The sequence below is a fragment of the Actinomadura sp. NTSP31 genome, from assembly GCF_041951385.1.
GTDB classification, from domain to species: domain Bacteria; phylum Actinomycetota; class Actinomycetes; order Streptosporangiales; family Streptosporangiaceae; genus Spirillospora; species Spirillospora napierensis.
The window spans coordinates 55,994-277,855 of the sequence record NZ_JBGNUT010000011.1 but is presented as its reverse complement, the minus strand read 5'-3'; the positions used below and the strand labels follow the sequence as shown (position 1 = coordinate 277,855).

Here is a 221,862-nt window from a genome sequence, read left to right as displayed (position 1 = left end):
CCGCCGCGGGGGGGGGGCGCGGCCCCCCCCCGCCGCGGCGAACGCGACGAGAGAGGGAGACGGGTGTCCGACACGCCGGTGCAGACGTCGGCGACGGTCCTCACGGTCCGCCAGGTGCAGGACTACCACGCGATGACGCTGGTGGCGCCCGCGATCGCCGAGCGGTTCCGGCCCGGCCAGTTCGTGGCCGTCGCCGTCGGCGGCGAGCACACCGCCCGGCTGGTGCGCCGCTGCTTCGGCGTCCACCAGGTGCAGTCCGACTACGGCGGCACGGTCGAGGTCGTGTTCGCCGACACCGAGCCCGGCACCGGCTGGCTCGCCGGCCGCCGCTCCCGCGACCAGCTCGACCTGCTCGGCCCGCTCGGCCGCCCGTTCCGGCTGCCCCGCGACCCCGTCAGCTGCCTGCTGGCCGCCGGCGGCCCCGGCGGCGCCGCGGTGTTCGCGCTCGCCGACACGCTGCTGCGGCGCGGCTGCCAGGTGCACTTCGTGCTCGCCGGGCCGACCGCCCGGCAGGTGTTCGGGTCCCGGATGGCGCAGCGCATCGGCGACTCCGCCACCGTCGTCACCGAGGACGGCTCGCTCGGCGAGAAGGGCGCCATGCGGGACGTGCTGCCCCGCGTCGTCCAGGAGACCGGCGCCGACGTCGTCTACGCCTGCGGGCCGACCGGGCTGCTGCGCTCGGTCACCCAGATCGCCGGCGAGTTCGGCCTGCCGTCCCAGGTGTCGGTGGAGGAGTTCCTCCAGCGGACCGGCGCCTGCGGCATCGGCGCCTGCATGACCTGCGTGCTGCCGATCCACGGCGAGGACGGCGTCACCCGCATGGTCCGCGCCTGCGCCGACGGGCCCGTCCTGCGCGGCGACCGCGTCCGCTGGGGCGACCTCGGCACCATCCCGTTCGACGCGCTGGGCGCCCCGCGCGTCCTGAGCGTCACGGAAGGGGGCTCGAAGTGAGCGACCGGGTCACCACCACCCTCGGCGCCCTGGAGCTCCCCAATCCGGTCCTGACGGCCTCCGGGTGCGGCGGGACTGGACGCGAGCTGGCCCAGTTCTTCGAACTGTCCCGTCTCGGCGCGTTCGTCACCACCTCGGTGATGTCCCAAGCGCGCGCGGGACGCCCCACGCCGCGCGTCACCGAGACGCCGAGCGGCCTGCTCACCGCCATGGGCCTGCCCGGCCCCGGCGTCGAGGCGTTCCTGGAACGCGACCTCCCCTGGCTCATCGAGCAGGACGTCCGCACCATCGTGTCCATCGCCGGCAACAGCGTCGAGGAGTTCGGCGACCTCGCCCGCCGGCTCCGCAACGTCCCCGGCGTCGCCGCCATCGAGGTCAACGTCGCCTGCCCCAACGTCGAGGACCGCGGCCGGATGTTCGGCTGGCACCCGTCGGCCGCCGCGTCCGTGCTGCGCGCCGTCCGCGCCGGCGCCCGGCCCGGCACCCCGGTGTTCGCCAAGCTCGGCCCCGACGTCACCGACATCGTCGGGATCGCGCTGGCCTGCGTCGACGCCGGCGCCGACGGCCTCACCCTGATCAACACCATGGACGGCATGGCGATCGACCCGCACACCCTGCGGCCCGCCCTCACCGGCGTGTCGGGCGGGCTGTCGGGGCCCGCGATCCGGCCCGTCGCCGTCCGCTGCGTCTACCAGGTGCACGCCGCGCTGCCGGCGACCCCGATCATCGGCGTCGGGGGCGTCTCGACCGGCCTGGACGCGCTGGAGTTCATCCTGGCCGGCGCGTCCGCCGTCGCCGTCGGCACCGCCCTGTTCCACGACCCCGCGGCCGGGCCCCGCGTCCTGCGCGAGCTGGAGGAGGCCCTCGCGGCCCGCCGCATCGGGCGCGTGGCCGACGCCGTCGGGCTCGCCCACAAGCCCGCCGGTTACGTGCCGCCCCAGGTGCGGCCGACCGAGCCCGAGAAGGAGATGCCGTGACCGCAGCCCCCATCGCCGTCGCGCTGGACGCCCCCGACCTGGAGACCGCCGCGCGCTGGGCCACCCTGGTCACGCCGCACGTCTCCACCATCAAGGTGGGCCTGGAGCTGTACCTGCGCTACGGGCCCGACGTCGTCGCCAGCGTCCGCGGCGCGAGCCGCGTCCAGGTGTTCCTGGACCTGAAGCTGCACGACATCCCCGCGACCGTGCGCGGCGCCGCCCGCGCCGTCGCCCGGCTCAAGCCGTCGTACCTGACCGTGCACGCCGCCGGCGGCCCCGCCATGATCCGCGAGGCGGTCGAGGCGGCCCCCGCCACCAAGATCGCCGCGGTGACGGTGCTGACCTCACTGGACGAGGCCGACCTGCGCGCCGTCGGGCTCGACGGCCCCGCGCCCGACGCGGTCCGGCGGCTCGCCGCCCTCGCCGTCGGCGCGGGCGCCCAGGCGCTCGTCTGCTCCCCGCAGGAGGCCGCCGCCGTCCGCGCGGAGGTCGGTCCCGACATCACCCTCATCACCCCCGGCGTGCGGCCCGCCGGCGCCGACACCCAGGACCAGGCCCGCGTCGCCACCCCGGAGGCCGCCCTCGCCGCCGGCGCGGACCTGCTGGTCATCGGCCGCCCCATCACCGGCGCCCCCGACCCCGGCGCCGCCGCCGCCGCGATGGCCGCCGCCCTCCGCAAGTTCCCGGGGGAGCGACCCCCCGGAGCCCCCCGTCACGGCCGGTAGGCCGCCGGGCATGCCCGCTGCGCTCGCTGGCGCTCGCTCCGCGTGCCTGCCCGTGGCGGTGGCCGGGCTGCGGGCTTCTGCGGCGGTGCTCAGCTGGGTTCCCGCGCGGATGCGTGTGCCGAGTGGGCTCCGCGGATTGGGATGCGGGGGATGGATTTGGTTTTGGGGGTCGATTTAGCGCGGTGTTGTTGGGCGTGCGGGAGCGCGCATTGTCGTTTTACTTCGCTTGCGAATGCCGGGCCGGGGGTCCGCAAAGCGATACGGGGCGGACGGCGAAGTCGGTTCAGCCCGATTCGCGGTCCGGACGCCCGCGGGGCCGGACGGGGGCGTCCGGGCACGGGGAGGCGGGGCGTGCGTGGGGGAGCGGGGGGATGCGGGCGGCGGGCGGCTCCGGGTCCGGCTGAATGATCTTGGCGGGTGTGCTGTCGAGGATGGCAGTTGCGGTGCGCCCGCGACGTGCGGAACGGCCCGGCGTGACGAGCGTCACTCGGTCGGGACCGGCTGTGGGGGACGTCACACCGGGCCCGCGCGGTGGGCCGGATCCGGCCCGGCGGGGGGTGACGGGATCATGGCGGGGAGCCCCCCGGCGGGCGCGGACCGCCGCGCCGGGGCGGTGCCGGGTGCCGTAAATCGGGACAGAATGGGCGGATTTTCACGATCATGCGAAAGTCCCAGCAAGGCAAGGGGATGGGCCGTCGGAGGCCCCGAGTCGAGTACACTCTGTATTCAGGACACTCCGGGGAGTGATTTTCGTGATTTTGTGGCGGGCTAAACGGCACTTCACGTTGCCTTATGGGGCGTGAACTCGCTAGTTTCCCAACCCGTCCGACTCCGTCGAGTGGAAACCTGAGGTGACCCGGCGTGGCTCTTCCGCCCCTAACCCCCGAACAGCGCGCCGCAGCCCTGGAGAAGGCTGCCAAGGCTCGCAAGGAGCGGGCCGAGGTTAAGAACAAGCTCAAGCACGGGGGAACCTCGCTCGCCGAGGTTCTCAAGGAGGGTCAGTCCGACGACGTCATCGGGAAGATGAAGGTGTCGGCCCTCCTGGAGTCCCTGCCCGGTGTGGGCAAGGTCCGTGCGAAGCAGATCATGGAGCGTCTGGGCATCGCCGAATCCCGCCGCGTGCGGGGCCTCGGCGCCAACCAGCGCGCCTCCCTGGAGCGTGAGTTCGGCGGAAGTGCGAACCGCTGACGCGCGACTCACGGGCGGGCGCGGCGGCCCCTCAGAGGGGGAGACCGCCGCGGCCGGGTCCGGGCTCCCCGGATCCGGCACCATCTCGTCCGGCTCCGGCGCACCCATCGCTGCGCCGGAGGGCTCCGAACAACCGCATGGCCCGCTCGTGTCCCGCCTGACGGTCCTGTCCGGGCCGTCGGGCGTCGGCAAGAGCACGGTCGTCGCCGAGATCCGGCGCTCACACCCCCGGGTGTGGCTGTCGGTCTCGGTGACCACCCGGTCCCCCCGACCGGGTGAGACCCACGGTGTGCAGTACTTCTTCGTCGACGACGCCGGTTTCGACCGGCTCGTCGCCGAAGGGGAGCTGCTCGAGTGGGCCGAGTTCGCGGGCAACCGCTACGGCACCCCGCGCCGGCCCGTGCAGGAGCGCCTCGCCCGCGGCGAGCCGGTCCTGCTGGAGATCGACCTGCAGGGCGCCCGGCAGGTCCGCGAGACGATGCCCGGCGCGCGGCTGGTCTTCCTCGCGCCGCCCAGCTGGGAGGAGCTGGTCCGCCGCCTCACCGGCCGCGGCACCGAGCCCCCCGAGGTGATCGAACGCCGGCTGGACGCGGCCCGGGTCGAGCTGGCCGCCGAGAAGGAGTTCGACGTCACACTGGTGAACACGTCCGTCCAGGACGTGTGCCGTGAGCTGCTAGCCTTGATGGCTGTACGTTAGTGTCGGCGACCGCCGTGTCCGGCGGCCGGCATCGCAGTGGATCACTAGTGGAAGGCCACGGAGTGGCAGCCAGCAGCGAAGGCATCACCAACCCGTCGATCGACGAGCTCCTCGAGGTCGTCGAGACCAAGTACGGCCTCGTGAGCATCGCGGCCAAGCGCGCCCGGCAGATCAACGCCTACTACGCCCAGCTCGGCGAGGGCCTGCTGGAGTACGTCGGCCCGCTCGTCGAGACGCAGGTGCAGGAGAAGCCCCTGTCGATCGCGCTGCGCGAGACGCGCGAGGGCCTGCTCAACGCCGAGCCGATCGAGGGCTGACCGCCCCGGTCCCGTCCGGGGGGCGACCCCCCGGACCCCCGGTGCGAAGCGGCACCGGGGCCTGATGGAACAGTGTCCGCATGACCTCCCGAAAGCCGCGCGTCGTCCTCGGTGTCAGCGCCGGGATCGCCGCGTACAAGGTGTGCGAGCTGCTGCGGCGGCTCACCGAGTCCGGCCACGACGTCACCGTCGTGCCGACGCGGGACGCGCTCCGCTTCGTCGGCGAGCCGACCTGGGCGGCGCTGTCGGGCAACCCGGTCTCCACCGCCGTGTGGGACGGGGTGGCGCAGGTCCCGCACGTCCGGCTCGGGCAGGGCGCCGACCTGGTGCTCGTCGCCCCCGCCACCGCCGACCTGCTCGCCCGCGCCGCGCACGGCCTGGCCGACGACCTGCTCACCAACACCCTGCTCACGGCCCGCTGCCCGGTGGTGTTCGCGCCCGCGATGCACACCGAGATGTGGGAGCACCCGGCCACCCGGGCCAACGTCGCGACGCTGCGCGAGCGCGGCGCGGTCGTGGTGGAGCCCGCGTCCGGGCGGCTCACCGGCAAGGACACCGGCCCCGGCCGGCTGCCCGACCCCGCCGAGCTGTTCGAGGTGGCCCGGCACGTGCTCGCCCGCGGCACGGCCGGACGCGACCTCGCCGGACGGCACGTGGTGGTGTCCGCCGGCGGGACCCGCGAACCCCTCGACCCCGTCCGGTTCATCGGCAACCGCTCGTCCGGGCTGCAGGGGTACGCGCTGGCCCGGACGGCGGCGGCGCGCGGCGCGCGGGTGACGCTCGTCGCGGCCAACGTGGCGCTGCCCGACCCGGCCGGCGCGCAGGTCGTGCCCGTCGGTTCGGCGGAGGAGATGCGCAAGGCCGTCCTCGAGGCCGCCGGCGCCGCCGACACGGTGGTGATGGCCGCGGCCGTCGCCGACTTCCGCCCCGTCGACTACCGCGGCTCGAAGATCAAGAAGACCGAGGGGGGCGAGCCGGAGCCGATCCGGCTCGCCAAGAACCCCGACATCCTGGCCGAGCTCGGCGAGCGCCGGCGGGCCGGGCAGGTGATCGTCGGTTTCGCGGCCGAGACCGACGACGTCCTCGCCAACGGCCGCGCCAAGCTCGCCCGCAAGCGCAGCGACCTGCTCGTGGTCAACCAGGTGGGGGAGGACCTCACCTTCGGCCGCCCCGACAACGCCGCGGTGATCCTCGCCGCGGACGGGTCGAGCACCGAGGTGCCGCGCGGCGCCAAGGAGGCGCTCGCCGAGGTCGTCTGGGACCTGGTCGCCGCGCGCCTGGACCCGCCGCCCGCCGATTGACCCGCGGAACGGCCGGAGGCCGCCCGGCCGCGGCCGAGCCCATTCCGGCGCCCGGTGACGATCGGGCTAGACTGCGGGCTTGCACCTTGGATACCCGCGCGGGGGACGTCCCCGCCGAACTCGATGACATATCCGTCCTGCGACGTCAGTCAGCAGCCGCTGCAAGGAGTTCACGTACGTGTCTCGCCGCCTGTTCACCTCGGAGTCCGTCACCGAAGGACACCCGGACAAGATCGCGGACCAGATCAGCGACGCGATCCTCGACTCGATGCTCAAGGACGATCCGAAGAGCCGGGTCGCCGTCGAGACGATGATCACGACCGGTCAGGTGCATGTGGCCGGTGAGGTCACCACCGAGACCTATGTGGACATCCCCGGCGTCATCCGGGAGAAGATCCTCGAGATCGGCTACGACTCGTCCAAGAAGGGCTTCGACGGCCACTCCTGCGGCGTGTCGGTGTCGATCGGCGCGCAGTCGCCCGACATCGCGCAGGGCGTCGACGACGCCTACGAGACCCGCGAGGGCGAGGACCGCGACAAGCGCGGGGACGACCTGGACCGGCAGGGCGCCGGCGACCAGGGCCTGATGTTCGGCTACGCCACCAACGAGACCCCCGAGCTGATGCCGCTGCCGATCACGCTGGCGCACCGGCTCGCGCAGCGGCTGTCCGCGGTCCGCAAGGAGGGCACCGTCCCCTACCTGCGCCCCGACGGCAAGACCCAGGTCACCATCGAGTACGACGGTGACCGCGGCGTCCGCCTCGACACCGTCGTGGTGTCCAGCCAGCACGCTCCCGACATCGACCTGAAGGAGCTGCTCGCCCCGGACGTCAAGGAGCACGTCGTCGACCCCGTGCTCGCCCAGTTCGACCTGGACACGAGCGGGTACCGGCTGCTGGTGAACCCCACCGGCCGCTTCGAGATCGGCGGCCCGATGGGCGACGCCGGCCTCACCGGCCGCAAGATCATCGTGGACACCTACGGCGGCATGGCCCGGCACGGCGGCGGCGCGTTCTCCGGCAAGGACCCGTCCAAGGTCGACCGGTCCGCCGCGTACGCGATGCGCTGGGTCGCCAAGAACATCGTCGCGGCGCAGCTCGCCGACCGCGCCGAGGTCCAGGTCGCCTACGCGATCGGCAAGGCGCACCCGGTCGGCGTGTTCGTGGAGACGTTCGGCACCGAGAAGGTCGACCCGGACAGGATCGAGAAGGCCGTCGCGGACGTCTTCGACCTGCGTCCCGCCGCGATCGTGCGCGACCTCGACCTGCTGCGGCCGATCTACTCGCAGACCGCCGCCTACGGCCACTTCGGCCGCGAGGTGCCGGACTTCTCCTGGGAGTCCACCGACCGCGCCAAGGACCTGGCCTCCGCCGCCGGCCTGTGAGCCGCCGGCACCACTGATCGCCGCTGAGAGGGCCCTGGAGACGTTCCGGGGCCCTCTTCGCATATCCGGCACCCTCAGCCCGTCAGAGGCCGCCACGCACCGCCTGACGGCCCGCAGGCGCCGACGGATGATCCAGAGGGCCGCCGACCTCGTTCCAAGGAACCTCAGCCGTCACGCGAGTGCGCTATCTGACCGGTGGGCGAAGCCGAAGGCGAGTCCCACCGGGAAGCTCGCGGAGCGAGGTCGCGCTCGCCCGAGCACGGTCAAGGCGCGAGCCGCCAGGCGAGCGTCTTGGGCCGGGCTTGTCAGGAAGCAGGGCAGTGGTTGCCGCGGTGGAGGCCGTAGTGGGCGGCGATGGTGTAGCGGCCGGCCTTCTGCGCCTTCATCCGGACGAACTCGCCCGCGCGGGCGAGGCAGGCGTCGCCGCCGGTGACGCCCAGCCACGGCGACCAGGAGGCCCGGACGAGCACCGAGCCCGCCGCCGGCATGTCCACGACCAGCTCACCGGAGTTGACCTCGTGGACGGTGGCGGGCGGGTCGACCAGCTGGGTGGGGTAGGCGACGCGGAACAGCCGCCAGTGCTCGTCGTGCCACACCTCCGCCAGGTACGGCTGGCCGGCCGTCACGAGCGCGGCCTCGTCCTTGCCGGACCAGTCGGTCTCCTGCTGGGGCAGCACGACGTACTGGACCGCCCACTTGTGGAGCCAGTCGCGGTAGGAGACGGGGGTGAGCGCGTCCTTCTCGTAGAACAGCTCGTGGCGTTCGGCGTCGACCTGCCGGTTCCAGCCGCGCGCCAGGATGAAGTGCCGGCTCATCCCGGCCGCCTCCCAGTGCGAGCGCAGCGGGACGACCTCGATGCGGGTGCGCTGCGCGCCGAGCGCGTGCAGCTCGTCGACGAGGCCCTGGGCGTTCGCGGCGGCCGAGGCGGCGGGGACGGTGTGGACGAGGTCCTCCATCGGCTTCACCACCTGCCACGAGGCCGTGAAGATGAACGCCACGGACAGCACGGCGATGCGCACCCGCCCGTGTGCGCGCGCGACGGCCGACAGGCAGAACATCCCCCCGAACACCAGCGAGAGGCGCTCGACGTTGCTGCCGACGGGCGAGGGGATCAGCCAGGTGAGGGCGATGCCGAGCAGGTAGACGCCGGCGCCGATCCGGACGAACCGCCAGTTCGGCGGCGCGAAGACCAGGATCGCGATCACGCTGACGATGCACCACACCACGATCGCGGTGAACGAGATCGGCTGGACGCCGCTGAACGGGAACAGCAGGCTCGTCGTCCCGACGACGATGGGCATGCCGATCGCGAGGGCGATGCCGGCGCGGCGCCGTCCGGTCAGGAAGAGGGTGGCGGCCAGGACCAGCAGGAACAGCCCCGCGACGGGACTGGACGCCGTCGCCAGCAGGCCGAGCCCGACCATCCCGGCGCAGCGCAGCGCGGGGGTGCCGCGCGGGGTGAACGCGACGATCACCGCCATCAGCGCGAACATCAGGCCGAGCCCGAACGTTACGCGGCCGGAGGCGGTGTTGCACGACAGCGCGAACGCGGCCCACAGCGCGGCGGGCAGCGCCATGGGCGCCTTGAACCGGACCAGGAGCTGCGCGGTGAGCGCCGCGGAGATGGTGCCCGCCACGACGGCGACCGTGCGGATCCCGAACAGCGCCATCAGGTACGGCGACAGGACGCTGTAGGAGGCGGGGTGCATGCCGCCGTACCAGGCGAAGCTGTAGGCGGCGGTGGGGTGCTTCCAGGCGAAGTCGGTCCAGGCGGCCTGGGCGGCGAGGTCGCCGCCCTCGGCCGCCAGGTACAGGGCCCAGACCAGGTGCATGACGGCCGCGGCCACGGTGGCGGCCACGATGGGGTTGCGGGGGTTGGTCCACCGCTTCCACCAGGGCGCGCGGGGACGGACCGGGCGCGCGGAGGGCGCGGCCCCGGCCGGGGCGTCGGTCAGCTCTGGACTATGCGCTGTGGTCACATCGCCTGCACGTGATCGTCGGACGGCGAGGGCGCGAAGGGCATCGGGCGATCCCACGTGTCCGCGGATCCACCGAATGCGCGCCCCATTCAAACGGACCACACCTTAGCGTGCGCCGATGACTGTCGGGCTGATCTGGTAGGACGGGGGACGTGACGGAGGACGGAGGGGGAGCGGACCTGATCCCGGGCCTGGACGACGTGCCCAGGGTGCCGGTGGAGAAGGCCCCGCAGGGCAAGGGGGCCGCGGGCAAGGCCGGGCGGAAGACCCCGAAGAAGGGGGCCCGCCGTCCCGCGGAGGAACGGCCCGTGGCGCGCGTCGCCGTCGACATGTCCCTGCCTCACCTCGATCGTCCCTTCGACTATCTGGTCCCGGCCGAGCTCGACGCGGCGGCCGTGCCGGGTTGCCGGGTCAGGGTCCGCTTCGCCGGGCAGCTCGTCGACGGCTTCCTGCTGGAGCGCGCCGAGGAGAGCGGCCACGACGGAAAGCTTCTTTACCTGGAACGCGTGACGTCTCCGGAACGCGTCCTCACCCCCGAGATCGCCTCCCTGGCGCGGGAGATCGCCGACCGTTACGCCGGGACGTTCGCGGACGTCCTGCGGCTCGCCGTCCCGCCGCGCCACGCCCGTGTGGAGGCCGAGCGAGCCGAACCCGCCGAATCCGCCGAGCCCGCCGGCGACGAGCCGTCGGGCGAAGGCACCGAGCCGGCGGACGGCGAGAACCCTTGGCTGGAGTATCCCGCCGGTGCATCGTTCTTGAAAGCGCTGGCCGACGGGCGGGCGCCTCGGGCGGTGTGGACGGCGCTGCCGGGGCCGCAGTGGGCGGAGGCCATCGCGCGGGCCGTGGCGGTGACGCTGCGAGGCGGCCGCGGGGCGCTGGTGGTGGTGGCCGACGGCCGCGACGTGGCCCGGGTGGACGCGGCGCTGGAGGCGGAGCTGGGGGACGGGCGGCACGTCGCGCTGACGGCGGAGCTGGGCCCGGCCGAGCGCTACCGGCGGTGGCTGGCCGTCCTGCGGGGCCGGGCGCGGGCCGTGGTCGGGACGCGGGCCGCGATGTTCGCGCCGGTCGCCGACCTGGGGCTCGCCGTGCTGTGGGACGACGGGGACGACGTCCACGCCGAGCCGCACGCGCCCTACCCGCATCCGCGCGAGGTGCTGGCGCTGCGCGCGCACCGGGCGGGCGCCGGGGCCCTGATCGGCGGCTTCACCCGGACCACGGACGCGACCGTGCTGGTCGAGACGGGCTGGGCGCACGCCGTGGCCGCCGACCGGGCGCGGGTGCGGCGCGCGATGCCGCGCGTCCGGTACGTGGGGGACGACGCGCAGCTCGCCCGGGACGCGGCCGCCCGCACGGCACGCCTGCCGAACGTGGCGTTCGAGGCCGCGCGGGGTGCGCTGGAGCACGGGCCGGTGCTCGTGCAGGTGCCGAGGCGCGGCTACGTCCCGGGCATCGCGTGCGCGCGGTGCCGGACTCCCGCGCACTGCGCGGCGTGCCAGGGGCCGTTGGCGCTGCCGTCGTCGCATGCGGCTCCCTACTGCCGGTGGTGCGGCCGCATAGCGGGCGACTGGCACTGTCCCGAATGCGGGTTCTTCCAGATGCGCGCGATGGTCGTGGGCGCGAAACGGACGGCGGAGGAACTGGGGCGGGCCTTTCCCGGCGTACCCATCCGCACGTCCGGGCGGGAGGCGATCCTCGAACGGGTCGGCACCGAACGGGCGCTCGTGGTGGCGACGCCGGGCGCGGAGCCGCCCGCCGACGACGGCTACACCGCCGCGCTGCTGCTGGACGGCTGGGTGCTGCTGGGCCGGCCCGACCTGCGGGCGGGGGAGGAGACGCTGCGGCGCTGGATGAACGCGGCGTCGCTGGTCCGTGCGGAGGGGCCGGTAGTCGTGGCGGCGGAGGGGACGCTGCCGGCGGTGCAGGCGCTCGTCCGCTGGGACCCGGTCACCTATGCCGAGCGGGAGCTGGCCGAGCGCCGGGAGGCGGGGTTCCCGCCGGCGGCCCGGATGGCGTCGCTGACGGCGACGCCCGCGGCGATCCGGGAGCTGCTGGAGGACGCGCGGCTGCCGGACGGCGCGGAGGTGCTCGGCCCGGTGCCCGTCCCGCGGCAGCCGGGGGCGGAAGGGCCGGAGAAGGAGCGCGCCCTCGTCCGCGTCCCCCGCGCGGCGGGCCAGGCGCTCGCGCGCGCGCTCAAGGAGGCGCAGGGCGTCCGCAGTGCCCGCAAGGCCGCCGAGACCGTCCGCGTCCAGATCGACCCCCTGGAGCTCATCTGACGGGCCGGCCCGGTGAAGCCGTGCCGTCGTGTTCGGGTTCGGCCCCCGGGGAGGGCACCGACCAATAGGGTTCTCGGGTGGCCGACAACTGGGTTGAGACGACCGCGGGCGACCTGCGGAACTGGGCGGACGAACGCGGCGAGAAGCTCGACGAGCAGGGCGCGCACCTGCTGCTCGACCTCGCCGGGCGGGAGATGGGGCTGGCCGGGCCGGGCGAGCTCACCCCGGAGGCGCTGCGCGAGCTGCTGCTGGAGGTGTTCCCGGAGACGGTGGTCGCGGGCGCCGACGAGGTGCCGTCCGTGCTGGACGCGATGCGGGCCGTCGCGGCGTTCCTGGGCGAGTCCGGCGCCGTGCCCGCCGGCCGCGCCGCGGAGCTGGCCGCGGAGATCGACCGGCTCGCCCCCGAATTCGCCGAGGTGGTCGCCGAGACCGACGGCGCCGAGCGGCAGGTGGCCGCGGAGGTCGTCGCGGGGCTGATGGAGGGCGACGGCGTCGCGCTGGACGACCAGGACGCCGTCGAGGAGTGGATGCGGCGGTTCGAGGCGCTGCCCGACGAGGAGCGCTACACCCGCGCCGAGGAGTACCTGCGGCGGACCGAGGAGCTGGTCGTCCCGCCGGTGCGGCTGGCGCCGGCGGCGGAGCTGGCGGACGCGGCGCGCCGCTCCGGGCTGACCGCGGAGGTCCGGGCGCTGGCCGAGTGGACGGGCGAGCGGCCGCTGACCGAGATCGACGAGCTGACCGCGGCGGACGCCGAGGCCGCGGTGGCCGCGCTGGGCCTGGCCACGCCGCGCCGCCTGCCGGACGCCGAGGTCGCCGACCAGACCGATCTGCCGGAGCTCGACCGGCTCTGGTGGGCCGCGACGGAGGCGGAGGTGATCCTCGCCAAGGGCGGCAAGGCCGAGCCCGGGCCGGCGTTGCACGACCTCGACTCCGACGACGGCGAGCGCGTGCTCGGCGTGTGGGTGCGGCTGCTCGACTCCGTCGCCGTCCCGGAGCACGACCCGTCCGACGGGCTCGACGCGATCGAGCTCGTCCAGAACGAGCTGACCGGCGTGCTGATCCACCTGTACGAGCAGGAGGAGCCCGCCACCCTCGACGAGCTGGCCGACGCGCTGCTCGGGCACGTCGCCGAGGCCTACGAGATCTCCGACCGGGGGGCGCTGGCCGAGGCGGTGCTCGACGCGCTCGCGCTGGAGCTGGACGACCTGGCCCGCTGGGGCGTCGTCGAGGAGGCCGGCGAGAGCGGCCGCGTGCTCACGCCGCTGGGCGTGTGGGGCGTCCGGGAGCTGCTGCTGGCCGACGGGTTCGCCGCGCCGGTCGTGGGCGAGCTGGCCGGCGGGTCCGCCGCCGAGCTCGTCGCCGGGCTGGCCTGGCACCGGCCCGAGACCGCCGACGAGGAGATCGACGGGTGGCTGGCGGCCCACGACGTCAAGGACGCCGCCGCCGACCTGCTGGACGTGATGCGCGGCGGCGGGCCGGGCGCCCGCAACCTCGCCGCCGCCGTCCTGCACCGCGTCGGCCCGGAGGCCGCGCCGGTCGTTCGGGCGGCACAGGAGCATCCGCTGGTGTCGCCGTACGCGGCGCTGTGGCTGAACGCGGCGGGCGACCCGGCCGGGCGGGAGCTGTCCCGCGCCGAGTACCTGTGGGTGTTCGTCGACACCGTCGCCGGGATGCTGGAGACCGCCGAGCCGGACGAGGCGGTCGCCGCGGCGCTGGTCGACGCGCCGCCCGGGACGGAGATGCGGGAGATGGTGGACGAGCTGTGGCGCACCGACCACCCGGGCGTCGCGGACGTCCTGGAGGCGCTCGGCGACCACCATCCCGACAAGGCGACCGCCAAGGCGGCCCGCACCGCCGCCTACAAGGCGCGGTCCGGCGGAGGCGCGTGACCCGAGACGCGTGACCAGAGACGCATGACCGGAGGCGCACGACCGCCGGCGCGTGGCCGGCGGCGTGCGAGATCCGCGTGATCCCTCCGTAGACTGGGGACGCGACATCCACGGTCCCGCCCGGCGCGCGCCCGGGACGGGCGGCGCGCGGCGCCCCACCCGCAGGAACGGAGTCCTCGTTGGCCGTCAAGCCCATCCGCCTCTTCGGCGACCCAGTGCTGCGCACCCCGGCGGAGCCGGTGAAGGACTTCGACAAGGAGCTGCGCCAGCTCGTCAAGGACCTCACCGACACGATGATCGACGCTCCCGGGGCGGGCCTGGCGGCGCCGCAGCTCGGCGTGGGCCTGCGGGTGTTCACCTACTACGTCGACGACCGGCTCGGGCACGTGGTGAACCCGACGCTGGACCTGTCGGACGAGCAGGAGACCGACGACGAGGGGTGCCTGTCGCTGCCCGGCCTGGCGTTCCCGACGCCGCGCTCGGTCGGGGTCGTGGCGAAGGGCTTCAACATGCACGGGGAGCCGATCACGCTGGAGGGCACGCACCTGCTGGCCCGCTGCGTCCAGCACGAGACCGACCACCTGGACGGCATCATCTTCATCGACCGGATGGACGCCGAGCAGCGCAAGGCCGCGATGAAGGCGATCCGCGAGGCCGAGTGGTTCGGCGACCCGGCGCCCGTGGTGAAGGCGTCGCCGCACCGCACCTTCGGGAAGGCGATCTAGATGCGGCTCGTCTTCGCCGGGACCCCCGAGACCGCGCTTCCCGCGCTCGACGCGCTGCTCGCGTCCGGCCACGAGGTGGCCGCGGTGGTGACCCGCCCGGACGCCCCGTCCGGCCGCGGGCGCCGGCTGGAGGCCGGCCCGGTGGCGCGGCGGGCCGCCGAGGCGGGCGTCGAGGTGCTCAAGCCCGCCAAGGCGCGCGACCCGGAGTTCCTCGACCGGCTGCGCGAGATCGCGCCGGACTGCTGCCCGGTCGTCGCCTACGGCGCGCTGCTGCCGCGCGAGGCGCTGGACATCCCCCGGCACGGCTGGGTGAACCTGCACTTCTCGCTGCTGCCGGCCTGGCGCGGCGCGGCGCCCGTCCAGCGCGCGATCCTGCACGGCGACGACGTGACCGGCGCGGCGACGTTCCAGATCGAGGAGGGCCTCGACACCGGGCCGGTCTACGGGGTGCTGACCGAGCCGATCCGCCCCACCGACACCACGGGCGACCTGCTGGGACGGCTGGCGACCGCGGGCGCGGGCCTCCTGCTCGACACGATGAACGGGATCGAGGCCGGCGTCCTGGAGGCGCGGCCTCAGCCCACCGAGGGCGTGTCGCACGCGGCGAAGCTGACCCCCGAGGACGCCCGCGTCGACTGGACCGCCCCGGCGCGGCACATCGACCGGCTGATCCGGGCCTGCACGCCCGCGCCGGGCGCCTGGACGATGTTCCGCGACGCCCGCGTCAAGCTCGGCCCGGTCCGCCCGGCCGAGCCGGACGGGGGCGACGGCGGGAAGCTGTCGCCCGGGGAGCTGCGCGCCGGCAAGGCGGAGGTGCTGGTCGGCACGGCCACGCACCCGGTCGTGCTCGGGGACGTCCAGCCGCAGGGCAAGCGCCGCATGGCCGCCGCCGACTGGGTGCGCGGCGTCAACCTCATCGGTAAGGACGCGCTGCACTGATGCCGCCGACCCGAAGCGGCCGGGGCCGCCCCGACCGCAACCGCAGGCCCGGCGGCCCCCGCCAGACGGGCCGCCCGCAGGACCTGGTCCGCCGCACCGCGTTCGACGTGATCCGCGCGGTCGAGACCCGCGACGCGTACGCGAACCTGCTGCTGCCCACCCGCCTGCGCGACCGCGGCATCACCGGCCGCGACGCCGCCCTCGCCACCGAGCTGACCTACGGCACGCTGCGCGGCCGCGGCACCTACGACGCGGTCCTCGCGCTGTGCAGCGACCGCGAGCTGCGCCGCATCGACGCGCCGCTGCTGGACGTCCTGCGCCTCGGCGCGCACCAGATCCTCGCCACCCGCATCCCGCCGCACGCCGCGGTCGGCACGGCGGTGGAGCTGGCGCGGTCGGTGTCGGGCCCCGGCCAGGCCAAGTTCGCCAACGCGGTGCTCCGCAAGGTCGCCACCCGCGACCTGGACGCGTGGCTGGCGATCGTCGCACCCGCCGACGCCGACACCACCACCCGGCTGTCGATCGCGCACAGCCACCCCAAGTGGATCGTGTCCGCGCTGCGCGACGCGCTCGGCCCCGACCGCGACGAGATCGGCGACCTGCTGGCGGCCGACAACGCGCGCCCGCGCGTGACGCTGGTCGCCCGGCCCGGGCGCGCGACCGCGCAGGAGCTGTACGACGCGGGCGCCGAGCCGTCCCGCTACTCGCCGTACGCGGCCGTGCTGGGCGAGGGCGACCCGGCGGCCATCGACGCCGTCCGCGACGGCCGCGCCGCCGTCCAGGACGAGGCGAGCCAGCTGGTCGCCCTGGCGTTGGCGGCGGCCCCGCTGGACGGCCGCGACGCCCGCTGGGCCGACGTCTGCGCGGGCCCCGGCGGCAAGGCCGGCCTGCTGTCGGCCGTCGCGGCCGGGCGCGGCGCGCGCCTGCTGGCCGCCGACGTCCAGCCGCACCGCGCCGGGCTCGTCGGCCGCGCGGTGGACGACCGCACCGGTGTCATCGCGGCGGACGGGACCGTCCCGGCGTGGCGGCCCGGCGCGTTCGACCGCGTCATGGTCGACGCGCCCTGTACCGGCCTCGGCGCGCTGCGGCGCCGTCCCGAGGCCCGCTGGCGCCGCGGCCCCGAGGCGGTCGCCGAACTGGGCCCGCTCCAGCGCCGGCTGCTGGCGTCCGCGCTGGAGTCGGTGCGCCCCGGCGGCGTCGTCGCCTACGTCACCTGCTCACCGCACCTGGCGGAGACGCGGGTGGTGGTGGACGACGTGCTGCGCCGCCGTGACGACGTCGAACGGCTCGACGCCCCCGCCGCCCTCGCCTCGGTGGCGCCGGACCTCACCGGCCTGGGAGACGGCCCCTACGCGCAGTTCTGGCCGCACCGGCACGGTACCGACGCCATGTTCCTCGCCCTCCTCCGCCGCGGGGAGTGATACGCCGGTGCTCACCGGCTTCATGCTCGCCATGACGTACCTCGGCAGCGCCGGGTTCTACATCCCGGCTCTGGCGGTCCTCTACTGGTGCGTGAGCCCGCGGTTCATGGCGCGCGCGACGGTGCTGCTGGCGTTCGGGTCGACGCTCAACACCGTGTTGAAGCTGGTGTGGCACGAGCCCCGCCCGTTCTGGACGGACCCCACGATCAAGGAGCGGCAGCCGCTCGCCTCGTTCGGGATGCCGTCCGGTCACGCGCAGAACGCCGTCGTCACCTGGGGCTTCTTCGCGTCCCGCACGAGACGCGTTGCCGTGTGGGTGGCCGCGGCCGCCGTCATCGCCCTGATCGGCGCGTCGCGCGTGTACCTGGGCGTGCACTCGCTGAACCAGGTGCTGGTCGGCTGGGCCATCGGCGTCGGCGTGCTGGTGCTGGGGCTGTGGCTCGAACCGCGGGTCGTGCCGTGGTGGAGCGCCCGCCCGCTGCTGTTGCAGCTGGCCATGGCTCTGGCGATCTCCCTGGCCTTCCTGGCGGGGGCGTGGCTCGCCGTCCGCTCGCTGCACGGATGGCAGTGGCCGGACGCCTGGGCGAAGGCCATCACCACCGCCGGCGGGCACACCCGGCCCGTCACCGTCAACGAGGCGGCCGCCGCCACCGGCGGCCTGTTCGGGATCCTGGCGGGAGTGTCGGTCTGCGCCGCCCGCGGCTGGTTCGACCCGGGGGGCTCCGCCGGGCACCGCCTCGCCCGCGTCTTCGTCGGCGCCGCCGGCGCGGCGGTCCTGGCCGCGCTGGAGCTGCTGCCGGGCCCGCGCCCGCCGGAGGCGTTCGCCGTCCAGGCGCTGCTCGGCCTGTGGGCGACCGCCGGGGCGCCGGAGGCCTTCGTCCGGCTCCGCCTGGCGCGCCGCACCACACCCCCGCTCACCCGCCCGGGTGATGAACCGGCCGAAGTGCGGCAATAGACTCGGGGAATCATGGCTCCACAGATCGCACCCAGCATCCTGTCCGCGGACTTCGCCCGTCTCGCCGAGGACGTCGCGCTCATCTCCGGCACCGCCGACTGGGTGCACGTCGACGTCATGGACAACCACTTCGTGCCCAACCTGACCCTGGGCCTGCCGGTCGTCGAGGCGCTGCTCAAGCACAGCGCGCTGCCCCTCGACTGCCACCTCATGATCGAGGACCCGGACCGCTGGGCGCCCCAGTACGCCGAGGCCGGCGCGGGCAGCGTCACCATCCACGCCGAGGCGGCCAGGGCGCCGATCCGGACGCTGCGCGCCATCCGCGCCGCCGGCGCCCGCGCCGGGCTCGGCGTGAACCCCGCCACCCCGGTCGAGGGCTTCGAGGACCTGCTCGGCGAGATCGACATGCTGCTGCTGATGACCGTGGAGCCCGGCTTCGGCGGCCAGAGGTTCCTGGACGTGGTGCTGCCCAAGGTCCGCCGCGCCCGCGAGATGATCAAGGGCCGGGACCTGCCCGTCTGGGTCCAGGTCGACGGCGGCGTCAGCGCCGAGACGATCGAGCGCTGCGCGGACGCCGGCGCGGACGTCTTCGTCGCCGGCAGCGCCGTGTACGGCGCCGACGACCCGTCCGAGGCCGTCCGGAGGCTGAAGGCCCAGGCGGAGAAGGCGACCGCCGCCGCGGCGTGGTGACCGGTGACCGCATGGTGACGCTGCCCTGCGCGGCGGTCCTGTTCGATGTCGACGGCACCCTCGTCGACTCGACGCCGCTGGTCGAGCGCGCCGCCCGCGTGTGGGCCGCCGAGTACGGCATCGACGCCGACGAGTTCCTGTCCGACGCCCACGGCCGCCGCACGAGCGACCGCGTCGCCGACTTCCTGCCCGCCGGCCGGGTGCGCGAGGCGACCGCGCGCCTGGACGCGCTGGAAGCGTCCCGCACCGACGGGATCACCGCGCTCCCCGGCGTGCCGGACCTGCTGGCCGCGCTGGACGACCTGCCGTGGGCGCTGGTCACGTCCATGGACAAGGAGCAGCTCCGCGTCCGTACCGGAGTCGCCGGCGTGCCGCTGCCGCCCGTCGTCATCACCGCCGAGGACGTCCCGCGCGGCAAGCCCGACCCGTCCGGCTACCTGCTGGCGGCCGGCCGCCTCGGCGCCGACCCGTCCGCCTGCCTGGTCGTCGAGGACGCCCCGGCCGGCGTCGCCGCGGGCCGCGCGGCCGGCGCCACCGTCGTCGCCGTCACCACCAGCCATCCCGCCGGGTCCCTGACGGCCGCCCACCACATCGTCCCCGACCTGACCCATGTGCTGCCGGCCCCCGGCGGCCTGCGCCTTACCCGCACGCTGTGACCACGCCGCCCGGCTGAGCGCTGTCGGCGCGTGCCGTAGGTTTGGGGCGTGCCGAAGCTGTGGGACGAGACGATCGAGGCGCATCGGAACGCGGTGCGCGAGGCGACGCTGAAGACCACCGCGGCACTGGTGGCCGAGCACGGCCTGGCGGCGGTGACGATGTCGCGGATCGCCAAGGAGACCGGCATCGGCCGCGCGACGCTCTACAAGTACTTCCCGGACGTCGAGTCGATCCTGGTCGCCTGGCACGACCAGCAGGTCGGCGGGCATCTCGAGCGGCTCGCCGCCGCGCGCGACCGGGCCGGGACGCCCGCCGGGCGGCTCGCCGAGGTGCTGCGGACGTACGCGGTGACGACGCACGAGCGGCCGCACGGCACCGAGCTCGCGGCGCTCGTCCACCGTGGCGGCCGCATGGCCGGCGCGGAACAGCGGCTGCGCGAGCTCGTCGGGGGCCTGCTGGCGGACGCGGCCCGCGACGGCGCCGTCCGCGGTGACGTCCCGCCGGAGGAGCTGGCGGCCTTCTGCCTGCACGCGCTCGGCGCGGCGGGCGGCCTGCCGTCGCGGGACGCGGTCGAGCGCCTCGTCACCGTGACCCTGGACGCGGTGCGCGCTTCGGAGTGAGCCGGCCCGCCGGGCCGCGCCTTCCGGCAGGCCGCGCCGCCGGGCCCAGGTCGGGAATGGCGGTCACCACGGGCCGCGGCGGCACGGAGTCGGGGGAGCGGGCCCTGCCGCGGGGCCTACCCGGTGCCGGAGATCGTTGAACGTTGAACCGGGTAAGAATAACCCTAACGAGCGCTTGGTAGGTCGCGCGGATCCCGTGGCGATCCTCACATGGGCGGGGGAATGGTTCGCGTGGCACACTGGTTGGCAAGCATGAACGCGTGCTCCGGGGTCGGTGAAATTCCGAACCGGCGGTGACAGTCCGCGACCCGGCCGAAGCCATCGGCCGGTTGACCTGGTGGAACTCCAGGACCGACGGTGAAAGTCCGGATGGGAGGCAGCGCGCAGCACACCCCTGTGACAGCAGGGGTGCCCGCGACGTCGACGCACGTACACCCCGGAGCCGGGTTCCGTAGCAAACGGAACTAGGAGGCCCGGGAGATGTTCACCGGCATCGTCGAGGAGCTCGGCGAGATCGTTGCGGTCGAGGCCGAGGGCGACTCGGCCGTCCTCACGATCCGCGGCCCGCTCGTCACCGAGGACGCCGTCCACGGCGCGTCCATCGCGGTCAACGGCGTCTGCCTCACCGTGGTCGACGTCAAGGACGGCGCCTTCACCGCCGACGCGATGAAGGAGACCCTCGACAGGTCCAGCCTCGGCTCCCTGGAACCCGGCGCCAAGGTCAACCTGGAGCGGCCCGTCCGGCTCTCGGACCGGCTCGGCGGCCACCTCGTCCAGGGCCACGTCGACGGCGTGGGAACGATCCTCTCCCGCGAGCCGGGCGAGCGCTGGGAGGTCGTCACGATCTCGCTGCCCGCGCACCTGGGCCGCTACCTGGTCGACAAGGGCTCGATCACGGTCGACGGGATCAGCCTCACGGTGGTCGAGGCCGGCGCCGACCGGTTCAGCGTCGCGCTCATCCCGACCACGCTGTCCCTCACCACGCTCGGCCACAAGAAGCCCGGCGACCCCGTCAACCTCGAGGTCGACGTCGTCGCCAAGTACGTCGAGCGGATGCTCGGCGACCGCGTCCCGGCGGGCGGCGCGGCATGAACTGGCTCGGTGCGGGCTTCGACCTCTCCGGCGAGCACATCCTGTGGACCGACCTCGCCGGCAACATCCTGTCGCTCGCCGTGGTGTGGCTCGCCATGCGCAAGACCCTGTGGACGTGGCCGGTGCAGATGGCCGGCGCGCTGCTGCTGCTCGCCGCGTCCGTGCACGCCGACGTCCCCGGCAACGCGCTCAAGCAGGTGCTGTTCGGCTTCCTCGCCGTCTACGGCTGGGCGATGTGGGCGCGCGGACGGCGCGGCGGCGACCCCCTGGTCGTGCGGAGCGCGACCGCCAAGGAGCGCGCCGTGCTGATCGCCGCGCTGATCGTCGGCACCGCGGCGGTCGCCGAGCTGTTCCTCCACGTCGACTGGCTGAAGGCCGCCTGGTCGCCGTGGGCGAACGCCTACATCTTCGTCGGCAGCGCCGTCGCGACGTTCGCGCAGAGCCGCGCGCTCGTCGACTTCTGGATCGTGTGGGTGCTGGTCGACCTGGTGGGCGTGCCGGTGGCCCTGCACTCCGGGCTGTACGTCTCCGGCGCGGTCTACGTGATCTTCTTCGTGATGGTGATGGTCGGGTTCAGGAACTGGCTGCGGGAAGCGAAGGCAGTGCCGGCCCCCGGGAACAAGGCGGTGACCGCATGAGCGGCGACGACGGACTGAGCGGCAGTGACGGACCGAGCGGCGGCGGGATCTTCGACTCGATCGAGGAGGCGGTCGCCGACATCGCGGCGGGACGCCCCGTCGTGGTCGTCGACGACGAGGACCGCGAGAACGAGGGCGACATCATCTTCGCCGCGTCGAAGGCGACGCCGGAGCTGCTCACCTTCACGATCCGCTACACCAGCGGCGTGATCTGCGTCCCGATGGAGGGCGCCGACCTCGACCGGCTGCAGATCCCGCTGATGACCGCGCAGAACAGCGAGCGGATGCGCACCGCCTACACCGTGAGCGTCGACGCCCGGCTCGGCGTCACGACCGGCATCTCCGCCGCCGACCGGGCCCGCACGATCCGGACGCTGGCCGACTCGGCGTCCGAGCCGCGCGACCTCGTCCGCCCCGGCCACATCTTCCCGCTGCGCTACCACGAGGGCGGCGTGCTGCGCCGCCGCGGCCACACCGAGGCCGCCGTCGACCTCGCCCGGATGGCCGGGCTCACCCCGGCGGGCGTCCTCGCCGAGGTCGTCAACGAGGACGGCACCATGGCGCGCCTGCCCGAGCTGCAGGTGTTCGCCAAGGAGCACGGCCTCAAGCTGATCTCCATCGAGCAGCTCGCCGAGCACCGCCGCCGCACCGAGCCGATGGTCACCCGCGTCGTGGAGACCCGGCTGCCGAACCGGTACGGGATGTGGCGCGCCGTCGGGTTCTCCAGCGAGATCGACGGCGGCGAGCACCTCGCGCTCGTCCTCGGCGACATCGGCGACGGCGAGGACGTCCTCGTCCGCGCGCACTCCGAATGCCTCACCGGCGACGTCCTGCACTCCGAGCGCTGCGACTGCGGCACCCAGCTCGACGCCGCCATGGAGCGCATCGCCGAGGAGGGCCGCGGCGTCGTGGTGTACCTGCGCGGCCACGAGGGCCGCGGCATCGGCCTGCTGGCCAAGCTGCGCGCCTACGCCCTCCAGGACAACGGCTCCGACACCGTCGACGCCAACCTGGAGCTCGGCCTGCCGGCCGACGCCCGCGAGTACTCCAACGCCGCGCACATGCTGCGCGACCTGGGCGTCCGCTCGATCCGGGTGCTCACCAACAACCCGGACAAGCTCAAGGGCCTGGACGGGTTCGGGCTCGGCGTGCGGGGACGCGAGACGATGCCCGTCGTCGTCACCGAGCACAACCGGCGCTACCTGACGGTCAAGCGGGACCGTCTCGGGCACCGGATCGAAGGACTCTCATGAGCGGCGCGGGACGGCCCGAGGACACCGCCGTCGACGCGGCCGGGCTGACGCTCGGCATCGTCTGCACCCGCTGGCACGGGCAGATCACCGACCAGCTGCTGGAACGCGCCGTCGCCGCCGCCAAGGCCTGCGGGATCGACGCCCCCGTCGTCGTGCGGGTCGCCGGCGCGCTGGAGCTGCCCGTCATCGCCCAGCAGATGGCCCGCGACCTCGACGCCGTCGTCTGCCTCGGCGCGGTCATCCGGGGCGCGACCGCGCATTTCGACTATGTCTGCGACTCCGTGACGACCGGTGTGACACGCGTTGCACTGGACGAGTCGACTCCGGTGGGCAACGGGGTCCTCACATGTGACACCATTGAGCAGGCACTGGAACGCAGCGGGCTGCCGGGCAGCTCCGAGGACAAGGGATGGGAGGCGACTGTGGCCGCACTCGACACGGCACTGACCCTGCGAGGTCTGCGGCATCACGGTCACGCCGGGCACGGCCTGGAGCATTCGGGCTCCTGAAGGTCACCCGGTCACCCGTTCGCAACCCATCCGAAAGGCAAATCCGTGCTGTCACTCGTCCTGCCCAAGGGGTCGCTGGAGAAGGCGACCATGCAGCTGTTCGACGCCGCCGACCTCACCGTCCGGCGCGCCTCGGACCGCGACTACCGCGCGTCCATCGACGACCCGCGCATCGACCGCGTCCGGGTGCTGCGCCCGCAGGAGATCCCGACCTACCTCGAACAGGGCCTGTTCGACCTCGGCATCACCGGCCGCGACTGGATCACCGAGACCGACTCCGACGTGGTCAGCCTCGGCGAGCTCCAGTACTCCAAGGCGACCTCCAACCCGGTCCGCGTGATCATGGCGGTGCCGGAGGACGCGCCCTGGCAGAGCGTGTCCGAGCTGCCGGAGGGCGTCCGGATCTCCACCGAGTTCCCGGCGATGACCAAGCGGTTCCTCGACAAGCACGGCGTCAAGGCGAAGGTCGTCCCGTCCTACGGGGCCACCGAGGCGAAGGTCCCCGACATCGTGGACGTGATCGTCGACCTCACCGAGACCGGCTCGTCGCTCCGCAAGAACGGCCTGCGCATCCTCGACACCCTCCTGACCAGCTACACCGAGCTGGTCGCCAACCGCGAGGCCTACGAGGACGCCGAGAAGCGCGCCGCGATGGAGGACGTCTCCCTGCTGCTGCAGGGCGCCATCCGCGCGCGCGGCAACGTGCTGCTGAAGCTGAACGTCGCCCAGGCCGACCTGCGGAACGTCCTGGACATCATGCCGTCGATGTCGTCGCCCACGGTCACCTCGCTGGCCGGCGGCGACTCCAGCGCGGTCGAGTCCGTCGTCGCCAAGCGCGGCGTGAACACGCTCATCCCGGCCCTCAAGGCGGCCGGCGCCCACGACATCCTCGAAATCCCGATCTCGAAGATCGTTGACTGAGGAACGGGCCCTTCCGGCCGTGTGGCGCCCCCGCACCACACGCGCCGTCGCCTACACCACGGCGGGCGTGGTCGTCGCCGGCCTGATCGCGCTCGCCGTGGTGGTGGCACCGCAGTTCAAGATGTTCGACCGGGTGCTGATCGTCGTGTTCGGCCTGGTCGTCGCGTGGGTGCTGCACATGCTCGCCCGCTGCCGCGTCGCCGCCGACGAGGCGGGCCTCACGGTCGTCAACGCCTTCCGCACCCGCCGCCTCGCCTGGCCGGAGGTCCTCGGCGTCTCGATGACCGAGGGCGACCCGTGGCCCACCCTCGACCTCGCCGACGGCACGTCCATCGGCGCCATGGGCATCAACGGCGCCGAGAAGGCCCTCGCCGCCCGCCAGCTCACAGAGCTGAAGGCCCTCCTGCGCGCCCGCAGCGAAACCCCCGACCCCACCTGACACCCCCTGTTCTAGGCTGTTGGCAGGACCAGGCGCGCGGCCGTGTGCCAGAGTAGGGGCATGAGCGCGCAGAGTATCGAGTCATGTGCGGAAAGTGGCCACATGGATCCTGAGGCGCTGCCAGACTGGGTGATCCCCCCGCCGGACGGCTTCACCGCCGACGACTTCCTGCGCATGCGCGGTCTGCCCCGGCACACGGAGCTGATCGACGGGAGCCTGGTCTTCGTGAGCCCGCAGTCGCTGTGGCACTTCTTGGTCATCGAACTGCTGGTCGATGGATTGAGGCGGTCGGCACCCGAGTATCTGCGCGTCATTCGCGAGATGACGGTCAAGCTGGGAGAGCGGCAGGTGCCGGAGCCGGACGTCACGGTGCTGACGGACGACGCGTTCCAACGCGATCTCCTTCGGTCCACCTTTGGCGCCGAGGACGTTCTCCTTGCGGTCGAGGTGGTCTCGCCGGGTTCCGTCGAGCATGACCGTGACGTCAAGCCGCGACGGTACGCCGCCGCCGGGATCAAGCACTTCTGGAGGGTGGAGAGGGAGGGGGAGCGGGCCGTTGTGTACGTCTACGAACTCGACCCCGCCAGCGCCACCTACGCGCTGACCGGCATCCATCACGACCAGCTCAAGCTGACAGTGCCGTTCGACATCGACATCGAGATGGATCTCGCACGGGTCGGCTGGCGCCACCAGTAGCCGTTCCACCGACATCCACGGCACGGATTTCGCGATTGGCCGGGTCGGTGAGTGGCCTGTTTCAAACTGCGGCTGCCAGCAGGAGTTGTCCTATGGCGTGTGAAAAGTGGCCACATGGAGCCTGAGGCGCTGCCGGACTGGGTGATCCCCCCGCCGGACGGCTTTACCGCCGACGACTTCCTGCGCATGCGCGGTCTGCCCCGGCACACGGAGCTGATCGACGGGGCTCTGGTCTTCGCGAGGCCCCAGCGCAAATGGCATTCCAGGATCGTCAACCTGATTCGAGGCGAAATCGACCGGCAGGCGGCGCACGGGTGGCGAGCTGAGCGCGGTATGGCTGTGCGACTGGCCGATCGGCAGGTGCCCGTCCCTGACGTCGCGGTGGTGACGGCCGAGGCGTACGAGCGAGAACAACCGGACGACCACTACTTCGGTGAAGATCTCTTGCTGGCCGTCGAGGCCGTGGATCCCGGCTCAGAGGATCGGGACAGGCATACGAAGCCGGTCAAGTACGCGGCTGCGGGGATCGAGCACTTCTGGCGGGTTGAGGACGTCGATGGCCGGACGGTCGTCTTTGTCCACGAGCTCGATCACGCCGCCCGTTCTTACCGCCCGCCCAGCGTGCATTGTGGGCGGCTCGAAGTGAGCGTGCCGTTCGACATCGAGGTCGATCTGGGAGCCGTCGGCGCGCGGTGGTAGGCGGGGTCAGTCGGTAGGGGTGTTGGTGGGGGCGGGTGGGACCCGGTAGGTGTCGGTGGTGCCGAAGGCCCAGTCGAGCATGCGGGCGGCGTCGGTGAAGCGGGCGCTCTCGTTGGTGGTGGAGCTGTTGAGGACGATGCCGGTGAAGGCGTGGCCGCCGCGGCGGGCGGCGAACAGCAGCGAGTAGCCGGCGGCGTCGGTGGTGCCGGTCTTGATGCCGGCCGCGCCCTTGTAGGAGCCGAGGAGCCGGTTGGTGTTGGTCCAGGTGTAGGCGTGGTGGGCCTTGGTCCTGGCGAGCTTGTAGGTCCTGCGGCCGACGGTGCCGCGGAAGACCGCGTCGTCCATCGCGTAGTCGGCGAGGCGGACCTGGTCGCGGGCGGTGGAGCGGGTGGACGTGGCGGTCGGCCAGGGCAGGCCGTCGAAGTTGGCGTAGGTGGTGCGGGTGAGGCCGAGTTCGCGGGCGGCGTCGTTCATCTTGGCGATGAACCTCTTCTTGCCCGGGCCGTAGGTGTCGGCGAGGGCGTAGGCGGCGTCGCAGCCGGACGGCAGCAAGAGTGCGTAGAGGAGCTGCCGCGCGGTGAGCCTGTCGCCCGCGTGCAGGGCGGCGGTGCTGCCGTCGTGCTTCCTGGCGTACGTCAGGTATTTGCGCTTGATGGTGACCTTGCGGCCGAGCCCGCCCTCGTGCAGGACGACGAGCGCCGTCATGACCTTGGTGATGCTGGCGATGGGGCGTTCGGTGTCGGCGGCGCGTGACCACGCGGTGGTGCCGGCCGTCACGTCGTACAGGAGCGCCGACCTGGCGCCGACACCGGCCGGTCCGGCGGCGGGACGCGCCGCCGCGCGGGCCGGGGCCGGGGCCGCCATGAGGGACGGGACGGCGGCGAGCGGCAGGAAGGCGGCGATCGCGTGGTGGCGGGCGGCGAGTCTCATGATCACATTCGGACACTGCCACCCGGACGATCCGTGTTCAAGCACCCCGCGGGCCCGTCACCAGGAACGACGTCCTGTACGGCACCTCCGATGGGAGCGCCTAGAGGGCGGTCGCGAGGGTGACGGCGCCGGCGGTGATGAGGGCGGCGGCCCAGACGCGGTCCAGGTTGAACCAGGCGCGGCGCAGGACCGCCAGGCCCACGACCTCGTAGACGGCGACGGCGATGATCCCGGCGACGGCGAGCATCGCCAGGGTGTGCACGCCGGTCACGAAGATCGCGGCGGAGACGGCGTTCCCGGACGCCGACGCCAGGCCGTGGTGGTGGCCGGCGGGGACGGTCCCGGACGAGGTGAGCACCGGCAGCAGCATCAGCCCCGCGCCGTGCGCCGACGACATCAGGAACGACCAGGCGGCGAGCTGCCACAGCGAGATCCGCATGCCGACCCACCGGAAGTGGCGTTGCGACAGCAGCCGCCACAGCCCGAACCCGACCAGCAGGATCCCGCCGCCGATCGCGACGGCCTGCGTCGCCACGACCGACCGGGTCAGCGCGACGAGGAGCGCGACGGCCCCGACGGAGGCGGCGTGGCCCGCGGCGATCGCCGGGAGCGACTGCAGGACCAGCGCCCTGCTGCGCTCCTGGAGGCCGCGGGCCACGGCGAACAGCCAGCCCATCGCCGGGTTGAGGCCGTGGAACGCGCCCATCGCGACGAGCGCGGCGAGCGAACCGTCCTTCACCGCTACGGGTAGCAGTAGGAGTCGGACGACGCGTCCCCGCCCTGCAGCCGCGTCTGGTGCGGGCGCCGGCCGCGGAACGCGTCGCCGTGCGGGAAGAACCGCTCGTCGAGGGCGAAGCCGTCCGCGGTGGAGTCGAGCTTGGCCATCCAGGCGCCGACGCCGTCGGGGTAGAACTGGTCGTCCCAGGAGCCGTAGAGGGAGTTGGTGACGTAGACGCGCTTCCCGTCGCGGCTGACCTCGACCATCTGCGGCCCGCCGGCGAGGGGCAGGTCCGGGGCGGCCGGGTGCGGGGCGCGGCCGACGATGCCGCCGATGCGCACCGAGCCCGCCTCCACGGGGTGGAACGGGTCGCCGACGTCGTAGCGCTTCAGCTCGCCGGTGCCCCAGCACGACACGTAGAGCCACTGGTCGTCCACCGACAGGTCGATGTCGGTGACCAGCGGCGGGACGGCCCCGAACGGCGCGATGACGTCCGGCAGGGCCGAGGCGTCGGCCGGTTCGGCGGGGATGGTGATGACCTTCGTCGCGGCCCACCGGTCGCCGTCGCGATGCCACAGCCACACCGACGCCGACAGGTCCTCGACGCTGACGACGACGCCGGCGAAGCCGTACTGCTTGGTCGGGTCGTGGGCGGGCCGCAGCTCCAGCACCATCTGGTGCTCGTCGCCGAGGTCCACCTCCTGGACGTGGCGGCGTTTGCGCAGGTCCCAGAAGTGCAGCGAGTGCCCGTACTTGCGGCCGAGCAGTAGTTCGCCGACCACACCGTCCTCGATCATGGACGGCGTGCCCCACTCGGAGGTGATGAGCACGTCGTGGGCGATGTGCCACCAGGCGTCGTAGGCGAAGTACTGGGGGCCGCGGTCGACCTCCCAGCGGCCGAGGATGTCGAACGACGTGTGGTCGAGCAGCGCGATCCCGCCGGGGCCGTCCTCGCCGTTCACGCCCCCGAGCGCGGTCAGGTAGAGGCCCTCGGGGCCGCAGTGGACCGTGTGCGGGCGCGAGTACCCGGCGCGTTTGGCCAGCTCGTCGGGTTCCAGCACCTTGACGATCTCGGGCGCGGTCGGCTTGTCCTTGGTGTCGATGACGTAGACGCGCGAGGACCGCAGGCCCGGCACGATCAGGTAGCGGCGCTCCACGTGCGGGTGCGGCGCGTACGGGCACAGGGCGCTGCTGCACGCGTTCCATCCGAAATGGTGCAGCTCGTCACCGAGGTAGGGCAGCTCCGTCCAGCCGACGACGTCGCCGTAGGACGCCGAGTCCGGGTCCACGTCGAGGACGGCGATCGCGTCCGGCTTCTCGGCGGCGCGGTCGAACGCGGCGACGTAGGCGAGCTTCTCCGGCGGCGCGGACACCGCGTCCCGCGGCGAGGCGTAGAAGGTCGGGTCTGGCTTCCACAGTGCCATGGCGGGTCCCTTCAGGAGACGGTGACCGGGTGGCGGACGACGGCGCCGAACAGATAGCCGAGGGTGTTGTAGGGGGCGGTGGACGGCTGGGACGCGCCGGTCTCGTCGGTGGCGCGGGCGAGCAGCTCGTGGGGGCCGGGGGCGTCGGGCCGCCACGGGAACTCCCACCGGACCCAGCCGCGCGGATTGGCGTGGTGGTCCCGCACGCGGGCGGGGCGCCAGGTGGCCCCGCCGTCCACGCTGACCTCGACCCTCCGCACCCGCCCGTTGCCGGACCAGGACCGTCCGTGCAGGATCTGGTGGCCGGCCGGCAGCGCCGCCTCCCACGGCAGCTCGAAGGCCGACTTGACGTTCATGCGGGTGAGCGGGGCGGTGCCCTCCGGCGGGTAGCCGGGGCCGAAGAGCCGGTAGTAGCGGGTGTTCCAGGGGGAGAAGAGCGGCTCGTCCGCCACCTGGATGTCGCCGAGCCACTTGATGTTGGCGATGCCCACCCAGGACGGGACGACGAGCCGGACGGGGAAGCCGTGGTCGGGCGGCAGCGGCGCGCCGTTCATCTCGTAGGCGAGCAGGACGTCCTTGAGCGCCTTCGCGACCGGCAGGGGGCGCCTGACGCGGCCGAGGTCCTCGCCCTTGTCCACGAAGTCAGCGTCCAACCCGCGCGGGAGAATGTCCACAGCCCGGGGGGTGAGACCCGCGCGTTCGAGGACCGCCGACAGCCGGACGCCCCGCCAGCGCGCGACGCCCACGCCGCCGAGCCGCCACGGGGTGCCCGACACCTCCTGGCCCTGCTGGGTGGCGTAGAAGTTTCGCCCGTTGCCGGTGCACTCGATGAACGAGGTGATGGTCTCGGCGCGCATGCCGAGGAGGTCCTCGTAGGAGAACTCGACCGGGCGTGACTCCGGCGGGGAGCCGTGCAGGCCCGTCCCCCAGAGCTTGAGGCGCCAGGTGCGGGCGTCGATGCGCGGGGTGGCGACGTGGTTGCGGACGAAGAACCGGTCGACGGGCGTGAGGTCGCCCTGCCCGCGCATGGCCTCCCAGCGCATCTCCGCGTTCGTCCCCTGCGGGATGAACAGCTCGGGCGGCAGCGGTTTGACGATCCCGGTGGCGGGTGCGGCGAGCCCCTGCGGGGCGGCGGGGGCGGCGAGCGCCTGCGGGGCGGCGGCGGTGCCGAGGGCGGCGCCGAGTCCCGCGCCCGCGGACAGGCGCAGCATGCCGCGCCGCGACAGCGGCGGGACGGACGGCGCCTGGGCGGAGCGCACGCGTTCGTAGGTCGTCTCGTCGGTCAGGTCGTCACAGGGATCGGGCGGGCAGCCGTGGGCGGTGTCACCGGGTCGCATGGGATCGATGCTGCTGACCGGCCTCCTGAAAGTCAACTTTCCCTACTGAATTACCATGGAAGGATCGCGGAAAACCCGGGATGCGGACGTCTGGGCGCCGGGTGCCCGGCTGGGTAGCCTGGCAGGCATGGCGGAGACGGCAGCCGGCGAGGTCGCCTCGCCCGCGGATCTTGCGGGCCTGCTGGAGCGGCACGCCTACCTCTGCGACGAGGGGCTGGCGACCGCGTGCTTCCTCGCGCTGCGGATGGGCCGCCCGCTGTTCCTGGAGGGCGAGGCCGGGGTCGGCAAGACCGAACTGGCCAAGACCCTCGCGCGCGCTCTCGGCGCGCCGCTGATCCGGTTGCAGTGCTACGAGGGGCTGGACGCCTCCCAGGCGCTCTACGACTGGGACTTCCCGCGCCAGCTCCTGCACCTGCGCGCCGCCGAGGCCGCGGGCGTGCAGGACGTGTCCCGGCTGGAGGGCGAGCTGTACGACCGGCGGTTCCTGCTGGCCAGGCCGCTGCTGCGGGCGCTGGAGACCACGCCGAGCGTGCTGCTGGTCGACGAGCTGGACCGCGCGGACGACGAGTTCGAGGCGTTCCTGCTGGAGGTGCTCAGCGACTTCACCATCACCGTCCCCGAACTCGGCACGATCCGGGCCGAGCGCCCGCCGGTCGTCGTCGTCACGTCCAACCGGACCCGCGAGGTGCACGACGCGCTGAAGCGGCGCTGCCTGTACCACTGGCTGGAGCACCCGTCGTTCGACCGGGAGGTCGCGATCATCCGGCGGCGGCTGCCCGGCGCGGCCGCGCGGCTGGCCGGCCAGGTCGCCGGCGCCGCGCAGCGGCTGCGCGACCGGGACCTGCTCAAGCCGCCGGGCGTCGCCGAGACCCTGGACTGGACCGAGGCGCTGGTCGCGCTCGGCGTCCGCGAGCTGGACCCCGGCGCCGCCGCCGTGACGCTCGGCGCCGTGCTGAAGTACCGCGAGGACCAGCAGCGCGTGCTCGCCGGCGGTCTCGACGCCCTGCTCGACGGGGGCTGAGCGGGTGGTGCGGGACGTCACCGAGACGATGGTCGGGTTCGCCAGGACGCTGCGCGCCGCCGGCGGCGCCGCCGACCCCGAGCGGGTCCAGGCGATGCTCGCCGCGCTCGACCACCTCGGCGTCCTCGACCCGTCCGGCGTGTACTGGGCGGGACGGCTGACGCTGTGCGCCGACCCCGACGACCTCGCCCGCTACGACCGCTGCTTCGCCGCGTACTTCTCCGGCGCGACGGCGGGCCCGTCCCGCCGCCCGCCGCCCGTGGTGGTGCGCCGCGTGACGGTCGCGGAGCCGGACGGCGGCGCGGCCGGCGAGGAGGAGGAAGACGGCGACCTGAAGGCGGCGACCGCCAGCGCCGTGGAGGTGCTGCGCGACCGGGACGTCGCGCGGCTCAGCGCCGCCGAGCGCGCCGAGGTCGCCCGGCTGATCGCGCTGCTGGACGCGGGCGCCGAACGCCGCCGGTCGCGCCGGTTCGCGCCCGCGCCGTCGGGCCGCCTCGACCCGGCCCGGACCGTCCGGGAGACGCTGCGCCGCGGCGGCGAGACGTCCCTGCTGCGGCACCGGGCGCACCGCACCCGGCCGCGCCGCGTCGTGCTGATCGTGGACGTCAGCGGGTCGATGAGCCCGTACGCGGACGCGCTGCTGCGGTTCGCGCACGCCGCCGCCCGCTCCGGCGGCCGCGACGTCGAGGTGTTCAGCGCCGGGACGCGGCTGACCCGGCTCACCCGCGAGCTGCGGCACCGGGACGCGGACGCGGCGATGGCGGCGGCGTCCGCGGCGATCCCGGACTGGAGCGGCGGCACCCGGCTCGGTGAGGAGCTGAAGGAGTTCCTCGACCGGTTCGGGCAGCGCGGCCTGGCGCGCGGCGCCGTCGTGGTGATCGCCTCGGACGGCTGGGAGCGCGGCGACGCGGCGCTGCTCGGCGAGCAGACCGCCCGGCTGCGCCGGCTCGCGCACCGGGTGATCTGGGCGAACCCGCACAAGGCGCGTCCCGGCTACGAGCCGCTGACCGCCGGGATGGCCGCCGCGCTCCCGCACATCGACGACTTCACCTCCGGCCACAGCCTCGCGGCCCTGGAGGAGCTGGCGCGGCTGATCGCCGACGGCGGAAAGGGACGGGCGCATGCGCGACGTGCTGGATGACATCGCCGGCTGGTACGCGGCGGGGGAGACGTTCGGGCTGGCGACGGTGGTGAACACCTTCCGCAGTGCGCCGCGCCCGGCGGGCGCGGCGATGGCGGTGTCGGCGGACGGCGAGGTCGCGGGCAGCGTGTCCGGCGGCTGCGTCGAGGGCGCGGTCTACGAGCTGGCGCAGTCGGTGATGGAGAGCGGGGAGCCGGTCGTCCAGCGGTACGGGGTCAGCGACGACGACGCGTTCGCGGTCGGGCTGACCTGCGGCGGGATCCTGGACGTGCTGGTCGAGCCGGTGGGCCCCGCGACGTTCCCGCAGTTCCCGGCGGTGGCGGCGGCGATCGGGGCGCGCGAGCCGGTGGCCGTCGCGACGGTCGTCGCGGGCCCGGGCCGGATCGGCGCGCGCCGCGTCGTGTGGCGGGACCGGGCGGCGGGCTCCCTGGCGCCCGGCGAGCCGCACGAGGCGCGGCTGAACGCGGCGGTCGACGACGACGCGCGCGGCATGCTCGCGCAGGGCCTCACCGGCCAGCGCCACTACGGCCGCGAGGGCGAGCGGCGGCTGGACGACCTGGCGGTGTTCGTGCACTCGTTCGCGCCGCCGCCGCGCCTTCTGGTGTTCGGCGCGATCGACTTCGCGGCGGCGGTGGCGCGGATCGGCAAGTTCCTCGGCTACCAGGTGACGGTGTGCGACGCGCGCCCGGTGTTCGCGACGCCGAAGCGGTTCCCCGACGCCGACGAGGTCGTGGTGAAGTGGCCGCACAAGTACCTGGAGGAGGCCGGCGGCGCCATCGACGAGCGCACCGCGATCGCCGTCCTCACCCACGACCCGAAGTTCGACGTGCCGCTGCTGGAGGTGGCGCTGCGGACGCGCGCCGGATACGTCGGCGCGATGGGGTCGCGCCGCACCCACGACGACCGGCTCGCGCGGCTGCGCGAGGCGGGCCTCACCGAGGCGGAGCTGTCCCGGCTGCGCTCGCCGATCGGCCTGGACCTCGGCGCGCGGACGCCGGAGGAGACCGCGGTGTCGATCGCGGCGGAGCTGGTGCAGCTGCGCTGGGGCGGTTCGGGACGGCCGCTCACCGACACCGGCGGCAGGATCCACGCCGGCCCGTGACCGGCGGGCTACCCTCACGGGATGACGGCGTATGAGTTGAGCCGGCACGGCGCCCGGTCTCCGGCCGGCCTGCTGCTCGCGGCGGGGGAGGGCAGCCGGCTCGGCCGCCCGAAGGCGCTGGTGGAGCTGGACGGCGAGCGGCTCGTCGACCGGGGCGTGCGGACGCTGCGCGACGGCGGCTGCGCCCCGGTGCTCGTGGTGGCGGGCGCCGCGCAGGTCGAGGTGATCGGCGCGGTGGTGGTGCCGAACCCGGACTGGCGCGACGGGATGGGCTCGTCGCTGCGCGCCGGGCTCGCCGCGCTCCCGCCCCGCTGCCCCGCCGTGGTCGTCGCGCTCGTCGACCAGCCGAAGGTCACCGCCGCCGCGGTCGCGCGGCTGGTCGCCGCGCACGACGCGGGCGCCGAGGTCGCGGTCGCCACCTACGGCGGCGCGCCGCGCAACCCCGTGCTGCTGCGGGCCGCGCACTTCGCCGCGGTCGCCGAGGCCGCGGTCGGGGACACGGGCGCGCGCGGCTTCCTGCGCGCCCACCCGGAACTGGTGACGCGCGTCCCGTGCGACGACGTGGCCTCCCCGGCCGACATCGACACCCCGGACGACCTCGCCGCCTTCACCGACCGGGGCTAGCTAGGACGCGGGCAGGACGCTCTCGTCGAGGGCGCCGCAGTCGACGGCGCGGCGGAGGCGGTCGGTGAGGGCGCGGATCGTGGCGGGCTCGTCCAGGACGCCGCCCGTCGCGGCCTGCTCCTGCCACGCGCGGACGCGGCCGATCAGCTCGTCGGCGCCGGTCAGGTGGAAGGCGTACACGGCGGCGTAGCGGCTCGGCAGGTGCGCGGGGTGCAGGTCCCAGCCCTGGTAGAAGCCGTGCCGCAGCGAGTGGGTGACCTGCGCGGCGTGCGCCTGCCAGGTCGCGTTGACCTCATCGGGGCCGTCGTTGCGGGGGACCACGTTGGACGAGCCGTCCGACAGCCGCACGCCGGTGCCGGCGAACGCGACCTGCATGACGTGCCGGGCGAAGTCGCAGGCGGGGTGGTCGAGGCGCTGCTCCTCCGGCGGCAGGCCGAGCGCGGCGGTGTAGTCGAACACGCCGAAGTGCGCGGCGGTGAGCCGGCCGCCGGCGGCGGCCGCGATGGCGGGCAGCGCGATCCGGCCGTCCGGGTCGAAGATCGCCTCGGTGGTCTCCACCTGGAGTTCGAACCGCAGGATGCCGGACGGCAGGCCGAGCGCGGTCTCCAGCCGGTCCAGGTACTCGGCGAACAGCGCGACGTGGTCGGCCGCGACGACCTTGGGGAAGGTGATGGTGAACCCGCCGGGCAGCCGGCCGAGCCGGTCGCGCAGCGAGGTGAGGAACCCGTCGAGGGTGCGCATCGCCCGGTCCTGGCCGCCGTCGGCGAACGACTTGATCCGCACGCCCCAGTAGTGCGGCAGCCCCTTGACCTGGTAGGCGGCGGCGACGGCCTCGACGACCTGGGCGATGTGCGCGTCCTCCTCGTCGTCGGAGCGCACCCCGTAGCCGTCCTCGAAGTCGATCCGCACGTCCTCGATCGGCTCGCGGGCGAGCTTGGCGGCGACCCGCTCGCGCACCGTGCCGGCCAGTTCGGGGTCGAGGCCGAACGCGGCGCCGAACGACCCGGCGCCGGGGGTGTGGGTGTTCAGCAGGCGCAGCGCCTCCGCGCCGAAGTCGGCGGGCGTCGAGCGGGAGAACCGGTCGGCCGGCACGTAGACGGTGTGCACCGGCTGGCGGCCGTCGGCGCCGCCGGGGAAGCGCTCGCGGTGCTCGTCGCGGACGGCGGCGATGCGCGCGGACAGGTCGTCGAACGAGGAGACGCTGAGGTTCACCCCGCCATGATCCCCCAAGATCCGGGCGATTGTCAGGAGACGTCCCTCCCGGGTCCGGAGACCGGGTCCGGTTCCTCCGGATTGGGGCTACTATAACTAGCCGGGCGGCAAGTAAGTGGTTCCGTGTCGCGGGACCTCAGGGGAAGGTGACCATGACCGAACACGGGACGGCCGAGCGCCCGGCGCTCAGCACCCGGCAGATCTACATCGCCATCTTCGGGCTGATGCTCGGGATGTTCCTGGCGATGCTCGACAACCTGATCGTCGGCACCGCGCTGCCCACGATCGTCGGCGACCTCGGCGGGCTGGAGCACCTGTCGTGGGTGGTGACCGCGTACACGCTGGCCACCGCCGCCGCCACCCCCATCTGGGGCAAGCTCGGCGACCTGTTCGGCCGCAAGGGCATGTTCATGACCTCGATCGTGGTGTTCCTGGTCGGGTCCATGCTGTCCGGGCTGTCGCAGAACATGGGCGAGCTGATCGGGTTCCGCGCGCTGCAGGGCCTCGGCGCCGGCGGCCTGATGGTCGGCGCGATGTCCATCATCGGCGACCTCGTCCCGCCCCGCGAGCGGGGCAGGTTCCAGGGCCTGATCGGCGCGATGATGCCGGTCGCGTTCGTCGGCGGGCCGCTGCTCGGCGGCTTCCTCACCGACCACCTCAGCTGGCGCTGGGCGTTCTACGTCAACGTGCCGATCGGCGCGGTCGCGCTGCTCGTCGTCGCGTTCGGGATGCGGCTGCACACCGTCCGCATCAAGGCCCGCATCGACTACCTCGGCGCGGTGCTGCTCACCGTCGGGATCGTCTGCGTCACGCTGGTGGCCAGCTGGGGTGGCTCGCAGTACCCGTGGGGGTCCGCCCGGATCATCGGGCTGGGCGTCGTCGGCGTCGTCGCGCTCGTGGTCTTCGTGTTCGCCGAGACCCGGTCGCCCGAGCCGATCCTGCCGCCGCGGCTGTTCCGCAGCCGCAACTTCACCGCCGCGCAGATCCTCAGCTTCATGGTCGGCGCCGCGATGTTCGGCGCGGTGAACTACCTGCCGCTCTACATGCAGACGGTCCAGGGCGCCAGCCCGACCAGCAGCGGGCTGCTGCTGCTCCCGCTGATGTTCGGGATGCTCGCCATGATGCTCCTCAGCGGCCAGCTCATCACCCGCACCGGCCGCTACCGGCACTACCCGATCATCGGCGGCGCGGTGCTGACCGGCGGGATGCTGCTCCTGCTGATGCTGAAGGTGGACACCGGCACGGCCACCAGCTCGCTGCTGACCCTCGGCGTCGGCCTCGGCATGGGCCTGATCATGCAGAACACGATGCTGGTCACGCAGAACAGCGTCGAGCTGCGCGACATGGGCTCGGCCAGCGGGTCGGTCACGCTGTTCCGCACCATCGGCGGCTCGCTCGGCGTGGCGCTGCTCGGCTCCGTCTACAACACCCGGTTCGAGGACGAGCTGGTGCGCAGGCTCGACCCGTCCACCGCGCACAAGCTCGCCTCCGGCGGCCAGCACGTGACCCCGGAGATGCTGAAGACGCTCCCCGCCAACGTCCGCAACGCGTTCGAGGCCGGCGTCACCAGCGGCGTGCACGGCATCGCCATCGGCGGGACGGTGCTCGCGGCGATCGCGTTCGCCGTCGCGTGGTTCATCAAGGAGGTCCCGCTGCGGGGCAGCGCCCCGGCCGCCAAGCCCCCCGCCGACACCGTCCCCGCCGCGGACCGGGTGACCACCGCCCCGCCCGCGTCGTGACCACGCCTCCGCCCGCGGCGGGCCGTCGTCATGGCGCGGCCCATGACGACGGCCCGCCGCTCACCCGAGTTCCTGGATGCCCCAGGAGCCGGTGAAGCGCTCGCCCGGCTTGAGGTCGACGAGGCCCTCGCCCGACGCGAACGCGTTGGGCGGGCAGGTCATCGGCTCGACGCCGAGGCCCGCGCGCGGCTCCGGGGCGTTGTCGGCGGTGTAGATCTCCATCCAGGGGTGCGCGTCGTCGGCCCACAGCCGGACGGTGCGGCCGTTGCCGCCGAGCGTCACCCAGGCCCGCCCGTCCTCGTCGCGGTGCACCCCGGCGAACGCGTTGTCGATCCGCCGGGCGCCGAGCACCCGCCCGTCCCGCAGGTCGTGGTCGGTGCCGGCGACGTCGGCGTCCCCGCCGACCGGGATCATCCGGTCGTTCACCGGGATGTAGCGGTCGGCGCGCAGCGTCACGGTGCACGCGTCGATCGGCACCCCGACCGTGAGGTAGGGGTGCGCGCCGTGCCCGTACGGCGCCGTCCGGCTGCCGGCGTTCACGGCCGTCATCCGGACGCGCAGGCCGTCCGCCGCGTCCAGGGTGTACTCGGCCTCCAGGTCCAGCCGGAACGGGTAGCCGGGGGTGCCGAGCAGCCGGTGCGTCAGCCGGACCCGGTCCGCGGTGTGCTCGGCGGCCCGCCACGCCGCCCACCGGACGAGCCCGTGGATCGCGCAGTCCAGGTCCGGCTCGGACACGTCCAGCTGGTAGGAGGTGCCGCCGTAGGTGTAGCGGCCGCGGTCGACGCGGTTCGGCCACGGGATCAGCAGGTGCCCGAACGCGGCGGGGGCGGGCTCGTCGGCGCCGTGCGACAGCACCAGCGGCCGCCCCTCGTGCGTCAGCTCGCGCAGGCTCGCGCCCGACTCGGTGATGACGGCCCGGTAGGGCCCGGCGGCGAGGGCGTACTGCGCTCCGGTGATCGACTCGGTCATGACCCGGACGGTACCCCGGCCCGGGCCCGCTACGCGATCTCCGCCAGGGCCTGCAGGGCGGCACCGAACGCGTTCGACGGCGGTTCGACGATCCCGGCGCCGACCTGGCCGGTCCCCGCCTCCCGGCCGGCGATCCCGGTGTCGATGACGGGCAGGATCCCGGTCCGCACGACCCGCGTCACGTCGATCCCGGCCGGGGTGCCGCGGAACGACAGCAGCGGGATCTGCAGCACCGGGTGCTCGGCGAGCGTGATCTCGTACATCCGCTGCGTGGCGGCGACCGCGTCCGGCACCTCGCCGCCGACGAACCGGACGATCGCCGGCGCGGCGGCCAGCGCGAACCCGCCGAGCCCGGCCGTCTCGGTGATCGCCGAGTCGCCGATGTCGGGGTTGGCGTCGGCCGGGCCGTACCCGCCGAGGTACAGGCCGTCGGGCACCCCGGCCGGGCCGGTGAACCAGCGGTCGCCCGTCCCCGCCACCTGGATGCCGAAGTCGGTGCCGTTGCGGGCCATCGCCACGACCATGCTGGACCCCGGGACGTTCCGCGCGGCGTCCGCGCACGCCTTCGCCGCCGCCATCCCGGCGTTCAGGAAGAAGTGGTCGTTGCCGGCGGCGAACCGCAGCGCCGCGGCGGCCCGGTCGCGCGGCACCTCCTCGGCGTCGGCCAGGTCCGGGGCCAGCTCGCGCAGCAGCAGCGACGTCGCCGCCCGGTTCCGGTTGTGCAGCTCGTCGCCCATCTGCAGCGCCTGCGCGATGATGGCCATCAGGTCGAGCGGGCCGTGCCGCCGCACCGCCGCCCGCAGCGCCGGGCCGAGCACCTCGCCCATCCAGGCCAGCCGCTCGATCACCTCCGGCCCGTACGCCCCGTACCGCAGCACCTTGCCGAGCCCCTCGTTCAGCGAGCAGCACGCGGTGCCGCCGTGCTCGGCGTCCTCCACGACCAGCATCCACATCGACGGGGAGACCACGCCCGCCATCGGGCCGACCGCGCCGTGGTGGTGGCACGGCTCCAGGACGGCCGCGCCGCGCTCCAGCTCCCGCTCGGCGCCGCGCGGCGTCTCCGCGAGGCCCTCCAGCAGCATCGCGCCGATCAGCGCGCCGCGCATCGGCCCGGACGCCCGGTCCCACTCCAGCGGCGGACCCGCGTGCAGGAACGTTCCCTTCTCCAGCCCGAGGACCTCGCGGGCCGGGCGGACGTCCACCAGGTGCGGCCGCGCGGTCGTCATCCGGCGCACCGCCTCGGCGTTCGCCTCCGCGTGCCGGGGGTCGCCGAGCACCGCCGCCAGCGCCGCCTCGGTACCGGCCGGCGGGGGCCGCCAGTCGACCCTCGCGACCGGCACGGCCTGGTCCGCCAGCGCGTCCGCGAGCACCTGCGCGCCCGCCGCGACGACCCGCGGCTCCCGCGTGAGCATCCCGCCGAGCGGTGACCGCACGTCCGTCATCGAGTGCTTCCTCCCGTGCCGCCGCCCTGCGGGCGCGGTCCCTGCACCAGCGCGACCGCGTGCCTCGCGGCCTGCGCGTTCGAGGCGAACACCGCGGCGCCCGCGGCGCGCAGCGTCTCCGCCTGCCGGTCGCGGTCCTGCGGATCGGCGCGCGTCCCGCACAGCGACACCACCGCCGCCAGGTCGGAGCGGTCCGCCAGGGCGGCGGCGACGGCCGGCGCCAGCGCCGCGGCCGGGTCCGGCTCGGCGCCGTGGCCGAGCACCACGTCCAGCAGCAGCACGCCGCACGCCGCGTCGCCCGCCGCGCCGGCGAGGGCCTCCAGCCGCAGCGTCGGATCGATCATCGGATGGGCGCGGCCCCGGGTGTAGGCGTCGTCGCCGAAGTCGGTGAACCGGTGCCCGCGCGCCTCCAGGTCCCAGCCCAGCGCCTCCCGCGCGATCACCTCGGCCTCGTCGCGCAGCGTCCCGCCCGCGAACAGCCCGCGCAGCGAACGCCCCGCCGGCACCCGCGCCGGCCGGGGCGCGGGCCAGCGCGGCCACTGCGGGACGGGCAGCCCGAGCGCCTCCAGCGCCTTCTCCACCGCCCGCGTCAGGTCGTCCTCGCCGGGCGTCGGCAGCGCGAACACCACCGGGGTGTCCAGCCGCCGCGCCGCCTCCCGGATCAGGTCCGCGACCTGCGGCGCCGGCGGCTTGGACACCAGCACGATCAGCTCCGTGCCCGGGTCGGCGTCCAGCGCGGCCAGCGCCGACAGCGCCGACCGGCCGCTGACCTCCGGCGACAGGTCCCGCCCGCCGACCCCGAGGACGTGGCCGACCCCGGCGCCCGCCGCGTCCAGCAGGCACATGACCTGCTGCGCGCCCGTGCCGGACGCCGCGACCACGCCGACCGGCCCCGGCCGCACCGCGTTGGCGAACCCGAGCCCGGCGCCGCAGACCACCGCCGTCCCGCAGTCCGGGCCCATCACGATCAGCCCGCGCCGCGCCGCCGCCTCCTTCAGCGCGATCTCCTGCGCCACCGGGACGTTGTCGCTGAAGATCATCACGTTGAGGCCGGCGTCCAGCGCGTCCATGGCCTCGGGGAACACGTGCGGCCCCGGCACCGACACCAGCGCGACCGACGCCTCGCCGCGCGCCGCGGCGGACGCCGTCGTCCGCGGCGCCGGTGGGGCGCCGAGGAGTCCGTCGGGGCCGCCGTCCGGGGCGTGCGCGGCCTCCCGCAGCAGCCCCTCCAGCGCCTCCCGCGCCCCGTCGAGCCCGCCGTCCTCCGCCCGGATCGCGACGACCAGGTCCGCCGGGCCCGCGTCCGCCGGCACCGCGAACCCCATCCGGCCGAGCATCTCCAGGTTGAGCCCGGTGCCCATCGCCGTCATCGCCGCCGCCACGTCCGCCCGCTCCGACAGCAGCCGGCTCACCCGCATCAGGGTGACCGAATCGCGGTAACCCCCCCGCCGCACCTCGACCCAGTCGGCGCTCATGCCGGCCCGCTCACGCCCTGTTTTCCCGCCGGTCTGCGCACCGGTCCCCCCTCCGCCCTCCGGGGCGCGGCCCCGCTCACGCCGTGTTCTCCGCGGGACGGCGGCGGGCGGGCGAGGTGAGGGCGAGCGCGGCGCGGCAGCCGGCGAGGACGCCCCACGCAAGGTCGGTGCCGGAGGTGTGGCCGATCGCCAGCAGCCGGCGGACGGCCGCGGACGGCGGCTCGTGGCCGGCGACGCAGCGCAGCACCGCGGCGATCTCCCCGCCCGCGCCGCCCGCCGCCGCGCAGTGCAGCAGCGTCGCGGCCAGCGCGGTCGTGCGGGTGCCCGCGTCCGCGGTGACGGCGGCGCCGAGCCAGTCGGCCAGCCACACCGCGGCGTCGCCGCCCCCCACGGCGCCGCCGATCAGCCGCAGCGACACCAGCAGCCCGCACAGGATGTCGTCGCCGCTCGGCGTCAGGCCGGGGCCGAGGCCGACGATCCGCTCGGCCGCCTCGACGGCGCCCGCGAGGTCGCCCTCCGCGCAGCAGTCGGCGAGGCGCAGCGGGTCGGGATGCCCGGCCAGCCCGCCGCCCGCCATCCCGGCGGCGGCGAACGCGTCCTCCAGCACGCCCACGCCGCGGGCCAGCGCGGCGGGGTGCAGCCGGCCGAGCGCGGGCGCCGGGTCCCACCAGCGGCGCACCCGGACGCACAGCGCCCCGGCCTCCACCCGGCCGTCGCCGACCAGCGCCTCGTCGCCCTCGCGGACGGACCGGAACGGCTGCTCGCGGCGTTCGGCGGCGACCACCACGGCGTTCGGCAGCCGGACGGCGTCGCAGCTCACGACGGCGAGCACCCGCGGCTCGGGCCCGCCGCGGGTCTCCAGGTACAGCGCGGACGGGAACACCGCGATGACGCGGGCGGGGCGGCGCGGCGGGTCCAGCAGCGGGCGCAGCGCGGTGCTCGCGGCGCCGGTCGCGGGCGGCCGCCGTCCGGGCCGGGCCGGGAGCCGGATCGGGTCGCGGACGAGTGCGGTCACGGATCCTCCCGGGGCCGGTGTCGGCTGCCGCCCGGATCGCGGGCGGCCCGGCCTCCGGTGAGACGGTAGAACGGCCCTCGCGGCGGACGTATGGGGAAAGCTGCCAAGGATGGTTGTCATCGTTCGTCTTTGTTGTCACTGTTGATCAGGTAGCGGTAGCGAAATCGCCACACGCGGCGATGTACGCACCAAAAGGCGAGGTGACCCCTGGCATGAGTTACACCAGCGCGGACCCGGGCCCACCGGCCCTGCGGCTCGCGAGCACCGGAACACTGACCTACGGCCTGTCCGTCGGCGAGGTCCTCGGCGCCAGCACCCTGAACGGCGCCCGCCTCATCGCCGGGAGGTCCGGCATCGAGCGCGTCGTGCAGCGGCTCAACGTGATGGAGGTCCCCGACATCCTGTCGTGGGTCAAACCCAACGAGCTGCTGCTGACCACCGGCTACCCCCTGCGCAACACCCCCCAGTCGCTGGACAACCTGGTCGCCGACCTGGACGAGCGCGGCCTCGCGGCCCTGGCCATCAAGCTCGGCCGCTACCTGGACTCGCTGCCCGCCGAGATGATCGCGCAGGCGGACCGGCGCGGCTTCCCGCTCATCCTGCTCCCCAACGACGTCGGCTTCGACGACATCCTCAACCAGGTCCTCACCGACATCCTGAACCGGCAGGCGGCCGTCCTCGCCCGCACCGAGGAGGTGCACCGGGCGCTCGTGCAGATCGTGCTGTGCGGCGGCGGCCTCCAGGAGGTCGTGGACGAGGTGGCGACGCTGCTGGACGTGGCGGTCGTGGTGCTGGACGGCGAGCAGCGGGTGCTCGCCGGCGCCGGCCCGGACGAGCACGTCCAGGCGATGCGGGCGTTCGACGCCGGCCGGCACGCGGCGTGCGGGCGCGGCGGCTGCGGCGTCGTCGGCGCGCACGGCGCCGGCGACCACCTGGTGGTGCCGGTCGTCGCGGGCGGCTTCGACCACGGCCGGATCATCGCGTTCAGCCCGTCCGGCGCGCTGCGCGGCTCCGACCTCGGGATCGTGGAGCGGGCCGCGACCGTCGCGGCGCTGGTGGTGACCAAGCAACAGGCCGTCGCGGCGGTCGAGAGCAAGTACCGCGCCGACTTCCTGCGCGACATCCTCGCGGGCCGCGCCGGCGACGACGACCGGGTCGTCGCGCACTGCGGCGGCTTCGGCTGGGACCTGGACCGCCCGGTAATGGTGGTCGTCGCCGAGCTGGACGGGCGGCCGCGCGGCGCGCCCGGCTCGGCGGGCGCGACCGTCCCGGCGCCCGCGGCGAGCCCGGAGAACGACGCGAGGCCCCGCAAGCACGGCGCCGACCCGGCGCGCGGACGCCCCGCCGACCAGCGCGGTGCCGACCACCGCGGTGCCGACCATCGCGCGCCCGAGCAGCGCGGCGCCGACCAGCGCAGGGGCGAGCAGCGCGGCGCGGAGCCCGACGCGGCGATGCGCGGCGTCCGGGGTGCGGAGGAGCGGACGGCGCAGGACCGGCTCGCCGCCGCCTGGAGCACCGCCGTGCGGCGCCACGACCGGGGTGCCGCGGTCGCCAGCTTCGCGCACGAGATCGTCGCGGTCGTCGGCGCGGAACCCGGCGCCGAACCCGGTGCCGACACCGGCGACCTGCCGGCGGGCCCGGTGCAGGCGATGGTGAAGGAGGCGGCGGCGCTGTTCGCCGAGCACCTGCCGGTGCGCCGGACGTTCTCCACCGGCATCAGCCGGACGGTGACGTGCCCGGCGGAGCTGCCGGAGGCCTACGAGCAGGCGGTGAAGGCCGTCCGGGTCGGGCGCCAGCTGCACGGCGCGGGCGCGCGGGCGCACTTCGACCAGCTCGGCGTGTACCGGCTGCTGAGCCTGGTGTCGGACCCGGCGGAGCTGCACGCGTTCGTCAAGGAGACCCTCGGCGACCTCGCGGGCGACGACGAGCCGGAGCTGGTGGACCTGCGCCGCACCCTGCAGGTGCTGCTGGAGACCAACCTCAACGTCGCCGAGACGGCCCGCCGGCTGCACTTCCACTACAACACGCTGCGGTACCGGATCGGCAAGCTGGAACGGATGCTCGGGGCGTTCACCGAGGACGCGCATCTGCGGCTCAACCTCACCCTCGCCCTGCACGTGCTGCGCATGCGCGGTATCTGAGCGTAGCGGCGCCGTCCGGGTCCGCCCGGACGGCGCGCCGAACTTCGGCAGATGTCGCCGATGCCCGCCCACCGGGGTAGATCTACGTTGCGCGCAAGCGCGTGCCCGGCCGGTGGCGGGGTGTGCCCGCGGGCGGACACGACGAGCAGGAGGGGCCCCGATGGTGATCGGCTGGAAGCTGCACGGGGACGGGCGCACGCCGCCGCCCGGCGAGGTGGTCGGGCCCGGCGAGCGGCTGTCGTGGCCGCGCACCGCGGGCATCGGCGCCCAGCACGTCGTGGCGATGTTCGGCGCGACGTTCGTGTTCCCGGTGGTGATGGGCCTCGACCCGAACCTGTCGATCATGATGTCCGGGGTCGCGACGGTCCTGTTCCTGCTGATCGTCGGCGGCCGGGTGCCGAGCTACCTCGGCACGAGCGCCTCGTTCGTCGGGGCGGTCGCGGCGATCCGCGCGGCGGGCGGCGACAGCGCGCGGGTGACCGGCGCGATCCTGGTCGCGGGCGCCCTGCTGCTGGTGATCGGCGTCGTCGTGCACTTCCTCGGCGGCGAGGTCGTCCAGCGGGTGTTCCCGCCGGTGGTGACCGGCGCGGTCGTCATGCTGATCGGGTTCAACCTGGCGCCGGTGGTGGCGAACACGTACTGGCCGCAGGACCAGTGGGTGGCGCTGGCGACGCTGTGCTTCGCGGTGTTCTGCACGGTGATCCTGCGCGGGTTCTGGTCGCGGATCGCGATCCTGCTGGCGCTGGTGTTCGGGTTCGTCCTGTCGTGGGTCCTCGACAAGACGGCGGGGCAGATCACCTCGGTGCTGCCGGGGCAGAACCTGCTGGACGGGTCGGGCAAGGCGTGCACGGCGGAGGGCCCGTACTGCGTCGCGACGGCGTTCGGGCACGACCGGCTGAACTTCTCGGCGGTGAAGGCGGCGGACTGGTTCGGGTTCCCGCACACGCACGCGCCCGACTTCAAGACCTCGGCGATCCTGCTGGCGCTGCCGCCGGTCATCGCGCTGATCGCGGAGAACACCGGGCACGTCAAGGCCGTGTCGGCGATGACCGGCGAGAACCTGGACCCGGTGCTCGGGCGCGCGATCGGCGCGGACGGCGTCGGCACCGTCCTGGCCACCGCCGTCGGCGGCTCGCCGACCACGACCTACGCCGAGAACATCGGCGTGATGGCGGCGACCCGCATCTACTCGACGGCCGCGTACTACGTCGCGGCGGTCGTGGCGGTGCTGTTCGGGCTGTGCCCGAAGTTCGGCGCGCTGGTCGCGGCGACGCCCGGCGGCGTCCTCGGCGGCATCACGGTCGTGCTGTACGGGATGATCGGCCTGCTCGGCGCGAAGATCTGGATCGAGAACCGGGTCGACTTCGGCGACCCGGTCAACCTCGTCCCGGTGGCGGCGGCGATCATCCTGGCGATCGGGAACGTCACCCTGAAGATCACCGACGACTTCCCGCTGCAGGGCATCGCGCTCGGCACCATCGCGGTGCTGGTCGGCTACCACGTGCTGAACGCGGTGCGCCGGCCGGACGGCGCGGGCGGCGGCGTCATCGCGCCGGCGGAGCAGGAGATCGGCGGCCCGGTCCGCCCCGGCCGGCCCGGCGGCGACCCCGGCGAGTCCCCGGGACGCGAGAACGATGCGGGCTGAGGGGGCGGCGCCGTGAAACCGCCGCCGTTCCGCCACCACGCGCCCCGCACCGTCGACGAGGCGCTCGGCATGCTCGCCGACGCGCCGGGCGGCAAGGTGCTCGCGGGCGGGCAGAGCCTCATCCCGCTGCTGAACATGCGGCTCGCCGCGCCGTCCGACCTCGTCGACATCAACGGCGTCGCCGAACTCGACACCGTCCACGTCGGCGACGAGGGCGTGCGGATCGGCGCGCTGGCGCGGCACGCGCGGGTGGAGCGGTCGGTGGAGGCGGCGGCCGTGCAGCCGCTGCTCGGCCGGGCGCTGCGGCACGTCGCGCACCCCGTCATCCGCAACCGGGGCACGGTCGTCGGGAGCCTCGCGCACGCTGATCCGGCCGCCGAGATGCCCGCCGTGCTCGCCGTCCTCGGCGGGACGGTCGAGGTCGCGTCGGTGCGCGGCCGCCGGACGGTCCCGGCCGCGGAGTTCTTCGTCGGCCCCCTGGAGTCGGCGCTCCAGCCGGGGGAGCTGGCCGTCGCCGCGTCCTTCCCGGCCGCGCCGCCGCGCACCGGCGCGGCGTTCGCGGAGACGGCCCGGCGGCACGGCGACTACGCGCTGTCCGGCGTCGCCGCCGTCGTCACGCTGGACGAGGACCTGCGGGTCGGCGGCGTCCGCGCCGGATACCTCGGCATCGCGCCGGTGCCGCTCGTCCTCGACCTCACCGGGGCGGCCGGACCGCACGGCGACTGGCCGGCCGCCGCCGCGTACGTCCGGGACCGGATCGACCCGGACGCCGACATCCACGCGAGCGCCCGCTACCGCCGCCACCTGACCGGGGTACTGACCGAGCGGGCGCTGGCGACCGCCGCGGCCCGTTCGCTGGACAGGGCCTTGAGGAGGGCGCGGGACTGATGGAGGAACTCCACGACATCGCGCTGACCGTCAACGGCGTGCACCGCACGGCCCGTGCCCCGGCCCGGCGGCTGCTGTCGGACCTGCTGCGCCACGACCTCGGCCTGACCGGGACGCACGTCGGCTGCGAGCACGGCGTCTGCGGCTGCTGCACGGTGCTGATGGACGGGGAGCCGGTGCGGTCCTGCCTGATGTTCGCGGTGACCGCCGCCGGGCACGACGTCACGACGGTCGAGGGCCTCGCCGCACCGGACGGCACGCCGTCACCGGTGCAGCGGGCGTTCCGCGAATGCCACGGCCTGCAATGCGGCTTCTGCACGCCCGGCTTCCTGTGCACGGTGACCGCGCTGCTGCGGGAGACGCCGCAGCCGACCGAGGACGAGGTGCTCGAAGGCATCTCGGGCAACCTGTGCCGCTGCACCGGCTACCAGAACATCGTGAAGTCGGTGCACCGCGCCGCCGAACTGCTCGCCGCGCCGGGCACGCCGGACGCCTCGGGCACGCCGGACGCGTCGGCCGCGGAAGGTGAGGCGTGATGGGGACCCGCGTGTTCGGCGAACCAGTCAAGCGCCGCGAGGACGCCCGCCTCCTCACCGGCCGCGGACGCTACCTGGACGACCTCGGGCGCGACGCGCTCGCCGCGGCGTTCGTCCGGTCGCCGCACGCGCACGCGCGCATCGTGGACATCGACGTGTCCGGCGCGCTCGACGTGGACGGCCTCGTCGCCATCTACACCTGGGAGGACCTGCCCGGACGCGTCGGCGAGCCGCTGCCGCTGCTCATCCCGCACCCGGCGCTCACGCACGGCCGGACCGGGTACCCGCTGGCCCGCGACGTCGTCCGGCACGTCGGGGAGCCCGTCGCGATGGTCGTCGCCCGCGACCGCTACCTCGCCGAGGACGCCGCCGAACGCATCCGCGTCGAGTACGAGCCGCTGCCCGCCGTCGTCGGCATCGAGAACGCCGAACGCGCCGAGAACCTCGTGCACGACGACGTCCCCGGCAACGTCGGCGCCGTCCTCGTCCAGGAGACCGGCGACGCGCGCGCGGCCATCGACGCGGCGCCGCACAGGCTGGAGTTCCGGCTCGCGATCGAGCGGTCCGCGTCCATGCCGCTGGAAGGGCGCGGCGTGTACGCGCGGTGGGACGCCGACGACGGGTCGCTGCGCGTGTACTCCTCCACGCAGGCGTCCACCAGCGTGCGCGCCGCGATCGCCGCGCGGCTAGGCCTGCCGAACGGCAAGGTCGAGGTCGTCGCGCCGGACGTCGGCGGCGGGTTCGGCGTCAAGATCGTGCATCCGTGGCCGGAGGAGGTGCTCGTCCCGTGGGCGGCGCGGCTCCTCGACCGCGAGATCAAGTGGACCGAGGACCGCCGCGAGCACTTCGTCTCCTCCGCCCACGAGCGCGGCCAGCTCCAGCACGTGCGGGTCGGGTTCGACGGCGCGGGCCGCGTCCTCGGCCTCGACGTGCGGATCCTGCACGACCACGGCGCCTACACCCCGTACGGGATCATCATCCCGATCGTCACGTCCACGCAGCTGCTCGGCCCGTACAAGATCGGCGTGTACCGGGCGGAGGTCGTCAGCCTCTACACCAACACCCTCATCGTCACCCCGTACCGGGGCGCGGGCCGCCCGCAGGGCGTGTTCTGCATGGAGCGGACGATGGACCGCATCGCCCGCCACCTCGGCCTCGACCGCGCCGGCGTCCGCGCCGCCAACTTCATCCAGCCCGACGAGTTCCCCTACGACCAGGGCCTGACGTTCCAGGACGGCCGTCCGCTCATCTACGACTCCGGCGACTACCCCGAGCTGCTGCGCAAGGCCCGCGAGCTGATCGGCTGGGACGGGTTCGAGGCGGAGCGGGAGGCCGCCGCGCGCCGGGGCCGCCGCATCGGCATCGGCCTCGGCGTGTACGTCGAGGGGACGGGCGTCGGCCCGTACGAGGGCGGGCACGTCGAGATCGACACGGCCGGGCGGGTGCACGTGTCGACCGGGCTGACCTCGCAGGGGCAGGGCCACGAGACCGTGTTCGCGCAGATCGCCGCCGCCGAGCTGGGCGTCCCCATCCGGGACGTGCAGGTCACGACCGGCGACACGCGGCGCTTCGGGTACGCGGTCGGCACGTTCGCGTCCCGCGCGGCGGTGATGAGCGGCAACGCGATCGCGCTGGCCTGCCGCAAGGTCCGCGAGAAGGCGCTGCGGCTCGCGGGGGAGGCGCTGGAGGCCGACCCCCGCGACCTGGAGATCACCGACGGGGTCGTGCACGTGCGCGGCGACCTGTCGGCGTCGGTGCCGCTGCGGACGGTCGCGGTGCTGTCGAACCCGCTGCGGTACGCCTTCGACGCGGAGACGGCCGCCGCGACGCAGTTCGCGGTGGGACGGCCGCCCACCGAGCCGCCCGTCGCGGCGGGGGAGGAGCCCGGCCTGGAGGGGCGCGACTACTACTCGCCCGTCCGCTCGACGTTCGCCGCCGGCGCGCACGCCGCCATCGTGGAGACCGACCCGGACACCGCGGAGATCGCGATCCTGCGGTACGCGGTCGTCCACGACTGCGGAAGGCTCATCAACCCGATGGTCGTCGAGGGGCAGATCCACGGCGGCGTCGCGCAGGGCGTGGGCGGCGCCCTCTACGAGCGGATGGTCTACGACGAGTCGGGCCAGCTCCTGAACGCCTCGTTCATGGACTTCCTCATGCCGTACGCGACGGAGGTGCCGCGCATCGAGACCGACCACCTGGAGACGCCGTCCCCGCTGAACCCGCTCGGCGTCAAGGGGGCGGGCGAGGCCGGCGTCATCCCGGTGTCCGCCGTCATCGCCTCCGCCGTCGAGGACGCCGAGGGACTGCGCGTCGACACGATGCCGCTGTCCCCGGACGCCCTGTACGACCTGCGCGAACGGGCGTCCGGCGACCCGGGCCTGCGCGTTCGCGAGGCCCCGCGCGCCGGCGGCGCGCAGACCGGCGGTCAGTTCGCGGCGGGCGTGTCGGGCGCGTTGCCGCCGAGCGAGCGCGGCAGGTAGTTCTGCACGGCGGCGGGCCGGAGCCCGGCCTGCCTGATCCAGCCGAGGATCATCCGGAACTCCCCGGCCAGGCCCTTGCGGTAGTGCATCAGGATGATGTCGCCCGGCTTGAAGCCCTTGCCGCCGTCGGCGCGCGCGAAGCCGTTGAACCCGACGCCCGGGCCGGTGGTGCCGTTGTAGAACTCCGCCGTCCAGGTGAGGATCGACTTCATCCCGCAGTCCTTGGACGCCTGCCGCGTCGCCTGGTTGTAGGCGCCGAACGGCGGCCGGAAGATCTGCGGGCGGCGGCCGTACTCGCGCTGGATCGCGTCCGCCGAGTCGCAGATCTGCCGCTTCTGCGCCTCCGGCGACAGCGTCGGCATGTTCGGGTGCGTGACGGTGTGGTCCTCGATCTGCGAGCCCGCGTTGCGCATCGCCAGGAAGTACTGGCCCTGGCCCCTCAGATACGTCGTCGTCAGGAACGTCAGGATCGGCACCCGCTCCTTGCGGACCAGGTCCACGAACTCCGAGTCGTAGGTGTAGCCGTCGTCGATGGTGAGGAAGACGACGCGGTCCTGGGTGTCGATGTGGTCGACGACCGGGGGCAGCCCGTCGGCGGACGGCTTCGGCGGCGTCCACGAGCCGGGCCCCGGCGCGGCCCACCTCTGGTCGGCGAGCACCGAGGACAGCTGCGTCCGCATGGACGGGCCGGAATCGGCGCCGGCCTCGGCCCGCACGACGGGCCAGCCGCCCGCGGCCGCGCCGACGACTCCGGCGGCCACCATGGCGATCACGGGCGTCTTCCCTCGCATCGGCCGCGTACTCCGTTCAGGTGGGGGGAGGTGCTTTCTCGATCTTTCGCTTCGGTTGACGCGCCCGCGCGCCCGGGAGTTCGCGCGCGGTGGGATCAGCCGGACATATCTGATCATCTTCCAGGGGCGTTGCCGGGGATCTGCCCAATCCTCGGCGTGTACTCGGCACATGTTGCCGTTCGGTGCCGCGCCCGCGTTCCCTAAGGTCGGTACATGCAGGTCAACGGCAGTGCCAGCGTCGCCGCGCCGCTCGCCCGCGTCTGGGACGCGCTCCAGGACCCGGCCGTGCTCGCCCGGACGATCCCCGGGTGCCGCTCCCTGGAGGAGACCGGCCCCGACACCTACCGCATGACGGTCACGGCCGGCGTCGCCTCCATCCAGGGCACCTACGTCGGGCGCGTCGAACTCGCCGACCCCGATCCGCCGCGCTCGTTCACGCTGCGCGCGCAGGGGCAGGGCGCGCCCGGCACGGTCGACGCGACGGTCCGCGTCCGGCTGTCGGACGGCGGCGACTCGACCCGCGTCGACTACGCCGCCGACGCGGTGGTCGGCGGGATGATCGGCGGCGTCGGCCAGCGGATGCTCGGCGGCGTCGCCAAGCGGACGGCGGGCGAGTTCTTCGCCGCCGTCGAACGCGACCTCATCACCCCGGCCCCGGCCTCAGAACCGGAACCCGCACCCGCTTCCGCTTCGTCGGCACCGGCCCCGCCGACGCCCGCTTCGTCCGTGCCCGCCTCGCCCGCACCCGGCCGGGTGTATCCGGGGCGCGCCGCCGAGCCCGCCGGGGCGGGCGGGTCGCTCGCATGGCCGATGACCGCCGCGTTCGTGTCCGGCGGCGTCATCGCCCTCGCCGGCGTCGCCGTCGGCCACCTGCTGGGCCGCCGCCGCCGTTGAGCCGCGAACGCTTGTTCACGACGATGGTGCGGCGGTGCAGGGCGGGCCAGGCGGCGAGCAGGCCCGCGAGGACGACGAACAGCACCGCGATGGCCGAGGTGTAGGAGGTGAACGGGCCGAAGCCGTACTCCGCCGTGTTCAGGTACGGGTACGGGTACCAGGACGTCGCCACGCCGTGCGCCAGGGTGTAGCCGAGGTAGGCCAGCGGGAACGCCAGCCAGCCGAGCACCGTGCGGCGCGCCGGAAAGTCGTGCGCGGTCGCGAACAGCAGCCAGTCCAGCGGCACCGCGACCGGCATGACGCGGTGCTGCGCCCACCCCGTCCAGGTGCCCGCGTCCCCGCCCATCAGCAGCGCGTACACCAGCCCCGTGATCGCCAGGTAGAGCGCCGCGGCGCCGCGCAGCCAGTCCACCCGGGGGCGCCCGTGCAGGCCGGGCAGCGCGCCGGCGAGCAGCGCCGCCGCGCCGATCAGGTTGCTCAGCGTGGTGAAGTAGCTGAGGAAGTCGACGGTGTCCAGGGAGGGCCGGCGCTCCTCGAACCCGGCGACCACCCCGGCCAGCGCGAACACCCCGAGCCCCGCCCGCCAGACGACCTTCGCGGTCCCCGGGCGCGCCGTGCCCGCCGGCCGTCCCGGCCGCCCTGGACGCTGCGCGGCCCGCGGCCGCTCCGGACACAGCACGGCTCAGGCGTCGCGGCGCTCGAACAGGACGAGCGCGGCGGCCAGCACGGCGACCGTGTAGATCGCGAACACGCCGAGGCCCGTCCACGGGGCGAGGGACCCGGACTTGTGCACCGGGTCGAGGATCGCGCCGCCGGCGTTGGACGGCAGGAACCGGTTGACCGTGTCGCCCCACGAACTCGGCAGGAACCCGCCCGCGATGCCGAGGACGAACAGCACCACGAACAGCACCACGATGGAGCCCGCGGTGTGCCGCAGCAGCGTCCCGACGGCGAGCGCCAGCACCGCGACCAGCGCGAGGTAGAGGCCGCCGCCGACGACGGCGCGCAGCATCCCCGGGTCGCCGATCGAGCCGTCCAGGTGCTTGGACGCCAGGATGCCCTGCGCCGCGTAGAACGACGCGAACGTCACGACGATCCCGACCGCCAGCACGACGAGGCCGAGCACCGCCGTCTTCGCCGCCAGGTAGTGGGCGCGGCGCGGCACCGCCGTCAGCGCCGTCTTGATCATCCCGGTGCCGTGCTCGGCGGTGATGACCAGCACGCCCAGCGCCCCGAAGACCACCATGCCGAAGTAGTACGCCACCTGCGTCGGGAGCATCGGGGTGAACGTCGCCCTGTCCCGGGCGCTCATCTGGTCGTAGGACGCGGTGAACGCCAGCGCCCACAGCGCGGAGAACCCGATCAGCACGACCGCGCCCGCCAGCAGCGTCCAGAACGTCGACCGGACCGTGGCGATCTTCGTCCACTCCGAGGACAGCACGTGCCCGAACCGCACCCGCCCGGCGTCGCCGCGCGGCCCGGCCTGCGCCGCCGTCGCGGGGGCGTTCACGCGCCCGCCCCGGGAGCCGGTGCCCCGGGCCCGCCCGTCCCCGGCGCGGGCGCGCCCGGGACGCCGGCGTGGTACTCGACCGTCTCGCCGGTCAGCCGCATGAACGCCTCCTCCAGGGACGGCTGGACGGTCGCCAGCTCGTGCAGCCGCAGGCCGTGGTCGGCGGCGACGTCCCCGATCTCGGCGGCCCGCGCCCCGTACACGCGCAGCGCGCCGTCCGGCTCCGGCTCCAGGCGCCGCCCGGGCCCGGCCAGCAGCCGCGCCAGCTCCCCGGCCTGCGGGGAGCGCACCAGCACGTGGCTGGTCGCGTTGGCGCCGATGAACTCGGCCATGCCGGTGTCGGCGATGATGCGGCCCCGCCCGATGACCACGAGGTGCTCGGCGGTCAGCGCCATCTCCGACATCAGATGGCTGGAGACGAACACGGTGCGGCCCTCCCGCGCGAGCCGCCGCATCAGCGTGCGGATCCACAGGATGCCCTCCGGGTCCAGCCCGTTCACCGGTTCGTCGAACATCAGCACGCCGGGGTCGCCGAGCAGCGCCGCCGCGATGCCGAGCCGCTGCCCCATGCCGAGCGAGAAGCCCTTGGACCGCTTCCGCGCGACGCTGTGCAGGCCGACGACGTCCAGCACCTCGTCCACCCGCCGGCGCGGGATCGCGTTGCTCTTGGCCAGGCACAGCAGGTGGTTGTAGGCGGTGCGGCCGCCGTGCGCGTTGCGGGCGTCCAGCAGCGCGCCGACCTCGCGCAGCGGCGCGCCGAGCGTCCGGTAGCGGCGGCCGTTGACGGTCACCTCGCCGGCGGTCGGGCGGTCCAGGCCGAGGATCATCCGCATCGTGGTCGTCTTCCCGGCCCCGTTCGGGCCGAGGAACCCGGTCACCCGGCCCGGCGGCACGCGGAACGTCGCGCGGTCGACGGCGGTGGTGCCGCCGTACCGCTTCGTCAGCCCCCGCGCCTCGATCATGAACCTCTGATACCGGACGGCCCGCGCGCGGAAACGGCGGCGGCGGGCAACCGGCCGGATTTTCACCGCCCGATTGCCCGCCGTTGGGCCGTGCCCGCGGCCGTCCACCGCGGCGGGGCCGCCGCCTCAGCGCACGGCGGTCAGCTCACCGCGACCAGGTCGACGACGAAGATCAGCGTCTCGCCGGGCTTGATGGCCGGGCTCGGGCTGCGGTCGCCGTAGGCCAGGTGCGGCGGGATGACCAGCTTGCGCCGGCCGCCGACCTTCATTCCGGCGATGCCCATGTCCCAGCCCTTGATGACGCGGCCGGAGCCGAGCTGGAAGTCCAGCGTCGAACCGCGGTTCCAGGAGGCGTCGAACTCCTCGCCGGTGGACCAGGAGACGCCGACGTAGTGCATCGACACGGTCGAGCCCTTGACGGCCTCGGGGCCGTCGCCCTTGGTGATGTCGGTGATGTCGAGGTTGGCGGGCGGCTGTCCCTCGGGGAAGTCGATCTCGGGGCGTTCAAGCGCCATGAACGGGCTCCAGCGATGTCGTCGTTGTCGTACCTCGGATGAGCTGTTCAGCCTAGCGCCGCGCCCCTGACCAAAGAACGGCCGCTCCGTTGGCACATTGCGACGGTTCCGCAGGTGCGGGCCGTCCGGTAGACCCTTGGGCATGGCACGGCGGCTGCGGATCGGGATCGACACGGGCGGGACGTTCACCGACGTCGTCGCGCTGGACATCGACGGTGACGGCCCGTCCGGCACCGCGGAGCCCGTCACCACCAAGACGCCCTCGACGCCCGCCGACCCGGCCGAGGGCTTCGCGGCCGGCCTCGCCAAGGTGCTCGGCCTGCTCGGCGCGTCGCCCGGGGACGTGGCGGCGCTGGCGCACGGCACCACGGTCGCGACGAACCGGCTCCTCGAGGACCGGATCGACGACCTCGGGTTCGTCACCACCGAGGGCTTCGAGGCGATGCTGGAGATCGCCCGGCAGAGCGTCCCCGACGGCTACGGCAACAGCTACTTCTGGGTGAAGCCGCCCCGGATCGTCCCGGCGCACCGGGTGCGGACGGTCGGCGGCCGGCTCGACCACACCGGCGCCGAGCTGCGACCGTTCGACGAGGAGTCCGCGGTCGCGGCGGCGCGCGCGCTCCGCGACGCCGGCGTCCGCGCGGTCGGCGTGTGCCTCCTGCACTCGTACGCGAACCCGGCGCACGAGCTCGCGATGCGGGAGGTGCTGCGCCGCGAGCACCCGGACGCGGCCGTCTCCCTGTCGTGCGAGGTGCTGCGCGAGTACCGCGAGTACGAGCGGTCGGTGACGACGCTGGTCGACGCCGCCGTCAAGCCGGCGATGAACGGCTACCTCGAACGGATCGCCGGGCGTGTCGCCGCGCCGCTGCTGGTGATGAAGAGCAACGGCGGCGTGCTGTCGGCCGAGGAGGTCGCCCGGCAGCCGATCACGACGGTGCTGTCCGGCCCCGCCGCGGGCGCGCTCGGCGCCGCGTTCGTCGCCGCGCGCCTCGCCGGCGGGCCGGGCGGCCGCGGGTCGGTCGTGACGCTGGACGGCGGCGGCACGTCCACCGACGTCGCCGTCGTGCTGGACGGCGAGCCGACCCTCACCACCGAGGGCGAGATCGGCCGCCACCCCGTCAAGATCCCGATGATCGACATCGTCACGGTAGGCGCGGGCGGCGGGTCGGTCGCCCGGCGGTCGCCGGACGGCGCGCTCAAGGTCGGGCCGCGCAGCGCCGGCGCCGACCCCGGCCCGCTCTGCTACGGCCGCGGCGGCACCGAGGTCACGGTGACCGACGCGCACGCCGTCCTCGGCCGCATCCCGCCGCACCTGCTCGGCGGCGAGGTGCCGCTGGACGTGCCCGCCGCGCGCGCCGGCCTGTCCGCGCTCGCCGCGGGCCTCGGGCTGACGGTCGAGCGGGCCGCCGCCGGGATCCTGGAGATCTCCGCGTGGAACCAGGCCAACGCGATCCGGCGGATCACCGTGAAGCGGGGACTGGACGTCCGCGACTACCCGCTCGTCGCGTTCGGCGGATCCGGCCCGCTGCTGGCGTGCCGGCTGCTGGACGTCCTCGGCCTGCCCGCCGCCGTCGTCCCGGAGAACCCCGGCAACCTGTCGGCCTTCGGGCTGCTCACGGTCGACGTCAAGAACGAGCACGTGCGGACGCGGGTCGTCCGCGACACCGAACTGGACGTCCCCGCCCTCGCCGAGGTGTTCGCCGACCTGGAGGACGAGGCCGGGGCGGCGCTCGCCCGCGAGGGCTTCCCGCAGGAGCGGCGCCGCCTGGTCCGCTCCGCCGACCTGCGGTACTACGGGCAGGCGTTCGAGGTCCGCGTCGCCGCGCCGGCCGGGACGCCGGACGAGGCGTTCCGCGCGGAGGTCGTCCGCCGGTTCCACGACGCGCACGACGCCCGCTACGGCTACTGCCACCGCGACGACCCGCGCCATCCCGTCGAGTGGGTCAACCTCCGCGTGTCCGGCATCGGGCCGATCCCGCGCCCGCGCCCGCCGGAACGACCGCCGGGCGACGGCGACCCGTCGCGCGCCCGCACCGGCACGCGCCCGGTCCGCTTCGACGACTGGGTGGAGACGGCGGTGTACCGGCGCGAGAAGCTGGCCCCGGGCGACGTCGTCGCGGGACCCGCGGTGATCGAGGAGTTCGGCTCCACCCTCCCGCTGCACCCCGGCTTCACCGCCCGCCTCGACGGCCACGGCAACCTGGTGGTGACCCGGTGACCGACCCGATCCTGCTGGAGATCGTCGAAGGCACGCTCGCGTCCGTCGAGCGCGAGGTGGAGACGGCCATCGCGCGGACGGCCCGCTCCCCGATGATCCGCGACGCGCACGACTTCCGCGCGGGCATCCACGACCGGCGGCTCCGCAAGCTCACCGGCCGCTCGTACTCGGCGCTCGTCCAGCCGATCGCCCGCGACTTCCCGCTGGAAGGCATGCGCCCCGGCGACGTGTTCTTCCACAACGACGTGTACCTGTCCGAAGGCGGCATCGGCCACCTCCCGGACCTGTGCGTCACCGTCCCGGTGTTCCACGACGGCGAGGTGGTCGCGTTCGTCCAGGCGTTCGGGCACCACGACGACATCGGCGGCGCCGTCCCCGGCTCGATGCCGAGCCACGCCCGCAGCGCCTACGAAGAGGGCCTGATGGTGCCGCCCATCAAACTGTGGGACCAGGGCGTCCCCAACGAGGCGGCGCTCGCCATCATGACCCGCAACTCGCGGATGCCCGACTCCCTCGCCGGCGACCTCGACGCCGAATGCTCCGCCTGCCTCATGGGCGCCCGCCGCCTCGGCGACCTGTTCGCCCGCTACGGCCGCGCCGACGTCGAGGCGTGCTTCGACGCGATCATCACCCGCACCACCGGGACGTTCCGCCGCGAACTGCTCGCCAAGATCCCCGACGGCACGTTCGTCTGGGAGGACTACGCCGAGCACGACGGCGTCGACCCGCCCCGCCTGCACGCGCAGCGCATCACCCTCACCGTCGACAAGTCCGCGGACGCGCCCCTCGTCATCGACTTCACCGGCACGTCCCCGCAGGCCAAGGGGCCCATCAACCACGCGGGCGACTACGCGGACGGCGTGTTCCTCAAAAAGTGGCTGGCGCCCGTGCTGCGCAACCTCGCCGACACCCCCGAGCGGGCCGCCGAACTCGACGTCAACGAGGGCGTCGTGCCCCTGATCGAGATGCGGTTCCCGGCGAAGGGGACCCTGCTCACGCCGGTCTTCCCCGCCCCGACCAACGCCCGCACGTTCGTCATCCTCCGCCTCCTCGGCGTCCTCGCGGGCGTCCTCGCCAAGGCCACGGGCGGGCGCATGCCCGCCGACCAGGAGACGATCCGCTACACCGGCGTGTACGGCGAGGACGACCGCGGCCCCTACCTGATGCGCGAGGTCCTCGGCGGCGGATCGGGCGGCCGGTACTACGCCGACGGGGAGGACACCATCCACGTCGTCCCCGACTCCCGCAACATCCCCGCCGAGTTCGCCGAGGCGCGCTGGCCGTTCGTCGTCGAACGCCTCGGCCTCGCCGTCGACTCCGGCGGCCCCGGCGAGTTCCGCGGCGGCCTCGGCTACGACAAGCACATCCGGATGCTCCGCGACGCCCACTACATGTCGATCGCCGACCGCTCCATCCTGTCCTGCTGGGGCGTCAACGGAGGCCGCGCCGGACGCCCGTTCCGCGTCGACATCGACGGCGTGGAGATGGACGGCCTCGTCGACGACCATCCCGTCCGCGCCGGCCAGGTCATCCGCATCCGCACCACCGGAGGCGGCGGCTGGGGCGACCCCCTGGACCGCGACCCGTCCCGCGTCGCCGCCGACGTCCGCGACGGCAAGGTCTCTCCCGGCGGCGCCCGCGCCGACTATGGCGTCGTCCTCCACGACGGCACCGTCGACGCCCGCGCCACCGGGGACCTCCGCGCCCGCCTGTGCGCCGAACGCGGCCCGGCCCCCTTCTTCGACCGCGGCCCCGGCTACCCGACCCTGTCCGGAGGCGCGACGTCCGCCGACGTGGACACGCCCTGACCGGCACCGCATCGCCTGCCGCTTGACCTTCGGATAAGCCGTGCGGTGGCGATGACCAGGCGACCGCCCGGACCGAGGGAGCGGTCCACGGGTCTGGCCGCCATCGGCGAGTTCGCGCGCCCGTCGCGGCTGTCGCCCAAGGCGCTGCGCCCGTACGACGAACTCGGGCTGCTCGTGCCCGCCCACGTCGACCCGGACACCGACTACCGCAAGTACGCCGCCGCGCTGTACGGAAGCGCCCGCATGGCGGCCGCCGCCGACTCGGCGTGCCGCTGGCCTGGATCAAGGACGCCCTCGCCAAGAACGCCGGTCCGGCCGCCGACGAGATCCGCGCCCGCTGGACCGAAACCGAGGCCGAACACGCCGCCCGCCGGTAGGAATCGCCGGAGCACCGTTCATGATCTACCACGGCGAGGCGAGCGGCGACAGCAACGGCCCGTCGAGTGGTGCCGGCCCGTCCTCGACGGCCAGGCGGAGGCCAGAACTCGCCATCGAAGCGCCGTCCGGCTCCTCCTCGTCTCCCGACCCCGCGGGCCGGGGCACCGGCCCGGTCGGGGAGTTCGCCGTGCCGCTGAAGTGAGCCCAGGGGCAGCGGGGACGCGACGGTTCGCGTGGCCGCTTACGGCTAGGAGGCCCCCTCGGCACGCGGGGGCTGCGAACTCTTCCCCGCGTCCGGATACGGTCAGTGGCCGCACCGTCACACAAGCAGAATGGTCCTTAACCTGCGGGCAATCCAGCACGGGGAAGGTGTCCGATGGTGTGGACGACGCAGGACCGGTTGGCGGAAGCCCGCAAAAGGCCGATGAAAGCGGAGGGGACCCTGTACGGGGCCATCAAGTCGATCGCGGACGTGGCCCGCGGTGCCGACCTCGACAACGAGACCCTTCTCGACCGCCTCGTCAAGAACGAATCGCTCAAGCCCGAGACGGCGAAGCGGCATCTCGCCCTGATCAGCGGATTCGGAGCGGTCAACGCCGGGATCGACCAGACGTACGAGATACTCCTGCTGGTCCGGTCCCTCCCGCAGACCTACGCCTACATCGACGGCGCGAAACTGCTGGTCGAAACACGGCGGCTCGCCGAGGTCGCATTCGTCACGGAACGTCTCGCGAAGACGGACCACATCATGGACAGCGTGCGGCAGGGACTCGCCGACGGAGCCGGCGGCCTCGGGCTGTGGACCGCCTACGAAGCCCTCGGCGAGCGCCACGCCACGATCGCGGAGACGAACCCGGCGCCGCCCGACCACCCCTACGTCAACCAGGTCAGCCTCGCCTACACGCTGCTCACCTTCTCCTACTCGCCTCTGATCGGGCTGGAGCAGGTCGGGGAGGACGTCCCGAAGGGCGACGCCCTCCTCACCTGGATGGGCGTGTGGAAGATCATCGGCTCTGTCATGGGCATCGAGGAGGACGGCCTCCCCGACACCTTCGACGAGGCACGGCAACTATGGGACCTCATCATCGCCAGCCCCGGGTACGGCTACAGCGACGAAGGCGCCACACTCCTGCAGGCGCTCAAGGACCACGTCGCCGCCGGTCAGAAGGCGGAGACGCCGATCGATCTCATCGGCGAGCACGGGGACAAGGCCGTACTGGAACTCCTCAAGCCCAGGAAGGCGGGTTCCTGAGCGGCGCTCAGGAGACGGGCTGCCGCTCGTCCGCCCGAACCCGGTGAACACCGGACACGGGAGCCGTCGAACTCGCCCGGCCGTCGCGAGCCCGCGCCGCCATTCCCAGGAAACCGCTGATCAGGACGGTGAGCAGCGCACCCGCCCCGAGGACGAGGAAGACCATGGCGAGGTCGATGTCGATCATGTGATGCACCTTCCCGAAGGGCTCCGAATTCCCTTCACGAATCGCCCGCCGTGACCGAGGTCACTAGGCGCTTCGAATGGCATCGGAAAAGATCTACGACCCAGTCTAGGTTTACTCGCCATCATTCTGGAGTTGCCGGACATGCGACGTGCACCACAAAACGAGTGTGACGTGGACAACAAAAAGGTCATCCCGAGAGAATGAGATGCGGCCGCCTGCAGAAAGCGGCCGACCTCCACGTGCTGAGTAAGGGCTGGGAGGGCGGAGGGGTGTTCGGGACGGGGCGGTAAGGGTGTTCGGGCGGTGGGGTGGCGCTGCGTACGGGGCCGCCCCTCCAAAGTCAAGGGCGCCTTCGGCGTCGCTTCGCGATGGACTTCGTCCACCCTTGACTTTGGAGCCTCTGCGGCCCCTGAGGCAGCGCTAAGGGGCAGGCTCCGCCTGCCCCGCCTGGTCGCGCCACCCCACCGCCCCCGAACCAGCGGACGAAGAGACGGCCGGGGCGGAACGCCGAGCGGCTGACGAGGCACCGGTGGGGCTGCGGCTGCGGGCGTGTCGACCTCGCTGAGGGGGTGCCCAGCGCTAGGTCCGGTAGGGCAGTGGGGTGCCGGGGTGATGTGGGCATGCCGGTTCGCCCGAGATCCGGGGCGGGATTCGGGCGAACTGGTGACGTGGAGGTGCGGCGGTTTACGCGGCCCAGTTGGACATGGGGTTCGGTGGCCCGATCGCCCCCGGTGGCCCGCTACCTGTCCGGGATCTTGATCGGGCGCTCGGCGGTGGGAGCAGCCGGTAGATGTATCGCCCGTCGGGATCTTTGCTGATCCCGATCTGATCTGGGCTGGTGTGTTTGAAGCGGTTGTGCCACCCGCAGGTGAGGGCGAGCTGGTCGATGTCGGTGGGGCTGTTTCCCAGGGCCCAGCCGTTGACGTGGTCGACTTCGCACAACGTCCCGGGGATCTCGCACTCCCGGACCGCGCAGCTCGGATACAGCGTCTCCAGCACCTGCCGTTGGGCCGCGCTGGCGAACCGCTCCCGATACCCCAGGTACAGCGGCGTGTGCCCCCGTCCAAGCAGGAGGGGTGACACTCCGGCCGATAGGGCGATGCGGCGGGCTTGGGCGGCGGGGATCGGTGTCCCGTCGGTGAGACGAGCCGGAGCATTGCCGCCGGTCAGGGTGTCCAGGTCGCAGATGACGGTGACCTTGGTGGCCTTGTGCCCGCCGGACAGGACGCTGGACAGGGCGGCGGCGGTGCGTTCGCCGACGTCGCGGGTGTCATCAGGCCCGGCCGGCTTGACCAGCGGGGCAAGCGTGCCGTCCCAGATGGCGGCGTCTTCGGCGTTCAGCCAGCCCTTGATGTAGCGGCCGCCGTCCAGGGAACCGGTGCTGGTGATCCACGACTTGGCGTAGCCGCGCTTGGCGTCTTCGCCGGGTGCGGTGTCGGTGCCGTCGCGTTCGGCGATGACGTCGCAGATGCGGCGGCCGAACACTCCCACTTTCGCGGCCGAGAAGCCTTGGTCGACGAAGTTCAGCAGGGTCGTTTCGGCTTCGGCGCAGTCGGTGTCTTCCAGCCTGGCCGCGCTCTGCGCGACCGTGACCGCGTAGCCGTAGGACAGGTCCCCGGTGGCGAGGCGTTCGGCGACTTTCGGGAGGCGGTGGCGTTGCCGGGCGAGGAGGAGGCGTTCGGTGGTGCGGTTTTCCCGCATCCCCAGCCGGGACCGCAGCCATGCCCGCGTGGAGGGATATCCCCAGCGCTTCTGCTCCCCGGTGGCATCGACTCGGCGGATGAAACCGGCGAGTGCGCTTTCCTGGATATCGCAGGCCGCGGCAAGGCTTTCGGTGAGTTCAAGGCACGCCGCCGCCGACTCCGGGGCTTCGCGCTGGGCGAGTTCAGCAGCGATCGCCGAAACCGCGTCCACCAATTGCATGGTGGACGCACCCTCCAGGTCGACCGTCACTGATTGCATAGGTAAAGCATACTCTACGTGGCCGACGAATGTCGGCTCAATTTGACGTTCCAGAGAATCCGAACACCCTTTCCGTCATCGCCTCCTGCTTGCGTCAAGTCCCTTGAATTTCGCGCACGGAAGAAACCCGAAAGAGGGGGCCGACTGGATGCGGTCAGCGGAGACGGTGGGGGGTGAAGGACGCGCCGTCCACCAGTAGGTCGGCGCGGTGTTTTGTCCCGTCGGCGGCGAACAGGGCGGATTCGCGGGCGGACCAGCGGTCCCAGGCGTCGGCGTATTCGGGGCCGTCGCGGTCGAGGGCGCGGGCGCGGCGCAGTTCGCGCGGGGCGTCGATCCAGATGCGGTAGGCGGCGGGCGACTTCGCCCAGGAGGAGCCGACGCCCTCGATGATGAGCACCGGCGGGGGCGGGATCTCCTCCGGCGGGCCGTACCGGTTGCGGTGCCAGTCGTAGCGGCGCAGCCGTGCGGGGCGTCCGGCGCAGAGCGGGTCGAGGACGGTGCGGCGGAGCGGTTCCCACCAGGTGAGCGGGTCGGCGTCCCAGGGGACGCGGAAGTCGTCGGAGCGGATCACCGGCGCGGCGACCAGGACGGCCGCGAGGTGGTCGGCGAAGGTCGACTTGCCGGCGCCGCTCGGGCCGTCGATCGCGACGAGGCGCGCGGGGCCGCACGACGGGGGCAGTGCGAGCAGCCGCGCGGCGAGCGCGGGGTAGGTCCGGGGCGGCGACGGCACGGACGGCATACTTCCAGGTGCCCGCCCCCCGAAGGAGGACGTCCTTGCCCGGACCTCTCGACGGCGTCGTGATCGTCGACCTCAGCCGCGTGGTCGCCGGACCGCAGGCCACGATGGCGCTCGCCGACCTCGGCGCGCGGGTGATCAAGGTGGAGCAGCCCGGGACGGGGGACGAGACGCGCGGGTGGGGGCCGCCGTTCGCGGGGGCGGACCAGGTCAGCACGTACTACCTGTCGATCAACCGGAACAAGGAGTCGATCACCCTCGATCTGAAGTCGGACGAGGGGAAGGGCACCCTGGAGCGGCTGGTGCGGCATGCCGACGTGCTGGTCGAGAACTTCCGGACCGGGGTGCTCGACCGGCTCGGCTTCCCGGTGGCGCGGCTGCAGGAGCTGAACCCGCGGCTGATCGTGCTGTCGATCACCGGGTTCGGGCACGACGGGCCGGAGGGCGGCCGTCCCGGGTACGACGCGATCATGCAGGGCGAGGCCGGGATCATGAGCGTCACCGGGCCGCCGGGGACGCCGAGCAAGGTGGGGTTGTCGATCGCCGACATCCTCGCGGCGGGCAATGCGGCGTCCGGGGTGCTGGCCGCGCTGTACGAGCGGACGCGGACGGGCCGCGGCGCGGTCGTCCGGACGTCGCTGCTGGCGTCGGTGGTCGGCGCGCACATGTACCAGGGGACGCGCTGGACCGTCGCCGGGGAGGTGCCCGAGTCGGTCGGCAACGACCATCCGACGATCGCGCCGTACGGGACGTTCCGCTGCAAGGACGGGCAGATCCAGATCGGTGTCGCGAACCAGAACCTGTGGCGCCGGTTCGCGCCGCTGGTCGGGCTCGACGCGGACGACCCGCGGTACGCCACGATCCCGGACCGTTCCGCCAACCGCGCGGAGCTGACGGCCGACATCGAGCGCGTCCTCGCCGGGGGCACCCGGGAGGCGTGGCTGGAGCGGCTGGGCGGCGCGGGGGTGCCGGCGGGGTCGATCCGGTCGATCGACGAGGTGTACACCTGGGAGCAGACCCGCTCGCAGGGCCTGGTGATCGAGGTCGACCATCCGACCCTGGGCCCGATCGAGCTGCCCGGCCCGCCGCTGCGGTTCGACGGCGCCGAGCCGCGTGCGCACACCGCGCCGCCGCTGCTCGGCGAGCACACCGACACCGTGCTCGCCTGGCTGGACGAGCAGGACGAACGCCAAGACCAGGGGAGGGGCCAGTGAGGGAGCTGCTCGGCGAGACGGGAGAGACCGGCGGGGCGCTGCGGATCGCCGGACGCGAGTTGCCGCGCGAGGAGCTGCTCGCCCGCGCGTCCGCCGTCGCGGCGGAGGTCGGCGGCGCGGACGCGGTCGCGGTGCACGCCACGGCGAGCGTGGAGACGGTGGTCGCGGTCGTCGGCGGGCTCATGGCGGGCGTGCCGGTGGTGCCGCTGCCGCCCGACTCCGGTCCCGACGAGCGCGCCCACATCCTGGGCGACTCCGGCGCGGCGCTGCTGCTGGCCGCCGCCGGCGCCGAGACCGGGCAGGACGGCCCGCCGGTGGTCCCGGTCGACCGGCTGCCCGCCGGGAGCGCCCCGGTTCCGGCCGAGTCCGATCCCGACGCGACCGCGCTGATCCTCTACACCAGCGGGACGACCGGCGCGCCGAAGGGCGTGATGATCTCGCGGGCCGCGATCGCCGCCGATCTGGACGCGCTGGCCGAGGCGTGGGCGTGGACGCCGGACGACGTGCTGGTGCACGGGCTGCCGCTGTTCCACGTGCACGGCCTGGTCCTCGGCGTCCTCGGGCCGCTGCGGGTCGGGTCGCGGCTGGTCCATACGGGGCGTCCGAGGCCGGAGGCGTACGCGGAGGCGGCGGGCCGGGACGGCGGGAGCCTGTTCTTCGGCGTCCCCACGGTGTGGTCGCGGCTGGCGGCCGACCCCGCGTCGGCCGAGGCGATGCGGGCCGCGCGGCTGCTGGTGTCCGGGAGCGCGCCGCTCCCGGTGCCCGCCTTCGAGCGGCTGGAGGCGCTCACCGGCCACCGCCCGGTCGAGCGGTACGGCATGACCGAAACCTTGATCACGGTCAGCGCGCGCGCGGACGGCGAGCGCCGTCCCGGCTGCGTCGGCCTCCCGCTGCCCGGCGTCGAGACGCGGCTCGCCGCCGAGAACGGCGACCCGGTCCCGGCCGACGGGGAGACGCCCGGCGAGCTGCACGTCCGCGCGCGGCATCCGTTCAAGGGCTACCTCGGCCGCCCGGAGGCGACCGCGAAGTCGTTCACGCCGGACGGCTGGTTCCGCACCGGCGACATCGCGACGATCGACCCGGACGGCCGGCACCGCATCGTCGGCCGCGCGTCCACCGACCTGATCAAGAGCGGCGGCTACCGGATCGGCGCGGGCGAGGTCGAGAACGCGCTGCTCGCGCACCCGGCGGTGCGGGAGGCCGCCGTGGCCGGCACCCCGCACGACGACCTCGGCGAGCAGGTCACCGCCTACGTCGTGGCGGACGGGGTGACCGAGGGCCAACTGATCGACTTCGTCGCCGGCCGGCTGTCGGCGCACAAGCGGCCCCGCGTCGTCCACCTGGTCGGCGCGCTGCCCCGCAACGCGATGGGCAAGATCGTCAAGACCCGCCTGAACGAGCTCGCGCCCTAGCCGGCGGCCGCCGCACCGGGTGCTGGGGCACGCCGGCCTGACCAGTAAGGTCGTCGCTTGTGTCCAGTTCAGCGGCCGCCGCGCACTCCCTCGATCCCGTTCCGCACGAGGGCCGCGAGTCGACCGCGGCGCACCAGTTCTGGATCTGGTCCGGCGCGAACATCGCGCCGATCAACTGGGTGCTCGGCGCGCTCGGGATCAAGCTCGGGCTGGGCCTGGCCGACACGGTCGGCGTGCTGGTCGCCGGGAACCTCCTCGGGATGGCGGTGTTCGGGCTGTTCGTGCTGATGGGGCAGCGGACCGGCGTCACCCAGATGGTGCTCGCCAGGTCGGCGTTCGGGCGGCGCGGCGCGTACCTGCCGGCGGCGCTGCAGGGCGTGATGTCGGCGGGCTGGTGCGCGGTCAACACCTGGATCGTGCTGGACCTGGTGATGGCGCTGCTCGGCCAGGTCGGGCTGCACGGCGGCACCGCGCTGAAGATCGCCGTGGTGCTGGTGATCATGGGGCTGCAGGTGTGGATCGCCGCGTCCGGGTTCCACGCGATCGCCGCGTTCGAGAAGTGGACCGTTCCCGTCACGCTGGCCGTGCTCGCCGCGATGACCGTCGTCGCGTGGACGAAGACCGGCGTGCACTGGGACCACAAGGGCCAGGGCCTCACCGGCACCGACCGGCTGTCGGCCATGACGACCGTGATGACGGCGATCGGGGTCGGCTGGGGCGTCACCTGGTTCGCCTACGCCTCCGACTACTCGCGATTCGTGCCGCGCGAGGTGCCGCGCCGCCGGCTGTACGCGGCGAGCGTCCTCGGCCAGTTCGTGCCGGTGGTGTGGCTCGGCGTGCTCGGCGCGTCGCTGGCGACGGTGAGCGCCACCACCGACCCCGGCAAGCTGATCGTGGACGCGTTCGGCGCGCTCGCGATCCCGGTGCTGCTGCTGGTCGTGCACGGGCCGATCGCCACGAACATCCTGAACGTCTACAGCTGCTCGCTGTGCGCGCAGACCGTCGACTGGCACGTGTCCCGCAAGGCGATCTCCTACGGCGTGGGGGTGTTCGCCGCCGCGTTCACGATCCTGCTGATCTTCCAGGAGGACTTCGCGAACACCCTGGACGCCTGGCTCGGCGGCCTCGTCACGTGGGTGGTGCCGTGGGCGGCGGTGATGGCGGTGCACTTCTACGCCGTCCGCCGGCAGAACGTCGACGTGGACGCGCTCTACGATCCGCCCGGACGGTCCCGCCTGGGCGACTTCCGCTGGGACGCCCTGGTGTCGTTCGTCCTGGGCGCCGCCGCGACGTGGGCGTTCCAGTACGGCGTCCCGAAGGCGCTGCAAGGACCGGCGGCGCGCGCGCTCGGCGGCATCGACCTGTCCTGGCTGGCCGGCGCGCTGGTCGCCGGCGGCCTGTACTTCGCTCTGTCGGCCCGGCGCGGCCGGGCATGGGAAGGGAGCCCCGCGTGAAGCTCGTGACGAACGCCCTGCTGACCGGGCGGGACGGCCTCCACGACATCGAGATCGACGGTGCCCGGTTCGGACGCGTCGCGCCGGCGGGCGAGCTCGCCGGGGACGTCCTGGCGGACGCGGCGGGCGGCCTGGTGAGCCCGCCGTTCGTGGAGCCGCACGTCCACCTCGACACCACGCTCACCGCCGGGGAGCCGCGCTGGAACGCGTCGGGGTCCCTGTGGGAGGGCATCGCGGTGTGGAGCGAGCGCAAGACGACCCTGACCCGCGACGACGTCGTCTCCCGCGCGACCGAGGTGCTGCGCTGGTACGCGGCGAACGGCGTGCTGCACGTCCGCAGCCACGTGGACGTCACCGACCCGGGGCTGGTCGCGCTCGACGCCATGATCGAGGTGCGCGAGCGGGTGAAGGACGTCATCGGGCTCCAGCTCGTCGCGTTCCCCCAGGAGGGCGTCTGCTCCTTCGAGGACGGGCCCGAGCTGCTGGAGGAGGCGGCCCGGCGCGGCGTCGACGCCGTCGGCGCGATCCCGCACTTCGAGGACACCCGCGAGGACGGCGTCCGCTCCCTGGAGATCGCCTTCGACATCGCCCAGCGGTACGGGCTGCTGCTGGACGCGCACTGCGACGAGATCGACGACGAGCAGTCCCGGTTCGTGGAGGTCCTCGCCACCCTCGCCCGGCGCGGCGGGCTCCGCGACCGCGCCACCGCGTCCCACACCACCGCGATGGGCTCCTACAACGGCGCCTACTCCTACAAGCTCCAGCGGATCCTGGCCCGCTCGGGCATCAACCTGGTCTGCAACCCGCTCGCCAACCTGTGCCTGCAGGGACGCTTCGACGCCTATCCCAAGCGGCGCGGCCTCACCCAGGTCAAGGAGATGCTCGCCGCCGGGGTGAACGTGGCGTTCGGCCACGACGACGTCATGGACCCCTGGTTCCCGCTCGGGACGGCGTCGTCACTGCAGGTCGCGCTGGTCGGCGTCGCCGCCGCGCAGCTCACCGGCGCCGCCGAGATCGACGAGGCGTTCGCGATGGTGACGGACCGGGCCGCGCGGGTCCTCGGCCTCGGCGACGGCTACGGGATCGCGCCGGGCCGCCCGGCGAACCTGGTCGTGCTGCCCGCGTCGTCGCCGTACGACGCCGTCCGGCGGCAGACCCGGCCGTCCCAGGTCGTCGCGCGCGGCCGGGTCGTCGCCGAGACGCCGCCCGCGGTGACCCGGCTGTCCTGGCCGGGCCGCGACCCCGAGGACGTCGACTTCGTCCGGGCCCGCGACCGCGCCGACGGCCCCGGCATGGGCCGCTAGGGGAGCAGCGCGGGCAGCAGGGGGCGGACGAGGTCGGCGGCGGCCGACTCCGGGAGGTCCGGGGCGTCCGGCGCCGCCGCGAAGTAGTGCAGGAAGCCCTGCTGGAAGCACGCGCCCATCAGCAGCGCCGCGGCCGCGGCCGTGTCGGCGCCCGCCGCGACCCGGCCGAGGTCGCGCTCGGTGTCCAGGTAGCGGGTGAGGGCCCGCACCGGCTCGTGCGGGCCGGCGCCGTACTGGCGCAGCGATGCGCGGGTCGCGGCCAGCAGCACCGGCTGCGCGGCCATCGACGCCATCATCGGGAACGCGCGCCGGTAGAAGGCGACCCCGCCGTGGACGACCGCGACGAGGTTGGCCTCCACGGTCGCCTCGCCCGGGACGGCCCTGGCCGCGAACGCCGGCATCCGCTCCTTCAGCACGCTCATCATCAACTGCTCCTTGTCGCGGAAGTGCTTGTACAGCAGCGCCTCGGAGTAGCCCGCCGCCTTGGCGATCTCCTTGGTGGTGGCGCCCGCGACGCCGCGCTCCCGCATGACGTCCGCGGCGGCGTCCAGGATCCGTTCGCGCGCGCTCATCGGCCCTCCGCTTGACAGTTAGTGAATCCTCACCCACTCTAGTGGTTAGTAAATACTCACTCACCCCTCAGGGAGGGATCGACGATGAGGCTCACGGTCTTCGGGGCGACCGGCGGTATCGGGACGCGGCTGGTCCGCCGGGCGCTGGAGGCGGGACACGACGTCACCGCCGTCGTGCGCGACCCCGGCAGGATGCCCGCCGACCTGCGCGAACGCGCGGACGTCGTGCAGGCCGACATCATGGACCCCGCCGCGATCGAGGAGCCCGTGAAGGGCGCCGACGCCGTCGTCAGCGCGATGGGACCGCGCGACTTCGGCGCCACCACCGTCTGCCGGGACAGCTCCAGGAGCATCATCGCGGCCATGCGGGCGACCGGCGCCGGCCGGTTCCTCATGGTCAGCATGGGCGCGATCGAGGCCATGCCGGGGGACGACCCGTTCACCCGGTACGTCGTCAAGCCCGTCATCCTCGGCCGGCTCCTGCGGCACGGCATCGCCGACATGAGCGTCGCCGAGGCCCAGGTCCGCGACTCCGGGCTCGACTGGACGATCGTCCGCCCGCCCCGGCTCACCGACAAGGAGGGCAAGGGCCGCTACCGCCAGGCCGTCGACCGCAGCGTGCCCGGCGGCTTCACCATCTCCCGCGACGACGTCGCCAAGGCCCTGCTCGACCTCGCCGGCGACCTGCCGTCCATCGGCCACGTGGTCTCCATCGCGGGCTGACCGCGGCTGGCGGGCCGGGCCGCAGGCCGCGCGCCGCGCGCCGCCGGAGGGGCCCGCATGACACCCGTCATGCGGAACGGCTGACGGACGTCGCCCGAACCGGTGACACGCGCTTCTACCGGCGGCGGCCCGCGCCCCGCGAAGCTGGGCCCATGCGGGACGGTCCGGCGGACGGTCCGCCCTCCTGCGCCGTCCTCGCCGTCCGGCTCGGCGCCGCTACAGTCGGGCAGGGGAGGAACGGGACATGACGGTCGCGACCACGGCGGACCTGGAAGCGCAGGACACCCGCAGGCTCGAACGGTACCGCCGGGTGACGCAGCGCTCGTTCCTGTGCGCGGCCCTCGGCTTCATCGTCCCCGGCCTGGCAGGGATCGCCGCCGCCCACGACGACGGCCGCATCGGCGTCCCCGTCATCGTCCTGGCGGTCCTCGGGCTCGGCCTGATGACGTGGTGCTACATGCGGCTCGTCCGGGCGGGCCTGGAGGGCGGCGCGTCCCGCCGGGACGTCGCGCTCAGCGGCGCGGTGACCGCCGCCCTCAGCCTGCTGCTGTTCGCCCACCCGCTGTTCGCCGTCGTCCCCGTCTTCTGGGTGTCGGCGGTGGTGCTGTCGCCGATGAGCCGCCGCAGGATCGTCGCGCTGTGCGCCGGGACCGGCGCGGTCGCGGCGGTCTACGGCAGTCTCGCCTCCCGGCACCTCTACCCCGACGGCGACATGCCCTGGTACTGGCTGTTCCCGTTCATGTTCGCGATCTACGCCGGCACGTGCGGCCTCGTCGCGTTCGTCAACCTGTACCAGCGCCGCATGTGGGACCTCCACCAGGAGACCCACGCCGCGCGGGAGGCCCTCGCCCGGCTCGCCGTCACCGAGGAGCGGCTGCGCTTCTCCCGCGACCTGCACGACCTGCTCGGCCACAGCCTGTCGCTGATCGCGGTGAAGAGCGAGCTGGCCCTGCGGCTCGCGGAGGCCGACCCGGCCCGGGCCGGCGCCGAGATGGCCGACGTGCAGTGCGCCGCCCGCGACGCGCTCCGCGAGGTGCGCGCCGCCGTGCACGGCTACCGCGCCGTCGAGCTGGACGCCGAGCTGGCCGGGGTGCGGGCGGTGCTGGAGGCCGCCGGGGTGCGCTGCGAGGCCGGGGACGTGCCGGACGGGCTTCCCGCCGAGGTCCGCGCGGTGCTCGCCTGGGTGATCCGGGAGGGCGCCACCAACGTGATCAAGCACAGCGAGGCCCGGCGCTGCGCCGTCGCCCTCACCCCGTACGGTGGCTCCGTGGTCCTGGAGATGCGCAACGACGGCGTCCGCGGCGGCGGGGACACCGGCGAGGACATTGGCGGCGCGGGGCTGACCGGTCTCGCCGAACGCCTCGCCGTCGTCGGCGGCGAGATCACCGCGGGCCGGCACGGCCGCGACGGCTTCCTGCTGCGCGCCGTCGTCCCGCTCCCGCGACCCGGCCCGGACGCCTCCGCCGCCCGCGCCGGGACGGCGGCCGGCGCCGTGCGGAGCGGCAGGTGATCCGGATCCTGCTCGCCGACGACGAGCACCTCATCCGCGGCGCCGTCGCCGCGCTCCTCGGCCTGGAGGCCGACCTGGACGTCGTCGTGGAGGTCGGCCGGGGCGACGAGGTGGCCCCGGCCGTCGCCGAGCACGATCCGGACGTTGCCGTCCTCGACATCGAGATGCCCGGCGGGGACGGCCTCACCGTCGCCGAGGAGCTGGACGCGGCCGGCGCCCGCTGCGCGGTCTGCATCCTCACCAGCTTCGGCCGTCCCGGCTACCTGCGCCGCGCCATGGCCGCCGGGGTGCGCGGCTTCGTCGCCAAGGACGCGCCCACGCAGGAGCTGGCCGCCGCGATCCGCAAGGTCCACGAGGGCGGCCGGTACCTGGACGCCGAACTCGCCGCGACCGCGATGGCCGCCGGCGACAACCCGCTGACCGAGCGCGAGCGCGAGATCCTCCGCCTCACCGGCGCCGGCACCGGGACCGCCCGCATCGCCGCGCTGCTGCACCTGTCGGAGGGGACCGTCCGCAACTACCTGTCCACGGCGATGAGCAAGCTCGGCGAGTCCTCCCGATTCGCCGCCGTCCGCGCCGCCGAGGAGATGGGCTGGATCTGATGCCCCCTTAGGCTTGTGCCGTGACTGAGCCTCTGGTGCCGCGGATGCGGGAGTTCGGCGAGACGATCTTCGCGGAGATGTCCGCGCTGGCCACCGCCACGGGATCGATCAACCTGGGCCAGGGCTTCCCCGACGAGGACGGCCCGCGGGCCATGCTGGACGTGGCGGTCGAGGCGATCCGGTCCGGCGGCAACCAGTATCCGCCGGGACCGGGGCTGCCGGAGCTGCGGGAGGCCGTGGCGGCGCAGCGGCTGGAGCGGTACGGCCTGGCGTACGACCCGCTGACCGAGGTGTACGTGACCGTCGGCGCCACGGAGGGCATCGCGGCGTCCGTGCTCGCGCTCGCCGGGCAGGGCGACGAGGTCGTCGTGTTCGAGCCGTACTACGACTCGTACGCCGCGGTGATCGCGCTGGCCGGGGCCGTCCGCAGGCCCGTCATGCTCCGCCCGGTGGAGGGCCGCTTCACGTTCGACCCGGACGAGCTGCGCGCCGCCGTCGGGCCGCGCACCAAGGCGATCCTGGTGAACTCCCCGCACAATCCCGCCGGGACGGTGTTCACCCGCGACGAGCTGGAGGCCATCGCCGGCGTCTGCCGCGAGCACGACCTGGTCGCGATCACCGACGAGGTGTACGAGTACCTGACGTTCGACGGCACCGAGCACATCCCGCTCGCCACCCTGGACGGGATGCGGGAGCGGACGGTGTCGGTGTCGTCGGCCGGCAAGACGTTCTCCGTCACCGGCTGGAAGACCGGCTGGGTCACCGCGCCGGCCCGGTACGTCCGCGCCGTCCAGACCGTCAAGCAGTTCCTCACCTACGCGACCAGCGCCCCCTACCAGCGGGCCGCCGCGTACGCCCTCGCGAACGAGACCGCGTGGGTGGCGCACCTGCGCGCGTCGCTGCAGGCCAAGCGGGACCGGCTCGTCACCGGCCTGGAGGCGGCCGGATTCACCGCGTACCGGCCGCAGGGCACCTACTTCGTGCAGGCCGACATCCGGCCGCTGGGCTTCTCCGACGGGCTGGAGCTGGCCCGCGCGCTCCCCGCGAAGGCGGGCGTCGTCGCGATCCCGACGCAGGTGTTCTACGACCACGCGGAGGCGGGCGCCCACTTCGTCCGGTTCGCGTTCTGCAAGAAGGACGAGGTCATCGACGAGGCCGTCGAGCGCCTCGCCCGGCTCGCCTGATCTTTCTGGAACGTCCCCGTAAGGACGGCCGTCCGGCACCGCGACCTCGCCGCCTGGGACGCGGCCGAGCACGTCGTGGAATGCGAGACGGCGCTCGCGGCCATCGCCGCGCTGCCCGAACGCGACCTCGAAGTCCTCGCCCTCGTGAACTGGCACGGGCTGGACGCCCGGCAGGCCGCCCGGGTGAAGATGAACGACACCGACACCGCGTTCCGGGCCCTCAAGCCCGCGGCGCTGGACGAACTGGCCGCCGAGGCGCACCACCCGGACGGGCTCGGGCGGAGATTGCCGAACGGGCGGCGCTCCTTGGGCTGGTTTCGCCCATGAGCGCCGCCCGCCGCGTGGTTAGCGTTCGGGCCGTGAGCCGGGGTACAGGACCGGTCAGCAGAGCAGCCGAGGAGCGATGACGTGCCCGATCCGATCGAAGTCCGCAAGATCCCCATCGAGAGCGTGACCGACGCGTCCGGGCTGGCCCGGCTGATCGACGGCGGCGTGCTGGAGGCCGACCGGGTCCTGGCGGTCGTCGGGAAGACCGAGGGCAACGGCGGCGTCAACGACTACACGCGGCTGCTGGCCGACCGGGCGTTCCGCGAGGTGCTGGTCGCGAAGGGCACCCGGCCGGCGGACGAGGTGGCGCGCGTCCCGCTGGTGTGGTCGGGCGGCACCGACGGGGTGCTGAGCCCGCACGCGACCGTCTTCGCCACCGTCGACCCGGCGGACGCGCCCGTGTCGGACGAGCCGCGGCTGTCGGTCGGCGTCGCGATGAGCGAGGTGATCCTGCCCGAGGACATCGGCCGCCCGGCGATGGTGGAGACGGTCGCCGCGGGCGTCCGCGAGGCGATGAAGACCGCCGGCATCGACGACCCGGCGGACGTCCACTACGTGCAGACCAAGACGCCGCTGCTCACCCTCGACACCATCAACGACGCCAAGTCGCGCGGCCGCGACGTGGTCACCGAGGACACCCTCAAGTCGATGGACATCTCCAACTCGACCACCGCGCTCGGCATCGCGGTCGCGCTCGGCGAGATCGAGACGCCGTCGGCCGGGCAGATCCACAAGGACCTGTCGCTGTTCTCGTCGGTGGCGTCGTGCTCGTCCGGCGTGGAACTGGACCGGGCGCAGATCGTCGTCGTCGGGAACGTGCGCGGCATCGGCGGCCGGTACCGGGCGGGGCACGGTGTGATGAAGGACGCGCTGGACGCCGACGGCATCTGGGACGCGATCCGCTCGACCGGCCTCGACCTGCCGGACAGGCCCCGCACGTCCGATCTCGGCGACCGGCTCGTCAACGTGTTCATCAAGTGCGAGGCGGACCCGTCCGGGTCGGTGCGGGGGCGCCGCAACATCATGCTGGACGACTCCGACGTGCACTGGCACCGGCAGATCAAGGCGTGCGTCGGCGGCGTCGCCGCGTCCGTCACCGGCGACCCGGCGGTGTTCGTGTCGGTCGCGGCGGTGCACCAGGGCCCGTCCGGCGGCGGCACCGTCGCCGCCATCGCCGACCTGGGTTGACCGGGCCGGGTGGCGGCCTGGATCGCGGAGAGTATCCGAATCGGTACCCACGGCGGTCGCCGGAGGCTATAGCCTTCCTGCCGTGTCCGGACTGACCATTCCCGAACCCCAGTTCCCCGGGGACGACGGCGGCGCCGACCCCCGGCTGTGCGAGGCCCTCGCCGGGTACGCGGCCGGGCGCGTCGGCCAGCACACGGTGCTGCGGCGGCTGCAGAGCACCCGGCTGCTCGTGCCGATCGTCGCCGTCCTCACCGAGGAGGAGGAGCCCGAGCCCGGCGGGCTACGCCGGGAGAAGTCCAGCGACATGGCGCTGCCCACGCTGATCGGCGAGGACGGCCGGCGCGGCGTGCTCGGTTTCACCTGCATGGACACGATGAAGGCGTGGCGCGCCGACGCCCGCCCGGTCGCCGTCCGCGCCGGCGACGCCTGCCGCGCGACCCTCGACGAGGGCGCGGACGCGCTGGTCGTGGACGTGGCGGGGCCCGTCCCGTTCGCGGTGGAGGGGCTGCGGCTGCACCTGCTCGCCGAGGGGCGGCCCGTCCCGCCGCCGCACGAGGACCCCGACGTGCTCGCCGCCGTCGAGGCCGCGTTCGGCTCCGACCAGGCCGTCACCGGCGTCCGGCTCGCCGAGGGGACCTCCGCCGAGCTGGCCGTCCGGTTCGCGGTGGTGCCCGGCCACGACGAGCGCGTCACGGTGCAGCGGGTCTCCGACCGGCTCGCCGAGGTGCTGCGCGGCCGGATCGTCGGCGGGGTCGAGCTCAGCGTCGTCCGGCGCGGCTGACGGCCGGAAATCCGCTGGCGCCCGCCGGGGCGCCGTCGGCATCCTGGGCCGATGCACGATTTCGATCTTGACGCCTTCGTCGCGGACGGCTTCGTCCGGGTGGCGGGGGCGTTCTCCCGGGAGCTGGCCGCCGAGTGCCGCGGGATCCTCTGGCGCGACACCGGCTGCGACCCCGGCGACCGCTCGACCTGGACGCGGCCGGTCGTCCGGCTCGGCGGGTACGGGCAGCCGCCGTTCAAGGCCGCCGCCAACACCCCGCGCCTGCACGCCGCCTACGACGCGGTCGCGGGGAAGGGCGCGTGGGAGGCGCCGGGCGGCCTCGGGACGTTCCCGGTCCGGTTCCCGAGCGACGCGGAGCCGGGCGACGACGGCTGGCACATCGACGCGAGCTTCCCGGGCGACGACCCGTCCGACTTCATGGGCTACCGCGTGAACCTCGCGTCCAAGGGGCGGGCGCTGCTGATGCTGTTCCTCTTCTCGGACGTGGGCGACGACGACGCGCCCACCCGTATCCGCGCCGGGTCCCACCTGGACGTCCCGCCCCTCCTGGAACCGGCGGGCGACGAGGGCGTCGCCTTCATGGACATCGCGGCGAAGGCCGTCCCGGCGTCCGAGCACCGTCCCGTCGCGCTCGCGACCGGGCGGGCAGGCGACGTGTACCTGTGCCACCCGTTCCTCGTGCACGCCGCGCAGCCGCACCGCGGGACCGAGGTGAAGTTCATGGCGCAGCCGCCGCTGGTGCCGTCGGGGCCGCTCCCCGAGTCGTCGCCGGTGCGGACGGCGGTCCGGCGAGGTCTCGGGCGCTGACGCATCTACGCTTGGCCGCCCGACCCCGTTTTGGAGATTCCCCGTGCTCACCATGCAGGACGCCCTCATCCGGCTCACCGAGTTCTGGGCGGGGCACGGCTGCCTCGTCGGGCAGCCGATGAACACCGAGGTCGGGGCGGGCACGCTCAACCCGAACACCGCCCTGCGGGTCCTCGGGCCCGAGCCGTGGCGCGTCGCCCACGCCGAACCGAGCGTCCGCCCGGACGACTCCCGCTACGGCGACAACCCGAACCGGCTGCAGACCCACACCCAGTTCCAGGTGGTCCTCAAACCGGAACCGGGCGACGCGCAGGAGCTGTACCTCGGCAGCCTCGCCGCGCTCGGGATCGACCTGCGCGCCCACGACGTCCGGTTCGTCGAGGACGACTGGGCATCGCCGGCGCTGGGCGCGTGGGGGCTCGGCTGGGAGGTCTGGCTGGACGGCCTGGAGATCACCCAGTTCACTTACTTCCAGCAGTCCGGCGGGATGATGCTCGACCCGGTCTCGGTCGAGATCACCTACGGGATGGAACGCATCCTGATGGCGCTGCAGGGCGTGTCCCATTTCAAGGACATCGCGTACGCGCCCGGCATCTCCTACGGCGAGGCGTTCGGCCAGGCCGAGTACGAGATGAGCCGCTACTACCTCGACGACGCCGACATCGCCACGACCCGGGAGCTGTTCGAGGCGTACGCGTCCGAGGCCCGCCGGATGCTGGACGCCCGGCTGCCCGTCCCCGCCCACTCCTGCGTGCTGAAGTGCTCGCACGCCTTCAACGTGCTGGACGCGCGCGGCGCGATCGGCACCGCCGAGCGGGCCCGGGCGTTCGCGCGGATGCGCGGCCTCGCCCACGAGGTCGCCGCCCTCTGGGTGGAGCGCCGCGCCGAACTCGGCCACCCCCTCGGCGACGCCACCGCCGCCCGGCCGGCGCCGGAGCGGCCGGTCCTCCGGGAGATCCGCGAGCCGGCCGCGTTCGCGCTGGAGATCGGCGTGGAGGAACTGCCGCCGAGCGAGGTCCGCCGCGCGGCGGAGGCCGTCGCGGAGCGGCTCCGCGACGGCCTGGAGGAGGCGGGCCTGCTCACCGACGCGTCCACGTTCGACACCTTCTCGACTCCCCGCCGGCTGATCGTCGTCGTCCGGGACGTGGAGCCCAAGGCCCCGGACGCCGAGGAGGTCGTGAAGGGGCCGCGGGTCGCCGCCGCCTACGACGCGTCCGGGGAGCCGACGCGGGCCCTGCTGGGGTTCGCGCGCGGGCAGGGCATCGACGTCGCCGACGTGCGCGAGATCACCCTCGGCGGCAAGCAGTACACGGCGCACGTCCGGAAGGTCACCGGGCGGCCCGCGCCGCACGTCCTCGCCGGGCTGCTGCCCGGGCTCGTCCAGGGGCTGCGAGCGGGGAAGAACATGCGCTGGAACGTCCCCGGCCTGTCGTTCGCGCGGCCCGTCCGGCGGGTGCTGGCCCTGCTGGACCGGCAGCAGATCGCGCTGGACGACCTCGACCAGGGCCGGGCGACCGACGTCCACCGCACCGCCGACCCCGCCCGCGTGCCGGTGCCGGACGCGTCGTCGCTGATCGGCGTCCTGCGGGAGCACGGCATCGAGCCCGATCCGGCGCGGCGCCGCACCCGCATCGTCGAGGACGCGCGGGCCCTCGCCGCCCGCCACGGCGGGACGGTCGACCTCGCCGCCGAGGAGGACCTCGTCGAGGAGATCGTCGACCTGGTCGAGGAGCCCGTCGCGATCCTCGGGTCGTTCGACGCGAAGTACCTCGACCTGCCCGAGGCGATCCTCACCACCGTCATGCGCAAGCACCAGCGGTACCTGCCGGTGCGCGGGCCGTCCGGCGGGCTCCTGCCGCACTTCGTCACCGTCGCCAACGGCGAATGCGACCACGACCTCGTCCGCGCGGGCAACGAGGCCGTGATCAGGGCGCGCTACGAGGACGCCGCGTTCTTCTTCCAGCAGGACCTGCGCAGGACGCCCGGCGAGATCAAGCAGGGGCTCGCCCGGCTGACCTTCACCGAACGGCTCGGCTCGATGGCCGACCGGTCCGCGCGCATCGCCGCGATCGCCGCCGACCTGGCCGGCCGCCTCGACCTCGCCCCGGACGAGCGGGCGGCGCTCGGCCGCGCCGCCGCGCTCGCCAAGTTCGACCTGGCCTCGTCCATGGTCATCGAGCTGTCCGGCCTCGCCGGGACGATGGCCCGCGAGTACGCCCGCCGCGCGGGGGAGGACGAGGCCGTCGCCCAGGCCCTCCACGAGATGGAACTGCCGCGCTCGGCCGGGGACGCGCTCCCGGCGACCGTTCCCGGCGCGGTCCTCGCCGCCGCCGACCGGCTCGACCTGATCGCCGGGCTGTTCGCCGCCGGCGCGGCGCCGGCCGGCGGGTCCGACCCGTTCGGGCTGCGCCGCGCCGCGCTCGGCCTGACCGCGATCCTGCGGGCCGTCCCGCGGCTGGCGCCGGTCACGGTCGGCGACGGGCTGGCGGCCGCGGCGCGGCACCAGCCCGTCGAGGTGCCGCCGGACGCCCTCGCCGAGGCGGAGCGGTTCACCGCGCGGCGGCTGGAGCAGAACCTGCTGGACGAGGGGCTCCCGATCCCCGTCGTCCGGGCCGTCCTGCCGCTCGCGGACGCTCCCGCGCACGCCGCCCGCACCGCCGCCGACCTGGCCGGGCTGCTGCGCACCGACGGGTTCGCCCGGCTGACGGCCGCGTTGCAGCGCGTCCTGCGGATCGTCCCCGCCGGGACGGCGGCCGGCTACGACCCCGGCCTGTTCGCCGAACCCGCCGAACGCCGCCTGGACGAGGTCTTCACCCGGGTCCGCGACGGGCTGCCGCCCCGCCCCGCGCTGCCGGAGTTCGCCTCGGCCGCGTCCGCGCTGGCGGAACCGGTCGACGCCTACTTCGACGACGTCATGGTCATGGACGAGGACCCGGCCCTGCGCGCCAACCGGCTCGGCTTCCTCGCCGCCGTCCGCGACCTGGCGGCCCCCGTCCTCGACTGGCGCGAGATCGCCTGACGGCCTCTCAGATGCTGGACGCGGTCACGGGCGGGTGCGCGGAGTCAATAGGATCGTTCGCATGCTGCGCTGGTTGACCGCGGGGGAGTCCCATGGCCAGGCCCTGACCGCGATCGTGGAGGGGCTGCCGGCCGGCGTGCGCGTGACCTCGGGCGACATCGCCGAGGAACTGCGCCGCCGGCGGCTCGGCCATGGGCGGGGCGCCCGGATGAAGTTCGAGCAGGACCAGGTGACGATCCTCGGCGGCGTCCGGCACGGCGTGACGCTCGGCGGACCGGTCGCGATCCAGGTCGGCAACACCGAGTGGCCCAAGTGGGAGACGGTCATGTCGGCCGACCCCGTGGACGCCGACGTCCTCGCCGCCCAGGCGCGCAACGCGCCGCTGTCGCAGCCGCGCCCCGGGCACGCCGACCTCGTCGGCATCCAGAAGTACGGCTTCGACGACGCGCGGCCCGTCCTGGAGCGGGCGAGCGCGCGGGAGACGGCGGCGCGGGTCGCGCTCGGCACCGTCGCCAAGGCGTTCCTCAAGCAGGCGCTCGGCGTGGACGTGCTGAGCCACGTGATCGCGCTCGGCGAGGTCGAGGCGCCCGACGGGGTGCTGCCCGGCCCGGACGACCTCGCGGCCGTCGACGAGAGCCCGGTCCGCTGCTACGACGCCGGCGCGTCCGCCGCGATGGTCGCGCACATCGACGAGATGAAGAAGGCCGGCGACACCGTCGGCGGCGTCGTGGAGGTGCTCGCCTACGGGCTCCCGCCGGGCCTCGGCAGCCACGTCCACTGGGACCGGCGCCTCGACTCGCGGCTCGCCGGCATCCTGATGGGCATCCAGGCGATCAAGGGCGTCGAGCTCGGCGACGGGTTCACCACCGCGCGCCGTCCCGGCTCCCGGGCGCACGACGAGATCGACAACACCCCCGAGGGGGTCCGCCGCCGCACCAACCGGGCCGGCGGCGTCGAGGGCGGCATGACCACCGGCGAGGTGCTGCGGGTGCGCGCCGCGATGAAGCCGATCTCCACCGTCCCGCGCCGGCTCGACACCATCGACGTGCGGACCGGCGAGCCCGCCAAGGCCATCAACCAGCGCAGCGACGTCACCGCGGTGCCCGCCGCCGGCGTCGTCGCCGAGGCGATGGTCGCGCTGGTGCTGGCGGACGCGGCGCTGGAGAAGTTCGGCGGCGACTCCGCCGAGGAGACCGCCCGCAACCTGCGGGGATACCTGTCCTCGCTCACCATCAAGTGAAGTGGACACGCCGGCTATGACGCGACCGAAGGCCGTCCTGATCGGGCCGCCGGGATCGGGCAAGACCACCGTCGGCACCGCCCTCGCCGAGCGGCTCGGCGTGGCGCTGCGCGACACCGACGCCGACACCGAGGCGGCGGCCGGCAAGCCGATCGGCGAGATCTTCATCGACGACGGCGAGGACCGGTTCCGCGAGCTGGAGCGGGCCGCCGTCGCCGCCGCCCTCGCCGAGCACGAGGGCGTCGTCGCGCTCGGCGGCGGCGCCGTCCTCGCGGCCGAGACGCAGGAGCTGCTCGCGGGGCACACCGTCGTCTACCTGCGGGTCGGCCTGTCGGAGGCGATCAAGCGGGTCGGCCTGGCGTCGGCGCGCCCGCTGCTCGTGCTGAACCCGCGCAGCCAGATGCGCAAGCTGCTGGAGGAGCGCCTCCCCGTCTACGAGCGGCTCGGCTCCCTGCACGTCGACACCGACGGGCGCGAGCCCGCCGACATCGTGGCGGAGATCCTCAAGTCGCTCGAGGCGGCGTCATGACGCAGGCGCGGGTGCACGTCGGCGGCGCCGACCCCTACGACGTCGTCATCGGGACGGGCGTCCTCGCGGAGCTGCCCGCGCTGGTCGGCGACCGCGCCCGGACGGTCGCGGTGGTGCACGCCGAGGGCCTCCCCGAGATCGCCCGCCCGGTGTGCGGCGCCCTCGAAGAGGCCGGCCACAAGGTCCACGCGCTGCCCGTCCCGGACGGCGAGGCCGCCAAGGAGGTCGGCGTCCTCGCCGGGCTCTGGTCGGCGTTCGCCCGCGCCGGGATGACCCGCACCGACGTCGTCGTCGGCGTCGGCGGCGGCGCCACCACCGACCTCGCCGGGTTCGCGGCGGCGTCGTGGCTGCGCGGGGTGCGGTCGGTGCTCGTCCCGACGACGCTGCTCGGCATGGTGGACGCGGCGGTCGGCGGCAAGACCGGCATCAACGTCCCCGAGGGCAAGAACCTCGTCGGCGCCTTCCACCCGCCCGCCGGGGTGCTGTGCGACCTCGCCGCCCTCGTCACGATGCCGCACGACGACTACATCAGCGGCCTCGCCGAGATCATCAAGGCCGGGTTCATCGCCGACCCGGCGATCCTCGACCTGGTCGAGGCCGACCCGGAGGGCGCCGCGTCCCCCACCGGCCCGCACACCCGCGAGCTGGTCGAACGCGCGATCCGGGTGAAGGCGGACGTGGTCTCCGCCGACCTGAGGGAGAGCGGCCTGCGGGAGATCCTCAACTACGGCCACACCCTCGCGCACGCCATCGAGAAGGCCGAGGACTACAAGTTCCGGCACGGCCACGCCGTTGCCATCGGCATGGTCTACGCCGCCGAGCTGGCCCGGCTCGCCGGGCGGCTGCCCGCCGACGTCGCCGAACGGCACCGCGCCGTCCTCACCTCCGTCGGCCTGCCCGTCTCCTACGCCGCGGACTGGCCGGGCCTGCGCGACACCATGACGATCGACAAGAAGTCGCGCGGCGCGACCCTGCGGTTCGTCGTCCTGGACGGCCTCGCCGAGCCCGGCCGCCTGGAGGGCCCCGACGAGGACCTGCTCGCCGCCGCCTACCGTGAGGTCTCCCGATGAAGCACGTGCTCGTTCTGAACGGTCCCAATCTCGGTCGTCTCGGCAGCCGCGAGCCCGACGTGTACGGGGCGACGACGTTCGAGGACCTCGCCGCCCTCTGCCGCGACACCGGCCGCAGGCTCGACCTCGACGTCGACGTCCGGCAGACCGACGACGAGGCCGAACTGGTCCGCTGGGTGCACGAGGCCGCGGACGGGCGCTTGCCGATCGTCCTCAACCCGGCCGCCTTCACGCACTACTCCTACGCGCTGCGCGACGCGCTCGCCCAGCGCACCGCCCCGCTCGTCGAGGTGCACATCACCAACCCGGCGGCCCGCGAGGAGTTCCGCCACACCTCCGTCGTCGCGGGCGTCGCCACCGGCACGATCGCCGGTTTCGGCATGATGTCCTACGTCCTCGCGCTGCAGGCCGTCGCCGAACTCCTCGCCGAGACCCCCGCCGCCCAGTAGGACGCGGAGCGGGTCCGGGCGGGGCGCCGCCCGCGCGCGTCATTCGTCCTCGACGGCGTTCCTCGTCATGTCCTTGAGCTCGGCGACGACGTCGTCGAGGGGCGCGACGTCGCGGTGGGCGCGGCACAGGATCGTGGCGCCCTCGACGGCGGCGACGATGAGGCGGGCCAGGCGGGCGGCGCGGTCGTCGGGGACGCCGGCGTTGCCGAGGCCGGTGGCGAGGGTGTCCTGCCAGCGGTCGAAGGCCGCGGCCGCGGCCGCGGCCAGCTGCGGCGCGTCGTCGTGGCTCTCGACGGTGACGGCGACGATCGGGCACCCGGCGCGGAACTCGCTCTTGATCAGCACCTGCCGCCACCAGCCGACGAAGGCGTCCACGGCGGACGCGGCGTCGCCGCCCTCGGTCGCGGCGAGGATGCCGGCGTTGAGGAACTCCCCGGCGTAGCGGACGGCCTCCTCGGCGAGCTGCGCCTTGCCGTCGGGGAAGTGGTGGTAGATCGACCCGCGCGGCGCGCCGCTGTGCGCGATGACGTCGCGGAATCCGGTGCCGCTGTAGCCGCGCTCGCGGAAGAGGTAGGCGGCGCTGCGCACCATGCGTTCCCGGCTGTCGGTCCCCATGCCTCGATTATGACATTCATCATAAGCTTCTCGCGTTGACCATGACGGTCGTCATACACGACGGTGCTTATGACGGACGTCATACCTGGAGGGGGAGCGGAGCATGGTGGGCACGGCGACGACGGCGGGTCTCGAGCAGTTGAAGGCGCTGATCAACAAGGGTGCCGAGGAGGGGTACGGGATCGGCGCGCTCCTCGGCATGGCGGCGGAGGAGCTGGAGCCGGGGCGGGTCGTCTTCTCGCTCGCGCCCCGCACCGACTTCAGCAATCCCCTGGGCACCGTGCACGGCGGGGTGCTCTCCACGCTGCTGGACTCGGCGATGGGGTGCGCGGTGCACACCTCGCTGCCCGCGGGCGCCGGCTACACGACGCTGGAGCTGAAGGTCAACTTCGTCCGTGCGGTGCCGCTGGAGGGTGGCAGGCTGACCTGCGAGGGAACAACGGTCCATGTCGGGCGGAAGATCGCGACCGCCGAGGGGCGGATCCTGAACCAGGACGGCAAGCTCGTCGCGCACGGCACCACGACCTGCATGATCTTCCCGCCGGCTACCGACCAGTAGGGTCTGCTCAGGCACCGACGAAGGAGACCAGCGTGATCGACCTGCGGCGCGACGGCGATGTGTACGTCCTGCGCTTCGACTCCGGCGAGAACCGGTTCAGCCCCGACTTCCTCGGCGCGGTCGAGGGCGCGCTCGACACCGTGGAGAAGAACGAGGGGCCCGGCGCCCTCGTCACCACCGGGACCGGCAAGTTCTACTCCAACGGCCTCGACCTCGACTGGCTCGGCGCCCACCGCGACGAGTTCGAGCCGTACCTGAGCCGCATCCACGCGCTGTACGCCCGGCTGCTGGAGCTGCCGATGCCGACGGTCGCCGCGCTCAACGGGCACGCGTTCGCCGGCGGCGGCATGCTCGCGCTCGCCCACGACTTCGCCGTCATGCGCGGCGACCGGGGCTACTTCTGCCTGCCCGAGGTCGACCTCGGCATGTCGTTCACGCCCGGCATGAACGCGCTGATCGGCGCGCGGCTGCCGAAGCGGACGGCGCACGAGGCGATGATCACGGGCCGCCGGTACACCGCCGAGCAGGCGATGGCGGCCGGGATCGTGCAGCGGACGGCGGACGAGGCGGGCGTGCTGCCCGCCGCGCTGGAGCTGGCCGGGTCGCTGGCCGGCAAGGGCGGCGGCGTGGTCGGCAAGATCCGCGCCGACCTGTACCGGCCCGCGCTGGAGGCGCTGCGGGGCCCGGCGCTGGGGTAGCGGGCGGCGGGCCCTCGCCCCGGCGGGCGGCCCGGAGTAGGTTACGTTCGACTGGAATCTGATTCGGTTTTACGGAAGGGACGCCGGATGCGCATCGGGATGGGGCTCAACTACGCGGGCGGGTTCAAGGAGACCGTCGACGAGCTGGCCGACTTCGAGAAGGCCGGCCTCGACATCGTCTACGTGCCGGAGGCCTACAGCTTCGACGCGGTGAGCCAGATGGGGTACATCGCGGCCAAGACCGAGCGGCTGGAGATCGGGTCCGGCATCCTCAACATCTACTCGCGCACGCCGACCGCGATCGCGCAGACCGCCGCCGGCCTGGACTACGTCTCCGACGGCCGGTTCACGCTCGGCATCGGCGCGTCCGGGCCGCAGGTCATCGAGGGCTTCCACGGCGTCCCCTACACCGCGCCGCTCGGCCGCACCCGCGAGATCATCGAGATCTGCCGCAAGGTGTGGCGGCGCGAGCGCGTCCAGCACGACGGCAAGCACTACACGCTGCCGCTGCCCCCCGAGCGGGGCACCGGCCTCGGCAAGGCCCTCAAGATCATCAACCATCCGGTGCGCGCGGACATCCCGGTCATGGTCGCCGCGATCGGCCCGAAGAACGTCGAGCTGACCGCCGAGATCGCCGACGGCTGGGAGCCGATCTTCTACATGCCGGAGAAGGCCGCCGACGTGTGGGGCGCCTCGCTAGCTGCCGGAAAGGCCAAGCGCGACCCCTCGCTCGGCGAGCTGGACGTCGTCGGCCAGGCGGCCCTCGCCATCGGCGACGACGTGCAGGGCTACCTGGAGTTCGGCCGCCCGATGGCGGCGCTCTACATCGGCGGCATGGGCGCCAAGGGCAAGAACTTCTACAACGACCTCGCCCGCCGGTACGGCTTCGAGAAGGAGGCCGAGGAGATCCAGGACCTCTACCTCGACGGCAAGAAGGACGAGGCCGCCGCGAAGGTCCCGCAGGAGCTGCTGGAGAAGATGTCGCTGATCGGCTCCGAGGGCCACGTGCGCGAGCGGCTCGCCGCGATGAAGGAGTCCGGCATCACCACGCTGAACGTGTCGCCGATCGCCGGCGACCACAAGGGCCGCATCGCCCTCATCGAGAAGGTCAAGCAGATGGCCGCCGACCTGGCCTGACCGCCCCGCCCACCTGCGCCGCCCCGTCCGCCTGCGGCGAGTCGTCGCCATGACGAAGCGCATGACGACGACTCACCGCGAGTGGACGTGGTCCGGGGCGTCAGAGGGCGGCGTGGACCTCCTTGGCGACGCGCTCGCCGGAGCGGACCGCGCCGTCCATGTAGCCGGTCCAGTAGTCGGACGTCTCGGTGCCCGCCCAGTGGATCGGCCCGCAGGGCGCGCGCAGCGCCTCGCCGAAGCCGGTGAGGACGCCGGGCGGGGCGATCCCGACCGGGCCGCCGCCGCTCCAGGTCTCGTTGTCCCAGCGCTGGAACGCCGTCCGCACCGGGGTCTTGGCCTTGTCGCCGTAGAAGTTCGCGAACGAGGCCAGGCCCGCCGCCCGCACCTCGTCCGCCGAGGCACCGTCCAGCTTGCGGATGTTCGCCTGGTTCATGAAGCCCATCATGATCCCGCGCGACCCGTCCTGCGGGCTGTTGTCGAACGTCGCGTCGATCGCGCCGCTGTCGGAGACGGCCTGCCCGGTCAGCCCGTCCGCCCGCCAGAACGGGGTGTCGTAGACGGCGACGAACTTGCAGATCGAGCCCATCGGGTAGCGCTGCATCAGCTGCGCGCGGCCCGCGGGCAGCCCCGGCGAGAAGTCGATCTTCCCGGCGATCGCCGGGGACATCGCCACGACGACCCGCCTGGCCGACACCGTGAGGCCGTCGGCGGTGACGGTGACGCCGCCGCCGTCGGTCGCGATCGACCGGACCGGCGCGTTGTAGCGGACGACGTCGCCGAGCTTGGCGGCCAGCCGGACGGGCACCTCCTGCGACCCGCCGGCGAACCGGGACTCCTGGCCGCCGCCCTTGGTGTCGATGAGCCGGTCGACCGAGCCCGGGTTGCTCTCGTTGCCCGCCGACGCGATGTAGTTCAGCACGTACAGCAGCGACACGTCCTGCGAGCGCACCGACAGCGTGGAGCTGATGAACTCGTCCATCAGGAACCGCGCGCCGCTGCTCAGCGAGTTGGACCGCGACCAGGTGTAGAAGGTCTGCGCGTCCCACTCCTCGGCCTTGGCGGCCTTCCACGGCTGCCCGACCGGGACGTCCTTGGCCATGCTCCCGAGCTTGAGGAGCGCGACCTCGAGGTCGACCACGCCCCAGTCGGGCGGGACGGCTCCGAGGACGCCGTCGGTGGCGTAGAGGGACCGCTGGCCGTTGCGATAGTAGACGTTCTTGCCCGTGTTGTAGGTGGGGAAGGTGCCGACGCCCATGTCCTTGGCGAGCGCGGCGATGCGGTCCTGGGTCGGGCCGATGAACTCGGCCCCGCCCTCGCTGGTGGTGCCGTCGCCGAGCGGCATGCCGTAGACGCGGCCGCCGGGCCGCTCGCGGGCCTCCAGGACGAGCACGGACCGGCCGGCGGCGATCAGGTCGCGGGCGGCGGTGAGCCCGGAGAGGCCGGCGCCGACGATCACCACGTCGGCGGCGGCGGTCGGGGCGGCGGGGGCCGCCGGAGCGGCGGCGGTCCTGGCGGCGGCGGCCGGTGCCGCGGCCGCGGAGACCACGGCTCCGGCCGCGGTGAGCGCGCCTGTTCCGAGCAATCTGCGACGGCTGACTCGGGTCACGGGGAATCCCTCCTGGGACGTCCGGTGCGGGGGGACGGGGCGGGATGGAACGATCACTCGCGGAGGCACGCTAGGCCACCCGCGGGCGCAAAGTCGAGCGATTCTCATGTTCCGTGACCGCGTCGAGACGGGCCGGGCGCTCCGCGGCCGGGCCGCCCCGCGGGCGGGTGCTCTAGAGTCCAGACCATGGGGGAGACGCATTCGGAGGGCGCGCACGAGACGCGGCGCCGCAGGCTCGCCGCGCTCGTCGCCGGGACGGACGCCGACGCGCTGCTGGTCACCCGGCCGGTCAACGTCCGCTACCTGACCGGGCTCGACAGCTCCAACGCCGCGCTGCTCGTCCCGGCGGACAGTCCCGCCGTGCTGGCCACCGACGGCCGGTACGCCGGGATGGCCGCCGAGGTCTGCCCCGAGCTGGAGACCCTGGTGGAGCGCCGGACGGCCGAGGCGCTCACCACCCGCGCCGCCGCCTCCGGCCACCGCGTCCTCGGCTTCGAGGCGCACGGCCTCACCGTCGAACGGCACGCCGGGCTCGGCGAGGCCGCCGACATCCCGCTGCGCCCGCTCGGCCACCTGGTCGAAGAGCTGCGCCGGGTGAAGGACGAGGAGGAGATCGGCCTGCTGCGGGAGGCGTGCGCCATCACCGACCGCGCGTTCGAGGCCGTCCTGCCGCAGGTCCGCGCCGGCGTCACCGAGCGGGCCGTCGCGATCGCCCTCGAACGGGCCATGGTCGACCTCGGCGCCGAGGGCCCGGCGTTCGAGTCGATCGTCGCGTCCGGGCCGAACGGCGCCGTCCCGCACCACCACCCCGGCGGCCGCGAACTGCAGCGCGGCGACCTGGTGACGATGGACTTCGGGGCGCGGTTCGGCGGCTACCACGCCGACATGACCCGCACCGTCGCGGTCGGCGAGCCCGCCGGCTGGCAGCGCGACCTGTACGACCTGGTGCTGCGCGCGCAGCTCGCCTCGATCGCCGCCGCGCGGCCGGGCGCCGAGACCGGGGACGTCGACGCCGCCGCCCGCGACCTCATCAAGGCGGCCGGGCACGGCGAGGCGTTCACCCACGGGCTCGGGCACGGCGTCGGCCTGGAGATCCACGAGGCACCGCTCATGGGGTACGACAAGACCGGTAAGCTGAGGGATCGAGTTCCGATCACCGCGGAGCCGGGGGTGTACCTGGCGGGCCGGGGCGGAGTCCGCATCGAGGACACGTTGGTCGTCCGCGCGGGCGGCCCGGAGCTCCTCACGACAACGACGAAGGACCTGCTCGTACTCTGAAGCCGACCAGCGAGCGGGCCGCGACCGGGAGAACAACGCAGTGGCGACGACGAACGACCTCAAGAACGGCATGACGCTGAACCTCGACGGCCAGCTGTGGACCGTCACCGAGTTCCAGCACGTCAAGCCCGGTAAGGGCGGCGCGTTCGTCCGCACCAAGCTCAAGAACGTGCTGTCGGGCAAGGTCGTCGACAAGACCTTCAACGCCGGCACCAAGGTCGACGTGGCGAGCGTCGACAAGCGCGAGATGCAGTACCTCTACCGCGAGGGCGAGGACTTCGTCTTCATGGACACCGAGACCTACGACCAGCCGCACATCCCCGCGACCACCGTCGGGGACGCCGCGAACTACCTGCTGCCCGAGCAGAACGCCGTGATCGCGTTCAACGACGAGAACCCGCTCTACGTCGAGCTGCCCGCCGCCGTGGTCCTGGAGATCACCGAGACCGAGCCGGGCCTGCAGGGCGACCGCTCCACCGGCGGCAGCAAGCCCGCCACGCTCGAGACCGGCGCGCAGATCCAGGTGCCGCTGTTCATCACCACCGGCGAGAAGGTCAAGGTCGACACCCGCTCCGGCGAGTACCTCGGCCGCGGCTGAGATGGCGGCACGGACCAAGGCGCGCAAACTCGCCCTCGACATCCTGTTCGCCGCGGAGCTGCGCGAGGAGTCGCCGACGGCGGTGCTGGCGGCGCGGGGGCGCCCGAACCAGGACGAGCTGTCGGAGTACCCGCACGCCGTGCGGCTGATCGAGGGCGTCCAGGAGCACCAGGAGCGGATCGACGAGCTGATCGCCACCTACGCGACCGGCTGGACGCTGGAGCGGATGCCGGTCGTCGACCGCAACGTCCTGCGGATGGGCGCGTACGAGCTGCTGTGGGTGGAGGACGTCCCGGACGGCGTGGCGGTCAGCGAGGCGGTCGGGCTGGCGACCGAGCTGTCCACCGACGAGTCGCCCCGGTTCGTCAACGGGCTGCTGTCGCGCCTCCAGCAGCTCAAGCCGTCCCTGTCGCTCTGACGCAGGGGGCGGTCTCCCGCGCCTCTTCGGGGTGAAGGCGGCTAGGGTGGGCGGGGATGAACGACGTTAGCGGAGCGGCCGTGGCCGGCCGGCGACAGAAGCGGGTACGGGGCGGCAGCCGCGTGCGCAGCGCGGTCCTGTGGGAGGCGCTGCGCGCGGTCCTCGACCGCATCGCCCCGGAGACCGGCCGGAGCGACGTCGTCGACGTGGGCGGCGGCACCGGCGGTTTCGCGGTGCCGCTGGCCGAACTCGGCCACCGGGTCACCGTCGTGGACGCCAACCCCGACGCGCTCGCCGCGCTGGAGCGCCGCGCCGCCGAGTCCGGGGTGACGGTCCGCGCCGTGCAGGGCGACGCCGTCGACCTGCCCGACCTGCTCGGCGCCGACGCCGCCGACCTGGTGCTGTGCCACAGCGTGCTGGAGTACGTCGACGACCCGGGCGCGGCGATGGCCGCGCTGACCGGGATCGTCCGGCCGGGCGGGTCGGTGAGCGTGCTGGTGGCCGGGCAGGTCGCCGCCGCGCTGCACCGCGCCCTGTCCGGGCACTTCGACGACGCGCGGCGGGTGCTGACGGACGCGTCCGGCCGGTGGGGCGAGGGCGACCGGATGCCCCGCCGCTTCACCCGGGAGACGCTGTCGGCGCTGGTGGACGGCGCGGGCCTGCGGGTCGCCGAGCTGCACGGCGTGCGGATCTTCGCCGACCTGGTGCCGAGCGGCATGCTGGACTGCGACGCCGGATCGGCGGAGGCGCTGATCGCCCTGGAGTCGGTCGCGGCGGTGCATCCGGTGCTGCGCGACCTGGCCACCCAGCTGCACCTGGTGGCCGACAAGCCGGCCGGATAGTGCCATGAGCCGAGTGGCCCCGTGAGCCGCAAGCAGCAGCTGCACCGGCCCGGCCCGCAGCCGGGCCCGCCCGCCGACGACACCGGCTGCCCGATCCTGCACGTGGACATGGACGCCTTCTTCGTCAGCGTCGAGCTGCTGGAGCGGCCGGAGCTGCGGGGCCGCCCGGTGGTGGTGGGCGGCGCGGGGCCGCGCGGGGTGGTGTCCGCCGCGTCCTACGAGGCGCGGGAGTTCGGCGTGCACTCGGCGATGCCGATGTCGCGGGCGCGGCGGCTGTGCCCGCAGGCGGTGGTGCTGCCGGTCAGCCACGGCAAGTACGGGCGGGTGTCGGCGGCGGTGTTCGAGATCTTCCGGTCGATCACGCCGCTGGTGGAGGGCCTGTCGCTGGACGAGGCGTTCCTGGACGTCGGGGGCGCGCGGCGGCGGCTCGGCCGGCCGGCCGAGATCGCCCGGATGGTCCGCGAGCAGGTCCGCGCGCAGCAGGGCATCACCTGCTCGGTCGGCGTCGCGAGCACCAAGTTCGTCGCCAAGCTCGCCTCGACCCGCTGCAAGCCGGACGGGCTGCTGGTGGTGCCCGCCGACGGCGTCGTGGACTTCCTGCACCCGCTGCCCGTCGCGTCCCTGTGGGGCGTGGGGGAGCGGACCGAGCAGACGCTGACCCGGCTCGGGCTGCGCACGGTCGGGCAGCTCGCGCAGATCCCCCTGGCCACGCTGCAGCGGGAGCTGGGGAACGCGTTGGGGGCGCACCTGCACGAGCTGGCGTGGGGCCGCGACCCGCGCGAGGTCGTCCCGCACACCCCCGACAAGAGCATCGGCGCGGAGGAGACGTTCGACACCGACGTCGACGACCCGGAGGTGATCCGCCGGGAGCTGCTGCGGCTGGCCGAGAAGGTCGGCGCGCGGCTGCGCGAGGCGGGGGCGGCGGGACGGACGGTGAGCGTCAAACTGCGGATGGCGAACTTCAAGACCATCACCCGGGCGCGCACCCTCCGCGAGCCCACCGATCTCGCCCGTGTGATCTATGTCACAGCGTGCGAGCTGTACGAGGGCGCCGGGCTGGAACGGGTACGACTCCGTCTGGTCGGGGTGCGGGTGGAGAACCTGGGCCCGGCCGGCGAGGCCCCCCGTCAGCTCGCCTTCGACGAGCCGGAACGCGGCTGGCGTGAGGCCGAGCGCGCGATGGACCAGGTGGCGCACCGGTTCGGCCGCGGAGCCGTCCGTCCCGCCGCCCTGGTCGAGCGCGCGCACGACGGTGACGCACGTGACGGCAGGGACGGGAGACGATGAGAGAAGGCGGTGAGCTGACCGGTATGGGGCCCTGGACCCGCCGTTCGCTTTCGTACGCCGGTGAGTGCTCGTATTCTGGGCATATCACCGTTGACGTTCCCGTCCCGGATCGGATACCCCGTCGCGGGGCTGTCGTTGGGAGGCGCCGTGCCGCTGTCTGAGCACGAACAGCGCATGCTCGAGCAGATCGAGTCGGCGTTGTACGCCGAGGATCCGAAGTTCGCGCACGCCGTCCGCTCGACCAACCCCCAGGTCCACTACAAGCGCCGGATCATCAAGGCCGCCCTCGGCTTCGTCGTGGGCGTCTGCGCCCTGATGGCCGGGCTCGTCATCAACGCCGGAACGGCCACCATCGCGGTCAGCGTGGCCGGCTTCCTGCTCATGGTGGTCTGCTGCGTCTGGGCGCTGACGAGCTGGAAGCGGATGACGGGCATCGGGAACGAGCCCGCGCGGCGCGGCCGCCAGGCCCGCCCCGCGAAGGCCGGCTTCATGGAGCGGATGGAAGAGCGCTGGCGCCGCCGCACCGAAGGCGAGTGAACCGGCGGGGATCTCCCCTCCTCCTGCACTGAGCCGACCGCGGCCGATACCGGCCGATACCGGGCCGGTCACCGAGCCGGCCGTGCGGCGCCGCGGGGCCTGACGGCCCTAGCGGCGCCGCAGCCGGTTCGGGAGGTCGTTGAGGCGGTCGGCCAGGTCCGCCGTGCGGGAACCCGCGCCGCGCAGCGCCGACCGCGCCTGCGCGATGGACGACGGCGGGAAGACGCGGGCGCGCCACCGAGTACGGCGGCCCACCGACGCGGCGAACGACGCGCGGACGGTCCGGACGTCGGCGCGCAGCCGCTCCGGCGGATCGGCGGCCCGGGTCCGCGAGTAGCGGGCCAGCTCCTCGGCGCGGGCGATCCGGCCGAGCGCCTCGGTGCCCACCGGGTCCAGTTCCAGCAGCTCGCCGAGCCGCCGCGCCGCCGCGCGCGGCGAGTCGCTCGGCCGCCACTCCAGCCCGTGGTCGAGCGCGTCGGCGCGCATCTCCCGCCACGCCGCGTGCGCGGCGCCGCCGTCGCCCTCGTGGACGCCGCCGCGGACGCCGCCGGGCGGCCGGGGGCCGTCCGGCCGGTCCCCGCCCCCGGGGCGCGGCCGGGACGGCCCGGTCAGCGCGGCCCAGCGCCGCCGCCGGGTGAGCACCCGCAGCACCATCGGGACGGCCAGGAGCAGCAGCACCAGCACCCCGCCCGCGATCCACGGCGCCGCCTTCGCCCCGCCGTCCCCGGAATCACGCTTGGCCGGGGCGTCCTGCGGGCCGGAGTCGCTGCGGTGCGGCGCGGCCTGCGGCGTGGCGCTCGACCCGTCCGGCCGCGAGGTCGCCGTCGGCGTCGGCAGCGCGCCGTCGTCCTGCCGCCCGCCGCCGGCGACGGTCGGCTCGGTGTAGCCCGGCGTGACGGCCGTGCCCTGCCCGGCCGCGCCGGACGGCGTCGGCTCGAACCGCACCCAGCCGGACCCCTCGAAGTACAGCTCGGGCCACGCGTGCGCGTCCCGCGACCGCACCACCCACGTGCCGGGCTGCGTCTGCGTGCCGGAGGTGTACCCCATCGCGACCCGCGACGGGATCCCGAGGATCCGCGCCATCAGCGCCATCGACGCGGCGTACTGCTCGCAGTACCCGCGCTTGCTGCGCAGCAGGAAGTCGACGAGGTCGTTGCCGTGCTGCGGCGCCGGCGTGGACAGGTCGTAGGTGAACCCGCCGGTCAGGGTGAACCAGCGCTGCAGCTTCACCGCCTGCGCCCGCGCGGTCGCCGCGCCCGCCGTCACGTTCTGCGCGAGCGTCCTGACCTGCGGCGGGATGTTCTTCGGGACGTCGGTGTAGTGGGAGACGACGTCGGCCGGGTACCCGGTCGCGGCCGACAGGTCCGCCGCGGTCGGCTCCGCGCGCAGGCTCTTGACGGTGTAGGAGCGGCCGCCCGCCGAGTCGCTCAGCGAGTAGATCATCATCGACCGGGAGTGCACCCGCCAGTCGCCGCCGATCTCGACCTGGGACGGCGCGTACGGCACCGGCAGGAAGGACATGTCGCGGACCTCGCCGCTCACCTTCACCCGGGTGGTGACCTCGTGCACCGGGGCGATGCTCAGCCCCGGCGGCGGCGGCAGCGTCCGGCCCGACAGCCGGTCCGCGGAGCTGCTGCGCAGCTTGCTGTAGGTCCAGCGGTCGCCGTCGAACCGGTCCAGCGCGTAGAGCCGCAGGTAGTCGGGGTCGTCCGGGTCGTCGGTGTGGTAGGTCAGCACGACCGAGTCGTCCAGCCGGGTCAGCTCCCGCTTCAGGCTGACCAGCGGGTCCGGCGTGGTGACGGTCTGGGTGCCCTTGCCCTTGCCGCCGCCCATGCCGAACATGCCGCGCGGATGGACGCCGGGGACGGCCATCGGCAGCAGCACCGCGATCGCCACCGAGCCGGCCGCGATCCGGCGCCCGCTCGCGGCGCGCCTGCCGCCGTCGACGCGCAGCCGCTGGCCGCTCGGCGGCGCCGCCCCGGCCAGCGGCAGCTCCCCGCCGTGCCGGTGGACGGTGACCGCCCGGCCCCAGCCGCCGACCTGCTCGCGCGCGTCGGCCATCAGCAGGCCGAGGAAGCCGAGCGCGCCGACGCCGAACGCCAGCCAGCCGACGCCGTCCTGGCGGACCGCGGCGGGCACGCTGTACATCGCCAGCAGCGGCAGCCCGGCGGGCGCCGCGCGGTGCAGCCGCACCGCCAGCAGGTCGACCAGGACCGCGACCACCCCGATCCCGGCGGCGACGAGCAGCCCGATCCCGGGCACCAGCGGCACCGGCGCCGCGTACCGGTTCGCGGCGTGCCAGCCGTCCCCGGCCAGGTCGGCGAGGTGGGTCAGCGCGCCGGGCGACGGGACGAACCCGAGCCACGCCTCGCCGCTCGCGTACGCCACCGTCAGGTACAGCAGCAGCACCGCCAGCCCGCACAGCGGGTCCAGCGGCGCCGGCAGCCGCAGCCGGCGGGAGACCAGCGCGCCGCACACCACCGCCAGCACCGCGCCGAGCCCGGTCCAGAACCACCGCCCGGTGGCGAACAGCGGGTACAGGCCGATCGAGCAGGCCAGCGTCGCCACCGCGGCCATGACCGTCATCCGGATCCTCATGCCCCGCCTCCGGCCGCGTCCGCCGCCTTCTCCCCGTCCGCCGTGCCGGTGCCCGCGCCCGGGTCACCGGCCGGGCCGCCGGGCTCCTCCGCCGCGCCGCGGTCCCGCAGGCCGGTGCCGGCGCCGGTCTGGCCCGTCTGCGTCCACGCCCCGGCCAGCTCCGCCGCCGACCGGACGACCAGCACCCGCCAGCCGCCCGCGCGCAGCAGGCCGGCCGCGGCCCCCGCCGGGAGCGGCCCATCGTCCTGCTCCGAAGAGCGCGGCGCCGGAGCCCGCGTCCCCGCCGCCCGCACCGGCCCGCTCCGCGCCCGCGCGGCGCCCTGCCCGCCGCCGTCCGCCCGGTCGCCGGCACCGGCGTCCACCAGCACCGCGAGCCGGGTGGCGGCGCCGCGCCGCGCCGCCGCCACCCGGTGCGCCTCCTCGGCGGTCAGCGCCCCGAACACCGCCGCGACCAGCCCGTCGCCCTCCCGGCCCGTCCCGGCCGCGCCGCCCAGCGCGGCCAGGCCGGGCGTCAGCGACACCGCCTTCGACCTGCGCGCCACCGCCAGCGCCTCCAGCAGCAGCCCCTCGAACGCCCCGTCGAAGGACGCCGCGGACGACAGCGCCTCGCCCCCGTCGGTGACGAACCGCAGGTTCATCCCCGTCCGGCCGAGATGCACGCCGATCGACGCGGCCACCGACACCGCCTGCTCGAACGAGCCGCCCGGCCCGTCGCCCCAGTGCGCGCGGCGGCGCGTGTCGAGCAGGAGCGTCCCGCTGCTCTGGAAGTGCTGCTCCTCGCGGCGCACCATCAGCTCGCCGTGCCGCGCGGTGGACCGCCAGTGCACGCGGCGGAGGTCGTCGCCGTGCCGGTACTCGCGCGGCGCCGCGTCGTCCTCGCCCGCCGCCGACATCGCGCGGGCCAGGCTCTCGCCGCCCCCGCCCCACGCGCCGGTCAGCCGGGTCGCCGGCAGCGGCACGATCGCCGGAGTGACCGTCAGGGTGTCGGACATGCTGAACGAGCGGACCAGCTCCACCATCCCGAACGGGTCGGCCAGCCGGACCGTCAGCGGCCCCACCCGGAACCGGCCCCGCACGTCCGAGCGGATCCGGTAGCCGAGCTCGCGCGACCCCTGCGACTCGATCCGGTCCAGCACGAACCGGGCCCGCCCGCCGAGCGCGTACGGCACCCGGTCCTCCACCAGCAGCAGCCCGCTCGGCAGCCGCGACACGTTCTCCAGCCGCAGGTCGACGCGCGTCTCGTGGCCGACCGGCAGCCGGGCCGGGTCCAGCCGCCGCGCGCACGCCAGCCGGTAGCGGGTCCGCGACACCGCCAGCGTGGACAGCAGCGGCAGCACCAGCACCAGCACCCCGGCGCGCAGCAGGTCGCGCTCGCCGAGCACGAACGCGCACACGATCGCGGTCGCGCCGGCGGCCACGAACGACCGCCCGCGCGTGGTGAGGCCGGCCAGCGCCCTTCTCAACCGGTCACTTCCCGGGGGAGGGCACCGGGAGCCGCCGCACCAGGTCGGCGACCACCTGCTCGGGCCGGCGGCGCTCGACCTGCGCCTCCGCGGTCGGCAGCAGCCGGTGGGCCAGCACGGGGACGGCGAGCTCCTGGACGTCGTCGGGCAGCACGTAGTCGCGCTCGTCCAGCGCCGCGTACGCGCGCGCCGCCCGCACCAGGTGCAGCGTGGCGCGGGGGGAGGCGCCGAGCCGCAGCTCCGGATGCTTGCGGGTCGCGGTGACCAGGTCGATCGCGTACTGCCGCACCGACGCCGCGACGTGCTGGCGGCGCACCACCTCGATCAGGTCGCGGACGTCGGAGGCGTGCGCGACCGGGGTGAGCCGGTCCAGCGGCGACGACCCGCCGTGCGCGTCCAGCATCTCCAGCTCGGCCGCCGGGTCGGGGTACCCCATCGAGATCCGGGCGGTGAACCGGTCGCGCTGCGCCTCCGGCAGCGGGTAGGTGCCCTCCATCTCGACCGGGTTCTGCGTGGAGATCACCATGAACGGCGGCTCCAGCGCGTAGGTGGTGCCGTCCACCGTGACCTGGCGCTCCTCCATGCACTCCAGCAGCGCCGACTGCGTCTTCGGCGACGCGCGGTTGATCTCGTCGCCGACCACGATGTTGGCGAACACCGGCCCCGGCTTGAACTCGAACTCGCGCAGCTCCTGGTTGTAGGCGCTCACCCCGGTGATGTCGCTCGGCAGCAGGTCCGGGGTGAACTGCACCCGGCGCACCGAGCAGTCGACGGACCGCGCGAGCGCCTTGGCCAGCATCGTCTTGCCGACCCCGGGGACGTCCTCGATCAGCAGGTGCCCCTCGGCGAGCAGCACGGTCAGCGCCAGCCGCACCGCCTTCGGCTTGCCCTCGATCACCGACTCGACGGCGTCCCGGATCCTGCCCGCCACCCGCGCGAGCCCGGCCAGGTCGCGGGCCGACCCCTCGCGCGCCGCCGCGCCGTTCGCCGCCCCGTCCTCCAGGCCGCCGCCCGCGCCGCCGGGCCGGGCGGAGCGCGATGCCGGTGGGTCGGTCTCCATGAACGACTCGCCGTGCGTGCCTACTGCCACCAAACCCTCCTCAGCCGTCCGGCCGCGCGGTGCTCGTCGAAGGCCCCTGACGGAGCCCGCCCCCCGGGTGCGGGGGCCCGTCTCCTCGCGACCGGTGCGGCGCTCTGCGCGCTCGCCCAACCGACAGTACGTCGTCGGAGGGCCCGCCGCGATGTTCATGTGGAACGCGAGCCCATTGTGCTCCACGGGGATCGCCGCCACAGCCCCGCGGCGCCCACCACTTCGCCCCACCCGCCGCTCCCCGCCCGTCCCGCGGGTCCGTGCGGGAACCCGGGGCGGGCGCCGCGGGACGGCCCCGCGCGGTGGAGCGCGGCGGGCGGCGCGCAGGGGGCCCGCCGCCCCCCACTCCGCTCCACCCCGTCTGACCTGCGATTTCCTTGACGATCTTCGCGCGTGAGAGGCGTTTTCCTTGTTGACGGTGGGGAAGAGTGGAGTAGAGTGGGGCGCCGTGGGGAGCAGTAGCGCCTCATGCGGCGCGGGAGGTGGGGCCGGTGTTCCTCGGCACCCATTCGCCGCGTCTCGACGACAAGGGACGACTGTTCCTGCCGGCGAAGTACCGCGAGGAGCTGTCGGGGGGATTGGTGATCACGAAGGGCCAGGAACGCTGCCTGTACGTCTTCCCCATGGCGGAGTTCCAGCGCATCACCGAGGCTCTGCGTGCCGCGCCGGTCACCGAGAAGGCGGTCCGCGCCTACAGCAGGGTCTTCTTCGCGAGCGCCTCCGACGAGGTCCCCGACAAGCAGGGCCGCGTCACGATCCCGCCGCCGCTGCGCACGTACGCGGGGCTCACCCGCGACTGCACGGTCATCGGCGCCAACACACGCCTGGAGATCTGGGACACCCGGGCCTGGGAGTCCTACCTCGAGCAGGAGGAGCAGGCGTTCTCCGACGTCTCGGAGGAGGTGTTGCCAGGGATCCTCTGACGCACGACCCGTCGGTCCGTTGACCGGCACCGGCCCACGTTCGGCCAGGTCTCCAGCCGCTCTCCGAGCCAGCTGGCGCAGCTTCCCCGGCGCCAGACGGCGACCCCCCGCGGTAACGCGGTGATCTTCCCTAGGGCAGCGGATGGGGACCTGGCCGGGCGAGGCCGCCGCCGGGGGCGGGCAAGGTCCGGACCGGCGATGCCACACAGTCCGCGAGCGAGGTGGCAGTACCAGGGGGGTGAGCCATGGACGTGGGAGACCACGCGACCGGGGCCGGTCACGTACCGGTCATGCTCGGTCGCGTTCTGGAACTCCTCGCCCCCGCCGTGGACGCCGCCCGCGACGCCGGGCGCGCACCTCGCTACCTCGACGCCACGCTCGGCATGGGCGGGCACGCCGAGGCCATGCTCCGGGCCCACCCCGACCTGCGGCTCATCGGGCTCGACCGCGACACCACCGCGCTGGAGCGCTCCGCCCGCCGGCTCGCCGCGTTCGGCGACCGCGTCACGCTCGAGCACGCCGTCTACGACGAGATCCCGGGCGTCCTCGCCCGGCTCCGCGTCCCGTCCGTGGACGCGGTGCTGTTCGACCTCGGCGTCTCCTCCCCGCAGCTCGACGAGGCCGACCGCGGCTTCGCCTACTCCTACGACGCCCCCCTCGACATGCGGATGGACCGCACCCAGACCCTCACCGCGGCGGAGGTCGTCAACGGCTACCCGCCCGCCGAGCTCGCCCGCATCCTGCGCGAGTACGGCGAGGAGCGGTTCGCCCAGCGCGTCGCCGCGGCGATCGTCCGCGAGCGCGAGCGCGCCCCCCTCGACTCCACCAGGCGGCTCGCCGACCTGGTCCGCACCTCCATCCCGGCCGCGACCCGGCGCACCGGCGGCAACCCGGCCAAACGGACGTTCCAGGCGCTGCGCATCGAGGTGAACGGCGAGCTGGACAGCTGGCGGCGGGCGCTGCCCGCCGCCATGGACGCGCTTCCGGTCGGCGGCCGGGTCGCCGTCCTCAGCTACCACTCGCTGGAGGACCGCATCACCAAGCGGGCCCTCGGCGCGCAGGCGGCCGACACCACCCCGCCGGAGCTGCCCGTCCCGCTGCCCGAGCACGAGCCGAGGTTCCGGCTCCTGACGCGCGGGGCCGAGGTGCCGTCCGACGAGGAGACCACGACCAACCCAAGGGCCGGGTCGGTGCGGATGCGCGCCGCCGAGCGGGTCCGGGAGGCGACATGACGACGACGAGCCGACGCCCGCCGGCCACCGCGCCCGCCAGGAACGCACCGAAGAAGGGCGTGCAGAAGAAGGACGCACCGAACAAGGACGCGGAGAAGAACGGCGCACCGCCGAAGCGGCGCGGCCCGGACCGCCCGTCCGACGGCGGCGCCACCGGAACGGCCGCCCGGACCGCACCGCCGCGCAGGGCGAGCCCGTCCAAGGGGGCCCCGCCCAAGGGCCGGCCGGCGAAGAGCCCGGCCAAGGGCGCGGTGAAGAGCGCGCCGGTTCCGGCGGCCCCGGCCAGGACCGGGCCGCGCAAGAACGCGAAAGCGGCGGCCGTCGAGGCCCGCCGCGCGCCCCGGCGGGCCGCCGCCGGGCCGCCGCGCGCCCCGTTCGTGCTGCTCATCATCGCGCTGCTCGGCGGCGCCCTGGTCAGCCTGCTGCTGCTCAACACCGTCCTGGCGAAGGACGCCTTCACGCTGAGCAAGCTCGAGCAGGAGAACAAGGAGCTCGAGCAGCAGAGCCAGTCGCAGCAGGCGGACATCGAGAAGGAGAGCTCGCCGCAGAACCTGTCGAAGAGGGCCGAGGCGCTCGGCCTGGTCCCGAACACCACGCCGCGGTTCTACTACCCCCCCACCGGCAAGACCAGCGGCGGCAAGCTGCGCCCGGTCCCGCAGGCGGCGGCCGCGTCCGCCGGCGCGGCGGCCGTGATCGGCGTGCCCGGCACCGCGGTGCCCGGCGACGGCGTCTCCCAGCCGCCCGCCGCGGCCGGCGGAGGCTCCGGCGGCGCGGCGCACCGCAACGGCTCGGCCAACGGCAACGGCAACGGCGCGGCGCACGGCAACGGTGCGGCGAACGGCGGCGCCCGGAACGGGAGCGGCCGCCCGTGACGCGCAGCGGACACGCCGGTGACGGCGCCGGCGACGTGCCCGAGGGGCGGGGGACGCGGTGACGAAGGGGCCGGGACGCGGGCCGGCCGGGCCGCCGCCCGGCCGCAAACGCGGCTCCCCGGGATCCCGCGGCTCGGCGGGGCGGGACGACAAGAACGGCCCGGGCGCGGCGCGCGCGTCCGGGCGTCAAACCGGCGACCCGCCGCGTCCCCCGGCAGGACGGGCGGACGCGGCGGGCCGGCCGGGAAAGAAGGGCGGCCCCGCCGCCCGCCGCCCGGCGCGCGGCGGCGCGGTCCCGCAGCAGCGCCGGGGGACCGGGGGCGCCGGCGACAAGGAGACCGGTAAGAAGGCCACCGGCAAGAACGACGCGCAGAAGAACGACACGGGCAAGAGGACGGCCGCCAAGGGCGCGTCCCGCCGGGGCGCCGCGGGCGGGACGCCCGCGCGGAGCCGGACGGCCGCGTTCCGGACGACCGCGCCCACCGCGCGGCCGGGCGGCCCGTCCAGGTCCGGGGGCACCCGCCGCGACGGCCCGCGCGGCCCGCGCCCGGGCGGCGGCTCCGGCGGCCGGCCGCCGCGCCCGCCGCGTCCCCCGCGCAGGCCGCGCGTCCCCTTCCACCGCCGCGACCCGATGAAGCGGCTGAACGCCGGGCTGCTCGTCGTGGCGTTCGTGCTGTCGCTGTTCGCGGGGCGCCTCGTCCAGCTGCAGACGATCGAGTCGGGCAAGTACAGCGCGCAGGCGATGGAGCAGCGGCTGAAGAAGCTGACGCTGCCCGCGGTGCGCGGCGCCATCACCGACGCGCAGGGCAACTGGCTCGCCATGACGGTGGAGGCCCGCGCGATCACCGCCGACCCGTACGTCATCAAGCCGGACAAGCGGCAGGCGATCGTCAAGGCCCTCGCCCCGACGCTCGGGCTGAACCCCTCCGCGGTGATGAAGGCGATCAGCCGGAAGGACACCCAGTTCGTCACCCTGGCGCACGGCGTCACCCCCGAGCAGGCCCGCCTCATCACCTCGTGGAACCTGCAGGGCATCGGGACTTTGCCGGAATATCGCCGGGAGTATCCCAACGGTTCGCTGGCCGCGAGCGTCATAGGTTTCGTGAACGGTGCGGGACAGGGCGCGGCCGGGCTGGAGAGCACGCAGAACTCCGTGCTGTCCGGGCACGACGGCTGGCAGCGCGTGGAGATCAGCCTCGAGGGGCAGCACATCCCCATGGGCGAGGACCAGAAGAAGCCGCCGGTGCCCGGCCGCGGCGTCCGGCTCACCCTCCAGCAGGACCTGCAGTTCAAGGCGCAGGAGGAGATCGAGAAGCAGGTGAAGGCGACCGGCGCGCGCAGCGGCACCGTCATCGTGATGGACCCGCGCACCGGGCGGCTGCTGGCGATGGCGTCGGCGCCCGGCTACGACCCCAACCACGTGACGAAGGGCGACCGGGACCTGTGGGGCAGCCCGGTGGTGCAGGACGCCTACGAGCCGGGCAGCACCGGCAAGGTCGTCACCGCCGCGGCCGTCATGGAGCACGGCGGGGTCACCCCGCAGACCCCCTTCACCGTCCCGGACAGGATCCGCAAGTACGACGTGGTGTTCAAGGACTCCGAGCCGCACGCCGTGGAGAACCTGACGTTCGCCGGGGTGCTGGCCAAGTCCAGCAACGTCGGCACCATCCTGGCCAGCCAGAGCATCAGCGAGGAGCAGCTCTACCAGGCCCTGCGCGACTTCGGGTTCGGCCAGAAGACCGGCCTGCCGCTGCCGGGGGAGACGGCGGGGCTGCTCAACCCGCCGTCGAAGTGGTCGGGCACCGACCGCTACCCGATCGCGTTCGGGCAGACGGTGTCGGTCAACGCGGTGCAGATGGCGAGCGTCTACGCGACCATCGCCAACGGCGGCGTCCGCGTCGCGCCGAACCTGGTCGCGGGGACGGTCGGCGCGGACGACAGGTTCACCCCGGCGCCCGCGCCGCAGCGCAAACAGGTGATCAGCCAGGGCACGGCCCGGCAGATCAGCGACATGCTGGAGGGCGTCACCACCGCCGAGGGCACCGCGCCGAAGGCGCGGATCAAGGGCTACCGGGTGGCGGGCAAGACCGGCACCGCGCAGCGCTTCGACGCCGGCTGCGGCTGCTACAAGGGCTACACGGCGTCGTTCGCCGGGTTCGCGCCCGCCGACGACCCGCGCCTGGTCGTCCAGGTCGTCCTGCAGGACCCCAAGCGGGGCAGCCACTATGGTGGCGACGTCGCCGCGCCCGTGTTCCGCGACGTGATGAGCTTCGCGCTGCAGTCCGAGAAGATCCCGCCGACGGGGAGCGAACCGCCGATCATCAAGATCTACGCCCGAGACTGACCGCAGCGAGTACCCTCACTCGCCGTGAGTCCACCATCCGTTTCCCAGCGTTCCCGTCCCACCGGCACCGAAAGAACCGCCATGCGCCCGACCACCACACAGGCCCGTCCGCTGGACGGGCTCGCGGCGACTCTCGGGATCGGGCGGGACGGCGGCGACGGCGCGCGGCGGGGCGGTACCGGGTTCGCGGGCGTCCGGGTCACCGGCATCACGCACGACTCGCGGGCGGTGCGGTCCGGCGACGTGTACGCGGCCCTGCCCGGCACCCGCACGCACGGCGCCGAGTTCGCCGCGCAGGCCGCCGCGTCGGGCGCGGCCGCGATCCTCACCGACCCCGCCGGACGCGACCGCGCCGCCGCGACCGGCCTGCCGGTGCTGGTGGTCGCCGACGTGCGGGCGCGGCTCGGCGCCGCGGCCGCCTGGGTGTACGGGGAGCCGGGGCGCGACCTCACGCTCATCGGCATCACCGGCACCAGCGGCAAGAGCACCACGGCGTTCCTGGTGGAGGCGGGGCTGCACGAGGCCGGCGTCACGACCGGCCTGGTCGGCGGCGTGGAGATCCGGGTCGCCGACGAGCGGGTGCCGAGCGCGCTGACCACGCCGGAGGCCACCGACCTGCACGCGCTGCTGGCGATGATGCGCGAGCGCGGCGTCGGCGCCGCCGCGATGGAGGTGTCCAGCCACGCGCTGGTGCAGGGCCGGGTCGGCGGCGCCCACTACGAGGTCGCCGTCTTCACGAACCTGTCCCAGGACCACCTGGACTACCACCCGACCATGCAGGACTACTTCCTGGCGAAGGCGGGGCTGTTCACGCCGGAGTACGCGCGGGTCGGCGTGGTGAACCTCGACGACCACTACGGCCGCGAGCTGCTGGAGATCGCCACGATCCCGATGACGACGTTCTCGGCGTCCGGCGACCCGGCGGCGGACTGGCGGGCCGAGGACGTGCGGGTCGGTGCGGACGGCGGGGTGTTCCGCGTCGTCGGGCCGGGCGGCGTCGAGGCCGACGGCTCGGTGCGGCTCGCCGGGGGCTACAACGTGGCCAACGCGCTCGCCGCGATCGTCGCGCTGGTGGAGGCGGGGATCGGGCTGCCGGCCGCGGTGCGCGGCGTCGCGTCGCTGGAGGGCGTTCCCGGCCGGCTGGAGCGCATCGACGAGGGGCAGGACTTCGTCGCGCTGGTCGACTACTCGCACAAGCCCGGCGCCGTGGAGGCGGTGCTGAACGCGCTGCGCCCGGTCACCGAGGGCGACCTCGCGGTGGTGCTCGGCTGCGGCGGCGACCGGGACCGCGGCAAGCGGCCGCTGATGGGCGAGGCGGCGGCCCGGCTGGCCGACATGGCGTATTTCACCAACGACAACCCGAGGTCCGAAGATCCGCTGGCGATCCTCGCCGCTATGGTCGAGGGCGGGCTCAAGGTGCCGCAGCGGCACCGGGCGCACATCGTCGTGGAGCCCGACCGCGCCGCCGCCATCGAACTGGCCGTCGGCCGGGCCCGCCGCGGCGACGTCCTCGTCGTCGCGGGCAAGGGGCACGAGCAGGGCCAGTACGTGGCCGGCGAGGTGCAGCCGTTCGACGACCGCGAGGTCGTCCGGGAGGCGCTGCGCCGTGCCGCGCTTCGGGAAGAGAAGTAGAGGGGACGGGACGCAGGCGTGATCCCACTTCCGCTGTCGGCGATCGCGGACATCACCGGGGGCACCGTCGACGGGGCGCCCCCGGACGCCGTGGCCGGCGGCCCCGTGGTCGTCGACTCCCGCGCCGTGGTGCCCGGGGCGCTGTTCGCGGCGTTCAAGGGCGAGCGCGCCGACGGGCACGAGTTCGCCGCCGCCGCGCTGGCGGCCGGGGCCGCCGCGGTCCTGGCGCAGCGCCCGGTGGGCGGCCCGGCCGTGCTCGTCGACGACGTGCAGGAGGCGCTCGGCCGGCTGGCCCGCGGCGTGCTGGCGCGGCTGCCGGACACGACCGTGGCCGCGGTGACCGGCTCGGCGGGCAAGACCTCCACCAAGGACCTGATCGCGCAGCTCGTCGGGCGCGCCGGGCCGACGGTGTGGCCGCCCGGCTCGTTCAACAACGAGATCGGGCTGCCGCTGACGGTGCTGCGCGCCGACGCGGCCACCCGGCACCTGGTGCTGGAGATGGGCGCCCGCGGCGTCGGCCACATCGCCTACCTCACCCGGATCGCGCGCCCGGACGTCGGCGTGGTGCTCAACGTCGGCACCGCGCACCTCGGCGAGTTCGGCGGCCGCGAGATGATCGCGAAGGCGAAGGGCGAGATGGTGGAGGCGCTGCGTCCGGGCGGCACCGCCGTGCTCAACGCCGACGACCCCCTGGTGAGCGCGATGGCGTCGCGCACGGTGGGCGAGGTGGTGACGTTCGGCCGGTCGGAGGGCGCGACCGTCCGCGCGGTGGACGAGGCGCTCGACGAGCGGGGCCGGGCCCGGTTCACGCTGGTGACGCCGGAGGGCTCGGCGCCGGTCGCGCTGCGGCTGTACGGGTCGCACGCGGTCGCGAACGCGCTGGCGGCCGCGGCGGCGGCGCGGGCGGCGGGCCTGGCGGTGCGGGACGTCGCCGCGGGGCTGTCGGAGGCGGAGCCGGCCAGCCGGTGGCGGATGGAGGTCACCGAGCGGGCCGACGGGGTGACGGTGGTCAACGACGCCTACAACGCCAACCCCGACTCGACGCGGGCCGCGATCGACGTGCTCGCGCACATGGCCCGCGGCCGGCGCGCGTTCGCGGTACTGGGCGAGATGGCCGAACTGGGCGGTTCGTCCGCCGCGGAACATGCCAGGATCGGGCGGCATGCCGCGCGCAGCGGGCTGGACGGCCTCGTCGTCGTCGGCGCGAACGCGGCGGCGATAGGCGAGGGCGCCGCGCAGGTGGCGTCATGGACGGGAGAGTGCGTGCAGGTGGATGACGTCGGCGCGGCGGTGGCCGCGCTCAGCGAGCGGTTGGAGCCGCGGGACGTCGTGCTGGTGAAGGGCTCCCGGGTGACCGGCCTGGAACGGGTCGCCGAGGCGCTGCTGGCGCCGGACGGGCGGGCCGGTCGATGACCAACATCCTCATCGCGGCCGGGGTCGCGCTGGTCTTCGTCATGGTGGGCACCCCGGTGTGGATCCGGATCGTCAACCGGCTCGGCTACGGCCAGATGATCAGGGACGAGGGCCCCGAGGCCCACCTCACCAAGCGCGGCACCCCCACCATGGGCGGCACCGTCTTCATCGTCGGGTCGCTCTTCGGCTACGCGGTCGCGCACCTGGTCACCGGCGAGTCCCCGACGATCTCGGGCGTGCTGGTGCTGTTCCTGATGACCGGCCTCGGCTTCGTCGGCTTCGTCGACGACTTCATCAAGGTGTTCAAGCAGCGCAGCCTCGGCCTGCGCAGCGGCGCCAAGATGATCGGGATCATCCTGGTCGGGGTGGTCTTCGCGGTCGCCTCGCTGAACTTCCCCAACGGCTACGACATCACCCCCGCCGACCCCCACCTGTCCTTCCTGCGCGACTTCGGCCCCTCGATCGGCCCCTACCTGTTCGTCGTCTGGGCGCTGCTGCTGATCGCCGCGATGTCCAACGGCGTGAACCTGACCGACGGCCTGGACGGCCTGGCCGCCGGGCCCGCCGGCATGGTGCTGGCCGCCTACGTGGTCATCGGCAACTGGCAGCTGCGCAACTCCTGCGCCGCCGCCCTCGTCCCCAACTGCTACAACGTGCGCGACCCGCTGGACCTCGCGGTGGTGGCCGCGGCGGTGCTCGGCGGCGTGTTCGGCTTCCTGTGGTGGAACGCCCCGCCCGCGAAGATCTTCATGGGCGACACCGGCTCGCTGGCCCTCGGCGGCGTGCTGGTCGGGCTGGCGATCCTCACCCGCACCCAGTTCCTGCTGGCCATCCTGTGCGGCCTGATCGTGATGATCACCCTGTCGGTGATCATCCAGGTCGGCGGCTTCAAGATGACCAAGAAACGGGTGTTCAAGATGGCCCCGCTGCAGCACCACTTCGAGCTGTCCGGCTGGGCGGAGACCACCATCGTCGTCCGGTTCTGGCTGATGTCGGCGCTGTTCGTCGGGATCGGCATCGGCCTCTTCTACCTGGAATGGATGCCCAAGAAGTGACGACAGGTCCCTGGGACGGCCGCGCCGTCTGCGTCGCCGGGCTCGGCGTCTCCGGCCGGGCCGCCGCCCGCGCGCTGGCCGCGCGCGGCGCCCGCGTCACCATCGTGGACGCCCGCGACGGCGACGAGCAGCGGGCGCACGCCGCCGAGCTGGAGGAGCGCGGCGTCGCGGTGCGGCTCGGCGACGGCGACACGCTCCCGGACGGCACCGGGATGGTCGTCACCTCGCCGGGCTGGCGGCCGGACGCGCCGCTGCTCGCCGCGGCCGCCGCGGCCGGCATCGAGATCATCGGCGAGGTCGAGCTGGCCTGGCGGCTGCGCCCCGAGGGCGCCGCGCCGTGGCTGGCCATCACGGGGACCGACGGCAAGACGACCGTCGTGCGGATGCTGGCCTGCATGCTGACGGCCGCCGGGCACAAGGCCCTCGCGGTCGGCAACGTCGGGACGCCGATCGTCGAGGCGGTGGCCGAGCCGTACGACGTGCTGGCGGTGGAGCTCTCGAGCTACCAGCTGCACTGGTCCAGCTCGGTGGCGCCGATGGCGGCGACCGTGCTGAACATTGCGCCCGACCACCTCGACTGGCACGGCTCCATGGACGCCTACGTCGGCGCCAAGGCGAAGATCTTCGCGCCGGGCACCGTCGCGGTCTACAACGCCGACGACGACACCTCCGCGGCCCTCGCCGAACGCGCCGAGGGCGTCGGCGGGCGCGCCGGGTTCACGCTGCGCTCGCCGCGCCCCGGCGAGCTCGGCGTCGTCGAGGACCTGCTGGTCGACCGCGCGTTCACCGCCGACCCGGCGTCCGAGGCGGCCGAGCTGGCCGCGCTGCACGACGTCCGGCCGTTCGCGCCGCACAACGTCGCCAACGCGCTCGCGGCGGCGGGCCTCGCGCGGGCCTTCGGGGTCCCGCCCGAGGCCGTCCGGGAGGGGCTGCGCTCGTTCGTGCCCGACCCGCACCGCATCCAGCACGTCGCCGACGTCGCCGGCGTCGCCTACGTCAACGACTCCAAGGCCACCCAGCCGCACGCCGCCGCCGCGTCGCTGGCCGCCTACGAGTCCATCGTGTGGATCGCCGGCGGCCTCCTCAAGGGCCTGGACGTCGACGACCTGGTGCGCACCTGCGCCGGGCGGCTGCGCGGCGTCGTGCTGATGGGCCGCGACCGGCACCGGATCGCCGAGGCACTCGCGCGACACGCCGCCGATGTCCCGGTGGTCGACGTCGCCGACACCGACACTGGGGCGATGGACCGCGTCGTCACCGCAGCAGCCGGGCTCGCCCGCCCCGGCGACACCGTGCTGCTCGCCCCCGTCGGGGCCTCCTTCGACATGTTCGCCAACTACCCCGCCCGCGGCGAGGCGTTCATCGCCTCGGTCGGGCGCCTCGCCGCCGGAGACCCGCGGGCCTCATGACCGCCGTACCGGCCGAAGAGGAACGGACGCGCCGGGCGGGGCCGCGCGAGCAGGTGGCCGCCGCCGTCGGCCTGCTCGACCGTCCCCTCACCTCCTACTACCTGGTGCTGAGCTGCTCGGTGATGCTGCTGGCGCTCGGCCTGACCATGGTCCTGTCGGCGTCGTCGGTCAAGCAGCTGCAGGAGACCGGGTCCGCCTACACGCTGTTCCAGAAGCAGGCCGTGTGGATGGTGATCGGGCTGCCGCTGATGTGGCTGGCGTCCCGGCTGCCGGTCAAGACGTTCCGCGCGCTGGCCTACCCCCTGCTGCTGCTGTCGGTCGTCGCGCTGGCGATGGTGCTGATCCCCGGCCTCGGCCGCAGCGCGGGCGGCGCCACCCGCTGGATCGACCTCGGGCCCGTCCAGATCCAGCCGTCCGAGCCCGCCAAGCTCGCGCTGGTGCTGTGGGGCGCCGACCTGCTGGCCCGCAAGGAGCGGCTCGGCCAGCTCACCGAGTGGCGCCCGCTGCTGGTGCCGCTGCTGCCGGGCGCCGGGGTGCTGGTGCTGCTGGTGATGCTCGGCAACGACCTCGGCACCACGCTGGTGCTGCTGACGATCTTCCTGGCGCTGCTGTGGGTGGTCGGCGCGCCCGGCCGGCTGTTCGTCGGGATCGCCGGGCTGGTCTGCCTGCTGGTGTCGATCCTCATCGTCGTCGAGCCGTACCGGATGCAGCGGCTCACCGGCTTCCTCGACCCGGCCGGCAACCGGCTGACCAGCAACTACCAGGGCATCCAGGGACTGTTCGCGGTCGCCTCCGGCGGGCTGTTCGGCACCGGCCTCGGGGAGGGGCGCGCCAAGTGGGACTACCTGCCGCACGCCGAGACCGACTTCATCTTCGCGATCGTCGGGGAGGAGTTCGGCCTGGTCGGCACCCTCGTCGTGCTCGGGCTGTTCGGGCTGCTGGCCTACGCGGGGCTGCGCATCGCCCGCCGGGTCAAGGACCCGTTCACCCGGCTCGCCGCCGCCGGCGCCACCGCCTGGCTGGTGGTGCAGGCCATCGTCAACATCGGCGCCGTGATCGGCGTGCTGCCCATCACCGGCATCCCGCTGCCGCTGGTGTCCTACGGCGGGTCCGCGCTGATCCCGACGCTGATCGCGCTCGGCATGCTGCTGGCGTTCGCCAAACGCGAGCCCGGCGCGCGGCAGGCACTGTCCGCACGCGGCCCCGGACCGGTCGTGAGGGCTCTAAGCTGGCTTCGACCGGCACGGCGCTGAAATCCCCCCGCCGGGGTGCCGGCGACCCGGCGTCCGCGGCCCCGCACGCGCCGAGTGCGGGACCGGCGGCACGCGAGCGGGCGGCACCCGACACGTCGAACACGCTGAGGAGTTGTCAACGAGCATGAGGGTTGTCCTGGCCGGCGGCGGCACCGCCGGACACATCGAGCCCGCACTGGCTCTCGCCGACGCGCTGCGCCGCAACGACCCCAATACCGGGATCGTCTGCCTGGGCACCGAACGGGGCCTGGAGACCCGGCTGGTGCCGCAGCGCGGCTACGAGCTCGCGCTGATCCCGCCGGTCCCGCTGCCGCGCACGCTGACCCCCCAGCTGCTGTCGGTCCCGGGCCGGCTGCGCGGCGCGATCAACGCGGCGGCGAACGTCCTCGACCAGGCCCGCGCCGACGTCCTGGTCGGGTTCGGCGGCTACGTCGCGACCCCCGGCTACCTGGCCGCGCGCAAGCGCAAGGTGCCGATCATCGTGCACGAGGCCAACCCCAAGCCGGGCCTGGCCAACAAGCTCGGCGCCCGCTTCACCGACCACGTCGCGGTCTCCCACCAGGACTCGCCGCTGCCGAACGCCACCTTCGTCGGGATCCCGCTGCGCCGCGAGATCGCCGCGCTGGACCGGCTCGCGATGGGCGACAAGGCCCGCTCCTACTTCGGCCTGCTGCCCGACCTGCCCACCCTGCTGATCTTCGGCGGGTCGCAGGGCGCCCGCTCCCTCAACCAGGCCGCGGTGGCCGCCGCCCCCTACTTCCGGCAGGCCGGCATCCAGGTGCTGCACATCGTCGGGCCGAAGAACACCGAGGAGCCCGAACCGGTGCAGGGCGGCCCGCAGTACGTCACCATCCCGTACTGCGACCGGATGGACCTCGCCTACGCCGCCGCCGACATGGCGATGTGCCGCGCGGGCGCGATGACCTGCGCCGAGCTGGCGGCGGTCGCGCTGCCCGCGGTGTACGTGCCGCTGCCGATCGGCAACGGCGAGCAGCGGCTGAACGCCGAGCCGATCGTCGCGGCCGGCGGCGGGATGCTGGTCGACAACGCCGAGCTGTCACCCGACTGGATCGCCCGCAACCTGCTGCCGGTGCTGGCCGACCCGGGACGGGTCGCGCACATGTCCGAGGCGGCCGGGCGGATGGGCCGCCGGGACGCCGACGTCGCGCTGGCCCGGATGGTCTACGACGTGGTCCGCGCCGCGGGCGCCGCCCGATGAGCCTGATCGACCCGTGCGAGGTGGTCCCGGCCGGCGAGCTCGGCCGGGTCCACTTCATCGCCATCGGCGGCGCCGGCATGTCCGGCATCGCCCGGATCATGCTGCGGCGCGGCATCGCCGTGTCCGGCAGCGACGCGCGCGACTCCGAGCTGCTCGGCCAGCTCGGCGACCTCGGCGCGAAGGTGTTCGTCGGGCACGACGCCGCGCACGTCGGCGACGCCGACACCGTCGTGGTGTCCACCGCGATCCGCGAGGCCAACCCCGAGCTGGTCGCCGCCCGCGAGCGCGGGCTGCGGGTGCTGCACCGCTCGGCGGCGCTCGCCTCGCTGATGGCCGGGCGGCGCGCCGTCGCCGTCGCCGGCACGCACGGCAAGACGACCACGACGTCGATGCTGACGGTCGCGCTGCAGCACGCGGGCGCCGACCCGTCCTACTGCATCGGCGGGCAGCTGGTCACCACCGGGCTCGGCGCCGACGAGGGCACCGGCGACGTGTTCGTCGCCGAGGCCGACGAGAGCGACGGCTCGTTCCTCATGTACACCCCGCACATCGCGGTCGTCACCAACGTCGAGGCCGACCACCTCGACAACTACGGCGGCTTCGACATGGTGAAGGAGAACTTCGCCCGGTTCGTCGACCGGGTCGAGCCGGGCGGCACGCTCGTCGCCGGCGCCGACGACCCCGTCGCGATGGAGCTGGCGGAGCGGGCGCGGGCGCGCGGGCTGACCGTCCGGACGTACGGCGAGGCGGAGGGCGCCGACCTGCGGGTCACCGGGTTCACCCCGCGCGGCCTCGGCTCCCGGTTCACGGTCGAGGGCGTCGGCGAGGTGGCGCTCGCCGTCCCGGGGCGGCACAACGCGCTCAACGCCGCCGCCGTCGTCGCGGTGGCGCAGGCGCTGGGCATGGACGACGCGGCCGTGCGCGAGGGGCTGGCGGCGTTCGGCGGCGCGATGCGGCGGCTGGAGCGCAAGGGCGCGGCGGGCGGCACCGAGGTGTTCGACAGCTACGCCCACCACCCGACCGAGCTGACCGCCGACCTGGACGCCACCCGCGACTACCTGGGGGAGAAGCAGGAGGCGGGCCGGATCGTCGCGGTGTTCCAGCCGCACCTGTACAGCCGCACCCGGTTCTTCGCCGCCGAGTTCGGCGCCGCGCTCGGCCTGGCCGACGTCGCCGTCGTGCTCGACGTCTACGGCGCCCGCGAGGACCCCGAGCCCGGCGTGACGGGCGCGCTCGTCGCCGACGCCGTCCCCGCCGGCACCGAGACCGTCTACGCGCCCGTCCGCGACGAGGTCCCGGGCCTGGTGGCCGGGCTGGCGCGGCCCGGCGACGTCGTGATCACGCTGGGCGCGGGCGACGTGACGGCGCTCGGCCCGGTGATCCTGGAGCGGCTCGCGTCCCGCTGAGCGCGGTGGCGCTCCCGGGCCGCCGGGACACGCCGCCGCCCCCGGGATCGGCGGCCCGCGCGCCGATCACTGTCAAGCTGGGGTCATGACCGAGGCGCGGACGGACCAACGGGAGACCGGGCTCGAGGACCCGGCGGCCGGACCGGAGACCGCCGCGGCGCGGACCCGCCCGGGCCGCTGGAAAGTGATCTTCGTCGCTCTCCTGCTGGTCGCCGTGCTGGGCGCCGTCGGCTGGGTGCTGCTGGGGTCGAAGCTGCTGGTGGTGCGGCACGTGGAGGTGAGCGGCGCCGCGCTGGCGCCGCGCGACCGGATCGCCGCCGCCGCCGGGATCCGGCTCGGCGTCCCGATGGCCCGGCTGGACACCGGCGAGATCCGGGCGCGGGTGGAGCGGCTCCGCGAGGTGGAGTCCGCCGAGGTCCGGCGGGACTGGCCCGCGACGGTCCGGATCGTCGTCCACGAGCGCGTCCCGGTGGCGACGCTGGAGCGCGGCGGACGCTACGAGCGCGTCGACCGGCACGGGGTGACCGTGGCGGACGGGGCGTCCCGCCCGGCGGGGCTCCCGGAGCTCGCCGTCGCCTCGGCCGGCCCGTCCGATCCGGCGACGCTCGCGGCCCTCAAGGTGCTGACCGGCCTGCCCGAACCGTTGCGCGGCCGGGTCACGCAGGTCGAGGCGGCCGACCCGGAGTCGGTGAAGCTGCACCTCAGGGGCGGCCCGACGGTGACGTGGGGGCCGGCGGAGCGCGCCGGCGAGAAGATCAGGCTACTGGAGTCCCTGGAGCGCACCGCGGCCGGACGGTCTTTGCACAGCGTCGACGTCAGCTCGCCGGAGGTCCTCATCACTCGGTGAGGCAGGCGGTGTGGCCCCCGGGCGACCGCTCGGGAAAGCGCCGGGGGAGCACCGGGCCGGCGGGCGAATGTCAAGCCGTTCGAGTCCGGTGCGTGTGTCGGGGCGATTCCGGGCGGCCGATGGGGCACGCTGGAACGGTCGGCCGGAGTTCGGCCGGCCTGGACGGACCGGAGGGCGGGCGGCGGTGCACTGAGCGGCAGGCGGCGGACACGTCCGTCGCCAACCAGGGCAAACCCGTGCCCAGTGCGACACGCCGGTGGAGTTCGGGGGAGGTTAGTTGACCCTGGCGGTAAGGCCGCCCTACTGTCCGTATCAGTCCTCAGGTTGACATAACTGTAAGCCTCAAGTTGAGGGTGAGGGTTGAGGGTGGCTCGGATCGGCGATCGGTTCCGCCCCCGGCTCGCGCCGGAAATGCACACAGGTCAGGAAACTCCGCGGCGGACGGTCGGCAGACCGGACCGGCGGGTCGGATAGAGCGAGCGGAAAGGCCCCTCGTCGTGGCAGCACCGCAGAACTACCTCGCGGTCATCAAGGTCGTCGGCATCGGCGGCGGCGGCGTCAACGCCGTCAACCGGATGATCGAGGAGGGACTCAAGGGCGTCGAGTTCATCGCGATCAACACGGACGCCCAGGCGCTGCTGATGAGTGACGCCGACGTGAAGCTGGACGTGGGCCGCGAGCTCACCCGGGGCCTCGGCGCCGGGGCGAACCCGGACGTCGGCCGCAAGGCCGCCGAGGACCACCGGGAGGAGATCGAGGAGGTCCTCAAGGGCGCCGACATGGTCTTCGTCACCGCCGGCGAGGGCGGCGGCACCGGCACCGGCGGCGCGCCGGTGGTCGCCAACATCGCCCGCTCGCTCGGCGCCCTGACGATCGGCGTGGTCACCCGCCCGTTCAGCTTCGAGGGCAAGCGCCGCGCCATGCAGGCCGAGGCGGGCATCGAGACGCTGCGCGACGAGGTCGACACCCTCATCGTGATCCCCAACGACCGGCTGCTGTCGATCTCCGACCGGCAGGTCAGCGTGCTGGACGCGTTCAAGGCCGCCGACCAGGTGCTCCTGTCCGGTGTCCAGGGCATCACCGACCTGATCACCACGCCGGGCCTGATCAACCTCGACTTCGCCGACGTCAAGTCCGTGATGTCCGGCGCCGGCTCGGCGCTGATGGGCATCGGCTCGGCGCGCGGCGACGACCGCAGCGTGGCCGCCGCCGAGATGGCGATCTCCAGCCCGCTGCTGGAGGCCAGCATCGACGGCGCGCACGGCGTGCTGCTGTCCATCTCCGGCGGCTCCGACCTCGGCCTGTTCGAGATCAACGAGGCGGCGCAGCTGGTCTCGAACGCGGCCGCCCCGGACGCCAACATCATCTTCGGCGCGGTCATCGACGACGCGCTCGGCGACGAGGTGCGGGTCACCGTGATCGCCGCCGGCTTCGACGAGGGGCGGCCCGCCAAGCCGGCCCCCGAGCCGGAGGCCAAGCGGGTCGCGCCGCCGCCCCGCCCGGTGCCGCCGCCCGCCGCGCCGCCGGCGCCGGCCAACCCGATCCCGAGCCGGGTCGGGCGCTCCGACGGCGCCCCCCAGCAGTCCGCGCCGGCGCAGTCGGTCGCGCAGGCCGCCGCCGCGCAGCAGGGCCAGCAGGCGCAGCCCCTCGCGGCGCCGGTCCCGGCGCCCGCGCCGCGGTCCGAGGCCGACCGGCCCGCCGGGTCGGCCGGCGACGACCGCGCCGCCGGCCGGGGCGGATCGCCTCCCGGCGAGCAGACCCGCGGCGAGCCGGCCCGCGCCGAGCAGCAGCCGGCGTCCCAGCAGGCGCCGCAGCCCGGCGACCGCGACCAGGGCTCCGGCGAGTCCGGCTCGCGCGCCCCCGCGCCCCGCCCGTCCGCCGACGGGTCCCCGTCCCGGGTGCACGCCGGCGAGAACGACCGCGGTCCCGCCCCCACCGGGCAGCGCTCGTCGCGCCGGGTGGTGTTCGAGGAGGACGACGACCTCGACGTGCCCGACTTCCTGAAGTGATCACCACCGTCGCCCTGGGCGACGGCGTCGGCGCCGCCTTCACCGGGCGCCCCGGCGGCGTGAGCACGGCCCCCTACGACTCCCTCAACCTCGGCGGCGCCGTCGGCGACGACCCGGCCGCCGTCACCGCCAACCGGCGGCGCGCCGCCGCCGCCCTCGGCGTCGAGCCCGGCCGCACCGTCTGGATGCGGCAGGTGCACGGCGCCGACACCGCGTTCGTCACCGCCCCCGGCGACCACGGCCCCGTCGACGCGGTCCTCACCACCGTCCCCGGCCTGGTCCTGGCGGTCCTGGTCGCCGACTGCGCTCCCGTCCTGCTGGCCGACCCCGCCGCCGGCGTCGCCGGCGCCGCCCACTCCGGCCGCCCCGGCACCGCCGCCGGCGTCGTCCCCGCGCTGGTGAAGGCGATGTGCGAGCGCGGCGCCGACCCCGCCCGGATCCGCGCCGCGATCGGCCCCGCCGCCTGCGGCGGCTGCTACGAGGTGCCCGCGGAGATGCGCGACGAGGTCGCCGCCGTGGTGCCCGCCGCGTACGCGACGACGTCCGAGGGCACCCCCGGCCTCGACATCCGCGCCGGCATCGCCGCCCAGCTCGCCGCGAGCGGCGTGGACGACGTCCGCGTCGACCCCCGCTGCACCATCGAGACCTCCACCCTGTTCTCCTACCGCCGCGACGGCCGCACCGGCCGCTTCGCCGGGTTCGTCTGGCTCCACGACGACGACCGCCCGCGCGGTGACGCGTGACCGCCGGCGAGCCGAGCGGCGGCCCGGGCCCGGACGAGCGGCGCGCGGAACTGGCCGAGGCGCTGGCGCGGGTCCGCGGCCGGATCGCCGCCGCCTGCGCCGCCGCCGGGCGCGACCCGGCGGAGCTCACCCTGATCGCGGTGACCAAGACCTTCCCCGCCTCCGACGTGCGGCTGCTGGCCGGACTCGGTCTCACCGAGGTCGGCGAGAACCGCGACCAGGAGGCGCGGCCGAAGGCGGCCGAGTGCGCCGACCTGCCGCTCACCTGGCACTTCGTCGGCCGGCTGCAGACCAACAAGGCCCGCGCCGTCGCCGGGTACGCCGATGTCGTCCACTCCGTCGACCGGTCCCGGCTGGTCGCCGCGCTGTCGGACGCCGCCGCCCGGGCCGGCCGGACGCTGCGCTGCCTCGTCCAGGTCTCGCTGGAGGAGGCCGAGCACCGCGGCGGCGCGGCCCCGGCCGAGGTCCCGGGCCTCGCCGACGAGATCGCGGCGGCCGAGGCGCTGGAGCTCGGCGGGGTGATGGCCGTCGCGCCGCTCGGCGCCGACCCGCTGCCCGCCTTCGAGCGGCTCGCGGTGGTCGCGGGGGAGATGCGGCGGAACCATCCGCATGCCCGGGTCGTCTCAGCGGGCATGAGCGGTGATCTGGAGCAGGCGATCGCGTGCGGCGCGACACACCTGCGGATCGGTACGGCGTTGCTCGGCGGCCGACGGGCAATCGTCAGGTAATGTCCCGGGAGTGGTACCTGCCGGAACGCGGGCCACGTAGACGGATCGGTCCAGCGGCGCCGGAGGCGCCGGGTGCCGCGGCCACAGGACACGGAGGGGCGTATGGCCAGCGCGATGCGCAAGATGGCGGTCTACCTCGGCCTGGTGGAGGACGACCGCTACGACGAGAAGTACGGCGACGAGTACGACTACGAGCCCTACGACGACGAGACCGACCCCGGTCAGGGGCGGCGCCGCGAGGACGAATCCGGCGGTCAGCATACCCGAGCCGAAGAGCCCGCGGACCGGGATCGCGATCATCACGCCGTGTCACCGCCGGAGCGACGCTCCGTGGCGCTCTACGAGTCCGGTACCACCGACCTTGCGCGCATCACTACGCTGCACCCTAGGACCTACAACGAGGCGAGGACCATCGGGGAGCACTTCCGTGAGGGCACACCGGTGATCATGAATCTGACCGAGATGGTCGACAGCGACGCCAAGCGTCTGGTCGACTTCGCGGCGGGTCTCGTGTTCGGCCTGCACGGGAGCATCGAGCGTGTTACGAACAAGGTGTTCCTCCTCTCACCGGCCAACGTGGAGGTGACCGCGGAGGACAAGGCCCGGATGGCAGAACGAGGGTTCTTCAACCAAAGCTGACAGCCACATGCGAGAGTGTCCGTGAACATCGTTGGACAGGTGCTGACGTACCTCCTGTACATCTTCCTGCTGTTCCTGATCGGCAGGCTGATCCTGGAGGTGCTGCAGTCGTTCGCCAGGCAGTGGCGTCCCAGAGGGGTGGTGCTCGTGATCGCCGAGGCGACCTACACCGTCACCGATCCGCCGCTGAAGCTGCTGAGGCGTTTCATCCCTCCCATACGGCTGGGTAACGTGGCGCTGGACCTCAGTTTCACCTTCCTCATCCTTGTGGTCTGGGTCTTGATCATCTTCGTGCAGAGGCTCTGATCGGATACCGTCCTTTGGGACAGACTCCAAGCGCGCCAAGGAGACGAACATGCCGCTGACACCCGCCGATGTGCGGAACAAGCAGTTCAGTACCACCAGGCTGAGGCCGGGGTACGACGAGGAGGAGGTGGACGCCTTCCTCGACGAGGTCGAGGCCGAGCTCGACCGCCTCATCCAGGAGAACGAGGAGCTGCGGGCCAAGCTCGCCGAGTGCCTGCGCGGCAAGGTTCCCGCCATGGCCGCCCCCATCGTGGAGCCCAAGCCCGACGTTCAGAAGATCCCGGAGCCCCCTCGCCCGGAGCCGCAGCCGCAGCCCGAGCCGGAGCCCGTCCCCCTCGGCGGCCTCGGCATGGCGCCCGCGCCCACCGGCGAGGACAACATGGACACCGCCGCGCGCGTGCTCGCGCTGGCGCAGCAGACCGCCGACCAGGCGATCGCCGACGCCCGCCGGGAGGCCGACGAGACGCTCGGCCGCGCCCGCCGCGAGGCCGAGGAGATCCTCGGCAAGGCCCGCCGGCAGGCCGACCAGATCGTCAGCGAGGCCCGCTCCCGCGCCGAGGCCCTCGACCGCGACGCCCAGGAGCGGCACCGCCAGGTCATGGGCTCGCTCGTGCAGCAGCGCGAGGAGCTCGAGCGCGAGGTCGACAACCTGCGCGCCTTCGAACGCGAGTACCGCAGCCGCCTGAAGGTCTACCTGGAGGGCCAGCTGCGCGACCTGGAGGCCGGCAGCACCGAGACCGGCGCGTTCGCCGCCGTCCCCGGCGCGGCGCCGTCGGTGGCGCAGCCCCCCGGCCCGCAGCCGTCCGCGCCGCAGGCCGGGCCGCAGACGGGCCCGCAGAACGCGCTGCCGCACGGTGAGAACCGCAACGGCGGAGCCGGCTCCAACCCCGCCGGGCCGACCTTCCCCTCGCCCGCCGAGCACACCCAGCAGGTGCAGCACTCGGCGACCGGCGCGTTCCACTCCGGCGGTGGCGACAACCCGCCGCACGAGAGGCGCTGACCCGGGCACCGCAGGCGATAGTGTCGTTCCGATCGCCGCGCCGAGGATGGCATCGCCGCCGTCCCGGCGGCGTCGGCGTGACACCTGGGCCTGAAGGGCGGCCCGGAGCCGAGCGGTCCGAACGAGGGGGAGAGACCCTGTGATCATCCTGAGTGGCGTTCTCGTGGTGGCGGCGATCGCCCTGCTGGTTGCGGGAATCGTCGCCGGCAACGGAGACAGCGCCCAGGTCTTCGGCCTGGACGCGCTGGTGGTGATCTACATTTCGATCGCCGTCAGCATCGTCTCCGCGCTGTGCCTGGCCATCGGGGTGTTCCTGCGCCGCAAGGAGCTCTTCGGCACCGGGACTCCCGCCGCTCCGGCCAGGAAGGGCAGGAAGGCCAAGCGCCCGCGGCCGGCTCCGCCGGTCCCCGCGGCCAAGAGCACGCTGGGCGCCCCCGCGGCGCCCCGGCCCGCGCCGGACGCCCCCGCCCAGCCCGACGACGAGGTGGAGATCCCCGTCCAGCCCGTCGACGTGCCCGACGACGCGCTGGTGTTCGTCGTGCGCGGCCGCAAGCGCTACCACCTCGACACGTGCCGGCAGCTCGCCGGACGCGACACCGAGGAGCTCACCTACGCCGAGGCCATGGAGGAGGGGTTCAGCCCCTGCACCGCCTGCCTGCCCGACACCGCACTGGCGGCGCGCGCCGCGGCGTCGGGCCCCGGGTCACCCGGCCCCGGCAGGACGGTCGTGGACGGCCCCGACCTCACCAAGCCCGGCACGGACCGCTCCACCGCCGCTCCGGAGACCGGCCGGGCCGGCCTCGCCGGGCTGGCCAGGCCCGCGCCCGCCGGCCCGCACTCCTCGCCCACCCCGTTCGACCGCACCGCGGAGATCGCGCGCGGCCCGGAGCGGGACGAGCCGGAACACGGCCGCCCGGCCGGCGACCGCGAGAACCCGGCGGCCGGCCGCGTGCCGTCCGCCTGGTCGTCCTCGCCCGCCGACCCCGAGCCCGAGGACGCTCCCGCCCCCTTCCGGAGCCCCGCCGGGCCGACGCTGACGGACATCCCCGTCGCCGGCCCGGCGCCCGCGCGGGAACGGGCCGAGGAGCCCGCGGACGAGCCGTTCGAGACCGCCGCGGCCGGCCACGAACCAGAGGACGAGCCCGCGCGGGAACGCTCCGCCGAGGCCGCTTCCGCGCCGTCCCCCGACGTCACCGTCGACCTCGGGCCCGACCCGCTGAACCTGGGCGACGCGGTCGCCCCGCGTCCCCGCGACGCCGACGACGAGTCCGTCCCGGAACCGGCCCCGCCCGCCGAGTCCCCCCTCGACGAGACGCCCGCCGAGACGTCCGCCGACGAGGACGAGGACGAGCCGGAGGAGGCCGCCCCGGAGGGCGACGACGGCCCGCAGGTCCGCATCCTCAGCGGCACCAAGCGCTACCACCGCACCGACTGCGCCCTGATCGAGGACATCGGCGACGAGGCGGACGACCTGGAGTCGCTGTCGCGCGCCGACGCCAAGGCACGCGGCTGCACACCGTGCCTGGTCTGCCAACCCGACCGCGAACACGCGAGGTAGTTTGCATCGCCCTTGGCGTCAGGCGCTGGGGCGCCTTCCTTCGGCGGGCAATGCGGCGATCGCTGCATCGCTTCGACTCGCCCTGGGGGCTCGCTGCGCGATCGGATTCTCGCTTCGCTCGAATCCGGCTTCGCACGCGATCGCAACGCTGAGGTCGCCGGGGGCCGGGCTTAGGACGCGTGGGCCTCGCGGGTGCGCGTCGGCCGCCGTGCCCGGCTTCGGGTCGATGCGGGCGGGCTTCCCGCGCCGGGTGACTCCGGGATCTCCACTCGGCCGTATGGCTTCAGCGGTGGCGGCGGCGTTCGTCGCGTAGTTCGCGGAGGCGTTCGCGGCGCTCGTCCCGGCGGCGGTGCATGTCGGTGTGCCGCTCCAGGATGTGCTCGTGGCGCTCCTCGATCCGGTCCAGGTGCCGCCGGTGGCGTTCCCGGTGCCGGTCGCGCCGGGAGCGGCCCTCGCCGATCTCGCGGCGGCTCACGTTGATCCCGCCGAGGATGCTCATCCCGGTCAGCCTGATGACCGGCGCCTCGGGGTCGATGACGTCGTCGTCGGGCAGCTCGGTGCCGGCGAGCACGGAGGCGACCGAGCTCGTCACGCGGACGCCCGGCGGCACCGTGATCTCGACGCCGCCGAGCAGGCAGCTGATGTTGACGGTGACCTCGCCCTGGCTGAGGACGGCCTGCCGGAAGTCCAGCTCGACGCCGCCGAGCACGCAGGAGACGTTGGTGGTCGGCTCGACCAGCCAGCGCCCCTTGCGGGTGACGCCGCTGAAGATCGCCACCAGGTTGGCCGACTGGGAGGCGGGCGGCGGCAGCGGCGCCTGGTCCTTGTGGAGCCGGACCTTGGGGAGCGGCGCCTGCTCGGACGGCAGGTCGGCGAGGAGCGGTTCGAGGTCGGCGTAGGTCTTGGCCCGGTAGACGGCGTCGATGCGCTCGGCGTGCTCCTCCGGCGTGATGCGCCCCTCCGCGAGGGCCTCGCGCAGACGGTCGGCGACCTGGTCGCGGTCGGCGTCCGATGCGCGCATGCGCGCCGGGGAGTCGGGCTCGGAGGGCTGCTCGGGAAGGTTCACCCGACCATCATCGCAAACGCGGCATCCCGAACGCGATGTGTCGCGAGAAACCCGACCCGCCACTCGACAGGCCGTTTCGCGTGAGCGGGAAACGGCCTGTCGAGCGTGACGGGGGTTCCAGGGGGTCGCCCCCCTGGGCTACTGAGCCTTGCGGAGCCAGTAGCTGAGGCCGAGTTCGTCGTCCCGGCCGGCCTGCAGGCCGTCGGGGCGGCCTTCGGTGACGGAGGTGGCGAGGACCTCGGCGCCGACCTCGCCGCCGTGCGCGCGCAGCGCCTCGGCGAGGTCGTCGCCGGCGGCCTGCCACCACAGCTCGATCCGGTCGGTGACGTCCAGGCCGGCGGCCTTGCGGGCCTCCTGGACGAGCCGGACGGCCTCTCGGACGAGCCCGGCGCGGCGCAGTTCGGCGGTGACGGTGAGGTCGAGGGCGATGGTCTCGCCCGCGGCGCTCTCGACGGCCCAGCCGCTGTGCGGCCGCTCGGTGACGACGACGTCGCCGGGGGACAGGGCGACCGCGCCGACGCCCTCGGCGTCGACCTCGGCGGCGCCGGTGTCGCGCAGCGCGTGGACGAGCGCGGCCGGGTCGGCGGAGGTGACGGCCTTGGCGACCTTCGGGGTGTCCTTGGCGTACCGCTTGCCGAGCTCCCGGAAGTTCGGCTTGACCTCGTACTCGACGAGGTCGCCGCCGATGGAGGACAGCTCCTCGAACGCCTGGACGTTCAGCTCCTCGGCGATCTGCGCGCGCAGCTGCCCGGGCAGCGCCGTCCAGCCGGGGGCGCCGACGAGGGCGCGGCCGAGGGGCTGGCGGGTGCGGACGCCGCTGGCGGCGCGCGCGGACCGGCCGAGCTCCACCAGCCGCCGCACGAGGGCCATCTGGGCGGTGAGGTCGGCGTCGAGGAGGTCCTCGTTCACCGCGGGCCAGTCGGCGAGGTGCACCGACTCGGGGCCGTCCTCGGGCCGGATGACGTCCCACACGTGGTCGGTGATGAACGGGACCATCGGCGCCATCAGCCGGGTGAGGGTCTCCAGGCACTCGTAGAGCGTCGCGAACGCCGAGGCGCCCTCGGGCGTCTCGGGGCCCTCCCAGAAGCGGCGCCGGGACCGCCGGACGTACCAGTTGGACAGGTCGTCGACGAACTCGGCGAGGCGGCGGCCGGCGCGGGAGGTGTCGAACTGCTCGAGCGAGGCGTCCACCTCGCGGACGGTGCGGTGCAGTTCGGCGAGCGCCCAGCGGTCCAGCAGCGGGCGGTCGGCGGGCGCGGGCGCCTCGCCGAGCCGGTCCGGCGTCCAGGCCTTGCCCTGGGCCTGCGCGGCGTTCGCGTACAGGACGAAGAACGACGCCGTGTTCCAGTAGGTCAGCAGGACCTTCCGGACGATCTCCTCCAGCGCGGGGTCGCCGACCCGGCGGGACGCCCACGGCAGGCCGTTGGCGAGCATGAACCAGCGCACCGCGTCGGCGCCGTGCTGGTCCATCAGCGGGATGGGCCGCAGGACGTTCCCGAGGTGCTTGCTCATCTTGCGGCCGTCCTCGGCGAGGATGAGGCCGAGGCACAGGACGTTCTCGTAGGACGACCGGTCGAACACCAGCGTCCCGACCGCCATGAGGGAGTAGAACCAGCCGCGGGTCTGGTCCTGCGCCTCGCAGATGTACTGGGCGGGGTAGGTGTTCTCGAAGACGTCGTTGTTGCGGTGCGGTGCGCCCCACTGGGCGAAGGGCATGGAGCCGGAGTCGTACCAGGCGTCGATGACGTCGGGGACGCGGCGGGCCTCGGTGCCGCACTGCGGGCACGGGAACGCGACGTCGTCCACGTAGGGGCGGTGCGGGTCGAGGCCGGACATGTCGCTGCCGGCGAGCTCGCCCAGCTCCTTGAGGGAGCCGACGCAGGTGATGTGGTTCTCGTCGTCATCGCACACCCACAGCGGCAGGGGCGTGCCCCAGTAGCGGCTGCGGGACAGCGACCAGTCGACGTTGTTGCGCAGCCACTCGCCGTACCGGCCCGTCTTGACGGTCTCGGGGAACCAGTTCGTCTTCTCGTTCTCCTCGAGCAGCCGGTCCTTGATCTGGGTGGTGCGGATGTACCAGGCGGGGAGCGCGTAGTACAGGAGCGGCGTGTGGCAGCGCCAGCAGTGCGGGTAGCTGTGCTCGAAGTGGCCGCCGCGGTACAGCAGCCCGCGCGCGCGCAGGTCGTCGGTGAGCGGCTCGTCGGCGTCCTTGAAGAACTTGTTCCCGACGAGCGGCACCTCGCGCAGGAACCGGCCGTCCGGGCCGATCGGGTTGACGATCGGCATGCCGTAGTTCTTGCAGACGGTCATGTCGTCCGCGCCGAACGCGGGCGCCTGGTGGACGAGCCCGGTGCCGTCCTCGACGGTCACGTAGTCGCCCAGCACGACGTAGTGCGCGTCGGGGATGTCGACCAGCTCGAACGGCCGCTTGTAGGCGGTGCGCTCCAGCTCGCGGCCCTGGTAGGTCGCGAGGCGCTCGGCGCCCTCACCGAGGACCTGGTCCACGAGCGGCTCCGCCACCACGAGGATCTCGTCCGACCCGGCGGGACGGGCGGCGACGTAGGTGACGTCCGGGTGGACGGCCACGGCGGTGTTGGACACCAGCGTCCACGGCGTCGTCGTCCAGATCAGCAGCGCGGCGCCCATGTCGGCGAGCGGGCCCGACGTGACGGGCATCCGCACGTACACCGACGGGCTCGACACCGTCTCGTACCCGCCGGGCTGCCCCAGCTCGTGGTCGGACAGGCCGGTGCCGCAGCGCGGGCAGTACGGGGTGATGCGGAAGTCGCGGAACAGCAGGCCCTTGTCGAAGACCTGCTTCAGCGACCACCACACGGCCTCGACGTAGTCGGGGTCCATGGTCCGGTACGCCTGGTCGGTGTTGACCCAGTAGCCCATGCGCTCGGTCATCTCTTCGAACGCGTCCACATGGCGCAGGACCGATTCGCGGCAGCGGTCGTTGAACTCCGCGACGCCGTACTCCTCGATGTCCTTCTTGCCGGTGAGGCCGAGCTCCTTCTCCACGGCGACCTCGACGGGCAGGCCGTGGCAGTCCCAGCCGGCCTTGCGGGGGACGTGGTAGCCCTTCATCGTCTTGAAGCGCGGGAAGATGTCCTTGAACACGCGGGCCTCGACGTGGTGGACGCCGGGCATGCCGTTCGCGGTGGGCGGGCCCTCGTAGAAGACCCAGGGGGTCCCGGACGCGGTGCGCTCCAGGGACCGCTCGAAGACCTTGCGCTCCTGCCAGCGGCGCAGCATGTCCCGCTCCATGGCGGGCAGATCGACCTGCGCGGGCAGCGGCCGGAAACTACGACTCACTGGGGCGGACCTCCGGATCGACGTGTGACTCGTGCACGTGGACCGGAGGGACGAGCCGCCTGCCCGGACCGGCCGAGCGAGGACCCGCGGTACCACCCTCCTTGACCGCGCCGCCCGGCGTTCCGGACGTTCGCGATCCGCTTCGTTTCGAGTCTCGGCTGCCGGGTCTACTGGGCCCGCGGGCGGGGGACGCCCGGGACGGTTCTTCCGGCGGCTCCGGGGTGATCAGACCGCCGGGCTCGCCCCCGGGCTCGCACCGTCCCCGGGTCGCTCATGGCTGCGTGCGGCGGCAGGTGTCCCCTTCACGGCCTGCCGACAAGACTGCTGCCCCGACTCTAACGCACCGCGCCCTCCGCCTCTTCCCGTTTACCGGCCCGCCGAACCCCGCCGGGGGCCGCGCCCCGGCGGGGCGGCTCCTTTGCGATCTTCTGCGGTTTCCTGGAGTTTCCTTGTGAGCGGGCCACGGGCATAAGCGGTCGGTAACCGAACCAGGGTGTTTACACGGCCCGTGAAAGGGGACTTATGCTGCCCGCACTGCCTGTCGAGGCGATCAGTGCCGAGGAGGCCACCATGGCCGGCGCGGGAAAGAGCGCGGTGCCCTCTGCCCCCTCCACCAAGAAGGGGCCCTCGGGTAAGACGGGGTCCTCCGGCAAGACGGGACCGGCCGGCAAGAAGGGCCGGAGCGGGCGGCAGCCCGCGGCGAAGGCGCCCTCGGCGAAGCCGGCCAAGCCCGCCGCGAAGCGCGGCACCGCCAAATCCGCGGCCAAGCCGGAGGAGACCGGGCTGGAGGAGACCCGTCCGAGCGGGACCCGGCCGAGCGAGACCGAGCCGGACGCGCCCAAGGCGGGCACGGCCAAGGCCGCCGCGGCGAGGGCCGCGGAACTGCCGGTCCGCGCGGGCGAGGGCCACTGGACGGCCGCGGAGCTGGCCGAGGTGCGGGCCGGCCTGGAGGAGCAGATCGCCGCGCTGCACCGGGAGATCACGGCGTCCGCGGTGCAGATCGCGGAGGGCGACACCAGCGAGGGGGCCGGCGACGACCAGGCGGACGTGGGCGCCAAGACCTACGAGCGCGAACACGAGCTCGCACTGGCATACAATTCACGGGACCTGCTCGCACAGATGGAGCGGGCCGTCCAGCGAATGGAAGCCGGCACGTACGGGATCTGCGAGTCGTGCGCTACGCCGATCGGCAAGGCGCGCCTTCAGGTCTTCCCGCGTGCGACCCTGTGTGTGACATGCAAACAACGCGAGGAACGTCGCTGAGCGACCCAACGAACCCTGACGGCGGGGCCGGGGAATCCACGGGATCTCCCCGGCCGCGCCGCGTCGGCGTGCTGATCGCCGTGGCCCTGGCCGCGCTCGCCGCCGACATCGTGTCCAAGACCGTCGTGGTGGCCACGCTGCACGACCGGGCGCCCGTCCGGCTGCTCGGCGGGCTGCTGACGCTGCGCGAGACCCGCAACAGCGGCGCCGCGTTCTCGATCGGCACCGGCTACACGATCGTCTTCACCGTGATCGCCTGCGGTGTGGTGGTGGCGATCCTGCGCACCGCCCGCAACCTGCGCAGCCTGCCCTGGGCGGTCTGCCTGGGGCTGCTGCTCGGCGGCGCGATCGGCAACCTGCTCGACCGGCTGTTCCGGGCCCCGGCCCCGCTGAAGGGCCACGTCGTCGACTGGATCGAGTTCCCGCACTACCCGGTGTTCAACCTGGCGGACTCGGCGATCGTCTGCGGCGGCGTCCTGGCCGTCGTGCTGGCGGCCCGCGGCCTCCAGATCGACGGGACGCGCCTGTCCGGCAAGGACGCCGAGGACGGGGACGGGGACGGTGGCGCCGGGGAACCGGACGCCCCCTCCGCCGAGGACGGGCCGCCCGCCCCGCCCGCGCGGGACGAGACGGCCACCGCCCCGGCGCCCGGCCCGGACGCCGGGCCCGCCGCCGGGAACGGCGAGGTCCCGGCGCGGGAGGAGAAGCCGTGACGGGCGAGGTCCGCAGCCTCCACGTGCCGGACGGCCTGGAGGGCGAGCGGGTCGACGCCGCGCTCGCCCGGCTGTTCGGGGTGTCGCGGGGCGGCGCCGCCGACATCATCGCCGCGGGCGACGTCCTGCTGGACGGCCAGGAGGTGGCGACCAAGTCCGAGCGGCTGCACGCGGGCGCCTGGCTGGAGGTGACGCTGCCGCCCCCGCCGGCGCCGCCCGCGCCGGTCGCCGAGCCCGTCGCCGGCATGGGCATCCTGTACGAGGACGACGACATCGTCGTGGTGAACAAGCCGATCGGCGTCGCCGCGCACCCCACCACCGGCTGGACGGGCCCGACCGTCCTCGGCGGCCTGCTCGGCGCCGGGCACACGATCGCCACCAGCGGCGCGTCCGAGCGGCAGGGGATCGTCCACCGGCTGGACGCCAACACCACCGGCGCGATGGCGGTGGCCAAGAGCGAGGTCGCCTACTCGCGGCTCAAGCGGGCGTTCAAGGAGCGCCGCATCGACAAGCGCTACCGGGCGCTCGTGCAGGGCCATCCCGACCCGTTCCGCGGGACGGTGGACGCGCCGATCGACCGGCACCCGTCCGGCGACGGCCGGTTCGCGGTCGTGGCGGGCGGCAAGCCGTCGGTGACGCACTACGACACCGTGGAGGCGTTCCGCGCGGCCACGCTGCTGGACATCGACCTCGAGACCGGCCGCACCCACCAGATCCGCGTGCACATGTCGGCGATCCGGCATCCGTGCGTGGGCGACATGGCCTACGGCGCCGACCCGACCCTCGCGGAGCGGCTCGGCCTGCGGCGGCAGTGGCTGCACGCCGCCCGGCTGGGCTTCGAGCACCCGACGCGGGGCGACTGGGTGGAGTTCGAGAGCCCGTACCCCGACGACCTGGCGCACGCCCTGGAGATCGTCTCCGCCGAGTCCTGACCGGCCGCCCGGGCGCCGCCGGTCAGCGGCCGGCGGCGTCCAGGCCCGCCTCGATCACCGCGTTCATGATCCGGGCGAGGTGGTCGCGGCCGAGCGAGGGGGCGTGCCCGGCCATCGCGTCGACGATCTCGCGCTCCCGGTCGGGGTTGCGGCCCGCGAACCCGCCGACGGGCTTGAGCCGCTGCACGAGGGCGGCGACGGCGGCGCGGCGCTCCAGCAGGACGGCCAGCGCCGCGTCCAGCCCGTCGATCGCCGCCCGCGCCTCCGCGACCGTGCCGAGGTCCTCGACGGACGGCAGCGACACGCGGAGCACCGGGGCGGCCGCGCCGGCCGGGCCGCAGGCGGGGCAGGACGGCTCGGGGGCGCCGCCGGTGGCGTCGATGACCTGGTCGTGCATGTCGGTCTCTCCCTCTCTCGCGGCGGCCGCACCGCGCAGGGGGTCCGTGCCCGGGGCCGCGTCCATGGAAAATACGGCGGGACGCCGGTGCCCCGTCAAATCCCGGACACCCGTCTCGCGTCGTGAGACGGTCCGAGCGGGTGCGACGGGTGTTCCCCCGGGTGCCCGCCGTGACGTGCGGGGCGGTGGGCGAGTCGGGGAGCGGGCGCCCCCCGGACGGGGTTAGGCTCTCAGGACCGCGTCATCCCGGCGACCCCGCCGGGACGGCGATCTTCCCCCGGGACCCATAACGCGCCCACGTGCGGCCCATGCACGTGGGCGGTCGCATGCGAGCATCAGGAGGCGCAGCGGGCATGGCCGACTCTTTCGTTCACCTGCATGTTCATACCGAGTACTCCATGCTGGACGGGGCCGCCCGGTTGAAGCAGATGTTCGAGGAGGTCGGGCGGCAGAAGATGCCGGCGATCGCGATGACCGACCACGGCAACATGCACGGCGCCTACGAGTTCTGGAAGCACGCCACCGCCGCCGACGTCACTCCGATCATCGGCTGCCTGCTGGCCGGCCAGGAGATCCTCACCGCCGAGGGCGTCAAGAACGTGGAGGACGTCCGGGAGGGCGATCTCGTCCTGACCCACCGGGGACGCTTCCGCCGCGTGCTGCGGACGATGCGCCGCCCCTACTCCGGCCGTGCGTTCACGATCGAACTGGCGGGCCGGTACGGGCGGACCCTGACCCTGACCGAGGAGCATCCGGTCCTCGTCCGCACGCCGGACGGCCTGGTGGACTGGAAGAAGCCCGGTGACATCACGGCCGGGCGGCGCACCGCCAAGGGCGGCGTCCACGCATGGAACTCCTGGGCGTGCCTGCCCAAGCTCGCGGCCGAGCAGCGGACGCTCGACATCCTGCCGCTGCTGCCCGGCGGTTTCACCGAGGACCCGGCCGGTGGTCTCCGGCGGTCCTACCGGTCCGAACACCGCGCGGACCACTCGTGGCCCGCGTTGCCGGCCCGGATCGAACTGGACCGCGACTTCGGGTACCTGCTCGGTCTGTACGCGGCCGAGGGACACCTGCAGATACGGGACGGCGAGCTGACCGGCGGAATCGGGCTCACGCTCAACCAGGACGAGGAGGCGCTCGGGAATCGCTGGCGCGGCCTGCTCGACCGGTTCGGCATTCAGGCGCAGACGTACCCCCGGCCGGAGAAGGGGTCCCAGGAGATCAGGGCGTGCTGCGTGCCGCTGGCCTTCGTCCTGGCGGAACTCGTGGGCCGCAGCGCGCGCGGCAAGCGGGTCCCGGACTGCGTTCTCAACGGCCCGGCCGAGGTCCGCGAGGGCTTCATCGACGGCTTTCTCGACGGCGACGGCAGATCCGCGGCGGCGGTCTCCAACACCGCGCGCCGGCGCGACATCAAGGTCGCCTCTCGCTCGCTGGCCTGGGGAGTGCGGGCGCTCCTCGCCGATCGCGGACACTGGAGCACGGTGTCCAGCGGTGTGGAGAAGGGAAACTTCCCTCAAGGGCGGACCGATCGCGACTACCGCTGGTACCACGTCTCCTACAACCCGGAGCGCGCGTACTCGCGGACGATCGAGGATGACGACTACCTGTACCGTCCCATTCTGGGCGTGGAAGCCGTCGAACTCGAGTGCGAGGTCTTCAACTTCGAGGTGGAGGAGGACAACTCCTACGTCTCGGATTTCATCCTGCACAACTGCGAGGCCTATATGGCCCCCGAGTCGCGCTTTCACAAGAAGAAGGTGCAGTGGGGCGAGCCGAGCCAGAAGCGCGACGACGTCTCCGGCGGCGGCCTGATCAACCACATGACGCTGTGGGCGCGCAACAAGGCCGGGCTGCACAACATGTTCAAGCTGTCCAGCCGCGCCTACACCGAGGGCTTCGTCTTCAAGTACGCCCGCATGGACGAGGAGCTGCTCGCCGAGCACGCCGAGGGCGTGATGGGCACGACCGGCTGCCCGTCCGGCAAGATCCAGACCCGGCTGCGGCTCGGCCAGTTCGACGAGGCGCTCAAGGCCGCCGCGACCTTCCAGGACATCCTCGGCAAGGACAACTACTTCCTCGAGCTGATGGACCACGGCCTCGACATCGAGCGCAACGTCCGCCAGGGCCTGCTCGACATCGGTAAGAAGCTCAACATCCCCCCGGTGGTGACCAACGACTCGCACTACACCCACGAGTCCGAGGCCACCGCGCACGACGCGCTCCTCTGCGTCCAGGTGGGCAAGCAGCTCGCCGACCCCGACCGGTTCCGGTTCAACGGCAGCGGCTACTACCTCAAGACCCCCGACGAGATGCGCGGCATCGACGGCTCGGACGCCTGGCTGGAGGGCTGCCGGAACACCCTGCTCATCGCGGAGAGGGTCGATCCGGCGGGGATGTTCGAGCACCGCGACCTCAGCCCCCGCTTCCCCGTCCCCGAGGGCGAGACGGAGGAGAGCTGGTTCCGCAAGGAGGTCTGGGCGGGCCTGGAGCGGCGCTTCCCGGACGGCCTGCCCGACGGGTACAAGGAGCAGGCCGAGTACGAGATGGGCGTCATCCTCGGCAAGGGGTACCCGTCCTACTTCCTCGTCGTCGCCGACTTCATCATGTGGGCCAAGCAGAACGGCATCCTGGTCGGGCCGGGGCGAGGGTCCGCGGCGGGCTCGCTGATCGCCTACGCGATGGGCATCACCGACCTCGACCCGATCCCGCACGGGCTGATCTTCGAGCGGTTCCTGAACCCCGAGCGCGCGTCCATGCCCGACATCGACATCGACTTCCCTGAAGACCGGCGCGCCGAGGTCATCAAGTACACGACGGAGAAGTGGGGCGCCGACAAGGTCTCCTTCATCGCGACGTTCGGCACCATCAAGGCGAAGGCCGCCATCAAGGACGCCGGCCGCGTCCTCGGCTTCCCGTACGCGCTGGGCGACCGGATCTCCAAGGCGTTCCCGCCCGCCGTCATGGGCAAGGACATCCCGCTGTCGGGCATCTTCGACGACAAGCACCCCCGCTACGGCGAGGCCGGCGAGCTGCGCAAGCTGTACGAGGAAGAGACCGACGTCAAGCAGATCATGGATCTGGCGCAGGGCCTGGAGGGGCTGATCCGGCAGACCGGCGTGCACGCCGCCGGGATCATCATGTCCGGTGAGACGATCACCGACCACGTGCCGATCATGCGCCGGGACGCCGACGGCGCGATCATCACGCAGTTCGACTACCCGACCTGCGAGACGCTCGGCCTGCTGAAGATGGACTTCCTGGGCCTGCGGAACCTGACGATCATCGACGACGCGCTCAAGGGGATCAAGAAGAACAAGGGCGTCGACGTCAACCTGCTCGAACTGCCGCTGGACGACCAGCCGACCTACGACCTGCTCGCCCGCGGCGACACGCTCGGGGTGTTCCAGTTCGACGGCGGCCCGATGCGCTCGCTGCTGCGGCTGATGAAGCCGGACAACTTCGAGGACATCTCCGCCGTCGGCGCCCTGTACCGGCCCGGCCCGATGGGCGCGAACTCGCACACCAACTACGCGCTGCGCAAGAACGGCCAGCAGGAGATCACCCCGATCCATCCGGAGCTGGAGGAGCCGCTCAGGGAGATCCTCGACACGACCTACGGCCTGATCGTCTACCAGGAGCAGGTCATGGCGATCGCGCAGAAGGTGGCGGGCTACACGCTCGGCAAGGCGGACCTGCTCCGCCGCGTCATGGGCAAGAAGAAGAAGGCCGAGCTGGACGCCCAGTTCGTCGGCTTCGAGCAGGGGATGATCGACAACGGCTTCTCCAAGGAGGCCGTCAAGACGCTGTGGGACATCCTGGTCCCGTTCTCCGACTACGCGTTCAACAAGGCGCACTCCGCCGCGTACGGCCTGGTCTCCTACTGGACCGCCTACCTCAAGGCGAACTACCCGGCCGAGTACATGGCGGGCCTGCTGACGTCCGTCGGCGACGACAAGGACAAGAGCGCCCTCTACCTGTCGGAGTGCCGCCGGATGGGGCTGAAGGTCCTGCCGCCGGACGTCAACACCTCCGAGGCCGACTTCACCCCGCTCGGCGACGCCGAGATCCGGTTCGGCCTGTCGGCGGTCCGCAACGTCGGCCACAACGTGGTGGACGGGATCGTCGCGGCCCGCAAGGAGAAGGGCGCCTACACCGACTTCAACGACTTCCTCAGCAAGGTCCCGTCGCAGGTGTGCAACAAGCGGGTCGTGGAGTCGCTGATCAAGGCGGGCGCGTTCGACGAGCTCGGGCACGAGCGCAAGGCGCTGCTGATGGTGCACGAGCAGGCGATCGACTCGGTCATCGACATCAAGCGCAAGGAGGCCGTCGGGCAGGACTCGCTGTTCGGCGCGCTGGAGGACGACGGCGGCGAGGACGCCTTCGCCGTCGTCATCCCCGAGGGCGAGGAGTGGGACAAGACCACGCTGCTGGCCTTCGAGCGGGAGATGCTCGGCCTGTACGTCTCCGACCACCCGCTGCTGGGGGTCGAGCACATCCTGGAGCGCGAGGCCGACTGCACCATCGCGGCGCTGAACGAGGGCGAGCGGCCGGACGGGCAGATCGTGATCATCGCGGGGCTGCTGTCCGGCCTGCAGCGCAAGGTCACCAAGCAGGGCAACTCGTGGGCCATGTTCCAGCTGGAGGACCTCGCCGGCTCCATCGAGGTGCTGTGCTTCCCGTCGTCGTACCAGCTGTGCTCCACGCTGCTCGCCGAGGACGCGATCCTCATCGTCAAGGGGAAGCTGGACCGCCGCGAGGACGTCGCGAAGATCATCGCGATGGAGGTCACCCAGCCGGACCTGACCGTCACCGAGGGGACCGGTCCGCTGGCGGTGACGCTGCCGCTCGGCCGCTGCACGCCGCCGACCGTGTCGCGGCTGAAGGAGGTCCTGATCACCCACCCGGGCTCGTCGGAGGTGCACCTGCACCTGCAGAACGGGCCGCGCACCACGGTCGTCCGGCTGGACGACCGGCTGCGCGTCGCCCCGTCCCCGGCGCTGATGGGCGACCTGAAGCAGCTCCTCGGCCCGTCCTGCCTCGGCTGAGGGCCGCGCGCCGCAGTTAGCGGCAGGGAGCGCCGCCGGGGCCGGAACCGGCGGCGTCGCCGGCTCGGTTATCGGTCGGTCGCGGCGGACGACACCGGGACGTCGCGGTGCCGGCCGCGGGCGGCGGCCGGGGCCGCGGGCATGAGGTCGGCCTGCCAGTCGACGAAGCGGCCGAGGCCGTCGAAGAGCGCGCGGGCGGTGCCGCCGCCGGGCAGCCGCATCTCGGTCACCTCGTCGGTCTGCCGGTAGGCGACGCGGTGGTGCGACAGCAGGCCCGCGAGCGTGAGCCGGGGCTCGCGCGGGAACAGGCCGGCCGCGCCCGTGAGGAGCCGGGGGACGGGGATCGGGTCCCAGCCGGCGGGCGGCACCTGCGGGTCGTCCACGTGCAGGTAGGCCGAGCCGCCGTCGTAGCCGGCGCCGATGTAGCCGGCGCCGCGCAGCACCCCGCCCGCGGCCATCGCGATCAGCTCGCCGCCGTGCCCGGCCGGGCCGTCGTACCAGGACAGGTCGACCTCGGGGGTGGTGAACTCGGTGATGCCGAGCCGCTCGCCGAGGGCGCGGATCACCAGGGTCGGGACGACCGCCGGATGGGCCTCGCCGAACTGCGGGTTGGCCCATCCCCACAGCCAGGTGCGCTCGCGCGCGGCGTAGGAGCCGAGCAGCGAGACGCGGACGGTGACGCCGCCGCTGGCGTAGGTGCGGGCGGTGAGGTCGGCGCTCCAGTCCTCGCGCGGGAGGAACTCGGCGAGCGTCTCCTGCTGCTGCAGGACGACGGCCGCCAGGGCGGCGCCGAGGCGTTCGAACGCGGGACTGAATCCGGACATGTCGGGCACATTATCCCAGTAGCCGGGGCGGTCGCGGGTGTGAATCACAACGGGAGCCGGGCACCCTTCGATTGTCGATCGGCTGACCTGGGCAGGCTAGGCTTTCGCTGTCAGAGGACACTTCCACCTAGGAGCGTACGCAGTGCGGCGACCGACCGGGAGGCAGTTGACGACCTGGCTGGTCACCACCGCCATCGTGACGCTGCTCGGGCCGCTCGCGGGGCTGCTGTGGGGAAACACGATCCCCAAGGTGACCTATGTGATCGTCCAGGGTGAGGCGCTGGTCGCCGATCCGGAAGGCGAGGGGCCGATCGGGGTGGACGGCCGGTTCGCGCTGATCGCCCTCTCCGCCGGGCTGCTGTGCGGCATCGCCGCGTACCTGGCGGGCGGCCGCCGCAACGACGTCGCGCTGCTGCTCGGCCTGGCCGCCGGCGGCGTCGCCGCGTCCCTGCTCGCCTGGAAGACCGGCCACCTGATCGGGCTCGGCCCTTTCCAGGACGTCGTCCGGCACGGCCGCGACGGCGCCACCGTCAAGGGCGTCGCCGACCTGCGCGCCAAGGGCGTGCTGATGGCCTGGCCGCTGGTCGCGGTCGCCGCGTACGGCCTGCTGGAGGTGGTGTTCCGCCGGCTACCCCCGGGCGATCGCGGCGACGGTGGCGCCGGTGAGGGCGACGAGGTCGGCGGGGACGAGCTCGATCTGGAGTCCGCGCCGACCGGCCGAGACGTAGACGGTCCCGAGCGCTGACACCGACGCGTCGATCACCGTCGGCAGCCGGCGGCGCTGCCCGAGCGGGCTGATCCCGCCGACCACGTAGCCGGTGGCGCGCTCGGCGTCGCGCGGGTGGGCCATCACCGCCTTCTTGCCGCCCGCCGCCGCGGCCAGCGCCTTCAGGTCCAGTGACCCCGACACCGGGACGACGCCGACGGTCAGCCGCCCGTCCACCTCCGCCAGCAGCGTCTTGAAGACCTGGTCGTGCGGGACGCCGAGCGCGTCGGCCGCCGCCGCGCCGTAGGACTCGGCGTCCGGGTCGGGCTCGTAGGGATGCAGCGTGAACTCGATGCCGGCCTTGGCCGCCGCGACCGTGGCGGGCGTGCCCTTGCCGCCGGCCTTGCTCACCCCTGCCCGCCTGCTCATGGGGTCCAGTCTGCCGTGATCTTCGGCGCCGCGTCAGTTCAGGGTGAACGAGCCGTCCAGGAACTGGCCGGCGGGGATCATCGGCAGCTCGTCCAGGATCCGGTTCTCCCGGGCCAGCAGGTCGCGCTCGGCCGCCAGCCGCAGCGCGGCGTCCTCGCACTCCAGCAGCCGCTGCTTCTCGTGCCCGTCGAGGACGACCGCCGCGGCGATCAGGTAGGACAGGGCGACGGGGTCGTCCGGCAGCTCCGCGTCGCCGGCCGTGCCGGCTCCGGCGGCCGACAGCCGCTCCCGGTAGAGCCGGAACAGCCGCCGCACGCGCCGGGCGGCGGGGCCGGGATCGGCGCCCGGCTCCTCGGGGAGGAACTCCACCTCGCCCTGCAGGTAGGGGCGGGACCGGTCCAGCTCCTTGACCCGGAAGCGGCGCGTCCCGGTGGTGACGATGTCGTAGCGGCCGTCGGGGTGCCGCCTGGCCTCGCGCAGCTCGGCCAGGCAGCCGACGCCGGCGAGGCGGCGCGCCGCGTCCTGCCCGACCTCGTGGCCGAGCTCGATGCCGACCACGCCGAAGCCGCGCGGCTCGGGCCGTTCGAGCAGGTCGCCGATGAGCAGCCGGTACCGCTCCTCGAACAGGTGCAGCGGCAGCACCAGGCCCGGGAACAGCACGGTGCCCAGCGGGAACAGGGGGAGCCGCTCCGTCATGTCGCCTCTTTCCCGCACCGTCCGGGGGGACGCCCTCCGCGCCAGCGTACGCCGCCGTCGATGATCTTGGTAAGGGCTGATTTTTCATAGTGTGAAGCAGGTGTCACGGGCCGGGCCGTCCGGGGGTCGGCCGGGCCACTCGTCCCCGATTGGCCGTGCCGCCCCCACGGGCGCCGCCGGTAGCGTCGGCGGCATGAGAATGCTCGTCGTGGACGCCTTCGCCGACCGCCCGTTCACCGGGAACCCCGCCGGGGTCTGCCTGCTGGACGGTGCCGCCGACCCGGACTGGATGCAGCGGGTCGCGGCCGAGATGAAGCACTCGGAGACCGCGTTCGTCCGGCCGGTCGACGACCCCGACGCGGACTTCGAGCTGCGCTGGTTCACCCCGCTCGTCGAGGTCGCGCTCTGCGGGCACGCCACGATGGCCGCCGCCCACGCCCTCTACGACACCGGGACCGTGCCCGCCGGCCGCCCGATCCGCTTCCGGACGCTGAAGAGCGGCGTCCTCACCGTCACCCGCGACGCCGGCGGCGCCCTGGCGATGGACTTCCCCGCCTGCCCGCCCGAGTTCACCGCGCCGCCGGCCGGGCTGGCCGAGGCCCTCGGCGGCGTCGAGATCGGGTGGACGGGACGCAACGTCCAGAACGACCTGATCGTCGAGCTCGCCGACGAGGACGTGGTGCACCGGCTGGCGCCCGACATGGCGGCGCTCGGGCGGATCGACGCGCGCGGGGTGGTCGTCACGGCGCGGCTCGCCGAGCGCGAGCACGACCGCGAGCACGACTTCGTGTCCCGCTTCTTCGGCGCGCGGATCCTGCTCGGCGACGGCGAGGACCCCGTCACCGGGTCGGCGCACTGCGCGCTCGCCCCGTTCTGGGCGGAGCGGATGGGCCTGGAGGAGCTGACCGGCTATCAGGCGTCCGAGCGCGGCGGCTACGTCCGGATGGAGCTGCGCGGCGACCGTGTGATCCTTTCTGGCGAGGCGGTCACCGTGCTGGACGGGACGCTGCGCGTCTGAGCGATGTGGCTCTTGTGACCCATGTCGCCCCCTGTGGTGACAGGGACGGGCGGCGCCCTCCGGGGCGGCGACACGGGCGTCTCGGCACCTGAGACGGTGCGCGAGGGACGGGAGCCACTCCGTAGACTGGGCGGGTGATTTCCCGTATCGACCTGCGCGGCTCGCTTCCCGGCGACCTGCGCACCGTGCTGCCCCGCGCCGAACTCGACGTCGAGGCCGCCCTGGACAAGGTGCGGCCGATCTGCGAGGACGTGCGCCATAGGGGCTCGCAGGCGGTGCGGGAGCACACCCGGATCCTGGACGGGGTCGAGCTGGAGAGCGCCCGGGTCCCGGTCCGGGCCGTCCACCAGGCACTCGCCGGGCTCGACGCGGCCGTGCGCGAGGCGCTGGAGGAGAGCATCCGCCGCGCCCGCGCCGTGCACCGCGACCAGCGCCGCACCGACACCACCACGCGGGTCGTGCCCGGCGGCACCGTCACCGAGCGGTGGATCCCGGTCGGCCGCGTCGGCCTGTACGTGCCGGGCGGCCGCGCCGTCTACCCGTCCAGCGTGGTCATGAACGTCGTCCCGGCGCAGGAGGCGGGCGTCGAGTCGCTCGCCGTGACCTCGCCCGCGCAGAAGGAGTTCGGCGGCCTGCCGCACCCGACGATCCTGGCGGCGTGCGCGCTGCTCGGCGTCGAGGAGGTGTACGCGGTGGGCGGCGCGCAGGCGATCGCGATGTTCGCCTACGGCACCGAGGAGTGCCCGCGCGCCGACCTCGTCACCGGGCCCGGCAACGTGTACGTCGCCGCCGCGAAGCGGCTGCTCAAGGGCGTGATCGGCATCGACGCCGAGGCCGGCCCGACCGAGATCGCCATCCTCGCCGACGACACCGCCGACCCGGTGGACGTCGCCGCCGACCTGATCAGCCAGGCCGAGCACGACACGCTCGCCGCCGCCGTCCTGGTGACCGACTCGGTGCGGCTCGCCGACGAGGTCGAGCGGGAGCTGAAGGCGCAGGTGGCCCGCACCAGGCACACCGAGCGGATCACCGAGGCGCTCGCCGGGCGGCAGTCCGGCATCGTGCTGGTCGACGGGATCGACGACGGCCTGAAGGTCGTGGACGCCTACGCCGCCGAGCACCTGGAGATCCAGACCGCCGACGCGGCCGCCGTAGCCGACCGCGTCCGCAACGCCGGGGCGGTCTTCGTGGGCCCGTACGCGCCGGTGTCGCTCGGCGACTACCTCGCCGGGTCCAACCACGTCCTGCCGACCGGCGGGTGCGCGTGCCATTCGTCGGGGCTGTCGGTCCAGTCGTTCCTGCGCGGCGTCCACGTCGTGGAGTACGACCGCGACGCCCTCGCCGAGGCCACCGGCCGCGTCGTCGCGCTCGCCGAGGCCGAGGACCTGCCCGCGCACGGCGCGGCGCTCAAGGCCCGCTTCGACTGGGAGATCCCTTCGTGACTTCGCTGAACGACCTGCCGCTGCGGGACGACCTGCGCGGCCGGGAGCCCTATGGCGCGCCGCAGCTGGACGTCCCGTACGCGCTGAACACCAACGAGAACCCGTACCCGCCGTCCGATCGGCTGGTGAAGGCGCTCGGCGAGGCCGTGACGGACGTCGCCGGGTCGCTGAACCGCTACCCCGACCGCGACGCCGTCGCGCTCCGCGAGGACCTCGCCGCGTTCCTGAACACCGACACGCCCGGCGCCGGCCTCACCGCCGGGCGGGTGTGGGCGGCGAACGGCTCCAACGAGATCATCCAGCAGATCCTGCAGGCGTTCGGCGGGACGGGACGCACCGCGCTCGGCTTCGAGCCGTCCTACTCGATGCACCCGATCATCACCGGGGTGTCCGGCACCGGCTGGATCAACGCGTTCCGCGACGAGGACTTCGGCCTGGAGCCGGCCCGCGCGATCGCGGCCGTGCGGGAGCACCGGCCCGGCATCGTGTTCCTGACCTCGCCGAACAACCCGACCGGCACCGCGCTGCCGCTGGCGGCGATCGAGGCCGTCCTGGCGGCGGCGCCCGGCATGGTCGTCGTCGACGAGGCCTACGCCGAGTTCCGCCGCGCGGGCACCCCGTCGGCGCTGACGCTGCTGGACGGGAACCCGCGGCTGATCGTCACCCGGACGATGTCCAAGGCGTTCGCGATGGCGGGCACCCGGCTCGGCTACCTCGCCGCCGACCCCGCCGTGATCGAGGCGCTGCTGCTCGTCCGGCTGCCCTACCACCTGTCGGCCGTCACCCAGGCGGTGGCGCGCACCGCGCTCGCGCACGGCGAGGAGCTGCTCGGCGGCGTCGAGGCGCTGCGCCGGGAGCGCGACGACCTGGTCGCGTGGCTGCGCGCCGAGGGGTTCCGGGTGGCCGACTCCGACGCCAACTTCGTGCTGTTCGGGACGTTCCCGGACCGCCGGAGGGTCTGGGAGGCGCTGCTGGAGCGCGGCGTGCTGATCCGCGAGGTCGGGCCGCCCGAGTGGCTGCGGGTGAGCGTCGGCACCCCCGGGGAGATGGCCGCCTTCCGCACCGCACTGAAGGAGAGCTTGTGACGCGCAAGGGACGAGTCGAGCGCGGGACCAAGGAGACGCGGGTCCTCGTGGAGATCGACCTGGACGGCACCGGCGAGGTCGACGTGGCGACCGGCGTGGGGTTCTTCGACCACATGCTGGCGCAGCTCGGCAAGCACGGGTCGTTCGACCTGACCGTCAAGACGGCCGGCGACCTGCACATCGACAGCCACCACACGATCGAGGACACCGCGATCGCGCTCGGCCAGGCGTTCCGCGAGGCGCTCGGCGACAAGGCCGGCATCCGCCGCTTCGCCGACGCCTCCATCCCGCTGGACGAGGCGCTCGCGCAGGTCACCGTGGACGTGTCCGGCCGCCCCTACCTCGTGCACGTGGAGCCGGACGGCATGGCGCCGATGATCGGCCCCGAGTACGACACGACGATGACCCGGCACATCTTCGAGTCGTTCGTGTCGAACGCGCAGGTGGCGCTGCACGTCCACGTCCCGTACGGGCGCAACGCCCACCACATCGTCGAGGCGCAGTTCAAGGCGCTGGCGCGCGCGCTGCGCGACGCGGTCGCGTTCGACCCGAAGGTGCACGGCATCCCGTCCACCAAGGGAGCGCTGTAGCCGTGGACATCGGCGGACTGCACTTCACCTTCCTCAACGTCGCGGTCTTCGCGGTCGCGCTGTTCCTGCTCACCGGCGTCTACAGCTTCCTCAAGCAGGGCCTCAAGGGCGCCGCGCTGATCGTGCTGTGCCTGGCCGGGCTGGCGTTCGCCGGGGGAGTGATGTGGCTGTGAGCCCGAACGTCGTCGTGCTCGACTACGGGTCGGGCAACCTGCGCTCGGCCGAGCGCGCCGTGGCCCGCGCGGGCGCGGACGTCACCGTCACCGCCGACTGGGACGCCGCGCTCGCCGCCGACGGCCTGGTCGTGCCGGGCGTCGGCGCGTTCGCCGCGTGCATGGCGGGCCTGCGCTCGGTGCGCGGCGAGCAGATCATCGGCCGCCGCCTCGCCGGGGGCCTGCCGGTCCTCGGCATCTGCGTCGGCATGCAGATCCTGTTCTCCAAGGGCATCGAGCACGGCGTCACGACGGAGGGCTGCGACGAGTGGCCCGGCACGGTCGACGGGCTGGAGGCGCCGGTCGTCCCGCACATGGGCTGGAACACCGTGGACGTCCCGGACGGCTCCGTCCTGTTCGAGGGGCTCGCGGACGCCCGGTTCTACTTCGTCCACTCCTACGCGGCGCGCCGCTGGGACCTGGCGCCCGACCCGACCGGCACCATCGAGCCGCCGCTGGTCACCTGGGCCGAGCACGGCGACCGGTTCGTCGCGGCGGTCGAGAACGGCCCGCTGTGCGCGACCCAGTTCCACCCGGAGAAGTCCGGCGACGCGGGGGCGCGGCTCCTGCGCAACTGGCTGTCCACCCTCTCCTGACCGCGCCGGCGCCGGCACGCCCGCGCCCACCTGTATCGATAGGGTTTCCGTATGACTCTGACGCTCCTTCCCGCCGTTGACGTCGCCGACGGCCGGGCGGTCCGCCTGGTGCAGGGCGAGGCCGGCACCGAGACCTCCTACGGCGCCCCCCTCGACGCCGCGCTGGCCTGGCAGGACGCGGGTGCGGAGTGGATCCATCTGGTCGACCTGGACGCGGCGTTCGGGCGCGGCTCCAACCGGGAGCTGCTCGCCGAGGTGACCGGGCGGCTGGACGTGAAGGTGGAGCTGTCGGGCGGCATCCGCGACGACGCGTCGCTGGAGGCGGCGCTGTCGACCGGCTGCGCGCGGGTGAACATCGGCACCGCCGCGCTGGAGGACCCGGACTGGTGCCGCAAGATCATCGCCTCGCACGGCGACAAGATCGCGGTGGGGCTGGACGTGCGCGGCACGACGCTCGCCGCGCGCGGCTGGACGCGCGAGGGCGGCGACCTGTGGGAGGTCCTCGCCCGCCTGGAGGCCGACGGCTGCCCGCGCTACGTCGTCACCGACGTCACCAAGGACGGCACGCTGCGCGGCCCGAACACCGAGCTGCTGCGCGAGGTCTGCTCCCGCACCGACAAGCCCGTCGTGGCGTCCGGCGGCGTCTCGTCCCTGGACGACCTGCGCGAACTCGCCAAGCTCGTGTCGCACGGCGTGGAGGGCGCGATCGTCGGGAAGGCGCTGTACGCGCAGGCGTTCACGCTGGAAGAGGCCCTGGAGGCCGTGAAGTGACCGTCGCCGTACGGGTCATCCCCTGCCTGGACGTCGACGCCGGGCGCGTCGTCAAGGGCGTCAACTTCCAGAACCTGCGGGACGCCGGCGACCCCGTCGAGCTGGCCCGCCGCTACGACGCCGAGGGCGCCGACGAGCTGACGTTCCTGGACATCACCGCGTCCAGCGCCGACCGCTCCACCACCTACGACGTGGTGCGCCGCACCGCCGAGCAGGTGTTCATCCCGCTGACCGTCGGCGGCGGCGTCCGCACCGTCGACGACATCGACCGGCTGCTGCGCGCCGGCGCCGACAAGGTGTCGGTGAACACCGCGGCGATCGCGCGGCCGGAGTTCCTGCGGGAGGCCGCGCACCGGTTCGGTTCGCAGTGCATCGTCCTGTCGGTGGACGCGCGCCGCGCTGACGGCACCGAGTCCGGGTTCGAGGTCACCACGCACGGCGGCCGCAAGGGCACCGGCATCGACGCCGTCGAGTGGGCGCGCCGCGGCCAGGAGCTCGGCGTCGGCGAGATCCTGCTGAACTCGATGGACGCCGACGGCACCAAGGCCGGCTTCGACCTGGAGATGCTGCGCCGCGTCCGGGAGGCCGTCACCGTGCCCGTCATCGCCAGCGGCGGCGCGGGCGCCGTGGCGCACTTCGCCCCGGCCGTCGCCGCCGGCGCCGACGCGGTGCTCGCCGCCAGCGTCTTCCACTTCGGCGAGATGAAGATCTCCGAGGTGAAGGACGCGCTGCGCGCCGAGGGCAACCCCGTCCGCTGACCCTCCGCGAGAAGGAACCCCCCGTGACCGCTTCACCCCGGTGCGCCCTCGCCACCTGCGCCCGGCTGCCCGAGGGCAGCGACGACGCGCGGATGCTCGCCGCCGCCCTCGCCGGCCTCGGCGTCGCCGCCGACATCGCCGTCTGGGACGACCCGGCCGTCGACTGGCCGGGCTACGACCTGGTCGTCATCCGCTCCACCTGGGACTACACCGACCGGCGGGACGCGTTCCTTGCCTGGGCGGAGAGCCTGCCGCGCGTGCTCAACCCGGCGGACGTGCTGCGCTGGAACACCGACAAGCGCTACCTGCGCGACCTGGAGGCCGCGGGCGTCCCCGTCGTCCCGACCCGGTGGGACCCCGACGACATCCCCGACTGGCCCGAGTACGTGATCAAGCCGTCGGTGTCCTCCGGTTCCCGCGACACCGCGCGGTGGAGGCGCGGCGAGGAGGACGCCGCGCGCGCCCACCTGCGGTCCCTGCGCGACGCCGGCCGGACGGTCATGCTCCAGCCCTACCTGGAGGCCGTCGACACCGCGGGCGAGACCGCCCTGGTGTTCTGCGCCGGCGAGTTCAGCCACGCGGGCCGCAAGTCGCGCGTCCTCAACCCCGGCGCGGGCGTCGAGGGCCTCGCCGGCCTCGGCGACACCCGCGGCAGGGTCACCGCCGCCACCGCGACCGACGCCGAACTGGACGTGGCCCACCGCGTCCTCGCCGCCGTCCCGGGCGGCCGCGACCTGCTGTACGCCCGCGTCGACCTCATCCCCGGCCCCGACGGCGAGCCGCTCCTCATCGAACTGGAACTGACCGAACCCGCCCTCTACCTCGAACACGCCCCCGGCGGCGGCACCCGCTTCGCCAAGGCGGTCGCCGGCCGGCTGTGAAGCCCTAGGCGGGATCCTCGTCGGGGGCGGGGGTGGCGGACTCGGGGGAGCGGTCCACGATCGGGAGGATGATCGCGGACGGGTGGTCGGGGTCGTGGAAGACCTCCTGGGACGCCTGGACCATCCGGCGGGCGGTGGCGAGCGGCTCGCCGGTGCCGGGGTTCGCGGCGACCTTCGGATGGGCGCCGCTGGTCACGTGCACGCGGACGCGGTGGCCGCGCGCGAAGCGGTGCCCCGTGGGCCACAGGTCGACCGCGATGCGGCGGACGCCGGACGTGCCGACCGGTTTCTCGGCGAACGCGGGGAGGCGCAGCCCGCCCTCGCAGACGTTGCGGGACGTCCCGTCCGGGGCCACGTCGCAGAGCCGGACGACGAAGTCGGTGTGCTCGCGGTCGGAGCGGACGAACAGGTCGGCGCCGACCGGGCCGATCACCTCGAGGGGCTCGGTGAGCGGCGGCGAGGTGAACACCAGCACGTCCGGGCGGCGTTCCAGCGGCCGGTTGTCGACGGGGCGGGAGCTGCCGAGCAGGGTCGGGCCGCCGAGCGCGGGCGTCGGGCGGGCCGGGTCGAACCGGTAGGCGCTCGGCTCGGACGGGCGGGGGCCGTCCTCGCCGAGGCCGCCGCCGGGGTGCAGGTGCCAGCGGTCCTGGCGCATGCCGGGCGGCGGCCAGTCGCCGTAGTGCCGCCACTCGCGGGCGCCGGTGACGTACAGCCGGACGGGTTCGGCGCGCAGCCCGGACGGGTCGCCGAGCAGGTGCGCGCGGAACCACGCGAGCGTCTCGCGGAACGACACCAGCCCGTGCCGGGCGTCGGTGTGCCACCAGGGGCCGATGGTGAGGTACGGCCGGTGCCCGGCGGCGCGCAGCGCCAGGTAGTCCTTGATCTCCCAGGGCAGGAACACGTCGTACCAGCCGCCGAGCAGGGCGACGGGCGCCTCGACGCCGCCGACGGTGCCGCTGAAGTCGCGGCCGTCCCAGTAGCCCGCGTCCGTGCCGTGGTTGGCGAGCAGGTCCTGGTAGAAGCGCATCTGCGCGCCGCCGGTCGCCACGTCCAGCTCCGACAGGGGGAGGCCGGAGCGGGCGGCGCGGACCGCGCGGCGGCGCGACAGCAGCGTCGCCGTCAGCAGGCCGAGCGGCTGCTGCTGCCGGTGGGTGAGGTCGGTCCAGGTGAGCGTGGACTCCAGCGCGAACGAGCCGCCGACGTAGGCGGCGTCCCGGAACGACGACGCGGTGATCTGCAGCGACATCGCCTTCAGCTCCGGGCCGGCCTCGGCGGCGATCGCCCAGGCGGAGTAGCCGAGGTAGCTGGCGCCGTAGGTGGCGAACGTGCCGCCGAACCACGGCTGCTCCTTCAGCCACGCGACGGTGGCGAGGCCGTCGTCGCGCTCGCCGCCGAGCGGGTCGAACTCGCCGCCGGACCCGAACGTCCCGCGCGCGCTCTGCACGACCAGCTGGAACCCGAACGGGACGAACAGCAGGCCGTTCGCCAGCGCGGCGGGGCCGCGCCGCCCGTACGGGGTGCGCACCAGGATGGTCGGCGGCGGTCGCCGCGTCCCCACCGGGACGTAGCGGTCGACGAGCAGCGTCACGCCGTCCGGCATGGTCACCGGCAGATCGCGCTCCACCGTGTACCGGGGGAGCGCGCGCGGGCGGCGGACGCGGATCGGCGGCGCGGGCAGTCGGTCCCTGAGGGCCATGCGACCTCCCAAGATTGCTACTACCTAGTAAGGTAACCGCTCGCGCCCGGCCGACACCTCCGCGGCCCGCCGAACTCCCTGGGCGTTCCGCTCCGGCGGCGGGGATCAGCAGGCGTATCCGGCGTCGCGGGCGAGGTGGCGGCCGATGACCATCCGCTGGATCTGGTTGGCGCCCTCGAAGATCTGCATCACCTTGGCCTCCCGCATGTACCGTTCCACGGGATGGTCGCGGGTGTAGCCGTCGCCGCCCAGCACCTGCACCGCGTCGGCCGTCACCTTCATCGCCGCGTCGGTCGCGGCCAGCTTGGCGATGGACGCCTGCCGCGCGAACGGCAGCCCGCGGTCCTTGCGCCGGGCGGCCTCAAGGTATCCGGCGCGCGCCGTCTCCACGGCCGCGGCCATGTCGGCGAGCAGGAACGCGATCCCCTGGTTGGCGATGACCGGGCGGCCGAACTGGCCGCGCCCCGCCGCATACCGGACGGCGTGGTCCAGCGCGCCCTGCGCCAGCCCGACCGCGCACGCGGCGATGCCGAGCCGCCCCGCGTCCAGCGCCGCCGCGGCGATCGGGAACCCGCAGCCCTCGTCGGCGATCCGCCAGTCGTCGGGCACCCACGCGTCCTCGAAGTGCAGCCGCGCGGTGGTGGAGGCGGTGAGGGCCATCTTGCGCTCGGGCGGCCCGAACGCCAGGCCGTCCATCCGCCCCTCGACGAGGAAGCAGGTGAGGCCGCCGGGGCCGCCGGACGTGCGGGCGAACAGCACGTAGAAGTCCGCCTCGCCGCCGTGCGTGATCCACGTCTTGGTGCCGGTGATCCGGTAGCCGTCCCCGTCCGGGACCGCGAGCGTGCTGAGCCCCGCCGCGTCCGGCCCGGTGAACTCCTCGGCCAGCGCGTAGCCGCCGAGCAGGTCGCCCTCCAGCAGCTCCGGCAGTTGCTTGCGCTGCACGTCGGTGCCGCAGGCGAACAGCGGGAAGCACGACAGGGTGTGCACGCTCACCCCGACCGCGACCGACGCCCACACCGCCGCGATCTCCTCCAGCACCTGCAGGTACACCTCGTACGGCTGGCCGCCCCCGCCGAGGTCCGGCGGGTAGGGCAGGCCGAGCAGCCCGGCGCGGCCCAGCATCCGGAAGATCTCGCGGGGGAACGCGCCGGCCTCCTCGGCGGGCGCGGCGCGCGGCGCCAGTTCCCGGCGGGAGATGTCGCGGGCGAGCGCGACCACGTCTGCGGCCTCGGGCGAGGGGAGCATGCGATCTGCGGGCATGTCCACATCATGGCTGATCAGAGGCCCTGCGCGCGGCGGACCGGAAATGGTCTCCGCTTTGTTCCTTTTGACGCCGGGAACAAAAACGCCCGAGCGTGGTAAACCTTCCTCCGGCACGTTCGTCTCTGCTCCGTGACGTACCAGCAGCAGACGACAGGGGCCATCGCGGTGCCGCTCACGCGTCCCGGCGACGGGTACGAGGAACTGTTCACCGCCCACTTCTGGGGCCTGGTCCGGCTCGCGACCCTCCTCGGCGCCGACGACGCGGAGGACGTGGTGCAGGACGCGTTCGTCCGGCTGCACCGCAAGCGCCGCACCCTGCGCGACCAGAACGCCGCGCTGGCCTACCTGCGCTCCAGCGTGTGCAACGCGTCCCGCAGCCGGCTGCGGCACCTGCGGATGGCGCGGCGCCGGCACGCGCAGCTCGCGCCGCCGGCCGAGGCCGGGTCGGCCGAGCACGAGGTGGTGCGCGACGAGGACGTCCGCGCGCTGCTGGCGGCCGTCGCGGACCTGCCCGGCCGGCAGCGCGAGGTGCTGGTGCTGCGCTACTGGCTGGACCTGAGCGAGCGCGACACCGCCGAGGCCCTCGGCACGGTCAAGGCCCACACCGCCCGCGCCATCGCGGCGCTCGGCCGGCGCTTGAAGGACGAGGAGGCGAAATGAACGGCATCGAGGAACGGCTGAAGGACGCGTTCGGCGCGCGGGCGGACGCCGTCCGCCCGCACCCCGGCGCCCGCGCGGAGAACGCCCGCCGGATCCGCCGGGCGCGGACCCGGCGCCGGATGGCCGCGCCGGCGGCCGCCCTGGTGGCCGTCGCCGCCGCGGCGGCGTTCCCGGCGGCCCTGCCCGAGGCGTCGCACCGGGACGGCCCGAACGCGGCGACGGGCATCCGCTCGCCGGGGAACCTGGTGGACCCCTCGACCATCGTCACGATCCCCGCGGCCCTGCCGGGCGGCGCGACGTTCACGCCGGACGCGCTCGGCGCCGACGGCTCCGTCGTCGGCCGCACCGCCGACGGCCGCGTCCACACCGCCGGGCCGAAGGGCGGCCGTCCCAAGCCGCTCGGCGTCCGCGCCGAGGGCGGCCTGGCGGCGGGGAGCGGCTTCGTCACCTGGATCGCGCCGGGCTCCTGGAAGCTCAGCTGCCGCACCTCCGCAGGACGCACCGGCGCCATCGGCCCGCAGGGCGCCACGCCCGCCGATCCCGTCCTCACCGGCGGCGGCGCGGTCGTCGGCGACGACCCGATGAACCAGCCGTTCGTCGCCACCGGCTGCGGCGACACCGGCCACACCGTCGACAACCACGGCAAGGGCGTGCTGGGGTCGGCGCTGGCGTTCGCGTACCCGACGCTGTTCGTCGCGGACACCTCTAACGACGACGTCCTGCGCGAGATCGACGTCAGGACCGACGCGATCGTCCGGGAGCACCCGCTCCCGCCCGGTGTCCGCCCCCTGAAGCTCACCGGCAAGGGCGGCAGGGGCGGCGAGCGCCGGGCCGTCCCCGGCACCGGCGCCGACCAGGGGTGGAAGGCGGCGGCCAACAAGGAGTACTTCGCCTCACTCGTGGACGGGACGCTGCGCATCGTCGCCCGCGACGGCTGGAAGCCCGTCACCCCCCTCGACGTGGGGACGGCGCGGGGCGGCACGAAGGCGGCCGGCGGCACGCGGCTCACCGCGGGCGACCACCTGATCGCCTACACGAGCGGGGGCGCCTCCGGCGTGATCGACACCAGGACGCTGGAGAGCGTGCGCGAGCACCCGTCCAGCATCCGCTGGACGGTCGTGCAGGGACCGGTCCTCGCGGCGGGCGGCTGGCTGCTGTGGCGCGACGGCGCCGCCTACCGGCTCGGCCGCGCACGGTGACCGCGCCATCGAAGGCGGGCGCCGCCAGCGGCCCGTACGACACCGAGGCCGACGTGTTCGCCGAGGTCCGTGACATCTACACCGGGCACGCCAAGCACGGCGTCATGCGGGCCCGCAATCTCGACCTGCTCCTGCGCGCCTGCGCCGACCACGGGGTCGAGTTGGGCGACTACGACCGCGCCGTGCTGCGCCGGCTCGCCGCGGGCCCGCCCGAGACGGCCCAGGTCCTCGCGAGCCTCATCGCCCGCGCCGCCCTCCCGCCGGCCGGCGCGCCCCGCTTGAAGCGGGCCTGACCGCGGTCAGGCGGTCAGCTCCTTCTCCAGAGGGGTGCGGAAGCGGGGGGTCGCGCGGACGTCGCCGTACCAGGCGGCGATCCGCTCGGCCTCCCGCGCGACGGCGGCCTCGGCGTCGGCGCCGGCGTCCTCCAGCAGCCGGACGGCGATCTCGCCGTCCTTGCGCTGGGCCCAGCCGCCGACGATCCGCCCGTCCCACCATACGGACGGGCCGATGTTGCCGCTGCGGTCGAACAGCGGCGGGCCGTGGTCGCCGAGGAACCAGCCGCGGTCCTGCCAGCCCATGGGGGTCGGGTCCAGCGCGGGCAGGAGCGCGGCGCAGGGCTCCGGCGGGGGAGTGGGGTCCAGGTCGTCGGCGAGGACGATGCCGGTCGTGCCGCCGAGGTCGACCTCGGCCGTGTCGAGGCGGGCGAGCGCCCGGCCGACCTCCCCGGCCGTCCAGCCCGTCCACCATTTGAGATCGGCGGCGGGCGCGGGGCCGAAGGCGCGCAGCCACCGCCGGGCGACCTCGGCCCGCGCCTCGTCCGCCGGGACGTCCTCGACGCCGCCGGGCAGCCACGTCTCGATCGGCGCCCAGCGGTACTGGCTGCTGACCCAGCTGCCGTTCGGGCGGCCGCGCACGATCAGCCCCTCGCAACCGAGCGTCACCAGCACCCACGTCGTCACGCCCGTCGGCCGCGAGTACGCCTTGCCGGGCGCCGGGTCGACCTGGGTGCGCAGCAGCGGCACGGCCGCGCTCAGCTGCGCGCCGGTCGCCTCGCCGCGCTCCAGCAGCGCCCGGTGCGTCGCGTCCTCGACCTCCCGGAACCACTCGGCGACGTTCTCGACGTCGCTGCCGCGCTCGATCAGGGCCGCGTACCTGCGGCGCTGCTTGGCGGCGAGGGCGTTGGCGGTGGACGCCTGCAGCGCCGGGACGAGGTCGACGGGCACGACGAACATCGTCCGGCGCATCGCCAGCATCCGCAGCAGCGTCCGGTCGTCGTACAGCGCGCGCTCGACGTCGGACGGCCCGGCCGTGACGCAGCGGGCGGCGACGGACAGGAACACCGTGGCCGGGTCGGTGGCGTGCAGCACCACCAGCGACCGGGCGATCTCCGCGACGTCGTCGGTGCGGGCCGCCGGGGCCAGGCGGTGCCGCCGCGTGAGCCGGGCGCGCCGCTCGGCGACGCTGATCGAACGCATGAACGAATCATAGGGGCCGCGCGGCGCCCGGCGCGCCACGAAACTGGATCTTCGCGGCGCCCCGTGCTGCACTGTGCGGATGACCGGTGACGACGGGGCCGGCCTGGTCGTGTGCGCGGCGCTGCGGCTGGAGGCCCGCGCGGTGCGGCGCGGGCTCGCCCGCGCCCCCGCCGTGGTCGTCGGGTACCGCGCCCGGCACGCCGCGCGCCTGCCGGACCGCACGGGCGTCGCCGTCGCCGTCGTCGGGTTCGGCGGCGCGCTCGACGGCCGGCTGTCCCCGGGGACCGTCGTGGTGGCGGACGAGATCCGCGGCGGCGGCAAGCCCGTGCCCTGCCCCGGCGCGCGGCCGCTGGCCGCCGACCTCGCCGGCGGCGGCCTGCGCGTCCACGTGGGGCCGCTGGTCACCGCCGACCGCGTCGTGCGCGAGCGGGAGCGCCATGTGTGGGCGGCGGACGGCGCCTGCGCGGTCGACATGGAGTCGGCGCGCGTCGCGGCGGCCCTCCCGGACGGGACACCGGTCGCGGCCCTGCGCGTCATCGTGGACGGCCCGCACCACCCGCTGCTGCGGCCCGGCACCGTCACCCGCGGCCTGGCCGCCTGGCGCGTCCTGGCGCGCACCGGCCCGGCGCTGGAGCGCTGGGCCGCGGGGCTCGCCTGAAGGCTGCGGGCTCCCCTGAAGGCGGCGCGGCTCGGCCGAAGGCGGCCCGGGTCAGGAGTGGCTCATCCCGTGCATCTCGCCCGACTGGATGCGCCCGCCCAGGTCCTTGCGCAGCGACTGCAGGGTCGCCGGGGTGCTCACCGCCACCCAGCGCGTCCCCACCAGGTACGTCCCGCCCCACGGCTTCGCCTCGTCCAGCCACGCGGTCATGTCCTGGTCGCGGTCGAAGCTGACCAGGACGTACTGGCCCCGCGAGTTGCGGCAGTTGCCCTGCTGGAGCTGCTCCGCCTTGCGCCGGCCGACGAGGCTGCACCCCGTCCGGGCGGCCAGCTCGTCCAGGTTCGCCGGGGCGGCCGCCCGGTCGCCGTCGCCGGACGTCCCGGCCTTGCCGGCCTGGCAGCCGGCCGCCAGCGGCAGCGCCAGCACGGCGGCGGCCGCCAGGGCCAGGCCGGCGCGCGGGAGTCTCGCTGCGCGTCCGAGGTGATGCGTGGAGCCCATGGCCCGTCCTCCCGGGGAGAGATGCGCGGTACGACGGGGCATACGCGCGCGGGGCCGGAAGGGTTCAGCGGGGCCGCAAGAGGTTCGGCGCGGACGCGGCTCAGGTCGCCAGGCGGGCTCCGGCGGCGGCCCGCACGTCGGTCTCCTCGGCTTCGTCGTGGTGGAGGCGCTGCAGCCGGATGCGGGTCTCGGGGGTGACCGGCGCGAACCGGGCGGCCTCGGCGCGCACGCCCTCCTGGCAGTCCCAGAGGCCCTCGATGGTGTACGACTCGGCGGTGTGCGGGGCGGTGCGGGTCAAGGCGGTCACAATGCGGGGGCGCAGGAAAGCGTAGGGGGATTCGGTCCAAGCGGTCTTCAGCAACGGGACGGCCTCGCCGGCGCGCAGTCTCCCGAGCCCCTCGATCGGGCCCGCGGCGGCGCGCCACTCGCGCGCCTCCAGCGCCTCGCGCAGCTCGTCCATCAGCAGCGGGACGTCCTGGCGGGTGCCGTGCCTGGCGAGCATGCTGATCCCCATGAACGCGCAGCCGCCGCGTTCGGCGGCCCACGCCCGCGCCCACGGCAGCGCCTCCGGCCCGTACTCGCGCAGCGCCCGGCACACCGCGCCGCCGAACCTGCTCGGCCGCTGCGGCAGCACCTCCTCCGCGAGCTCCAGCAGCGCCGGCGTCCGCCGCCGCCCGAGCTCGAAGACCGCCGCGATGGCGCCGTCGTCGCGGCGCCTCGCCAGCTCCAGCAGCTCCGCCTCGGAGCGCTCCGCCCCGCCCGGGATCGTGCTCACCGGCCGCCGCGGCCGGCCCGCCTCCCGCCGCCGCGCCAGCGCCTCGGCTATCCGCGGCTGCCGCACCGCCCAGCTCTCCAGCACCGGGTTCGTCCCGCCCGCCACCAGCGACCGGATGTCGCCGTCGTCGCACCGCGCCGCCACCAGCTCGTCCAGCCCGTCCGCCAGCCGCGGGTCGCCCAGCAGCACCAGCTCGTCGAGCGCGTCGAACCAGTGCGCGCCCTCCTCGGCGTACCGGCGCAGCGGCACCGCCGCCTCCCGCCGGCTCAACCGCACCAGATGCCCCAGCACCTCGAGCGCCAGCCGCACCCGCCACTCGTCGCCGTCGGCGTGGTCGGCCGGATCGGCGAGATGCTCCGCGACCGGCCACACCGGCAACTCCAGGTCCACCATCAACCGGGCGTAGTAGAGGCCCCGCGTCTCGCATTGCCGGTCCCACCGCGGATCCCTGCGGATGCAGTCGTAGACGTACTCGCCCGCGCCGGGCCTGTCCGCCGCGCGCCGCGCGGCCCTCCCGAGTCCCCGCTGCAGCTGTCCGCGCAGCGTGCCCGCCGATTCCAACACGACCTCGTTGCTCACTCCAGCAGAATGCGCACCCGACCAGATAACGGGCAAGTGCTTTTGGTGTCTAGATGCTCCTCTGGGCGATCCAGGAGGCGTGCAGGTCGGCGTAGACGCCCGGCCGGGCGACGAGCTCGGCGTGCGGGCCGCGCTGCACGACCCGGCCCGCCTCGAAGACGATCACCTCGTCGGCGGCCTCGGCGGTGGACATGCGGTGCGCGATGGAGATCGCGGTGCGGCCGCGGGTCACCCCGTCCAGGGCGCGCTGGATCCGGACCTCGGTGGCCGGGTCGACCGCGGACGTCGCCTCGTCGAGCACGAGCAGGTCGGGGTCGGCGATGTAGGCGCGGGCCAGCGCGACCAGCTGCCGCTCGCCCGCCGACAGCGACTCGCCGCGCTGCCCGACGGGGGTGTCCAGGCCCTGGGGCAGGCCCTCCAGCCAGTCGGCGAGGCCCAGCTCCGCGACGGCCCGGGCGAGATCGTCACCGGTGGCGTCCGGACGGCCGTAGCGGATGTTGTCGGCGAGGGAGGCGTCGAAGAGGAAGCCGTCCTGCGGCACCATGACGATCCGCTCGCGCAGCGAGGAGAACCGCACCCGGTCCAGCGGCACGCCGTCGACCAGCACCCGCCCGGACACCGGGTCCATGAGGCGGGTGAGCAGCTTGGCGAACGTCGTCTTGCCCGACCCCGTCTGCCCGACGATCGCGACGCGGCTGCGCGGCGCGATCTCCACGTTCACGTCGTGCAGGACGGGCGGGCCGCCCGGGTAGGCGAACCCGACGGACTCGAACCGCACCTCGATCGGTCCGCGCGGCAGGGCCGCGCCGTCCGCGCCGGGGTCGGCGACGTCCGGGACGGTGTCGAGGACGCCCAGCACGCGGCGCCACCCGGCGATCGCGTTCTGCGCGTCGTTGAGCACCTCCGTCGCCGTCTGCATCGGGCTGACGAACAGGGTGACCAGGAACAGGAACGCCACCAGCTCGCCGGCGGTCAGGTGCCCGCCGATGCCGAGCAGCGTGCCCGCGACGACGACGCCGCCGGTCGCGATCGCGGCGACCAGCTCGCTCACCGGGAACGTGAGCGCGACCATCGCCTGCGCGCGGGTCTGGGTGCTGCGGAAGGCCTCGACCGTCTCGTCGACGCGGCGCCCGGTGCGCTCCTCGGAGGCGTACGCGCGGATGACCGCCGCGCCCACCACCGACTCGCTCACCGCGGCCAGCAGGTCGCCCATCCGCTCCCGCACCTGCATGTACCGGGCGGACACGAGCCGCTGGAAGCGGCGCAGCGCGAACGCCAGCGGCAGGAACGCCGCCCACACCAGCAGCGCCAGCTGCCACGAGTAGACGAGCATCAGCACGCTCGCGACGAGCAGCTGCCCGATCGACACGATGAACATCAGCCCGCCGGACTGCATGAAGGTGCTGATCTGGTCGACGTCCGACGTCACCCGCGACACCAGCGAGCCGCGCCGCTCGCCGCTCTGCGTCAGCATCGACAGGTCGTGGACGTGCCGGAACGCCTGGACGCGCAGCCCCGCCAGCCCGCCCTCGGACGTCTTGTACAGCCGGACGTTCATCGCGTACGCGCACAGCGCCGTCAGCAGCACCGCCACCGCGCACAGCAGCACCGCCGAGCGGATGAAGCCGATGTCGGGGCCGCCGGCGCGGTCCAGGCCCTTGTCCATGGTCTGCTGGACGGCGATCGGCACCACCACCCGGCCCGCCGTGGACAGCAGCGCCAGCACCAGCGTGCCCGCCAGCCCGGCCCGGAACTCGGGGCTGAGCCGCAGGCCGCGGCGCAGCGTCCGCAGCCCGCCCTCGGTCGCCGAGGTCTCGTCGATGACCGTCATGCCAGGGCCTCCTCGCCGCCGTCGAGCGCTTCCTGATCCGCTTCCGCCCGCTCGTAGGCGTTGACGAGGTCGCGGTACCCCTGGGACGTCTCCAGCAGCTCCGTGTGCGTGCCCTGCCCGGTGACGCGGCCGTGGTCGAGGTAGACGACCTCGTCGGCCAGCGAGATGGTGGCCTTGCGGTAGGCGACGACCACGACGGTCGCGCCGCCCCCGTCGCCTTCCGCCGCCTGCGCCTCCCGCAGGCTCTCCAGGATGCGCGCCTCCACCTGCGGGTCGACACTGGACGTCGCGTCGTCCAGCACGAGCAGCCGGGGCCGCCGCACCAGCGCCCGGGCCAGCGCGAGGCGCTGCCGCTGCCCGCCCGACAGCGACGCGCCCCGCTCGCCCACCTTCGTGTCGAGCCCGCCGGCGAGCGCCGCGACGAACCCGTCCGCCTGCGCGAGCCGCAGCGCCTCCCAGACGCGCTCGTCGGGGACGTCCAGGCCGAGTGTCACGTTCCCGCGGACGGTGTCGTCGAACAGGAACGTCTGCTGCGGGACGAGCGCGGCCGTTTCGGCGACGCCGCCGCGGCGGACGTCCCGCAGGTCCACCCCGTCCAGCAGGACCGACCCGCCGGCCGGGTCGACCAGCCGCACCAGCAGCGAGGTGAGCGTGGACTTGCCGGACCCGGTGGGGCCGACCAGCGCGACCGTCCGGCCGGGGGAGGCGGTGAACGACACGTCGTGCAGCACCTCGCGGTCGCCGTCGGCGCCCGGGTAGGAGAACCGGACGTCGCGGACCTCCAGCGCGGCGGCCTTGTCCTCGCCGAGCGCCGCGTCCCCGAACGGCAGCGACCCCGACGCGTCCAGCACGCCGCGGACCCGCTCCCAGCCGACGGCGCTGCGCGGCACCTCCGCCAGCACCCAGCCGAGCGCCCGGATCGGCCACGACAGCAACGTGAACAGGTACGCCACGTGCACCAGGTCGCCGGCCGTCATCGCGCCGGACTCCAGCCGCAGCGACCCGATCAGCAGGACGGCCAGCACGCCGAGGTTCGGCAGCACCTCCAGCACCGGGTCGAACAGGCCGCGGATCCGGCCGACCGCGATGTTGGCGTCGCGCAGCTCGTGCGCCCGCTCCCGGAACCGCTCGGTCTCCGACCCCTCGCGGCCGAGGGTCTTGACGACCAGCCCGCCCTCGAAGCTCTCGTGCGCGACCTCGCTGACCTCGGCGCGCAGCTGCTGCGCGCGGGTCGCCACCGGCGCGAGCCGGCGCTGGTACACCACGTTGATCAGCGCGATCACCGGGAAGATCAGGAAGCCGACGCCGGCGACCGCGACATCGGTGAGCAGGATCGACACCGCCGCGATCAGCAGCATGAACACCACGCCGACCGCCATCGGCAGCGGCGCGATCGGCGCCCACACCGCCTCCACGTCGGCGTTGGCGTTCGACAGCAGCTGCCCGGTCGGGTGCCGGTGGTGCCAGGCCAGCGGCAGCCGCAGGTACTGCCGGGTCACCGCCCGCCGGTAGGCGGCCTGCATCCGGTACTGCATCAGGCCCGCGTAGAAGCGGCGGCCCGCGACGCCGAGCGCCTTCAGCAGCGCGACGCCGACGATCGCCGCCGCCGCGCCCGACAGGGCCCCCGCCGTGGTGCGCCCGTCCCGGAACGCCGGGAGGACGACGGTCTGCGTCGTCCAGCCGAGCACCTGGGCGGTCCCCACGGTCATCGCGGCGTACACCGCGCTGGCGACCACCGACACGGTGAACACCCGCGGTTCGGCGCGGACGGCGACCCACAGCACCCTCATCCCCTCCCGGAGGACATGGGGGCTGACGCGTCTGGACGCAGGCGGCACGGCGACTCCTCGATCACGGCACGGCGACCCGCGACGTCGCCCCCTGCGTGTGGGGTTGTGGGGGTTCGCGGGCCTGAATAGTCCCTACCATGCGGCCCGGACGCTTATTCCCGAGCGGCCCGCGGCGGCCTACGATCATCCAATGAGCACGCCCGAGGACGACCCCGTCCGGCGCGAGCGCGGCCTGCTGGCCGGCGCCCTGGCCGCGGCGGGGCCCGACGCGCCCACCCGGTGCGGCGGCTGGGACGCCCGCGACCTGGCCGCGCACCTCGTCGTCCGGGAGGGGCGGCCGGACGCCGGGCCCGGAATACTGCTGCCCCCGCTGGCCTTCTACACCGAGCGCGTCCGGCGGCGCACCGCGCGGGCCGTGCCGTTCGAGCGGCTGGTGGAACGGTTTCGGCAGGGTCCGCCGAAGTTGTCGCCGTACGCGCTTCCCGGTGTGGACAAAATCGCGAACGGCGTCGAGTTCTTTGTTCACCATGAGGACGTCCGCCGGGCCGGGCCGGACTGGGAGCCCAGGGACCTGTCCGGTGAACTCGAGGAACTTCTCTGGCGACGCATAAAAATTGCCCGCTTTGTCCTAAGGAAAGTTCACGTCGAGGTAACGCTGGTGCGTCCCGACGGACGCGGCGCCCGGGTGTCCGGCGGCGGCCGCGCCCGGGGCGGCGGCGGGCCGGGCGGCGGCCCCGGGCCCGTGCGGGTGCACGGCCCGGTCGGCGAACTCGTCCTGTGGGCGCTCGGCCGCACGGACGTCGCGCGCGTCCGCCTGACCGGGCCCACGGACTCTGTCAAGACCCTGACCGAGACCGGTTGGAGTCTTTAACGGGCAGGTAACGGCAGGGTTCGCCGAGAGGAGAAACGCGGGCCTTCCCGCTCCTGCGTTTTACGCGGAACCGGTGATACGGTGGGGCCGTCGGTTGCAGTCGTGGTTCTCGATCGTTTGTCCAGACGCCCGCGGACTGATGGCAGCGGGCGTTTTGGCTTTTCCGGGACCGTACCGGTGGGCGAGAGCGTTCCGCAGCGACCGCGCCGGGCCCGCGAGGTGTGGGCCCGTGTTTTGCCGCAAGGAGAAAGACATGCCCCAGCAGGGCACCGTGAAGTGGTTCAACGCCGAGAAGGGCTTCGGCTTCATCGCCGTGGACGGCGGAGGGCCGGACGTCTTCGTGCACTACTCGGCGATCCAGTCCTCCGGGTACCGCACGCTGGACGAGAACCAGCGCGTCCAGTTCGAGGTGACGCAGGGTAACCGGGGTCCCCAGGCCGACCAGGTCGTCCCCCTGTAACACCCGCAGTCGTACGTCTGGGCCCGTCTCCTCTCTCCCGGGGAAGGCGGGCCCTTTCGTGTCCCGCCGCCCCGCGCCGGGGGCCGTCGCGGGTACCGGGGACCACCCGGCACAATGGACGCCATGTCCGTTCCCTCGTCCGACCTGGACCCCAAGATCGCCGAACGGCTGAAGCGCGACGCCGCCGGCCTGGTGCCCGCGATCGCCCAGCAGTACGACACCGGCGAGGTGCTCATGCTCGGCTGGATGGACGACGAGGCCCTGCACCGCACCCTCACCACCGGCCGCTGCACCTACTGGTCGCGCAGCCGGCGGGAGTACTGGGTGAAGGGCGAGACCTCCGGCCACCAGCAATGGGTGAAGTCCGTCGCCCTCGACTGCGACGCCGACGCCATCCTGGTCAAGGTGGACCAGGTCGGCGCCGCCTGCCACACCGGCGACCGCACCTGCTGGGACGCCGACGTGCTCGACGCCGTGGTCGGGGAACGCCCTGACGCCCGGTCATGACCCCCGGGCGTGAGCGCGGCCTCACCGCGCTGCTGTGCGCCGCCGGCGCGGGCCTGGTCCTGCTCGCCGGGAACCCCACCTGGGCGACGGTCCGGGCCGAGGACGCCATCACCCCGTTCTCCCAGCACCTGACCGGCCACGACCTCGGCGGCACCGCGACCGCCCTCGGCTGGGCGGGCCTCGCCGGGCTCGCCGCCCTGTTCGCCACCCGGGGCCGCGTCCGGTCCGGCGTCGGCGTCCTCATCGCCCTGTTCGGCGCCGGCGTCGTCTACGCCTCGGCCGCGGCCGTCCAGCGCGCCCACGTGCTGTCGGTGGCCGGGGACAAGACCGCCCTGCTGAAGATCGGCGCGCACCCCTCCCTGTCGGTGAACCTGTGGTGGATGGCCTCGGTGACCGGCGGCGTCCTGCTCGTCGCCGGCGGCCTCATCGCCGCGGTCCGCGGCGCCCGCTGGCCCGGCATGTCCGCCCGCTACGAGCGGACCGGCACCACCGCGCCCCGCCCCGCCGCCCGCAAGACCGGCGCGGCCGGCGCCCAGGCGGAGGACCCGTCCGCCCTGTGGAAGTCCCTCGACCGCGGCGAGGACCCGACCGCCCCGGACGAGCCCGCGCAGGATTCGACCGCCCCGGACGAGCCCGCCGAGCGCCCGGCGCAGGACCCGGCCGCGCGCGGGGAGGCCGGCCCCGCCGCGCACCGGAACGGCCGCCCGTGACCGCCGACGGCCTGGTCCTGGTCGCCGAGCACGACCCCGCCGTCGCCGAACTCCAGCGCCGCTACCTCGCCCGCGAAGGCTACGACGTGCGGATCGAGGCCGACCCCGGGCGCGCGCCCGCCGCCGCCGAGCGAGCCCGTCCCGACGTCGTCGTCCTCGACCTGTCCACCAGCGCGCTGCCCGCCGAGCTGTACCGGCGCGTCGCCGAGGCGGCCCGCCCCGCGCCGGTCGTGGCCGTCACCGGGCCCCTCGACCCCGCGGTCTCCCGCGCCCTCGGCGAGCACCGGGTGGACCGCCCCTTCGGCCCCCGCGTGCTGGTGGCCGCCGTCGCCGACGCGCTGCGCCGCCGCGGTCCCCTCCCGGCACCCGGCCCCCTGCGCGCCGGCCCCGTCGCCGTCGATCCGCACGACCGCAGCGCCGCCGTCGGCGACCGCCGCGTCGCCCTCACCGTCACCGAGTTCGACCTCCTCGAGTTCCTGATGGCCAACCCCGGCCGCGTCTTCACCCGCGAGCAGCTCCTCGACGCCGCCTGGGGCCCCGGCGCCGGCGCCGGCAGCCGCACCGTCGACGTCCACGTCGCCCAGCTCCGCGCCAAACTCGGCCACGACAACCCCATCCGCACCGTCCGCGGCGTCGGATATGTGCTCGACGCGTGATTTTTTCGCAGGGACGTCCCGCGGGCCGGCGCTTAGGGTGGGTGGGGTGAGCCGAGCCGACCTGCCAGCGCATCCGGGGGCCGCGTCGCCTCGTCCGGCGGGGCGCGGGGGAGTGGTGCGGGCGCTGATGCCGCAGGGTGCCCTGCTGGCCGTGGCGGCGGCGGGGGCGGTGCTGGTCGCGTTCGACGACCCGAACCAGCCGGGCCACTACCCGACCTGCCCGTTCCTGGCCATGACCGGCTGCTACTGCCCCGGCTGCGGCGCCACCCGGCTGGTCAACGCGCTCACGCACGGTCACGTCGGCGCCGCGTTCGGGTTCAACCCGCTGGTCTTCCTGCTGCTGCCCGTCTTCGGCTACCTCTACGTCCGCTGGACGGTGCTCGGCGTGCAGGGGCGGCCGATGCGGTCCGCGCTGTTCCGGCCGGTGGCGGTGTACTCCTTCCTCGCTGTGGTGATCGTCTACTGGATCGTGCGGAACCTGCCGTTCGCGCACGCCCTGGCGCCCTGACCCGCGGACGGCGCCGCCGGACGCGGGAGCGCCGTGCCCGCCCGGGATCCCGGACCCCTCCCGGATGCGAGGACCGTCGGTGGGGGCGGCTACGATCGGTGCACGGATCGACCGAAAATAGGGGGCCTGCCACTTGAGCGTCTTGGACGAGATCATCGACGGCGTCCGGGCCGATCTCGCCGACCGGCAGCGGGAGGTCCCGCTCGGCGCGCTGAAGGACAAGGCGGCGGCCGCCGCCGCCCCCCGCGACGCGCTCGCCGCGCTGCGCGGGCCGGGCGTCTCGGTCATCGCCGAGGTCAAGCGCAGCAGCCCGTCCAAGGGCGCGCTCGCCGCGATCGCCGACCCCGCCGCGCTCGCCCGCGACTACGAGGCCGGCGGCGCCAAGGTGATCAGCGTGCTGACCGAGCGGCGCCGCTTCGGCGGCAGCCTGCAGGACCTCGCGGACGTGCGCGCCAACGTCGGCGTGTCCGTCCTGCGCAAGGACTTCATCGTCACCTCCTACCAGCTGTGGGAGGCGCGCGCGCACGGCGCCGACATGGCCCTGCTGATCGTCGCCGCGCTGGAGCAGGACGCGCTGGTGTCGCTGGTCGAGCGCGCCGAGTCGATCGGGCTGCTGCCGCTGGTCGAGGTGCACACCGAGGAGGAGGCCGCCCGCGCGGTGGACGCGGGCGCCAAGGTCATCGGGGTGAACGCGCGCGACCTGCGCACCCTGCAGGTCGACCGGGGGGTGTTCGCACGGGTCGTCCCCGCGATCCCGAAGGACGTCGTGAAGATCGCCGAGTCGGGGGTGCGGGGCCCGCACGACCTGCTCGCCTACGCCTCCAGCGGCGCGGACGCGGTGCTGGTCGGGGAGAGCCTGGTGATCGGCCGCGACCCGCGGTCCGCCGTCGCCGACCTGGTCGCGGCGGGCGCGCACCCGGCGCTGCGGCAGAGCGGCTGACGGGCCGCGGCGGAGGATCGATAGGCTGTGTCCATGCCCGCAGAGCCGCTGCACGAGCGATGGCGGGGCCTCGCCGCATCTCCCTGAGACTGTCCGACGCAGGCCCCTTCACGCATGACAGGACGCGTTTTCCCATGACCATCGACAGTGCGGCGCGCGCTGCCGCCGTCCCCGACGCCACCGGCCACTTCGGGCCCTTCGGCGGGCGGTTCGCCCCCGAGGCGCTGATGGCGGCGCTGGACGAGCTGACCCGCGAGTTCGAGACCGCCAAGGACGACCCCGCGTTCACCGCGGAGCTCGACGACCTGCTCGCGAACTACGCGGGCCGGCCGAGCCTGCTGACCGAGGCGAAGCGGTTCGGCGCGCAGGCGGGCGGCGCCCGCGTGCTGCTGAAGCGCGAGGACCTCAACCACACCGGCTCCCACAAGATCAACAACGTGCTCGGCCAGGCCCTGCTCACCCGGCGGATGGGCAAGACCCGGGTGATCGCCGAGACCGGCGCCGGGCAGCACGGCGTCGCGACCGCCACGGCCGCGGCGCTGCTCGGCCTGGAGTGCACCGTCTACATGGGCGAGGTCGACACCGAGCGGCAGGCCCTCAACGTCGCGCGGATGCGGATGCTCGGCGCCGAGGTCGTCCCGGTGCGCACCGGCAGCCGCACCCTCAAGGACGCCTGCAACGAGGCGTTCCGCGACTGGGTCGCCAGCGTCGAGAACACCCACTACTGCATCGGCTCGGTGATGGGCCCGCACCCGTTCCCGATGATGGTCCGCGACTTTCAGCGGATCATCGGCGTGGAGGCGCGGCGGCAGTGCCTCGAGCTGACCGGCGCGCTGCCGGACGCGGTCGTCGCCTGCGTCGGCGGCGGCTCCAACGCCATCGGCATGTTCCACGCCTTCGTCCCGGACGGGTCCGTCCGGCTCTACGGGTTCGAGGCGGGCGGCGACGGCGTCGCGTCCGGCAGGCACGCCGCGACGCTCGTCGGCGGCTCGCTCGGCGTCATCCACGGCATGCGCACCTACCTGCTGCAGGACGACGACGGCCAGACCCTGGAGACCCACTCGATCTCCGCGGGCCTGGACTACCCCGGCGTCGGCCCGGAGCACTCGTGGCTGCGCGACTCCGGCCGCGCCGAGTACCGCGAGATCACCGACGCCGAGGCGATGGACGCGTTCTCGCTGCTGTGCCGCACCGAGGGCATCATCCCGGCGATCGAGTCCGCGCACGCGCTGGCCGGCGCGCTCAAGGTCGGCAGGGAACTGGGCCCGGACGCCACGATCGTGGTGTGCCTGTCCGGGCGCGGCGACAAGGACATGCACACGGCCGCCTCCTTCTTCGGCCTGATGCCCGAGGGAGACCCGCAGTGACCGTCAAGGACGCCTACGACAAGGCCAGGGCGGAGAACCGCGCCGCGCTCGTCGGCTACCTGCCCGCCGGGTTCCCCACCTTCGACGGCGCGATCGAGGCCGCGAAGACCATGGTCGACGCCGGCTGCGACGTCATCGAGATCGGGCTGCCCTACACCGACCCGATGATGGACGGCCCCACCATCCAGGACGCCGTCCACCGCGCGCTCGTCGGCGGCGTCCGCGTCGCCGACGTGTTCCGCACCGTCGAGGCCGTCGCCGCCACCGGCGTCCCGACCCTGGTCATGACGTACTGGAACCCCGTCGACCGGCACGGTGTCGGCGCGTTCGCCCGCGACCTCGCGGCCGCCGGCGGCGCCGGGCTGATCACCCCCGACCTCACGCCCGAGGAGGGCGGCGAGTGGCTGGAGGCCGCCGACGAGCACGGCCTCGACCGGGTGTTCCTGGTCGCGCTCAGCTCCACCGACGAGCGCATCGAGGCCGTCACCGGGGCCTGCCGGGGGTTCGTGTACGCGGCGTCGCTGATGGGCGTCACCGGCGCCCGCACCGCCGTCGACACCGGCGCGCCGCGCCTGGTCGAGCGCACCCGGGAGATCATCGGCCGGTCCGGCCGGGAGCTGCCGGTCGGGCTCGGGCTCGGGGTCGGCAACGGCGCGCAGGCCGCCGAGGTCGCCGGCTTCGCCGACGGGGTGATCGTCGGCTCGGCGTTCATCCGCCGGCTGCTGGACGCCCCGGACCTCGCCACCGGCCTCGCCGGCGTCCGCGCCCTCACCGCGGAACTGGCCGAGGGCGTCCGCAAGGGCCGCTGAAAGCGCCGCCGGCGAGGACCGCAGGCCCCGCCGGCGCGGCACCGCCCGGAAAAGGATCATCGACGTCCGCGGAAACGGCGCGCCGTTTCCGCGGACGTTCTTCCGCGTTCCGGGAACTCGGCGTCACCCCCGTCCGGTTCATGCATGTGACGGCCTCCCGCTCCCGTAAGGTGTTTTCGCCGACGGAGGCCGTTCCGGAAGGATCCACGATGACGCAAGAGATGACGGCGCGGGAACGCGCGGCCGCGGCGGCGCCCGTCCCGGCCGCGTGGTACCAGGCCCTGGCCTGGCTGCTGACGCTCGCCGGGCTCGGCATCTCGATCTACCTGACGATCAGCCACTACGACGAGGGCGCGCTGGTGTGCTCGGCCACCAGCACGGTCGACTGCCACGCGGTCACGACCAGCGAGTACTCCACGCTGGCCGGCATCCCGATGCCGCTGTTCGGGCTGGCGTTCTTCGTCGGGTTCGGCGCGCTGATCACGCCGTGGGCGCTGCGCTCGCCGTGGCCGCCGCTGCGCTGGGGGCGGCTGGCGGCGGTCTCGGTCGGCGTGCTGTTCGTCGTCTACCTGGTGACGGTGGAGCTGGCGGTGCTGCACAAGATCTGCCTGTGGTGCAGCGGGGTCCACGCCATCACTATCCTGCTCTTCGTCCTCGTTCTGTTCGACGAATTCCGGCGGGCCGGTCAGGCCGACTGAGTCCGCCGGGTCCCGCGCCGCAGGCAGTACGCGCGGCCCCCATCCATAGGAGTACCCATGAGCAAGGCCGCACGAGAGCGGTCCGCGAGAGAGCGCCTGGCCGCCGAGCGGCGGCGGCAGGCGGCGCGGGCCAAGCAGCGGCGGCTGCTGTCCATCGTCATCGGGTCGGTGGTCGCGGTGGCGGTGATCGTGGTGGCGACCGTCCTCGTCATCGACCAGAAGAACAAGAACGGGCATGCCGAGGCGCACAAGGGCGCGCTCGCGCCGCTCAGCCGGCAGGCCGACGGGTCGATCCTGATGGCCAAGGCGGGCGTGACCAAGCCCGAGCTGGAGATCTTCGAGGACTTCCAGTGCCCGATCTGCAAGCAGTTCGAGTCGTCCACCGGCTCGACCGTGCAGCAGCTCGCCGCGGCGGGCAAGGTCAAGGTCGTCTACCGGCCGTTCCACCTGTTCGGGCAGCAGAAGGACCCCGTCAAGACCAACTCGCTGCGGTCGGCCGAGGCGGCGCTGTGCGTCCCCGCGGACAAGTGGATCTCCTACCACGACGCGCTGTTCAAGTTCCAGCCGGCCGAGGGCGAGAAGGGCTTCTCGCCCGACGACCTGGTCAAGTGGGGCAAGGACGTCGGCGTCACCGACCCGAACTTCGAGAAGTGCGTGCGGGACGAGCAGAAGAAGTCCACCGTGGACTCGATGACCAACTACGCCCTGCAGACCCGCGGCGTCGACGGCACGCCGACGGTGTTCCTGGACGGCAAGAAGCTCGACAGCAGCCAGTTCATGGACGCCTCCGCGCTGAAGGTCAGCATCGACGCGGCCGCCGCCCTGTCCGGCAAGAAGTGACGCCCGGCTCCGACTGATCGAGGAGGCGGCGGCCCGTCGTCGACGGGCCGCCGCCCTGCCCGCCGGACTTCCGCCGGCCTCCCCGCGCCGCCTCACCGCGCCGGACGCCCGACCCCACTACGCTCTGATGTGCTCGGGCAACAGACCGTCACGGCCGATGGGGGATCGATGAGCAAGGCCGACAGGGAGCGCTCCGCGCGGGAGCGGCTCGCGGACGAGCGGAGGCGGGCCGCGGGGGCCCAGCGGCGCAGGCGGCTGCTGGTGGTCGTCCTCGGCGCCGTGGCGGCGGTGGCCGTCGTGGTCGTCATCGTCGTGGTCGTGGTGGGCCGCGGCGGGGGCGGCGGCTCGAAGGTCGACGACTACACCGGCCCGATCGCGCCCGCCACCCGGCAGCAGGACGGCTCGGTCGCCATGGCGAACTCCGGCGTCACCGCGCCCGTCCTGGACGTCTTCGAGGATTTCCAGTGCCCCGCCTGCAAGGCCATGGAGGCCCGGATCGGCGGCACCATGAAGAAGCTCGCCGCCGAGGGCAGGGTCAAGGTCGTGTACCGGCCGTTCCAGCTGTTCCAGCAGGACCCGCTGATGTCGAACTCGCGGCGCGCCGCCAACGCCGCCGCCTGCATGCCGGCCGACCACTGGGTGAAGTACCACGACAAGCTGTACGCCGAGCAGCCCCCCGAAGGGGACAAGGGCTTCTCCAACGCCGACCTGATCAAGTGGGCGGCGCGGCTCGGCGTCACCGCCCCCTCGTTCACCGGGTGCGTGAACGGCGGGCAGAAGCTGGGCCAGGTCGACCAGGCCACCGCCTACGCCGGCAAGGCCGGGGTCACCGCCACCCCGTACCTCGCGCTGAACGGTGGGCAGCTCGGCAACGACGCCCTGAGCTCCCCGGACGGCCTGGAGAAGGCCGTCGCCAAGGCGGGCTCCGGCACCCCGCGGTCGGCGGGAAGGCGCCCGTCGCAGGGCTGAGCGGCATCCGCCCGAGACGGTGCGGGACGCCCCGCGCGGCGTCCCGCACGGTCTCGTACCGGTGTCCGTAGCGCAGCGATCGGCTGTCGGTCGCGCGGACGTTTCCGTCCCATGCCGCCGGAGGCGGTAACGTCAACGGTCATGCACCCGGTCGCCTTCATTCCGAGCCCGTCCCAGGGCGTCTGGCACCTCGGACCCATTCCGCTCCGTGCCTACGCGATCATGATCATTCTCGGCATCGTCGTCGCGGTCTGGGTCGGCGAGCGACGCTGGACGGCCAAGGGCGGCAGCCCCGGCACGATCATCGACGTGGCCGTGTGGGCGGTGCCGTTCGGCCTGGTCGGCGGGCGCCTGTACCACGTGATCACCGACGCGCAGCGGTACTTCGGCAGCGACGGCGACCCGGTCCGCGCCCTGGAGATCTGGAAGGGCGGCCTCGGCATCTGGGGCGCCATCGCGCTCGGCGCGGTCGGCGCCTACATCGGCTGCCGCCGGCGCGGCCTCTCGATCCTCGCGCTCGCCGACGCGTGCGCGCCCGGGATCGTCCTCGCGCAGGCGGTCGGCCGCTGGGGCAACTACTGGAACCAGGAGCTGTACGGCAGGCCGCTGCACACCTTCTGGGCGCTGAAGATCGACCCGAGCCACCGCCCGACGCTCGGCGACGGCCCCGCCCTGAACCCGAAGTACGAGAACATCGCGACCTACCACCCGACGTTCCTGTACGAGTCGCTGTGGTGCATCGGCGTGGCGATCCTGATCGTCTGGGCGGAGCGCCGCTACAAGCTCACCCACGGCCGCGCGTTCGCGCTCTACGTCGCCGCCTACACCGTGGGACGCGGCTGGATCGAGGCGCTGCGCATCGACGACGCGCACCACTTCCTCGGCCTGCGGCTGAACGACTACACCTCGATCGTCCTGTTCCTGGGCGCCGTCGGCTACCTGTACCTCGCGCGGAACAAGACCGGCCCCGAGGCCGTCGTCGGGCATGCTCCCGGGGCCTCCGCGCCGGCCGGTGACGCCGCCGCCCCTGCCGTCGCCGACGAGACCGGCGACGCGGAACCGGCTTCCGGGAAGGACACGAAGGCCGGCGAGCCGGATGGTGACTCCGAGGCCGACGACGCCGCGTCCGACAAGCCCGCTGCCGCCGACGACGAGACCGGCCATGACGAGGCCGACCAGGACGACGCGGAGCAGGACGAGCCGGAGCAGGTGAAGGCCGAGGCCGACGAGCCCGAGCAGGACGCGTCCGGGCAGGACGAGGACGCGGGCGAGGACGCGGCGGCCCCCGAGCCGGCCGAGGCCGCGGAGGCTGCGGAGCCCGCCGTGGACGAGCCCGCGGAGGTGTCCGGGAAGCCGGAACCCGAGCCGCCCGCCGAGACGGCGGAGGAGCCCGCTGAGCGCCCGGACGGCGCGCCCGCCGCGGAACCGGCCGCCGAGAGCCCGGAGCCCGCCGCGGAGCCCGAGCCCGAGCCCGAGCCCGAGCACGTGGCGGAGCCCGAGCCGGCGGCCGCGGGCGTGCACGATGAGCCGGACGGTGCCGCCGACTCCGCCGAGCGGGTGGGGAAGGGTGAGCCCGTCAAGGACGGGAAGTAGGAACGGCACGATGTCCGGTTCGGGGGAGATGACCGGGGAGAAGTCCGGCCAGGCGCCGGAGCTGCACCACCAGCACCGCGACGTCAGCGGGGGCTGGCTGCGGCCCGCGGTGTTCGGCGCGATGGACGGGCTGGTCTCCAACTTCGCGCTGATCGCGGGGATCGCGGGCGGCCGGCAGGACCCGAAGGTGGTGCTGCTGGCGGGCCTGGCGGGGCTGGCGGCGGGCGCGTTCTCGATGGCGGCGGGGGAGTACATCTCGGTCGCCTCGCAGTCGGAGCTGGCGCTGGCGGAGATCGAGGTCGAGCGGCTGGAGCTGGCCCGCCACCCGGCGGCCGAGCAGCGCGAGCTCGCCGCGGTCTTCGAGGCGCGCGGGGTCGACGCGGAGACGGCCGCCGAGGTGGCGCGGCAGCTGTCGCGCGACCCCGAGGAGGCCCTGGAGGTGCACTCCAAGGAGGAGCTCGGGGTGTCCCCGCGGGACCTGCCGTCCCCGCTGCTGGCGGCGGGCTCGTCGTTCCTGTCCTTCGCGGTCGGGGCGCTGCTGCCGGTGCTGCCGTACCTGCTGGGCGCGTCGACGCTGTGGCCGGCGGCCGCGGTGGCGGCGCTGGGCCTGTTCGCGGCCGGGGCCCTGGTATCGCGGGTGACGACGCGGGCGTGGTGGTACGGCGGTGCGCGCCAGCTGCTGTTCGGTGCGGCGGCGGCCGGGATCACCTACGGCGTCGGCGCGCTCATCGGCACCACCGGGCTGTGAGCGCCGGCGGCGGCCGGTCGCCGGCCCGCCGCCGCAGGTCGCACAACAAATGCGGATGAATCGCCCTTTTGGGCGCGGCGGGTGCGGCGGGACCGCTAAGCTCCGGGGCGTGATCGAGGCGCGTGATACTGGTTCCCCCGCGGCCGGGCGCGACGGCGCAGGGCAGGACTTCTGGCCGGAGGACAAGCCCCGCCGGAACCTCCCGAACCGCAAGCTGCTGTACGGAGGGGCGGCCGCCGTCGTGGCCGTGATCGTGATCGCGGTGGTGGCCGTGGTCGTCCTCGGCGGCGGTGGAGGCGGCGACGGCAAGGCCGCCGAGAAGGCGGCGCCGACCGCCTACACGCCCGACTTCAGCGGCGACGGGTTCGGCAAGATCGCCCAGCGCACCGCCGACAACCGGGCGATCACGCAGGGCGAGGCGTTCTCGGCGGACGCCAAGACCCTCAAGCAGGGCAAGTACACGATGACGCTCGCCGCCTCGGACCTGGCCTCCGACTGCAAGAGCGCCAGCTGGGGCTCCCGCCTGCAGGGCGATCTCGCCAAGTACGGCTGCACGCAGGTGGTCCGCAGCGCCTATGTGAGCCCGGACAAGAAGTACGTCGGCCAGTTCATGGTCGTGAACCTGGCGAGCCAGGAAGGGTCCGCGCAGGTGCTGCGGGACCTCGACAAGGCGACCGGCGCCGGCTGGCTGACGCCGCTGCAGCCCAAGGGCGTCCCGTCGTTCGGGCCGGGGTTCACCGCCGCCTACGCCAGCGTCTACGGCCACTACGCCGTGGTGACGTGGGTGGAGCGGGCCGGCGGCGCCCGTCCCGACTCGCTCAACGAGATGATCGACGTCAGCCTCGTGGTCGAGAACGCCGGGGACTTCCTCTACCAGCGGCTCGACCTGGCCGGCAGCGGGGCGTCGTAAGGTGCGCACCGGCGGAGAGCACGGTGACCGCGGCCGTCCGGGCCGCGCGGCGGGCCGTCCGGACGCGGGCGTGTCACCGGCGCGCCGGCAGTAGTCTGCGCCGTCGTGGAATCCGAAGACCCCGGCCGCCGCAGCGGCCGCCCGAGGCGGGCCCCGGCGGGCCGTTCCGGCCGCCGGCAGGCCGCCGCCCCGCGCAGGACCACGGGCCGGACGGGCGGACCCCGCCGGGTCGGGTCGCCGCGTGACGGCGCCGCCCGGCCGGAACGTTCCGGAGGGCGCCGCCGGGGCGAGCGTCCGGCGCCGCCGCCCGAAAGCGCACCGATCGATCCGGCACCTTACGGCGAGGACTACGGATCAGGGCCCGAGGCCTACCCGGACCCGTCGTACGCCGAGCCCTATGCGCAGCCCGGCTACCCGGATCAGGACGTCTACCAGCAGGAACCGGCCTACCCGGACGTCCCCTACGGCGATGGGGAACCCGGCCTCGAAGGCGGTCCGGCCGCAGCCCGCAGGCCCGCACGGACCAGGGGGCCCCGAGGGCGCGGCAAGGCCGCCAAGGGTGCCGCAGGACGTGCACCAGCCAAGCCGAAAGGCCTGGTCCGCCGGGGCGGGCCCGGGAAGGGCAATCCCGGCGCGAAGCTGTACTTCGGCGCCGCCGCGGCGCTCGCGGTGCTGGTGGTGATCGGGCTGATCGCGGCCGTGACGCTCGGCGGGGGCGGCGATGACGGGGACGGCAAGCAGGCGGGTGCCGCGCCGCGCAAGCCGGCGGGCACCGCGGCGGGCAATGGCCGGTCACCGGATTCCTACTCCAGTTCGCCCTCGTCCTCGGCGTACGCGTCCATCGCGTCCCGCAAGACCGACGCCAAGCCGCTGACGATCGGGGAGGCGTTCCCGTCGTCGGCGTCGAAGCTGTCCGTGGACGGCACGAACGTGCGGCTCACGCTGCGGGCCGAGAAGCTGGACGGCGACTGCACGGCCGCGGTGTGGGGCGCTTCGGTGGCGGCGGATCTGGCGCGCGGCGGCTGCACGCAGGCGGCCCGGGGGATCTACTCCGACACCCGGCACGGGTACGGGCTGGCGGTCGCGGTGTTCAACCTGGCGGGCGCGGCGGACGCCGACCGGTTCGTCGGGCTGCTGGACCGCACGCTCGGCGGCGGGTTCGTGCTGCCGCCGGCGGCTCCGGCACCGCTGGAGAAGTTCGGGCAGGGCTTCGGGATGGCGCGCGGGCTGGCGATGGGGCACTACGCGGTGGTGTCGTGGGCGCAGCGCCTGGACGGCTCGGGCGACGAGTCCGACGGGACGCTGCTGTCGCTGCTGATCGAGGGCGGCAAGGCCCCGGCGGTGCTCGGCCGCGCGGCCGCCGGGTCCCACTGAGCGGGACCGCCGGGACCGCCGGGGCCGCCGTCCGGCGGTGACTCGGAAACGTGCGCGTGTTTCAGGCGTGTTGCGGTTCCCGATCGGTAAACCTCGTCCCCCGGTGATGATCCTCACCAGGTCACGGCGTTGGGCGTCTTTCGGGACCCGGTAGCCTGGTCTAAACCACTCGGAGATGACACGCAGCCGATCGCCCTGGAGAAGTTTCGCGATCCGGTGCAGTCGGGCATGATCCCGGCAGTGATGTAATGTCATCTCACCGCAGCAGGGCCAACGTCGTCCCGGACTGCACTGACACGAAGCCAGTGACACACGACGACGACGGGAGGGTTGATGGCTGCTGCTGCCCTCACACCGGGCCGCCCCGGATCCCAGGGGCTGTACGACCCGGCGAACGAGCACGACGCGTGCGGCGTCGGCATGGTGGCCGACCTGCACGGTCGCAAGAGCCACGACATCGTCCAGAACGCCCTGACCGTCCTGAAGAACCTGGACCACCGCGGGGCCGTGGGCGCGGAGCCGGACGACGGTGACGGCGTCGGCATCCTCGTCCAGATCCCGGACGCGTTCTTCCGCGCGGAGTGCGGCTTCGCGCTGCCCGCGGCCGGCGCCTACGCGGCCGGCATCGCGTTCCTGCCCGCGGACGCCGAGGAGCGCGCCGCCGCGGTCGCGCACGTCGAGACGCTGTGCGCCGAGGAGCACCTGACGGTGCTCGGCTGGCGGGAGCTCCCGCACGACCCCGCGTTCACCGGCCCGGCCGCCCGCCGCGTCATGCCGCACTTCGCGCAGCTGTTCCTGGCGCCCGCCGCCGGCGGCCCGCACGCGGGCAAGACCGGCCTGGAGCTGGACCGCGCCGTGTTCTGCATGCGCGAGCGCGCCGAGCAGGACGTCCGGGTGTACTTCCCGAGCCTGTCCAGCCGGACGATCGTCTACAAGGGGATGCTGACGACCCCGCAGCTGGAGCCGTTCTTCCCCGACCTGTCGGACCGCCGCTTCAGCAGCGCGATCGCGCTGGTGCACTCGCGGTTCTCGACCAACACCTTCCCGGCGTGGGAGCTGGCGCACCCGTACCGGTTCATCGCGCACAACGGCGAGATCAACACCGTCCGGGGCAACCGGAACTGGATGCGGGCGCGCGAGGCGCTGCTGAAGTCCGACCTGATCCCCGGCGACATCTCCCGGATCTTCCCGGTGATCGACATCGAGGCGTCCGACACCGCCTCGTTCGACGAGTGCCTGGAGCTGCTGCACCTGGGCGGCCGGTCGCTGCCGCACGCGGTGCTGATGATGATCCCCGAGGCGTGGGAGAACCACGCCGAGATGGACGCCGAGCGCCGCGCGTTCTACGAGTTCCACTCCACCCTGATGGAGGCGTGGGACGGCCCGGCCAGCGTCAGCTTCACCGACGGCACCGTCGTCGGCGCGGTGCTGGACCGCAACGGGCTGCGCCCCGGCCGCTACTGGGTGACCGACGACGGCCTGGTCGTGCTGGCCAGCGAGGCCGGCGTGCTCGACATCCCGGCCGGCAAGGTCGTCCGCAAGGGCCGCCTGCAGCCCGGCAAGATCTTCCTGGTCGACACCGAGGCCGGGCGGATCGTCGAGGACGACGAGGTCAAGGCGGAGCTGGCCGCCGAGCACCCGTACGCGGAGTGGCTGCACGAGGGCCTGGTCCGGTTCGAGGAGCTGCCGCAGCGCGAGCGGGAGATCCCGACGCACGACACCCTCGTCCGGCGCCAGCAGACGTTCGGGTACACCCTGGAAGAGCAGCGGATCATCCTCGGGCCGATGGCGAAGACCGGCGCGGAGCCGATCGGGTCGATGGGCACCGACACCCCGATCGCGGTGCTGTCGGAGCGCCCGCGGCTGCTGTTCGACTACTTCAAGCAGCTGTTCGCGCAGGTCACGAACCCGCCGCTGGACGCGATCCGCGAGGAGCTCGTCACCTCGCTGCAGTCCACGCTCGGCCCGGAGGGCAACCTGCTGGAGCCCGGCCCGGACTCGTGCCGGCGGCTGGTGCTGCCCACCCCGATCCTGGACAACGACGAGCTCTCCAAGATCATCCACATCGACGACGAGGGGTCCCTGCCGCACCTGCAGGCCCACGTCGTGCACGGCCTGTACGAGGTCGCCGGCGGCGGCGAGGCCCTGGAGACCCGCCTCGAGGAGATCAACTCCGAGGTGAGCCGGGCCATCGAGGCCGGCGCGCGGATCATCGTGCTGTCGGACCGCGGCGCCGACTCCGCCCGCGCCGCGATCCCGTCGCTGCTGCTCACCGGCGCCGTCCACCACCACCTGATCCGGGAGAAGACCCGCACCAAGGTCGGCCTGGTGGTCGAGTCCGGCGAGGCCCGCGAGTGCCACCACATGGCGCTGCTCATCGGGTACGGCGCGTCCGCGATCAACCCGTACCTGGCGATCGAGACCGTCGAGGACATGGTCCGCGGCGGCGCCCTGGAGGGCGTCGAGGCCGAGAAGGCCGTCCGGAACCTGATCAAGGCGTACGGCAAGGGCGTCCTGAAGGTCATGTCGAAGATGGGCGTGTCGACGGTCGCGTCCTACACCGGCGCGCAGATCTTCGAGGCGATCGGCCTCGGCGAGCGCGTCGTGTCGCGCTGCTTCACCGGCACCACCTCCCGGCTCGGCGGCGTCGGCTTCGACGTGCTGGCCCGCGAGGCCGCCGAGCGGCACGCCCGCGCCTACCCGCCCGGCGGGAACGAGGCCGCGCACCGCACGCTGGAGATCGGCGGCGAGTACCAGTGGCGCCGCGAGGGCGAGCCGCACCTGTTCAACCCGGACACGGTGTTCAAGCTCCAGCACGCCACCCGCACCCGCCGCTACGAGATCTTCAAGGAGTACACCTCCAAGGTCGACGCGCAGGCGCAGAAGCTGATGACGCTGCGCGGGCTGTTCCGGCTCAAGGAGGGCGAGCGGACGCCGGTGCCGATCGACGAGGTCGAGCCGGTGTCGGAGATCGTCAAGCGGTTCTCCACCGGCGCGATGTCCTACGGCTCCATCTCCGCGGAGGCGCACGAGACCCTCGCGATCGCGATGAACCGGCTCGGCGGCAAGTCCAACACCGGCGAGGGCGGCGAGGACCCGGTCCGGTTCACCGCGGACGCCAACGGCGACCTGCGGCGCAGCGCGATCAAGCAGGTCGCGTCCGGCCGGTTCGGCGTGACGTCGGAGTACCTCACCAACGCCGACGACATCCAGATCAAGATGGCGCAGGGCGCCAAGCCCGGCGAGGGCGGGCAGCTGCCCGGCCACAAGGTGTACCCGTGGATCGCCAAGACCCGGCACTCCACGCCCGGCGTCGGCCTCATCTCGCCGCCGCCGCACCACGACATCTACTCCATCGAGGACCTCGCGCAGCTCATCCACGACCTGAAGAACGCCAACCCGGCGGCGCGGGTGCACGTGAAGCTCGTGTCCGAGGTCGGGGTCGGCACGGTCGCGGCCGGGGTGTCCAAGGCGCACGCCGACGTGGTGCTGATCTCCGGGCACGACGGCGGCACCGGCGCGTCCCCGCTCACCTCCCTCAAGCACGCGGGCGCGCCCTGGGAGCTCGGCCTCGCCGAGACCCAGCAGACGCTGCTGCTGAACGGGCTGCGCGACCGGATCGTCGTGCAGACCGACGGGCAGATGAAGACCGGCCGGGACGTCGTCGTCGCGGCGCTGCTCGGCGCCGAGGAGTACGGCTTCGCGACCGCGCCGCTGGTGGTGTCGGGCTGCATCATGATGCGGGTCTGCCACCTGGACACCTGCCCGGTCGGCGTCGCCACCCAGAACCCGGTGCTGCGCGAGCGGTTCTCCGGCAAGCCCGAGTTCGTGGTCAACTTCTTCGAGTTCATCGCCGAGGAGGTCCGCGAGTACCTCGCCGCGCTCGGGTTCCGGTCGCTGGAGGAGGCCATCGGGCACGTCGACATGATCGACGCCCGGGAGGCCGTCGAGCACTGGAAGGCGTCCGGGCTGGACCTGGCGCCGGTGCTGCACGCGCCCGAGACCCCGTACGGCGACGCGCCGCGCTGCGTCGCCGCGCAGGACCACGGGCTGGAGAAGGCGCTCGACAACACCCTCATCCAGCTCGCCGAGGGCGCCGTCGCGTTCGGCGACAAGGTCACCCTCGACCTGCCGATCCGCAACGTCAACCGGACCGTCGGCACCATGCTCGGCCACGAGGTGACCAAGAAGTGGGGCGGCGCCGGCCTGCCCGACGACACCGTCGACGTCACCTTCACCGGCTCGGCCGGCAACTCGTTCGGCGCGTTCGTCCCGCGCGGCATCACGCTGCGGCTGGTCGGCGACGCCAACGACTACGTCGGCAAGGGCCTGTCCGGCGGGCGGCTGACGCTGCGTCCCCCGGCGGACGCCCCGTTCGCCGCCGAGGAGCAGATCATCGGCGGCAACGTGATCCTGTACGGCGCCACCTCGGGCGAGCTGTTCGCCCGCGGCGTCGTCGGGGAGCGGTTCTGCGTCCGCAACTCCGGCGCCACCGCCGTCGTCGAGGGCGTCGGCGACCACGCCTGCGAGTACATGACCGGCGGCCGCGCCGTCATCCTCGGCCGCACCGGGCGCAACATCGCGGCCGGAATGTCCGGCGGCATCGCCTACGTTCTGGACCTGGTGGCCGACCGCGTCAACCGCGAGATGGTCGACCTGGAACCCCTCGACGAGGGCGACGAGGCGTTCGTCAAGGGCCTGGTCGAACGGCACCTCGCCGAGACCGGCTCGCAGGTCGCCGAGGGGCTGCTGGCCGGCTGGGACCCGGCCCGCTTCACCAAGATCATGCCGCGCGACTACCGGCGCGTCCTGGAGGCGATGGCCGAGGCCGAGGCGCAGGGACGCGACGTCGACGAGGCCGTCATGGCCGCGGCACAGGGCTGAGAGAGGGGGATTCCCACATGGCTGACCCGAAGGGTTTCCTGACCGTCCAGCGGGAGCTCCCGAAGCGCCGCCCCGTGGACGTCCGGATCAGGAGCTGGTCGGAGGTCTACGAGGACTTCGGCGCCGACCGGCTGGAGAAGCAGGCGAGCCGCTGCATGGACTGCGGCATCCCGTTCTGCCACCAGGGCTGCCCGCTCGGCAACCTCATCCCCGAGTGGAACGACCTCGTCTACCGCAAGGACTGGCACGAGGCGATCGAGCGGCTGCACGCCACCAACAACTTCCCGGAGTTCACCGGGAGGCTGTGCCCCGCCCCGTGCGAGAGCGCCTGCGTCCTCGGCATCAACCAGGACCCCGTCGCCATCAAGCGGGTCGAGGTCGAGATCATCGACCGGGCGTTCGCCGAGGGCTGGGTGCGGCCGCAGCCGCCCGCGGTGAAGACCGGCAGGAAGGTCGCCGTGGTCGGCTCCGGGCCGTCCGGGCTCGCCGCCGCCCAGCAGCTCACCCGCGCCGGGCACGACGTCACCGTGTACGAGCGCGCCGACCGGATCGGCGGGCTGCTGCGCTACGGCATCCCCGAGTTCAAGATGGAGAAGCGGCACCTCGACCGGCGCCTCGCCCAGATGCGCGCCGAGGGCACCGCCTTCAAGACCTCGGTGAACGTCGGCGTCGACATCACCGCCGACGAGCTGCGCTCGCGGTACGACGCGGTGGTGCTCGCCGGCGGCGCCACCGTCTGGCGCGACCTGCCCATCCCCGGGCGCGAGCTCAAGGGCGTCCACCAGGCGATGGAGTACCTGCCGCCGTCCAACAAGGTGCAGGAGGGCGACTTCGAGAAGTCCCCGATCGACGCCGCGGGCAAGCACGTCGTCGTGATCGGCGGCGGCGACACCGGCGCCGACTGCGTCGGCACCGCGATCCGGCAGGGCGCCGCGTCGGTGACCCAGCTGGAGATCATGCCGCGGCCGCCGGAGGAGCGCACCGGCGCCCAGCCGTGGCCGACCTACCCGATGCTGTTCAAGATGGAGAGCGCCCACGAGGAGCTCGCCGGCCTGGGCGGCGACCGGCTGTACGCGGTGTCCACCACGGAGTTCGTCGGCGACGCGGACGGCAACGTCCAGGCGCTGCGGATCGTCGAGGTCGGCGGCCCCGACACCGGTTTCAAGCCGGTCGAGGGCACCGAGCGCGAGATCCCCGCGCAGCTGGTCACCCTCGCCATGGGCTTCCTCGGCCCGCAGCGCGAGGGCCTGCTGGACCAGCTCGGCGTCGAGCTGGACCAGCGCGGCAACGTCGTCCGCGACCGCGAGTACAGGACCTCCGTGGACGGGGTCTACGCGGCCGGCGACATGGGCCGCGGCCAGTCCCTGATCGTCTGGGCGATCGCCGAGGGACGCGCCGCCGCGCACGGGGTCGACCAGTTCCTCACCGGCCACAGCGCCCTGCCCTACCCGATTCCGCCCACGGCGCGACCGATAGCCTGATCCGCGAACATTCGCCCGCCGTGCCTCCGGTGTCCGCCGGAGGCGCGGCGGCGTCGCGCGTACGGGGGTTACCATGCCGACCCGGCAGACCGAGGTCACCGACTGGCACCTGGAGCAGGTCGGCCCCGCCGACCTGCGCCCGGCGCGGACGCCCGACGTCCCCGTCGACATCGCCCGCGCGGAACTGCCCAGCCCCGAGCTGAGCCGGTACCTGTACACCGCGGTCGGCGGCGACCACTACTGGACCGACCGGCTGGCCTGGACCTACGACCAGTGGCTCAACTGGCTGTCGCGGCCCGGCGTGGAGACCTGGGTCGCACACGTCCGCGGCACCCCCGCCGGTTACGCCGAACTCGACCCGCAGCCCGACGGCATCGTCGAGATCAGCTGCTTCGGCCTGCTGCCCGCCTTCACCGGCCAGGGCATCGGCGGGCACCTGCTCACCGTCGGCACCGCCCGCGCCTGGGACCTCGCCGCCCGCTGGGACGACCGCAAGCCCACCCGCCGCGTCCGGCTGACCACCAGCTCCCATGACGCCCCCGCCGCGCTGAAGAACTACCAGGCCCGCGGCTTCCGCGTGTACGACGTCACCGTCGCGACCGCCACCGTCGGCCACACGCCGCCCGGCCCCTGGCCCGGCGCCCGCTGACCCCGCTCTACGGCGCCAGGCCCGCCGCCAGCTCCCGCAGCACCTCCACCAGGCGCTCCACGTCGGCCCTCGTCGTCCGCCAGTTCAACGGCGCCGGACGGAACACCGTCATGCCCCGGTAGGTGCTGGTGCCCGCATACACCCGGCCGTCCTCCAGCAGCGCCTCACCGAGCCGCGCGTTCAGCTCGTCCAGCCGGTCCTCCGGCACGCCCGGCGGACGGTACCGGAAGCACGCCACGCACAACTGCACCGGCGCCAGCAGCTCCAGATCGGGCGCCTCCTCCACCAGCTTCCCCAGATGGGCCGCGACATCGAGGTGCCGCTCCACCATCGCCCGGTACCCGTCCCGCCCGTATGCCCGCAGCGTCGCCCAGATCGGCAGCGCCCGCGCCCGCCGCGACGACTCCGGCCCCAGCATGTTGTAGTTGACCCGCTCACCGTCCTCGCCCGGCAGGTACGCCGCGCCCCACGCCCCGAACGCCCGGCTGAGCATCGCCGGATCCCGGACGAACGAGAACCCGCTCTCGTACGGCACGTTCAGCCACTTGTGGCCGTCCGCCGTCACCGAATCCGCCCGCTCCACACCCCGCGCCAGGTGCGCCGAACGCGGCGACAACGCCGAGAACAGCCCGAACGCCCCGTCCACATGCAGCCACGCCCCGTGCCGCTCCGCCAGATCCGCCAGCTCGGCGATCGGATCGGAGTCCCCGGTGTTCACCTCCCCGAGGTTCGCCACGATCACCGCCGGACCGCCCGCCTCCGCCAGCGCCGCGTCCATCGCCGCCAGATCCACCCGCCCCGCGTCGTCGCGCGCGAACACCCGCAGCGTGTCCCGCCCGCAGCCGAGGATCTGCAGCGCCTTGCGGGTGCTGACGTGCACCAGCCCGCTGCTGAACACCGGCATCACCGGAAGCCCCCCGAGACCGCGCGACGCGACGTCCACACCGTGCCCGGCCGCCCACCAGTGCCGCGCGCACGCCAGCCCCGTGACGTGCGCGAGCGTCGCGCTCGGCGTCAGCACCCCGCCGAACGACGCGGGCAGCCCGAACAGCTCCTTCAGCCACCGCAGCACCACCGTCTCCGCCCGCGCCGCCAGCGGCGACGTCAGCCACAGCCCCGCCGCCTGGTCCAGCAGCGACGCCGTCCAGTCGCCCGCCATCGCCGCCGGCGTCGAACCGCCCACCACGAAATGGAAGAACCGCGGCCCGGACGAGTGCGTCGCCGCCCCCGTGCCCACCCGCACCAGCCGCTCGACCGCCGCCACCGACCCCTCGCCCCGCTCCGGCAGCGGCCCGTCCAGCTCGTCCAGCAGCACGTCCATCGCCCGGTCGTGCACCGGACGCTCCGCCAGCCCGCCCAGATACGGCTCCGCCGCCTCCGCGACCAGCCCCAGTGCGGCCGCCGCGATGTCACGTTCGTCCAGAGGATCACTCATGGCACCAGAACACCACACCGCGCGCCCCGCTGATCACCCGAAATGGCCCCTCATTCCGGACAGGTCACCCTTGTGATCACCGGACCGATCCGCTACCGTCCCGCCCGTCCCGCACGCGGGACGCCACGGGCCCGGTCGCCCACCGCTGGGGCGGCCGGGCCCGCCGCGTCCGATTCCTGCAAGACCCCTCACCAGGCGCCCCCTACGGTGAGCCGCATGAGAACGCTGCACGCCACCGACCTGCACCGCGCCTGGGAATTCATGCGGCTCAACGCCCGCCTCATCGACCGCCACCGCTTCGCCCTCCACTTCCGCGACGCGGCCCCTGAACCCCTCCTCGCCGCCCTCGCCGCCTACGAGAACCCCGACGGCGGGTACGGCCACGCCCTCGAACCCGACCTCCGCGGCGAAGCGAGCCAGCCCGTCCCCGCCCAGCACGCCCTCGACGTCCTCCACCAGGCCCGCGCCGGCGACCACCCCGCCGTCGACCGCATCGCCGGCCACCTCGCCGCCGTCACCGCACCCGACGGGGGAGTGCCCTTCGTCCTGCCCACCGTCCACGACGCACCCCACGCCCCCTGGTGGCAGACCGCCGACGACCCGCCCGGCGCCATCAACCCCACCGCCACCCTCGCCGGCATGCTCCACCGCGCCCGATCCCGCCACTCCTGGCTCGACACCGCCACAGCCTTCTGCTGGAAACACCTCGAAAACCCGGACACCGACCCCGGCCCCTACGACGTCCTCGCCACCCTCACCTTCCTCGACCACGTCCCCGACCGCGACCGCGCCGAAGCCACCTTCACCCGCCTCCGCGACACCCTCACCCACCACGCCGCAAGCGACCACCACAGCGTCCTCGACTTCGCCCCCGCACCCGGCGGATACGGACACCGCCTCTTCGCCGCCGACGCCATCGGCGACGCGCTCGACGCCCTCATCGACGCCCAGCACGACGACGGCGGCTGGGACGTCGACTTCCTCATCTGGACACCCGTCACCCGCCCCGAATGGCGCGGATTCATCACCGTCGAACGCCTCAGGACACTGCGCGCCTACGACCGCCTCAAGCCCTGACCCGCATCAACGCGCCGTAACTACAGGAGCGCCGTGAGAGGCTCGCCCGCCAGCGCCCGCACCTCGTTCGCGAAATGCGGCTGATCGGCGAAGCCCGCCGCATACGCCACATCCGCCAACGGCACCCCCGACCGCGCCAACGCCAGCGCACGCTGGAACCGCAGCACCCGCTGCAGCACCTTCGGCCCGTACCCGAACGCCGCCAGCGAACGCCGCCGCAACTGCCGCTCACCCAGCCCCAGCGCGTCCGCCACGTCCCGCACCGACCCCTCCGCCAGCCCCGCCACCACCGCCGGCACCAGCGGATCCACCGGCTCCACCCGCGCCGCCCGCGCCCGGAGCGCCGCCACCAGCACCTCCCGCCGCGCCTCCAGCGACCCCGCCCCCGCCACCGCGTCGGCCAGCCCGTCCGCCGCACCGCCCCACAGCTCCCGCAACGGCACCCGCGCGTCCCGCAACGCGTCCGCCGGCACCCCCAGCACCGGCGGCGCCGCCCCCGGCCCGAACCGCACCGCCGCCATCCGCGTCCCCGGACGCACCGCCGCCGGCATCGGGCCCGTGTCCGGCCCCGCCACCTGGATCCCGTCCGCCGACCAGATCACGTCCACGCAGCCGTCCGGCACCACCCGCTGCACGAACGGCTCCGCCCCCGCCGGCAGCGCCGCCGTCCACGAGCAGACCAGCCCCGCCCCGCGCTCGGGGACCTCGCGATAGCCCGTCGGGTTCACCATTCCTGCATACCACTCGCCCGCCCGGGCAGGGGAGGCGGAGAACCGAACGGGAGGTATCCCCACATGTCCACCGATCTTCAGGGCAAGTCCATCGCCTTCCTCTGCGCCCCCGAAGGCACCGAGCAGGTCGAGCTCACCGAACCGTGGAAGGCCGTCGAGCAGGCCGGCGGCACCCCGCGCCTCGTCTCCACCCAGTCCGGCCGCCTCCAGGCCTTCAACCACCTCGACAAGGCCGACACCTTCCCCGTCGACACCACCGTGGACGTCTCCGACCACACCGAGTTCGACGGCCTCCTGCTGCCCGGCGGCGTCGCCAACCCCGACTTCCTGCGCACCCAGCCCAACGCCGTCGCCTTCGCCAAGGCGTTCTTCGACGCCGGCAAGCCCGTCGCCGTCATCTGCCACGGGCCGTGGACGCTCATCGAGGCCGACGCCGTCCGGGGCCGCACCCTGACATCCTGGCCCAGCCTCCAGACGGACCTGCGCAACGCCGGGGCGACGTGGGTCGACGCGGAGGTCAAGGTCTGCGAGGGCGGCCCGAACGTGCTCGTCAGCAGCCGCAAGCCCGACGACCTCAAGGCCTTCTGCCAGGCCGCCGTCGAGGCCTTCAAGCGGTGATCCGGCCGCCATGGTCTAGACCTCTGACCTAGACCATTCGGTGAACCTTGGGCGACCGCATCCTGCACGAATATCAGTACCGGCGGGTAACTAAGTACGGTTGTGACGTGACCCGTCGAGCGAAGATAGTCAGCACCATCGGTCCCGCCTGCTCCAGCACGGAGCAGATCAACGCCCTCGTCGAGGCCGGCGTCGACGTCGCCCGGCTCAACATGAGCCACGGCGAGCACGCCGTCCACGAGGAGGTCTACCACCGGATCAGGGCGGCCGCCGAGGCCACCGGACGCGGCGTCGGCATCCTCGCGGACCTGCAGGGCCCCAAGATCCGCATCGGGCGGTTCCCCGACGGCCCCGTCCGCCTCACGCTCGGCGACGAGTTCACCATCACCACCGAGGACGTCCCCGGCACCCGCCGCGAGGTCTCCACCACCTACCACGGCCTGCCCGGCGACGTCGGCCCCGGCGACCCCGTCCTCATCGACGACGGCCGCGTCGCCCTCGAGGTCACCGCCGTCGACGGCCCCCGCGTCCGCACCGTCGTCAGGGTCGGCGGCATGGTCTCCGACAACAAGGGCCTCAACCTGCCCGGCGTCCCCGTCAGCGTCCCCGCCCTCACCGAGAAGGACGAGACCGACCTGCGCTGGGCCCTGCGCCTCGGCGTCGACCTCGTCGCCCTCTCCTTCGTCCGCACCCCCGCCGACGCCGACATCTGCTACCAGATCATGGAGGAGGAGGGCGTCCGCGTCCCCCTCATCGGCAAGATCGAGAAGCCGCAGGCCGTCGAGCTCCTCCCGGAGATCGTCGCCGCCTTCGACGGCATCATGGTCGCCCGCGGCGACCTCGGCGTCGAGCTCCCCCTCGAGCAGGTCCCGATGGTCCAGAAGCGCGCCATCGAGCTGTGCCGCGAGAAGGCCCGCCCGGTCATCGTCGCCACCCAGATGCTCGAGTCCATGATCTCCGCGCCGCGCCCCACCCGCGCCGAGACCTCCGACGTCGCCAACGCCGTCTTCGAGGGCGCCGACGCCGTCATGCTCTCCGGCGAGACCAGCGTCGGCCAGTACCCCATCGAGTCCGTCCGCACCATGAGCCGCATCGTGGAGACCGCCGAGCAGGCCACCCTGCACGCCACCCACACCCTGCAGCGCATGCCCGAGACGGTCGGCGGCGCCATCGCCCGCGCCGCCGCCGAGGTCGGCGCGATCGTCGGCGCCGAGGCCCTCGCCGCCTTCACCATGTCCGGCGAGACCGCCCGCCGCCTGTCGCGCTACCGCTCGCCGATCCCGCTGCTGGCCTTCACCTCGGTCCCCGCCGTCCGCGGCCGCCTGGCGCACGTCTGGGGCGTCGAGACCTTCATCGTCCCCCAGGTCGACCACACCGACGCCATGTTCCGCCAGGTCGAGCAGGCCCTCCTCGAACTCGGCCGGGCCCAGAAGGGCGACCGGGTCGTCGTCGTCGCCGGCTCGCCCCCCGGCACCACCGGCTCCACCAACGCCCTCCAGGTCCTCAACATCGGCGAAGGCCACTGACACCCGCGCCGGCCCGGCCGCCGGCCCGCAAGGGCCGGCCCGGCCGGCCGCGCGCACGTTGATCACCGCCGGGTCTCATTTCCACGACGCTCCGGCCACCACGTCAACCCTCAGTGCTTGGCCCCCACGAACTCATGCGGATACTCGTACCACCGATCCCCGCCCTTGAGCGGCCTCCGCACGCGGTTCATGCTCCGGCGGCCATCCGAGTGGATCAGTCCGCGGATGAACTCCTCGGTGTACTGATCCGTGATCTCCCGCTGCCACCCGGCCAGCTCGATCTTCCGCGTGTGCTTGCGCCCGGGTCCATGCTGGGGGAACAAGCACGGCCAGTGCTTTGAATGGCTGTTCACATCGATTGCTCCTGGAGCCGGGCGCCGGGCGACCTTGGATAGTGGCATGACGGTCGCCATCGCCTGCTCCGCGGCGTCGATGAGCCCGGGCCAGGCGGCACAGCAGGTAAGGGTGAGTCGATAACACCCCTTGTTCGTGGCCACGATGTGGCCGTCCCCCAGGTACAGGCCAAGCAGGTAGGCGTAGCTCTGGCCGTCAAGGAGGCGGCCGAAGCAGCGAGGGCAGTCCCTTTTGATGCGGCCGTCGGATCTTGTGAGAAGGGATTCCGCCTGTTCCGAGGGAAAACCGGCCGCCGGAGCGTGAGTTTTCTGCGCAGGAGCGGAGATCCCCAGCTTGGCCCGGCAACGACGGAGCTCGATGGCTGGTGCGGCGGGTGATCAATCAAGCTGGCGTCGGCGATCCATCTGACGCAAATGGCGGTGGAACGGTGGACGCGCATCCATCTCTGGCAGAGCAAGCCGGAATCGGCGGGGATGGGCCCGATGGAGAAGACATCGTTTTTAAGCGAAGTGCCCCGAGTGGGATTCGAACCCACACTTTATGGCTTTTGAGACCATCGCCTCTTCCGTTGGGCTATCGGGGCGTTTGTCCGTTTTGCTTGCGGTCTTCTCCCCTGCAGGGCGGGGAGGGGTGGCGGGGACCAGGGTAGCGGGTTTCGGTAGGGTCGGGGGCGTGGAGAGCGCTCGGCGAGTTGTGATCGCGGAAGACGAGGCACTGATCCGGCTGGACCTGAAGGAGATGCTGGAGGAGGACGGGTACGAGGTCGTGGGCGAGGCCGGGGACGGGGAGACCGCCGTCCGGCTGGCCGGCGAGCTGAAGCCGGACCTGGTGATCCTGGACGTGAAGATGCCCGTCCTGGACGGCATCTCGGCGGCCGAGCGCATCTCGGCGGACCGGATCGCGCCCGTCGTGATCCTGACGGCGTTCTCCCAGCGCGAGCTCGTCCAGCGGGCGACGGACGCGGGCGCGATGGCCTACCTCGTCAAGCCGTTCGCCAAGACGGACCTGACGCCGGCCATCGAGATGGCCGTGAGCCGGTACACCGAGCTGCGGGCGCTGGAGGCGGAGGTCGCCGGGCTGCAGGAGCGGCTGGAGACCCGCAAGGTGGTGGACCGGGCCAAGGGGCTGCTCCAGGAGGCGAACGGCTGGTCCGAGCCGGACGCGTTCCGGTGGATCCAGAAGACCTCCATGGACCGCAGGCTCACGATGCGGGCGGTGGCGGAGGCCGTGGTGGCGGGCGCCACCGGCGGCGCGAGCGGCGGCGCGAGCAGTGGCGGCGGGGAGGCCGCCGGCGCGGCCGGCGCGGGCGACGAGTCCCCGGCGGGCTGACTTCCTGCCCTGTCATCCGGCGCGTTGTCAAGATCCAATGCGTCCGTCCCGGACCGGCCATGGTCGGAACGCTCCGTAATCATCCCTGGCAAAACGGGGGAACCGATGGGCACAGGGGCGTAACGAAGCAATAACCCTTCGATCCGGGGGTGCTGTTCTGGGTCGGGTCGACGGTGTACGACATAGCTGGTCCCTGCGTGACCGATATCTCCTTCCGTGGATGGTCGGCGCCCGGGGCATGACTCGTACCCGATCCGGTGCGGATCCGGATGTGAAAGGTTGGGCACCTTGCGGCGCAACAGGATGAGGGTGACCGGCGCGATCGCGCTGGGTGCGGTGATGGCGCTCGGCGCCGCCGCCTGCGGTTCGGGAGACAGCGGCGGCGGCAAGGATCTGACGATCGCCTACATCGGTGTCCAGACCGGCGACAACTCCCCTGAGCTCGGTATCAACATCTCCAACGGGGTCAAGCTGGCGATCGACCAGTACAACGCCACGAACCCGAAGAAGAAGGTCAAGTTCAAGATCTACGACACCAAGGGCGACCCGGCCGTCGCGCCAGGCCAGGTCCAGAAGGCGATCGACGACGACGTCACCGCGGTCGTCGGCCCGGTGTTCTCCGGCGAGTCGAAGGCCACGGTCCCGAGCCTGGAGGAGGCGGAGATCCCGAACATCTCCCCCTCGGCCACCTCCACCGCGCTCGGCAAGAACGGCTGGAAGTTCTGGCACCGGCTGATCTCCAACGACGACGCGCAGGGCCAGGTGGACGGCGACTTCATCGTCAAGACGCTGGGCGCCAAGAAGGTCTTCGTCATCGACGACAACCAGGAGTACAGCGTCGGCCTGGCCGACAAGGTGTTCTCCGCGGTGCAGACGGCGGGCGTCACGCCGCAGCGCGACAAGATCGACCCGAAGGCGACCGACTACTCCAGCACGGTCAACAAGGTGAAGTCGGTCAAGCCGGACGCGATCTTCTTCGGCGGCTACTACAACGGCGGCGACAAGCTGCTCAAGCAGCTGCGCGACGGCGGCGTGACCGCCAAGTTCGTCTCCGACGACGGCGCGCTGGACCAGAAGCTGGTCGACGGCGCCGGCACCAAGCAGGCCGAGGGCGCGCTGGTCTCGTGCGCCTGCCAGTCGATCAACCCGTCGGCCGACAACCCGGCCGTCGCGAAGTTCATCACCGACTACAAGGCCGCGTTCCACAAGGACCAGGGCACGTACTCGGCCGAGGGCTACGACGCCACGACGGCGATCCTGGACGCCTTCAAGGCCGGCAAGACCACGACCGCGGACGTCAACGACTACCTCAAGACGGTGAACTTCCAGGGCGTGTCGAAGCCGGTCAAGTTCGCGCCGAACGGCGAGATCGAGGTCAAGACCATCTACATGTTCCAGGTGGTCGACGGGAAGCTGAAGTTCCTCGGCGACGCCTCCAAGGTCAAGCCCGAGTGAGCTAGGCCCGCCACGACGCAGGACGGACGCCGGTCCTCCGGCGCGGGGCGGGAGCGCCACAGCGCTCCCGCCCCCTCTTTCTTGAGGAACCCTCTGTGCTCCACGACTTCACATCCCAGTTCTGGGCGAACACGGTCGACGGGCTGACCGTCGGTTCGATCTACGCGCTGGTCGCGCTCGGCTACACGATGGTCTACGGCGTGCTCCGGCTCATCAACTTCGCCCATTCGGAAATCTTCATGATCGGCACGTTCGGCGGGCTGACCCTGATCCAGGTCGTCGGTTTCGACAACGGCCCCTACACCGGCATCGCGCTGGTGGGGGTGCTGCTGGCGTGCCTGGTGGCCTCGATGGTCGCCTCCGGCGGGGCGGCGCTGCTGCTGGAGCTGATCGCCTACCGGCCGCTGCGCCGCAAGGGGGCGTCGCGGCTGGCGGCGCTGATCTCCGCGATCGGCGCGTCGCTGTTCCTGCAGGAGCTGTTCGCGACGTCGGTGATCCCGCACTTCTTCGGGCACGGCGGCGGCCGCGACCCGATCCACGTGCCGGACCTGATGAAGAAGGACACGCTGTTCTCGATCGGCTCCGGGGACGTCCGCAACGACAAGCTGCTGATCTTCGTCGCGGCGATCGTGATGATGGTGATCCTGGACCGGTTCGTGAACGCCTCGAAGCTCGGCCGGGGCATCCGGGCGACCGCGCAGGACCCCGAGACGGCGGTGCTGCTCGGGGTGAACATCGACCGGGTCGTCGTCGTGACCTTCCTGGTCGGCGGCCTGATGGCGGGCGCGGCCGGCTTCTTCTTCGCGCTGCTCTACCAGCAGACGATGTTCAACATCGGCTTCATCCTCGGCATCAAGGCGTTCACCGCGGCGGTGCTCGGCGGCATCGGGAACCTGCGCGGCGCCCTCGTCGGCGGGTTCACGCTGGGGCTCATCGAGAACTACGGTGGCTCCATCTTCGGCTCCGAGTGGAAGGACGTCATCGCGTTCACGCTTCTCGTGGTCATCCTCCTGTTCCGTCCCACCGGCATCCTCGGTGAGTCCCTCCAGCAGGCGCGCGCATGAGCGACAAGACGAACAAGACAACGGACGCGGCGGAGCGGCGCGGTGCGCTCGGCTCCCCCCTGGAGCGGATGCGGTCCCGGTGGGACCTGGCGCCCGGCTGGCAGCGGTGGGCGGTGTACGTCCTGCTGATCGTCGGTGCGCTGTTCCTGCCGTACGAGGGGCTGGCGCCGGCGATGTCGCCGGAGTCGTCCTGGCAGACGATCCTGTTCTATCCGATCGGCATCTACGTGCTGCTCGCGCTGGGCCTGAACGTGGTGATCGGGTACGCGGGCATGCTCGACCTGGGCTATGTGGCCTTCTGGGCGATCGGCGCGTACACGATGGCGACGATGGCGGTGAAGCACGGGATCGGGTTCTGGCCGCTGCTGCCGTGCGGGATCGTGCTGGCGGCGGTGTCCGGGGTGATCCTGGGCGCTCCGACGCTGCGGTTGCGCGGCGACTACCTGGCGATCGTGACGCTGGGGTTCGGGGAGATCGTCCGGAAGGTCGCGGAGAACACGAACTGGCTGGGCGGCACGCGCGGGATCAACAACATCCCGCATCCGCCGAGCCACGAGGGCGTGTGGTTCGCCGGGGTGGACCTGTTCACCTACAAGATCAGGGACGCGCGGCCCTACTACTACCTGCTGGTCGCGGTGATCGTGCTGGTGGTGATCTTCTCGAAGAGGCTGGAGGCGTCCCGGATCGGCCGGTCGTGGACGGCGATCCGCGAGGACGAGGACGCCGCCGAGATCATGGGCGTGCCGACGTTCAAGTTCAAGCTGCTGTCGTTCGCGACGGGCGCGGCGATCGGCGGTGCGGCGGGCGTGGTGTTCGCGGCGAAGACCGGTTACGTGGCGCCGGCGAACTTCCCGTTCCTGCTGTCGGCGACGATCCTGGCCGCGGTGGTGCTGGGCGGCGCGGGCAACATCCCCGGCGTGATCGTGGGGGCGTTCCTGGTGGCGTGGCTGCCGGAGCGGTTCCGCGGCCTGGCCGACTACCGCGACCTGGCGTTCGGGGCGATCCTGGTGGCGATGATGATCTTCCGTCCGGAGGGGCTGATCCCGTCGAGGCAGCGCAAGGCCGAGATGGCCGAGGGCGGCGGCGGGATGGGGCACCTGGGCGCCGAGATCGACACGGCCGGCGGTCCCGGCCCGGAGGCCGAGGTGGGGAGCAGATGAGCGAGGTTTCCGGTGCCGCGGGCGGCGGGTCGGGCGGCGTGCTGCTCGAGCTGTCCCGGCTGACGATGCGCTTCGGCGGCGTCGTCGCGCTGAACGCGGTCGACCTGACGGTGCGCGAGGGCGAGATCTTCGCGCTGATCGGGCCGAACGGCGCGGGCAAGACGACGGTGTTCAACACGGTGACCGGGGTGTACCGGCCCACGTCCGGCGACATCGCGTTCGACGGCGGGCGGCTGAACGGGCTGAAGCGGTACCAGGTCACCAAGCGGGGCGTGGCGCGGACGTTCCAGAACATCCGGCTGTTCCCGAACATGACGGCGGAGCAGAACGTGCAGGTGGGCGCGGACGCGCACCACAACGCCGGGCTGATCAGCGTCACGTTCGGGCTGCCCCGGCACCGGCGGGCCGAGCGCGAGGGCAAGGCGCTGGCGCGCGAGCTGCTGGACTTCGTCGGGGTGTCGCACCGCACGCACGACATGGCGAAGAACCTGCCGTACGGCGACCAGCGGCGGCTGGAGATCGCGCGGGCGCTGGCGACGGACCCGAAGCTGCTGCTGCTGGACGAGCCGGCGGCGGGGATGAACCCGGCGGAGAAGATCGCGCTGATGGAGCTGATCCGCAAGATCCGCGACAACGGCCGGACGGTGCTGCTGATCGAGCACGACATGGGCCTGGTGATGGGGATCAGCGACCGGGTCGCGGTGCTGGACTTCGGGCAGAAGATCGCCGACGGGCTGCCCGCCGAGGTGCAGAACGACCCGAAGGTCATCGAGGCGTATCTGGGGGCTCCGGCCGATGCTTCTTGAACTGAAGGACGTGCACGTCCACTACGGCAAGATCGAGGCGCTCAAGGGCGTGTCGCTGCAGGTGGACGAGGGCGAGATCGTCTCGCTGATCGGCGGGAACGGCGCGGGGAAGACCACCACGCTGAAGACGATCTCGGGCCTGCGGACCTGCTCGTCGGGGTCGGTGTTCTTCGAGGGCGCCGACATCGGGTCGATGCCGGGGCACCGGCGGGTGCTGGCGGGCATCGGGCAGGCGCCGGAGGGCCGGGGGATCTTCCCCGGCATGTCGGTGCACGAGAACCTGCTGATGGGCGCGTACGCCCGCAAGGACGACCACTCCAAGGAGCTGGCGGAGGCCTACGAGCTGTTCCCGCGGCTGGCGGAGCGGCGCACGCAGGCGGCGGGCACGATGTCGGGCGGTGAGCAGCAGATGCTGGCGATCGGCCGGGCGCTGCTGTCGAAGCCGAAGGTGCTGCTGCTGGACGAGCCGTCGATGGGGCTGGCGCCGATGCTGGTGCAGCAGATCTTCTCGATCATCGAGGAGATCAACCGGCGCGGCACGACGATCCTGCTGGTGGAGCAGAACGCGCAGCAGGCGCTGCGGCTGGCGCACCGGGCGTACGTGCTGGAGACGGGGCGGATCGTGCGGTCGGCTCCGGCGTCGGAGCTGCTGGACGACCCGCAGGTGCGGGCGGCGTACCTGGGCGGCGACGTCGGCGGCGCGGGCCCTGCCCCGGCCGGGCCCGGCGGGGTCGCGCTGGGCAAGGCGGCGAAGGGCGGATCCGAGCAGGAGGCGTCCGAGGAGGAGGCGTCCGAGGCCGGTGAGGCGGGCGCCGCGAACGGCGCGAAGGACGCCTGACCGGGAGCCGTGCCACGACCCCGGGGCGGGGCCGCCGCTCATCGCAGCGGCAGTTCCGCCCCGGGGTCGTGCGGCAGTTCGACGCCGAGGCCGTCGGTGGGCGAGGAGTACAGCCGCAGCGCCTCGATCCGGGCGCCCTTCGGGACGTCGTACATCAGGTCGAACTCCAGGCGGTCGTGGGAGCCGAGCTCGATGTCGGTCGGCTGCCGCTTGACCCGCATCGCGTCGACGTCGGGCGGGTAGGCGCCGCGCGAGGTGACCAGCAGCTGCCGGTCGAGGTCGATCTTGTGGAAGGTGGCGTAGCGGTTCTCGGCGAGCATCCGGACGCGGGTGAAGCCGCCGAGGCGGGACGGCAGGTCGGCGTGGCTGCCGGTGATGGTGGTGAGCCCGGTGCTGAGGCCGATGGCGGCGAACACGACCTGCCCGTCGCTGACCTCGCGGTAGGGGAGCGGGTGCTCGCCGTCGCGGACGGCGCGGGCGGGGACGCGGTAGTGGTCGTCGTCGTGGCCTCCGCACGCGGACGCCAGCGGGACGAGCGGCGCAAGCAGCAGGACGGTCATCACTACGCGCCGAGCCGCCGCGCGCTGTGCCGGAAGGGGCCGCATGGCCCGCACGGTAGGACGGTGTCCGCCGCGTGCGCCAGATCATGGGACGTCCTGGGATCGTCCCGTGACATGCGCATCGTCCCGTGACATGTGTCGGGCCTGGGATCACCTTTGGGGCCGTACGGCCCTCGCGGGCGCGTGCGTTGTCTACTCGGTGATCCCAGGCCGTTCCGATCCACGCTACAGACCCCGGCCGGTCGATCGCAAAGAAAGCCGCGGATCGGGCGTTGGGGGACGGGCGGGACGCGGGCGCGGGCGGGTGCCCTGCGCGTTCGCGGCGGGGTCAGGCCGCGGGCGCGTCGCGGAGCATGCAGGTGAGGCGGGCGGTGCAGACCCGGCGGTCCCGCTCGTCGGTGATGACGATGTCGTAGGTGGCGAGGGTCCGGCCGCCGTGGGCGCGGGTCGCGACGCCGGTGACGTACCCCTCGGTCGCGGAGCGGTGGTGGGTGGCGTTGAGCTCGATGCCGACGGCGATGCGGCCGGGGCCGGCGTGCATCGCCGACCCGGCGGACCCGAGGGTCTCGGCGAGGACGCAGGAGGCGCCGCCGTGCAGCAGCCCGTACGGCTGGGTGTTGCCCTTGACGGGCATGCGGCCGACGACGCGTTCGGCGGACACCTCCAGGTACTCCACGCCCATCGCCTTGGCCAGGTCCCCGCGGGCCTCGATCCCCTCCCCGGAAAGGATCTTCGCGGCCAGGTCGTCGCGGCTCAGGCCGTCGGTGTCGCTCACTTACGCCTCCACAAAACTGTCGTACGCGCAGACTAGAGTCCTGGTGTGGCGAACACACCAGCGACCCCTGACAAGCGTGACCGGCTCCTCCTGCTCGACGGGCATTCCCTGGCCTACCGCGCGTTCTTCGCGCTGCCGGTGGAGAACTTCTCCACCACCGACGGGCAGCCGACGAACGCGGTGTACGGCTTCACCTCGATGCTCATCAACGTCCTGCGCGACGAGCAGCCCACCCACATCGCGGTGGCGTTCGACCGCAGCGAGCCGACCTTCCGGCACGAGCAGTACGTGGAGTACAAGGCGGGCCGGGCCAAGACGCCCGACGAGTTCCGCAGCCAGGTCAGCCTGATCTTCGAGGTGCTGGACGCGCTGCGGATCCCGCGGATGTCGGTCGCGGGGTTCGAGGCCGACGACATCATCGCCACCCTGTCGGTGCAGGCCACCGAGGCGGGCCTGGACACCCTCGTCGTCACCGGCGACCGGGACGCGTTCCAGCTCGTCAACGAGCACGTCACGATCCTGTACCCGGTGAAGGGCGTGTCGGAGCTCGCCCGGATGGACCCGGCCGCCGTCGAGGCCAAGTACGGGGTGCCGCCCGAGCGGTACCGGGAGCTGGCGGCGCTGGTGGGGGAGAGCAGCGACAACCTGCCGGGCGTCCCCGGCGTCGGCCCGAAGACGGCCGCGAAGTGGCTGACCAAGTACGGCGACCTCGACACCCTCGTCGCCAAGGTCGAGGAGATCAAGGGCAAGGCGGGCGACAACCTGCGCGAGCACCTGGCCGGGGTGCTGCGCAACCAGCAGATCAACAAGCTCGACACCAGCGTCGGGCTGGAGCTGACGCCGCCGCAGCTGACCATGGGCCAGTGGGACCGCGACGAGATCCACACCCTGTTCGACTCGCTGCAGTTCCGGGTGCTGCGCGAGCGGCTGTACTCCTCGCTGTCGGCGGCCGAGCCGGAGGCCGACGAGGGCTTCGAGGTCGAGCTGGACGCGCTGGAGCCGGGCGCGCTCGGCACCTGGCTGGACGCCAACGCCGGCGGGCGGCTCGGCGTCGCCGTCGCCGGGACGTGGGGCCGCGGCACCGGCGAGATCACCGCGCTCGCGCTGGCGTCCAAGGACGGGCCCGCCGTCCACCTCGACCCGGCGGAGCTGATCGAGGACGACGAGCGCGCCCTGGCCGCCTACCTCGCCGACCCCGCGAAGCCGAAGGCGGTCCACGAGGCCAAGGGCCCGATGCTGGCGCTCGCCGCGCGCGGCCTGTCCCTGGAGGGCGTCACCAGCGACACGGCGCTGGCGGCCTACCTGGCGCTGCCCGGGCAGCGGACGTTCGACCTCGCCGACCTCGTCCTGCGGTACCTGCACCGCGAGCTGCGCAGCGAGACCGAGGACTCCGGGCAGCTGACCCTGGACGGCTCCGGCGAGGAGGAGGCCGCCGAGGCGCTCGCCGTCCGCGCCCGCGCCGTCACCGAGCTCGCCGACGTCCTCGACCAGGACCTCGACAAGCGCGGCGCGACCCGGCTGCTGCACGAGGTGGAGCTGCCGCTGGTGGGCGTGCTGGCCGGCATGGAGCGGGCCGGCATCGCCGTCGACGCCGACCACCTGGCGGGCCTGTCGGCGTCGCTCGGCGGGCAGGTCAAGGAGCAGGAGCAGCAGGCCCACACCGCCGTCGGGCACGAGTTCAACCTCGGCTCGCCCAAGCAGGTGCAGCAGGTGCTGTTCGACGAGCTGAACCTGCCGAAGACCAAGCGCACCAAGACCGGCTACACCACCGACTCCGAGGCCCTCACGACCCTGCTGGAGAAGGACGGCCACCCGGTCCTGGAGCACATCCTGCGCTGGCGCGAGGTCGCCAAGCTCAAGAGCATCGTCGACTCGCTCATCCCGATGGCCGACGACGCCGGCCGCATCCACACGACCTTCAACCAGATGATCGCCGCCACCGGGCGGCTGTCGTCCACCGACCCGAACCTGCAGAACATCCCGATCCGCACGGCCGAGGGCCGGCAGATCCGCGAGGCGTTCGTGGTCGGCACGAGCCGCGGAGCGTCCGGGGGGTCTGGGGGGTCGTCCCCTCAGAAGGAGTTCGCCTACGAGTCGCTGCTGACCGCCGACTACTCCCAGATCGAACTGCGGATCATGGCGCACCTGTCGGAGGACGAGGCGCTGCTGGAGGCGTTCGGGACCGGCGCCGACTTCCACACCATCACCGCCTCCCGCGTGTTCGGCCTGCCGCCCGAGCAGATCGACTCGGAGCTGCGCGCCCGCATCAAGGCGATGAACTACGGCCTGGCGTACGGGTTGTCGGCGTACGGGCTGTCGCAGCAGCTGCGGATCTCCCCGGACGAGGCGCGCGGCCTGATGGAGGAGTACTTCCAGCAGTTCGGCGGCGTCCGCGACTACCTGCGGAACATCGTCGCCAAGGCCCGCCAGGACGGCTACACCGAGACGATCCTCGGCCGCCGCCGCTACCTGCCCGACCTCAACTCCGACAACCGGCAGCGCCGCGAGATGGCCGAGCGGATGGCGCTGAACGCCCCGATCCAGGGATCGGCCGCCGACATCATCAAGGTCGCCAGCCTGAACGTCGACCGCGCGCTGCGCGAGGCGGGCCTGAAGTCCCGGATGCTGCTGCAGGTCCACGACGAGCTGGTGTTCGAGGTCGCCGCCGGCGAGCTCGACGAGCTCACCTCGCTCGTCCGCGACCAGATGGCGGGCGCCTACGCGCTGCGCGCCCCGCTGAGCGTCTCCATGGGCACCGGCCGCACCTGGCAGGACGCTGCGCATTGATGCAATCCCGGCCCAAGGGGCTCGCCTGGCGGCTCGTCCCTTGACCCTGCTTGGGGCGAGCGCGGCCTCGCTTCGCGAGCTTCCCGGTGGGGGCTCGCCTTCGGCTTCGACCCCACCGGTCAGGTAACGCGCTCGCGTGACGGCCGTCGGTGTTGTCGCTGGTCATCAGGGTGTTCGGTGCCCCGTGCCCGGCTGGGCGCGGGGCATCTTCTCATGCCTGCTGTGGGCGGCCTGCGGGTGGGGTGTCCGGGTTTACCGGGGGGTTTCACACTTGGTGTGATGCGGGGCGGCACTGGAGTGGTCTGTGGAGATCATTCGGGTACGCCGGTGGGTGTCCGTTGATGTCCGGGGGGTCGTACGCTGTCCCCCTGGTCCTGTTCGGGTCTACCGGCGGGGGAAACGTGCCTCTCCTTCACAAGATCGCTGGAGTTGTGGTCGTCTGCGCCGTGATCCTGGGACTGACGTTGCCAGGGGAGCGGCGCGAGCGCGGCAAGGGCGCCACCGCGGCGCAGGCCGGGGCGACGGCGCGGGCGGCGCGCGACGAGCGCGCGGCCGCGGCCGGCCGCCCGTCCGGGCCTCCGGCGCCGGGCGCCCCGGCGGCGTCCGCGAGCGCGCCGGCGAGCGCGGCGGTGCCCGCGCGGCTCGCGGCGGCGGCGCCCGCGGCGGTGCAGGCCAAGGCGGACGAGCTGGGCCAGATCCCGGTGCTCATGTACCACCGGATCATGGTCAAGCCGCAGCTGTCGCTGGACCGCTCGACCAAGGAGCTGTACGACGAGCTGACGCGGCTCGCCAAGGGCGGGTACGTGCCGATCACCGCGGCCCAGTTCGTCAAGGGCTGGATCGACGTGCCGGCCGGGAAGCACCCGGTGGTGCTGACCTTCGACGACAGCACGCCGGGGCACTTCGGGCTGGACCCGCAGGGGAACCCGAGGCCCGACACGGCGGTGGGGGTCATCGAGCAGGTCGCCCGGGAGAACCCGGGGTTCCGGCCGGCGGCGACGTTCTACCTGAACAAGGACCTGTTCGGGATGGACGGCGTGCAGGCCGGGGCGGGACTGAAGTGGCTCGCCCAGCACGGGTACGAGATCGCCAACCACACCATGTCGCACCCCGACCTGTCGCACCTGTCCAAGGACGAGGTGTACAAGGAGATCGGCGGCATGGAGGACGAGATCGTCAAGGCGACCGGGACGCACACGACGACGTTCGCCTACCCGTTCGGCGTCGCCCCGCACAAGGCGGCGTGGGCGGAGAAGAAGGACGGCTCGTACGCCTTCCAGGGGATCTTCCTGGCCGGGTGGCGGCCGTCGATGTCGCCGTTCGACGCCAAGTTCGACCGGTGGGCGATCGACCGGGTGCGGTCCGAGGGCAAGATCAAAGAGGACGACTGCAAGCAGTACTGCTCGACGGCCTGGCTGGACTACCTGGACAAGCACCCCGATGAGCGGTACACCTCTGACGGAGACCCGAACACGGTGACGTTTCCCAATATGCTCGAGGACCGGCTGGGCAAGCCGTACCGGGCCTGGGCGCGGGTCTACTGAGCGCGCGCCGGCCGGCGGCGCGCGCACCGGATTGACCAGGGGCGCCGCGTCCCATATCCTGATCGCTGCGCTGTGGGCCTGCGCGCGCTTCGGACGGAGCAGGCTCGCGCTCGGTCAGGTCGGCGACATCGGTTCGGTTCACTGACGCGGTCACCACCGCGTTCCTTCCGGTTCTCGGCAGGGCGGACGGCCCTCCGCGCACAACCCATACGACTTCCATGTCCGTACCGGAGCCAGCCGACACATGACGAGCAGCACCGAGGCCACCTCGACCACCCCGCAGGTAGCGGTCAATGACATCGGGTCCGAGGAAGCCTTCCTCGCGGCGATCGACGAGACCATCAAGTACTTCAACGACGGCGACATTGTCGAGGGCACTGTCGTCAAGGTCGATCGTGACGAGGTCCTCCTCGACATCGGCTACAAGACCGAGGGCGTCATTCCCTCGCGTGAGCTCTCCATCAAGCACGACGTCGACCCCAACGAGGTCGTCACCGTCGGAGACCACGTCGAGGCCCTCGTCCTCCAGAAGGAGGACAAGGAAGGCCGTCTGATCCTGTCCAAGAAGCGCGCGCAGTACGAGCGCGCCTGGGGCACGATCGAGAAGATCAAGGACGAGGACGGCATCGTCACCGGCACGGTCATCGAGGTCGTCAAGGGCGGCCTCATCCTCGACATCGGCCTGCGCGGCTTCCTGCCCGCCTCGCTGGTGGAGATGCGCCGCGTGCGCGACCTGCAGCCCTACGTCGGCCGCGAGCTCGAGGCCAAGATCATCGAGCTGGACAAGAACCGCAACAACGTGGTCCTGTCCCGCCGCGCCTGGCTGGAGCAGACGCAGAGCGAGGTCCGCCAGACCTTCCTCAACACCCTGCAGAAGGGCCAGGTCCGCAAGGGCGTCGTCTCGTCGATCGTCAACTTCGGCGCGTTCGTCGACCTCGGCGGCGTGGACGGACTGGTGCACGTCTCCGAGCTGTCCTGGAAGCACATCGACCACCCCTCCGAGGTGGTCGAGGTCGGCCAGGAGGTCACGGTCGAGGTCCTGGACGTCGACATGGAGCGCGAGCGCGTCTCCCTGTCGCTCAAGGCGACCCAGGAAGACCCGTGGCAGCAGTTCGCCCGCACCCACCAGATCGGGCAGGTCGTGCCGGGCCGCGTCACCAAGCTGGTGCCGTTCGGCGCGTTCGTCCGCGTCGAGGAGGGCATCGAGGGCCTGGTGCACATCTCCGAGCTGGCCGAGCGCCACGTGGAGATCCCCGAGCAGGTCGTCCAGGTCGGCGACGAGATCTTCGTGAAGATCATCGACATCGACCTCGACCGGCGCCGGATCAGCCTGTCCCTCAAGCAGGCGAACGAGGGCGCCGCCAGCATGGAGGAAGAGGACTTCGACCCCACGCTGTACGGCATGCCGGCGGAGTACGACGAGCAGGGCAACTACAAGTACCCCGAGGGCTTCGACGCCGAGACGGGCGAGTGGCTGCCGGGCTTCGACGAGCAGCGCGAGACCTGGGAGCGGCAGTACGCCGAGGCGCGCACCCGCTTCGACGCGCACCGCAAGCAGATCGAGGAGGCCCGCAAGGCCGAGGCGGAGGCGGAGACCGGCGGTCCCGCCGCCACCACCACCGGCGGCGGCGGCGAGACCTCCTACTCCGGCGGCGGCGAGAGCGAGTCCGGCGGTGGCGCCCTGGCCACCGACGAGGCGCTCGCCGCGCTGCGGGAGAAGCTGTCCGGCGGCCAGTGACCCGTCACTGACCGGCGCGCACGCCCAGGCGTGCGCGCGGCGGCCGGCCACCCGCCGGCCACGCCCGTCCGGGCGGCGGCCGGGGGTCCGGGCCCGCCCTGAGAGGTTGTACTGGCCACGGCCGGAGCGCGATCTGCGGATCGCCTCCGGCCGTGACCGGTTTCACCCTCCGACGTGACCGGTTCCGCTCGTGTCCGGTTCCGCCCGCACGGTGCCCGCCGGGGCCGTAGAGTCCCCAGGGGCCCAGAACCGCCCGCCGCACACCCCCCGTAGGTCCGCTCGTCCCCCGGGAGCACTCGTTCAATTGGCCAGCACAGAGGTAGGTACCAAGACCGGCGGCCCGGCAGCGCCGGGACCGTCGATCGTCCCGCAGGGCCCGGCACGGCTGACGCTCATCGCCACCACCGTCGCGGTGCTGGCGCAGACCCTGCGCTTCTCCCTTCCCCAGATCGACCACTTCGCCGACGGGACGGGCACCGGCCTTGCCGCCGCCGTCGTGGCGGTGGTGTACCTCGCCGGGTTCGCCGCCCCGCTGATCCGGCGCGCCGCCGGCGCGCGGGGGCTGCTGCTCGCGGGGATCGGCGGGCTGTTCGCGGTCCGGCTGCTGGCGCAGGCCGTCGCGCCGCAGGCCTGGCTCGCGTTCGCCGCGACCGCCATCGGCATGATCGCGGTCGCGGCGCTGTACGAGGGCGCCCGCGGCCTGTCCGGCGTCGGGTTCGCCACCGCCACCGTCGCCGGGCTGGCCGCCGACGCGGCCGTGCGGATGTGCTTCGCCACCTGGGACCCGGTCTGGCGGGCCGGGGTCTGGCCGTGGCTGGTCTGCCTGGTGTTCGTCGGCCTCGGCGGCGTGGCCCTCTACCGCGAGCTCGCGTCCGGAGCCGTCGCCGCGCCGGGCATCACCTGGCGGGACGCCCTGGGCGCCGCGGCGTTCGGGCCGTTCCTGGCGCTGCAGGTGCTGGTGCTGTCCAGCCCTGCGTTCGTCGCGTCGTCCGGCTGGATGTCGCTGACCGCCGCGCACGCCACGATCGTCGTCGGGCAGGGGCTCGCGCTGGCGTTCCTGGCCTCCGGCCTCGCCGTGCGGGCGGTGCCGGGCGGGGTGTGCGTGCTCGGCGGCACCCTCCTCGGAGTCGGCGCGGGCGCCGTCGCCGGCACCTACGCGGTCTCCGGTGTCGAGGTCGTGCCGATCGTGGTCGCCGGGCAGGTGCTGGCGGCATGGCTGCTCGCGGTGGCCTGCCGGGCGCCGCTACGCCGCGCCGGGACCGGCGGCCCGGTCTGGCGGATCGACGCCGCCGCGGCCCTCGGCGGCCTGCTGGTCGCGGTGGTCCTCGTCCCGTACCAGGTCAGCGCGGTGACGCCGCTGCCGTTCCCGAACAACCTGCTGCCCGGACTCGCCGGGATCCTGCTCGGCGCGCTCGCCGCGATCGCGGCGGCCCGGGGCGGCCCGCTGCCCGCGCGGGCCCCGCTGCGGGCCCTCATCGCCGGGGGCGCCTCGCTGGTGCTGTTCGCCGGCACGCTGGTGTTCACCGTCGCCGCCCCCGACGGGACGGCGCGGGCGGGAACGCCCGGGCAGGTGCGGCTGCTCACCTACAACGTCCACGACGCCGTCGACCAGCACGGCCGGCTGGACCCCGAGGGGATCGCCCGGACGATCGAGGCGCAGCGCGCGCAGGTCGTCCTGCTGCAGGAGACCGGCCGCGGGTCGCTGCTGTCGGGCACCACCGACGTCGGCGTGTGGCTGTCGCGCCGCCTCGGCATGAAGCTGATCTGGGGCCCGGCCGCCGACGGGCAGTTCGGCAACGCGATCCTCACCTCGCTGCCGGTGAAGGGCTCCGGCACCGGCCGGATGGCGAAGGACGACTGGTCGCAGATCCGCGGCTACGTGTGGGCGCGGCTCGGCGTCGGCGGCACCACCATGGACGTGTGGTCCACGCACCTGGAGGTCGGCGAGGACAAGTCCGAGGAGCGCTCCCGGGAGGTCGGGGCGCTGCTGCGGGCGTGGGCCGGCGCTCCCCGCACCGTCATCGGCGGCGACTTCAACGCCGGGCCCGACAGCCCCGAACTGGCCGACATGAGCACCGGCACCGACCTGCGCAGCGCCGCGCTCGGCGGCGACGCCTCGCCCACCACCGCCGACGGCGAGCGGATCGACTGGATCTTCGGGTCCGACGGGGTCGTCTTCTCCGACCACGAGGTGGTGCGCTCGGACGCCTCCGACCACTATCCCGTCGCGGTCACCGTCCGGGTCGGGACGTGACGGCGCCCGCGGGCGCCGGGCCCGCTAGGGTCGGGCGCATGAGCGAGCCGACGGTCTCGGTCGAGCCGGTGGCCCCGGCCGACGCCGGAGAAGTACTGACGCTGCAGCGCGCCGCCTACGTCACCGAGGCGCAGCTGTACGGCGACCCGTTCATCCCGCCGCTGGTCGAGTCGCTGGAGCAGATGCGCAAGGTGCTGGAGGGGGACGCGGTGGTGCTGAAGGCGGTGCTGGACGGCCGGCTCGTCGGTGCCGTCCGCGCCCAGTTCAGCGACCACACCTGCCTGGTCGGGCGGCTCGTCGTCGCGCCCGACATGCAGGGCCGCGGCATCGGCGGACGGCTGATGCGGGCGCTGGAGGAGGCCGTCGCCGGCCGCGCCGACGCCTGCGTGCTGTTCACCGGGCACCTCAGCGAGGGCAACCTGCGCCTGTACCGGCGCCTCGGCTACGCCGAGACGCACCGCGAGCGGGTCGCCGGGCACCTGACGTTCGTGCACATGCGCAAGACCCTCATCCCCGCCGAGACTTCCTGAAACCCGCGACCGCTAGGGTGGGCGCGTGCTGAAAGTGGGACTCACCGGCGGGATCGGGTCGGGCAAGAGCGAGGTGTCCGCGCGGCTGGACGAGCGAGGCGCGCTGGTCATCGACGCCGACAAGATCGCCCGCGAGGTGGTCGAGCCGGGCACCCCGGGCCTCGCCGCGGTCGTCGCCGAGTTCGGCGAGGACGTGCTGCTGCCGTCCGGCGCCCTGGACCGGGAGAAGGTCGGCCGGATCGTGTTCGCCGACCCGGACCGGCTCGCCGCGCTCAACGCGATCGTGCACCCGCTGGTGGGGGAGCGGATGCAGGAGCTGATGGACGCCGCACCCGCCGACGCGATCGTCGTCTACGACGTCCCGCTGCTGGCGGAGAACGGCCTGGCCGGCATGTACGACGCCGTGGTGGTCGTGGACGCCCCCGAGGAGACCCAGCTGGACCGGCTGACGTCCCGCCGCGGCATGACCGAGGAGGACGCCCGCGCCCGGATGGCGAACCAGGCCACCCGCGAGCAGCGCCGCGCCGTCGCCACCCACGTCCTCGACAACTCCGGCACCCTCGACGACCTGAAGTCCCAGATCGACGCCCTCTGGCAGACCCTCACCCACCAGGCCGCCGCCCGCGAGCAGGCCTGAGCCGGGCCGATAGCCGCTGGGCGAGGTCCCTGGCCGGGTTGCTAGAGGGCCGCGTCCATGGGGAGTTGGCGGACTTCGCGGAGGTAGGTGTCGAGTTCGCCGGGTTCGAAGCGGCACATGCCGACGGCGTACCAGAACTCGGCGGTGGCGTTGCCCTCCCACTTGTAGCGGCCGTCGGGGGCGAGCGCGGCCCAGCCCTCGGCGAGGCCGAGGAGGGTCGCGCGGCGCGCGGGGGCGGACGGGTCGGTGACGTCCCACAGGATGATCGCGCCGTCGTCGCCGGCGGAGGCGAGCTGGGTGCCGTCCGGGCTGAACGCCAGCGACCAGACGCGGCGGGTGTGGCCCGTGAGGGTGTGCAGCAGGTCCCCCGTGGCGGGGTTCCAGAGGCGGACGACGAGGTCGTCGCCGGCGGTGGCGAGCATCTCCCCGGACGGGTGGAACGCGGTGGTCCACAGGCGTCCGGCGTGGCCGCGCAGCTCGTGCAGGGCGTCGCCGGAGGCCGGGTTCCACAGCCGGGCGGTCCCGTCGTTGCTGGCGCTGGCGAGAAGGCCGCCGGACGGCGCGAACGCCACCTGGTAGACGCGGTCGGTGTGGCCACGGAACGCCCGGACGAGCTCGCCGTCACGGGGGTCCCAGAGCCGGACGACGCCGTCGTCGCAGCCGGTCGCGACGGTGTCGCCGCCGGGGTGGAAGGCGATCGAGCGGACCCGGCCGCGGTGGTCGGCGAGGTTGACGATCTCGCGGCCGGTCGTCCAGTACCAGAGCCGGACGCTGTCGTCGTCGTTGGCGGTCGCGAGGACGTCGCCGCCGGGGGCGAAGGCCTGCGCCCACACGTGGTCGGTCTCGACGTTCAGCTCGCGTTCGAAGGCGCCGGTGCCTGCCTGCCAGAGGTGGACGCCGCCGTCGTTGGTGGCGGTGGCGAGCTGGGAGTCGCGGTCGTTGAACGCGGCGGAGGTGAGGTTGTCGGCGACGCCGCGCAGTTCGCGGATCAGGCGGCCGGTGCGCGGGTCCCAGAGCCGGACCAGGCCGTCGTTGCCGCTGGAGGCGAGCAGCCCGCCGTCCGGGCTGAACGCGACGCCGGTGACGCGGCGGCCGTGGCCGCGCAGCACCACCCGGCACTGGCCGGTCTCGGCGTCCCACAGCCGGGCGGTGCCGTCGTTGCTGCTGGTGGCGAGCTGGTGGCCGTCGGGGCGGAAGGCGAACGGCCAGACGGCGCCGCGGTGCCCGGCGAGCTCGAGGCGCTGCCGGCCGGTCTCGGCGTCCCACAGCCGGACGGACCCGGCGCTGTCGGCGGTGGCGAGGCGGCCGCCGTCCGGGCTGAACGTCGCCTGGTAGATGCCGCCGGCGTGGCCGGAGAGGGTGGCGCGGTGCCGGCCGTCCTCCCACAGCCGGACGGACCCGTCGGTGTCGCCGGTGACCAGCAGGTCGCCGCCGGGGTGGAACGCGATGGCGTAGACGCGGCCGGTGTGGCCGAGCAGCTCCTGCCGGATCTCGCCGGTGCGGATGTCCCAGAGCCGGACGACGCCGGCCTCGTCGCCCGCGGCGAGCACGGAGCCGCCGGGGTGGAACACGGCGCGGAACACCGCGCCGCGGTGCCCGGTCAGCTCGCGCCGCAGCGCGCCGGTGGCGAGGTCCCAGACCCGCAGCGTGCCGCCCGCGTCGCCGGTCACCATGAGCGATCCGGCCGGGTCGAAGGCGGCGGTGTAGACGGGCGCGGTGTGCCCGGCGAGGTCCAGCCGGTGCTCGCCGGTCGCGGCGTCCCACACCCGGATCGTCCCGTCGGCCGCGCCGGCGGCGACGAGGACGCCCCCGGCGGGCGCGCGGCCGCCGACGACGACCGGCCAGACCCCCTCGGGGTGGACGGTGAGGGTGTGCGCGCACCGTCCGGTCGCGAGGTCCCAGAGGCGGACGGTCCCGTCCGCGGACCCGCTGGCCAGCAGGTCGCCGGCGCGGTCGAACGCGACCGCGTAGGCGCGGTCGCGGTGGCCCTGCAGGGTGCGCAGCGGGGTGCCGGTGACGGCGTCGCAGACCAGCACGCCGCCGTCCTCGCTGCCGACGGCCAGCACGGACCCGCCAGGGCTGTAGGCGAGCGGCTGCGGCAGCCGGCTGGTCTGGAAGTGGAAGCCGTAGGGGACGCCGACGGCGGCGGGCGCGACCTGGATGTCGATGGGGCGGCCGGGGACGATGGCGGCCTCCCGGAGCTCGGGGGCGGCGGCGATCCGGTCGGGCAGGTCGGCGTCGACGAGCGCGGCGCGCGTCCAGCGGCTGCCCTCGACGGCGGCGTCGCGCAGGTCGGCGCGGGCGAGCCGGGCCCGCGACAGGTCGGCGCCGCGCAGGTCCGCGCCGGTCAGCCTCGCCTCGTCCAGCCGCGCGCCGGCGAGCGAGGCGTCCCGCAGCACCGCGCGCGACAGGTTCGCGCCGACCAGCTGCGCGTCGGTGAGGTCGGCGCCGGTGAGGTCGACCTCCTGCAGGTCGCGGTAGGACAGGTCCTCGCCCTGGAGGCGGGCGCCGCGCAGGTCGGTGCGCGCCGGGGTGCGCAGCCGGGTGGTGACGCGGATGGCGTTGGCGCGGGCGACGTCGTCGGCGGCGGGGTCGGCGAGCACGCCCGCGGCCCAGTCCTGGCAGGCGCGGGTGTCGGCGAGGTCGCACAGGAAGTCGACGGTGAGCTGCGACAGCGCCCGCCGGCCGAGCGCCGCCGGGGCGGTGCCGCGCGCGAACTCGCCCGCGATGTGCCGGGCGACGAGCCACTCCATCACCGAGCCGTGGATGAACCCGAACAGGCCCTCGTCGGTGCGGACGAGCAGGCTGCCCGCGCCGACGGCGTGCGTCACCTGGTGCGGCGACAGCCGTCCCTCGGCGAGGCCGGTGAGGGTGTCGGCGACGTCGGCGAGCTCGGCCAGCCGCAGGAACTGCTCGTTGCCCTCCCACAGCCGCAGCGCCAGCGTCCCGACCGCCTCCCACATGTCGTCGGTGCCGAGCCCGGTCGGCCCGCCGCCGCCGCGGACCCGCTCGGCCTCGTACGCCAGCCACGACGACAGGATCTCGTGGTAGAGGTCGGCGGGGCTGACCGTCGTGCGGGCCTGCGCGACGGCGCGCAGCCGGTCCTCGGGCAGGTCGGCGATGAAGCTCAGCATGCGCGGGTTGGACGTGAGCGCGAGAAGCTCCTCGATGCCGGACAGCAGGCCGAGGCGGTCCTCGGCGACCTGCTCGTCGCCGTACCGGTTCACCAGGTAGGAGCGGACCTGCCGGGGCGTGAACTCCTCCAGCCCGAGCACCCGCCGGTGCGGCAGCACCCCGACCTTCTCGCCGAGCGCGGTCAGCACCTGCGCCTGCGACTTGAAGTGCTGCGTGCGGCTCGCCACGACGATCTTCGCCTTGTCCTGCGCGGCCTGCAGCAGGGTGTCGAGGTGGTCGGCGGCCTGGTCGTAGGTCACCCGCGTGACCAGCTCGTCGAACCCGTCGAACAGCAGCACGATGCGGCCCTGCCGCAGCATGTAGTGGAACGCCTTGAGGTCGATCAGCTCCTCGCCGTGGTTGGCCAGGTGCGCGGCGACGAGGCCGTCCACCGAGTGCGCCTTGTCGAGCGCGCGCAGCTCGATCAGGATCGGGACGACGTGCGGCAGCTCCTCGGGGATGCGGCGCGCCAGTTCGCGCAGCGCGAACGTCTTGCCGCGGCCGAAGTCGCCCAACAGCAGCAGGAACCGGCCGTGGTCGGCGGCCAGCAGCCGCAGCATCTCGCCGACGACGTCCTCCTCGACGCCGACGCCCTCCGCGGGCTCCTCGCTCGGCGGCGGCTCCGCGCGGAACCGGTCCAGCTCGCGGAAGCGCTGCGGGACGTACAGCGACGGCGGATACAGCCCGCCCGCCGACAGCCGCCCGGTCTGCGCCGACACGTACTCCGACAGGTCCAGCAGGCCCTGGAACTCGGTGAGGCTGCGGACCCGGATGCCGCGGCGCAGCGCGTCCGCGCGCAGCGAACGCGGCGGCGCCGGCCCCAGGTACACCAGTTCGGAGCCGTGGTCGGCGCCGTCGGCGTGCACGTGCCGCACGAACGCGTCCACGTCCGCCTCGGTCACCTGCCCGACGTGCGCGCCGATCCGGTACTGCCGGACGAACCCGTCCTCCAGATGGGTGAGCAGCAGGTGGGGCGGGTCGGCGCGGCCGTCCTCGCCCGCGTCCCCGGAGAGCCGCGGCGGGACGACGCGCCGGATCGTCGCGCGCTCGAACCGGGTCTCGCACGCCTCGGTGAGCCGGTCCAGCAGCCGGGCCGTCGGATCGGGCGCGGGATCGGCGGGGCCGTCCGCGAGCCCGCCGCCGCCCAGTTCCGGTATGGGAACGGACGGCCCGGGAGGCGTCGTCCGCGCGCGCGGCGGGAACGTTCCCTCGACCTTCGGCCAGGAGATCTCCAGGCGTTCGGGGCCGCGCCGTGCGGCCTCCTCGGGGATCCACCGTTCGAGCCCGTCCGGCCGCAGGACGACGGTCTGGTGCCGCCCGGGGCCGAGCGCCGGAACCGAGGGGACGCCGGAGCCCAGCAGGGGCATGGCGCCGAAATCGGACTCGGTGCCCTGGAAGAACAGGTTCAGGTGGCCGCCCAGGAGCGTCTCCACCGTGTCGGGATCGCGCAGCGCCCCCGGCTCGCCGGCGATGGGCGTGTGCTCGACCGCCCCCAGCCGCAGCCAGCCCTCGTCCTCGAAATGGCGGAGCCGCTCGTTGAACCAGGCGGCCTGCGCCTGCCCGACCCGCCCGTACCGGTCCTCCTCGCGGTGCGACTGCGGCAGCGTCGAGTTGAGCCCGGCCACCGCCACCTTCAGGTCGGGGACCGGGAACAGCGTCCACGGCTGCGCGCTGTCGAAGATCAGCGAGTCCAGGCCCTGGTAGAACTCCTTGAACAGGTTCGCGAAGTGCCGCCACTTCGGCCAGTACGGCGGCTGCGGCTCGATGTCGTCGGCCTCGCAGCTGGAGAAGTAGGCCTGGCAGGCCGCCTTCGTCACGTCGTGCGTGCCCGGCACCAGCACCACGCGCTGCGCCTCCAGGCCGAGCAGCGCGCGCAGGCCGGTCAGGAACGACAGCGCCTCGGCGAACTCCTTGCGGCTGCCGGAGTGGGTGAGGTTGCCGGTGACGACCAGCAGGTCGGGGCGCGGCACGCCCGCGTCGGCCAGCCGCGTCACATCGCTCCAGATGCGGTCCTGCAGCTCCGCCGCCGACGTCGGCTCGCCCGGCTCGGCGAGCGTCCGGCCGAACCGCGGGCCCGACACGTGCAGCACGCTCACGTGCTCGCGGGGCGCGTCGCCGCCGCGCGCGGACGGGAACGCCGGCGCCGCCACGGGCGCGCGCCGCGCCGTCCGCTCGCCCGCCGGCTCCGGTCCGCCCGCCGCTCCCTCGCCCGATCCGGCGCCCTCGACGCGGCCCACGATCGCCGCACGGCGGCTCTCGGCGCCCGGCCCGACCCCCGGGAAGCCCGGGCCGTCCGAAGGGCGCGCGTGGCCGGCCAGCGCCTCCTGGATGCGCCGCATCAGCAGCCCCCGCGCCTCGTCCGGGTCCTCGACGCCGACGAGGTCCACGTACGTGATCGTCGACAGCAGCCCGTCGATCGGGCAGTCCTCGATCCGCACCGTGACGAGCTTGCGGGCCGGGTCGTCGGGATCGGCCCGCAGCGCCGCCATCCACTCCAGCCGCCCGTACCGCGAGCGCAGGTAGTTGCGCGACAGCACCGCCACCACGGCCTTGGCCTCCGACAGCCCCCGGTCCATGAAGTCGATGAAGTTCGTGCCGGGCACGAAGTCCCACGCCTGCATCATCGTCCGGTGCCCGGCCGCCTCCAGCTGCCAGGCGATCCAGGACGCCCACCGCTCGTCGGCGGGGGAGTAGCTGACGAAGAAGTCGGTGGGACGCTCCTGCCGTGGGGGGCCGCCGGGGGGAGTCATGCGCTCAGTATCCACCGCCGGACGGCGATATCCGGCGCGCCGGGCCGGTTATGGGATCATGGCGCGCGTGCCGCTCCCGATCGAGACCGCCCGCCGCGCGGCCCGCTCGCTGGGCGTTCTCGACTGGATCCGCATCGGCGTCCTGGCGCTCGGCGTGCTGTTCGTCGCGACCGGCCTGCTGCCCGCCGACTCCGCCCGGTCCAGCCTCGGACGCATCGCGCCGCTGCTGCTGTTCCTGTTCGCCATCATCGTGCTCGCGGAGCTGACCAAGGAGGCCGGCGTCTTCGACGCGATCGCGCAGCGGATGGCGCGCGCGGGACGCGGCCGCTACGCCGCCCTGTTCCTGCTGTGCGTGGCGTTCGCGTCGGTCAACACCGTCTTCCTCAACCTCGACACGACGGCGGTACTGCTCACACCCGTCATGCTGGCGCTCGCGGCGCGCGCGCGGATAGCCGCCCTGCCGCTCGCCATGACGACGGTGTGGCTGGCCAACACCGCCAGCCTTCTGCTGCCGGTCTCCAACCTGACCAACCTGCTCGCCGCCGACCGGGTCGCGCTGGAGACCTCCGAGTTCGCGGCACGCATGTGGCTGCCGCAGGCGGCGGTGCTGGCCGTCACCATGGCGCTGCTGTGGGTGTTCTATTGGCGGCGCCGCATGCGCGGTGCGGACTCCTACGACCCGCCGGATCCCGTCCCCGTACGGGACCGGGTGCTGTTCTCCGCGACCGGCCTGGCGTGCCTGCTGTTCATCGGGGCGATCCTTGCGGGCGTCCACACCGGCGTCCAGCTCGGCATCGCCACGACCGTGGCCGCCGCCGTGGCCGTCGCCGCGTTCGCCGTAAGGGACCGGTCGGCGCTGCGCCCCACGCTCATTCCGTGGCAGCTGATGGTCTTCGTCACCGGGCTGTTCCTCGTCGTCCCCACCCTGGAGCGCTACGGGCTGGACGATGCGATGCGCTCGCTCGTCGGCACCGACGACGGCGTCTCCGGCGCGCTGCGGGCCGGGTTCTCCGGCGCGGGCCTGTCGAACGTCCTCAACAACCTGCCCGCCTATGTCGCGGGGGAGTCCGCGGTACCGGTGGCCAACCAGGACCAGCTGCTCTCGTTGCTCGTCGGGACGAACGTGGGGCCCGTCATCACCCCGTGGGGGTCGCTCGCCACCCTGCTGTGGTTCGAATGGTGCCGCCGGTGGGACGTGCGGGTCCCGCTGCGCAAGTTCGTCCTGACGGGAACGGTCCTGGCGGTGCTGGGATGCGCCGCCGCGGTCGGGACGCTCCTGCTCACTCGCTGAACGCGTACGCGCGCAGGCCGTCGCGCTGCGCTCAAGGGCCGTCTCTCAACGGGCCGTCGCGGTCGCGGCCGTCGTCTCCAGCAGGCGGTCGAGCAGCTCCGGACGCGCCGCCACGAAGCTCAGCTCCGACGGCGGGCGGTCGATGCCCAGCTCGTACGGCGCCCCGTCCAGGCGCCGCAATTCCGCGCCAGCCTCCGCCGCCAGCAGCGCCCCCGCGGGAAGGTCCACGATCTCCGGCAGGTACCCCACGAACCCGTCGATGTCGCCGCGCGCCAGCATCGCCCACCCCACCAGCGGCGCCCACAGTTGCAGCATCCGCGCGCATCCTGCCTCCACACCGGACCGCAGCCGGAACGCCGCGGCGTCGTCCGGCCGTACCTGATGCCCCTGCGTCCACGCCAGCACCGGGTTGTCCTCACGCCCCGGCCTCGGCCGCTCCGGCAGCGTCAGCGGCGCCCCGTCCGGCCCCAGCGCGCCCTTGCCGTGCAGCGCCGACCAGGTGCGCCCCGCCACCGGGTCATGGACGACGCCGAGCACCGGCTCCGCGCGCGCGCACAGCGCCAGCCCGACCGCGTACACCGGCATGCCGATGGCGACGTTGTTGGTGCCGTCCAGCGGATCGACCAGCCACACCATCTCCTCGCCCGGCGCGCCCTCCAGGATCCCGGACTCCTCCGCGATGATGCGGTGCCCCGGGTACGCGGCCCGCAGCCGCTCCAGGATCAGCGCCTCGGCGGCCGTGTCCAGCTCCGTCACCACGTCCCCGGCGGTGCCCTTCGGACGGGCGTCCACCGGCCCGTCCACCCGGGACCGCAGCAGCGTGCCCGCGGCCTCCGCCGCCTCGACCGCCACCCGGCGGGCCTCGGCGAGATCGACCGGGAGGGGCGGGGACGGGGCGCTGGTTCTCATCGGGCCTCTCCAGTCGTGTCCATGCCCGCTTACCGGCGGGCCGAGCGGCACCGGCGCCCGTGCGGGCCGGAGAACTCCTCGGAAAGGGACGGTGGTTCGTGGGACAGGAACGGCGGTTCCTGGGACAGGGACGCGGTGCGGGGACCGGGCCCGGGATGCGCCGCGGCGATCCGGCGCGCCGACCGCAGCAGCGCCCGCACCGTGTCGCGCGGATCGCTGCGGGAACGGCGCACCTGGTGCGTCGGGACGTCCAGCGGCCCGAGCGAGAGGTCGCCGCCACCGGGCGTCTGCCGCCCCAGCGCCACCGTCGCCGCGTCCAGCCCGTCCTCGATGAGCGTGCTGTGGAACACCCCGGCGGGCAGCGTGTACGACTCACCGGTCCGATGCGCCGCCGAAGGGCCCGGACGGTAGCGGACGGCCCGGCCCGTCGCCCTCAGCTCGTCCACCTCCCCACGGCTCACGACCTCGAACACCTGCCCGGCGCTGTCGGGCGCGACCCCGTCCACGACGTCACCGGGCCCCTCCCGCACGTCCATCCGGACGTTGCGCACCGTCCCGTACAGCACGAAGCTGAGCAGGTCCCAGCTGTGGCAGTGCACCGGCGACGTCGTGGACGGGGCGGGCCGCACCTCCGGCGTCCAGATGTGCAGGCACACCCCGAGATCGCCGCTGCGCTCCACCGGGAGGCACAGGAAGCCCAGGGGATGGCGCACCGCCGGAACCGGCGAGCGGCCCGCCGCGACGTCCTCCAGGACCCGCCCGGCCCACGCCGGCAGCGTCCGCGCGGCCCTGCCCGCGCGGATGTCCCCCCGGATCTCGTCGTACCTCATCGCCGCCCCGTCATGACCGTCCTCACTCGTAGGGGTCCTTCGCGCGCAGCGCCTTGCGGATGATCTCGATGACGTCCCGGTCGGTGTAGGCGGGCGCCAGCCCGATGCCGATCACCTCGAAGAGCTTGCGGACCTCCTCGACGGTCGGCTCGTCGTCCAGCGGCGCCAGCCTGGCCTGCTCCACCGGGACCCGGCGCGCCTGGTCCAGGCTGGTCTGCAGCTCCGCGCTCATCCAGCTGTAGTAGAACTTGTTGCTGTCGACCACCAGCGCCTCGCCGCGCGGGTCGTCGCGGGTCACCACCAGCCGCGAGGCCGCCAGGTCGTAGCGCAGCGTCGTCATCGTCCGCGCCAGGCCGATGTCGATGTCGAGCATCGCGAAGCGCTGCTTGTGCCAGCACGCCGCCAGCAGCGTCGCGTACGCCTCCTTGCGGGTGCGCTCCAGCGTCCACTTCTCGCCCGTCGCGTCCGGCGCGTCCGACACCGACCGGCGGTGGCGGGCGTACGCCTCGCACACCTCCACGTCGGTCGGGTCCAGGATCTCCATCCGGAACAGCAGCGTGCGGCGCTCCCTGCGGGCGGCCGCCACGCACTCCGGGAGCGTCTTGGCGCGGATGTAGGTCCCGGTGCCGCCCTTGAAGAACCACCGGTCGGTGTCGCGCCGCGCCTCCGCCAGCACCTGCCCGACCTGCCCGCCGCTGATCACGCGGACGACCGCCGTCTCGTCCAGCGCCCGCTTGGTGCCCGCCAGCACGTCCTCGAACTGCTCGATGTGCGCCATCTTGCCGCGCAGGTCGTCGAGCGTGGACGAGGACGCGCGCAGCGTGTCGCGCACCTCGGCCTCCACCGGGATCCGGCGGCCCCGGTCGCGCAGCACCGCGGTGGCCAGCAGCCCGACCACCGCGAGGATGGCGCTGTTGGTGATCTGGTCCTCGTCCGGCAGGTTCACCCCGAGGCCGAGCACCGCGACCGTGATGGCCAGCACCAGCGCGATGAAGGCGTCGGCGTTCTTCCCGAGCCAGTTGGCGAAGCGGATCATCGTCGGCGGCCACCCCGTCCTAGTCGGCGCCGTCATCGTAACCACAGCACCGGGACGGCGGGAAAGCCCCGCAGGCAGGGGCGGCGGGCGCCGGCGGGCCACACCGCCGTCACCTGCGCGAAGCCGGCCGGCGCCGGCCGTCCCCATCGCGGGAGGTTCCGGTCCTCTGGCCTGCCTATAGGCTCATCGCATGCACCTGCGGGGCTGGTGGTCGGCGGCGTGGCCGACGCGGCGTTCACGCGCGCTGGACGTCACCCTGGCCGTGTCCTTCGCCGTGCTGGACGGCGTCTTCCTGTGGTTCACCCCCCAGGATTTCTGGCTGCCGCACACCGTCACCTCGGCCTGCAGCGTCATCCTCGGCCTGTGCACCGTGGTGCGGCGCCGGCACCCCGTCGCGCTGGCGGTCTTCGCGACGGCGTTCAGCGCCCTCACCGGCGGCGGGGCGTTCGTCGTCCTGGTGATCCTTTACTCGCTGGCCGCCTACGCCACCTCCCGTCGCACCGTCCTGGCGATCGCGGGCCTGAGCTACGCCGCCGGCCTGGCCTTCCCGGGGCCGACGGCCAGCGACGACACGTTCCTCGTCCAGGCGATCTTCGGGACGACCTTCACCGCGGTGCCCGTCCTGCTCGGCCTCTACATGGGCGCGCGCAAGCAGCTCCTGGCCTCCCTCCAGGAACGCACGGCCCGCCTGGAACGCGAGCAGCACCTCCTCGCGGAGCGCGCGCGGGGCGAGGAGCGCACCCGCATCGCCCGCGAGATGCACGACGTGGTCGCCAACCGCATCAGCGTCATGGTCGTCCACGCCGGCGCGCTCAAGGCCGTCGCCGCCCGCGACCCCGGACGGGCCGCCGAGACCGCCGCCGTCATCGGCGACATGGGGCGGCAGGCCCTGGAGGAGCTGCGGCACGTCATCGGCGTCCTGCGGCAGGGCGAGGAGGCCCTCCCGCAGGAGGCGGTCACCCTCGCGCACGTGCGCGAGCTGGTCGGCCAGTCCGGCGCGGCCGGGCTGCGCGTCGTCCTGTCCGTCCGCGGCGTGGAACGTCCCATGCCGTCCGCGGTGGGCCGGACGCTCTACCGGCTCGTCCAGGAGGCCCTGACGAACGTGCACAAGCACGCCGGCGCCGCCGACACCCGCGTCGATCTCGGGCTGCTGCCCGAGGCCATCGAGGTGGAGGTGGCCAACGAGCCGCCCACCGCGCCGCCCGCGCACGACCTGCCGAGCGGCGGGCACGGCCTGGTCGGGCTGCGCGAGCGGGTCACCGCCCTCGGCGGCAGCTTCGAGGCCGGCCCGCGCGGCGGCGGCTACGCCGTCCGCGCCCGCCTCCCGCTGCCCGCCTCATGATCCCCTGGCCACCGGTCTGACCTGCGGAAATATTGGACGGTCCGCGATTGTCGTACCTGCTGCATAGAGTGGGCGGCAAGCGAGGGAAGACCGAGGGGGAGAGGCGATCATGCGGCCGATCACGGACCTGCGGCGCCGCGTGGCGCCGTTCGAGGTCGTCACCGAGATGACGCCGTCGGGCGACCAGCCGCAGGCGATCGCCGAGCTGGCCGAGCGCGTCGAGCGCGGCGACGCCGACTCGGTGCTGCTGGGCGCCACCGGCACCGGCAAGACCGCCACCATCGCGTGGCTGGTCGAGAAGCTCCAGCGGCCCGTGCTGGTCATGCAGCCGAACAAGACGCTGGCCGCCCAGTTCGCCAACGAGCTGCGCGAGATGATGCCCGGCAACGCCGTCGAGTACTTCGTCTCCTACTACGACTACTACCAGCCCGAGGCGTACATCCCGCAGACCGACACCTACATCGAGAAGGACTCCTCGATCAACGACGAGGTCGACCGGCTGCGGCACTCGGCGACCAACTCGCTGCTCACCCGCCGCGACACCATCGTCGTCGCGTCGGTGTCGTGCATCTACGGCCTCGGCACCCCGCAGGAGTACGTCGACCGGATGGTCCGGCTGCGCGTCGGCCAGGAGGTCGACCGCGACGACCTGCTCCGCCAGCTCGTCGGCATGCAGTACAGCCGCAACGACCTGGCGTTCACCCGCGGCACCTTCCGGGTCCGCGGCGACACCATCGAGATCATCCCGCAGTACGAGGAGCTCGCCGTCCGGATCGAGATGTTCGGCGACGAGATCGAGAAGCTCGCCACCCTGCACCCGCTCACCGGCGAGGTCATCACCGAGGACGAGGAGCTGTACGTCTTCCCCGCCTCCCACTACGTCGCCGGCCCCGAGCGGATGGAGCGCGCGATCCGCGACATCGAGGCCGAGCTGGAGGAGACCCTCGCCGTCATGGAGCGGCAGGGCAAGATGCTCGAGGCGCAGCGGCTGCGGATGCGCACCACCTACGACATCGAGATGATGCGCCAGGTCGGCACCTGCTCCGGCATCGAGAACTACTCCCGGCACATCGACGGCCGCGACGCCGGCACCGCGCCCAACACCCTCCTCGACTACTTCCCCGAGGACTTCCTCCTCGTCGTCGACGAGTCGCACCAGACCGTCCCGCAGATCGGCGCGATGTACGAGGGCGACGCGTCCCGCAAGCGGATGCTGGTCGAGCACGGCTTCCGGCTCCCGTCCGCGATGGACAACCGGCCGCTGAAGTGGGAGGAGTTCCTCGACCGCATCGGCCAGACCGTCTACCTGTCCGCGACGCCCGGCCCCTACGAGATGAACCGGGTCAAGGGCGACGTCGTCGAGCAGGTCATCCGCCCCACCGGCCTGATCGACCCGGAGATCGTCGTCAAGCCGACCAAGGGCCAGATCGACGACCTGATCCACGAGATCCGGCTGCGCACCGAGCGCGACGAGCGCGTCCTCGTCACCACCCTCACCAAGAAGATGTCCGAGGACCTCACCGACTACCTCCTCGAACTCGGCATCCAGGTCCGCTACCTGCACAGCGAGGTCGACACGCTGCGCCGCATCGAGCTGCTGCGCGAGCTGCGCGCCGGCGAGTTCGACGTGCTGGTCGGCATCAACCTGCTGCGCGAGGGCCTCGACCTGCCCGAGGTGTCCCTGGTGGCGATCCTGGACGCCGACAAGGAGGGCTTCCTGCGCTCGGAGACGTCCCTCATCCAGACGATCGGCCGTGCCGCCCGCAACGTCTCCGGCCAGGTGCACATGTACGCCGACACCGTCACCCCGTCGATGGAGCGCGCGATCGACGAGACGAACCGGCGCCGCGCCAAGCAGCAGGCCTACAACACCGAGCACGGCATCGAGCCGACGGCGCTGCGCAAGCGGATCGCCGACATCCTCGACTCCCTCGCCCGCGAGGACGCCGACACCGAGACCCTCATCGGCGGCGCCGGCCGCCAGCAGAGCCGCGGCAAGGCCCCCGTCCCCGGCCTCGCCTCGCGGACGAAGGAGGTCGGCCGGCACGCCGCCGACCTGGTCGGCGAGCGCCCCCGCGAGGAGCTGGAGGGCCTCATCGAGCAGATGACCGAGCAGATGCACCAGGCCGCTGCCGACCTGCAGTTCGAGCTCGCCGCCCGGCTCCGTGACGAGATCAAGGAGCTCAAGCGCGAACTCCGCGAGATGAAGGAGGCCGGCGTCAGGTAACCCCGCCCGGAGTTCCGGTATCCGCCGATCACGGCGACCTACGGACGGGCCAGGACGTGCGCCATTTCGAACTGCTTCTCGCCGGGACGGTGGGGCTGCGTGGCGCCGGTCCGTGTGAAGCCGTGCCGCGAGTACAGGCGTTCCGCGCGGCGGTTGCCCTCGACGACCCACAACCGCAGTTCGGGGAGGCCGCGCCCGGTCGTCCACTCCAGCGCGGCGCGCACCAGGAGGTCGCCGACGCCCCGGCCGCGCGCGGCGGGCGCCACCCACATGCCGACGAGCTCGGCCGTCCCATCCTCCCCGGGAATGACGGCGACCAGGCTGCTCGGGCCGTCGGCGGTCTCGGCGAGGTAGGTGTTGCGGGCGCTGAGCCGCTCCCGCCAGACATCGGGCGTGAACGCCTCCTCGCGCGCGAGGGTGGAGCAGAAGGCCTCGGGCGAGTCGGCCAGGGACGCCAGGCGGACGGACCGGTACAGGGACCAGTCCTCGGCCTCCAGCAGCCGTACCGTCGTCATGCCGGACACCGTCGCATCGGGCCCGGCGCGGCGGCAACCGGTTTCCCCTGGTCGCAAATGGGAGGCGGGACGTTCGCCCGCCGTTCTACGCTCGCGCGATGGAGTACGACGTTCGCCTCGCGCGGCCCGACGAACTGGCCGGGCTGCCGCCGATCGAGGACTCGGGGGACCGGCTGTTCCAGCCGATCGGGATCGTGTTCCCGCCCGGCCCGACGGTCGCCGAGCACATGATCGAGAAGGGCGCCGAGTTCCTGGTGGCCGGGGACCCGCCGGTCGGCTTCGCGGCCGTCGAGGAGGTGGACGGCGCGACCCACCTGGAGCAGATCTCCGTGCACGCCGACCTCGTGGGCCGGGGGATCGGCACGCGCCTGCTGCGGGCGGTGACGGAGCGCGCGGCCGCGCACGGCTCCCCGGGAGTGAGCCTGTTGACGTTCCGCGACGTCCCGTGGAACGGCCCCTGGTACGCCCGCAACGGGTTCGCCGACCTGCCCCCGGAGCGGTGGGGGCCGGGCATCAGGGCCTACTGGGACGCGGAGATCGAGGCGGGCCTGCACGAACTCGGGCCGCGCACCGTCATGTGGCTGCCGCTGCCGCCGCCCGGCACCGGATGAGCGCGGCCGCACGTAAGGTGGTTCTCCGGGAACGCGCGACGCCCCGCCCGCGTCCCAGAAACGGATCTACAGTGTAAAGGCGGACGCCGCGGTGTCCACGGTGCGCGAGGAGGACGATGACCCCCGGGTCCTGGCCGCGTCGGCTGCGTGAGCGTCTCGGCGAGCGGGGACTCGCCGTCCTGGTCCTGGTAGGGCTGCTGGCCCTCGCGGTGGTTCCGCTGGTGGCGATGCCGGCCGCGCGGTGCAAGGTGTTCGGCGGCGGCTGCCCCCGGCCCGAGCCGCCGGTGCGCGCCGACCCCGTCGTGGCGAAGGAGAAGCAGGTCGCGCCGGTCGTGGCGGCCACGAGCGGCGCGTACGTCGCGCTCGGCGACTCCTACTCGGCGGGCGTCGGCGCCGAGGCGACGGTGGCCGACCGCAACCCCCTTGAGCGCTGCCACCGGACGTCCAAGGCGTACTACTACGAGGTGGCGCGGACGTTCCACTTCGCCAAGGGATCCGCGTTCTGGGCGTGCTCGGGCGCCAGGACGGCCGACGTGCTGAAGGGGCGGTACGGCGAGCCCCCGCAGATCGACCGCCTCAACGCCGGCACCAGCCTGGTGACGCTCAGCATCGGCGGCAACGACGTCGGCTTCTCCAAGGTGCTCGGCGGCTGCGTGGTGCATCTGCCGTGGAGCCACAGCTGCACCGAGCAGGGCAAGGACATCGCGGGCCGGATGGCGAGGCTGCGCCAGGACCTGCCCGCCCTGCTGGCGAAGATCACCGCGAAGGCGCCGGACGCGCGGGTGATCGTGATGGGGTACCCGAAGGCGTTCTCCGAGGTCCAGGGGGTCGGCGGGGACAACATCACGGTCTCGGACCAGCAGTGGCTGAACGCCCGCGCCTACGACCTCGGGCAGCTCGTCCGGCAGTCGGTGGCCGAGGAGGACCGGCGGATCGCGGCCCGGCACGGCCGGGGCAGCGTGGAGTTCGTCGACGCCTACAGCGCGTTCGCCGGCCATGAGGCGGGCAGTCCCGACCCGTACATGAACGGGCTGGCGCTGAACCTGTCGGCGCTGGAGGCCGAGCCGCGCAGCTTCCACCCGACGGCCGCCGGCCAGCACGCGCTCGCGCAGCTGTTCATCGCGCAGATCAACAAGGGCCCGGGCCGCCCCCTGTCCTGAGACGATCACATCGACCTTCCACGTCGGCTGACCGGCCGCCCGTACCCGCCCGCCGCGCGGGGAGGTACGGCGCGCACCGGGTAGGACCGTCAGTAGGGGAGGAGGCACCGATGACGATCACGGTGGCGCTCGCGGGCGACACGATGCTCGGGCGCGGTGTGGCCGACGAGATCGGCGCGGCCGGCCCGCACGGCCTGTTCTCCCGGGGCGTGCGGGACGTCTTCCACGAAGCCGATCTCGCCCTGCTGAACCTCGAATGCTGCGTGTCCGGCCGCGGACGACCATGGGACGCGCCCGGCAAGTCGTTCCACTTCCGCGCGCCTCCCGACGCTGTCGAGGCGCTCGCCGGCCTCGGCGTCGACTGCGTGACGCTCGCCAACAACCACGCGCTCGACTTCGGCGAGGACGCCCTGGCGGACACGCTCGCGCACCTCGGCGCGGCGGGCGTCCGGACGGTCGGCGCGGGCCCCGGCGTCCGCGAGGCGCGGACGCCGGTGATCCTGGAGGCCGGTGGCCTGCGCGTCGCGGTCGTCGGCGTCACCGATCACCCGCCGGACTTCGCCGCCGGGCCGGACCGCCCGGGCGTCGCGTTCGCCGACCTCCGGCACGGGACCGACGCCTGGCTGCGGGACGAGATCCGTGCCCTCGCCCGGTCGAACGATCTCGTCGTGGTCCTGCCGCACTGGGGCCCGAACATGACCGAGGAGCCCCTCCGCTACGTCCGCCGCGCGGCCGGGGACCTGGTGGACGCGGGCGCGTCCCTGGTCGCGGGCAGTTCGGCGCACGTCTTCCACGGCGTCGCCCCGCCGGTCCTGTTCGACATGGGCGACTTCATCGACGACTACGCGGTGTCCGAGCTCCTCCGCAACGACCTCGGCCTGCTGTTCCTGGCCCGTCTCGGCGGCGACGGCCTCTCCCGCGTCGAGGCCGTCCCGCTCCGCCTGGACTTCGCCCGCACCCGCCTCGCGGGCGCCGCCGACCGCGACTGGATCGCCGGCCGCTTCACAGCCGCATGCGCCGAGTTCGGCACGGCCGTCGCCGTCGAGGACGACCGGCTCGTCATCGACGCATCGCGCTAGAGCGGCGGCGGCCGCGAGGTCAGAGCAGCCCGATCTCTGCGGCGTGGACGACGGCCTCGACCCGGTTGCGCGCGTCGAGCTTCTCCAGGGTCCGCTGGAAGTAGGTCTTCACCGTGTTGCTGGCCAGACCGGTCACCCGCGCGATCTCGGCATTGGTCTCGCCCATGGCCACGCGGCGCAGGATCTCGAACTCGCGGCGGGTGAGGCCGTGCTTCTTCAGATCGCGGACGCCGGGGGAGCACTGCTTCGCGAGGCCGTCCGCGCTGCCTGGGAGGCGCTCGCCGCGCGCGACCCCGTGGAGGGCGTCCAGCAGTTCGGCGGGGTCCGCGTCCTTGGGGACCAGGCCGTCGGCACCGTCGATGACGGCCCCGTCCAGTCGGCCGCGGGAGCAGTAGATGATCACTTTGGTCCCGGGCGCGCAGGCGCGGAGGTCATGGATCACCTGTGCGGCGAGCGGGCCGGGGAGGCGGAGATCGAGAAGCACGAGGTCGGGGCGGTGGGCCTTGGCGGCGGCGATCGCCTCCTGGCCGGTTTTGGCGTAGCCCACCACCGTGAGCCAGGGGGTGGTGGCGGCGGTGCTGGAGACTCCGGCGTGGACGATCGGATGGCCGTCCACGACGAGAAGGCGCAGGGGCCCCCTGCGCTCGGAGCTGTTCACGATTCCTCCCGACTTCGTCGTTCGGCAGTACGCCTCTGGTGACGGACCCGTCCGCGTGACATCGATGGGGTTCGCGCGCACCGACGTGCGCCCACGAGTACGAACGGTTCCTCTTTAAAGGCGTTCCAGCCCGTTCCACGCCGTTCCATCGGCGCATGACCGGGCTCGCATCTCCGTTCGGAGAGATCCGTTCGGTGTCTCCGTTGTCGGCTGCCGGCCGGGGGCCCCGCTTCCTAATCTGAGCGCACGGATCGAGATTTCGGACAGGGGGCATGGACTTTGAAGACGCAGTGCGAGCTTCTGGTTCCGTACATGTCGCAGTACAGGGATTTCGATGATCACGACGAGACGCGTTATCTGCCTTACCTGATGTACTTCCACCGCACGGACTACCGGTCTGGGGCCATCAACACCGACCGGCTCGGTTTCCGCGTCGCGCACGGCGCGCGGGAGTCGGGCTCGGTCGCCGCGCCGCCGGCGCCCGGCCGGGTGCGGCTGCTCGCCGGGAGCTCGGCGGCGCTCGGAGTGGGCGCGACGAGCGACGCGGCGACGGTCCCGTCCCTGCTGTGGACGCGGTACGCGCCATCGGCCCCCTGGCTCAACTTCGGGGGGCGCAGCCACTCGTCCATGCAGGAGCTGATCCTCCTGCTCTCCTACCGGCACCTGCTGCCGGAGGTCGAGGAGATCGTCGTCCTCTCGGGCTTCAACGATCTGGCCACCAGCCGGCTGCCCCGGCGCCTGGTCGGCGACAACGGCGCCTACTTCTTCTGCGGCGAGTTCTTCGACGCGATGGACCGGCTGCGCCAGGGAGGACGCCGGAAGCGCCGCGGCGGGCGTGCCGCCGCGGCCGCCGCGGCCGGCGCCGAGCCCGCCCGCGATCCCGCCGAGATCATCGCCACGGCTCTCGACCTGACCTCCCGCCACCTGGAGAGCTACCGGCTGCTGGCCGGCCCGGCCACCCGGATCTCCTACGTGCTGCAGCCGCTGGCCCCGTGGATCCGGGACGTTCCCGCGCCGCAGGAAAGGCTTCTCTTCGACGAACTGGACGGGATGTCCCTGCAGGGCACGTTCACCGAGATGTTCGGTGAGATCGCCACGCGCGAGGTGTGGAGCCGTTATTCGGAAGGTCTTCGCGTCGCCTGCGAGAAGCAGAACGTGCGTTTCGTCGACGTCAACGCGCATCTCGCCGAGGAGGCGGACGAGGACGCATGGATCTTCGTGGACCGCGCGCACTGCACCGACAGGGGTTATGACCTGGTCTCCCAGATCATCGCCCGGGAGCTCGACCTGTCCTGACCTACCGAAACCGATGGGAGAAGAAAATGGCTTCGCGTGTCCGCAAGGTGTTCGGAAATCTGTTCAAGCGTAAGCGCAAGGCGAAGAACGACGCCTCCATCTACCCCATGTTCTGACGCTTCCACACCTACGGAGAAGGACCGCAGAGGGCGGGTCCGGGATCGGAAGGGGACCAGGATGCAGCGCACGCGAACCACGGCGCCCGCAGCCGTTCGGGAAGGAGCGGAAAGGGTCGACGCCCGGGCGCTCTACGTTGCCGCCGCCGATCCCGAAGGCGCCTCTCCTGGTGCGGGGCTCTGCGCGGAGCTGTCCGCCGAGTTGTCCCGTTCCGGCGACGGGACGGGTGCGGCGCCGCCCCGGCAGGGGCCCGGCGCCCTCGACCTCGACGACCTGCAACGGGAGGTGCGGGCCTGGGCGGCCGCCGCGACGCGGCGCCATCGCCTCCTGTACCAGCGGGCCGACTCCGGCACTCGCCAGGTCCTGGCGCGGCGGGCGGCCCTCGGCTGCGCGCCGCTCGCGCTGAAGTCGGGGGCCTGGCTGCAATGGATGACCGGTCCGGCGAACGCCGACTCCGCCGTCTCCCTGCGGATCCTCGCCCTGTACGCCTCGGACGTCGGGGTCGGCCGTCCCCGCGGCTCCCGGGGGGACGCCTGTCTCGGTGTCCTGCGCCGGTTGTCGCTGTCGGAGTACGCCGTGCCGGCCGACCGGCTCGCGAGCGACCCGCGGGTGGCGGACGCGGCGTTCCACCTGCCCGCCCTGCTGCTGGCGATGAGCCGCCGCCCCGACGTCTTCGGGGCCGAGATCCTCGGCGCCGACCTGTGCCTGCGCGCGGCCGGGCCGCCGCCGGCGCTCGGCGTCGTCCGGGAGGCGGTGCCGGACGCGGACTGGACGGCTCTGGACCCCGGCTCCGCCCGGCGGCCGGGCGAGCCCCGCGACGTCGACCGGTGCCGCGCCGCCGTCGAGGCGCTGCTGGCGGACACGCCTGCCGAGGAGCGCGTGCTCCGGGGCTTCGGCTGGGCGTTCGCCGCCCTGCGCGGCTGGGACGGAGCCCTGCTCGGCGAGCTCACCGCGTCGTGCGATCCGGCCTACGAGATGGCCGAGCTGCTGCGGCTGAGGGCGCGGGAGGGCGCCGTCTACCACCGCGACTTCCGGCTCGCCGGCCGGTCGCTGTCGGACTGGCTGGCCGAGAGCCGGCGGGACCCGGGGCCGCTGCTCGCCGCGCTGGCGGGCAGCCGGCTGATCAAGCCGGGGCGTGCCGGGGACAGTCCCCTCGTCAACGGCCTGGTCGGGGAGCGCGGCCGCATGTTCCGGGTGTTCGCGCCGGAGGATCTCACGGTGATCCGGCGCTGGATCGACTCGCTTCCCGGTTCCGGCGCCAGCACGAGCCGATCCCCGGAGGCCGGGCCGGCGGCGGAGACGGGCCGGCCGGCGGCCGGAACGGACGCGCTCGCCCCCGCGACGCCGTCCCGGCAGCGTGCGTCACGCGGAGCCGGAACCGGAGCTTCGGCCGAGGAAGAGCGCCGGGAGCCGACGTCGGTCCGCGACGCCTACCACCGGTTGCAGACGCGCGCGAGCGACCCGGCCCTGGCCCGCTTCGCGCTCTCGTACGTCCACGGCTGGCTGGCCCGCTCGCGCCACGGGATCGGCCGCGGCGACCTGCCGCTGCCGGCGCGCTGGACGCCCGGCGGGCTGCGGCCCTGGCTCGTCGAGCAGCACGATCGGCACGGCCGCCTGTTCGCGGAGAGCACGGACGTTCCGGTGCCCTCGCGGGACGGGCTGATCGACTCGGCCGTGCAGCTCGCGCCGCTGACCCTGATCGACGGCGGGTGGCTGCAGGGCTTCACCGACTACGCGCACGCGTCGGAGGAGATCGGGCACTTCCTGTTCGAGACCTACTGGGACGAGCTGGGAAACGGCGAGCCGCGGCTGAACCACCCGCTGATCTACCGGGAGGTGCTCGCCGAGATGGGCGTCCGGCTGCCGCCGACGGGGTCGCGGGAGTTCGCGATGTGGCCCGGGTTCGCGGACGGATCGTTCGAGCTGCCCGTCTACTGGCTGTGCATCGGCCGGTTCCCGCGCACGTTCCTTCCGGAGGTGCTGGGCCTGAACCTGGCCATGGAGCTGTCCGGGGTGGGCGGCACGTACCGGCAGGCCAGGATCGCGCTGCGCAGCCACGGATTCAGCACCCGCTTCGTCGACATCCACAACACCATCGACAACACCTCCAGCGGCCATTCCGCGTGGGCGGCCGACGCCATCGACACCTACATGGCGGCGCTGCCCGCCTTCGAGGGCTCCGGAGTCCGGGCGGGGGCGTGGGAACGCGTCCGCGCCGGTTACCGGTCGCTCAATCCGCCGGCGGGCCGGCGCGCGCGCCGCGCGGCCCGCCGAGCACGCAACGAAGGGCCTTCCCATGCGTGATCTGATCCTCGGAATCTCGTCCTACTACCACGACAGCGCCGCCGCCCTCGTGGCCGACGGCGTTCCCATCGCCGCGGCGCAGGAAGAGCGGTTCAGCCGCCGCCGGCACGACTCGGGCTTCCCGGCTCACGCGGTGCGGTACTGCCTGGGCGAAGCCGGCGCCGACCTGGACGCCGTCAGCGCGATCGCCTACTACGAGGACCCGAGGCTCAAGTTCAGCCGGGTCATGGCCACCTTCGCGGGCGCCGCGCCGTTCGGTTTCGCCTCGTTCCGAGACGTCTTCCCGACGTGGCCGTCCTGGAAGCTGCGCATCGCGAGGACGGTGGAACGGCGGCTGGCGGACCTCGACATGGGTCGCGTGCCCGAGATCGTGATCCGCCGCCATCACGAGTCGCACGCCGCGTCGGCGTTCTTCCCCAGCCCGTACGAGTCCGCGGCCGTCCTCTGCGTCGACGGCGTGGGCGAGTGGGCCACGACCACCATCTGGCACGGTCAGGGCGAACGGCTGGAGAGCATCGCCGAACTGCGGTTCCCGCATTCACTCGGGATGCTGTACTCCGCCTTCACCTACTTCTGCGGCTTCAAGGTCGACTCCGGCGAGTACAAGCTCATGGGACTGGCGCCCTACGGGCGGCCGCGGTACGCCGCGCAGATCCGGGAAAAGCTGATCGACGTCAAGCCGGACGGCTCGTTCCGCCTCGATCTCCGGTATTTCGACTACCTCCGGGGGCAGGTCATGACCGGCCGCGCCTTCGAACGCCTCTTCGGCGGTCCCCGGCGCGTGCCGGAGGGCCCGCTCACCGAGCGGGAGTTCGACCTGGCGGCGTCCGTCCAGCAGGTCACCGAGGACGTGATGGTGCTGCTGGCGCGCACGGCGCGGCGGCTCACCGGGGAGTCCCGGCTGTGCCTGGCCGGTGGCGTCGCGCTCAACTGCGTCGCCAACGGCGTGGTGGCCCGGGACGAGGGCCTCGACGAGCTGTGGGCGCAGCCCGCCGCGGGCGACGCCGGCGGCGCCCTCGGCGCGGCGCTCGCGGTCGCGGTGGATCGGGGCGCGACCCGGACGCACCTCGGGCAGGGCCGGGACGCGATGTCCGGATCGCTGCTCGGGCCGGCCTTCGACGACGACGAGGTGGGCGCCTTCCTCGACGGCGCGGGCGTCCCGTACACGCGGCTCGACCCGGACGCCCTGGTCCGCCGCGTCGCCGCCGAACTCGCCGACGGCAGGATCGTCGGCTGGCACCAGGGGCGGATGGAGTTCGGCCCGCGGGCCCTCGGCGCCCGCTCGATCCTCGGCGACCCGCGGGACTCCGCCATGCAGAGCACGATGAACCTGAAGATCAAGTTCAGGGAGTCGTTCCGGCCGTTCGCCCCGTCGGTGCTCGCCGCCGACGCCAAGGACTACTTCGAGCTGGGCCAGGAGAGCCCGTACATGCTGCTGGTCGCCGACGTCGCGCCCGCGCAGCGGGTCGCGGCCGACGGCGAGGGGGCCACCGGCCTCGACCTCCTGCGGGTGCGG

The 221,862-nt window shown here is 73.7% G+C and carries 194 protein-coding genes, 1 tRNA gene and 1 riboswitch (1 of these 196 running past the window's edge); of the genes, 146 read left to right on the top strand and 49 right to left on the bottom strand.

The annotated features are described in order from the left end of the window. The first annotated feature begins 63 nt into the window (after window positions 1-63). The 8 genes from ACA514_RS20975 (at window position 64) to metK (ending at window position 7,540) form a co-directional block, all read left to right on the top strand. Window positions 64-951, top strand: coding sequence for a dihydroorotate dehydrogenase electron transfer subunit (locus tag ACA514_RS20975; RefSeq protein ID WP_375042875.1), 888 nt, complete (start codon window positions 64-66; stop codon window positions 949-951). After that, the gene (locus tag ACA514_RS20970) at window positions 948-1,928 is read left to right on the top strand and encodes a dihydroorotate dehydrogenase (RefSeq protein ID WP_375042874.1); all 981 of its coding nucleotides are present in this window, start codon (window positions 948-950) and stop codon (window positions 1,926-1,928) included. Before ACA514_RS20975 ends, ACA514_RS20970 begins: the two co-directional genes overlap by 4 nt. Beyond that, window positions 1,925-2,653, top strand: coding sequence for an orotidine-5'-phosphate decarboxylase (gene pyrF, locus ACA514_RS20965; protein ID WP_375042873.1), 729 nt, complete (start codon window positions 1,925-1,927; stop codon window positions 2,651-2,653). Before ACA514_RS20970 ends, pyrF begins: the two co-directional genes overlap by 4 nt. 861 nt (window positions 2,654-3,514) lie before the next feature. Then, a complete protein-coding gene (gene mihF, locus ACA514_RS20960; RefSeq protein WP_021597647.1) occupies window positions 3,515-3,841 on the top strand; it encodes an integration host factor, actinobacterial type in 327 nt (108 codons plus the stop codon). A gap of 148 nt (window positions 3,842-3,989) precedes the next feature. Next, window positions 3,990-4,538 carry a guanylate kinase gene (gene gmk / locus ACA514_RS20955; protein ID WP_375042872.1) on the top strand — a complete coding sequence of 183 codons (549 nt, stop codon included), beginning with the start codon at window positions 3,990-3,992 and terminating at the stop codon, window positions 4,536-4,538. 62 nt (window positions 4,539-4,600) lie between these two features. Then, the gene (gene rpoZ / locus ACA514_RS20950; protein WP_151542026.1) at window positions 4,601-4,855 is read left to right on the top strand and encodes a DNA-directed RNA polymerase subunit omega; all 255 of its coding nucleotides are present in this window, start codon (window positions 4,601-4,603) and stop codon (window positions 4,853-4,855) included. An 80-nt stretch (window positions 4,856-4,935) separates the two neighbouring features. Further along, window positions 4,936-6,156, top strand: coding sequence for a bifunctional phosphopantothenoylcysteine decarboxylase/phosphopantothenate--cysteine ligase CoaBC (coaBC, locus tag ACA514_RS20945; RefSeq protein ID WP_375042871.1), 1,221 nt, complete (start codon window positions 4,936-4,938; stop codon window positions 6,154-6,156). A 178-nt stretch (window positions 6,157-6,334) separates the two neighbouring features. Continuing rightward, a complete protein-coding gene (gene metK / locus ACA514_RS20940; RefSeq protein ID WP_375042870.1) occupies window positions 6,335-7,540 on the top strand; it encodes a methionine adenosyltransferase in 1,206 nt (401 codons plus the stop codon). 305 nt (window positions 7,541-7,845) lie between these two features. Here metK and ACA514_RS20935 read toward each other — a convergent pair whose 3' ends face one another. Continuing rightward, window positions 7,846-9,519, bottom strand: a complete 1,674-nt coding sequence (locus ACA514_RS20935) for an MFS transporter (protein WP_375042869.1) — start codon at window positions 9,517-9,519, stop codon at window positions 7,846-7,848. Between the two features lie 152 nt (window positions 9,520-9,671). On the opposite strand from ACA514_RS20935, the gene ACA514_RS20930 reads away from it, so the two are divergent. From ACA514_RS20930 to ACA514_RS20850, 17 genes are all read left to right on the top strand, one after another. Beyond that, complete coding sequence (locus ACA514_RS20930) at window positions 9,672-11,792, top strand: primosomal protein N' (protein WP_375042868.1); 2,121 nt, start codon at window positions 9,672-9,674, stop codon at window positions 11,790-11,792. A 77-nt stretch (window positions 11,793-11,869) separates the two neighbouring features. Further along, on the top strand, window positions 11,870-13,681 hold the full coding sequence (locus tag ACA514_RS20925) for a hypothetical protein (protein ID WP_375042867.1): 1,812 nt from the start codon (window positions 11,870-11,872) through the stop codon (window positions 13,679-13,681). A gap of 179 nt (window positions 13,682-13,860) precedes the next feature. Further along, a complete protein-coding gene (gene def, locus ACA514_RS20920; RefSeq protein ID WP_375042866.1) occupies window positions 13,861-14,406 on the top strand; it encodes a peptide deformylase in 546 nt (181 codons plus the stop codon). After that, window positions 14,407-15,345, top strand: coding sequence for a methionyl-tRNA formyltransferase (gene fmt, locus ACA514_RS20915; protein ID WP_375042865.1), 939 nt, complete (start codon window positions 14,407-14,409; stop codon window positions 15,343-15,345). After that, the gene (locus ACA514_RS20910; RefSeq protein ID WP_375042864.1) at window positions 15,345-16,766 is read left to right on the top strand and encodes an RsmB/NOP family class I SAM-dependent RNA methyltransferase; all 1,422 of its coding nucleotides are present in this window, start codon (window positions 15,345-15,347) and stop codon (window positions 16,764-16,766) included. The genes fmt and ACA514_RS20910 overlap by 1 nt, the downstream gene beginning before the upstream one ends. Window positions 16,767-16,773: 7 nt before the next feature. Beyond that, a complete protein-coding gene (locus tag ACA514_RS20905) occupies window positions 16,774-17,721 on the top strand; it encodes a phosphatase PAP2 family protein (protein ID WP_375042863.1) in 948 nt (315 codons plus the stop codon). A 12-nt stretch (window positions 17,722-17,733) separates the two neighbouring features. Further along, entirely contained in the window at window positions 17,734-18,411 is a 678-nt protein-coding gene (gene rpe, locus ACA514_RS20900) for a ribulose-phosphate 3-epimerase (protein WP_375042862.1), read from the top strand. Between the two features lie 11 nt (window positions 18,412-18,422). Further along, a complete protein-coding gene (locus tag ACA514_RS20895; RefSeq protein WP_375042861.1) occupies window positions 18,423-19,067 on the top strand; it encodes an HAD-IA family hydrolase in 645 nt (214 codons plus the stop codon). Window positions 19,068-19,115: 48 nt separating this feature from the next. Continuing rightward, window positions 19,116-19,688 (top strand): TetR/AcrR family transcriptional regulator, encoded by a 573-nt coding sequence (locus ACA514_RS20890; RefSeq protein ID WP_375042860.1) that lies wholly within the window; start codon window positions 19,116-19,118, stop codon window positions 19,686-19,688. Window positions 19,689-19,944: 256 nt separating this feature from the next. Next, a riboswitch (FMN riboswitch) is annotated at window positions 19,945-20,075 on the top strand. Between the two features lie 93 nt (window positions 20,076-20,168). Next, entirely contained in the window at window positions 20,169-20,780 is a 612-nt protein-coding gene (locus tag ACA514_RS20885) for a riboflavin synthase (protein ID WP_375042859.1), read from the top strand. Beyond that, entirely contained in the window at window positions 20,777-21,418 is a 642-nt protein-coding gene (locus tag ACA514_RS20880) for a nicotinamide riboside transporter PnuC (protein ID WP_375042858.1), read from the top strand. The genes ACA514_RS20885 and ACA514_RS20880 overlap by 4 nt, the downstream gene beginning before the upstream one ends. Continuing rightward, entirely contained in the window at window positions 21,415-22,671 is a 1,257-nt protein-coding gene (locus ACA514_RS20875) for a bifunctional 3,4-dihydroxy-2-butanone-4-phosphate synthase/GTP cyclohydrolase II (RefSeq protein WP_375042857.1), read from the top strand. The genes ACA514_RS20880 and ACA514_RS20875 overlap by 4 nt, the downstream gene beginning before the upstream one ends. Beyond that, window positions 22,668-23,180 (top strand): 6,7-dimethyl-8-ribityllumazine synthase, encoded by a 513-nt coding sequence (ribH, locus tag ACA514_RS20870; protein WP_375042856.1) that lies wholly within the window; start codon window positions 22,668-22,670, stop codon window positions 23,178-23,180. The genes ACA514_RS20875 and ribH overlap by 4 nt, the downstream gene beginning before the upstream one ends. 45 nt (window positions 23,181-23,225) lie before the next feature. After that, window positions 23,226-24,101: an ATP phosphoribosyltransferase gene (gene hisG, locus ACA514_RS20865; RefSeq protein ID WP_375042855.1), complete on the top strand. Its 876-nt coding sequence runs from the start codon at window positions 23,226-23,228 to the stop codon at window positions 24,099-24,101. Continuing rightward, window positions 24,094-24,540, top strand: coding sequence for a PH domain-containing protein (locus ACA514_RS20860; protein ID WP_375042854.1), 447 nt, complete (start codon window positions 24,094-24,096; stop codon window positions 24,538-24,540). The genes hisG and ACA514_RS20860 overlap by 8 nt, the downstream gene beginning before the upstream one ends. Window positions 24,541-24,642: 102 nt before the next feature. Beyond that, window positions 24,643-25,236 (top strand): Uma2 family endonuclease, encoded by a 594-nt coding sequence (locus ACA514_RS20855; RefSeq protein ID WP_375042853.1) that lies wholly within the window; start codon window positions 24,643-24,645, stop codon window positions 25,234-25,236. Window positions 25,237-25,350: 114 nt separating this feature from the next. Continuing rightward, complete coding sequence (locus ACA514_RS20850; RefSeq protein ID WP_375042852.1) at window positions 25,351-25,935, top strand: Uma2 family endonuclease; 585 nt, start codon at window positions 25,351-25,353, stop codon at window positions 25,933-25,935. A gap of 6 nt (window positions 25,936-25,941) precedes the next feature. Here ACA514_RS20850 and ACA514_RS20845 read toward each other — a convergent pair whose 3' ends face one another. The 4 genes from ACA514_RS20845 to ACA514_RS20830 all read right to left on the bottom strand — a co-directional run bounded on the left by ACA514_RS20845 (window position 25,942) and on the right by ACA514_RS20830 (window position 30,344). After that, window positions 25,942-26,865, bottom strand: coding sequence for a D-alanyl-D-alanine carboxypeptidase family protein (locus tag ACA514_RS20845; RefSeq protein ID WP_375042851.1), 924 nt, complete (start codon window positions 26,863-26,865; stop codon window positions 25,942-25,944). A 100-nt stretch (window positions 26,866-26,965) separates the two neighbouring features. Next, window positions 26,966-27,604, bottom strand: a complete 639-nt coding sequence (locus ACA514_RS20840) for a hypothetical protein (protein WP_375042850.1) — start codon at window positions 27,602-27,604, stop codon at window positions 26,966-26,968. A 2-nt stretch (window positions 27,605-27,606) separates the two neighbouring features. After that, on the bottom strand, window positions 27,607-29,007 hold the full coding sequence (locus ACA514_RS20835) for a selenium-binding protein SBP56-related protein (protein ID WP_375042849.1): 1,401 nt from the start codon (window positions 29,005-29,007) through the stop codon (window positions 27,607-27,609). An 11-nt stretch (window positions 29,008-29,018) separates the two neighbouring features. Further along, entirely contained in the window at window positions 29,019-30,344 is a 1,326-nt protein-coding gene (locus ACA514_RS20830) for a sulfite oxidase (protein WP_375042848.1), read from the bottom strand. 127 nt (window positions 30,345-30,471) lie between these two features. Here ACA514_RS20830 and ACA514_RS20825 point away from each other — a divergent pair, with 127 nt between their 5' ends. From ACA514_RS20825 to ACA514_RS20810, 4 genes are read left to right on the top strand one after another with little or no spacing between them, the layout of a single operon-like run. Beyond that, window positions 30,472-31,365 (top strand): AAA family ATPase, encoded by an 894-nt coding sequence (locus tag ACA514_RS20825; protein ID WP_375042847.1) that lies wholly within the window; start codon window positions 30,472-30,474, stop codon window positions 31,363-31,365. Window positions 31,366-31,372: 7 nt separating this feature from the next. Continuing rightward, the gene (locus ACA514_RS20820) at window positions 31,373-32,506 is read left to right on the top strand and encodes a VWA domain-containing protein (protein ID WP_375042846.1); all 1,134 of its coding nucleotides are present in this window, start codon (window positions 31,373-31,375) and stop codon (window positions 32,504-32,506) included. Then, window positions 32,487-33,608, top strand: coding sequence for an XdhC family protein (locus tag ACA514_RS20815; protein WP_375042845.1), 1,122 nt, complete (start codon window positions 32,487-32,489; stop codon window positions 33,606-33,608). Before ACA514_RS20820 ends, ACA514_RS20815 begins: the two co-directional genes overlap by 20 nt. Before the next feature lie 21 nt (window positions 33,609-33,629). Then, on the top strand, window positions 33,630-34,232 hold the full coding sequence (locus tag ACA514_RS20810) for an NTP transferase domain-containing protein (protein ID WP_375042844.1): 603 nt from the start codon (window positions 33,630-33,632) through the stop codon (window positions 34,230-34,232). Here the strand turns inward: ACA514_RS20810 and ACA514_RS20805 are convergent, their stop codons facing one another. Further along, window positions 34,233-35,444, bottom strand: a complete 1,212-nt coding sequence (locus ACA514_RS20805) for an aldolase (protein ID WP_375042843.1) — start codon at window positions 35,442-35,444, stop codon at window positions 34,233-34,235. A 152-nt stretch (window positions 35,445-35,596) separates the two neighbouring features. On the opposite strand from ACA514_RS20805, the gene ACA514_RS20800 reads away from it, so the two are divergent. Continuing rightward, on the top strand, window positions 35,597-37,183 hold the full coding sequence (locus ACA514_RS20800; protein WP_375042842.1) for a DHA2 family efflux MFS transporter permease subunit: 1,587 nt from the start codon (window positions 35,597-35,599) through the stop codon (window positions 37,181-37,183). A 60-nt stretch (window positions 37,184-37,243) separates the two neighbouring features. On the opposite strand, the gene ACA514_RS20795 is transcribed toward ACA514_RS20800, so the two are convergent. The 4 genes from ACA514_RS20795 to ACA514_RS20780 all read right to left on the bottom strand — a co-directional run bounded on the left by ACA514_RS20795 (window position 37,244) and on the right by ACA514_RS20780 (window position 42,084). Next, window positions 37,244-38,152, bottom strand: coding sequence for an aldose 1-epimerase family protein (locus ACA514_RS20795; protein WP_375042841.1), 909 nt, complete (start codon window positions 38,150-38,152; stop codon window positions 37,244-37,246). A gap of 29 nt (window positions 38,153-38,181) precedes the next feature. Next, window positions 38,182-39,594, bottom strand: coding sequence for a DUF1116 domain-containing protein (locus ACA514_RS20790; RefSeq protein WP_375042840.1), 1,413 nt, complete (start codon window positions 39,592-39,594; stop codon window positions 38,182-38,184). Continuing rightward, entirely contained in the window at window positions 39,591-41,069 is a 1,479-nt protein-coding gene (locus tag ACA514_RS20785; RefSeq protein ID WP_375042839.1) for an FdrA family protein, read from the bottom strand. The genes ACA514_RS20790 and ACA514_RS20785 overlap by 4 nt, the downstream gene beginning before the upstream one ends. Window positions 41,070-41,145: 76 nt before the next feature. Beyond that, window positions 41,146-42,084 (bottom strand): DUF2877 domain-containing protein, encoded by a 939-nt coding sequence (locus ACA514_RS20780; protein ID WP_375042838.1) that lies wholly within the window; start codon window positions 42,082-42,084, stop codon window positions 41,146-41,148. Between the two features lie 212 nt (window positions 42,085-42,296). Between ACA514_RS20780 and ACA514_RS20775 the strand changes: the two genes are divergently transcribed. The 5 genes from ACA514_RS20775 to cutA all read left to right on the top strand — a co-directional run bounded on the left by ACA514_RS20775 (window position 42,297) and on the right by cutA (window position 49,777). Further along, entirely contained in the window at window positions 42,297-44,225 is a 1,929-nt protein-coding gene (locus tag ACA514_RS20775) for a PucR family transcriptional regulator ligand-binding domain-containing protein (RefSeq protein WP_375042837.1), read from the top strand. A gap of 160 nt (window positions 44,226-44,385) precedes the next feature. After that, window positions 44,386-45,870: a uracil-xanthine permease family protein gene (locus ACA514_RS20770; protein WP_375042836.1), complete on the top strand. Its 1,485-nt coding sequence runs from the start codon at window positions 44,386-44,388 to the stop codon at window positions 45,868-45,870. Between the two features lie 12 nt (window positions 45,871-45,882). Beyond that, window positions 45,883-46,758, top strand: coding sequence for an FAD binding domain-containing protein (locus ACA514_RS20765; protein WP_375042835.1), 876 nt, complete (start codon window positions 45,883-45,885; stop codon window positions 46,756-46,758). Then, on the top strand, window positions 46,758-47,294 hold the full coding sequence (locus ACA514_RS20760) for a (2Fe-2S)-binding protein (protein WP_375042834.1): 537 nt from the start codon (window positions 46,758-46,760) through the stop codon (window positions 47,292-47,294). Before ACA514_RS20765 ends, ACA514_RS20760 begins: the two co-directional genes overlap by 1 nt. Then, window positions 47,294-49,777, top strand: coding sequence for an aerobic carbon-monoxide dehydrogenase large subunit (cutA, locus tag ACA514_RS20755; RefSeq protein ID WP_375042833.1), 2,484 nt, complete (start codon window positions 47,294-47,296; stop codon window positions 49,775-49,777). The genes ACA514_RS20760 and cutA overlap by 1 nt, the downstream gene beginning before the upstream one ends. Here cutA and ACA514_RS20750 read toward each other — a convergent pair. Further along, window positions 49,723-50,568 carry a polysaccharide deacetylase family protein gene (locus ACA514_RS20750; protein WP_375042832.1) on the bottom strand — a complete coding sequence of 282 codons (846 nt, stop codon included), beginning with the start codon at window positions 50,566-50,568 and terminating at the stop codon, window positions 49,723-49,725. The two genes, cutA and ACA514_RS20750, sit on opposite strands and share 55 nt — an antisense overlap. 213 nt (window positions 50,569-50,781) lie before the next feature. Between ACA514_RS20750 and ACA514_RS20745 the strand changes: the two genes are divergently transcribed. Then, complete coding sequence (locus ACA514_RS20745) at window positions 50,782-51,462, top strand: carbon monoxide dehydrogenase subunit G (RefSeq protein ID WP_375042831.1); 681 nt, start codon at window positions 50,782-50,784, stop codon at window positions 51,460-51,462. Here the strand turns inward: ACA514_RS20745 and ACA514_RS20740 are convergent. From ACA514_RS20740 to ACA514_RS20725, 4 genes are all read right to left on the bottom strand, one after another. After that, entirely contained in the window at window positions 51,407-52,141 is a 735-nt protein-coding gene (locus ACA514_RS20740) for a Pr6Pr family membrane protein (RefSeq protein WP_375042830.1), read from the bottom strand. The two genes, ACA514_RS20745 and ACA514_RS20740, sit on opposite strands and share 56 nt — an antisense overlap. Window positions 52,142-52,144: 3 nt before the next feature. Further along, window positions 52,145-52,972, bottom strand: coding sequence for an ABC transporter permease (locus ACA514_RS20735; RefSeq protein WP_375042829.1), 828 nt, complete (start codon window positions 52,970-52,972; stop codon window positions 52,145-52,147). Continuing rightward, window positions 52,969-53,934 carry an ATP-binding cassette domain-containing protein gene (locus ACA514_RS20730; protein ID WP_375042828.1) on the bottom strand — a complete coding sequence of 322 codons (966 nt, stop codon included), beginning with the start codon at window positions 53,932-53,934 and terminating at the stop codon, window positions 52,969-52,971. Before ACA514_RS20730 ends, ACA514_RS20735 begins: the two co-directional genes overlap by 4 nt. A 140-nt stretch (window positions 53,935-54,074) precedes the next feature. Then, window positions 54,075-54,449, bottom strand: coding sequence for an FKBP-type peptidyl-prolyl cis-trans isomerase (locus ACA514_RS20725; RefSeq protein WP_285918505.1), 375 nt, complete (start codon window positions 54,447-54,449; stop codon window positions 54,075-54,077). 142 nt (window positions 54,450-54,591) lie between these two features. Here ACA514_RS20725 and ACA514_RS20720 point away from each other — a divergent pair, with 142 nt between their 5' ends. From ACA514_RS20720 to ACA514_RS20705, 4 genes are all read left to right on the top strand, one after another. Then, on the top strand, window positions 54,592-56,667 hold the full coding sequence (locus ACA514_RS20720; protein ID WP_375042827.1) for a hydantoinase/oxoprolinase family protein: 2,076 nt from the start codon (window positions 54,592-54,594) through the stop codon (window positions 56,665-56,667). Next, complete coding sequence (locus tag ACA514_RS20715) at window positions 56,664-58,475, top strand: hydantoinase B/oxoprolinase family protein (RefSeq protein WP_375042826.1); 1,812 nt, start codon at window positions 56,664-56,666, stop codon at window positions 58,473-58,475. The genes ACA514_RS20720 and ACA514_RS20715 overlap by 4 nt, the downstream gene beginning before the upstream one ends. Window positions 58,476-58,872: 397 nt before the next feature. Beyond that, window positions 58,873-59,055, top strand: coding sequence for a hypothetical protein (locus tag ACA514_RS20710; protein ID WP_375042825.1), 183 nt, complete (start codon window positions 58,873-58,875; stop codon window positions 59,053-59,055). A gap of 174 nt (window positions 59,056-59,229) precedes the next feature. Next, the gene (locus tag ACA514_RS20705; RefSeq protein ID WP_375042824.1) at window positions 59,230-60,105 is read left to right on the top strand and encodes an oxygenase MpaB family protein; all 876 of its coding nucleotides are present in this window, start codon (window positions 59,230-59,232) and stop codon (window positions 60,103-60,105) included. 7 nt (window positions 60,106-60,112) lie between these two features. On the opposite strand, the gene ACA514_RS20700 is transcribed toward ACA514_RS20705, so the two are convergent. From ACA514_RS20700 to ACA514_RS20690, 3 genes are all read right to left on the bottom strand, one after another. Continuing rightward, window positions 60,113-60,292 (bottom strand): hypothetical protein, encoded by a 180-nt coding sequence (locus ACA514_RS20700; RefSeq protein WP_375042823.1) that lies wholly within the window; start codon window positions 60,290-60,292, stop codon window positions 60,113-60,115. 684 nt (window positions 60,293-60,976) lie between these two features. Next, window positions 60,977-62,254: a DUF222 domain-containing protein gene (locus tag ACA514_RS20695; protein ID WP_375042822.1), complete on the bottom strand. Its 1,278-nt coding sequence runs from the start codon at window positions 62,252-62,254 to the stop codon at window positions 60,977-60,979. A gap of 154 nt (window positions 62,255-62,408) precedes the next feature. Then, window positions 62,409-62,993 (bottom strand): uridine kinase, encoded by a 585-nt coding sequence (locus ACA514_RS20690; protein WP_375042821.1) that lies wholly within the window; start codon window positions 62,991-62,993, stop codon window positions 62,409-62,411. Between the two features lie 35 nt (window positions 62,994-63,028). Between ACA514_RS20690 and ACA514_RS20685 the strand changes: the two genes are divergently transcribed. The 4 genes from ACA514_RS20685 to codA are packed head-to-tail and all read left to right on the top strand — an operon-like array spanning window position 63,029 to window position 68,374. Next, window positions 63,029-64,204, top strand: a complete 1,176-nt coding sequence (locus ACA514_RS20685; protein WP_375042820.1) for a CaiB/BaiF CoA transferase family protein — start codon at window positions 63,029-63,031, stop codon at window positions 64,202-64,204. Then, window positions 64,201-65,616, top strand: coding sequence for an acyl-CoA synthetase (locus ACA514_RS20680; protein ID WP_375042819.1), 1,416 nt, complete (start codon window positions 64,201-64,203; stop codon window positions 65,614-65,616). The genes ACA514_RS20685 and ACA514_RS20680 overlap by 4 nt, the downstream gene beginning before the upstream one ends. Before the next feature lie 59 nt (window positions 65,617-65,675). Beyond that, window positions 65,676-67,070, top strand: a complete 1,395-nt coding sequence (locus ACA514_RS20675; protein ID WP_375042818.1) for a purine-cytosine permease family protein — start codon at window positions 65,676-65,678, stop codon at window positions 67,068-67,070. Then, window positions 67,067-68,374: a cytosine deaminase gene (codA, locus tag ACA514_RS20670; protein WP_375042817.1), complete on the top strand. Its 1,308-nt coding sequence runs from the start codon at window positions 67,067-67,069 to the stop codon at window positions 68,372-68,374. The genes ACA514_RS20675 and codA overlap by 4 nt, the downstream gene beginning before the upstream one ends. On the opposite strand, the gene ACA514_RS20665 is transcribed toward codA, so the two are convergent. After that, complete coding sequence (locus tag ACA514_RS20665) at window positions 68,371-68,946, bottom strand: TetR/AcrR family transcriptional regulator (protein ID WP_375042816.1); 576 nt, start codon at window positions 68,944-68,946, stop codon at window positions 68,371-68,373. The two genes, codA and ACA514_RS20665, sit on opposite strands and share 4 nt — an antisense overlap. 84 nt (window positions 68,947-69,030) lie before the next feature. Here ACA514_RS20665 and ACA514_RS20660 point away from each other — a divergent pair, with 84 nt between their 5' ends. The 13 genes from ACA514_RS20660 to aroQ all read left to right on the top strand — a co-directional run bounded on the left by ACA514_RS20660 (window position 69,031) and on the right by aroQ (window position 82,375). Beyond that, the gene (locus ACA514_RS20660; RefSeq protein ID WP_375042815.1) at window positions 69,031-69,669 is read left to right on the top strand and encodes an NAD(P)-dependent oxidoreductase; all 639 of its coding nucleotides are present in this window, start codon (window positions 69,031-69,033) and stop codon (window positions 69,667-69,669) included. A 244-nt stretch (window positions 69,670-69,913) separates the two neighbouring features. After that, complete coding sequence (locus ACA514_RS20655) at window positions 69,914-71,179, top strand: sensor histidine kinase (protein ID WP_375042814.1); 1,266 nt, start codon at window positions 69,914-69,916, stop codon at window positions 71,177-71,179. Next, window positions 71,176-71,781 (top strand): DNA-binding response regulator, encoded by a 606-nt coding sequence (locus tag ACA514_RS20650; RefSeq protein ID WP_375042813.1) that lies wholly within the window; start codon window positions 71,176-71,178, stop codon window positions 71,779-71,781. The genes ACA514_RS20655 and ACA514_RS20650 overlap by 4 nt, the downstream gene beginning before the upstream one ends. A gap of 20 nt (window positions 71,782-71,801) precedes the next feature. Beyond that, entirely contained in the window at window positions 71,802-72,965 is a 1,164-nt protein-coding gene (locus ACA514_RS20645; protein WP_375042812.1) for a pyridoxal phosphate-dependent aminotransferase, read from the top strand. 75 nt (window positions 72,966-73,040) lie between these two features. Next, window positions 73,041-73,292 carry a hypothetical protein gene (locus ACA514_RS20640; protein ID WP_375042811.1) on the top strand — a complete coding sequence of 84 codons (252 nt, stop codon included), beginning with the start codon at window positions 73,041-73,043 and terminating at the stop codon, window positions 73,290-73,292. Window positions 73,293-73,373: 81 nt separating this feature from the next. Next, entirely contained in the window at window positions 73,374-74,480 is a 1,107-nt protein-coding gene (locus ACA514_RS20635) for a ring-opening amidohydrolase (protein WP_375042810.1), read from the top strand. Between the two features lie 82 nt (window positions 74,481-74,562). Continuing rightward, on the top strand, window positions 74,563-75,261 hold the full coding sequence (locus tag ACA514_RS20630) for an SseB family protein (RefSeq protein WP_375042809.1): 699 nt from the start codon (window positions 74,563-74,565) through the stop codon (window positions 75,259-75,261). 51 nt (window positions 75,262-75,312) lie between these two features. Then, the gene (locus ACA514_RS20625; protein ID WP_375042808.1) at window positions 75,313-76,068 is read left to right on the top strand and encodes a phytanoyl-CoA dioxygenase family protein; all 756 of its coding nucleotides are present in this window, start codon (window positions 75,313-75,315) and stop codon (window positions 76,066-76,068) included. A gap of 52 nt (window positions 76,069-76,120) precedes the next feature. Continuing rightward, window positions 76,121-79,087 (top strand): glycine--tRNA ligase, encoded by a 2,967-nt coding sequence (locus ACA514_RS20620; protein ID WP_375042882.1) that lies wholly within the window; start codon window positions 76,121-76,123, stop codon window positions 79,085-79,087. A gap of 61 nt (window positions 79,088-79,148) precedes the next feature. Continuing rightward, window positions 79,149-80,327 carry a chorismate synthase gene (aroC, locus tag ACA514_RS20615; protein ID WP_375042807.1) on the top strand — a complete coding sequence of 393 codons (1,179 nt, stop codon included), beginning with the start codon at window positions 79,149-79,151 and terminating at the stop codon, window positions 80,325-80,327. Window positions 80,328-80,343: 16 nt separating this feature from the next. Beyond that, window positions 80,344-80,856, top strand: coding sequence for a shikimate kinase (locus ACA514_RS20610; RefSeq protein WP_375042806.1), 513 nt, complete (start codon window positions 80,344-80,346; stop codon window positions 80,854-80,856). Then, a complete protein-coding gene (aroB, locus tag ACA514_RS20605) occupies window positions 80,853-81,926 on the top strand; it encodes a 3-dehydroquinate synthase (RefSeq protein WP_375042805.1) in 1,074 nt (357 codons plus the stop codon). Before ACA514_RS20610 ends, aroB begins: the two co-directional genes overlap by 4 nt. After that, window positions 81,923-82,375, top strand: coding sequence for a type II 3-dehydroquinate dehydratase (aroQ, locus tag ACA514_RS20600; protein WP_375042804.1), 453 nt, complete (start codon window positions 81,923-81,925; stop codon window positions 82,373-82,375). Before aroB ends, aroQ begins: the two co-directional genes overlap by 4 nt. Before the next feature lie 39 nt (window positions 82,376-82,414). Here the strand turns inward: aroQ and ACA514_RS20595 are convergent, their stop codons facing one another. Continuing rightward, window positions 82,415-82,990 (bottom strand): TetR/AcrR family transcriptional regulator, encoded by a 576-nt coding sequence (locus ACA514_RS20595; protein ID WP_344282236.1) that lies wholly within the window; start codon window positions 82,988-82,990, stop codon window positions 82,415-82,417. 103 nt (window positions 82,991-83,093) lie between these two features. Here ACA514_RS20595 and ACA514_RS20590 point away from each other — a divergent pair, with 103 nt between their 5' ends. The 3 genes from ACA514_RS20590 to ACA514_RS20580 all read left to right on the top strand — a co-directional run bounded on the left by ACA514_RS20590 (window position 83,094) and on the right by ACA514_RS20580 (window position 85,384). Beyond that, window positions 83,094-83,549, top strand: a complete 456-nt coding sequence (locus ACA514_RS20590; protein ID WP_375042803.1) for a PaaI family thioesterase — start codon at window positions 83,094-83,096, stop codon at window positions 83,547-83,549. A 32-nt stretch (window positions 83,550-83,581) separates the two neighbouring features. Beyond that, the gene (locus ACA514_RS20585; RefSeq protein WP_375042802.1) at window positions 83,582-84,247 is read left to right on the top strand and encodes an enoyl-CoA hydratase/isomerase family protein; all 666 of its coding nucleotides are present in this window, start codon (window positions 83,582-83,584) and stop codon (window positions 84,245-84,247) included. Window positions 84,248-84,334: 87 nt separating this feature from the next. Next, window positions 84,335-85,384, top strand: coding sequence for an LLM class F420-dependent oxidoreductase (locus tag ACA514_RS20580; protein WP_375042801.1), 1,050 nt, complete (start codon window positions 84,335-84,337; stop codon window positions 85,382-85,384). 100 nt (window positions 85,385-85,484) lie between these two features. Here the strand turns inward: ACA514_RS20580 and ACA514_RS20575 are convergent, their stop codons facing one another. After that, window positions 85,485-86,990: a flavin monoamine oxidase family protein gene (locus ACA514_RS20575; RefSeq protein WP_375042800.1), complete on the bottom strand. Its 1,506-nt coding sequence runs from the start codon at window positions 86,988-86,990 to the stop codon at window positions 85,485-85,487. Between the two features lie 186 nt (window positions 86,991-87,176). Between ACA514_RS20575 and ACA514_RS20570 the strand changes: the two genes are divergently transcribed. The 6 genes from ACA514_RS20570 to ACA514_RS20545 all read left to right on the top strand — a co-directional run bounded on the left by ACA514_RS20570 (window position 87,177) and on the right by ACA514_RS20545 (window position 91,950). Then, a complete protein-coding gene (locus tag ACA514_RS20570) occupies window positions 87,177-88,268 on the top strand; it encodes a M24 family metallopeptidase (RefSeq protein WP_375042799.1) in 1,092 nt (363 codons plus the stop codon). Window positions 88,269-88,308: 40 nt separating this feature from the next. Then, a complete protein-coding gene (efp, locus tag ACA514_RS20565; RefSeq protein ID WP_375042798.1) occupies window positions 88,309-88,866 on the top strand; it encodes an elongation factor P in 558 nt (185 codons plus the stop codon). 1 nt (window position 88,867) lies between these two features. Further along, window positions 88,868-89,284: a transcription antitermination factor NusB gene (gene nusB / locus ACA514_RS20560; protein WP_375042797.1), complete on the top strand. Its 417-nt coding sequence runs from the start codon at window positions 88,868-88,870 to the stop codon at window positions 89,282-89,284. A 56-nt stretch (window positions 89,285-89,340) separates the two neighbouring features. Further along, entirely contained in the window at window positions 89,341-90,126 is a 786-nt protein-coding gene (locus ACA514_RS20555; RefSeq protein WP_375042796.1) for a methyltransferase domain-containing protein, read from the top strand. Window positions 90,127-90,147: 21 nt separating this feature from the next. Beyond that, a complete protein-coding gene (locus tag ACA514_RS20550) occupies window positions 90,148-91,413 on the top strand; it encodes a DNA polymerase IV (RefSeq protein ID WP_375042795.1) in 1,266 nt (421 codons plus the stop codon). A 147-nt stretch (window positions 91,414-91,560) separates the two neighbouring features. Beyond that, complete coding sequence (locus tag ACA514_RS20545; RefSeq protein WP_375042794.1) at window positions 91,561-91,950, top strand: DUF3040 domain-containing protein; 390 nt, start codon at window positions 91,561-91,563, stop codon at window positions 91,948-91,950. A gap of 108 nt (window positions 91,951-92,058) precedes the next feature. Here ACA514_RS20545 and ACA514_RS20540 read toward each other — a convergent pair whose 3' ends face one another. From ACA514_RS20540 to ACA514_RS20530, 3 genes are read right to left on the bottom strand one after another with little or no spacing between them, the layout of a single operon-like run. After that, a complete protein-coding gene (locus ACA514_RS20540; RefSeq protein WP_375042793.1) occupies window positions 92,059-94,548 on the bottom strand; it encodes a DUF3488 and DUF4129 domain-containing transglutaminase family protein in 2,490 nt (829 codons plus the stop codon). Further along, the gene (locus tag ACA514_RS20535) at window positions 94,545-96,011 is read right to left on the bottom strand and encodes a DUF58 domain-containing protein (RefSeq protein WP_375042792.1); all 1,467 of its coding nucleotides are present in this window, start codon (window positions 96,009-96,011) and stop codon (window positions 94,545-94,547) included. The genes ACA514_RS20540 and ACA514_RS20535 overlap by 4 nt, the downstream gene beginning before the upstream one ends. A gap of 4 nt (window positions 96,012-96,015) precedes the next feature. Next, entirely contained in the window at window positions 96,016-97,101 is a 1,086-nt protein-coding gene (locus tag ACA514_RS20530; RefSeq protein ID WP_375042791.1) for an AAA family ATPase, read from the bottom strand. A gap of 491 nt (window positions 97,102-97,592) precedes the next feature. Here ACA514_RS20530 and mraZ point away from each other — a divergent pair, with 491 nt between their 5' ends. From mraZ to ACA514_RS20435, 19 genes are all read left to right on the top strand, one after another. Next, window positions 97,593-98,024: a division/cell wall cluster transcriptional repressor MraZ gene (gene mraZ / locus ACA514_RS20525; RefSeq protein WP_151596859.1), complete on the top strand. Its 432-nt coding sequence runs from the start codon at window positions 97,593-97,595 to the stop codon at window positions 98,022-98,024. A 245-nt stretch (window positions 98,025-98,269) separates the two neighbouring features. Next, window positions 98,270-99,256: a 16S rRNA (cytosine(1402)-N(4))-methyltransferase RsmH gene (gene rsmH / locus ACA514_RS20520; RefSeq protein WP_375042790.1), complete on the top strand. Its 987-nt coding sequence runs from the start codon at window positions 98,270-98,272 to the stop codon at window positions 99,254-99,256. Then, window positions 99,253-100,128: a hypothetical protein gene (locus tag ACA514_RS20515; RefSeq protein WP_375042789.1), complete on the top strand. Its 876-nt coding sequence runs from the start codon at window positions 99,253-99,255 to the stop codon at window positions 100,126-100,128. Before rsmH ends, ACA514_RS20515 begins: the two co-directional genes overlap by 4 nt. 58 nt (window positions 100,129-100,186) lie before the next feature. Then, on the top strand, window positions 100,187-102,472 hold the full coding sequence (locus ACA514_RS20510; protein WP_375042788.1) for a penicillin-binding transpeptidase domain-containing protein: 2,286 nt from the start codon (window positions 100,187-100,189) through the stop codon (window positions 102,470-102,472). 81 nt (window positions 102,473-102,553) lie between these two features. After that, complete coding sequence (locus ACA514_RS20505; protein ID WP_375042787.1) at window positions 102,554-104,104, top strand: UDP-N-acetylmuramoyl-L-alanyl-D-glutamate--2,6-diaminopimelate ligase; 1,551 nt, start codon at window positions 102,554-102,556, stop codon at window positions 104,102-104,104. Window positions 104,105-104,122: 18 nt separating this feature from the next. Next, complete coding sequence (gene murF / locus ACA514_RS20500; protein WP_375042786.1) at window positions 104,123-105,517, top strand: UDP-N-acetylmuramoyl-tripeptide--D-alanyl-D-alanine ligase; 1,395 nt, start codon at window positions 104,123-104,125, stop codon at window positions 105,515-105,517. Further along, window positions 105,514-106,572 carry a phospho-N-acetylmuramoyl-pentapeptide-transferase gene (mraY, locus tag ACA514_RS20495; RefSeq protein ID WP_375042785.1) on the top strand — a complete coding sequence of 353 codons (1,059 nt, stop codon included), beginning with the start codon at window positions 105,514-105,516 and terminating at the stop codon, window positions 106,570-106,572. The genes murF and mraY overlap by 4 nt, the downstream gene beginning before the upstream one ends. After that, entirely contained in the window at window positions 106,554-107,981 is a 1,428-nt protein-coding gene (gene murD / locus ACA514_RS20490) for a UDP-N-acetylmuramoyl-L-alanine--D-glutamate ligase (protein WP_375042784.1), read from the top strand. Before mraY ends, murD begins: the two co-directional genes overlap by 19 nt. Beyond that, window positions 107,978-109,234: a putative lipid II flippase FtsW gene (gene ftsW / locus ACA514_RS20485; RefSeq protein ID WP_375042783.1), complete on the top strand. Its 1,257-nt coding sequence runs from the start codon at window positions 107,978-107,980 to the stop codon at window positions 109,232-109,234. Before murD ends, ftsW begins: the two co-directional genes overlap by 4 nt. A gap of 124 nt (window positions 109,235-109,358) precedes the next feature. Then, a complete protein-coding gene (gene murG / locus ACA514_RS20480) occupies window positions 109,359-110,453 on the top strand; it encodes an undecaprenyldiphospho-muramoylpentapeptide beta-N-acetylglucosaminyltransferase (protein WP_344283916.1) in 1,095 nt (364 codons plus the stop codon). Continuing rightward, entirely contained in the window at window positions 110,450-111,859 is a 1,410-nt protein-coding gene (gene murC / locus ACA514_RS20475; protein WP_375042782.1) for a UDP-N-acetylmuramate--L-alanine ligase, read from the top strand. Before murG ends, murC begins: the two co-directional genes overlap by 4 nt. Before the next feature lie 85 nt (window positions 111,860-111,944). Then, the gene (locus tag ACA514_RS20470) at window positions 111,945-112,706 is read left to right on the top strand and encodes a cell division protein FtsQ/DivIB (protein ID WP_375042781.1); all 762 of its coding nucleotides are present in this window, start codon (window positions 111,945-111,947) and stop codon (window positions 112,704-112,706) included. Window positions 112,707-113,203: 497 nt separating this feature from the next. Further along, window positions 113,204-114,715, top strand: a complete 1,512-nt coding sequence (gene ftsZ / locus ACA514_RS20465; RefSeq protein WP_375042780.1) for a cell division protein FtsZ — start codon at window positions 113,204-113,206, stop codon at window positions 114,713-114,715. After that, window positions 114,712-115,458, top strand: coding sequence for a peptidoglycan editing factor PgeF (gene pgeF / locus ACA514_RS20460; RefSeq protein WP_375042779.1), 747 nt, complete (start codon window positions 114,712-114,714; stop codon window positions 115,456-115,458). Before ftsZ ends, pgeF begins: the two co-directional genes overlap by 4 nt. Beyond that, window positions 115,455-116,186 carry a YggS family pyridoxal phosphate-dependent enzyme gene (locus tag ACA514_RS20455; protein ID WP_375042778.1) on the top strand — a complete coding sequence of 244 codons (732 nt, stop codon included), beginning with the start codon at window positions 115,455-115,457 and terminating at the stop codon, window positions 116,184-116,186. Before pgeF ends, ACA514_RS20455 begins: the two co-directional genes overlap by 4 nt. A 102-nt stretch (window positions 116,187-116,288) precedes the next feature. Further along, complete coding sequence (locus ACA514_RS20450; protein WP_375042777.1) at window positions 116,289-116,825, top strand: cell division protein SepF; 537 nt, start codon at window positions 116,289-116,291, stop codon at window positions 116,823-116,825. A 21-nt stretch (window positions 116,826-116,846) separates the two neighbouring features. After that, window positions 116,847-117,131, top strand: a complete 285-nt coding sequence (locus ACA514_RS20445; protein ID WP_375042776.1) for a YggT family protein — start codon at window positions 116,847-116,849, stop codon at window positions 117,129-117,131. Between the two features lie 49 nt (window positions 117,132-117,180). Next, entirely contained in the window at window positions 117,181-118,131 is a 951-nt protein-coding gene (locus ACA514_RS20440; RefSeq protein WP_375042775.1) for a DivIVA domain-containing protein, read from the top strand. Between the two features lie 139 nt (window positions 118,132-118,270). Next, window positions 118,271-119,689, top strand: coding sequence for a hypothetical protein (locus tag ACA514_RS20435; protein WP_375042774.1), 1,419 nt, complete (start codon window positions 118,271-118,273; stop codon window positions 119,687-119,689). Window positions 119,690-119,972: 283 nt separating this feature from the next. On the opposite strand, the gene ACA514_RS20430 is transcribed toward ACA514_RS20435, so the two are convergent. Further along, window positions 119,973-120,755 carry a DUF1707 domain-containing protein gene (locus ACA514_RS20430; protein ID WP_375042773.1) on the bottom strand — a complete coding sequence of 261 codons (783 nt, stop codon included), beginning with the start codon at window positions 120,753-120,755 and terminating at the stop codon, window positions 119,973-119,975. Window positions 120,756-120,893: 138 nt separating this feature from the next. After that, entirely contained in the window at window positions 120,894-124,073 is a 3,180-nt protein-coding gene (ileS, locus tag ACA514_RS20425; RefSeq protein WP_375042772.1) for an isoleucine--tRNA ligase, read from the bottom strand. An 882-nt stretch (window positions 124,074-124,955) separates the two neighbouring features. Between ileS and ACA514_RS20420 the strand changes: the two genes are divergently transcribed. The 3 genes from ACA514_RS20420 (at window position 124,956) to ACA514_RS20410 (ending at window position 126,981) form a co-directional block, all read left to right on the top strand. After that, window positions 124,956-125,336, top strand: coding sequence for a TraR/DksA family transcriptional regulator (locus tag ACA514_RS20420; RefSeq protein ID WP_375042881.1), 381 nt, complete (start codon window positions 124,956-124,958; stop codon window positions 125,334-125,336). Window positions 125,337-125,404: 68 nt separating this feature from the next. Next, entirely contained in the window at window positions 125,405-126,049 is a 645-nt protein-coding gene (lspA, locus tag ACA514_RS20415) for a signal peptidase II (protein WP_375042771.1), read from the top strand. Further along, window positions 126,046-126,981, top strand: coding sequence for an RluA family pseudouridine synthase (locus ACA514_RS20410; protein ID WP_375042770.1), 936 nt, complete (start codon window positions 126,046-126,048; stop codon window positions 126,979-126,981). Before lspA ends, ACA514_RS20410 begins: the two co-directional genes overlap by 4 nt. Window positions 126,982-127,003: 22 nt before the next feature. Here ACA514_RS20410 and ACA514_RS20405 read toward each other — a convergent pair whose 3' ends face one another. After that, window positions 127,004-127,378, bottom strand: coding sequence for a chorismate mutase (locus tag ACA514_RS20405; RefSeq protein ID WP_375042769.1), 375 nt, complete (start codon window positions 127,376-127,378; stop codon window positions 127,004-127,006). A gap of 353 nt (window positions 127,379-127,731) precedes the next feature. Here ACA514_RS20405 and dnaE point away from each other — a divergent pair, with 353 nt between their 5' ends. Next, window positions 127,732-132,423, top strand: a complete 4,692-nt coding sequence (gene dnaE, locus ACA514_RS20400; RefSeq protein WP_375042768.1) for a DNA polymerase III subunit alpha — start codon at window positions 127,732-127,734, stop codon at window positions 132,421-132,423. 68 nt (window positions 132,424-132,491) lie between these two features. Here dnaE and ACA514_RS20395 read toward each other — a convergent pair whose 3' ends face one another. Next, window positions 132,492-133,247 (bottom strand): DUF6882 domain-containing protein, encoded by a 756-nt coding sequence (locus tag ACA514_RS20395; RefSeq protein ID WP_375042767.1) that lies wholly within the window; start codon window positions 133,245-133,247, stop codon window positions 132,492-132,494. A 142-nt stretch (window positions 133,248-133,389) separates the two neighbouring features. On the opposite strand from ACA514_RS20395, the gene ACA514_RS20390 reads away from it, so the two are divergent. Further along, window positions 133,390-133,992 (top strand): hypothetical protein, encoded by a 603-nt coding sequence (locus tag ACA514_RS20390; RefSeq protein ID WP_375042766.1) that lies wholly within the window; start codon window positions 133,390-133,392, stop codon window positions 133,990-133,992. Here ACA514_RS20390 and ybaK read toward each other — a convergent pair. Next, complete coding sequence (ybaK, locus tag ACA514_RS20385; protein ID WP_375042765.1) at window positions 133,876-134,382, bottom strand: Cys-tRNA(Pro) deacylase; 507 nt, start codon at window positions 134,380-134,382, stop codon at window positions 133,876-133,878. The two genes, ACA514_RS20390 and ybaK, sit on opposite strands and share 117 nt — an antisense overlap. A 33-nt stretch (window positions 134,383-134,415) precedes the next feature. Continuing rightward, entirely contained in the window at window positions 134,416-135,078 is a 663-nt protein-coding gene (locus ACA514_RS20380; RefSeq protein WP_375042764.1) for an LON peptidase substrate-binding domain-containing protein, read from the bottom strand. Window positions 135,079-135,271: 193 nt separating this feature from the next. On the opposite strand from ACA514_RS20380, the gene ACA514_RS20375 reads away from it, so the two are divergent. The 9 genes from ACA514_RS20375 (at window position 135,272) to ACA514_RS20335 (ending at window position 142,431) form a co-directional block, all read left to right on the top strand. Then, the gene (locus ACA514_RS20375; protein ID WP_375042763.1) at window positions 135,272-136,096 is read left to right on the top strand and encodes a PhzF family phenazine biosynthesis protein; all 825 of its coding nucleotides are present in this window, start codon (window positions 135,272-135,274) and stop codon (window positions 136,094-136,096) included. Window positions 136,097-136,230: 134 nt separating this feature from the next. Continuing rightward, window positions 136,231-137,538, top strand: coding sequence for a histidinol dehydrogenase (gene hisD / locus ACA514_RS20370; protein WP_375042762.1), 1,308 nt, complete (start codon window positions 136,231-136,233; stop codon window positions 137,536-137,538). Continuing rightward, complete coding sequence (locus ACA514_RS20365) at window positions 137,535-138,623, top strand: histidinol-phosphate transaminase (RefSeq protein WP_375042761.1); 1,089 nt, start codon at window positions 137,535-137,537, stop codon at window positions 138,621-138,623. The genes hisD and ACA514_RS20365 overlap by 4 nt, the downstream gene beginning before the upstream one ends. After that, complete coding sequence (gene hisB, locus ACA514_RS20360) at window positions 138,620-139,213, top strand: imidazoleglycerol-phosphate dehydratase HisB (protein ID WP_375042760.1); 594 nt, start codon at window positions 138,620-138,622, stop codon at window positions 139,211-139,213. Before ACA514_RS20365 ends, hisB begins: the two co-directional genes overlap by 4 nt. A 2-nt stretch (window positions 139,214-139,215) precedes the next feature. After that, window positions 139,216-139,386: a hypothetical protein gene (locus ACA514_RS20355; protein ID WP_375042759.1), complete on the top strand. Its 171-nt coding sequence runs from the start codon at window positions 139,216-139,218 to the stop codon at window positions 139,384-139,386. Then, window positions 139,383-140,021, top strand: a complete 639-nt coding sequence (gene hisH / locus ACA514_RS20350; RefSeq protein WP_375042758.1) for an imidazole glycerol phosphate synthase subunit HisH — start codon at window positions 139,383-139,385, stop codon at window positions 140,019-140,021. The genes ACA514_RS20355 and hisH overlap by 4 nt, the downstream gene beginning before the upstream one ends. 51 nt (window positions 140,022-140,072) lie before the next feature. After that, window positions 140,073-140,792: a bifunctional 1-(5-phosphoribosyl)-5-((5-phosphoribosylamino)methylideneamino)imidazole-4-carboxamide isomerase/phosphoribosylanthranilate isomerase PriA gene (gene priA / locus ACA514_RS20345; protein ID WP_375042757.1), complete on the top strand. Its 720-nt coding sequence runs from the start codon at window positions 140,073-140,075 to the stop codon at window positions 140,790-140,792. Beyond that, complete coding sequence (hisF, locus tag ACA514_RS20340; protein WP_375042756.1) at window positions 140,789-141,550, top strand: imidazole glycerol phosphate synthase subunit HisF; 762 nt, start codon at window positions 140,789-140,791, stop codon at window positions 141,548-141,550. Before priA ends, hisF begins: the two co-directional genes overlap by 4 nt. Window positions 141,551-141,573: 23 nt before the next feature. Then, entirely contained in the window at window positions 141,574-142,431 is an 858-nt protein-coding gene (locus ACA514_RS20335; RefSeq protein ID WP_375042755.1) for a RimK family alpha-L-glutamate ligase, read from the top strand. A 4-nt stretch (window positions 142,432-142,435) separates the two neighbouring features. On the opposite strand, the gene ACA514_RS20330 is transcribed toward ACA514_RS20335, so the two are convergent. Both ACA514_RS20330 and ACA514_RS20325 read right to left on the bottom strand, forming a co-directional pair. Then, window positions 142,436-144,127 (bottom strand): CocE/NonD family hydrolase, encoded by a 1,692-nt coding sequence (locus ACA514_RS20330; RefSeq protein WP_375042754.1) that lies wholly within the window; start codon window positions 144,125-144,127, stop codon window positions 142,436-142,438. A gap of 105 nt (window positions 144,128-144,232) precedes the next feature. Further along, window positions 144,233-145,387, bottom strand: a complete 1,155-nt coding sequence (locus ACA514_RS20325) for an acyl-CoA dehydrogenase family protein (protein ID WP_375042753.1) — start codon at window positions 145,385-145,387, stop codon at window positions 144,233-144,235. A gap of 132 nt (window positions 145,388-145,519) precedes the next feature. On the opposite strand from ACA514_RS20325, the gene ACA514_RS20320 reads away from it, so the two are divergent. From ACA514_RS20320 to ACA514_RS20310, 3 genes are read left to right on the top strand one after another with little or no spacing between them, the layout of a single operon-like run. Then, a complete protein-coding gene (locus ACA514_RS20320; RefSeq protein ID WP_375042752.1) occupies window positions 145,520-146,050 on the top strand; it encodes an RNA polymerase sigma factor in 531 nt (176 codons plus the stop codon). Then, the gene (locus ACA514_RS20315; protein ID WP_375042751.1) at window positions 146,047-147,249 is read left to right on the top strand and encodes a hypothetical protein; all 1,203 of its coding nucleotides are present in this window, start codon (window positions 146,047-146,049) and stop codon (window positions 147,247-147,249) included. Before ACA514_RS20320 ends, ACA514_RS20315 begins: the two co-directional genes overlap by 4 nt. Next, a complete protein-coding gene (locus tag ACA514_RS20310) occupies window positions 147,246-147,542 on the top strand; it encodes a hypothetical protein (protein WP_375042750.1) in 297 nt (98 codons plus the stop codon). Before ACA514_RS20315 ends, ACA514_RS20310 begins: the two co-directional genes overlap by 4 nt. A 6-nt stretch (window positions 147,543-147,548) precedes the next feature. Here ACA514_RS20310 and ACA514_RS20305 read toward each other — a convergent pair whose 3' ends face one another. Next, window positions 147,549-148,724: a winged helix DNA-binding domain-containing protein gene (locus ACA514_RS20305; protein ID WP_375042749.1), complete on the bottom strand. Its 1,176-nt coding sequence runs from the start codon at window positions 148,722-148,724 to the stop codon at window positions 147,549-147,551. Window positions 148,725-148,803: 79 nt separating this feature from the next. Here ACA514_RS20305 and ACA514_RS20300 point away from each other — a divergent pair, with 79 nt between their 5' ends. After that, window positions 148,804-149,382, top strand: a complete 579-nt coding sequence (locus ACA514_RS20300) for a hypothetical protein (protein WP_375042748.1) — start codon at window positions 148,804-148,806, stop codon at window positions 149,380-149,382. Window positions 149,383-149,433: 51 nt separating this feature from the next. Here the strand turns inward: ACA514_RS20300 and ACA514_RS20295 are convergent, their stop codons facing one another. From ACA514_RS20295 to ACA514_RS20280, 4 genes are all read right to left on the bottom strand, one after another. After that, on the bottom strand, window positions 149,434-149,880 hold the full coding sequence (locus ACA514_RS20295) for a hypothetical protein (protein WP_375042747.1): 447 nt from the start codon (window positions 149,878-149,880) through the stop codon (window positions 149,434-149,436). Window positions 149,881-149,980: 100 nt separating this feature from the next. Further along, complete coding sequence (locus ACA514_RS20290) at window positions 149,981-151,234, bottom strand: hypothetical protein (protein ID WP_375042746.1); 1,254 nt, start codon at window positions 151,232-151,234, stop codon at window positions 149,981-149,983. A gap of 49 nt (window positions 151,235-151,283) precedes the next feature. Continuing rightward, complete coding sequence (locus tag ACA514_RS20285; protein ID WP_375042745.1) at window positions 151,284-153,065, bottom strand: ABC transporter ATP-binding protein; 1,782 nt, start codon at window positions 153,063-153,065, stop codon at window positions 151,284-151,286. Next, the gene (locus ACA514_RS20280; RefSeq protein WP_375042744.1) at window positions 153,062-154,855 is read right to left on the bottom strand and encodes an ABC transporter ATP-binding protein; all 1,794 of its coding nucleotides are present in this window, start codon (window positions 154,853-154,855) and stop codon (window positions 153,062-153,064) included. Before ACA514_RS20280 ends, ACA514_RS20285 begins: the two co-directional genes overlap by 4 nt. 190 nt (window positions 154,856-155,045) lie before the next feature. On the opposite strand from ACA514_RS20280, the gene ACA514_RS20275 reads away from it, so the two are divergent. The 19 genes from ACA514_RS20275 (at window position 155,046) to ACA514_RS20185 (ending at window position 175,829) form a co-directional block, all read left to right on the top strand. After that, window positions 155,046-155,726 (top strand): TIGR03085 family metal-binding protein, encoded by a 681-nt coding sequence (locus ACA514_RS20275; protein WP_375042743.1) that lies wholly within the window; start codon window positions 155,046-155,048, stop codon window positions 155,724-155,726. A 253-nt stretch (window positions 155,727-155,979) separates the two neighbouring features. Continuing rightward, window positions 155,980-156,186 (top strand): cold-shock protein, encoded by a 207-nt coding sequence (locus ACA514_RS20270; protein WP_018657218.1) that lies wholly within the window; start codon window positions 155,980-155,982, stop codon window positions 156,184-156,186. Window positions 156,187-156,309: 123 nt separating this feature from the next. Beyond that, complete coding sequence (gene hisI / locus ACA514_RS20265; RefSeq protein WP_375042742.1) at window positions 156,310-156,693, top strand: phosphoribosyl-AMP cyclohydrolase; 384 nt, start codon at window positions 156,310-156,312, stop codon at window positions 156,691-156,693. Further along, complete coding sequence (locus ACA514_RS20260; protein ID WP_375042741.1) at window positions 156,690-157,403, top strand: Trp biosynthesis-associated membrane protein; 714 nt, start codon at window positions 156,690-156,692, stop codon at window positions 157,401-157,403. The genes hisI and ACA514_RS20260 overlap by 4 nt, the downstream gene beginning before the upstream one ends. Further along, window positions 157,400-158,059, top strand: coding sequence for a response regulator transcription factor (locus ACA514_RS20255; RefSeq protein ID WP_375042740.1), 660 nt, complete (start codon window positions 157,400-157,402; stop codon window positions 158,057-158,059). The genes ACA514_RS20260 and ACA514_RS20255 overlap by 4 nt, the downstream gene beginning before the upstream one ends. Window positions 158,060-158,105: 46 nt before the next feature. Beyond that, a complete protein-coding gene (locus ACA514_RS20250; protein WP_375042739.1) occupies window positions 158,106-158,567 on the top strand; it encodes a DUF2752 domain-containing protein in 462 nt (153 codons plus the stop codon). 133 nt (window positions 158,568-158,700) lie between these two features. Beyond that, a complete protein-coding gene (gene trpC, locus ACA514_RS20245; protein ID WP_375042738.1) occupies window positions 158,701-159,507 on the top strand; it encodes an indole-3-glycerol phosphate synthase TrpC in 807 nt (268 codons plus the stop codon). Window positions 159,508-159,641: 134 nt separating this feature from the next. Then, a complete protein-coding gene (trpB, locus tag ACA514_RS20240) occupies window positions 159,642-160,874 on the top strand; it encodes a tryptophan synthase subunit beta (RefSeq protein ID WP_375042737.1) in 1,233 nt (410 codons plus the stop codon). Continuing rightward, entirely contained in the window at window positions 160,871-161,683 is an 813-nt protein-coding gene (trpA, locus tag ACA514_RS20235) for a tryptophan synthase subunit alpha (protein WP_375042736.1), read from the top strand. Before trpB ends, trpA begins: the two co-directional genes overlap by 4 nt. Before the next feature lie 209 nt (window positions 161,684-161,892). Next, a complete protein-coding gene (locus ACA514_RS20230) occupies window positions 161,893-162,381 on the top strand; it encodes a vitamin K epoxide reductase family protein (RefSeq protein ID WP_375042735.1) in 489 nt (162 codons plus the stop codon). 57 nt (window positions 162,382-162,438) lie between these two features. Then, entirely contained in the window at window positions 162,439-163,221 is a 783-nt protein-coding gene (locus ACA514_RS20225) for a DsbA family protein (protein ID WP_375042734.1), read from the top strand. A gap of 168 nt (window positions 163,222-163,389) precedes the next feature. Next, entirely contained in the window at window positions 163,390-164,190 is an 801-nt protein-coding gene (locus ACA514_RS20220) for a DsbA family protein (RefSeq protein WP_375042733.1), read from the top strand. A 141-nt stretch (window positions 164,191-164,331) separates the two neighbouring features. After that, on the top strand, window positions 164,332-165,783 hold the full coding sequence (gene lgt, locus ACA514_RS20215) for a prolipoprotein diacylglyceryl transferase (protein ID WP_375042732.1): 1,452 nt from the start codon (window positions 164,332-164,334) through the stop codon (window positions 165,781-165,783). Between the two features lie 10 nt (window positions 165,784-165,793). Next, window positions 165,794-166,531 carry a VIT1/CCC1 transporter family protein gene (locus tag ACA514_RS20210; RefSeq protein WP_375042731.1) on the top strand — a complete coding sequence of 246 codons (738 nt, stop codon included), beginning with the start codon at window positions 165,794-165,796 and terminating at the stop codon, window positions 166,529-166,531. 109 nt (window positions 166,532-166,640) lie between these two features. Continuing rightward, the gene (locus ACA514_RS20205) at window positions 166,641-167,441 is read left to right on the top strand and encodes a hypothetical protein (protein WP_375042730.1); all 801 of its coding nucleotides are present in this window, start codon (window positions 166,641-166,643) and stop codon (window positions 167,439-167,441) included. Between the two features lie 105 nt (window positions 167,442-167,546). Then, window positions 167,547-168,815, top strand: a complete 1,269-nt coding sequence (locus ACA514_RS20200) for a hypothetical protein (protein WP_375042729.1) — start codon at window positions 167,547-167,549, stop codon at window positions 168,813-168,815. Window positions 168,816-169,148: 333 nt separating this feature from the next. Then, window positions 169,149-173,699, top strand: coding sequence for a glutamate synthase large subunit (gene gltB / locus ACA514_RS20195; protein ID WP_375042728.1), 4,551 nt, complete (start codon window positions 169,149-169,151; stop codon window positions 173,697-173,699). A 17-nt stretch (window positions 173,700-173,716) separates the two neighbouring features. Then, complete coding sequence (locus ACA514_RS20190; protein ID WP_375042727.1) at window positions 173,717-175,180, top strand: glutamate synthase subunit beta; 1,464 nt, start codon at window positions 173,717-173,719, stop codon at window positions 175,178-175,180. A 73-nt stretch (window positions 175,181-175,253) separates the two neighbouring features. Next, a complete protein-coding gene (locus tag ACA514_RS20185) occupies window positions 175,254-175,829 on the top strand; it encodes a GNAT family N-acetyltransferase (protein ID WP_375042726.1) in 576 nt (191 codons plus the stop codon). Between the two features lie 7 nt (window positions 175,830-175,836). On the opposite strand, the gene ACA514_RS20180 is transcribed toward ACA514_RS20185, so the two are convergent. Next, on the bottom strand, window positions 175,837-177,264 hold the full coding sequence (locus ACA514_RS20180) for a pyridoxal phosphate-dependent decarboxylase family protein (protein ID WP_375042725.1): 1,428 nt from the start codon (window positions 177,262-177,264) through the stop codon (window positions 175,837-175,839). Between the two features lie 216 nt (window positions 177,265-177,480). Between ACA514_RS20180 and ACA514_RS20175 the strand changes: the two genes are divergently transcribed. After that, on the top strand, window positions 177,481-178,341 hold the full coding sequence (locus ACA514_RS20175) for a hypothetical protein (protein WP_375042724.1): 861 nt from the start codon (window positions 177,481-177,483) through the stop codon (window positions 178,339-178,341). A gap of 20 nt (window positions 178,342-178,361) precedes the next feature. On the opposite strand, the gene ACA514_RS20170 is transcribed toward ACA514_RS20175, so the two are convergent. Further along, the gene (locus ACA514_RS20170) at window positions 178,362-179,072 is read right to left on the bottom strand and encodes a helix-turn-helix domain-containing protein (RefSeq protein WP_375042723.1); all 711 of its coding nucleotides are present in this window, start codon (window positions 179,070-179,072) and stop codon (window positions 178,362-178,364) included. Window positions 179,073-179,135: 63 nt separating this feature from the next. Here ACA514_RS20170 and ACA514_RS20165 point away from each other — a divergent pair, with 63 nt between their 5' ends. Then, complete coding sequence (locus tag ACA514_RS20165) at window positions 179,136-179,690, top strand: type 1 glutamine amidotransferase domain-containing protein (protein WP_375042722.1); 555 nt, start codon at window positions 179,136-179,138, stop codon at window positions 179,688-179,690. Between the two features lie 107 nt (window positions 179,691-179,797). Continuing rightward, the gene (gene pyk, locus ACA514_RS20160; protein WP_375042721.1) at window positions 179,798-181,216 is read left to right on the top strand and encodes a pyruvate kinase; all 1,419 of its coding nucleotides are present in this window, start codon (window positions 179,798-179,800) and stop codon (window positions 181,214-181,216) included. Window positions 181,217-181,326: 110 nt separating this feature from the next. On the opposite strand, the gene ACA514_RS20155 is transcribed toward pyk, so the two are convergent. Both ACA514_RS20155 and ACA514_RS20150 read right to left on the bottom strand, forming a co-directional pair. Beyond that, complete coding sequence (locus ACA514_RS20155) at window positions 181,327-181,713, bottom strand: hypothetical protein (RefSeq protein WP_375042720.1); 387 nt, start codon at window positions 181,711-181,713, stop codon at window positions 181,327-181,329. Between the two features lie 367 nt (window positions 181,714-182,080). Further along, window positions 182,081-182,153: transfer RNA gene (locus tag ACA514_RS20150), tRNA-Leu, on the bottom strand. Between the two features lie 110 nt (window positions 182,154-182,263). On the opposite strand from ACA514_RS20150, the gene ACA514_RS20145 reads away from it, so the two are divergent. From ACA514_RS20145 to ACA514_RS20120, 6 genes are all read left to right on the top strand, one after another. After that, the gene (locus tag ACA514_RS20145; RefSeq protein WP_375042719.1) at window positions 182,264-182,899 is read left to right on the top strand and encodes an ANTAR domain-containing response regulator; all 636 of its coding nucleotides are present in this window, start codon (window positions 182,264-182,266) and stop codon (window positions 182,897-182,899) included. 303 nt (window positions 182,900-183,202) lie between these two features. Then, window positions 183,203-184,354 carry a branched-chain amino acid ABC transporter substrate-binding protein gene (locus tag ACA514_RS20140; protein ID WP_375042880.1) on the top strand — a complete coding sequence of 384 codons (1,152 nt, stop codon included), beginning with the start codon at window positions 183,203-183,205 and terminating at the stop codon, window positions 184,352-184,354. Between the two features lie 95 nt (window positions 184,355-184,449). After that, the gene (locus ACA514_RS20135; protein WP_375042718.1) at window positions 184,450-185,418 is read left to right on the top strand and encodes a branched-chain amino acid ABC transporter permease; all 969 of its coding nucleotides are present in this window, start codon (window positions 184,450-184,452) and stop codon (window positions 185,416-185,418) included. Further along, complete coding sequence (locus ACA514_RS20130) at window positions 185,415-186,578, top strand: branched-chain amino acid ABC transporter permease (protein ID WP_375042717.1); 1,164 nt, start codon at window positions 185,415-185,417, stop codon at window positions 186,576-186,578. Before ACA514_RS20135 ends, ACA514_RS20130 begins: the two co-directional genes overlap by 4 nt. Next, entirely contained in the window at window positions 186,575-187,384 is an 810-nt protein-coding gene (locus ACA514_RS20125; protein WP_375042716.1) for an ABC transporter ATP-binding protein, read from the top strand. The genes ACA514_RS20130 and ACA514_RS20125 overlap by 4 nt, the downstream gene beginning before the upstream one ends. Continuing rightward, the gene (locus ACA514_RS20120; RefSeq protein ID WP_375042715.1) at window positions 187,374-188,222 is read left to right on the top strand and encodes an ABC transporter ATP-binding protein; all 849 of its coding nucleotides are present in this window, start codon (window positions 187,374-187,376) and stop codon (window positions 188,220-188,222) included. The genes ACA514_RS20125 and ACA514_RS20120 overlap by 11 nt, the downstream gene beginning before the upstream one ends. A 38-nt stretch (window positions 188,223-188,260) precedes the next feature. Here the strand turns inward: ACA514_RS20120 and ACA514_RS20115 are convergent, their stop codons facing one another. Together ACA514_RS20115 and ACA514_RS20110 are read right to left on the bottom strand one after the other, a co-directional pair. Further along, on the bottom strand, window positions 188,261-188,827 hold the full coding sequence (locus ACA514_RS20115) for a DUF4352 domain-containing protein (RefSeq protein WP_375042714.1): 567 nt from the start codon (window positions 188,825-188,827) through the stop codon (window positions 188,261-188,263). Between the two features lie 283 nt (window positions 188,828-189,110). Continuing rightward, window positions 189,111-189,464 carry a PaaI family thioesterase gene (locus tag ACA514_RS20110; protein ID WP_375042879.1) on the bottom strand — a complete coding sequence of 118 codons (354 nt, stop codon included), beginning with the start codon at window positions 189,462-189,464 and terminating at the stop codon, window positions 189,111-189,113. 138 nt (window positions 189,465-189,602) lie between these two features. On the opposite strand from ACA514_RS20110, the gene polA reads away from it, so the two are divergent. The 6 genes from polA to coaE all read left to right on the top strand — a co-directional run bounded on the left by polA (window position 189,603) and on the right by coaE (window position 199,047). Beyond that, window positions 189,603-192,344 (top strand): DNA polymerase I, encoded by a 2,742-nt coding sequence (gene polA / locus ACA514_RS20105; RefSeq protein WP_375042713.1) that lies wholly within the window; start codon window positions 189,603-189,605, stop codon window positions 192,342-192,344. Between the two features lie 446 nt (window positions 192,345-192,790). Continuing rightward, window positions 192,791-193,888 carry a polysaccharide deacetylase family protein gene (locus tag ACA514_RS20100; RefSeq protein WP_375042712.1) on the top strand — a complete coding sequence of 366 codons (1,098 nt, stop codon included), beginning with the start codon at window positions 192,791-192,793 and terminating at the stop codon, window positions 193,886-193,888. Window positions 193,889-194,132: 244 nt separating this feature from the next. Then, window positions 194,133-195,626 (top strand): 30S ribosomal protein S1, encoded by a 1,494-nt coding sequence (rpsA, locus tag ACA514_RS20095; RefSeq protein WP_375042711.1) that lies wholly within the window; start codon window positions 194,133-194,135, stop codon window positions 195,624-195,626. A gap of 304 nt (window positions 195,627-195,930) precedes the next feature. Next, on the top strand, window positions 195,931-197,880 hold the full coding sequence (locus ACA514_RS20090; RefSeq protein ID WP_375042710.1) for an endonuclease/exonuclease/phosphatase family protein: 1,950 nt from the start codon (window positions 195,931-195,933) through the stop codon (window positions 197,878-197,880). A gap of 38 nt (window positions 197,881-197,918) precedes the next feature. After that, window positions 197,919-198,410, top strand: a complete 492-nt coding sequence (locus ACA514_RS20085; protein ID WP_375042709.1) for a GNAT family N-acetyltransferase — start codon at window positions 197,919-197,921, stop codon at window positions 198,408-198,410. Between the two features lie 25 nt (window positions 198,411-198,435). Continuing rightward, window positions 198,436-199,047 carry a dephospho-CoA kinase gene (gene coaE, locus ACA514_RS20080; protein WP_375042708.1) on the top strand — a complete coding sequence of 204 codons (612 nt, stop codon included), beginning with the start codon at window positions 198,436-198,438 and terminating at the stop codon, window positions 199,045-199,047. Between the two features lie 41 nt (window positions 199,048-199,088). Here coaE and ACA514_RS20075 read toward each other — a convergent pair whose 3' ends face one another. After that, window positions 199,089-204,971: a TIR domain-containing protein gene (locus tag ACA514_RS20075; protein ID WP_375042707.1), complete on the bottom strand. Its 5,883-nt coding sequence runs from the start codon at window positions 204,969-204,971 to the stop codon at window positions 199,089-199,091. 67 nt (window positions 204,972-205,038) lie between these two features. Between ACA514_RS20075 and ACA514_RS20070 the strand changes: the two genes are divergently transcribed. Beyond that, on the top strand, window positions 205,039-206,262 hold the full coding sequence (locus ACA514_RS20070) for an SLC13 family permease (protein WP_375042706.1): 1,224 nt from the start codon (window positions 205,039-205,041) through the stop codon (window positions 206,260-206,262). A 45-nt stretch (window positions 206,263-206,307) separates the two neighbouring features. Here ACA514_RS20070 and ACA514_RS20065 read toward each other — a convergent pair whose 3' ends face one another. The 3 genes from ACA514_RS20065 to ACA514_RS20055 are packed head-to-tail and all read right to left on the bottom strand — an operon-like array spanning window position 206,308 to window position 209,073. After that, window positions 206,308-207,171 (bottom strand): inositol monophosphatase family protein, encoded by an 864-nt coding sequence (locus ACA514_RS20065; protein WP_375042705.1) that lies wholly within the window; start codon window positions 207,169-207,171, stop codon window positions 206,308-206,310. Window positions 207,172-207,200: 29 nt separating this feature from the next. Then, window positions 207,201-208,001 (bottom strand): hypothetical protein, encoded by an 801-nt coding sequence (locus ACA514_RS20060; protein WP_375042704.1) that lies wholly within the window; start codon window positions 207,999-208,001, stop codon window positions 207,201-207,203. Window positions 208,002-208,023: 22 nt separating this feature from the next. Next, window positions 208,024-209,073 carry a hypothetical protein gene (locus ACA514_RS20055; RefSeq protein WP_375042703.1) on the bottom strand — a complete coding sequence of 350 codons (1,050 nt, stop codon included), beginning with the start codon at window positions 209,071-209,073 and terminating at the stop codon, window positions 208,024-208,026. A gap of 154 nt (window positions 209,074-209,227) precedes the next feature. Here ACA514_RS20055 and ACA514_RS20050 point away from each other — a divergent pair, with 154 nt between their 5' ends. Together ACA514_RS20050 and uvrB are read left to right on the top strand one after the other, a co-directional pair. Then, on the top strand, window positions 209,228-210,379 hold the full coding sequence (locus tag ACA514_RS20050; protein WP_375042702.1) for a sensor histidine kinase: 1,152 nt from the start codon (window positions 209,228-209,230) through the stop codon (window positions 210,377-210,379). Window positions 210,380-210,488: 109 nt separating this feature from the next. Then, window positions 210,489-212,606 (top strand): excinuclease ABC subunit UvrB, encoded by a 2,118-nt coding sequence (uvrB, locus tag ACA514_RS20045; RefSeq protein ID WP_375042701.1) that lies wholly within the window; start codon window positions 210,489-210,491, stop codon window positions 212,604-212,606. A gap of 38 nt (window positions 212,607-212,644) precedes the next feature. On the opposite strand, the gene ACA514_RS20040 is transcribed toward uvrB, so the two are convergent. Further along, a complete protein-coding gene (locus ACA514_RS20040; protein ID WP_375042700.1) occupies window positions 212,645-213,121 on the bottom strand; it encodes a GNAT family N-acetyltransferase in 477 nt (158 codons plus the stop codon). Window positions 213,122-213,219: 98 nt separating this feature from the next. On the opposite strand from ACA514_RS20040, the gene ACA514_RS20035 reads away from it, so the two are divergent. The 3 genes from ACA514_RS20035 (at window position 213,220) to ACA514_RS20025 (ending at window position 215,971) form a co-directional block, all read left to right on the top strand. Then, window positions 213,220-213,732, top strand: a complete 513-nt coding sequence (locus ACA514_RS20035) for a GNAT family N-acetyltransferase (protein WP_375042699.1) — start codon at window positions 213,220-213,222, stop codon at window positions 213,730-213,732. Between the two features lie 116 nt (window positions 213,733-213,848). Beyond that, window positions 213,849-214,892, top strand: coding sequence for an SGNH/GDSL hydrolase family protein (locus ACA514_RS20030; RefSeq protein WP_375042698.1), 1,044 nt, complete (start codon window positions 213,849-213,851; stop codon window positions 214,890-214,892). Window positions 214,893-215,002: 110 nt separating this feature from the next. Further along, window positions 215,003-215,971 (top strand): CapA family protein, encoded by a 969-nt coding sequence (locus tag ACA514_RS20025; protein WP_375042697.1) that lies wholly within the window; start codon window positions 215,003-215,005, stop codon window positions 215,969-215,971. Window positions 215,972-215,990: 19 nt separating this feature from the next. On the opposite strand, the gene ACA514_RS20020 is transcribed toward ACA514_RS20025, so the two are convergent. Next, complete coding sequence (locus ACA514_RS20020; RefSeq protein ID WP_375042696.1) at window positions 215,991-216,629, bottom strand: LuxR C-terminal-related transcriptional regulator; 639 nt, start codon at window positions 216,627-216,629, stop codon at window positions 215,991-215,993. Window positions 216,630-216,941: 312 nt separating this feature from the next. Here ACA514_RS20020 and ACA514_RS20015 point away from each other — a divergent pair, with 312 nt between their 5' ends. From ACA514_RS20015 to ACA514_RS20005, 3 genes are all read left to right on the top strand, one after another. After that, window positions 216,942-217,925: a hypothetical protein gene (locus ACA514_RS20015; RefSeq protein WP_375042695.1), complete on the top strand. Its 984-nt coding sequence runs from the start codon at window positions 216,942-216,944 to the stop codon at window positions 217,923-217,925. 177 nt (window positions 217,926-218,102) lie between these two features. Beyond that, entirely contained in the window at window positions 218,103-220,346 is a 2,244-nt protein-coding gene (locus tag ACA514_RS20010) for an iron-containing redox enzyme family protein (protein ID WP_375042694.1), read from the top strand. Beyond that, a protein-coding gene (locus ACA514_RS20005; RefSeq protein WP_375042693.1) for a carbamoyltransferase crosses the window boundary here: on the top strand, window positions 220,339-221,862 show its 5' portion. The gene runs 309 nt beyond the window's last position; only the first 1,524 of its 1,833 coding nucleotides appear in the window; the start codon lies at window positions 220,339-220,341; its stop codon lies off the right edge, out of view. Before ACA514_RS20010 ends, ACA514_RS20005 begins: the two co-directional genes overlap by 8 nt.

What these genes read in the sequence shown, in the direction of transcription:
- coaBC (WP_375042871.1), top strand. Translation starts at nt 4,936, where the DNA reads ATGACCTCCCGAAAGCCGCGCGTCGTCCTCGGTGTCAGCGCCGGGATC.
- fmt (WP_375042865.1), top strand. Translation starts at nt 14,407, where the DNA reads ATGCGGCTCGTCTTCGCCGGGACCCCCGAGACCGCGCTTCCCGCGCTC.
- ACA514_RS20910 (WP_375042864.1), top strand. Translation starts at nt 15,345, where the DNA reads ATGCCGCCGACCCGAAGCGGCCGGGGCCGCCCCGACCGCAACCGCAGG.
- rpe (WP_375042862.1), top strand. Translation starts at nt 17,734, where the DNA reads ATGGCTCCACAGATCGCACCCAGCATCCTGTCCGCGGACTTCGCCCGT.
- ACA514_RS20895 (WP_375042861.1), top strand. Translation starts at nt 18,423, where the DNA reads ATGGTGACGCTGCCCTGCGCGGCGGTCCTGTTCGATGTCGACGGCACC.
- ACA514_RS20885 (WP_375042859.1), top strand. Translation starts at nt 20,169, where the DNA reads ATGTTCACCGGCATCGTCGAGGAGCTCGGCGAGATCGTTGCGGTCGAG.
- ACA514_RS20880 (WP_375042858.1), top strand. Translation starts at nt 20,777, where the DNA reads ATGAACTGGCTCGGTGCGGGCTTCGACCTCTCCGGCGAGCACATCCTG.
- ACA514_RS20875 (WP_375042857.1), top strand. Translation starts at nt 21,415, where the DNA reads ATGAGCGGCGACGACGGACTGAGCGGCAGTGACGGACCGAGCGGCGGC.
- ribH (WP_375042856.1), top strand. Translation starts at nt 22,668, where the DNA reads ATGAGCGGCGCGGGACGGCCCGAGGACACCGCCGTCGACGCGGCCGGG.
- ACA514_RS20855 (WP_375042853.1), top strand. Translation starts at nt 24,643, where the DNA reads ATGGATCCTGAGGCGCTGCCAGACTGGGTGATCCCCCCGCCGGACGGC.
- ACA514_RS20850 (WP_375042852.1), top strand. Translation starts at nt 25,351, where the DNA reads ATGGAGCCTGAGGCGCTGCCGGACTGGGTGATCCCCCCGCCGGACGGC.
- ACA514_RS20845 (WP_375042851.1), bottom strand. Translation starts at nt 26,865, where the DNA reads ATGAGACTCGCCGCCCGCCACCACGCGATCGCCGCCTTCCTGCCGCTC.
- ACA514_RS20835 (WP_375042849.1), bottom strand. Translation starts at nt 29,007, where the DNA reads ATGGCACTGTGGAAGCCAGACCCGACCTTCTACGCCTCGCCGCGGGAC.
- ACA514_RS20830 (WP_375042848.1), bottom strand. Translation starts at nt 30,344, where the DNA reads ATGCGACCCGGTGACACCGCCCACGGCTGCCCGCCCGATCCCTGTGAC.
- ACA514_RS20825 (WP_375042847.1), top strand. Translation starts at nt 30,472, where the DNA reads ATGGCGGAGACGGCAGCCGGCGAGGTCGCCTCGCCCGCGGATCTTGCG.
- ACA514_RS20815 (WP_375042845.1), top strand. Translation starts at nt 32,487, where the DNA reads ATGCGCGACGTGCTGGATGACATCGCCGGCTGGTACGCGGCGGGGGAG.
- ACA514_RS20810 (WP_375042844.1), top strand. Translation starts at nt 33,630, where the DNA reads ATGACGGCGTATGAGTTGAGCCGGCACGGCGCCCGGTCTCCGGCCGGC.
- ACA514_RS20800 (WP_375042842.1), top strand. Translation starts at nt 35,597, where the DNA reads ATGACCGAACACGGGACGGCCGAGCGCCCGGCGCTCAGCACCCGGCAG.
- ACA514_RS20795 (WP_375042841.1), bottom strand. Translation starts at nt 38,152, where the DNA reads ATGACCGAGTCGATCACCGGAGCGCAGTACGCCCTCGCCGCCGGGCCC.
- ACA514_RS20790 (WP_375042840.1), bottom strand. Translation starts at nt 39,594, where the DNA reads ATGACGGACGTGCGGTCACCGCTCGGCGGGATGCTCACGCGGGAGCCG.
- ACA514_RS20785 (WP_375042839.1), bottom strand. Translation starts at nt 41,069, where the DNA reads ATGAGCGCCGACTGGGTCGAGGTGCGGCGGGGGGGTTACCGCGATTCG.
- ACA514_RS20775 (WP_375042837.1), top strand. Translation starts at nt 42,297, where the DNA reads ATGAGTTACACCAGCGCGGACCCGGGCCCACCGGCCCTGCGGCTCGCG.
- ACA514_RS20770 (WP_375042836.1), top strand. Translation starts at nt 44,386, where the DNA reads ATGGTGATCGGCTGGAAGCTGCACGGGGACGGGCGCACGCCGCCGCCC.
- ACA514_RS20760 (WP_375042834.1), top strand. Translation starts at nt 46,758, where the DNA reads ATGGAGGAACTCCACGACATCGCGCTGACCGTCAACGGCGTGCACCGC.
- cutA (WP_375042833.1), top strand. Translation starts at nt 47,294, where the DNA reads ATGGGGACCCGCGTGTTCGGCGAACCAGTCAAGCGCCGCGAGGACGCC.
- ACA514_RS20750 (WP_375042832.1), bottom strand. Translation starts at nt 50,568, where the DNA reads ATGCGAGGGAAGACGCCCGTGATCGCCATGGTGGCCGCCGGAGTCGTC.
- ACA514_RS20745 (WP_375042831.1), top strand. Translation starts at nt 50,782, where the DNA reads ATGCAGGTCAACGGCAGTGCCAGCGTCGCCGCGCCGCTCGCCCGCGTC.
- ACA514_RS20730 (WP_375042828.1), bottom strand. Translation starts at nt 53,934, where the DNA reads ATGATCGAGGCGCGGGGGCTGACGAAGCGGTACGGCGGCACCACCGCC.
- ACA514_RS20725 (WP_285918505.1), bottom strand. Translation starts at nt 54,449, where the DNA reads ATGGCGCTTGAACGCCCCGAGATCGACTTCCCCGAGGGACAGCCGCCC.
- ACA514_RS20720 (WP_375042827.1), top strand. Translation starts at nt 54,592, where the DNA reads ATGGCACGGCGGCTGCGGATCGGGATCGACACGGGCGGGACGTTCACC.
- ACA514_RS20710 (WP_375042825.1), top strand. Translation starts at nt 58,873, where the DNA reads ATGATCTACCACGGCGAGGCGAGCGGCGACAGCAACGGCCCGTCGAGT.
- ACA514_RS20705 (WP_375042824.1), top strand. Translation starts at nt 59,230, where the DNA reads ATGGTGTGGACGACGCAGGACCGGTTGGCGGAAGCCCGCAAAAGGCCG.
- ACA514_RS20700 (WP_375042823.1), bottom strand. Translation starts at nt 60,292, where the DNA reads ATGATCGACATCGACCTCGCCATGGTCTTCCTCGTCCTCGGGGCGGGT.
- ACA514_RS20695 (WP_375042822.1), bottom strand. Translation starts at nt 62,254, where the DNA reads ATGCAATCAGTGACGGTCGACCTGGAGGGTGCGTCCACCATGCAATTG.
- ACA514_RS20690 (WP_375042821.1), bottom strand. Translation starts at nt 62,993, where the DNA reads ATGCCGTCCGTGCCGTCGCCGCCCCGGACCTACCCCGCGCTCGCCGCG.
- ACA514_RS20665 (WP_375042816.1), bottom strand. Translation starts at nt 68,946, where the DNA reads ATGAGCGCGCGCGAACGGATCCTGGACGCCGCCGCGGACGTCATGCGG.
- ACA514_RS20660 (WP_375042815.1), top strand. Translation starts at nt 69,031, where the DNA reads ATGAGGCTCACGGTCTTCGGGGCGACCGGCGGTATCGGGACGCGGCTG.
- ACA514_RS20655 (WP_375042814.1), top strand. Translation starts at nt 69,914, where the DNA reads ATGACGGTCGCGACCACGGCGGACCTGGAAGCGCAGGACACCCGCAGG.
- ACA514_RS20625 (WP_375042808.1), top strand. Translation starts at nt 75,313, where the DNA reads ATGCACGATTTCGATCTTGACGCCTTCGTCGCGGACGGCTTCGTCCGG.
- ACA514_RS20620 (WP_375042882.1), top strand. Translation starts at nt 76,121, where the DNA reads ATGCAGGACGCCCTCATCCGGCTCACCGAGTTCTGGGCGGGGCACGGC.
- aroC (WP_375042807.1), top strand. Translation starts at nt 79,149, where the DNA reads ATGCTGCGCTGGTTGACCGCGGGGGAGTCCCATGGCCAGGCCCTGACC.
- ACA514_RS20610 (WP_375042806.1), top strand. Translation starts at nt 80,344, where the DNA reads ATGACGCGACCGAAGGCCGTCCTGATCGGGCCGCCGGGATCGGGCAAG.
- aroB (WP_375042805.1), top strand. Translation starts at nt 80,853, where the DNA reads ATGACGCAGGCGCGGGTGCACGTCGGCGGCGCCGACCCCTACGACGTC.
- aroQ (WP_375042804.1), top strand. Translation starts at nt 81,923, where the DNA reads ATGAAGCACGTGCTCGTTCTGAACGGTCCCAATCTCGGTCGTCTCGGC.
- ACA514_RS20595 (WP_344282236.1), bottom strand. Translation starts at nt 82,990, where the DNA reads ATGGGGACCGACAGCCGGGAACGCATGGTGCGCAGCGCCGCCTACCTC.
- ACA514_RS20590 (WP_375042803.1), top strand. Translation starts at nt 83,094, where the DNA reads ATGGTGGGCACGGCGACGACGGCGGGTCTCGAGCAGTTGAAGGCGCTG.
- ACA514_RS20580 (WP_375042801.1), top strand. Translation starts at nt 84,335, where the DNA reads ATGCGCATCGGGATGGGGCTCAACTACGCGGGCGGGTTCAAGGAGACC.
- ACA514_RS20570 (WP_375042799.1), top strand. Translation starts at nt 87,177, where the DNA reads ATGGGGGAGACGCATTCGGAGGGCGCGCACGAGACGCGGCGCCGCAGG.
- nusB (WP_375042797.1), top strand. Translation starts at nt 88,868, where the DNA reads ATGGCGGCACGGACCAAGGCGCGCAAACTCGCCCTCGACATCCTGTTC.
- ACA514_RS20555 (WP_375042796.1), top strand. Translation starts at nt 89,341, where the DNA reads ATGAACGACGTTAGCGGAGCGGCCGTGGCCGGCCGGCGACAGAAGCGG.
- ACA514_RS20540 (WP_375042793.1), bottom strand. Translation starts at nt 94,548, where the DNA reads ATGAGGATCCGGATGACGGTCATGGCCGCGGTGGCGACGCTGGCCTGC.
- rsmH (WP_375042790.1), top strand. Translation starts at nt 98,270, where the DNA reads ATGGACGTGGGAGACCACGCGACCGGGGCCGGTCACGTACCGGTCATG.
- ACA514_RS20515 (WP_375042789.1), top strand. Translation starts at nt 99,253, where the DNA reads ATGACGACGACGAGCCGACGCCCGCCGGCCACCGCGCCCGCCAGGAAC.
- ACA514_RS20505 (WP_375042787.1), top strand. Translation starts at nt 102,554, where the DNA reads ATGCGCCCGACCACCACACAGGCCCGTCCGCTGGACGGGCTCGCGGCG.
- mraY (WP_375042785.1), top strand. Translation starts at nt 105,514, where the DNA reads ATGACCAACATCCTCATCGCGGCCGGGGTCGCGCTGGTCTTCGTCATG.
- murD (WP_375042784.1), top strand. Translation starts at nt 106,554, where the DNA reads ATGGATGCCCAAGAAGTGACGACAGGTCCCTGGGACGGCCGCGCCGTC.
- ftsW (WP_375042783.1), top strand. Translation starts at nt 107,978, where the DNA reads ATGACCGCCGTACCGGCCGAAGAGGAACGGACGCGCCGGGCGGGGCCG.
- murG (WP_344283916.1), top strand. Translation starts at nt 109,359, where the DNA reads ATGAGGGTTGTCCTGGCCGGCGGCGGCACCGCCGGACACATCGAGCCC.
- murC (WP_375042782.1), top strand. Translation starts at nt 110,450, where the DNA reads ATGAGCCTGATCGACCCGTGCGAGGTGGTCCCGGCCGGCGAGCTCGGC.
- ACA514_RS20470 (WP_375042781.1), top strand. Translation starts at nt 111,945, where the DNA reads ATGACCGAGGCGCGGACGGACCAACGGGAGACCGGGCTCGAGGACCCG.
- ACA514_RS20450 (WP_375042777.1), top strand. Translation starts at nt 116,289, where the DNA reads ATGGCCAGCGCGATGCGCAAGATGGCGGTCTACCTCGGCCTGGTGGAG.
- ACA514_RS20440 (WP_375042775.1), top strand. Translation starts at nt 117,181, where the DNA reads ATGCCGCTGACACCCGCCGATGTGCGGAACAAGCAGTTCAGTACCACC.
- ACA514_RS20405 (WP_375042769.1), bottom strand. Translation starts at nt 127,378, where the DNA reads ATGCACGACCAGGTCATCGACGCCACCGGCGGCGCCCCCGAGCCGTCC.
- dnaE (WP_375042768.1), top strand. Translation starts at nt 127,732, where the DNA reads ATGGCCGACTCTTTCGTTCACCTGCATGTTCATACCGAGTACTCCATG.
- ACA514_RS20395 (WP_375042767.1), bottom strand. Translation starts at nt 133,247, where the DNA reads ATGTCCGGATTCAGTCCCGCGTTCGAACGCCTCGGCGCCGCCCTGGCG.
- ybaK (WP_375042765.1), bottom strand. Translation starts at nt 134,382, where the DNA reads ATGAGCAGGCGGGCAGGGGTGAGCAAGGCCGGCGGCAAGGGCACGCCC.
- ACA514_RS20380 (WP_375042764.1), bottom strand. Translation starts at nt 135,078, where the DNA reads ATGACGGAGCGGCTCCCCCTGTTCCCGCTGGGCACCGTGCTGTTCCCG.
- ACA514_RS20375 (WP_375042763.1), top strand. Translation starts at nt 135,272, where the DNA reads ATGAGAATGCTCGTCGTGGACGCCTTCGCCGACCGCCCGTTCACCGGG.
- priA (WP_375042757.1), top strand. Translation starts at nt 140,073, where the DNA reads ATGACTCTGACGCTCCTTCCCGCCGTTGACGTCGCCGACGGCCGGGCG.
- ACA514_RS20330 (WP_375042754.1), bottom strand. Translation starts at nt 144,127, where the DNA reads ATGGCCCTCAGGGACCGACTGCCCGCGCCGCCGATCCGCGTCCGCCGC.
- ACA514_RS20325 (WP_375042753.1), bottom strand. Translation starts at nt 145,387, where the DNA reads ATGCCCGCAGATCGCATGCTCCCCTCGCCCGAGGCCGCAGACGTGGTC.
- ACA514_RS20315 (WP_375042751.1), top strand. Translation starts at nt 146,047, where the DNA reads ATGAACGGCATCGAGGAACGGCTGAAGGACGCGTTCGGCGCGCGGGCG.
- ACA514_RS20305 (WP_375042749.1), bottom strand. Translation starts at nt 148,724, where the DNA reads ATGCGTTCGATCAGCGTCGCCGAGCGGCGCGCCCGGCTCACGCGGCGG.
- ACA514_RS20300 (WP_375042748.1), top strand. Translation starts at nt 148,804, where the DNA reads ATGACCGGTGACGACGGGGCCGGCCTGGTCGTGTGCGCGGCGCTGCGG.
- ACA514_RS20295 (WP_375042747.1), bottom strand. Translation starts at nt 149,880, where the DNA reads ATGGGCTCCACGCATCACCTCGGACGCGCAGCGAGACTCCCGCGCGCC.
- ACA514_RS20285 (WP_375042745.1), bottom strand. Translation starts at nt 153,065, where the DNA reads ATGACGGTCATCGACGAGACCTCGGCGACCGAGGGCGGGCTGCGGACG.
- ACA514_RS20280 (WP_375042744.1), bottom strand. Translation starts at nt 154,855, where the DNA reads ATGAGGGTGCTGTGGGTCGCCGTCCGCGCCGAACCGCGGGTGTTCACC.
- ACA514_RS20275 (WP_375042743.1), top strand. Translation starts at nt 155,046, where the DNA reads ATGAGCACGCCCGAGGACGACCCCGTCCGGCGCGAGCGCGGCCTGCTG.
- ACA514_RS20270 (WP_018657218.1), top strand. Translation starts at nt 155,980, where the DNA reads ATGCCCCAGCAGGGCACCGTGAAGTGGTTCAACGCCGAGAAGGGCTTC.
- hisI (WP_375042742.1), top strand. Translation starts at nt 156,310, where the DNA reads ATGTCCGTTCCCTCGTCCGACCTGGACCCCAAGATCGCCGAACGGCTG.
- ACA514_RS20260 (WP_375042741.1), top strand. Translation starts at nt 156,690, where the DNA reads ATGACCCCCGGGCGTGAGCGCGGCCTCACCGCGCTGCTGTGCGCCGCC.
- trpB (WP_375042737.1), top strand. Translation starts at nt 159,642, where the DNA reads ATGACCATCGACAGTGCGGCGCGCGCTGCCGCCGTCCCCGACGCCACC.
- ACA514_RS20230 (WP_375042735.1), top strand. Translation starts at nt 161,893, where the DNA reads ATGACGCAAGAGATGACGGCGCGGGAACGCGCGGCCGCGGCGGCGCCC.
- ACA514_RS20225 (WP_375042734.1), top strand. Translation starts at nt 162,439, where the DNA reads ATGAGCAAGGCCGCACGAGAGCGGTCCGCGAGAGAGCGCCTGGCCGCC.
- ACA514_RS20220 (WP_375042733.1), top strand. Translation starts at nt 163,390, where the DNA reads ATGAGCAAGGCCGACAGGGAGCGCTCCGCGCGGGAGCGGCTCGCGGAC.
- lgt (WP_375042732.1), top strand. Translation starts at nt 164,332, where the DNA reads ATGCACCCGGTCGCCTTCATTCCGAGCCCGTCCCAGGGCGTCTGGCAC.
- ACA514_RS20210 (WP_375042731.1), top strand. Translation starts at nt 165,794, where the DNA reads ATGTCCGGTTCGGGGGAGATGACCGGGGAGAAGTCCGGCCAGGCGCCG.
- gltB (WP_375042728.1), top strand. Translation starts at nt 169,149, where the DNA reads ATGGCTGCTGCTGCCCTCACACCGGGCCGCCCCGGATCCCAGGGGCTG.
- ACA514_RS20190 (WP_375042727.1), top strand. Translation starts at nt 173,717, where the DNA reads ATGGCTGACCCGAAGGGTTTCCTGACCGTCCAGCGGGAGCTCCCGAAG.
- ACA514_RS20185 (WP_375042726.1), top strand. Translation starts at nt 175,254, where the DNA reads ATGCCGACCCGGCAGACCGAGGTCACCGACTGGCACCTGGAGCAGGTC.
- ACA514_RS20180 (WP_375042725.1), bottom strand. Translation starts at nt 177,264, where the DNA reads ATGAGTGATCCTCTGGACGAACGTGACATCGCGGCGGCCGCACTGGGG.
- ACA514_RS20175 (WP_375042724.1), top strand. Translation starts at nt 177,481, where the DNA reads ATGAGAACGCTGCACGCCACCGACCTGCACCGCGCCTGGGAATTCATG.
- ACA514_RS20170 (WP_375042723.1), bottom strand. Translation starts at nt 179,072, where the DNA reads ATGGTGAACCCGACGGGCTATCGCGAGGTCCCCGAGCGCGGGGCGGGG.
- ACA514_RS20165 (WP_375042722.1), top strand. Translation starts at nt 179,136, where the DNA reads ATGTCCACCGATCTTCAGGGCAAGTCCATCGCCTTCCTCTGCGCCCCC.
- ACA514_RS20140 (WP_375042880.1), top strand. Translation starts at nt 183,203, where the DNA reads ATGAGGGTGACCGGCGCGATCGCGCTGGGTGCGGTGATGGCGCTCGGC.
- ACA514_RS20130 (WP_375042717.1), top strand. Translation starts at nt 185,415, where the DNA reads ATGAGCGACAAGACGAACAAGACAACGGACGCGGCGGAGCGGCGCGGT.
- ACA514_RS20125 (WP_375042716.1), top strand. Translation starts at nt 186,575, where the DNA reads ATGAGCGAGGTTTCCGGTGCCGCGGGCGGCGGGTCGGGCGGCGTGCTG.
- ACA514_RS20120 (WP_375042715.1), top strand. Translation starts at nt 187,374, where the DNA reads ATGCTTCTTGAACTGAAGGACGTGCACGTCCACTACGGCAAGATCGAG.
- ACA514_RS20115 (WP_375042714.1), bottom strand. Translation starts at nt 188,827, where the DNA reads ATGCGGCCCCTTCCGGCACAGCGCGCGGCGGCTCGGCGCGTAGTGATG.
- ACA514_RS20110 (WP_375042879.1), bottom strand. Translation starts at nt 189,464, where the DNA reads ATGGGCGTGGAGTACCTGGAGGTGTCCGCCGAACGCGTCGTCGGCCGC.
- rpsA (WP_375042711.1), top strand. Translation starts at nt 194,133, where the DNA reads ATGACGAGCAGCACCGAGGCCACCTCGACCACCCCGCAGGTAGCGGTC.
- ACA514_RS20085 (WP_375042709.1), top strand. Translation starts at nt 197,919, where the DNA reads ATGAGCGAGCCGACGGTCTCGGTCGAGCCGGTGGCCCCGGCCGACGCC.
- ACA514_RS20075 (WP_375042707.1), bottom strand. Translation starts at nt 204,971, where the DNA reads ATGACTCCCCCCGGCGGCCCCCCACGGCAGGAGCGTCCCACCGACTTC.
- ACA514_RS20065 (WP_375042705.1), bottom strand. Translation starts at nt 207,171, where the DNA reads ATGAGAACCAGCGCCCCGTCCCCGCCCCTCCCGGTCGATCTCGCCGAG.
- ACA514_RS20060 (WP_375042704.1), bottom strand. Translation starts at nt 208,001, where the DNA reads ATGAGGTACGACGAGATCCGGGGGGACATCCGCGCGGGCAGGGCCGCG.
- ACA514_RS20055 (WP_375042703.1), bottom strand. Translation starts at nt 209,073, where the DNA reads ATGACGGCGCCGACTAGGACGGGGTGGCCGCCGACGATGATCCGCTTC.
- ACA514_RS20050 (WP_375042702.1), top strand. Translation starts at nt 209,228, where the DNA reads ATGCACCTGCGGGGCTGGTGGTCGGCGGCGTGGCCGACGCGGCGTTCA.
- uvrB (WP_375042701.1), top strand. Translation starts at nt 210,489, where the DNA reads ATGCGGCCGATCACGGACCTGCGGCGCCGCGTGGCGCCGTTCGAGGTC.
- ACA514_RS20040 (WP_375042700.1), bottom strand. Translation starts at nt 213,121, where the DNA reads ATGACGACGGTACGGCTGCTGGAGGCCGAGGACTGGTCCCTGTACCGG.
- ACA514_RS20035 (WP_375042699.1), top strand. Translation starts at nt 213,220, where the DNA reads ATGGAGTACGACGTTCGCCTCGCGCGGCCCGACGAACTGGCCGGGCTG.
- ACA514_RS20030 (WP_375042698.1), top strand. Translation starts at nt 213,849, where the DNA reads ATGACCCCCGGGTCCTGGCCGCGTCGGCTGCGTGAGCGTCTCGGCGAG.
- ACA514_RS20025 (WP_375042697.1), top strand. Translation starts at nt 215,003, where the DNA reads ATGACGATCACGGTGGCGCTCGCGGGCGACACGATGCTCGGGCGCGGT.
- ACA514_RS20015 (WP_375042695.1), top strand. Translation starts at nt 216,942, where the DNA reads ATGTCGCAGTACAGGGATTTCGATGATCACGACGAGACGCGTTATCTG.
- ACA514_RS20010 (WP_375042694.1), top strand. Translation starts at nt 218,103, where the DNA reads ATGCAGCGCACGCGAACCACGGCGCCCGCAGCCGTTCGGGAAGGAGCG.